The sequence below is a fragment of the Psychroserpens sp. S379A genome, from assembly GCF_049800755.1.
In the GTDB taxonomy this organism is placed as follows: domain Bacteria; phylum Bacteroidota; class Bacteroidia; order Flavobacteriales; family Flavobacteriaceae; genus Psychroserpens.
Map to the genome: position 1 here is coordinate 408,700 of NZ_JBNAFQ010000001.1, position 230,686 is coordinate 639,385.

Genomic DNA, 230,686 nt, shown 5'->3' on the forward strand with positions numbered 1-230,686 from the left:
CAAAAAGCAAATTTTGCCAACGGTTACAGGTATTGCTTTAATTGATACCATTCAAAATGAATTATTAAAATCTGCTGAACTCACTGGACTTTGGGAAAAGCAACTTAAAGACATTGAAAAAGGCGAATATAGCGCAAGTGTATTCATTAAGAATATGAAGCAAATGGTTGACAAATTAGTCTATGAAGTGAGAACCGAAACTTCTCGTGCCAACATTTCACATGCTAAAGTTTTAGAGCAACGCAAAGCTAAATCTAAAGCCGTTAAAAAAGCAGGTATTACATCTGAAGCTTGTCCGAAATGTAAACAAGGAAATCTTCTCAAAGGAAAATCGGCTTATGGTTGCAATCAATTTAAATCGGGTTGTGATTTTGTGTTGCCTTTTAAAGTCTTCGGAAAGAAAATTTCTGAAAAGCAATTCATTCGTTTGTTAAAAAAAGGCTCGACAGTTAATCTCAAAGGCTTTGCTTCAGATAAAGGAATAACTGAAGGTTTGTTGCGATTTGACGATAATTTTAAATTGGTTTTAGAACCCAAAAATCTGGTTAATAAAGCTTCCGAAGCTAAAAACAAGAGCGCAGTTGTATGTCCGAAATGTAATAAAGGAACTATTATTAAAGGAAAAACTGCTTATGGTTGTAGTGACTATAAGTTGGGTTGTGATTTTAAAATGTCTTTTGAGGCTATTCGAGCTAAAGCCAAAGACAAACAACTCACTAAAGATTTGGTGTATTCGATATTAAAAGGCGAAATCTAAATTATGAAGCATCGTCATTTTAAACTCTTTAAACCTTATGGTTATTTGAGTCAGTTTCAAAGCAATGCCAAACATGAGCGCAATAAAAAGTTTCTAGGTGAATTGTATGACTTTCCCGAAGGCACAATGGCAATAGGACGCTTAGATAAAGACTCAGAAGGCTTGCTGTTACTTACTACAGATGGAAAAGTAAGCTATGAAATTACGAGTTCAAAAACCGACAAAGAATACTACGTTCAAGTTGATGGAGAAATAAATGATGCTGCTATTTTAGCATTAGAAAAAGGTGTTGAGATTAGTCATCAAAGTGAAACTTATACCACTAAACCTTGCAAGGTGTTTTTACTAGAAAATGCTCCAGAATTTCCTGAAAGAGCTAAAAAAATTCGTGATGAACGTCATGGTAAAACCTCATGGATTACTATAACTATTAATGAAGGGAAGTTTCGCCAATTACGTAAAATGACAGCAAAAGTCGGCTTTCCAACGTTGCGATTGGTTCGTGTTCGTGTTGGAGCAATTACTTTAGAAGGATTGCAAATGGGAGACGTTCAAGAACTAGATATGATTCCATAAAAAAAGCCAATGATACACATTAGCTTTGGTATACTATATTAAAAATTGATACGAATTAAATTAGTTTCACACGAACCGCATTCATACCACGATTTCCTTTTTCTAATTCAAACTGTACTTTATCGTTTTCTTGAATTTTATCAATTAAACCACTAACATGGCAAAAATATTTTTCTTGATCTTCGGTATCAATGATGAAACCAAAACCCTTTGAACTGTCAAAGAAAGATACTTTTCCTTTACGAATTGGATCAAATTCTTCTTCATCAACATCTTCTTTTTTTGGAATACCAATGACAATATTTTTAGCCTTAACTTTTATTTTTTCTGAAGGATCTGGAGGTGTATCTGTTAAGTTCCCAAACTGATCGACATAAGCAAACGGAATACTTTCGGCTCCACCATTTTCTTGTTTTTCAAGTTTACGCGCTTCCATTTTTTTGCGTTTTTCTTCTCGCTTTTTTAAACGTTTTTTTTCTTTTTCACTTTTGTTAAAGGTCTGTTGCGACTTTGCCATTCTTTGCTGTTTGGTCTATTAATTATATGTTTTGCTGTAAAAAGCAGCATTAATCGTAAATATAACTGTAATTATTGGAAAAAGACAGCTTTATTACGATTAGTTAACCAAAAGTTAAAAACAATTAAATTAATAGTATTACTATTATATTTGCGTGTAAATTATAATAATATGAAATATTTACTTTCAAATTTTAAAATTGACATTAATGATAAAATCTATTTAAAAGATCCTGAGTCTTCAGATCTTGGAAAGAGAATCATTGAGCATAGCATTCTTCTTATTGACGATATTGGCTTTGACAACTTTACGTTTAAAAAATTAGGCGCTCTCATTGGTTCTAATGAAAGCTCTATTTATAGGTATTTTGATAGTAAGCATAAACTTTTACTCTATTTAACCTCTTGGTATTGGGCTTGGTTAGAATATCAATTGGTGTTTTCTACAACTAACATGTCTAATCCTAACGAAAAACTAGAGAAAGCTATAAATATATTGACTAGAATTATTGAGTCTGATTCTACTTTTAAACACATTGATGAAGTAATTTTAAGTCGTGTTGTGATAAACGAGTATTCAAAATCGTATTTAACCAAAGAAGTAGACGCAGAAAACAAAGATGGATATTTCTCAATTTATAAGCGATTGGTTATTCGCTTACACGATATGATAATTGATGTCAATCCTAATTATAAGTTTCCACATAGTTTAGCTAGTACTGTTCTAGAAGGTGCTTTGCATCAACACTTTTTAAAAGATCATTTCAAATCACTTACTGATTGTGATCAAACTGTACAGCCTTCAGAATATTTTAATCATTTAGTTTTTAGCGCTTTAAACTTAAAAAAATGACAAAAAACATACTTACATCTTGGCAACGCTTAATAGGTTTATTAAAATTAGATCGTAAAGACATTAAGCAAGTGTTTTACTACGCCATTTTTGCTGGACTGGTTAACCTATCGCTTCCTTTAGGAATTCAAGCAATTATCAATTTAATTCAAGGCGCACAAATTAGTACTTCGTGGATTGTTCTAGTCATACTTGTTACACTTGGTGTGGCATTTGTTGGACTATTGCAGCTTATGCAAATGCGAATTATTGAGAATGTACAACAGAAAATTTTCACAAGATCATCTTTTGAATTTGCATATCGCTTTCCGAAGATTAAAATGAGTGAATTGCGATATTATTATCCTCCAGAATTAGCCAATCGTTTTTTTGACACCTTGACGGTTCAGAAAGGATTATCTAAAATTCTTGTGGATTTCCCTTCAGCTTTATTACAAATTATTTTTGGATTACTGTTGCTGTCTTTCTATCATCCTTTCTTTATTATTTATGGAATTTTACTCATCTTACTTATTTATGTCGTATTTAAATTTTCGGCACAACGAGGTTTAGACACAAGTCTTGATGAATCTAAACAAAAATATAAAGTAGCACATTGGTTACAGGAAGTGGCACGTTCAATATTAAGTTTTAAACTTTCTGGTAGAACAAGCTTAGCACTTACCAAAAATGACAATTTAGTTTCCGAATATCTTGATGCTAGAGAAAGTCATTTTAAAGTATTAATTCATCAGTTCTTAAAATTGATTGGTTTCAAAATCTTAGTTACTGCTGGATTACTAATTATTGGTGGTTTCTTAGTACTAGAGCAACAGATGAATATTGGACAATTTGTTGCTGCTGAAATCATTATTCTTTTAGTAATTAGTTCTGTAGAAAAACTCATTCTTGGTTTAGAATCTTTTTATGATGTATTAACTTCAATCGAAAAACTAGGACAAGTTGTTGATAAAGCACTTGAATCTCAAGAAGGCGATGCAGTGTGTACTGAAGACAAACCTATTAAAATTGAACTTGATAAAGTAAGTTATATTGTTCCTGAAAAAACCAACCCAATCCTTGAAGACATTTCTTTAATAATAGAACCAAAAGATAGGATTCTTATTTATGGTTCTCATGGATCAGGTAAGTCATCTTTATTAAAACTAATCTCTGGTATAAATACACCAACTAAAGGTGGAGTTTACATTAATGATATTTCACTTAGTGGCATTAAAATTAATGAATATAGAGCACTTGTCGGACAATCACTTCCTGAAGAATCTCCTTTTGAAGGATCAATAAGAGACAACTTAACTTTTGGAGATTTATCTATAACAGATGATGAAATTAATTCGGTTTTGAAAAAAACCATGCTAATAGATTTTGTCAAATCGCAACCAAACGGATTACAAACTATTTTATATCCTGAAGGACAACGCTTATCAACTACAGTATCTAAAAAAATCGTGTTAGCAAGAAGCATTTTAAAGAAACCTAAGTTATTGTTACTCAAAGATCCTTTAGATCAATTTGACAAACATGAAACAAAAAGTATTATGAAGTTCCTTACAGATAAAAGTAATCCTTGGTCTTTAGTTGTAGTTAGCTATAATATGGATTGGAAAACTAACTGTACAAGAATCATTAATTTAGAAAAAGGCAAACTAGTATTAAACAGATAAGTCATGCTTAATATTTCTCATAACAAACTAAACAAAACCGTAGACTTATCATCATTTAAGTCTGCTCAAAAAGTGTTTCATAAAAAGCATTTTAGATATTTTAATCGCTTTCTATTAGTGTTTGCTATTTTAGGAGTTGTAATTATGTTCTTGCCTTGGACACAAAATATTAATAGTCGTGGCAACGTAACAACACTTACTCCAGATCAACGACCACAAACCATTCAGTCTCCTATTCCTGGACGAATTGAAAAATGGTATGTTCGAGAAGGTGATCATGTAAAAAAAGGTGATACCATTTTATTTATTTCAGAAATAAAAAACGAATATTTCGACCCTAACCTTGTCAATAGAACTGGTCAACAAATTAAAGCTAAGGAAGCTTCTGTGACCTCTTATGGCTCTAAAGTAAACTCTTTGAATAATCAAATTAGAGCTTTGCATAATGAACGTAAATTAAAACTCGAACAAGTTCAAAACAAATTGCTTCAAGCGAAACTTAAAGTAAAAAGTGATAGCATAGATTTTGAAGCTTCTAAAATTGATTTACAAATTGCAGAACGACAAATTGGTGCTATTCAAAATTTATATGATGAAGGTTTAAAATCTCTTACTGAATTAGAGGATAAAAAATCAAAGTTTCAAGAAAAGCAAGCAAAGTTAATTTCTCAAGAAAACAAGTATCTAGCTTCAAAAAATGAAGTTATTAATGCTATGGTAGAAATTAATCGTGTGCAAGCAGAATACGTTGATAAAATATCGAAAGCTGAAAGTGATAAATTTACAGCACAATCTAACCAATTTGATGCTGAGGCTCAGGTTACAAAGCTAGAGAGCGATTTCACAAATTATGAAATTCGCAATGACCTTTATTACATTAAAGCACCTCAGGATGGATTCATAAATAAAGCCATTAAAGGAGGAATTGGTGAAACATTCAAAGAAGGAGAACAACTAGTAGGCATAATGCCATCAAATTATGATTTGGCTGTAGAAATGTTTGTAGATCCAATAGATCTACCTTTAATTCATATTGGTGAAAATGTTAGAGTACAATTTGATGGTTGGCCAGCAGTTGTATTTAGTGGTTGGCCTAATGTATCTTATGGTACATATGGAGCAAAAATTGTTGCTATTGAAAACTTTATTAGTCCGAATGGAAAATTTAGAGTGCTTTTAGCTCCAGATGAAAACGATTACAAATGGCCAGAAGCTATCAGAGTTGGTTCGGGAGCTATGACAATTGCTTTATTAGAAGATGTACCTATTTGGTTTGAATTATGGCGAAAGCTTAATGGCTTCCCTCCTAATTATTACCAACCAGAAGGAGACGAAAAGAGTAAATCTAAAGAAAAATAAATCCATCATGATTAGGTATTTTAGTATTACATTCTTATTCATAACTACATTAAGCTTTTCTCAAGAACAAACTCAGGTTCAAGACACACTCATACTTAGCTTTAGTGAGTATTTAGGTTATGTGAAAAAATTTCATCCTATTACCAAACAAGCTGAATTGACTATTCAAATTGGACAAGCTAATTTAATGAAAGCTCGAGGTGGTTTTGATCCAAAGGTTGAAGTAGATCACAATCGAAAGAAATTTAAAAACACAGAGTATTATGATCAACTAAACGCTACATTTAAAATTCCAACTTGGTATGGCATTGAACTCAAAGGAAACTTTGAGCAAAACCAAGGTGATTTTCTAAATCCTGAAGCTTTTGTTCCAGATGATGGATTATACAGTGCAGGAATTTCTGCTTCTTTAGGACAAGGCCTTTTTATTAATAAGCGTATGGCTGATTTAAAAAAAGCTAAGTTTTTTAGAGAACAAACCTTAGCAGATCGTGAGATTTTAATTAACCAGATTTTATACGATGCCTCTTTAGCCTATTTTAATTGGTTGCAAGCCTATACTGAAGTTAAAACTTATACACGTTTTTTGAATAATTCCAGAATTAGAGCCGAAGGTGTTCAACGAAGTTTAGAAGCAGGAGATAAAGCTCAAATTGATGTTACTGAAGCTAATATTACAGTTAAAAATAGAGCCTTAGGATTAGAGCAATCTAAAGTAAAGCTCATGAAAGCTGCTTTAGAGCTATCAACATTTTTATGGTTGAATGACAATATTCCAGTGGAAATTCAAGATAATGTTATTCCAGAATTAGATATAGAAAGCACTGTAGATAAAGTATTAGAAATTTCAGGATTGCCATTAACCGATTTTGTAGTTGAGAATCATCCTAAGCTAAAATCCTTAAATATGAAATATGAAGGATTACAAGTTGATAAACGCTTAAAAGCAAATAAACTATTGCCTATTATAGATTTACAGTATAATTTTTTAACTCAAGATCCAGATATTATCAGATCATTTAATAGCAATACATATAAAGGCGGATTTAATATTGCTTTCCCTTTATTCTTACGAAAAGAACGAGGCGATTTGAAATTAGCAAAGTTTAAGCTTCAAGATTTAAAATTTGATATAGATAATGAACGTATTAATATTCTGAATAAGGTTGTAGCTATTTATAGAGAATTAGAATCTTTTGAAATTCAAAACCAACTTATCGATGAGATAGTTTCAGACTATACAACAATGCTTAAAGCAGAAGAACGTAAATTCAGCTTTGGCGAGAGTTCAATCTTCTTAATCAATTCTCGTGAGAAGAGTCTAATTGATTCTCAATTAAAAGCAATTTCGCTTCAAAACAAATACTTAAAAACTAAAGCAAAGTTATTTAACAGCTTAGCAAGAGATTTAGAAAACCTCTAATTATTAGTTTGCTGTTTTGCGTCCTCTTGCGCTTCTTGCTTAGTTTTAGGAAAGTCGTTGCTTTTAATAACTAATATTTTGGCCTTTACACCTGTAAGTAGATTCCATCGTTTTGAAGACACCAACACTTCATTATCATCATACACTAAAAATTCAGCTGTATTTGGACCAGACTCACCTTGATTTAAAGCAATAAAAACAACTGTATTGATACCTTCTTTTAGTGGAATATTAAACGATTTGTAATTCCCATTTAAAACTAATCTTGGAATTATAATTTCGTCGTTCACCACCACTTGAACCATATCTCCATCTGGATATTCATGGTCACGACATCTAATATTTGCAAATTCTGCATTGACTCTTACATCGCCTAAAAACAAATCAGACATGGTTTTAATTTTTAAACCTTGCTCTTCCAGCTTTGCATTGTAACGCTTTTCGAAAATTTCACCAGGATCTCTCAAGTTATTGTTATCAAACATGGAGAACTCGTTTTTTTGAGGCTTTAATTCTCTTACCTTAACAGGAATACCATTGATATTCTTATCTGTTTTAGTAATCTTACTTTTAGGATTGGGTTGTATTTTAAATTCGGTTGGAATAGAATCTTTTTCCTTGGTTTCTTTTGCAGGAATTTTAATAGATTTTTTTTCGCTGTCTGGAGGATTTGTTTGTCCATAGACAAGAGATGTCACACATAAAAAAACTACGAATACTATATTAAGTTTCATTTACATTAAAAGTTAATACCTATTGAAAAACAAAAACCGTTCCTTATTTCAAAATAACGACTTTCATTATAAAAAATTTCAATATTAACACTTATTTAGGTGTCATTAGAAATATAGTTGCTTCAAACTTTTAAAACTTACCATTAAAACTTAAACGCAGTTTACGTGTATATTCTTCTAACAACCAGTCTTTATAGTTTTTGGTACTATTCATAATACAATAACAATACTGCTTAATACGATAGCATATATCGTCATGTAAGAGTTTGGCAAGTTCACGAGCTTCAAAGACATCTTCGCTATTAGCAATCACTAATTCAGAATGTTGAGCTATTGAGTTTTCAATGGCTTTCATCGATTTTTGTCCTAAGCGCGTTACCTTTTTGTATTCTTCTTTGATATCAAAGGTGTCGTTAGGATTTTTCTTAAAACGCTTTCTAAGTGAATCTGGCATTTCATAAACAAAGTCACGCTCAATATCTTCATCATTTCTAAGGTTTTCAAGATAAAAATCTGGATTCTTAAAAATATGTTGCCAATCTACTGGTTGACTCCAAGGTCCAAAGCGTATCACATTATTTCCTAAATCAATCACTTTAAACGTTTTTTTATCATTATAAATTCGAGAACCTCTACCAATCATTTGAAAATATAGTGTTAAAGATCTTGTAGCTCGATTTAAAATAATTGACTCTACAGAAGGCTCATCAAATCCTGTAGTTAAAATACTTACAGAGGTTAAAATTCCGTCAGGTGTATTTTTAAACCATTTTAAAATGTCTTTTCGTTCTTGTTTAGATGCTGTATTATCTAAATGTCTAATATTATGTCCTGCACGTTTAAAGGTATAATAAACTTCTCTTGAAGTATTAATTCCGTTGTTAAAAATTAAAGTTTTCTTTCCCTTCGATAGCTCTTCGTAAGCAAATAATAACTTGCCTTGCATAGTCGCATTAGAATATAGTGCTTCGGAAGATTTTACAGTATAATCACCATTAATTCCAATTTTAAGACTGTTAAGCGAAACATCATAATTGTATACATCTGCTGATGCTAAGAACCCATTTTTTATTAATGTTGAAATATTATCACCAACAATAAGCTCTTTGTAATTGTCTTTCATCGGAAGCTTTATATTGCTACTCAAAGGTGTTGCTGTAACACCTAAAATGAAACATTTGTCAAAAAACTTGAATAGTTTTCTGAAGGAATTATAATGTGCCTCGTCAATAATAACCAAACCAATATCGTCGAGTTTTAGTTTGTCATCATTTAAACGGTTGTTTAAAGTTTCGACCATGGCCACAAAACATTCGTATTGGTCTTGGTCTGGCAATTCTTTTACCTTACTATTAATGATTTTGTTATTCACACCAAAACCATGTAATACTTTAGAGGTTTGTTTACAAAGCTCAATACGATGCGTTAAAATAACAACTTTCTTTTTATGCTTTTGAATGTAACGTCTAACGATTTCTGAAAATATAACTGTTTTTCCTCCACCAGTAGGAAGCTGATATAATAAGTTATAATTGTCTGGAGCGTTTTCTAACACATCAAAAATGCGATTTAAATCAGCAATTTGGTAGTCATACAGACTTTTTTTGGCAATCTTTTGGTTTTCTATTTCTAAGGTTGAGGACATATAATTAATAGCTTCTGAAAAAAAAATTCTCACAAAATTAAGATTTTATAAGGTTATCAAAGCAAATTGTTAAAAACAAATGAAAAAAATATATGTTACTAGGAATAGAGCCTTATTCTTCGCAATCAAATTTGATTTTAAGATGATGAAGACTAAAGCATTAAATAGTTAAAATTTGTTAAATTACTACTTTGCAATACATAGTACTGTAACATTTTTGAAATGTTGTCGTCTATTATAATGTAAACAGCAATCAAATTAATTAAAAAAATAATCATGAGAACATTAAACAGCAATCAGTTAACAAGTACAAGAACAGAAACAAAAACATTTACTTGGAACCAGAAAAGACGTTATAGGTAATTACTATAACTATTCATCAATCAAAAAAATCAATCTGCCATGAAAGCATTATCAAAAATAATCAACACGTCACATACAGCAAATGACGATTTAAATACTGTAAAGTAAACATATTGAGTTAGTTTTAAATTAATTAAAGGCATTTAAGTTATAATCTTAAATGCCTTTTTTATGAACTGTGGTACTATTATTGTGAGTTTATAACAGATTTTAAAGCTTAAACTCATGAAAAATTCAAGACATTCAATGCCTCAAGTTAATGCTGGATCAATGGCAGATATTGCATTTTTACTTCTAATTTTCTTTTTAGTAACTGCAGTAATACCAAAAGACGATGGCATTAACAGAAAATTACCAGATGCTTGTCCGCCAAATGAAATTTGTGACACCAAAATTAATGAGCGTAATATGTTAGACATTCGTGTTAATTCAAATAATGAGCTTTTTGTAGAACATGAACTTACAACAATTAATGAGCTTAAAACTATAGTTAAAGAATTTATAGATAATAATGGAGATAAGTCTTGTAATTATTGCGATGGTAAACATATTGACTCCTCTTCAGATAATCCGAATGAAGCAGTTATTTCATTACAAAACGATAGAAACACCTCTTATAAGTTTTATATTAAAGTGCAAGATGAACTCACAAAAGCTTATTATGAATTAAGAGCTAATCACGCAAAAAAAATATTCAATAAGGAAGTTCATGAATTGACAAAAAAAGAATTAAATGTCGTACAAAAAGCGTATCCATTTAAACTCTCTGAATCTGAAACAAAATAGTTCTAAAAACTAAATAATAACCTATATATTAAGCTTTTGAATAATGAATCAGTTCAATACAAATATTAATTACCGAAACAACCAGTAAAGCCATTAAAATTGAATTTAAAATTAAGGCTATTATTTTTTGAAGAGTTTTGGGTTCGTGTTTTGTTTTTAAAGCAAAAATGAATCCAACAATTGTCATAAAAAACACTAATAGAATAAGTATTCCGCTTATAATTGAATAAAATGATATTCCAATAATTTCAGAATTCGCTAAAGATTTTAGAATGACAAAAATAGCTATCAAAATCAAGCTGATTATAGCAGAACCAAACGCTTTTTTTGTAAACGTATTATTCATAATTAAACATTTAGTAAGCCAACAATGCTTTTAAAGCCTCTTCAAATCGACCTTTTGCCATGTATTGCTCTTCTAATTGATTAATAAACGGAATTGGTGTTTCCAAACTTGCAACACGCTTAACAGGAGCATCTAAACTTTCAAAACAATGTTCCATTATTAAAGCCGAAATATCACTAGCAATACCACCAAACATAGAGTCTTCTTGCAGAATAATCGTTTTTCCAGTTTTACGAACAGATTTGTAAATGGCCTCTGTATCTAAAGGTTGTAAAGTTCTTAAATCAATAAGATCTGCATTAATATCACTATTATTATCTAAGGTTTCTAAAGCCCAATGCACTCCTGCTCCATAAGTGACAATGGTAACATCATTTCCTTCTTTTAATAAAGAAGCTTTACCAAATGGTAATGTGTAATAATCTGTTGGAACATCTTGACGAATACTTCTATATAACGCCTTATGTTCAAAAAACAATACTGGATTAGGATCATTAATAGCTGTTGCTAATAAACCTTTGGCATCGTATGGAAATGCAGGATAAACAACTTTTAAGCCTGGCGTTTTTGTAAACCAAGCCTCATTAGTTTGCGAGTGAAATGGACCAGCTGCTACTCCACCACCACAAGGCATTCTTAAAACAACATCTGCTTGCTGGTTCCAACGATAATGCGATTTTGCTAAATAATTTACCACAGGATTAAATCCAGATGTTACAAAATCGGCAAATTGCATCTCGACAACTGCTTTCATGCCTGCAATAGACAATCCCATTCCAGCTTCAACAATAGCAGACTCACAAATTGGTGTATTACGAACGCGCTCTTTTCCAAACGCTTTTACAAACCCATCAGTAATTTTAAAAACACCTCCATACTCAGCAATATCTTGTCCCATAATCACCAAATCTTTGTGCTGTTGCATAGACTGTTTTAAACCTAAAGAAATGGCATCAATTAAACGTAATTCTTCAGTTTTCGATTTAGGACTAACTTCTTTGTATTCAAAAGGTTTATATACATCATTTAACTCAGTTGTTACATTTGACTCAATAGGTTTTTCATCAAATGCAATTTGTAAATTTTCATTAATTTCATGAATGATGGCTTCTTTGATTGCAACCTCTTGTTTTTCGGTTAAAATCTTTTCATTTTTTAAATAGGCTTGAAAATTCTCAACAGGATCTTTTTTTGCCCAACTTTGCATAAGTTCTTTTGGGACATACTTTGTACCACTAGCCTCTTCATGCCCACGCATTCTAAATGTTTTGAACTCAACAAGAATTGGTCTCGGACGCTTACGAATACTTTGTGCTAGCTTTTTAATCTTAGTATAAACTTCAACTATATTATTACCATCTACCACAAACGATTCCATACCATAGCCTTTTCCTCGATCTGCAATGTCTTTACATCGATATTGCTCATTAGTTGGTGTTGATAATCCGTAACCATTATTTTCAACGCAAAACAATACAGGTAATTGCCACACAGAAGCTACATTTAAAGCTTCGTGAAAATCACCTTCACTTGTACCTCCTTCACCAGTAAATACTGCAGTAACTTGCTGTTTGTTTTTCAACAAGCTAGCAAGAGCAATACCATCAGCCACACCTAATTGTGGACCAAGATGAGAGATCATTCCTACGATATTGTATTCTTGAGTTCCAAAATGAAACGAACGATCACGACCTTTTGTAAAACCATTAGCTTTGCCTTGCCATTGACTAAACAATCTATGCAAAGGTATTTCTCTAGTTGTAAATATACCTAAATTTCGGTGCATTGGCAACATATATTCTTCTTTGTTAAGTGCCATAGTAACACCAACAGAAATAGCCTCTTGACCAATACCAGAAAACCATTTTGAAATTTTACCTTGACGTAATAGAATAAGCATTTTTTCTTCTATAAGCCTAGGCCTAAGCATATTCTTATATAAATTTAATAATGTCTTATCGTCTAAATTTTTCTTATCAAAGGTTATTGTACTTCTTATTGAAGTTAGCATAGCAATTGTATTATATTTATAAATCAAAAGTAACTAAAAATTGATTGAAAAGACTTTAATCTTTATTTTTTTTAGGGATATAAATGCTATATGAATTTAACGATGTTTTCGTTATTTTTGTAGTATTGCAGTAATAACATAATATTTTAAACAATGGATAGAATACCTAGCGTAAATCTTGAAGATTTTATTTCGGGAGACCCAAATAGAAAGCAAAAATTTATTAACGAAATTGGAAAAGCCTATGAAGACATTGGTTTTGTAGCATTAAAAGGACACTTTTTAGATGATGCTTTAGTAGACAGACTTTATGGAGAAGTTAAAAATTTTTTCAGTTTACCAGTAGAAACCAAGCGTAAATATGAAATTGAAGGTATTGCTGGTCAACGTGGTTATATTTCTTTTGGAAAAGAAAGTGCTAAAGGTAAAAAAGAAGGTGATTTAAAAGAGTTTTGGCATTTTGGTCAATATGTAGACGACGATCCAGAACGCGCTAAAGAATATCCTGAAAATGTTATTGTTGAAGAATTACCAGAATTTAATAAAGTAGGTAAAGAAACTTATGGCATGCTTGAAAAGACCGCTAAGTATGTGCTAAGAGCTTTGGCTTTACATTTAAATTTAGAAGAAACTTATTTTGATAATTATATTCATAATGGAAACTCTATCCTAAGACCGATCCATTATCCTCCAATTACTTCCGAACCAGAAAATGCAGTTCGTGCAGCTGCGCATGGAGATATAAATTTAATTACGCTTTTAATGGGAGCTCAAGGAAGAGGTTTACAAGTACAAAACCATAAAGGCGAATGGATTGATGCTATTGCAGAACCAGATGAATTAATGATTAATGTTGGTGATATGCTCTCAAGACATTCAAATAACAAACTAAAATCTACCATTCATCGTGTTGTAAATCCTCCAAGAGAACTTTGGGGAACTTCAAGATATTCTATTCCATTTTTTATGCATCCAATTAGTGAAATGAAATTAGATGTTTTAGAAAGTTGTATTGATGAAGATAACCCAAAGCAATTTGACGACATTACTGCTGGAGAATTTCTTGATGAACGTTTAATAGAACTTGGACTTAAGAAATAAGGCTCTAGTGTTTAGTATTCAGTTTAACTAAATGTGAAAACTTAATACTAAGTAACTGTGAATACTTAAATTATGGATTTACAAGATCAATTAAAAAATTTGTTTCCGGACCATGTTTCTGAAGAGGTTTCAGAAAAAAAGGACACTTCAAAACAAGGCATTTGGCTTCAAGACAATCCTATTATTTGCAAATACGAAAAACGCAAAGGAAAGCCTATAACTATTCTTGAAGGTTATACAGGAGCTGATAAGGATTTCAAATTACTGGCTAAAGAATTAAAGCAAAAGCTAAGCGTTGGAGGTAGTTTTAAAAATGATAAAATCATTATTCAAGGCGACTACAGAGACAAAATCATGCAAATTTTAAAAGATAAAGGGTTTACAGTTAAACGTGTTGGTGGTTAAGTATGAAAAAAACACTTCATATAACAAATGGCAACTCATTAACAGATGTTCTTGATGAATTAGAAATTAAAGGTGATGTCTTAACGTGGCAAGAAATGCTCTGCGAAGGTCCAACCATATTACAAATCGATTCTGATGAGTTTATTGAAACTAGACAACAATTTTTAAATGAGTTTTACAATATTGAAGTAAACTTAGATGAGCTCAAATCTGAAATCAACAAATTAGACGCTATTGAAAATTATACTGAGATTGTCTTATGGTTTGAATATGATTTGTTCTGTCACATTAACTTGTTAGGAGTTATAAATTTATTACATCAAAAAAGAATCCAACTTCCACTCTATTTAGTGTGTAGTGGACGAATTGAAGGTGAAAAAATGTTAAAAGGTTTGTCTGAACTCACACCACAGCAACTATATAAACATTATGACAATCGCGTAACATTATCTGAAAATGACAAAGATCTTGCCATTACTTTATGGAGTATCTATTGTGGTAAAGATCACAATTTATTTAAACCTTATATCACAAAAAAATCATCATTTAAATATTTAAGCAATTGTTTAAAAGCGCACTTAAAACGTTTTCCAGATTCTAAAAGTGGGTTAAATAGTCTTGAAAAAAACATTTTAGAAATTGTTCGTGATAACGACATAAAATCTAAGCATCACCTCTTAGGTTATATTTTAAATTATCAAGGATTTTATGGTTATGGAGATTTACAATTAGAGCGTATGATTCATAAATTATCATTATTTTTTGATGAAGACAATAAACAGCTAAAGCTTAACAGACAAGGTTATGAAGCGCTAGTAAAAATACATAATGTTGCACAAGAAATTAATAACAATATGTCTTATGGTGGATTGAATCGCTTAGACTTTCAATTCAATCAAGACGAAAATAAACTTATAAAAACACCTATTAATGTCCATTAAAAATTCCGAATTAATCCTAAATCCAGATGGTAGTGTATATCACTTAAATCTAAAACCTGAAAACATTTCTGATACTATCATTTTTGTTGGAGATCAAGATCGTGTTGAAAAAATAACAAAACATTTTGATCGTATAGACTTTTCGACTCAAAAGCGAGAATTTAAAACCCAAACAGGTTATTATAAAGGCAAGCGTATTTCTGTTATTTCAACAGGAATTGGTCCAGATAACATAGATATTGTTCTTAACGAACTAGATGCTTTAGTAAATATCGATTTAAAAACGCGTCAGCCAAAAACAGATTTAACAAGCTTAAATATTGTTAGAATAGGAACATCAGGCTCTCTTCAAAAAGATGTACCTGTAGATTCATTTGTGATTAGCACTCATGGATTGGATATTAATGGTATGTTGCATTTTTATCAAATAGATGACATTTGTAATCCAGAGATTGAAGATGCATTTATAAGCCACACAAATTGGAATGAAAATAAAGCAAGACCAATTGTAATCAATAATAGTCAGTCCTTAGAGAATCATTTTGATAGCGACCAAGTATATAAAGGAATGACAGGAACTGCAGGAGGATTTTATGGACCTCAAGGACGCGTTTTAAGATTACCTCTTCAAGATGCAACACTGAATTCTAAACTTGATAATTTTTTATATAAAGATTTTAGAATCACTAATTTTGAAATGGAAACTTCAGTCATTTATGGTTTATCAAAACTGTTAGGACACGAAGCTTTATCTTTAAGTGCAATAATTGCAAATCGACCTAATGGCAATTTCAGTAAAGACCCAAAGCAAACGGTAGAAAATTTAATACATTACGCTTTAGAACGTATTGTAAACATCTAATTATCTTTTTTGAATACATGAAAAGAATCAATATAGGAGGAGTTCCTGAACATTTTAACTTAGCTTGGTATTTAACGCTTAAAAATGGTGAGTATAAAGACAAAGGTATAAACCTACGTTGGAAAGATTATTTTGGAGGTACTGGAGCTATGAATAAAGGTTTACGTGATGGCGAAATTGATATGGCTGTCATTCTTACTGAAGGTATCGTTAAAGATATCATTGATGGTAATCCAAGTAAAATTGTTCAAACTTTTGTACAGTCTCCTTTAATTTGGGGCATTCATGTAGCACATGATTCAGACTATCAAACCATTAACGATTTAAAACAAACAAAAGCTGCTATTAGTAGATATGGTTCTGGCTCGCATTTAATGGCTTATATAAATGCTGAAAATAATGATTGGAATCTTGAAAACGATCTCAATTTTGAAGTCATTAAAAATTTAGATGGAGCTGTTGAAGGATTAACTAATGGAAATGCAGATTATTTTATGTGGGAAAAGTTTACCACAAAGCCTTTAGTAGATAATGGAACCTTTAGACGAATAGATGATTGTCCAACACCTTGGCCTTGTTTTGTTATTGCTGTTAATACTGAATTTTTAAAAACTAATGAAGACGATGTAAAGACTATTTTGAATATCATTAACAGCACAACGAAAGAGTTTAAATCCATTCCGAGTATTGATGTCACAATCGCTAATAGATACGATCAAAAGTTAAGTGATGTAAAAGAATGGCTATCACTAACCGAATGGTCACAAGAGTTGATAGATGAAGCTACTATTGTGAAAGTTCAAGATAAATTATTAGAATTAGATATTATTTCTAAAACTATAGATTACTCTCAATTAATTCATGATTTTAAATAAGTTCAGGTAGGAATTTTACCAATCTTACTGTTCTATTAATGAGAAATTATTTTAACTAAGATTAAATTGCAACTAAGCTAAAGTCTAATGTTTTTACTCTTAAGTTTCTATTTTTCAAAAATTTAATTACATTTGTTATAACCTGAATGTGCAATTAACTTAACAAAACTCTAACGAATATGATAATGATAATTACTCTAACACTATCTTTCTTAGTTGCATTAAATTTCCTACTACTTATATTCAGTTGCAATAAAACTACTAAAAGCAACCCTATTGAAAAACCTACGATTCTAAAGCCTTCTAAAATATCTAAAACTTCAATTCCTACAAAAAAGATTTCTTCAAGTCCTCAATTAGCACCAACAGGAAGCTAATACACTGTTTTTACAGTTGTCATTTTTACCAGTTTATTGATTTAATGTTTTTTTCTGCTAAATAAGAATTAGTCATACTGAAGTGTTTGTTACCAAACCAATAGCCTCTATTTGCACTTAATGGCGAAGGATGCCCTGAAGTTAACACATGATGTTTTTGCGTGTCAATGAGCTTTAATTTCTGCTTGGCAAATCCACCCCAAAGTAAGAATACAATATTTGATTTTTTATTACTTATCGTTTTGATGACTTCATTTGTAAATCGCTCCCAACCCTTTTTTTGATGACTACCAGCTTGATGTGCTCTAACTGTTAAAGTTGCATTCAGTAATAAAATACCTTGTTTTGCCCAACGCTCTAAATTTCCAGATTCAGGATAAGGAATACCTAAATCTGCTTCAATCTCTTTAAAAATATTAATTAGTGAAGGAGGATGCGATACACCATCATTTACCGAAAACGACAATCCATTTGCTTGATTAATACCATGATATGGATCCTGACCAATAATCACGACTTTCAAATCTTCAAAATGACAATAATTAAAAGCAGAAAATATCTGTTTTCCAGGAGGAAAACATGTTTGTGTTTTATATTCAGACTTAACGAAAGTGACTAAAGATTTAAAGTATGGTGCATTGAATTCGTCAACGAGCACATTTTTCCAGCTTTCGTGTATGTTTACATTCATTTTATCTAAAAAAGATTCTAGTTGTCTAAAATATGAAAAATGTCATAAAATTGTAAAGGCAAATATATTATATTCGTTAACGTAAAATCCACCAATCATGGAAAAAGCCATTATAGAAAGAGTTCAAGGTATTTTAAATACACCTTTACAGGATATTAAAACCATTGACAGTATTACTCATGATGATTTCTTTAAAAACTATTTAAAGAAAAATACTCCTGTAAAGATTACGAAAATGATGGATCATTGGAAAGCTACAGAACTCTGGTCTTTAGATTATTTCGAAAAAATTGGCAAAGACAAAGAAACCTTTATGTATAAAGGCAACATTAGGCAAAATGATACCAATTGGCAATTTGGTGCGTTCCAAGATTATTTAAACGAAATACGAAACACTAAAACCGAAACCTACTTAGGAAACATGCCTATTGCTAAAATGTTCCCAGAACTTTTAGAACATGTTGATTTTTCATTGATTTCAAAAAATACAGTCAGAAACTCAACATCATTATGGATTGGTCCTCCTGGCACATTAACAGGTTGGCATACAGACCGCTTAGCGAACAATATTTTAGCCTTAATTGAAGGTCGAAAACTTGTGTTTTTAGTAAGCCCTAAAGACTCAGAATCTATGTATCCAAGTAAAAAATATGAACCTGGTTCGCGTTTAAGTGATGTTAATATGGAAGATTTTGATGAAACTAAACACACATTGTTTAAAGATGTTAATGTTCAGTACACGATTATTAATCCAGGAGAAATGTTATTTATTCCTCAAACATGGTGGCACTGCGTATATGGTCTTGACATTTCGATAAGCTCAAATAATTTTGCATTTACACCTTTCGATAATTTTAAAATGAAAACTTCTGAACTTATAAAGCGTAAGCTTCATAGTGTTGGTTTATATGGCTCTAAGGATTGTGTTTGTCATTATATTAACGAAGAAGGAAAACGCGTCAAACGTTAGCATACAATTTGGACTTAAAAATCATTTTATTCCTACATCATTAATAAGTAACTTTGCATTTTTATTGCCTTTACTGAAGCATTAATGATAAACATTCACGAGAAAACACTTCAAGATTTAGAGTTTAGCACTGTTTTACAACAAGTGTCAGAATGTTGTATTACTGATTTAGGAAGATTAGAAGCCCTAAAAATCATTCCGTTAACAACAAAGGAAAAGGCTTTGCAATCGTTGCAATTTACCAACGAGTATGTATCATCATTTTATAATGATAACCGAATTCCTAATCATGGTTTTGAACCCATTATTAAAGAGCTACAACTTCTAAAAATCGAAAACTCGTATTTAGAAACTAAGAGTTTTCAGAAGTTAGCGTCGATAACGATTACTATTTCAGACATTCTAAAGTTTTTAAAAACTTTTGAAGAATACTATCCTTCGTTATATCAGTCATCTTCAGTCATAGAAGTTATTAAGCAATTGGCTTCAGAAATCGATAGTATTATAGATCGCTTTGGTGATGTAAAAGACAATGCAACAGATACATTATATCAATTACGACAATCGATTAATGCCATTCGAGGAAAAATAAATCAGAGTTTTACTTCAGCATTAAACACCTATCATAACCTTGACTATTTAGACGACATTAGAGAATCTGTAGTTGAAAACAAACGTGTTCTTGCTGTAAAGGCTATGTATAGACGAAAAGTAAAAGGTAGCATTTTAGGCAGCAGTAAAACAGGAAGTATTGTTTATATCCAACCCGAAACGACTTTTCAATATGCTCGAGAACTCAACAATTTAGAATTTGAAGAGCAAGAAGAAGTCGATAAAATCTTACGTCAGTTAACAGAGTTTGTGCGTCCTTATACTTTGGTTTTAGAATCGTACCAAAGTTTTTTAACCACTTTAGATGTCATTTATGCCAAGGCAAAATATGCACAATCTATTAATGCTGTGCTTCCAGAAATTAATGATGAAAAGCGATACGAAGCTAAAAATGCTTACCATCCACTACTCTATTTGTCAAATAAAAACGAAGGCAAGAAAACATTTCCTCAATCAATAATACTTCATCCCGAAAACAGAATTATAGTTATTTCTGGACCAAATGCTGGAGGAAAAAGTATTACGCTTAAAACAATTGGCTTACTTCAAATCATGCTACAAAGCGGATTGCTAATTCCTGTGCATGAAAAAAGTACTATTTGTTTATTTGACAGAATTATTAGTGATATTGGAGATAATCAATCTATAGAAAATCATTTGAGTACGTATAGTTACAGGTTAAAGCAAATGAATTATTTTCTGAAGAAATGCAATAAGAATACCTTATTTCTTATAGACGAGTTTGGTACTGGAAGTGATCCTGAACTTGGAGGCGCTTTAGCTGAAACGTTTTTGGAAGAATTTTATAATCGTGAAGCCTACGGAATTATTACAACACACTACTCTAACCTGAAAGTTTTGGCTAACGAGTTACCATACATGCAAAATGCCAATATGATGTTTGATGAACGTAGCCTAGAACCTATGTTTAAACTTGTTTTAGGTCAAGCAGGAAGCTCTTTTACTTTTGAAGTCGCTCAAAAAAATGGAATTCCGTATCGTTTAATTAATCGTGCTAAAAAGAAGATTGAACGCGGAAAAGTAAGGTTTGATGCGACTATTGCTAAACTTCAAAAAGAGCGTAGCAAGCTTGAAAAAACCGAACGTTCATTAAAAGAAAACGAAAAGAAAAAACAATCTGAAGCTGATAAACTTGAAGAAGTTAATGCGAAGGTTCAGAAAAAATTAGAAAGCTTTCAGGAATTGTATGATAGCAATCAACGACTCATATATCTCGGACAAAAATTTAATGATATTTCAGAAAAATACTTCGACAACAAGCGTAAGCGTGAACTTATGACCGAATTATTTAAGTTGGTTCAGATAGAAAATTCAAAACGTAAAAAAGTTTCTGCCAAACAAAAGCGTGCCGAAAAAGCTAAAGAGCAACAAGTCAAGCAAGAAGCTGAAAAGAAGGTTGCTGTTATCAGAAAAAAGAAAAAAGCAGCAAAAGCTAAAGCTCCTAAAGTAGAAAAACCTAAACCAATATTAAAAGTTGGTGATCGCGTACGTATGTTTGATGGCAAAGCTATTGGTTCGATAGACACCATTGAGAAAGGAAAAGCCATAGTCAACTACGGCATTTTCACGACTAATGTTAATTTGGATCTATTAGAATTGGTTGAGGCTAAAAAGTAACTATTCACAAAAAAAGACTTGTCTTTTACTTTACATTAAAAGACGATTTAACGCAATTTTTAAACACCTTATAAATCTATCTCGTATTTTTGTATTGTGATAGAAAATCTTCCAAAAGATAAACAGCTTATTTTGTTTGATGGTGTTTGCAATCTTTGCAATTCTTCCGTTTTGTATGTCATTAAACATGATAAAGCAAACCGTTTTATGTTTGCACCTTTACAAAGTGATGCTGGTAAACAAATTATAGACAAGTTCAATATAGATACTTCTAAAACAGATTCTATCTTATTGTATTCTAAAGGCAAAGGTTTATCTGTAAAGTCTAGTGCTGCATTACATATAGCAAAACATTTAGGATTCCCAAGAAATTTATTGGCTGTATTTTTTATTATTCCAACATTTATAAGGAATTGGGTTTATGATTTTGTGGCTAAAAATCGCTACAAATGGTATGGCAAAAAAGAGGCTTGTATGATTCCTACTCCTGAGTTAACCGCTAAGTTTTTAACATAAAAAAGTCCTTTCTTTCAAAAGGACTTTAATAATTAACAACTAATTAAAACTAATTTAACTCTAAAAATTTATCATTAATCATTTGTAGGATTATCTAACATGGTAAAATGATTAATAGCACATTATTTTGATACTGTAAACATACATAAAGCCTTAAAAATCAATCTATTTAATCGGTGTAAAGCAAAAAAAAGTTGTTAAAAAAAATAGAATTGTAAAAAACATCTATGAGTTGCATGCTTTTAAGTCTATACACTTAAAAACAGTTCTCTAGCCAAAGTTATAGGTTTACTCAATCAAAAATAAGCTACACTCATAATTGGTTTTAATCATTTCATTACATAACTAATTTTATAATGAATTTAAAACCTAAATAACATGAAACATGTTTTACTATTACTTTTTCTAACGTCTTCATTTGTATTTGCAAGCAAAACAAACACAACTTCAAAATTAAAAGAGGTTACAGTATTTTTAAATGGTGCTCAAATTACGAGAACTGTATCTGTACAGCTTCAATCGGGTACTACAGAATTAAGTATTGATAAATTATCTCCTAATATTCAAGAAAGCAGTATTCAAGTTTCAGGATTAAAGAACACATCTATTCTATCAATTAATTACGGAATAAACTTTCTGACAAAACAAAAAAACACTGTTGAGATTGAAAAGCTACAACAGAAAATAAAAGCTTTAAATGACAATATTCAATATGAAGAACACTTAATTCAAGGCTATAATGAAGAAATGTACATTATTCAAAGCAACAGAGTTTTAGGAAATGAAAATCAGGTTGTAAACCTTGAAAAATTAAAACAATTTGCAAGCTATTACAGAAATCGAATTACTGAAATTAAGACTAATATTTACGAGTCAAATCAGAAAAAGCTAGAACTAAACAAAGATATTGTCGACATCAATAATCAACTAAAAGAATATAATGTTGATAACAAACTCCAAACTGGAGAAATTAAATTAAAGCTCAATTCAAGTGTAAACACCAATTTAGAATTAACAATCACTTATAATGTCACAAAAGCTGGTTGGTTTCCAATATATGATTTAAAGGCTAATGATGTAAAATCACCATTACAATTGGCTTATAAAGCACATGTGTACCAAAATACAGGTCAAGATTGGAATAATGTAAAACTTAAGCTTTCAACAAGTAATCCTAATACAAATAATATCAAGCCAGAAGTAAATCCGAAATACTTAAACTTTGTCAACTCAAATTATTATGGTAGTAGAGCTATTAAGCGTGAAAACTACAATTACAATCCAACCGTTAGAAAAGTTTCTGGTGTTGTATTATCTTCAGTAGATGGACTTCCGCTTCCTGGTGTTAGTGTGATAGAAAAAGGATTTTCAAACGGAGTACAAACCGATTTTGATGGCAAATATGCAATAGATATAAAACACAGTAACACTCTAGTGTATTCATTTCTAGGCATGATGACTGAAGAATTGCCAATTCATGCTTCGGTTATGAATGTGAGCTTACAAGAAGATACTAATGCATTAGAAGAAGTTGTAGTAATGGCTTATGGAACACAAAAATCTAAATCAAATACATCAGGTTATAATAACAGTGTGCAAAGCATGATTGATGAAGACTTTGATGATCAACCTTATATTGAACCTAAAAATTATACATCTAATGGTGATGTTATAGAAGAAGGCATCGCCAATATTAGTTTTGATATTAGTAAACCATACGATATCTCTTCAAACGAAGATGTCACAGTTATAGAAATAGATAAGTATTCAATACCTGCATCCTACTCCTATTTTGCTGCACCTTTGTTAAATGAAAATGTGTTTCTAACTGCTAAAATTGAAGATTTTGAACAATACAATTTATTACCAGCTGAGACCAATGTGTATTTTGAAGGCAGTTATTCAGGAAAAACATTTATCAATCCACAGGCTTCTACTGAGCATATGACTATTTCATTAGGTGTAGATCCAAATGTAGTTGTTAAGCGAACACAACCTAAAGATTATAAAAAGAACGCGTTTATTGGTAGCAACAAAATTATTGCAAAGCATTACGATATAGAAGTAAAGAATAACAAATCTTCAGCTATAGATTTAGTGTTGTTTGATAGAATTCCGATAAGTCAAAACAAAGCCATAAAAGTAGATGACATTGAAACAGGTACATCAGATTATGATGACAAAAAAGGCATCTTAACATGGAAGATTAATTTACCTAGTAATGATAAAAAAACATATAAGTTTTCATATACATTAAAATACCCTAAGTACAAACAAATAAATCTGTAAGTACTATTTTGAAGCCTTAAAGCAAAACAATCAGCTTGAGCCTAACTTCCGTTAGTTAGGAACGAATCGAGTTCTTATCTTATGCAAGTCTAACATTAGATAAGTTTTAGAACAACTTCTAATAGATCTGTTACGCTTTAAGGCTTTTTTTATATTAAAAATTTGGCAAGTATCTGGTAAGCATGTAAATAGCAAGCAATGCAAAAAAATTGTTGACAGCATGAAATACGATTCCTGTGAGCAATCCATTAGAGCGTTTAACTGCATAGCCTGTAATTAGTCCAAAACTAAAATAGAATAAAAACAGTCCAAGGTTAAAGTGAACAATTCCAAATAACACAGCCTGAATTACATTTGCCCATTTGAATCCTAATTTCTTTTCCGTAGAAGATAAAATAATACCTCTAAAAATAATTTCCTCATAAAAAGGAACCAGTACAGCTACTACAAGTACAGAAATACCAAAACCATATTCATGTAGCATCGCAGTCATTTCAGGTTTCATATTTAAGGATTGAATAAAACCGATTCCATCTTCAATAGGTATAAATGTTTTAAGACATTTTAAAACTATGGCGTTAAATAAAAGAAACATAATACTTAAGACAAAGACTCTTAAATACCTAAGATTGGTATGTAATACAAATTTCATACGTTTCTTATTTAAAAACATAAATATGGCAGAAAACACTAATAAAGAATATACTAAAACTGTATTTGCTGTAAACAATTGTGTTTCCTGAAATTCGTCTTCAATATACGTGTAAGCAATATCAAAAAATGCATTTATATAGTCTTGATAATAGAATATAAATACCATGAGTACCTGACTAGTGAGATAAAGAAAACTTACCAGCCAAAAATGTTTAAGCGACCAATCTACAGGAATTCGTTTATCTGAAGCAATTGGCTTTAGTTTTAAAAACTTATTAGCTGCATAAATGGGAAGAATCCAGACATAAGGAAGAAGAAAAATAACCACAATAAAACCAACTAGTAAAACGATGTGTGAAAGCTCCTTAATTGTCCAAAATTTAAAAGGAGATTTAAAAAAAATCTGAAGACGTTTAATTCCGAAAAAATCATCATAATAGCTCAATTCCTGCATTCTCCTGTATGATGACAATGTGGTCTCACCATCAGAATAGGATATGTCATGATTCAATAATTTTTGAAGCGATGAAGCTTTATTCCAATCATCGATAGTATCATTTATTAAAAACTGTCTAGCTTGATTGTAATCTTGTTTTTCAATGAAAACTTTATACAAACTCTCATTATTACTGAAGGAAGAATCTTTTTCTTTAACACGATCAAACATCTTTATCGCTTCATCTGTTTCACCAAACTCTATAAGCAAATTCCCTTTTTGCTGAAGAATCCACGCATCATTGTCATAGTATAAACCGTCCATAAGAAGTGTCTTAGCTTTTGACTTATTCCCTCTGCGAATATGTGCTTTTGTAAGCAAAACGGATAGATCAAGACTATCACTAAAGCGTTCAGCATCTTCAGCAAATTTAATAGCTCTAAAATCATCTTCTTCTTCATAAAAATGTGCGGCTATTTCATAAAATCTCCCAATTTTCTGATAAGTCCATGTGCTTTTATCTTCATAATAAGCAGATAGTCCTTCCTTAATTAAATTCTCTTGATCTTCATAGTGCGCATTTTCTAGGTTATAGATTATAACATCAGGATGTTTAGGGTAATTTTTATAAAGCTCATTGATACATGCATTCGTTTCTTCATATTTAAGATTATACTCTTCATAAGGATCTACAAATGCATTTCCAATAAATTTACATTTATATACCTGAACAACAACATCTTTTGGATTTGATTTGATATAAGAATTATAAGCCTCTAAAATGTCATTATATCGTAAGTCTTTTGAATTGTTTAAAGTTTCAACAAACAACTTGTAACTATCTATTTCATTTACTTTTATGTTTTGTGATAAACAATTAAGTGTGAATAAAACGAAAAGAAATACAATAACATTATGTTTCATGTGCTACTTCAAACTCTTTAAAATAAAATCTAGATTGGTATTCGAATTATCATTACTTAAATAAGCATCTGTATAGTGCTTAGATGGAATTGCCAATCCTAAATCTTGCAATTTTTTTATAGTCTCTAAATATTCTAAACTCACTTTTCCTGTAAGCAACGGATTTAAATCTCCTCCTTTTTTTGCAAAATTATAAACTTGATTGATACCTCTTAAATACAAATGATCTTTAGTAAAACCTCCTCCTCGATGCACACGCAATGTAATAGCAAAGGCTTTGTCTCTATTGAGTTTATATTGACTGTAAAGCAAATCAAACGTATCAGCAAAACTATAGCCTTTGTTTAAAGTATCTACTGCAATCACACGATACGCCAATTCTTTTAATCGTCGCATCGTTAAACAACCTGACATATATTCGGAATATACAGCCAAACCTTCTTGTGTTTCTACATTGTTTGGCAATCCGTTAGAAAAAACTTTTAAAGGTTGCGATAAACCATTAAAGGTTGTTACCATATGCACACCTATTTCATGATTAGCTAATACTTTTAATTGATTTATACTAAACTTATGATTTTTACGTAAGACTAAAGTTTGAGTATTGTTTAATACCATTGCAGCTGCCGAAATGTTTGTCGATAGCTTAATGTTATAATTAAAATCGTAACGTTTGGAGTAGTTGTTAAAATACTCTACAGCATCATCCACAGAATACATTGGCAAGAGATCTTCATCAAAATCGCTATCATCAAAACGAAGAATAAACTTGGCATTATCGATATCTTTTTCTGTAGGTGTTCCAAAACTTTTTAAGCTGTTAAAATAAAATTTACGTCCTTGATTTATAGTTTGAATACATTCAATTAGACCAGAATATTCGTAAATCACATCTTCATAAAGTTGTCTTATAGATTCATCTTCTATACGTTCTAAACGCTGTGAAAAAAACAAGCGATGCAACTTATAACCATTAAATTTAATTTTAGGATACTTAAAAACAGGTTCATAATTAAATTTAGACGAAAAGAATTGCTTTTTCTCACGTTCTATATTTAACGGATTGATATAATTGAGAACTTCAATTTTTTGAACCAATCTATCAATATTACCATCAATATCAAATAAATCTTGATATTCTGAAGTACTAGGAATTTGAGACATTATATATGATGTTTTTTATAAAAACTGGCAGCATGTTTTGGTATTTGCTCTTTTAGTTGTTTTTCTACTGCCGAAACAACTTCAGGATAAATGATGTAATCATACTCATCACAATACACCTTGGCAATTTCTGTCGCCAAAACTAATGTATTTTTGAAGTTATTTGTGATAAACTTTAAGAAATAACCATTCCCTTGAAAGGTATCATTGATTTTAGATGTTGGTTTAATATCATGTGGTAATTCTATTTTTGATAGATATTGTCGCCATTGTTCTACCATTTCTCCAAAACGCTCATTGTCAATATTAGACGTTCCTAAATTCCAAGTTGGCACTTCCCTATCCCAACGTTTCCAATTGTAACTGTGCATGTCATACACAACACAAACACCAAATTTTTCTTCTAGTTTTGCAATCAGTGCATGAACTACTTTATAAAAATTAACATGCTTATTTAGGCTTTTTTGTTTTTGGTCATGAGGTAAAGGTTGTTTCCATAGTTGTTTTCCCCAAGCAGTTTCAAAAACAGCTTCTTCAGGAGTTCTGTTAAGATCGTACTCAAATCGAGAATCGCAACCAGCAATAACAATAGGGTGCGACGCAATCATGGTTTTGGTTTCAGGATCTTCTTCGTACCAACGTTCATATTCAGTATGCAAACAATTGTCCCAAAGTTCTTTTCTAAACTGATGTCCATCATGAACTGCTCCACAAACGTAATGCACATAATCGTTAATTTTCAACGTCAATGAATAATCTTCAGAAACAGCATGAAAGGTTTCTTCTGCATTAATTTTAGAAATTATCGCTTCAACAGATAATCTTTCCATGGTCTTAACTCAATATCTTTTTCAAACTATTATAAATGGCATGTTCCATTTGATCCATTTTTCCATCAGCAAAAGCCATGAGCTTGATATCTGCAAATAATTCTGCAGGATTTTGACTGTAGGCTACATTAGCATTTACAGCATCTACAATTTTACTAATACTTTGATAGTCATTATCAGCATCAAATTCTTTTTTGATATGTTGGTAAGTTTCAGAATCTACACGAGATAAAATATACTCTTGCTCATCTTGAGTTTCTTTTAAATCTGAATGTGCCACATACAATAAAATGTAAGCCACTAATTCTTGTTTTGTCCAGTTGGTATTCACGATATAGATATTTATGATTATATATGTTTAAGCATCCTGAACCGTTTTGCGCAATCTAGTTCTTCGATCAAAAGCTTGCATTTGGTCAACGACTTTGCTTTCTAAGAAATCAATAACACGTTCTTCTACTTTAGTTTTAGATTTATAAACCTTGTTGATATAAGTAATTCCTCCAGGAGACATGACATTGACTTCAACCAATTTCCCACCAATAACATCAATTCCAACAAAATAGAGTCCGTCTTTAACGAGTTTTGGACCAATTTGTTTGCATAATGCTTTTTCTGCTTTAGTCAAAGAATGCTTTTGAACCGAACCACCTGCAGACACATTAGATCGATGATCGTCAGAACCAGGAACACGTTTCATAGCTCCAACAGGTTCTCCATTGAGTAATAAAATACGAATGTCACCTTGTTCTGCACCTTCTATATAATCTTGAAGAATCACATAATTTGAAGAACCATCACTACTAGTGATATAAAAATCTAGTAAAGAGTTAATGTTACTCATTGCTGATTTTTCTATCAAAATAACACCAGAACCACCAAAACCATTAAGCGGTTTCAGAATCATTTTATCTGCTTTAGAATCTTTTATCTGTTTGATTAAATAATCTTTATTTTTTGATACGTGAGTATTCGGAATGATATTACTATGCGCATCACCAAAAGCAGCAGTATATAATTTGTTGTTAGCTTCACGCATGCCTTGAAGAGAATTGACAATAAACACATCATCTTTTACCGAATCTAAAAAGTTAAGCATAATAGGATCTAAAGGCGGATTTGCTCTAAAGAAAATAGCATCAAAGCCAGCCAAAGGCAGCATTTCTTCTCGTAGTTTTGCTTTATTATAAAAAGACTTTAACGAAGATGGCACTTTTTCCATCCGACTTATAACTGTACAAAATGCATTAGTGACACTATCTCGAATCGTCAAATTTGCTGGAGTACACATCGCAACTCCATGACCACGTTTTGCACATTCTTTAATTAAAGTTAAACTTGTATCATTTTCAGGATCAATGTCTTCCCAAGGATACATTATAAAACAAACGTTCATATCTAATTATTTAGGTTGATTAATCAGTATTAAAAATACTAACTTTTTTGTAATGATTTAAACTTATTTTACTTCATCATAATGATCGTCCCATTCTTTAGGTTGTGGTTTATGCAGTTTTCCTAAAGGTTTAGCAACCATCATAGAAACTGTAGCATCACCTGTAACATTAACTACAGTTCTACACATATCCAAAGGTCTGTCAACCGCAAAAATAAGCGCAATACCAATTGGTAATAATTCTGCTGGAAATCCAATTGTTTCCAATACAATAACTAACATAACGATTCCTGCACTTGGTACAGCTGCACTTCCAATAGATGCCAACACTGAAGTACCAATAATAACTAATTGATTCGTAAAGGTTAAACCTTCAGGCCAAAGCACTTGCATAATAAATACAGCAGCAATCCCTTGATATAAGCTTGTGCCATCCATATTCACTGTAGCACCAACTGGCAGCACAAAACCAGATACTTCTTTATCGACACCAAGATGCTCTTCTACACGTTCCATAGTAACTGGAAGTGTTGCAGCACTTGAACTTGTAGAAAATGCTAATAACTGCGCTGGACTTATTTGCTTTAAAAACCAAAAAGGCGATTTTTTGACATAAACACTAATAAGAATAAGGTAAAATACAATCAACAAAACTAAGCCTCCAAAAACGCAAACTGCATACCATAAAAGCTTAACTAATATTTCAGTATCATCAAAAGAAATAATAACATTAGCCAATAAAGCAAATACTGCATAAGGAGCAAAAAGCATTATTAAATCTACCATTTTCATGACGACTTCATTTAGCGAATCAAAAAACTTCACCAATGGTTCTGCTTTCTTTTCACCAATAAGTAATAAGCAAATACCAACAAACAATGCAAAGAATATCACTTGAAGCATAGAAGCTTCAGTTAAAGATTTAAAAATATTACTTGGAAAAATATCAACTAAGGCTTGCAAAGGACCTGCATCTTGTTGAACACTAGCTTTTTCTAATTTATCAGTTACACCTACATCATTTGCATACTTTATCTTAATTTTTTCAATTGTATTTGCAGGCATACCATTTCCTGGTTTAACTGTATTTACAATACTTAACCCAATAATCACAGCAACCAAAGTTGTTGTCATGTAAATAATTATGGTACGTAAACCCATTGATTTAATCTTAGAAATATCTTTTAAATCAGAAATACCTTTGATTAATGATGCTAATATTAATGGAACAGCTATAAGCTTAAGTAAATTGATAAAAATAGTACCAAAAGGCGAAATCCAATCCGTTACAAATTGTTGTTCATCAATAGAATTCATAATAAATCCGAAGATGACTCCTAGAACCATTCCAATAATAATTTTCCAATGTAATGCTAGTTTTTTCATAAAATAGTATCTCGTTAAGGTAGTAGGATTAATTAATTATTTATACATTTTATTCAGCAAATAAAAATCTGCCAATACCAAAGCAGCCATAGCTTCAACAATTGGAATAGCTCTAGGAACCACACAAGGATCATGACGACCTTTGCCTTGCATTTCTACAATTTCGCCAGAACTATTTAAGGCGTTTTGCTTTTGAATGATTGTCGCAACAGGCTTAAAGGCTACTCTAAAATAAATATCCATTCCATTACTTATTCCGCCTTGAATACCTCCAGAAAGATTCGTTTTTGTTGAACCATCTTCATTATGCAAATCATTGTGTTCACTTCCTTTCATTTTAGCACCACAAAATCCGCTACCATATTCAAAACCTTTAACCGCATTAATCGACAACATCGCTTTACCTAAATCGGCATGAAGCTTATCAAAAACAGGTTCACCTAAGCCTATAGGCACATTTTGAAGCACACAAGTTATAGTTCCACCAATAGTATCACCTTCTTTTTTAATGGTTTTAATTTTTTCAATCATTTGATTTGCAACCGCTTCATCTGGACAACGTACAGCATTTGTTTCAGTTTTAGAAAAATCTAAATCTTGATAAGGCTTTTCTAAAAACAAATCTCCAACCGAAGATGTATAAGCGTTAATTGAAATATGAGACAGCAATTGCTTAGCAATGGCTCCAGCAACAACTCTACAAGCGGTTTCACGAGCAGAACTTCGTCCTCCTCCTCTATAATCTCTAACACCATACTTTTTTTCATAAGTATAATCTGCATGACTTGGACGATATACGTCTTTAATGTGCGAATAGTCTTTAGACTTCTGATTGGTATTTTTAATCACAAACCCAATTGGTGTTCCTGTCGTTTTGCCTTCAAAAATACCTGACAAAAACTCGACAGTATCAGGTTCTTGGCGTTGTGTAACAATAGCCGATTGACCTGGTTTGCGTCTATTCATTTCACTCTGAATTGCATCAAAGTCGAGTACTAAACCAGCTGGACAGCCATCTATAATACCACCAATTGCAACACCATGCGACTCTCCAAATGTTGTAAGTTTAAATATGTTTCCGAAGGTATTTCCTGCCATAGATATAAGATTCATTTATTAAGTGAGTTGTAAAAGTAAAGAAACTAAAACAGATGACCATATCTGTTAAGCTTGAGCTTGTAAAAGTATTTTACTTTAGTTTAACAATTAAATTAACGTTTCATAATAGTGAGTTGACTTTCAGTTAATAAGAAACATTGTTATTTGTAGTGCATTAAAGATTGGTAGCTCTTGAAAACAAAACGAAAAGTAGAAATTACTGTTATTTCTGATGTACATCTTGGCACTTATGGTTGTCATGCAAAACAGCTATTAACCTACCTCAATAGTATTGAGCCGAAAAAGCTTATTCTAAATGGTGACATCATAGATGTTTGGCAATTTAAAAAGCGGTATTTCCCAAAGTCGCATTTAAGGGTTATCAAGAAAATTATGGATATGGCTGCTGAAGGCGTAGAAATTATTTACATTACTGGTAATCACGACGAAATGTTACGCAAATTTAGCGACACAACAATTGGCAACATCTCTATTGTAGACAAACTAGTTTTAGAATTAGATGGAAAAAAAGCGTGGTTTTTTCATGGTGATGTTTTTGATGTATCTATTCAAAATGCGAAATGGCTTGCAAAGCTTGGTGGTTATGGTTATGATATTTTAATCCTGCTTAACCGATTTACCAATTGGTGTTTAGAACGCATGGGAAAAGAGCGTTATTCATTATCTAAAAAAATTAAGAATAGCGTAAAAAGTGCCATAAAATATATTAATGATTTTGAAGAAGTTGCTATAGATTTAGCGATTCAAAACGATTATGATTATGTCATTTGTGGTCATATACATCAACCAAAAATGCTCATAAAAGAGCATAAATACGGAAAAACAACTTATTTAAACTCTGGAGATTGGGTTGAAAATTTTACCGCTTTAGAATATCAATTTAAGCGTTGGAAAATCTACAACTATAACAATGATAAGCTTCGCGCGTTTTATGCAGATAAGGACATAAAAGATATGGAAGTAAAAGATTTAATTGCTGCCATTACCATTGTAGATCATAAAAAATCAAAGTAAAGCCCTTTTTAATATGGTTACTGGATGCAAGGCTTCACGCTTTGTACCATCTTTAATTTGATGCCTGCAACTTGTTCCATTTGCTGAAATTATCACTTCTTCAGAAGCGTTTCTAACTGCAGGAAATAACGTTTGCTCTCCAATTTGCATACTTATGTCATAATGCTCTTTTTCAAAACCAAAACTTCCTGCCATACCACAACATCCACTAGGAATAATGGTTACCTTATAATTTTTTGGAAGGTTGAGAATATCAAAACTCGACGACTGATTTGCTAATGCTTTTTGATGGCAATGTCCATGAAACTTTATGGTTTTATGCTCTAAATTGAATTGTTCTGAAGTAATATTACCTAATTTAATTTCTTGTTGAAGAAATTCTTCAATCAAAAACGTATGTTTTGCAATGTTCTCTGCTGAAGTTTTATCGTCTGCCAACTTTAAATATTCATCCTTAAAAGTTAGAATAGCAGAAGGTTCAATTCCGATTAGAGATGTTTCTTCAGAAATGACTTCTTTAAAAAAATCGATGTTGCTGTTTGCAATAGTTTTGGCTGCATCTAAAAACCCTTTTGAAATTTGAGATCTTCCTGATTGTCTATCACTTACAACACTTACTTTATAGTTAAGATTTACTAGTAAAAAATAAGCATCTCTAGCAATTTCGCTTTCATTAAATCTTAAAAATTCGTCAACAAAAAGCACCACATGTTTTGTTACTGGTTGCTCAACTTTATACAAGCTTACAACTTTATTTTTGGAACTAAAATTGCTTTTTGATATTAAAGGCAAACTCCTATTGTTATGAATTTTTAAAACAGACTTTAACAACGCTGAAGTCACCTGATTTTTTAATACAAAATTTGATATCGCAGGAAATTTTGAAGCAAACGCATTGTAAGCTACTGAATTTACAAAAAAGCGATCTCTAAACGAAGTTCCATTGGTTTTTTGATATTGATACTGAAACTCTGCTTTTAAACTCGCAACATCAACACTACTAGGACACTCGCTTGCACAAGCCTTACAACTCAAACACAAATCAAAAACATCTTTAAGCGCTTTGTGATTAAATTTATTTGGCTTGTTAGATTGTGTTAAAAATTCACGTAGCGCATTTGCTCTAGCTCTTGTAGAATCCTTTTCGTGACGTGTTGCTCTGTAACTTGGACACATTGTTCCTCCAAACTCTGGAAGTTTTCTACAATCTCCAGAACCATTACACTTTTCGGCTTCTCGTAAAATGCCTTGCGAACTTGAAAAATCGAGAAGTGTTTCAATTTCTGGTTCTTCTCTATCAGCTTCATAGCGAAGCGATTGATCCATCGGGAAAGCATCGACAATTTTACCTGGATTAAAAATGTTATGTGGATCAAAAGCAGATTTAATTCGTTTTAAAACAGTGTAATTCTCATTACCAATCATTAACGGAATAAACTCAGCTCTAACAATTCCGTCTCCATGCTCACCACTCATTGAACCGTTATACTTTTTAACCAAATGCGCAACATCTGTTGTGATTTTTCTAAATAAATCTACATCTGCTTTCTTTTTTAAATTAAGTATTGGTCGCAAATGCAATTCTCCAGCTCCAGCATGAGCATAGTACACCGCTTTTTGTTGATGACTTTGCATAAGTGCTGTAAAATCTTCAATATAATCTGACAAGTCAGAAATTGAAACAGCAGTATCTTCAATACAAGCTGCTGTTTTTTTATCACCAATCATATTTCCTAAAAGACCCAATCCAGCTTTTCTTAAATTATTCGCTTTATCAATGTCGTTACCTAACAAAAAAGGATTTGCATAAGCAAGTTTTGAAGCTTCAATGGCATCAAGTAGCTTTTCAGCTTTTTCTTTAACTTCAGAAGTGTTTTCGCCTTTCACTTCTAACATTAAAATTGCTTCAGGATCACCAACAATAAACGACCTGTTTTCTTGCTGAGTTTTATTGTGTTTTGTTAACTCTAAAATGGTTTTATCCATCATTTCACAAGCAAAAAGCTGATGCTTCATCACAGGAACAACAGCCTTCAAACAATCTTGAATTGTTTTAAAATGAGAAGCAATCATGATGCTTTCAGTTGGCGGAAGCTTGTTTAACTTTAATTTTATCTTTGTTGTAAACGCTAATGTGCCTTCGCTCCCTGTTAACAACTTACACATATTGAATTTTTCTGAAGATGAAGAAAACACATCAGTATTTATTAAAGCATCAATAGCATAACCCGTATTTCTTCGATGTATTTCGGGTTTCGGAAAATCGTTTTTTATGCGTTGCTGAGCTTCTTTTGAAATGAGCTCATCAAAAATTTGATTATAAACAGCACCTTCAATCGTGTTTAACTTTCTTTTATTGTGAAATTCTTCAGAAGATAATTCAGAAAAAACAACCTCACTTCCATCGCTTAAAATAGTATGTAATTCAACAACCTTATCACGTGTAACACCATATTGAATAGATGTTGTACCAGAAGAATTATTACCTACCATTCCTCCAATCATACAACGGTTTGAGGTAGAAGTATTTGGACCAAAAAACAATCCGAAAGGCTTCAAATAATGATTTAATTCATCTCTAACAACTCCAGGCTGAACTACAACAGTTTGCTCCTCTTCATTTATATCTAATATTTTTGTAAAATACTTTGAAACATCAACCACAATACCGTCTCCAACACATTGTCCAGCAAGTGAAGTACCAGCAGTTCTAGGAATTAAAGATGTATGATGCTCCTTTGCGAATGTTATAAGTTTCTTAATATCTGAAGTAGATTTTGGGATTGCAACAGCCAGTGGTAAGATTCTATACACTGAAGCATCTGTTGCGTAAAGCGTTCGCATCAATTCATCAAAATACAATTCACCTTTTAATTGAGATGACAGGTTTTGTAATTGAGAATTAGTAATCATAAATGCGTATAAATCTGTTTATAAAACTATAAATAAATTGAATAAAAAATGGTTTTTGGCGTTATTTTTGCGAAAGTAAACGAAATATAATTATCAGACTTTTTTAGTCTGCAGCAATCTTAATTAATTAAAACAATATTTTATGAAAAAATTATTTTTAGTAGCACTTGCATTCTTTGGTGTTGTTACTTTATCTAATGCTCAAGAAATAGCAGATAACGCAATCGGACTTCGATTAGGCGATAGTGATGGTATTGGCCCAGGAATTAACTACCAAAGAGCTTTAGGAGAAAGCAATAGATTAGAAGTAGATCTTGGTTGGAGAGACGGAAGCAAATACAACATCTTTAAATTAGCTGGTTTATACCAATGGGTTTGGAACTTAGATGGCAATTTTAATTGGTATGCTGGAGCTGGAGCAGGAATTGGCTCTGTAAAAATTGACAATGCACCTTCTGGAGTTGATAATAGCGAAACTTTTGCTTTTGCAGCTGGTGACATTGGTATTGAATATAGCTTTGATATTCCGTTACTATTATCATTAGATTTTAGACCAGAAATTGGTTTTGGAAATGATGATTTTGATACAAATGATCTAGATTTTGATATTGCGCTAAGTGTTAGATATCAGTTTTAATTTAAACTTAAAAAAAAGCCACTTTATAAATTATAAAGTGGCTTTTTTTTTATGCGTATCATGCACAATTTACAATTCGTTAAAGATTGTATGCATTAAACGTTTTTTATCGTTTATACTTTCTTCTAACGAGATCATAGTTTCAGTTCTGTATATTCCATCAATATCATCTAACATAAAGATTATATCTTTAGCGTGAGAGGTATCTTTGGCTCTTACTTTACAAAAGATATTAAATTTTCCAGTAGTAATATGAGCTACTGTAACATAAGGTATTTGATTAATGCGCTCTAATACAAATTTAGTTTGTGAGGTATTATTTAAAAACACGCCTACATAAGCTATAAATGAATACCCCAATTTTTTATAATCTAATGTTAAAGATGATCCTTTAATAATTCCACCTTCTTCCATTTTTTTCACTCTTACATGAACTGTTCCTGCAGAAATTTTTAATTTTTTCGAAATATCTGTGAAGGGAATTCTAGTATTATCGATTAACATATCTAAAATTTGATGATCAATATCATCCAACTTGTATTTTGCCATTTTTCAGTTTTTTTTTAAATTTTATACAAAAATAAAGCAAACTAACTGAAGATAATGCATTGAAGAGTTGTTTTATTTCAGTTTCAATGAAAAATTCTCATTATTAATGAATACGAAATCGTTTTCGCTTTCTTCTAACAAAACATTCCCATCACCTGTTAAAACCTCAAAACCTCTAGCATCTATTTCTTTATGGGCAAAACAAGCATTTAAATTAGAAATCTTTTTAATAGTTGGTACAAAATCGATAGAACCATTTTTTAAAACTTCCTTGTAAAGAATGCCAATATCTCGATTTAAAGTGTTTCTAATAATGATATCATAAAACATTTTTTGGTTTTCAGGAATTTTCAGATAATCCTTATAATGTTCACCTGTGATGTGTAGCTGTTTTGCTATATAGTGAATTGCAATAAATAAAGACTGAAATATATACTCACGTGTTATCTCTCTGTCATAATCCTTTTGAAAATGTCCAGCTTCAAACAGAATGGTAGGCGTATCAAGGCTTTGAAATGTATCACCAACACAATTAATATTAAAGGCATCGTCATAAACACCAACTTGATCTGGAATTTGTTGTTGAAGATTTGAATTCATCACAGAAACAATTTCCATTGCTACTTTTCTGGTATCAGTAATTGTGCAATCTGCATCTTGAGCTGGTGCTAAAAACGATACTGTAGCTGGATTATTAGTGTTTCCTGCACTGTAAATTGTACGTTGATCGTGTAGATTAAAACAATAATCTGGCTTAAATTCATTAAAAACTTGTTTTAGCGCTTTACTTTCAGGTTGCGAAAGCTCTTGCGCATCTCTATTTAAATCAATGTTATTTGCATTTAAGCGCGTATAAGCTTTGGCGCCATCTGGATTTAAAATAGGTATGATACACAATGTACAAGCTTCTAAAATGAATTTCGAAACCTGCTCTGAAGCCATTAAAGTATTTAAAAGGTCAAATATTGCTTTGGTTGTTGTGCTTTCGTTTCCATGCATCTGAGACCACATTAAAATTTTTTTTGAACCAGAACCAATTGTAATGCTATAAATGTCTTCTTGATTAACAGATTTTCCAATTGTACTTACATGCGATTTAACACTGTTACTTTTTAAAAGATTTAAAATAGAATCTGTATAAATATAACGTCCAAAAAGCGAGGTTTCTTTATAAGATTTGAATAGCGTTTTAAGTTGTCTTTCTTGCATAAAAAATATCGAAAGTAACAAAGGTAAACAAATGCTTTTTTACAATTGTAAACAAATTCACACACAACATTTAGTTACAAAAATAAACATCAAAACTTCATGAATTAAATTTTAGCCTTAGCTATATTATAAAAACAGGTGAAAAATGATTAATTATATATTAATAATTAAAAATCAGCTATTTAAATACAATTAATTAAAGTTTTTATTTCATATTCAATTAAACTTTAACACTCATTTATTGTTACCTTTTGGAATATGGTTTACATTTGTAACAATTACTCAATACAAAATTTGTTTACAATGATAAACACAGAGGGTTTTACAAAAAGGCTTCAAAAAGTAATCGATTTTTATGGCGAATCCGCCTCTTCATTTGCTGAAAAAATTGGTGTGCAGCGTTCGAGTATTTCACATATACTCTCTGGCAGAAATAAACCAAGTTTAGATTTTGTTCTTAAAGTACTTTCCTCCTTCCCTGAAGTTGAGTTGTATTGGCTTATGAATGGTAAAGGTGTTTTTCCTGCTGAAACAAAAACAGAAAAAAAGGTTTCCAATAATGTTGTTTTAGAAAAACCAATAGATATAAAAACAACAGATTTTCCAAATTCAAATAACAAATCGATTGAGCGTATTGTCATTTTCTATAAGGATGGTAGTTTTCAAAATTTCGAAAACTCATAGTTCTTTTTATACAATTTAGTTTAGAGCATTAATCTATTTACCAATGCACGAATAATTCTCATTACTCAAAGTCATTTCGTAATTTTGTAAAAAATCTATCTAATGAGAATCACACTCCTAGTCGTCTGCTTCCTGCTATTTGTAAGCTGCTACAATGTAGAGCGTAACTGCTCCGATTTTAAAACTGGAACATTTGAATTTACTTACGTCATTGATGGTGTTGAAAAAACTGGAACGTTTGTTCGCACTGAAACTATGAATATTGATTATTATGACAATAAAGTTGATTCGGCTGCTGTGCGATGGATTAATGATTGTGAATTTATACAAAAGAGCATGCATCCTAAATCTATGGCAGAAGAAAAAGCCATTCATTTTAAAATTTTAACAACAACAAAAGACACTTATACATTTGAATATCAATTAGCTGTAAAAGATCAATATAAAAAACCTCGTATTGAAAAAGGAACAGCAAAAAAGATAAACTAAACATGCTTGAATTTTTATTGACAAGTGATGCTATTATGGCATTATTAACTTTAACGTTTCTAGAGATTATTCTAGGCATCGATAATATTGTGTTTATATCTATTGCAGCTAACAAACTACCCGAAAACCAACGCTCAAAAGCCACAAATATTGGTTTGATTTTGGCTATGGTTCAGCGTATTATTCTTTTGTTTTTTGTATCGTTTTTAGTCGGACTCTCAAAACCGTTTTATTCTATTGAGAATTCTTGGCTAGAGCTTCATATTAGTTGGCAAGCATTGATTTTGTTTGCTGGTGGACTCTTTTTAATTTACAAAAGCACTTCTGAAATTAGAGAAAAAGTAACAGATCCTTCACATGATGAAGATGATGTAAAAGGCGCAAAAATAAAATCACTTTCTCAAGCATTAACACAAATACTTATTATAGATTTTATCTTTTCAATTGATTCGATTTTAACTGCAGTTGGCATGACCAACGGATTACATTCTAATCATAACTACACGCTTGTATTAATGATTATTGCTGTGGTTATATCTATTATAATCATGATTGTATTCGCAAATCCGATTCGAAAATTCATCGATAAAAATCCGAGTATACAAATGTTAGGCTTAGCCTTTTTAATCTTAATCGGATTTATGCTCGTTACTGAAGCTGCACATTTATCACATACAGAATTCTTTGGAAACACAGTTGGCGCTATACCTAAAGGCTACCTTTATTTTGCTATTGCATTCTCCTTATTTGTAGAATTCTTAAACTACAAGTCGGCTAACAGGAAGAAAAAAACTAATCCATAACAAACTTAAATCCAGCAGAAATCATATTTGCGCTTAGTGAATTGTCTCTATCGTATTGCGTGTATTTTAAATCAATACTCTTTAAACCAAGTTTCCAAATATGGAATTTCGTAAAGATATCTGTATATGAAACACCTAAGCTAAATTGATTGGCAGAATACTCAGACAAATCATAATCAGAGGTATAAAATTCATCTGTAGACAAATGTTCTTCATAAGCTGCAAAATAATCTGCAGCAGACTGATTATAAAATCGATATGAAGGATAAATGGTAAACTTATCAGATAGCTTGATAGGCACTTCGACACTAGCAGTATGTGAGGTAATTCCCCAATCATCAAAATAATAACGATAGAAAGTTCTTAAAACAAATGTCTCATTAATATAATAATGTAGTCGTCCACCAAGAGCCACTTTAAATCTAGAATCTGGTAATCGTTCAATATCATCAGCTAAATGAAAATCTTCAATAAAAGAATCTGCAACATCATTAAAATACACACGTTGGAATGGCGTAGACAACAATCCGTCTTGCATCACAAAATCTAAAGCCAATGAGCCTTGAAGTTTTTTAGACATGATTTGTGAAAAACCAAAACCTAAGGTGTAAGTGTTTCGTCCTTCGCTATCAAAGGGTTTAAAATCTGGATTGTAATTTGGGTTTCCAGAAACGGTATACTGATCAAACAACGTATTATTCAAACCATCTCCATCAGCAAAAGGCCTCAATTCTGTTGGATACAAAGCATTCCAAGTATCGATAAATACATTACCATTAACACTTAGCTCTGTGTTTTTCTCATTAAATAGTTTAGTATAACTTCCTCCAACACCAATTGAAAAATAATCGTATTCAGAAGACACAGACAATTTAGCAGACCAAATATCATTTCTATCATCGGAACTATGAGAATAAGAAGCTGTTAAATTTACCCAAACATCACCTTGTGAAGCTCCTGTACTAGCATCATAAGGATTTGCCCTTCCACTACCATCAAAAGGTCCAACATTACTAGACGAAGCAGAAGTATAAGCAGAAATTCCTGCATCAATAGTTAAGACTTCATCATCGCTTAAAGGTATTGAGACTACAAAAGCTGCTGTAACATCTGATAATTCTTCAGTGCCAATTCCTCCACTTACAGCTGCATTATCTCCATCTTGAGTATAATAACTCGACAAAAAATCAATCTCTGTGGTTTCTAAAACTCGCTTTTTATAAATGCTTGTAGAGTCTTGTGCCTGAGCATTACTCAAATGCAAAGCAAACAAAACAAATAGTGTTGTTATTATGTGTTTCAAAATAAATAGTAAGTTTATAAATTAATTACAACCGCAACCTCCTCCAGTTTTTCCTCCATTTCCTCCAGAAGCCGCTTCTCTATACGAATGAAAAGTGCTGATATTTCGATCTGATTTTTTATCTGCTAAAAGCATATCTGGATCATTAAGGTTTACTTTTTCGTACTCTTTAACTGCTACACAAGAAGATAGAGTTATAAGAACCAATGCGACTATCGCGATACGTTTTATCATAGTTTATTGATTTTAATATTAGTTGATGTAAAAATGTTCCCATCCTCATCAATGATAATGCATTCTATATTAGGCAATTGATTTATTCTATTTAAACCAACATCTTTTCCCATAACAAAAACTGAAGTAGAAAGCGCATCTGCTAATTCAGCTTTAGGCGCAAATACAGTAACACTAATAATTCCTGAAGATGGATAACCTGTTCTAGGATCTATAATATGTGTATAACGCTTTCCATTGAAGTTGACGTATTTTTCATAATTACCTGATGTCACTACAGCTCCATTAGTTATAGGCAATAAAGCAAATGCCTTATTTTTATTAAGCGGATTTGTAATCGCAACTTTCCAATCGTCTCCATTGATTTGTTTTCCCCAAGTTGTCATATCTCCAGAAGCATTAATAATTCCAGAAACCACACCTTTTTTAATCAGCAACGATTTAGCTTTATCTGCAGCATAACCTTTGCCAATTGCTCCAAAACCAATTTTCATACCTTCTTGTTTTAAGAATATTGTAGAATTTGAAGCATTCAATTCAATATTGTGATAACCAACCTTACCAACAGAAGCAGCAATATCTTTTTCTGAAGGCACTTGCGTCATGCTTCCGTCAAACTTCCAAATACGATCCATAGATGCATACGAAATATCAAATGCACCATCTGTAAGATTTGAAATGGTAATTGAACGCTGAATCAAATCAAATAATTCTTCATCAACTTTAACAGGTTTTATTCCAGCATTTTTATTAACTTCTGAAGTTTGAGAATTTCGATCCCAAGAAGAAATAAGGCTTTCGATTCTAGAAATCTCATGTACTGCCAAGTCAATATAAGAATTAGCTTCACTAGAGTCTTTTGCAACAACAGTAATATCGAAGCGACTTCCCATAAGTTTTAATGTACGCTTATAAGTGCTTTGCGCTTCAACTTGAAGTGTTATACAAATAATAGTTAGATATAAACTGAATGTTTTCAAATACTTATTTTATAAAAGATTCTAATAATTTAATATATGCCGAAGGAGTCGTTTTTTTGTATCCTGTTGAACCTAACATTGTACCTTCAGAATTTAAAACAACGACATATGGAAAATACCCATTTCTATTAAATTTTTCGGCAAGAGCGTTGTTGTGCGCTTGTTGTGTTTCGCTTAAAGCATTCTTTTTACGCTTAGGAAAATCGGCTTTAAGCATCACAAAATGACCTTTGGCATAATTTTGAAATTCTTCAGTTTGCCAAATTTCCTTATCTAACTTAATACAAGGCGCACACCAATCTGAACCTTGAAATGTTAAAACAATGGTTTTATTTTCTTTAGCAGCTATTGACTTTGCCTTTTCAAAGTCTGTAAGCCATTCCTGAGCATTTAATGATGCAACAGTAGTTATTAAAAAATATGCTATAAATAATTTAGTTCTCATAAATGTGTGGTGCGTAAATTTATTATTTAAACGGAAGCTTTTTTTAAATCTTATATTGATATTTATCAATTATAGAACGTTAGCAACCTTAACGATACTATTGTAATCTTCAATAAAGATGCTTCTACGTTTTGTTGTGATTAGATTTTCGTCTTTAAAATCTTTAAGCATACGAACAACAGATTCTTTTGCTGTGCCAACCATACTAGCCAAATCTTCCCTATTAACGATGATTTCTGTTCTATCCTGAGAAGCGGTAGAAAATTTGGTTTCTAAAATAAGTAGATTTAAAGCTGTTCGTTCTCGAACTGTATACTTTGCTAATATTTTAGTAGCATTGATATACACTCTAAACTCATGGCTTAAATTTTTTAAAAGATGCTGTGATAATTGATGCGACTCATTTACAGCCGTAGTAAAATTGGAGATAGGGATAAATTCAATTTCTGAATCCATTATAGCAATTGCAGAGTCAGCATATAGTTCTTGACTCAAAACTGCATGATAGCCTAGAAATTCAGATTCTGCACACATGTAAAAAATGTGTTCATTTCCAAATTTGGTTCCAGTAAATTTCTTAACTTTTCCATTTTTGACACGATATATGCCTCTAGGCCTTTCCCCTTCTTTAAAGATATAATCACCTGCTCTATAGGATTTGGTAGAAATGTTTGATTTTAATATTTCACAAATAGAGTCTGGCAAACCAATAAATAAATCTTGGTTATTAAAACTGTATTCTTTGTTTAATAATTCTTTTACTTTCATTATTAGAAAATTTGTATGTGAATAAAAACTTAAACACAAAGCGATTAAACGATTGTGTTATAGCAACTCAAGGCAAAATCATATTAAATACGACTGCCATTAGAAAAAGAAATTATATGAGCCTTGGAGGCTGAAGAATACTATTATAATACATCGATGAAAACGATTCTTGGTAAAAGAAGATATGAGGTTTAGAATCTAAAAAATCAAGTGTTACAATTTGTGGTTTTTGAGATGTTACTAAAGCTAAAAAAACAATATTATTTATATGCATGTTATGCTGAAAAGGCAATTGTTCATGATCTTTTTTTTCTTCTTGATGTGCTTTATTATGATCTGCTTTCAAGCTTCCATAATGTTTAGATATAAACACAAATAGATTATCACCATATTCTTTATTATGAAACTGAGCGTGCTCAATTAATTCGTCTAATTGAATCAAATCACTCGGCTTTAATCCAACACTTTGAAATATAAATATAAAAGCTAATATGATTGAAGACAATTTCACAATTACAATACTATATTAAAACAAAGAAGCTTGACCAGAATTATCAACATTTGGATTGTCATCAGTTGTAGGTGTTGTGTGTTCTGAATTGTTTTCAGCTTCAGAAGACTCTATAGTTTCATCTACCACTTCGATATCTACAGCATTGACTTCCTCTGGAGCCTCATAAGGCAACGGTTCTAAGAGGTTAACTTGATTGATTTTTTCTTTAGTTAATTGATTTCCGAGAGCCGAAATTCCTTTAACCGCAATAAATTCTTCAAGATTAATTTCATCATTGTCTTTTCGGTCTTTGCCACGCTCTTTCTTAAACTCAATTTCTGCCATTGGTTTCCAATCTGTCGATACAATTTCTAATTGTGAATTTGGATGGTCTGAAATAAAGGACTCCTCTTTGCCTTCATTCTCTATTAAGAATCGCTTGACATAGTACAATTCCTTTTCACCATTATAATAAATTACTGAAATTGGCTTTTTGGGAATCCACTTTTCTAGCACAATCATATCGCTATCAAAATGTGTTGACATTTCTGGTAAAATGGTTTTTGCAATTCCAGATTGCGTAATAATTAGCAATCGATCTTCGCCTCTAAACTCACCAATTAATTCTCCTCTACCATCAACGTTGAGTCGTTGAACTGTGTCATCAAACCAAATTTTTCTAGGTTTAAGTGTCGATACACCTTTTTCTTTAAGCTCAATTTTTTTAACTGAATATTTGGTAACCAAATTTCCTTTTGAAGCTCTACCTTTTATTAATATTTCGGCAAAATCAATATCCCATTTTAGTTTTTTAATGCTTCCTGCTTGACGCAAGTGCACTGTAATAACTTCGGCTTCTCCATTTGGATTTGCAGAGAAATACCAAGTTTTAGAACTTTTATTACCATTAGTTAAATCGTACTCTCTATCACGAGTTACTGAAGTCACAGCAAATCGTTTAATATAAGTTGGTCCTTTGCTTCCGTCGCGATAAATCATATTGTAGATGGTACGTTTATCCTTTTTCTTAAAGACAGCCACATGAATAATCCCTTTACCTATAAAGGTTTTACTATCTACTTTAGTAACCATCATTTTACCTGTATTGGTAAACACAATAACATCATCAATATCACTGCAATCACACACATACTCGTCACGCCTAAGTGATGTACCAATAAAACCTTCCTCACGATTAACGTAGAGTTTTGTATTACGAATAACAACTTTTGTAGCATCTACATCTTCAAAAGTTCTGATTTCAGTTTTGCGTTCGCGACCTTCACCATAATCTTTCTTTAAACGCTCAAAGTATGCAATTGCATAATCAATTAAATTAGCCAAATGATGCTTAACCTCAGCAATTTGATCTTCGAGCGCTTCAATTTTTTGTTGCGCTTTATCGATATCAAATTTTGAAATGCGCTTGATTCGTATTTCGGTTAAACGCACAATATCGTCTTCGGTAACTTTTCGTTTTAAATGCTTTATATGAGGTTTAAGTCCATCGTCTATGGCTTTAATAACGCCTTCCCAAGTTTCTTGATCTTCAATATCTCGATAGATTCTTTTTTCAATAAAAATACGTTCTAAAGAAGCAAAATGCCATTGTTCTTCAAACTCACCAAGTTTAATTTCGAGTTCACTTTTAAGAAGCTGAACTGTGTTATCTGTTGAACGACGTAGCATTTCAGAAACACCAACAAAAAATGGTTTATTATCTTCGATTACACAACCCAAAGGAGAAATTGAAGTTTCACAGTTGGTAAATGCATACAAAGCATCAATCGTTTTATCTGGCGAAATCCCTGAAGGTAGATGCACTAAAATTTCAACATCTGCCGCAGTATTATCTTCAATTTTTTTAATCTTAATTTTTCCTTTGTCGTTTGCCTTCAGAATAGAATCAATTAAAGAAGATGTGTTGGCTCCAAAAGGAATTTCGGTAATAACCAATGTGTTTTTGTCAAGCTGAGAAATTTTTGCTCTAACTCTAACTTTTCCACCACGTAAACCATCATTATAATTTGTAAAGTCTGCAATTCCAGCTGTTGGAAAATCTGGAACTAACTTAAAGCGTTTGCCTTGTAAGTGTTTTACAGACGCATCGATAAGTTCTATAAAATTATGAGGTAAAATTTTGGTAGATAAACCTACTGCAATACCTTCGCCACCTTGAGCCAATAGCAAAGGAAACATGACAGGAAGATTAACAGGTTCTTTTCGTCGACCATCATAACTTGCTTGCCATTCAGTAATTTTTGGATTATAAACCACATCTAAAGCAAACTTTGATAAGCGTGCTTCGATATAACGTGAAGCTGCAGCTCTATCTCCAGTTAGAATATTTCCCCAATTTCCTTGTGTATCTATAAGCAAATCTTTTTGTCCGATTTGCACCATTGCATCAGCAATACTTGCGTCTCCATGAGGATGATATTGCATGGTATGACCAACAATATTTGCTACTTTATTATAGCGACCATCATCGAGGTCTTTCATAGAATGCATGATACGACGCTGTACTGGTTTAAAACCATCTTCAATAGCAGGAACAGCACGCTCTAGAATTACATAAGAAGCGTAATCTAGAAACCAATCTTTATACATACCAGTTACTCTGGTAATTGTTTCGTTGTTCTCGTCTTGCTCGTTTATTAAATCGTTAGTCTCGTCGCTCATTAACTAAAGTGCACTTTTTTTATTGGTTTTTAAAATCTTTCTTAAAGATTGTCTAATGTATCTACGCTTACGTTTTGTAACTAAGGTGATATTAAATACTTCTTTTCTTTTATTACCTCTAGAGTCTTTTATATATATAGAAAGTGTTCTGTAAATGATATAATTTTTAAAGCTGTAAGCTACTAAGCTTTCTTTTTCAAACTCGACAATATGTTGTCTGTAGTTTAAATATTTTGAAAGCAATAACCCTTTACTTGTTAATATTACCTTTTCACCATCACTATCGTATTCAAAATATTTGCAAATAAAATGAACCAGAAAAAACAATCCTGCAAATGCTACTGCAAAGGATATTGAACTTAATGTTGCATTGCCACTAAAAATCCTAAGAGAATCGATAAAAATTGGTAAAACAATAGCTAGAACTAGAAATACAAAATAAATGGAGATAATTATCTTTTTAACATGTTCGTTATTGGTACGCATAAATTTTATGTCTGTCTTAATTATTATTATCGAGAATTAAGGATAGTGGTTTCTTTTTTACTTTTAAATTAATTACAGTATTCTCATCAGTTTTCACTTTCAAAAGTAATGAATCTGAAGTTTTAAAATGCGATGTCTTAGTAATGTAATCACAAAAATCATCAGAAACAATGGCTTTGCCATTTACTTCTAATATTTCGTCACCATAATTAATTTTAGCTTTTAAATCTTTATCCCAAACATAACCGACGACTAATTTATTATCTTTTAGAGTTTGAGTAAATCCAAAATCGCCTTCCAAATCTAAAGATTCTTCATATGAATTAAAATAAAAACGCTTGTTTTTATAATCTAAAGTCATAACACCATGATTAAGCAACTCTGCTCCCATTTTTGAATGATCTCCATTAGATGTATGTGTAATCACATTATTAATTTGAAAACCATTAATAATTAGTTTCGGTAAATGAACTCTAGTATGATTACTAATAGGAACTTCTCCAAATAAACTTAAAGATGATGCTCCATCACTATTACCAATGCTGTTATAAATATGTTTCGTTTTAATTATGTTATAATTATTTTTAGAAATATCATAAAGACTTCCCATTCCTGTATCGATTAAAACCATTTCTCTTACATTTTCCTCTCTTCTAAGGTCAACCCAAATATAAGGACCATATTGGTTGTCTGCGAATTTGATTTTTTGAGAGTTCTCTTTATTTAAACCTAAATATTTTGCCTTATCTGTTAGTTTTATTTTTTGTTGCTTAGTATCAATTTGGATGATAGAATGACGAAGCATATTACTTCCAATAAAGCCATCAATATTAAAACATTTAAAAATTTCGTTACCATTTAAATCAAAAACTAAAGCCGAAAAACCTTGAAACTCGACAGCACCAAGCTTTACCTTTTCTAAGGTTACAAATTCTAATTTTTGAGTTATTGCGTTAGCATCACTCGTTGACAGCGTTCTGTTGTTTTTAGGCTGTATGCTTTCATAGACTTCTTTAGAAATAATATTTGGTGCTCCAGTGTCTAACAAAAAACGATACGTTTTGCCTTTAATTTCGACAGGAATAATGATTTTATTCTTCTCAAATTTAAAACTTAACTCTTCAAAATAATTTTTAGATAAAACTTTTCCGCTCTTAAAATTGATTCTTTGGGCAGAAGATGTAGAAATAAATACACTACTAAATAGAATAAATAATATAAACCGACTACATTTTTTCATCTATTTATTATCTTCAATCAAATCTAATTCTACTTTCAAGTTTTCAATAATAAATTCTTGTCGTGTAGGTGTGTTTTTTCCCATATAAAAAGACAATAACTCTTCAATAGACATGTCTTTGTCAAGCATAACTGGATCTAATCGAATATCTTCTCCTATAAAATGCACAAATTCATCTGGCGAAATTTCACCAAGTCCTTTAAATCGTGTAATTTCTGGTTTAGGCTTTAATTTTTCGATAGCATCACGACGTTCTTCTTCAGAATAACAATAAATCGTTTCCTTTTTATTACGAACTCTAAACAATGGCGTTTGTAAAATATACAAATGCCCTTCTTTAATCACTTCAGGAAAAAACTGCAAAAAGAACGTTATTAATAGCAATCTAATATGCATCCCATCAACATCAGCATCAGTAGCAATTACGATATTGTTATATCTTAAATCTTCTAAGGATTCTTCAATATTTAAAGCCGCTTGAAGAAGATTGAATTCTTCATTTTCGTAAACAATTTTTTTACTTAATCCATAGGAATTTAAAGGCTTTCCTTTTAAGCTGAATACAGCCTGAGTGTTAACATCTCTAGACTTTGTGATGCTTCCAGATGCAGAATCTCCCTCTGTTATAAACAGTGTAGTTTCTAAGTTACGCTCATTTTTAGTGTCGCCAAAATGCACGCGACAATCGCGTAATTTTTTATTGTGAAGATTGGCCTTTTTAGCTCTATCTTTAGCCAGTTTTCTAATTCCTGAAAGCTCTTTACGTTCTCGTTCTGCTTGAAGAATTTTACGTTGAATTTTTTCGGCAGTATCTGGATTTTTATGCAAATAATTATCCAAATAGGTTTTCATAAAATCGTTGATATAGGTTCTTACCGTTGGTAAGTCGCCTCCCATATCTGTAGAGCCTAATTTTGTTTTTGTCTGACTTTCAAAAACAGGCTCCATAACTTTAATAGAAATTGCAGCAGCAACAGATTTTCTAATATCTGAAGCTTCATAGTTCTTTCCGTAAAACTCGCGAAGTGTTTTTACTAAAGCTTCTCGAAAAGCTGCTAAATGCGTACCACCTTGCGTCGTGTTTTGTCCGTTTACAAAGCTGTGATATTCTTCACTGTATTGTGTTTTACTATGTGTTATAGCAACTTCTATATCATCACCTCTTAAGTGAATAATGTCGTATAAACGATCTGTGTCATTAATATTGTCGGAGAGTAAATCTTTAAGTCCGTTTTCACTAAAATACTTTTCACCATTAAAAACAATGGTTAACCCTGGATTAAGATACACATAGTTTTTGAGCATTTTTGATACATACTCATTACGATACTTATAGTTTTTAAAAATAGTATCGTCTGGAATAAAAGAGACTTTAGTTCCTTTTCGTCTAGACGTATCGTCTAAGGTTTCTTGACTAGTAAGTGTGCCTTGTTCAAATTCGGCAGAGGCAGATTTTCCGTCACGAGTAGATTCTACTCTAAAATAATTTGATAGAGCATTTACAGCTTTTGTTCCGACACCATTTAATCCAACAGATTTTTTAAACGCTCTCGAATCATATTTTCCACCTGTATTCATTTTAGACACTACATCTACAACTTTTCCTAAAGGAATACCACGACCATAATCTCTAACAATAACTTTGTTGCCATGAATAGAGATTTCAATGGTCTTACCTGCTCCCATGACATATTCGTCAATTGAGTTGTCTAAAACTTCTTTTAATAAAATATAAATACCATCATCTGGAGACGAGCCATCACCTAATTTACCAATGTACATACCAGGTCGCATTCGAATGTGTTCTTTCCAGTCGAGCGAGCGTATATTATCTTCGGTATAATTGGTTTGTTGAGACATAAATGATGTGAAAAAATTAGATAGAATGCTAATATAATATAACGTTATAAAAAATGAAATAGGGATTACACAAAGTAATTAACAATTATTATTAATTTTATCTTTACATTTATTTATAATCATAAAACAGATGAAACACCTATTACTATTTGTAATTACAATTACATTATACAGCACTGCTAAGGCACAATCTTCTTTTCCTTCTGAGCGCATTTTTGTTATCGCTAGTTTACAAGATAATACATTTCAGCCTTTAGACTATTCGGTTTCTGATTTAGGGATCAAGTCTAAAATTAGTTGGATTCTTAAGTTAAATGCGAAAGATTTTGATTTAATAAATCCTACATTTTTAAATGAACCAGGTAAAGGATGGTATTTGCAATTTGAATTCAATTCATCTTTATATGCTGGAATATACAAAGAAAAGCTTCGGTTAAAAGACGATAAATTAATCATTACTGAATCGCGAAGTGCTCAGATGGCAATAGCTACTAATTGTAACGAAATCGTGTTTTCTGATGATGAAAATCATTGTAAATGTGTCAATAAAAAAGATGTCAATTTAGATTCTATTTTAAAATATCGTTTATTCTCTTCTGTAAATTAATTACATCTTAAAAACAGACCTTACAATGATGAAAAATATAGCATTCAATCACACCTCATATTTTAAAGCATTACTTTGCATTGCATTGTTAACACCATTAAATTTTGCATTTTCTTTTGCTTATATTTTTGCCAATGAAAGTAATGGAGTTGATCTTGTTACACATCCATCAGGATATAATGGTTCAGGAGGAACTCTAACAATTACGGTAGGTATTGATCCTATAAGTCCAAATGCAGCAGATATGGTTATCTCAACGCAAAATGTGATTTCTGTATTTAATAATATGGCTAGTACAACACCTAATATTTCATTCGGTTCTATTCCATCTCAAGTGGATTTCGAATCTGTATTATTACATGAAATGGGACACTCTTTAGGCTTGGCACATTGTAATTTAGCAACAGAATCTGGTTTATCTGGATCGAATCAAGATTATACAAAAACAACTGATGGTGCCAACGATACTTTTGATTTAAATCCTGGTCTCGACGGAGTTATTGGTTCTGCTGATGATGTTAGAGGTGATGACGAAAACCTTAATTATTTTAAAATTTCAGATAACAATCCGTTTACAATAACAAGTACAGTAGACCAAACAACTTACAGTAGAGATCTTCTTGATTTACCTTCAGGAAATTTTTCAGCAAATGGAGAAAGAGATGTTTCCGTTTTACTTGGTTTTAACAGTACTGAAGCCGTAATGCAACAAGGAAGTATTGTTGGAGAAGTACAAAGAACGCTAGCAGCAGATGACGTTGCAGGATTAAAATATGGTGAAGCTGGAGTTGATGAAATTGCAGGAACAATCGATGACTACACACTCGTTCTAAATTATGTTGGACTTACAGATGTTGCTGACATAGTAATTGCATTTGATGATACGCAAACTGGTTTTGCAGTATCGCAAAGTGGAGCAGATTTAATTAATGCAAATCATGCTGCAATTACCTCGAGTAGAATTTATTTTAACACAGGCTATAACTGGTTTTTTAATACTTCTTTAAGTGTAGAAGATATTGCTGTTAATACTTCAAAAGCTACACTTTTTCCTAATCCAACCAACGATTTTGTATCAATTAGCAATTCTAATGCAATTGAGCGCATAGCAATTTACGACATTAACGGTCGACTGATACAAACCAAACAATTGGACTCTAATAATGCTTTAGACAAAATAACGATTGATATTTCAGATTTTGAAAGTGGCATATACCTTTTTGTTATAAAATCTGATAACGGACAACAAATTGAACGTATTATAAAAAACTAGTTCTATCAAACCTCAAAATAAAAAAGCCCTTCATATAGAAGGGCTTTTTATTTAATTAGTTCTTTTAGTTATACATTAAACAAGAAATGCATCACATCTCCATCTTTAACAATGTAATTCTTACCTTCTACTCTCATTTTTCCAGCTTCTTTTACTTTAGCCTCACTTCCGAAGCTAATATAATCGTCGTAAGCAATCACTTCGGCTCTAATAAATCCTTTTTCAAAATCGGTATGAATCACGCCTGCTGCTTGTGGAGCAGTTGCTCCAACAGTAACAGTCCATGCTCTAACTTCTTTTACACCAGCAGTAAAATACGTTTGCTGATTTAATAATTTATAAGCTGATCTAATCAGTTTTGCAGAACCAGGTTCGTCTAATCCAATATCTTGAAGAAAGAGTTGACGTTCTTCGTAATCGTCTAATTCATTAATATCAGCTTCAGTACCAACAGCAAGCACCAAGACTTCAGCATGCTCATCCTTAACAGCTTCTCTAACTTGCTCTACATAAGCGTTTCCAGAAGTAGCACTTCCTTCGTCAACATTACAAACATACATCACAGGCTTGGCAGTTATTAATTGAGCAGGTTTGATAAAATCTTCTAAATCTTCATCACTAAACTCAATGGCTCTAACCGATTTTCCAGCTTCTAAACCTTCTTTTAATTGTAATAAAACCGCTTCCTCTTTTTGAGCGTCTTTATTTCCTGTTTTCGCAGCACGTTTAACTTTGTCTAACTTCTTTTCAACCGTTTCTAAATCTTTAAGCTGCAATTCCATATCAATCGTTTCCTTATCGCGAATTGGATCAATACTTCCATCGACATGCACAATATTATCATTATCAAAACAGCGTAACACATGAAGAATAGCATCTGTTTCTCTAATGTTTCCAAGGAATTGATTTCCTAAACCTTCACCTTTACTCGCTCCTTTTACAAGTCCAGCAATATCAACAATTTCAACTGTTGCAGGAATCACACGCTCAGGATTTACAATAGCTTCTAATTTTTGAAGTCTAGGATCAGGCACATTCACCACACCTATGTTTGGTTCTATTGTACAAAACGGAAAGTTTGCACTTTGCGCTTTTGCATTAGATAAACAATTAAATAAGGTTGATTTTCCAACGTTTGGTAATCCTACAATACCTGCTTTCATAATTTGAGAATTTTCGACTGCAAATATAGGTTTTCCACTCGATATTTTTTAAAAGTCAATCTTAAAAAACATCATATTCAAAATAACAAGAAAAACACCTAAAAAAACCAAACCAACAAGAACAAATAAGAAGCATCCTAAATGCTTCCAAAATCCGTTATAATCTTGCTCTTTTTGTTTCATGACGTTAAAGTAAGCATAATTATTTTAGTGATGTAACAAATTAACAATAGCTTCGTCGTAAATAAAACCATCATCAATGAAAGCATATTTCTTTACATTTTGTTCATTTCTTTCAATATTTTTAATTCAAGCGCAAGAATTTACTGCCACTATTCTTGATTCAAGCAATAATAAACCTATTCCTTTTGTAGCAGTTCAAACAGCCAAATATAAAGGTGTGATTTCTAACGAAGAAGGTGTATTTGTTATAGATTTAGAAGATGTATCTAACAATCAATTAACGATAAGCTGCCTTGGCTACAACTCTCTTACAATTTACATAAACGACATCATATCTAGTAAGAATGTTATACTACTACAACCAGCCATTAACGAGTTAGAAACTGTATATTTAAGTAATTCGAAACCTAATGTTGACTCAATAATTAGTAGAGTTAAGAGAAATCTTAAAGCTAATTACAAAAGTGATTCTTTGAGTTATACGTTTTTTCAAAGATCAACTTCATATTTTGACTTTGATGAATTAGATATTGATGTTAAAAAAGCTTCACACTTTAAAAAGCGACAATTAGCAAAAGCCAATAAGCAACTGTCTGAAATGGCAAATAACATCAAAACCAGTAATGCAGTAGTCTTTCAAGATATCTCAGGACATTTAAATGCTATACGAAAAGATTCAACCAAACTTGAAGTTTTAAAAGCAACTCAAATTATTAATTCAAAAAAAGACTTCTCTTTAGAAAAGATACAAGAACGTGCTTATAATGTGATTTTAAAATATTTAGACACCACCAAAACCTTTAAATTAAAAACAGGATTATTTAAAATTGAAGATTCTCTGTCTTTATCAGATAATGAAGAAAAAGAGCCTAAAAAAGAATTTAACACCATCAACCTCAAATCTTCTGTAACATCTGTTTTAAGTAAGTCACAACTAGGAAAAAGGAGTATGCTTCAAAAAATTCTCAATACTGATAATTATGAGTATTCACTCACCAATGTCATTACAAATGATGATGATATTTTATATTTAATTCATTTTGAACCCAAACGTTCAAAAGCTCACTTTACTGGAAATATTTATGTTTCAGAAGATTCACATGCCATTTTAAAATTAGATTATAAATATGCTAAAGGAAAACGAGGCGAAAAACTTAATCTAAGATTAGTTTTAGGAATTAAATATGTCGAAAATGTAAATCAAGGCACAATAATCTATAAGAAAAGTGAAAACGGTTTCTATGAGCCACGCTACATAAAAAGTGAGTCTGGTGAATATTTTTATTTAAATAGACCTTTAAAATTTATTGAAAATAGCGAAAACAGAAATAAAACTTCATTTAATATCAAGATTGAAGGCAGTACTGTTAACAGAGAAGAATTATTGTTTACTGAAGTAAAACATATTGATTTAGATGTATTTAAAAATCTTCAAGAGCCTAAATCAATTCCTTATGAGCTGTTACGAAAATACGATGCTAACAAATGGACTGGACAAGAAACCATTGCTCCTAGTGTAGAGCTCAAGTCGTTTGAAGCTAATGACTAATTTTTCAAAATAACTAGAAACATTTAGTTTTTAAAATGTTTGATTTGCAATAAAATAAAAAATCCCAAGCTATACACTTGGGATTTTTATATAATATTATCGATTATTGACTTAATCCTCTTCAGGATGCATAAAGCGTTGTTTACCTAAGAGTTCTTCTTCAGTTTCTACATGATCTTCATCAGGTACACAACAATCTACAGGACAAACAGCAGCACACTGAGGTTCTTCATGAAACCCTTTACATTCGGTACATTTATCAGGAACAATATAATAGATTTCATCACTAATAGGTTCTTGAGCAACTTCAGCATCTACAGCATTTCCGTTAGGCAATACTACATTTCCTTCTAAACTGGTTCCATCTTTATAACGCCAATCGTCTGCACCTTCATAAATTGCAGTATTAGGACATTCAGGCTCACAGGCACCACAATTAATACATTCGTCTGTTATTATAATAGCCATAGTAATTTTTCTTTTGGGTTTGCGTAAATTTGCAATTGCAAAAATAAAGCCAAAACATCGTTTAACCAAACTCAAAATGGATTTACAACAAAGAATTAACGCATTTGTAAAATTAGGAGATTTTTTAAGTCAGTTTACAACTATAGATGCTCAAAAAAAAGAGAACATTCCTCTCAATGAACTGTTTTATGATGGCTTTATACATCAAATTAAATTAGCTCACGAACACAACGGTTGGTTTACAAAAGAGAACATTTATTTCGCTTTAAATGGGTGGTCTAACCAATTGATTAAAAGCAACATTACAACTTGGCTATCAAAGTATAAGTTTAATAACGATGAGCCCTTAAAAACAATTGCCATTATCACTGCTGGAAACATTCCGTTAGTAGGATTTCATGATTTCTTAAGTGTTCTTATTTCTGGTCAACGTGTTTTGGTAAAACAATCCTCTAACGACAAACATTTGCTTCCATATTTAGCAAAATATTTAGAATATGTTGAACCTGAGTTTAAAGGCAGAATTCAATTTACTGAAGATAAACTAGAACGTTATGATGCTGTTATTGCTACAGGAAGTGACAATACAGCGCGTTATTTTGAATATTATTTTAAAGATAAACCTTCAATTATAAGGAAAAATAGAAATTCAGTCGCTGTTTTAACTGGCAACGAATCTGAAGAGGAATTAAAAGCCTTGTCTGAAGATATTTTTAGATATTATGGCTTAGGTTGTAGAAATGTATCAAAACTGTTTGTTCCTCACAATTACAATTTTGATAACTTTTTTAAAGCCATGTATGATTGGCATCCTATTATTAATGAAGCAAAATACGCTAATAACTACGATTACAATAAAGCTGTCTATTTAATGAGCGAATTTAACATGCTAGAAAATGGTTTTCTAATGCTAAAAGAAGACAAAAGTTTCTCCTCTCCTATAGCCACTGTGTTTTACGAACAGTACAAATCTTTAGAAGAGTTAAAGGAACTGCTGAAGCAAAATAAAGATCAAATTCAATGTGTAGTTTCTAATAATTTTATCGATGATGAAATAAGATTTGGTCAAACACAAATGCCAAATCTTTGGGATTATGCTGATGGTGTTGATACGATTTCGTTTTCGTTGACAATCTGTTAATAATTAATCTATTTAATACCACTTCTTTTATAAGAATTTGTGACCTTTGTTAGTAGAATAAATTGAATATATTTTCCGTGATTTTCGGAATTAAAAATAAACAAATGAAAAGACATAATTTTAGTGCTGGACCTTGTATTTTACCTGGTGAAGTATTGCAAAAAGCCTCTGAAGCTGTTATAAATTTTGATAATGGTTTATCACTCTTAGAAATATCTCATCGAAGCAAACCTTTTGTTGATGTAATGGAAAAAGCTAGAGCCTTAGCTTTAGAGCTACTTGGTCTTGAAGGTAAAGGTTACAAGGCTTTGTTTTTACAAGGAGGTGCAAGTACTCAGTTTTTAATGGTAGCTCTTAATTTATTAGAAAAAAGAGCAGGTTACTTAAACACAGGAACATGGAGCGACAAAGCCATTAAAGAAGCAAAAATATTTGATGATATTTATGAAGTGGCTTCATCTAAAGATGCAAATTTCAATTATATTCCAAAAGGATACGAAATTCCTACCGAATACGATTATTTTCACTGTACTTCAAATAATACCATTTTTGGAACGCAAATGAAGGCGTTTCCAAACGCTCCTATTCCAATGGTTTGTGATATGAGTAGTGATATTTTTTCGCGTCAGTTAGATTTTTCAAAATTCGATTTAATTTATGCTGGAGCTCAAAAAAATATGGGACCAGCTGGAGCTACTCTCGTGGTTGTTAAAGAAGATATTTTAGGAAAGGTATCTCGTAAAATACCTTCTATGATGGATTATAAAATTCATATTAGCAAAAGCAGCATGTTTAACACACCTCCTGTTTTTGCTGTATATACATCAATGTTAACTTTAGAATGGTTGAAGAATCTAGGAGGCATCTCAGCTATTGAAAAAGAAAATGACAAAAAAGCTCAACTTATATATTCTGAAATTGATCTTAACCCATTATTTAAAGGGTTCTCATCAAAACAAGATCGATCTACAATGAATGCAACATTTACTTTAGCTAATGAAGACCTAAAAGAAACATTTGAAACTATGGTTAAAGAAGCTGGCATAAACGGACTTAATGGTCATAGAAGCGTTGGAGGTTATAGAGCATCTATGTATAATGCACTATCACTTGAAAGTGTTGGTGTACTTGTAGATGTTATGAGTGAATTAGAACGAAAAGCATAGAAAAAAATAAATTTAATTTCAAGTTGAATGATTAATAGTTTACAGAACTTTTAACTTTTAGCTTTTAACTTTTTACTTAAATATGAAAATATTAGCAAATGATGGTGTTTCGCAAAGTGGTATTGAAGCATTAGAAAACGCAGGATTTGAAGTATTAACTACAACAGTTGCTCAAGAGCAATTAGAAAATTACATCAATGAAAACAGCATAGATGTGCTATTGGTAAGAAGCGCAACAAAGGTTAGAAAAAATATTATTGATAACTGTCCTAGCCTTAAAATCATTGGTCGTGGTGGTGTTGGCATGGACAATATTGATGTTGATTACGCACGCAGCAAAGGTTTACATGTTATTAATACACCTGCTGCGTCATCTCATTCGGTAGCCGAATTAGTGTTTGGTCATTTTTATGGTTTAGCGCGTTTTTTACATAATTCAAATCGTGATATGCCACTTGAAGGTGATGCAAATTTTAAAGGATTAAAAAAGGCGTATGCTAAAGGAACTGAATTAAAAGGAAAGACACTTGGTGTTATTGGCTTTGGAAGAATTGGGCAAGCTACAGCTAAGGTAGCTATTGGTGCAGGAATGAATATTGTAGCTTACGACCCATTTATTGAAACCTCAAATTTAGAATTAGAATTCTTTGATGGACAAAAATTAAACTTTAAAATCGATACCATTTCAAAAGAAGATGTTTTAAAACAAGCCGATTTTTTAACACTTCATGTGCCTGCTCAAAAAGATTATATTATTGATGAAAAAGAGTTTAGTCAAATGAAAGATGGTGTCATTATGGCTAATGCTGCACGTGGAGGAGTAATTAATGAAGTAGCTTTAGTAAAAGCGATCGAAAGTGGTAAAGTTGCACGAGCAGCTTTAGATGTTTTTGAAAACGAACCAAAACCTGAAATTCAGTTGTTAATGAATTCTGCATTATCACTAACACCACATACAGGAGCAGCAACCAATGAAGCACAAGATCGAATTGGTACTGAACTGGCTAATCAAATTATTAACATCTTAAAATAAGTCTAAATAATGTGACTTTTCAAATACAAATGAGTCCTAAATATATATTAGGACTTTTTTGTACCTTGAAAGTTCAATTTTTATTAACCTTTACAATATATATTATGTCAGGAATTTTAGACTTATTAAACAGTGACCTAGGAAAAACCATTATTAGTGGTGTTTCAGGCTCAACAGGAACAGATCAAAATAAAACTAGCAGTGTACTTACTATGGCTTTGCCTGTTTTAATGAAAGCTATGGAACGTAACGCTTCTACTCCAGAAGGCGCTCAAGGTTTAATGGGAGCTTTAAGCAGCAAACACGATGGTAGCATTTTAGACAATTTAGGAGGATTATTTGGTGGTGGTGTTGATGACAGTGTAAAAACTGATGGCTCTAAAATTCTTGGACACGTTTTAGGTCAGAGACAAAATGGAGTACAACAAGTTATTGGGCAAAAAGCTGGTATCGATGCTAGTTCAGTTGGTGAAATCTTAAAAGTAGCTGCGCCAATAATAATGGGTGTTTTAGGAAAACAGTCGCGTCAAAATAATGTAAGTGACCCAAACCAACTAACAGGTTTACTTGGAGGCTTATTAGGTGGTAATGAAACTAAAAACGAACAAAGCTTTTTAGAATCTATTTTAGATGCAGATGGTGACGGAAGCGTTATTGATGATGTTGCTGGAATGGTTCTTGGAGGTAACAAAAAACAAAGCGGATTAGGAGGACTTCTTGGAGGTCTTTTTGGAGGCAAAAATTAATTCAACACTACTAATTATTTAAAGCCAGACTACCATCTGGCTTTTTTTATACTTGTATATTAACACTTATTCATTCTGTCTTAAAACAAAAATACGCTAAGAATTTTGTAACTTTAACCTAAAACACGTTATGAAACCTTTTATTAAATTTATTGTCGCTGTAATTTTAGTGACAGGCTGCAACAGCTCGCAAAGCATAGCCGAAGCTAGCAATGAACCAGATGTTCCTGAAGAAGATTTATTTAGGCTTACAAGTGATGAGCTAGAATATGATATCATAATTATTGAACCAGGATTTAACGCTTGGCTAGCATCAATTGCAAGACCTGAAGGCTATTATTCGCAGCCATTTATGGAAGCTAGAAATCGTATTTTTGTCCAAGAATGGAATTCTCGCGTATTACAACCTTTAAGATACGATTCTAACATGTATCAGTTGCAAATTGACTATCTGCCCAATGTTGATTATGGATACGAGGTAAACTATAAATTATATAATTATTTTATCTATTTTCAATTGACATATAATCAAAGATTATCATCTTTTGTTCCTAGAATTTGAGGTATCTTTGCATAGCAAATTAAAGCTATGTTAGAAACATTTAAATCGCGTTGGGAAATTCAAAAAAACTGGCAATTGTTGTTTCCTGTTCTTGGCATTATAGGATTAGGTTATAGTGCTTATAAACTCACACTTATCTTTACAAAGCCGTATTCTATTTTTGTAACAATTATAGTAGCTATACTCCTGTTTTTTGTCTTATTAAAACTAACACTTTTAATTTTCAAAAAATTAGAACACAAGTGGATATTAGATTATAAATGGGAAATGATTCGGGTGTTTATTGTATTTGCAATAACAGGATCATCTTCTATGTATGTTGGACGACCAATAATGAAACTTATAGGAATTACTAAAGAAAACCTAAACCCTTTTATTTATTGGGTTTTATTTATTATTATTGGCCTAATTTTCTATCAAATTCTATTAGTCGCCTTTGGTTGGCTTTTTGGTCAGTTTAAATTTTTCTGGGCGTTTGAAAAGAAAATGCTAAAACGATTTGGTTTAGGTAAGTTGATTAAATAGTGAAAAACTTCAAGCAACATATAATATCTAAAATTACAACAAGCCTTGTTGTAATTTGTTTGGTGGCTCCTATTGGTGTTAAGTTTACTCACCTATTTAGCAATCATGAGCATGAAGTGTGTTTAGGTGAAAATCAATCGCATTTTCATGAAATTGATACGGATTGTGAGTTTTTTAAATTCAAAATTAACCACAATTCGTTTATTACTATAAGTAATTATGACTTAAAACAGGATTTTGAGCCATCAGTACTTGAAATTGAATATTATTCATATCTAAAAAGTCAACAACAAATAACCTCATACTTAAGAGGTCCTCCCTATTTAGTGTAAACATTAAGATTATATCTTTTTACATTAAATAAAATTTCAATGAAATATTATATGATTTGCTTATGCTTCCTATGTATAGGAATAGCAAAAGCTCAAAATTGTTCGTTGACCTTATTAGGAGAAATTAAAGATTTTCATGATAACTCTCCTATTTCAGCAGCAAATATTTACATACAACATCTAGACAAGTATATTGTGTCTGATTTTGATGGAAAGTTTAAAATAGAAAACCTTTGTAAAGGCGATTTAACTTTAACGATTTCTCATGTTGGTTGTGAAACTAAAACAGTAACAATCAATATGCAAAGTGATATCTTTAAGTCTATTACCTTAGAGCATCATTTAGAAGAGCTTAAAGAAGTTGTTGTAGCTACAAATTCTAAAACTGAAAAAACAAGCATACAACAGTCGGTTTCTAAAAAGGTAATTGAAAACTTTTCAGACAAATCATTAGGCGATGCGCTTAACACTATTAGTGGTGTTTCTTCACTAAACACTGGAAATACTATAGTTAAGCCTATGATACATGGTTTACATAGTAGCAGACTTTTAATTATAAACAATAATGTGCGTCAATTTGATCAAGAATGGGGAGAAGAACATGCTCCAAATATTGATATAAATTCTAGTGGACGATTAGAAGTTATTAAAGGCTCGAATACGCTTAGGTATGGTAGTGATGCCATTGGTGGATTAATTTTAATTCGACCAGAGAATTATGCTGTTAAAGACAGTTTGTTTGGTAAAAGCTCTACATCGTTTAATTCAAACGGTTTAGGTGGTAATATTAATTCTGAATTAGTTAAAACCTTTAAGAGTGGATTTTACGCCAAAGCACAAGCTAATTATAAACAATTTGGAGATTTTAAAGCTAGCGCATATCAATTGTCTAATTCTGGTGTTAAGAGCATTAATGCTTCAGTGCGATTTGGTTACAAATCATTTGAAAAAGGTTTTGATGTTTATTATAGTTATGTAAATAATACTATTGGAATTTTAAGAGCCTCTCATGTAGGAAATGTAAATAACTTAGTAAGAGCAATTAATAGCGAAGAACCAGCATATATTGGTGATTTTTCGCATACAATTGACAATCCTAAACAATCTGTATTGCATCATTTAGGTAAAGTTGAAGCTTATAAGCGATTTAAAGGTCTTGGAAAGCTAAGCCTTCAATATGATTTTCAAATTAATAGACGAAAAGAATTTGACAGAAGACGAGAACGTTTTAAAGATACTCCTGCTTCAGATTTTAGATTGTTTACAACTTCATTTCAACCAAATTTAAGAATAGATGCAATTGAAGATTTAATTCTAAATACTGGTTTCCTATTACGCTATCAACAAAATGATGCAGTTTCTGGAACCGGAATTAGTATTCCTTTAATACCAGATTACGATAAATATGAAGTTGGAATTTATGCTACTGGAAGCTATAATCTTAATTTATTCACTGAAATAAGTGCTGGTATCAGATATGATTATGCGCGAATTGAAGCTGAAAAAAAGTACAAAGTATTTGATTGGAATGACAATAACTATGACGAATTATTTCCTGAATTTAGCTCAGGTATTATAGATAATTCTGAAATACTCACATTTCCAAAATTCAATTTTCATAATATATCAGCAAGTTTAGGACTAACTAGACATTTTCAAAATGATTTTGAATTACTAATTAATTATGGACTAGCTTCAAGAATGCCAAATGCTTCAGAGTTGTTTAGTGATGGCTTACATCACAGTGCAGCAAGAATAGAAGTTGGAAAACTCACTTTAAATAAAGAAGTGGCAAATAAGCTAATCATTTCATTAGAGCGACATAATCGAAATTTTGGGTTTTCTATAAGTCCGTATTATAGATATATTAATGATTTTATTCAATTAATTCCATTTGATACTGCATCAACCATACGAGGTGCTTTTGTTGAATGGCAATACAACCAAGTTGATGCCCAAATATTTGGTGTAGACATCGATGTTAATAAAAAACTGGTTAATAACTTAAATTATTTTGGAAGTATAAGTCTTTTACGTGGAGATAACTTAACCGAAGATATTCCACTCATTCATATGCCTTCAACAAATTTCTCAAATAGTATTGTATATACCAATGAGAAACTTAACCAATTGTCTATTGGAATAACACAAAAAACTGTATTACAACAAAAACAATATCCTAATTATAACTTTTTGACGTTTGATCCAATTATACAAGAAGATGTCTATGTAGATATAAGCTCAACACCTCCTACTTACACTCTTTTCAATTTTAATAGCTCTGCTCAATTTAATGCATTTAAAACGGCAACTTTAAAAGTAGAGTTTAACATCGAAAATCTGTTTAACGTATCTTATAGAGATAACCTAAACAGATTGAGATACTTTGCAGATGAAACAGGTAGGAACTTTAATATTAAACTCAAACTCAATTATTAAAAATTTAAACAATGTTAAATTATAAAACAAAAACTATGAAAACTATAAAAACAATCAAATTATTAGCCTTATTATTTATGTCTAGCTTAGCAATAGTAAGTTGCTCTAACGACGATGATGGCGATCATCATGATGACGATCATGACCATGAAAATGAGTTAATCACAACTGTAGTTTATACACTTACTAATACATCAGATAGTTCTGTGGTAACTTTAACGTTTAGAGATTTAGATGGTCCTGGAGGACAAGATCCTGAACCAATAGTTGTATCTGGACCTTTAGCGGCAAATGCAACTTATACAGGTGAATTAAAATTATGGAATGAAACAGAAAGTCCTGCAGAAGATATTAGTGAAGAAATTGCAGAAATGGAAGCTGATGAGCATGAAGTTTTTTATGTAAATACAGCTGGTGTAACTATTGCTAAAACTGATGTAGATGCCAATAACAATCCTTTAGGCTTTGATACAAATGTAACTACTGGAGCTACAGGTTCTGGTTCTTTAACTGTTATTTTAATACACGAACCAACAAAACCAAATGATGGCACTCCAAATGGTGCTGGTGGAAGTACAGATATAGAAGTTTCTTATCCAATAGAAGTTCAATAAAAACACTCCTTTTTGTAATACAGATAAAAATAGACAGGTAGTTTCCTGTCTATTTTTTTATACTCTATTTTACTTCAATGATGTTGTTTTCTGTTTCAGATTTAAACACATAGGTATACAACCACATGAGTGTAAATGTTGGTACAACATCTAAGCCAGGCATTGCCTCTTCTATAAAAGAGATAACAGCAGCAATTTTACCCGTTTTTCCTTTATATAACTTGGTCATTAACCAAGCCGAAGCTGGAGCCCAAACAATATCTCCAAACTCGCCTATTCCTGGTATTAAAAAAGTGACAAAGCCAAGCGCATCAAAAAGAATACTTAATGCTAATTTTTTGTATTTATTCATTAATTAAATTTTAATTAACTGTAAACAAGAAACATACCAAAACATTACCTACGACAAATTTTCACTAATCAGTTTTAAAAACTCAGTTCTGGTTTCCATATTTTTAAAAGCACCTCTAAATCCAGAAGTCGTTGTGGTAGAATTTTGTTTTTGAACACCACGCATCATCATACACATATGAGACGCTTCAATAACAACAGCTACACCTTCTGGTTTTAGTGTATCATTAATACAATCTAAAATTTGTTCAGTTAAGCGTTCTTGTACTTGTAGTCGCCTTGAAAACACATCTACAATTCTTGGAATTTTACTTAATCCAACAATATGACCATTTGGTATATAGGCTATATGTGCTTTTCCAAAAAAGGGCAAAATATGATGTTCGCAAAGCGAATACAATTCGATGTCTTTAACAATTACCATCTCATTATACGATTCTTTAAACATGGCACTTTTCAAGATTTCTGCAGCATCTTGATGATAACCTTGAGTTAAAAATTGCATTGCTTTTGAAGCACGTTCAGGAGTTTTCAACAAACCTTCACGAGAAGCATCTTCACCTAAATCTTTTATGATGTCTTCATAGCGTTGTTTAACATCGTCTGTTACTTTTATATTATATTCTTCAAATTTATGGTAAGGCATGGTCAATATTTTTATTAAATGTAATGAAAAATTGAATATGAAATTTTAAGATTCTCATACCAAAATAGTAACAACAAGATTTTTTTAACGTTTGTTTATGAAAATTCAGTAATGCGCTTAGGTAGATTTGTATTGCTAAGTGTAACAATCTTATTTTCTTAATATCATTACTACATTAACTACTAATCATCAATCAAACCTTAAATGAATTTCTACTTAGTATTCATTATTTTTCTATTGTCATGCTTTTCTGTTTTTTCGCAAGATTCAGATAGTATTTCTGAGGTTTTAGACAAAAAACAATTACAAATTGAACGCACTACTATTGCTCCAAAAATTGATGGAGTATTAAATGATGTTGTTTGGCAAAATGCCGATATAGCTACTAATTTCACTCAATTTAGACCAGATATAGGAGTAACAACAACTAATGACAAAAGGACTATTGTTAGAATGGCTTATGACGATTCTGGTATTTATGTTGCTGCTTACATGTACGATGACCCTAAACTAATTTCAAAACAATTTACTAGTCGAGACAATTTTGGTCAAGCAGATTTTTTCCTAGTTGTGCTAAATCCAAACAATGATGCTCAAAATGACACTGAGTTTTTTGTGTTTGCTTCTGGCACACAAGCCGATGCTATTGCCAATCCGAGTATAGGAGAAGATTTTGGATGGAATGCTGTTTGGGATAGCGCAATTAAAATAAATGACGATGGTTGGGTTGTAGAAATGAAAATCCCATATCGCGCTTTACGATTTTCTCCAGATGTAAAAACTTGGGGATTGCAGTTTCATAGACGATTTCAACGTGAACGTTCTCAATTCACGTGGAACCCTCTAGATCCAACCAAAGGCAATATGGGTTTATATCATGGAGAGTTAAATGGAATTAAAGACATTGAACCTCCTCTAAGATTAAACCTTTACCCTTTTGCCTCAACTGTTTTTGATAATATGGAAAAACCTGATTTTAATCTAGGAATGGATGTAAAATATGGAATTACCGAAAACATGACTTTAGACGCGACTTTGATTCCTGATTTTAGTCAAGCTGGCTTTGATAATTTAAGTTTAAATCTTGGACCTTTTGAACAAACCTTTAATGACCAACGACAGTTTTTTACCGAAGGTGTAGATTTATTCAATAAAGGAAACTTGTTTTTCTCAAGACGTGTAGGAAATGCACCTTCTAGAAGTGTAGATTTAACTGATGATGAAGAATTAATAGATGATCCTGAAGAAGTCAAAGTGCTTAATGCTTTAAAGATTTCTGGACGAACTAAAGGCGGATTAGGTATTGGTTTTTTTAATGCTATTACCGAAAAAACAGATGCTAAAATTCTAAATACCAACACTCGAGAAACTAGATCAGAAACCGTAGAACCGTTTACCAATTATAATATATTAGTCTTAGACCAACAATTTAATGGCAACTCATCTGTAGCTTTAGTAAATACAAATGTGTTAAGAGAAGGACATTTTAGAGATGCAAATGCTACTGCATTGGTAGCTAATATTTTTAACAAGCGTAATACTTATAATATTAAAGCTGAAGCAAAAATGAGTAACAGAAACTTAGACACAGGCATTGAAACTGGTTTAAGTTCTTTCTTTCTCATACGAAAATCACATGGCCAATTAAGATATAGCTTTGATCATAGTTTTGCTAATGAAAATTACGACATCAATGATTTAGGGCTAAATTTTAGAAACAATTTTAACAACATTGGAGTTGATGCTTCCTATCAAATTTTTGAGCCTACCGAAAAATTAAATAATTTCAGTATTAATACTTGGTATAACTATAATCGTCTATATAAACCAAGTACATTTACAGGACAAAATGCTGGTGTTAGTGTTTATGGTAAAACTAAAAAAGAGCTTTGTGATTTTGGTGGAAACATTAATTATGAAATGGGAAAACAATACGATTTTTTTGAACCTCGTGATTTTGAAAATAAGCGCTATTTTATTTATGAAGACCGCATGAATGGAAACGTATGGATTTCTACAAACTATAATAAAACCTTAGCATTAGACACTAATATTGGTGGTGTTTTAATGTTTGAAAAAGGTCGCAACAATTCTCAATTATGGTTTGGGTTTAGCCCTAGAATACAATTTAACGATAAGTTTTTAGTATCATATAATTTTAATTACGAAAAGAGATTTGGAGATAGAGGTTATGCAAATGACTCAAATACGATTGATGATGAAATTATATTTGGCGAGCGCGATCAAAAAATTATAACAAATAGCATATCTGCTGGATATAATTTTAACCCTTTCAATTCATTAAACTTAACATTTAGAAATTATTGGACCACAGTAAAGTATGATGAAAATCCATATTTCTTACAAGACAATGGTCGTTTAACAAAATCAGACAACACCTTTGAGCAACTAGGTTTAGATTCTTCAGATGTAAATTTTTCTACTTGGAATGTAGATTTAAGCTACTCATGGCAGTTTGCTCCTGGAAGCTTCTTAACAGCACTGTACAGAAATCAATTAGTCAATTCTAATGCTTTAGCGAACGAAAATTATTTTGATAGTGTAGAGACTTTACTAGATCAAGATATGCAACATATTCTTTCTATTAGATTACAATATTTTATAGATTATGATGGCATTCGTAATATCTTCAAGAAGAAAAACAACAATTTAGACAAATTAAGTACGTTATCACAAAACTTAAATACAGAGTCTTATTTTCTTTAATTGCAATTATTCATTTTAAAGTAGTATTTTCGAACTACATTTTAGATTAAATGATTACAGCTAAAAACATTCATAAACACTATAGCGACTTACACGTTTTAAAAGGTGTTAACCTTGACATTAAAGAAGGCGAAATTGTTTCTATCGTAGGTGCTTCAGGCGCTGGAAAAACAACACTTTTACAAATTTTAGGAACTCTCGATAAGATTGATTCTAGTTCAGATTGTACTTTAAAAATAAACAATACCAACATTGCTAAACTTAACGATAAAGCTTTAGCAGAATTTAGAAACACTCATATTGGTTTTATTTTTCAGTTTCACCAATTACTACCCGAATTTACTGCCTTAGAAAATGTTTGTATTCCTGCATTTATACAAGGCAAAACCCAAACTGAAGCTGAACAAAAAGCAAAGGAGTTTTTAGATTTTTTAGGACTTAAATCACGTTATCATCATAAACCAAATGAGCTTTCTGGTGGTGAACAACAACGCGTTGCTGTGGCTAGAGCACTTGTTAATAATCCGAAACTAATTTTTGCAGACGAACCTTCTGGTAACTTAGATAGCGAATCTGCTGAAAATCTTCACAAGTTATTTTTTAAACTTCGTGATGAGTTCGGACAAACTTTCGTTATAGTGACTCATAATCAAGAATTAGCAGATATGGCTGACCGAAAACTGACGATGATTGACGGACAAATACAGCTCTAACCTAAGTTATAAACAATCAATTCTTAAAAACTTCATTAAACTTCTGTTTATTGGCTTGTCTTTCGGTTTAAATTTGATTAAACCTTAAACCATCTTAACTATGCTAAAACATATTCTACTATTAGTCGCATGCTTAACAACAGTTGTTTGTGTTTCTCAAAATGATTTTGAAAGTGAGTTTGATTCAATTCAAACGCTAGATGAAGCTAAAATATATGTTCAAAAAAACAAATCATTAAAAGGAAGAGTCATAACTTTTAATAAAGAAAAGCACAATACTAAAATTGCTGGAGAACTTTTTAGACTAGCAAAAGGTTCTAAAAAAGTTTATCGAACTGGAATGGAAAAAACACATTACAAAGTGATTGATAAAAACGAAATTCCGTATCAAAAATTAAGCTATATTTTTTTAGATGGAAAACAGAAATCAATGGAAGAAATAAATGTGCTTCGCCAAAACATTATTGCTAAGTACAAAAGTGGTTTTCGTTTTGAAGATTTAGCCAAGCACTACTCTATGGATGATAATGCGAATCGTGGTGGTGACTTAGGCTGGGTAACCGAAGGTGATTTACATCCAGATTTTGAAGAAAAAGTACTTAACAACTCATATCATGTAAACGATATTTACACAGTAGACATCCCAAACCAGCAATGGTATTACGTGATTTTAAAAACTGAAGACACTAAGTATATTGAAGAAATAAAAGTTTTAAAAGTTACAGAGCCTGTTAAATAATGCAGTTATTTTATAATTCAGAATTATCTCAAGATAAGTCTCAAATTCAGTTTTCAAAAGAAGAAAGCAAACATATTGTTAGAGTTTTAAGAAAATCTGAAGGCGATACACTATACATTACCAACGGAAAAGGTGTTTTGTTTACTTCTGAAATAATTTCAGCAGATCAAAAGCATTGTATTGCTAAAGTTGTTACTTCTGAAATAAAACCAAAACGAAACTACACATTGCATTTAGTTGTTGCTCCAACAAAAATGAATGATCGCTATGAATGGTTTTTAGAAAAAGCTACTGAAATAGGTGTAGATAGCATCACTCCTATTTTTTGTGATAATAGCGAACGTCGTGTTATAAAGGCTGAGCGTTATGAAAAGATCATTTTATCTGCCATGAAGCAATCTTTGAGTTGTTATTTACCAAAATTAAATGATGCTATTAATTATAAAGACTTTATTGCACAAAAGCACCAAGGAACTTTATGCATAGCGCATTGTGAGGATTCAAACAGAACATCTTTAAAGCAAGTAGCAACATCAAATCAAGAGATTACAATTTTAATTGGACCTGAAGGTGATTTTAGCACTAAAGAAATTGAGCTAGCTTTGCAAGCTAATTTCACACCTGTATCTTTAGGAAATACGAGATTAAGAACAGAAACTGCAGCAATTGTCGCTTGTCATTCAGTTGCATTTATAAATGAATCATAAGTTTATATAAACCCATTTAAATTACACAAAACCAATCTTTTAAAAATAAAAAAAATCCGATAAATACTTATCGGATTTTTCATAATATAAATTGAATCGTTTACTCTCCCATTGCAGCAATAACTGCAGCAGATAAACGCTTGTAAGTTCCATTTTGTAAACGCTCTCTAATAGCATCAAAGGCATCTAAAGTTTCATTTACATCTTCTAAGGTATGTGTTGCTGTAGGAATCATTCTTAAAAGAATTAAACCTTTAGGAATAACTGGATATACAACAATAGAACAGAATATTCCGTAATTTTCACGTAAATCACGAACCAAAGCCATCGCTTCAGGAATACTTCCTTTAAGATATACAGGTGTCACACAACTTTGAGTTGTTCCGATGTCAAATCCGCGTTCTTTTAATCCAGATTGTAATGCATTAACAATGGTCCAAAGATTTTCTTTTAACTCAGGCATTGTTTTTAGCATCTGCAAACGCTTACGAGCTCCAACAACAAGTTGCATCTGTAAAGACTTTGCAAACATTTGCGAACGCAAGTTGTATTTTAAATAATCTATTATTTCTTGATCTGCAGCAATAAAAGCTCCAGTACTAGCCATAGACTTAGCAAAAGTTGCAAAATACACATCAATATCATCTTGAACACCTTGTTCCTCACCTGCTCCAGCTCCTGTTTTACCTAAAGTACCAAAACCATGAGCATCATCAACAAATAATCTGAAATTAAATTTCTTTTTAAGCGCAACAATTTCTTTTAAACGACCTTGTTCTCCACGCATTCCAAACACACCTTCAGAGATTACTAAAATTCCTCCTCCAGTTTGTTCCGCCATTTTTGTAGCTCTTTCAAGGTTTTTCTCTAAGCTATCTACATCATTATGTTTGTACGTGAAACGTTTTCCCATGTGCAAACGCACACCATCTATAATACATGCATGCGCATCTACATCATAAACAATGATATCATCTTTAGACACTAAAGCATCAACTGTAGACACCATGCCTTGATACCCAAAATTTAATAAGTAAGCAGCTTCTTTGCTTACAAACTCGGCAAGTTCTTTTTGTAATTGTTCGTGAAGATCTGTATGACCAGACATCATTCGTGCTCCCATTGGATAAGCTGAGCCATATTCTGCAGCAGCTTCCGCATCTACCTTTCTAACCTCAGGATGATTAGCAAGACCAAGATAATCGTTAATACTCCAAGTAATTACGTCTTTACCTTGAAACTTCATTCTATTAGATATTTGACCTTCTAGTTTAGGAAATACAAAGTATCCTTCGGCTTGTGAAGCCCATTTTCCTAAAGGTCCTTTATCTTTATAAATCTTTTCAAATAAATCCTTCATTTAAAGCTATTAATTTAGTCTAATTAGTTGGCGCAAAATTAGTCAATTATATTATGATGGCATAATATTTTAAGGGCAATGTTTACTTAGCTTTTAACACAAAAAAACCTATCACATATAAATGTAATAGGTTTGTATGATAATGTGTCTTGTTTATTTTACATACTGAATACTTTCAGACACAGTAGTTTTACTATCAAAAAAGCCTTGTTCTTCCATCCATGTATCACTATATACTTTACTCATATATCGAGAGCCATGATCTGGAAATACCACTACAACTTTATCTCCTTTTTTAAACTCACCTTCTTCATTTAGTTGTTTTAAAGCTTGCATTGCTGCTCCACTTGTATATCCAACAAATAAGCCTTCAGTTCTAGATATTTCACGAGCTGTATGCGCACTTTCTTCATCTGTAACTTTAACAAACTTATCTATTAAATCGAAATCTGTAGCAGTTGGTATTAAGTTTTTTCCTAAACCTTCTATTCGGTAAGGATAAATTTCTTTATCATCAAACTCACGAGTTTCGTGATACTTTTTTAAAACGGAACCATAAGCATCAACTCCAATAACTTTAACATTTGGATTTTGTTCTTTCAGATATTTAGAAATACCAGAAATTGTTCCTCCTGTTCCACTACAAGCTACCAAGTGTGTGATTTGTCCTTCAGTTTGATTCCAAATTTCTGGACCAGTAGTATGGTAATGTGCATCAATATTTAACTGATTAAAGTACTGATTGATATAAATAGATCCTTTAATTTCGTTGTGCAAACGTTTTGCCACTTGGTAATATGAACGAGGATCATCTGCACTTACATTAGCAGGACACACATATACTTGTGCTCCCATAGATTTTAACATATCAATCTTATCTCCAGAAGATTTTGAACTTACAGCTAAAATGCACTCATAACCTTTAATAATACTTACCATTGCAATACTAAATCCTGTATTACCAGAAGTTGTTTCAATAATCGTATCACCTGGAGTTAAAATACCTTGTCTTTCGGCTTCTTCAATAATGTGAAGTGCAATTCTATCTTTTGAAGAATGACCTGGATTAAACGCTTCAACTTTAGCGAAGAAGTCGCCATCGAAGTCTTTAGCTATCTGATTTAATTTGATAAGTGGTGTTTTACCAATTAACTGCAACACATTATCAAATACTTGTTTGTCTTGTTTCATAAACGCTATTTATCAGCTCCAGATGTTAAATTAACAATGGAACATAAAACCTTGCAAAATTACTATTTTTTTTGAAACTAGCTAGTAATTCCTTCTAAGTCTAACAAAAAGGCGAATTCTTGAGCATCTTCTTTTAAAGCTTCAAATCGTCCAGAAGCTCCACCATGACCAGCTTCCATGTTAGTTAACAAGAATAGTTTGTTAGTATCTTGTTTATAAGTTCTGAGCTTTGCAACCCATTTCGCTGGTTCCCAATATTGCACTTGCGAATCATGTAATCCTGTGGTTACAAGCAAGTTTGGATAACTTTGCTTTGCAATATTATCGTATGGCGAATAACTTTTTATGTAGTTATAGTAGATTTCTTTATTCGGATTTCCCCATTCATCATACTCACCAGTTGTTAACGGAATTGTATCGTCTAACATGGTTGTTACCACGTCTACAAAAGGGACTTGAGCGATTACACCATGATATAATTGAGGTGCTTCATTAATAACAACACCCATTAACAAACCTCCTGCACTTCCTCCCATGGCATATAAATGTTTTTCTGAAGTATATCCATGTGCAATCAAATATTTAGAGCAATCTATAAAATCTGAAAAGGTATTTTTCTTGTTTAGTAATTTTCCGTTTTCATACCATTGTCGTCCTAAATATTCGCCTCCTCTAACATGTGCAATTACGTAAACGAATCCTCTATCTAGCAAACTCAATCTAATAGTTGAAAAATAAGGATCTATGGTAGAACCATAACTTCCGTAGGCATATTGCAATAAAGGCGTATTTTCATCTAACTTGGTATCTTTTCGTCTTACTACAGACATCGGAATTTTTGTACCATCTGTGGCTGTTGCCCAAATACGTTCTGAAGTATAGTTGTTTTTATTAAAATTAGGATCTAAAACTTCCTGTTCTTTCATTACAACTTTAGCCTTAGTTTTCATATTAAAATCGATAACAGAAGCAGGATTTGTTAACGAATTATAGGAATACCTCAACATTTCGGTATCGAAATCTACGTTTGTTCCAACATTAGCTGTATAAGTTTCATCATCAAATGGCAAGTAATAATCTTCGGTCGTATCCCAACGCTTAATTCTTATCTGATTTAAACCATTAGAGCGTTCGCTAATTACAAGATAATCTCTAAAAATATCAATGTCTTCAATAAGAACATCGTCTCTATGTAAAATAACATCTTCCCAGTTTTCAAGCTTGGTAAGTGTTTCATGAGTTTTCATGAGTTTAAAGTTGGTCGCTTCATCTTTATTGGTAACCACGTAAAAATGGTTTTCAAAATGCGAAATACTATATTCTAATCCTCGTATGCGTTTTTGAAAGACTTTAAATTCTTCATCTGGAGTATTGGCATTTAGAATATGATACTCGTTTGTCATTGTACTGTAGCACGCAATAATAAGGTACTTTCTAGATTTTGATTTATAAACAGCAACACCAAAGGTGTCGTCATCTTCAGTAAACACCAATACATCATTAGCTTCAGAATCACCAATTTTATGTTTAAATATCTGATTGGCTCTTAAGGTTAGTTCGTCTTTTTTAGTATAAAAAATGGTACAATTATCATTTGCCCAAGTTGAAGATCCTGTGGTGTTTTCTATAACATCTGAAAACACTTCATTTGTTATTAAACTTTTAATTTGAAGCTTGTATTGACGTCTTCCTGTAGTATCTAATCCAAAAGAAATCATCGTATTATCTGGACTCACACTTAATCCTACCAATTTGAAATAGCCATGACCTTTAGCCATCTCATTACAATCGAAAATTAATTCTTCTTCAGCATCTAAACTTTCTTTCCTTCGAGTATAAATTGGGTAATCTTTACCTTTTTCGTAACGAACAATATACCAATAGCCATTGTATTTATATGGAACAGAGGAATCATCTTCCTTTATTCTAGCTTTCATTTCTTCAAAAAGCTGCGTTTCAAAATCTTTGGTATGCGCTGTTTCTTGCTGATAATACTCATTTTCAGCATTTAAATAATCTAAAACATTTTGATCTTCTCGTTGATTTAACCAGAAATAGTTATCAATTCTAGTATCGTTATGAATTTTTAATTCTTTAGGAATTTTTCTAGCAACAGGAACTTGAATAGTCGTCTTCATTTTTCTTTTTAAAAGTCTGGCAATTTAGTAATTTTGCAACTCATAATTTTAATACTTAACATTATGTTTGGAGATATGATGGGAATGATGGGCAAACTTAAAGAAACCCAGAAAAAAGTTGAAGAAACTAAAGAGCGTTTGCACAGTGTTTTAATTGACGAAAACAGCAACGACAATAAACTTAAAGTTACAATTACAGCCAATAGAACTTTAAAATCTATATCGATTGACGACGAATTGCTTCAAGATAAAGAAATGCTTGAAGATTATTTAATTCTTACACTCAATAAAGCAATTGAACGTGCTACAACAGTTCACGAAACTGAAGTCGCTTCAGTAGCTAAAGCAGGTATGCCAAACATTCCAGGCATGGATATGTTTAAATAGATATTTAGACTAGTAAGATTATTAGATAGTTAGTTAAACTGCTAGAAGTTATTTAATGTTTCTAGCAATTTTTCATGCATAACATTGGTATAATCTAGGTGAGTTACCATTCGTAATTTATTACTTCCCATACTAATAATATGTATGTTTTTTGAAGCCAATTGCGCTACAAATTCATTATCATCTACATGAGATTCTAATTCAAAAATAACGATATTAGTTTCTATGGGTTCAACCTTCTTAATAATAGACATGTCTTGTAAAACAGCTCCAATGTCCTTAGCTTTTTTATGATCTTCTGAAAGTCGCTCTACATGATGATCTAAAGCATACAATCCAGCTGCAGCCAAGTAACCCACTTGACGCATTCCTCCTCCTAAAATTTTACGAATGCGAATCGCGTTTTGCATCAATTCATTATTTCCAATTAAAACAGAGCCAATAGGACACCCCAAACCTTTACTCAAACACACCGAAATTGTATCGAATAAGACTCCATATTGTTCAGCTGTTTCATTTTTAGCCTCTAGAGCATTCCAAAGTCGCGCTCCATCAAGATGATATCCTAAATTATGCGTATCACAAACTGTTCTAATTCGTTTTAGTTCTTCAAAATCCCAACAAGCTCCTCCTCCTTTGTTGGTTGTATTTTCAACTTCAACTAATGAGGTTAACGGACTATGATAAAAATCTGGTGGATTAATAGATGCTTCAACTTCGTTAGCTGTAAACATACCACGATGTCCATCAATTAATTTACAAGAAATACCACTGTTAAACGATGCTCCTCCTCCTTCATAATTAAAAATATGCGCATATTTATCACATATCACTTGCTCTCCAGGATTGGTATGTAACTTTAAAGCCGTTTGATTTGCCATACTTCCAGTAGGGAAAAAAAGTGCTTGATCCATTCCAAACATTTCTGCCAAACGCTTTTCTAAAGCATTAACCGTTGGATCTTCTTTATAGACATCGTCTCCAACCTGAGCAGACAACATCGCATCAAGCATGCCTTTAGTTGGTTTTGTAACTGTATCGCTTCTTAAATCAATAATCATAACTTAGTTTGAATTATAATGACACAAATCACTACCAATTGGTGATCCATCTGGAATTTTAGGAGCAGATGACAATTTAAATTCTTTCGGATTATCATTAAACTGAACAATCATTTGATTGTACTGCATTTTATAAGCATCATTAGTGGTTAACGATTTAATTGTAATGTCTCTTATGGCTTTATTTGCCAATGCTTTCACTTGAAAAAACGACTGGTCATTTGCTGCTAAATTCATCAAATACTTCAATACATTTAAATTAATCATCTGCTGAATTCCGTCTAGATAAGTATCATCATGTGTTTTATTAAAAGCGTTATCAATAAGTGTGTTTAGCATGTCTTCAAGACCTAATTGCTTAGCATCTAAACTCTTCTGCTGAATCATTCTATTAGCGCGTTGTGGATGCAATAACAAACTTAAAGTCATATCACTAGCAGTTACTGCAGCACTCATTGCATCAAATGCTACACCTGTTTTGCTAGAAAACGATTCTCGTCCTCTATTATAAGTATAAGCTCTAGGTGGAAATAGTTTTAATTTATCTTTTGGAATCGCCAAAGTTTCTGCTGAAATGGTTTTCAAAATTGTGGTTAATGCTTCCTTTTGAGTTTTAACATCAACAGGATTTACAATTGTTTGTCCATCACCTTTTATAGCGTAATTATAATCTAATCCACCTATAACTTTCGCAGCAGCTTCAGTTTGATAACGATGGAAAAAATATAATGGCACAAACACATCTTCTAAAACAGAATACGGTTCATTTTGTCTAATATTATCTTCGGAAAAATTTTCAATAGCTTTTTGTCTTACTGCTAAAACATTATTCAATTCTTCTGAAGCAGACTTACCATTATCCCAAAGATGAGCATGTGCATGAGCTCCACCTTTTGCTCTAGCATCAGAATCTGAAATAAATTGATGTCCAGCTAAAGTTGCTGCTTTTAAAATTTTGCTGAGCTCTTCTTTTTCATTTGAATTATTTTCAAATTCAGAATAACTATAAGCAACCGTAACTTTATCCCATTCACCAATACCTACAGCATAAGCATCGCTTAAATCTATTTCGCCATTTGTGAGTTTTACTGTTGGATGCGGATAATCCATAACTGAAGCTCTTCCGTTAGTACTTGCTGCAAAATTATGCGCAAAACCAATGGTATGACCAACTTCATGAGCACTTAATTGTCTGATTCTAGCTAAAGCCATGTCTAACATAGGTTGGTAATTATCGTCACGTTCAGCAAATGGTTTGTTTAATAATGCTTGCGCAATCATAAAATCTTGACGAATTCTTAAACTACCAAGACTTACATGACCTTTTATAATTTCACCAGTTCTAGGGTCAATAACGCTGCCACCATAACTCCAGCCACGAGTAGAACGATGAACCCATTGTATGACATTATATCTACAATCCATTGGATCTACATTTGCTGGCAGCATTTTAACTTTAAAAGCATCTTTAAATCCGATAGCTTCGTAAGCGTCGTTCCACCAACGTGCTCCATCTAATAAAGCCGAACGTACAGGTTCAGGCGTTCCAGGATCTAAATAATAAATGATAGGTTCTTTGGCTTCACTAATTTGAGCGTTTGGATTTTTCTTTTCTAAGCGATGACGAATAATATATCGCTTTTTAATTGGTTCTTGTATTGGTGTTGCGTAATCTAAAAACGACATTGAAATGGCACCACTTCTAACATCAAACTCACGCATTTTATAATTATTATCAGGCAATTCAATAAAGCTATGATGCTGAATAACACTTACCAATGATGCTGTTGGAGATACTGTTCGCAGATGTTTACCAGTAGGTATTCCTTTAAAGGTTAGTAAGGCTTCAAATTCTATATTTTTTGGAAACGCTTTAGTTCGTTCAAGCGATAAAGCACTTTTGCTTTTGTCTAATTGATATGAGCCTTCTTTTTTTCGTTTTAAAGTCGCAGAAACACCATGAGCATCTTCCATTAAAAATGGTGTGATATCAATAATATAGTTTCCATTAGTCTCCTCTTCTATTTTAAATCCATACAAAACCGATTTGGCAAAGGCTTGTTCAATACTTTTCTTTTCTAAGTCATTATCAGTAATCGCTCGATAATTTTGATTGGGTTGAATGAGTAGTAATTTATTTCCAGCCTTTTCAAATTTAACAATGCGTTCTCTTCCTAACTGTCCTCGATCTAATCCAATATCGTTACTCCCAACTCCTGTTGCAATTGAATTGACATATAAAAATTCTTGGTTTAAATCTTTAACTTCTAAATAGATCTTATCTTGGGCTTCTTCATAATAAAAGTCAAAAAACCCTTTATAGGTTTCTAAGTCTTTATTATTTAAAACTTGTGAAAATAACTGAGAAACGAATAGACAAAAAACGATGACGAGTATGCGTGGTTTCATATCAAAAATTTAGCTTATAAAATTACATAAATTAATACTAAAAAAGTAAATTAAATCTTTCGCTACTGAGACTTTCGCTTTACATTTGTTAAAAATTATTTTTATGATTACTTCAGATCAAATTAAAGATCTTAATACACGCCTTGATAAACTAAGGCACTATCTTTGACATTGATGCCAAATTGATAGAAATTTCTAACGAAGAAGAACAAACATTTGATCCAAATTTTTGGAACGACTCCAAACAAGCCGAATTGGTTATGAAATCAATTCGAGAGAAAAAGAGCTGGATTGAAGATTATAATTCTGCCAAAACTTTATTAGAAGATTTAGAGGTTATTTATGAATTTTATAAAGAGGAAGAAGCCACAGCTGAAGATGTTGAAAACAGATTTAACAAAGCCATTGCTGTAGTTGAAAAGTTAGAATTCAAAAATATGCTATCTGATGAAGGAGATAGTTTAAGTGCTGTGCTTCAAATTACGGCTGGAGCTGGTGGAACTGAATCTTGTGATTGGGCAAGTATGTTGATGCGTATGTATTTAATGTATGCCGAAAAAAATGGGTTTAAGATTAAAGAATTGAACTTTCAAGAAGGTGATGTTGCTGGAATAAAAACAGTAACTTTAGAAATTGAAGGCGATTATGCCTTTGGTTGGTTAAAAGGTGAAAATGGTGTGCATCGACTGGTTAGAATTTCTCCTTTTGATAGTAATGCCAAGCGTCATACCAGTTTTGCTTCAGTTTATGTGTATCCTTTAGTTGACGATAGTATTGAAATTGAAATCAATCCTGCAGATATCGAAATTACGACAGCTAGATCAAGTGGAGCTGGTGGACAAAACGTCAATAAAGTAGAAACAAAAGTTCAGCTTACTCATAAACCTTCAGGGATTCAAATTTCATGTTCTGAAACACGTTCGCAGCATGATAATCGTGCTAGAGCAATGCAAATGTTAAAATCACAATTGTATGAAATAGAATTGCAAAAACAAATGGCGCAACGTGATGATATTGAAGCAGGAAAAATGAAGATTGAATGGGGAAGTCAAATTAGAAACTATGTAATGCATCCTTATAAATTAGTAAAAGATGTACGTTCTGGTCATGAAACTGGCAATGTTGATGCTGTAATGGATGGCGATTTAGAACCATTTTTAAAAGCTTATCTGATGATGATGGGACAAAAAGAAGACAATCAAAACGAATTATAAACTATGATTACAATATATCACAATCCGCGTTGTTCAAAGTCCAGACAAGGACTTGAGATTCTTGAAAATTCTGGCAAGGAATTTGAAGTTATTAAATACTTAGACGAACCAATTTCCGAAGAACAATTAAAAAAGCTTATTGGTATGTTAGGTATTCAACCTATTGACTTAGTGCGAAAAAATGAAGCCATTTGGAAATCTGATTTTAAAGGCAAAGAACTTTCAGATAACGAAATTATTTCTGCTATGGTTAAACATCCAAAACTTATAGAACGACCTATTGTTGTTAACAATGGAAACGCTGTAATTGGTAGACCTGCTGAAAACATAAAAGCGTTAATTAAATAATATTAATTCTGATGAAATATTTATTTATAATACTTGGTTTAATTTTAATTAGTCCTAATCTTCAAGCCCAAACTAAAGAGGAAAAAGAAAGAGCGAAACTTGAAGAACAAATAGAAGAAAAGAAAGTAATATATATTACCAATATTATTGATGGTCTTGAAGAGTTAGATGAATTTCAAAAGCACATTCTCAAACAGCAACTCTTTTCGTATTATGATGAGCTTTCAAAAATTTATATGCTTGATGCAAAAACGTTCGAAAAAGAAGCTTTAATTAATCAATTAGACAGCACTCATTTTAAAGACTTTGAAGAGATGCTAGGTCGAGAATTTATAGATAAACTCTTAGATAAAGTTAAAGGCAAAGACAAATCAGATCAGAAGAAAAAGAAAAAGAAGAAGAAAAAAAGGAAAAAAAAGAATAAAAACTAATACATATAATCTCGTTTTATATTCAATCATTCTTTAACAAATGATTAACCCTTCTTAGTATAAGTAATTCTAACTTTGTGCACCTAAATTCTACACATCCTGAATTACTTAAATATGAAATTAAAACTAATAGTACTCCTCTCTTTTATAACGACAATTGGATATGCTCAAAAAGACATAACTGTTACTGGTAAAGTTATTGATGCAGAAGAAAGTTTTCCTTTAGAATATGCTACGATTTCCTTTTTTAACAAGTCTGAAAACAAAGTTACCACTGGAGGAATCACAGATATTAATGGTAAATTTAAAATTGTAGTGCCTTCTGGAACTTATGATGTAAAAATAGAGTACTTGTCCTATACCACAAAAACATATTCGGATACATTACTCGACAAAAATTTAGATTTAGGCACAGTTGGTTTATCTCTAAATTTAGAAGCGCTTGATGCTGTTGAAATTGTAGCAGAACGCACCACAGTAGAAATCAAATTAGATAAAAAAATATACAATGTTGGTAAAGACCTTACCGTTCGTGGTGGTACTGTAAGTGATGTTTTAGATAATGTGCCTTCGGTTGCAGTTGATGTTGAAGGCAATGTATCACTAAGAGGACAAGACAATGTTCGTATTTTAATTAATGGAAAACCTTCAGGTTTAGTAGGTTTAAATTCTACAGATGCACTGCGACAATTGCCAGCTGAATCTATAGAAAAGGTTGAGGTTATCACTTCACCTTCAGCAAGATATGATGCTGAAGGAACTGCAGGTATTTTAAACATCATTTTAAGACGAAGTAAACTACAAGGCTTAAATGGAGCCATCACTACAAATGCTGGTTATAATCCTTCCGCAGGAATTTCAGGAAATATTAATTACAGAACAGGAGATTTAAATATTTTCAATACAACTGGTTATAATTACAGGGAAGTTCCTGGAAATGCATATACAAAAACAACCTATAAATCATCACTAAGTAGCTTAGAAGAAACTCGCGAATTCGATAGAGTTAGAAAAGGTTTTAATACTAATTTTGGAGTTGAATGGTATATAAATGATTCTGCATCTTTAACCACTTCTATTTTTTATAGAGACAATAACAATGAGAGTAATACCACAAACAAGTTAATTCAGTTTGATAGTAATAATAACATTACAAGTGTAGGAACTCGATTTGATCCAGAGATTGAAGACGATAAAACCATACAATATGCTGCAAATTTCACAAAAAACTTTAAAACTAGTGGACATAAGCTCACTTTAGATTTTCAATACGAAGACAGTAATGAAGATGAAAACTCTTTGGTTGCTGTAGATGGTTTAACCAGTGAAAAAGTAGCAACTCTAGAAGACCAAACTAGAATATTATTACAAGGTGATTATGTGTTACCTATTGGAGAAAATGCACAATTTGAATTGGGATATCGCGCTAATTATAATAATCAATCTACAGATTATGAAGTGCAGCTTTTAGATGAAAGCACCAATGAGTTTTTAATAGACATAAACTTATCTAATCTATTAAACTATAAGGAATATGTTAATGCTGTATATACACAATATGGTAGCAAACATGGTAAGTTTTCTTATTTATTAGGTTTGCGTTTAGAAAACACTCAAATTACAATAGATCAACCAACAAGTGGAGATTTTAATAAAAAGAACTATACAGGCTTATTTCCAACAGTAAATTTAAACTATGAGTTGTCTGATAATGAAAGTCTTACTCTAGGTTATAGTAGACGTTTGCGTAGACCTCGTTCTTGGTTTATAAATCCTTTCCCTTCACGCTCTAGTGTTACTAGTATTTTTCAAGGTAATCCAGATCTAGATCCTAGTTATTCTGGTACTTTTGATTTAGGTTATTTAAATCGATTTGGAAAAATAACCCTTAACACGTCTGCCTACTATCAACATGCAACTGATGTATTCAATTTTGTAAGTTTTGATACTGGAGAAACTGTAGAAATAAACGGAGAAACCGTTCCTGTTGTACAACGTACACCAATAAATCTTTCGAGCGAAGATCGATATGGTTTTGAATTTACACTTAGCTACAGACCAAATCGTAAGTTTAACACAAGTGCTAACTTTAATTTCTTTAAATCAAAGTCTGAAGGTGTAGATCCAAATGGTGTAGACTTAGGAAATGAAAATACCAGTTGGTTTGCACGATTAAGTACTAAATATACTTTACCTGCAAATATAGAATGGCAAGTTCGCATGAATTATCGTGGTCCAAGTGAAGATGCTCAAAACAAAAGAGAAGGTATGTTTTCAACAAACATGGCATTTAGCAAAGACTTATTTAAAGAAAAAGCGTCTATTGCTTTTAATATTAGTGACCTATTTAATTCTAGAAAACGAATTATGGACACAAACACAAACACATTTATTAGTACAAATGAATTTCAATGGAGAGAGCGTTCTTTTAACCTATCGTTTACCTATCGTTTTAATCAAAAGAAAAAACGTGAACGATCAGGAAGAGGAAATGGTGACGATTTAGATTTTGAAGGATAGATTTTCTTTGCTTTAAGACACAAAAAAAGGAAACCAATTTGGTTTCCTTTTTTTTATAATTTATAAAACAATTAGCTATTTAAACGCTTTGCTTTCTTTTCTTCTTTAATTTCTTTCATACGCTCTATTAGCGATCCACCAATCCAATAAGGAATTACAAATGTGAGTAAAAAAATCATTAACCAAAATCCTATAGTTAAAATGGTTAAAAATGCTAAAAATCCTAAATATTGGTCAAATTCAAACATGTGGTTATTTTTTGTTAAGGCAAAGATATAATAATCCAATTTGTTTTACAATAGTTTGTTTGGGTTTTATTAACAGGATATTAAAAATCTTACTCTTCAAGACTTTTTAAGAATATTCTTTGTGCTTCTATATCATGTAAATCATGTTTAAGTAATCGTCTTTCTATTTTCTTTTTAGCAAAAAAACTTGACCACTCTACAATAGGAATAAAATCTCTATGACCAACACCATCAACAATAATCATCTGTATCGAGCCATCTTTAAAAACTTTACAACAAATATTTTTTGAACGAATATCATTAGCAATTACTCGATGTTTAATCATTAAACGTTTTAAACGATCAAACGCTTTACGAAGCATATCATCTGTAATCTTTGGATCTGGATTTAAAAGGTAGTATTCCATGGTTTTTGAAATCTCACCTGTAGTTTCATCTGTTATAAAATCATACACATAACCAGTCCCTAGATTGGTTTCTACTTGACCATGGTATTTTGTAAAAAAAGGGTAATCAAATTTCTTCCAGTTCTTTTTACTTATCTTTTTAAAATAATTGATTTCATAAAGCAATCTAGAAGTATTTAACTCTTGCTTACTAATTTTTATACACAAATTTTTATTCTCAGGATGCAAATAACACTTTTGGTATACACCTTCAGCTATAAAATGTTTGTCTTTAATTTCAATCATTTAATTTATAATTAGCAACCTATTGTATTAGGATTTACACATTTAATTTAGCGAAGTTACTTTTTTAAATATAAATGAAAAATTTAAGTGATAAACATTAAACAATTACTATCAAAATCCTAACTTTGTGACACTTTAAAATTACACACAAAATTATGGATTTTAGAATAGAAAAAGACACAATGGGTAATGTAAATGTGCCTGCAGATAAACTTTGGGGAGCACAAACTGAGCGCTCAAGAAATAATTTTAAAATTGGTGCTCCAGCATCTATGCCTTTAGAAATTGTTTATGGCTTTGCATATCTAAAAAAAGCTGCTGCTTATACTAATGCAGAATTAGGTGTTTTAGATGATGAAAAAAGAGATTTAATAGCACAAGTTTGTGATGAAATTTTAGAAGGAAAACACGACGATCAATTCCCTTTAGTTATTTGGCAAACAGGTTCAGGAACACAAAGCAATATGAATGTGAATGAAGTTATCGCTAACAGAGCGCATCAAATTGCAGGTAAAGTTATTGGTGAAGGTGAAAAAACAATTCAACCTAATGATGATGTCAATAAATCGCAATCGTCAAATGATACCTTTCCAACTGGAATGCACATTGCTATTTATAAAAAAGTAGTAGAAACCACTATTTCTGGAGTTATCAAATTAAGAAACACATTGCATAACAAGTCTGTTACCTTTAAAGATGTTGTAAAAATTGGTCGCACACACCTTATGGATGCGACACCTTTAACACTCGGACAAGAATTTTCTGGTTATGTATCTCAATTAGATCATGGTTTAAAAGCTTTAGAAAATACACTTCCTCATTTATCAGAATTAGCACTTGGTGGAACAGCAGTTGGTACTGGACTAAATACTCCTGATGGTTATAGTGAACTCGTTGCAGAATATATTGCTAAGTTTACCGATTTACCATTTGTTTCAGCAGATAATAAGTTTGAAGCATTAGCTGCTCATGATGCACTTGTAGAAACTCATGGTGCTTTAAAACAATTGGCTGTTTCTCTAAATAAGATTGCTAACGATATTCGCATGATGGCTTCTGGTCCAAGAAGTGGTATTGGTGAAATTATAATTCCTGCTAACGAACCTGGAAGTTCTATCATGCCAGGAAAAGTAAATCCTACTCAATGTGAAGCATTAACCATGGTATGTGCTCAGGTTATGGGTAACGATGTAGCGGTTACTGTTGGAGGTACTCAAGGACATTACGAATTAAATGTATTTAAACCAATGATGGCTGCAAATGTGTTAGAATCTGCACAGTTAATTGGTGATGCTTGTATTAGTTTTGAAGCACATTGTGCCTCTGGAATTGAGCCAAATCATGAAGTTATTAAACAACTTTTAAACAATTCTTTAATGCTAGTAACAGCTTTAAATACAAAAATTGGTTACTATAAAGCTGCAGAAATTGCCAATACAGCACACAAAAACGGAACTACTTTACGTGAAGAGGCTATCAATCTTGGTTATGTAACTGCAGAAGATTATGACGCTTGGGTAAAACCTCAAGACATGGTAGGTTCTCTAAAATAAATTCACTATATTATATTGATAATCAACAACCTTCAACTATGAAAACAACTTTACTTAGATTATTTATTTTCATTTTATTTTGTTCAACAGGATTTGCTCAAACTACATTTCTATCACCACAAAATATTGATCCTGATACAGGAGATGAACCACTTGAAATTGAATCTGGTGATTTAGATGGTGATGGTAATATTGACCTTGCAATGGCTACATTTGATGCTGGAGGAAGTCTCGATTATATAAAGTGGTACAAAAATGATGGTTCTGGAAACTTTACAATTCAACCAATCATATCTTCAACTATTACATGGATTGATGGTTTAGAAATTGCTGACATTGACGGACAATTTGGTGAAGATATCATTGTGTCATCACAAAATCAAAATAAAGTTGTTTGTTTTTTAAGCGACGGTTCTGGTGGCTTTGGTGCTGAAACTCCAATTGACAATATGATTTCTGCTCCTGGTGAAGTCAAAGCTGGTGACATAAATTTAGATGGTAATATAGATATCATTGTACCTTCATTTAGTGAATTCAAAACAGTGTGGTATCAAGGTGATGGCTCTGGAGGTTTTGCAACTGAGCAAATTATTCAAATAGATGCAGGAGGTATTGACACTTCATATTATGTTGATGTTGCTGATTACGATGGTGACACAGATTTAGATGTTTTGGTTGGGATTTTTAAGTTTCCTGCACCACAAAAACTTGAAATTTATTATAATCAATATATCGAAAGTGGATCTACTGCTGTAACATGGATTAAAGATACTCAATCAGTTGATGATAGTATGTCGAGAATTAACGACATTTCATTTGCTGATGTGAATAACGACGGACAGTTAGATGTGATTTCTGTAGACTATAACTCTGGTGACGTTATTTGGTATAATAAAATTAAAAATGGTACTTCTACACCAACTGTAATATCTGATGCTTCAATTATTTCAAATCCAGCTGTGGCTAGAGTTGTCGATATCGATGGTGATGCATTAAACGATGTTATTGTTACCGATTTTGGAACAGCTGATGATGCTATTATATGGTTTAAAGGGAATAGTAATGCTAGTCCAGATTCTACTCCTACTACAATTTTTGATAATAGTATTCAAATGGTCGATATAGCAGTTGCCGATTTTGACACTGATGCAGATAACGACATTGCTGTTGTTGGTAATTTTAGCGACACAGTAAACTGGTTTGAGAATGAATTGATAACACTTAGTGTAGAGGATGTATCTTTGGATGGACTAAAAATTTATCCTAATCCAACAGATGATATTCTACATATAAAAACAGAAAGAAGTGATGCTTTAAACCTAACTATCCTAGATGTTGTAGGTAAAGAAATTATACATACATCTATTAAAACAAAAGCTAGTATTGATGTGTCTCAACTTGAAGCAGGAATCTATTTAGTTAAATTTGAAGGTTTTGATACGACTCATAAATTTATCAAGAATTAATATTAGACTTTAGTATTTTTCTGAAAAGTATAGCGTTAGCATTTTGCTAGCGCTTTTTATTTATTAATTTTAAGCTCAACTTATATCTATGTCAATTCTAATCACCAACATAAAAGAACTTGTTCAAGTAAGAGAAACTAATGTCACGATCGTTAAAGGTAGTGATATGAAGCATTTGCCTACACTTAAAAATGCATATTTATATATAGATCATGATACTATTGTCGAGTATGGTAAAATGGAAGACTTATCTGGTATAGAAGCCGATGAAACTATTGATGCAACAGGAAAAACTGTCCTGCCAACTTGGTGTGATTCTCATACTCATATTGTGTATGCTGGAGATAGAACTCAAGAATTTGTAGATAGAATTAACGGACTTTCCTATGAAGACATTGCAAATCGTGGTGGAGGCATTTTGAATTCTGCTGAAAAACTTCAAAACACCTCTGAAGATGCTTTGTATAATCAAGCTGCACATCGTTTAAAAGAAGTCATTAAACTTGGTACTGGAGCTATTGAAATTAAATCTGGCTATGGCTTAACTGTTGAAGCTGAATTAAAAATGCTTCGTGTTATTAAACGTTTAAAGAAGGATTTTCCTATAAAAGTAAAACCTACGCTATTAGCTGCTCATGCACTTCCAAAAGCTTTTAAGAATGATAAATCTGGATTTATCGATTTGGTTGTAAACGAGATGATTCCTGCTGTTGCCAAAGAACAATTAGCCAAATATATAGATGTGTTTTGCGAAAAAGGATATTTTGATTTAGAAGATACACAACGTGTTCTTGAAGCTGGAATACATCACAAAATGACACCAAAAATACACGTCAATCAATTTAATGCCTTTGGTGGTGTTGCATTAGGTGTTGAGCACAATGCTTTGTCTGTAGATCACCTTGAAGAATTAAATCCTGAAGATGTTGACATTCTAAAAGACTCAAATACAATTCCTGTGGCTTTACCTGCTTGTTCGTACTTTTTGAGTATTCCTTATACACCTGCTAGACAATTGATAGATGCTGGATTACCTTTAGCTTTAGCAACCGATTATAATCCTGGTTCTACGCCAAGCGGAAATATGAATTTTGTTGTTTCTGCAGCTTGTATCAAAATGAAAATGACACCTGAAGAAGCCATCAATGCTGCAACAATTAATGGTGCTTATGCTATGGATATCTCAAATATGTACGGAAGCATTTGTCGAGGCAAAAAAGCAAATATCATCATTACCAAAGCCATTCCGAGTTATCATTATTTAGCTTATGCTTTTGGTGATAATCATATTGATACAGTAATCATTAACGGACAAAAATATTAACTGCAATACACTTAAAAAAAACATCCGAAAGCTTAATGCGCTTTCGGATGTTTTTATATGCTTTTATTAAACTTAGATTATTATTTTAAAGTAAACTCAGAAGTAGATACCAATTCATTTTGATTAAAAACGTTTACAACATAACGTCCAGATTCAAATTCATCATTTGGAGCTACAAACTCACAAATATCTAAATTTTTATTTTCGTAATTAAATTTGCTTATTAAACTATAATTTAAAACCGTCTCATCAAATTGAATTTGTTCATTTGCTCCCAAGACATTGTTTTTTGGATCTAAAACCTGAACATATAACTCCTTATCTCCTGCTCCAACTAATGCATTTTTTGCAACAGTGTAACATACTCTAATTTTATCACTTCGTCTTGCTCTTTCAGTTGGAATTAGCTTTCCTGAATTTCTTTCAATCACACCAAACCCTTTTAAACCAACAGTTTGTAATACAGATGCATTTTCAACTACTTCAGATAATTGCGTATTTTGAACCAATAGCGAATCGGTAAAAACTGCTCGTTCTTGTAATTGCATATTGGTACTATCTAAAGATGTGGCTAACAAGGCATTTTCAACTTTTAACTTATCATTTTCAGTAAGTAAAACATCCATTTCCTTTTGTAAAGCCAGATATTTCTTTTTATATCTCCATAAACTATTGACACTGTTTTGAGATATTTTTAATGAATCCATCAAACCTTGAATTCGTTCTCTTGCTTCTACAAGATTTTGATTAGCCGCTTCATTTTCTCCAATAACAACGTCATACTGTTTTGCCATTGAACTTAAATCTGCCATCACCTGCTCTTTCTCTCTAGTGAGTGTTGCTTCATTTTCCTTTTTCTCGTTGTACAACTTAGACGTGTAAAATGCAGTACTTAAAAATAGAGCTAATAATATTCCTAATGCTATTTTTAACCCAATACTCTTACTATTAGAATTTTCCATATTTTACTTTTTATATTATAATTTTAAACGTTAATTCTTTTAATTTTTTTGCAAGGCTGAAAATAAAAAACAGTACTTTTAATACATCAAAATTAATCAATTTTGTTGATGGAACACTTAAAACCTTTTACAAGTTCAGAATTATCTACCATTCTGAAAAAACGTCCCAAAGAAACCAAATTTGGAGAACATGTCACCTTACTTTCAGACTTAGACAATATATACGAGCAGTTGTTAAAATTAGATGTCACATATGTTCTTTTTGGTATTAAAGAAGATATTGGTGTGTTTGCAAATCATGGAAACACAGGAACTTCAAAGGCTTGGGATGCAACCATTAAAGTTTTGTTAAACATTCAAAGTAACTCCTTTACGCATGCCAAAAAAGTGGCTATTTTAGGATGTTTAGATTTTGAAGCCTATCAAAACAAGCTTCAAAAATTAGAGCAAGACAAAAAGAAAGATGTGCAAAAAGCGCGCAAATTAGTCTCAAAAATAGATGAAAGCGTTTCGTTTTTAGTAGCACAAATTGTTCGTGCTGGAAAAATCCCAATTGTAATTGGTGGTGGCCATAACAATGCTTATGGAAATATTAAAGGCACGTCATTAGCATTAAAAAAGTCTATAAATGCCGTTAATTTTGATGCTCATCATGATTTTAGAGCTGAAGAAGGCAGACATAGTGGAAATGGTTTTAGCTACGCGTATGCTGAAGGTTTTCTGAAAAACTATTTCATTTTTGGTTTGCATGAAAATTACATTTCTGAAGCAATTTTAAAAACGATAAACAAGATAAAATCTGTACAGTTCAATACGTATGAAGCTATTGCAATTAGAAAGGAATTAAAGTTTAAATCTGAAATGCAAAAGGCTTTAAATCATGTGTCTACTACTAATTTCGGATTAGAAATTGATTGTGATGCGATATTGAATACGTCTAGTAGCGCAATGTCTCCTAGTGGATTTTCAGTAGAGCGTGCTCGACAATTTGTTCACTACTTTGGCTCACATAATAATGTTAGTTATTTGCATATTTGTGAAGCAGCTCCTACTTCAGAAAATGACACTCAAGTAGGAAAATTGATTTCTTATCTCATTTCTGATTTTATAAAATCGTATGAAAGCATTTGATATCATTCCGTTTAACAACCAATATGCCAAAAACTTCTATGAACTAAATATTGAATGGCTACAGACGTATTTTTATGTAGAACCCTTTGACGAGGAAGTTTTAAGCAAACCACAAACATATATTATTAATAAAGGAGGTCATATCTTTTTTGCAAAACAAGGCGATACTATTTTAGGAACCGTTGCACTTATGCCAACTGACAATCCATTAGTTTTTGAGCTTACTAAAATGGCAGTATTACCAAATTTACGCGGACAAAAAATTGGTCAGAAGTTATTACAGCATTGTATTGATTTTGCTAAAGAAACACAGCTTAAAGCACTTATGCTCTATTCTGCTCGCAAATTAGAAAACGCTATTTATATGTATAGAAAATATGGATTCATTGAATTAGAACTAGAACAAGATAGTCCATATAAGCGTAGCGATATTAAAATGGAATTAAGATTCAACTCGTCTTTTTAATCTAGAATAGATTTAAAAATTACTACTGCTAGAACAACTATAAAAATTATAATTGCAGCAATCATTTGAAATTTATAATACTTCGAAATCGTATCCCAAAACGAATTCTTTTTCATGAAGATTAGTTTTCACCTAAAGCTTTTAACAAATCTATTTTACGTTGAAGAGATTCTATTTCTTTAGTTTTTTCATCTACTTGCGGAATTGCCATAATCGAATCTACAGCTTGCTGAATGATAAGATCTTCATCTGTTAGTTCCTCTTGATAATAATAACCAATACCTTCGCTCGATCTCCACGCTTCTCCCAATTGGTCATACACTTCTTTGTCCCAAGTACTAGGATGCTTAACATCTATCCAAACCACATCACGATACTCACTATCAATTAATGCTAAATCTGGTGTTGCTGAACCATCAAATTGGCCTTCCTTATTTTTTGCTGAAACAGTTCCTAAAAACAATAAACGTTTACGGCCAGCAATATCCTTAATATAAGGTCTAAACTCAACAGGTTTATTGGCATCCCAATCAAATTCTTTTCGCGATTCTATCATCTTTAATGGCATAGCCGAAACACCAGCATAACCTTGTTTTTTTGCAGCATGATCATAATAATATAATTTATCTGTACCATCTGCTGGCACAAAAACACTGTAGGTTAAACTAGTTCGTTCTTCACCTACTGGTTCTAACCCGAACCAATGATATAGACCACTATAAGCATCACTTTCAGAACCTGCAAAATCAAAATCGGTTACAAACGGTTGCTGATTTTGATCTTCTGGCATTTCTGGAATTTTCACAGCTGTGAGCATATTCCAAGGTAATGGATCACTAAATCCACCTAAAAACTTTAAAGATTCTGCTTGTAAGCGAGATACTTTCTCTGCCAAGGTGTTTTGCTTATTGAGATATGGATAATTTTTCATCTCATCTGGAGCAATATAAGTGCCTTTGCCAATAGCAATACGTTCAAGATAATCAGAAAAATCGTGCTCTCCATTGTCAATAACCATCACACCACCAAAACTAGGATATGGAAAAAAGAAGCCTTTCCATTTTATCAAACTTACAACCTGAACCCATTCGTCTTTATCATTTTTCATATAAAATGTATCGCTTGGTTCATAATTAATCAGCATCCACGGATTAAAACGTTGTACCACAGCATTGTAGGTGTTTCGGCTAAATTTTAAAGATTCACCAATTGAAAAGGTTACAGGAATTCTATTTTCAGCAGAAAAACGCGGAAAAGGCGTAGTACTCGACACTGAAAACACCTCTTCTGTATTATCACTTATTTGCTGAAAGGTATAATTTTCAGAAGGCTGAATAGCCATAGTCCATTTATTTTCATCATCAACTCTAACCAAATGCGGAAGCGATACATCTTTAGTCTCGCCTACACTTTCATTTGCCATCGAAAAAATATTTCGAAGTGGTTGGATACGCTCATTTTGTGTTAAAGGCAATTCATTGATTTCTACACGATTCAAATCATTAAACACATTATAGGTTTTCATGTAATCATAGAGTTTTAAATGCCAACCAACAAGATATAATAATCCGAAAAAAGCAATCATAACTGCAAGAATTCCCAAACGTTTTCCTGTGCTGGCAGAACTTCTAAATTTTTTAAGTCCGAAAAGCAATACCACCAAACTCAATATGATAATGAAGATGTATTTTCTAACAAATAACAATGCAGGTTGATAATCATCTCTAAGTACAACTAATGCTATTAATAGCACTAAACCTAAAATGATAGTTATCGTTTTTTGTTTCTTTCCTTTATTCCAGTATGATTTGATCATGCTTCAAATTTTATTGTCAGGTCGAGCGCAGTCGAGACCTTATTTAAAACCTCTCGACTGCGCTCGAGGTGACATTTTGGTAGAACTTGAAAGTTCTGTATAATATTATAAATAAAACATTACATCAATCCTTTATCTTTTAAACGCTCTCTAGCCGATTTTTTGTTAGGATCAACTTCTGGTTGAATGTCTTCTTTTGCATCTTCAATCACTTCATTATCTCTAGTTTTGAAATCTTCAATAAGGTCTTTTCCTTTTTCAACAGCAGAATCCATTATATCTCCAATAGAATCACTTTTTTCTTCAACGACTTTAGTCGTTTTAATTACAAAACTAGCCAAATATGTGCCTATTAAAGTTCCTGTTGCAAATGATGCAAAACCAGATAGCACAAAATAATTAGTAAAGACTTCTATTGGTGTTAAAAACTGAAGAATTAATCCTATAATAAGTACACTAGTCACAATAAAAATGAGTCTAGGAATAAAAGCCTGTTTATAGACAAACCCTTTTGGATTATCTGGACTCATTTGCAACTCTTTACTGTTTACAATTTTATTTAAAAACCGATAAACATTATTACTATTAGATTCTCTCCAATACAGAAAAATTCCAAATAAAATTGACGCAATAAAAACGATAAGATCTATTCCCATAGTTTAAAAGTTTGAAGCACGAAGTTAGAAGCTATAAAGTTCTCTTCATTGCTTTATGTTATTATTTTTTTTCTAAAAGCGATGGTCATATTTATTAAATCGAAACAACTTTTATAATACATAATAAATTCTTCTTCACTAATATAATTTCTTCGCTTTGCTTTATGCAAGCAAGTTACTACTTCAGCAATAGATCTTATTGCATAACCTAGAAACCTTTTGTATTCTGCTCCAGATTGTAATATTGAACCTTCAGAAATATTCAATGCAATAGAATCTGATGCTCTCCTAATTTGAGAAGGTAGATTAAACTGTTCTTTTTTAGGAAACTTATCGGCAACTACATTCATATTTTCACCTAAATCCATTCCTTTCTGCCAAATTAATAAATCTTCAAATTTAAATTTCATTAGCTTCCATTTTTATAAAGATAATAAACTTGATAACTATTTATATCAATATTTACTTCTAGTCTAACTCCAAACTTCCAGCTCCTAGCTATATATTATTACGAATAACCTCAATAACCCAATCCTGTAAAGAGTCTTCCCAAGTATCGTAACGTTTATAAAATTCTTGTTTATCGTACCAATATAAAAACAAGACATCTTTAGGTGCAATATTTACTAATAGCTTCCAAATTAAATCCTGATGCTTAGGATGTAAACTAGAATGTGGTTCGTGCATTGCTTCAAACAAATCCTCATCAACAATATCAGAAATTTTGTATTGATTGCTCGTTTCAAGCTTTTCAAGATAACGTTCTACACTCATTACTTTTTTACGAGCTTCAATATCAATTTTATTCAAATAACTTTTAAACAATAATGAATCGTTTAATATATTTCTAATTGAATGCTGCGGAGTTTTAAGATGTTGAGCAAATTCAAATTTCTTGATACGATCATAACGTTTTGTTGCAACAATGTCTTCTAAATCGTAAGTTATTATAATATGATCGCGAAGCTTTTCCATTAGTTCTGGTTGCGAAATATGAAAAATAATTACCTCATGAAAGGTGTCTTTAATCGCTTCCTTATGCCATTTTTCATCTTCGAAGACTACTATTGGAGAAATAAAATCTCTAAGCACATAGATGCCTCCAAATGATCTAGTATAAAAAGAATCTACCTTAAAATCTATAGCTGGTAATTCTAAATCTCGTTGTCTTAAATCGCCATAAGTTTTAGCAGACTCTAAAAGCTCAGCATGAATATCTTCGTCAATAAAATTATGATCTTGTTTGAATTTTTCAATAAGCGCAAACTGTTCTTGCTGTTGATGATACAAATTATTCATCAAGTGAAAATTGATATGAATTGTATCGTATTTGAGGACATCTAAAGGTTCGTAAAAAGTGTCTATTCGTTGATCAAAATCGATACAAATGGCAGAGTCTCTAGTGATGTCATTGATTTTATTTCCGTAGGCTTTAAAAATATGTTGCATCATTTCCCTATCAAATGTATGATTAGGCAAATACACAGGTTTGTTATTTTGCAAAGGTGAAATGATAATACCATGAGGATTCGATTCACCATTACTGAGATAGTGTTGTTCTCCTTTTTCTTCGGCAATTTCAGGACTCCAACCAATACCATCAATAGAAAATGTTTTGAGTTTAGTTTCTTCAAAACCTAGTTTAACCAAACACTTATTGTAGCGTTCAACTAGCTTTCCTGAAATTGGAATCAATTCACTTCTATATAAATTAGCGTCTTTTAATTTTTGCATTTTCTTAATGAGTTAAAAGTTTGAAAGTCTAAAAGCTCAATGTAATTTTTCAATCCACTAAACTTTTTAGCTTTAATACTTTCTACTTCCCAAATTGTTCTCTAGCTTCTCTATCAATATTTAATTGATTTACTCTTGCATCTACTTTACGTTTAAAATCGGTATCAGCAATTGTTGCCACATTATCTAAATATCGAACCACTTCTTGACGTCTAATCTCTGAAAAATCTAAACCTTTCATATTAGCACGCATTAACTCCTGAAGCATATTAAATTTGGTGTCGTAATCTTTTTTGAAATACAATTCTGGATTCTCAAACCAATCTTTTTCTAAATCGAAATCGGTTAAACGCAACGAAATGGCACTTTGAATATTTCGCACATCACGAGATGAAAAGAATGGAAAAATCTTTTGAATCTCTAAATACAGATTTGCAAAAAACAAATGCTCATTTGTTTTAAAACGTTGCTCGACCTTATCGTACACTTCTAATACACGTTCTTCGGTTGGTTTATCTGAAACTTTAAGAATTTCTCCCATATTTTTAGCTAAACCTTGATTTTGAAGATAATTATAATCATTTGGACCTTGCATATTGACGAAATCTGGCATCGTATCATCAAACTTTCGCCACCATAAATGATCTTGATCTAAGAAATCATGTTCTGTACGTGCTCCATCGATTTTAAAACGACCTTGCACACGAGAAATAACCGCTTTATCTAACATCTCTGGAAGATTTGTAAAAAGTCCGATAGAACTATTTCCATAATTTACAGCATAAGCACCTTCAGTATATCTTAAAAACACACCAATCACTTCTTTTACACCAGCAGAAACACCTTGAGCAGTACGTTCTTGCAGGTTGTTTTCGGCATCATCGATTGGAGCAAAAATCAATTTTGAAGGATCTTGTAAAGGTTTCATCCACTCAACCATTTTTTCGGCAGAACCACCTTGAAAGGTTGAAATTAAAGTATCTGGCATGGGATGAAATAAAAACGGAATTTCTAAATTATCACAATGCTCTTTTAAACGAGTTGCAATAGCAGCAATCAACATACTTTTTCCAGTTCCTGGAATTCCGTAGCCCATAAACACAGGCATAAATCCGCCTAACTCTTGAAACGGATTCTTTTTGGCTTCAAAATCGTAACTCAGCATACGCTCTGTTAATCGACGAGCGAAATGTTTAGCATCTCTATTTCCTACAATTTGTTCAAATTGGATTTTATTAAATTCGACACTTTTGGCTGCGCCTTGAAATACATTATCCCAACCTGAAACCGCAAATTCAGAATTTTCAAGCTTATAGGTTCTATCAGTTATGGTTTCGGTGTATTCTAAACTGCTTTTACGCATTTGAATCTCAGCAATTAAAGCTTCAAAAAAGACTACTGTAAAATCGACTACGTCTTTATCTTTAGTAATCATTTCTGGATGTCCTAAATACTTTTCATAATAAAATAACGCGCAAGAAATTCCTTTTAATGGTGACATTAATGAGACTTCAGGAATGCCAGCAAACTTGTTTTTCATAACACTCAAATCATCTGAAGCCACAGATCGCAAGTCATGTAAAATTTTATATGCCATAGAAAACAACATAAAAGCAGTTGCTGTTTGCATTTTACTTTCATATTCTCGTTTCCCAGAATTGTCTAAAGCCGATTTGTTTTCTGATAAAGTAGATAAGCCAGAAGCATCATAATAGCTGTCTTTTATCCAAATTCCTAAGGTTATACCTTCTTGAACAACATATAACGATTGATTTAAATGCACAGGAATGGCTATCGATTCTGGCAATAAACGCTTTTTAAGCTCTAAAACTGTTTTAGAAACTGAAGTAAGCTCTGTTCCACCATTTCCTTTTGCTCTTGACAAATACAATAATATGGATTCGTCTTTTGCATCTTTATCTTTGTTTTTTGCACGCTGACCTTGTTCCCATTGCACACTTTTTATGTAGGAAGTCGCTTCATCACGAAGCATATCAAGTTCGTTTTGTTTTATAGGAAAGGTTGAGTTGTGTTCCATGTTTGATTATAAGTTTAAAGTCAAAAGTTTAAAGTTGTAAAGTTTTCATCGCACTTATTATTTTGCTACGGAAAAATATTTACTTCAATTTTAATTTAGCCATTTCAATTGGTGGTTTTGCTAATACATTCATAACTTCTGGTGTTTTGTTGTATAACAATTGAATGATACGATGTGGCGCAAATACATATTTTTGATGAATAATATCACTCCATTTTTGTAAGGTTTGCTTACTAAAGTAACCTCCTTCTTTAAATTCACTTCCTGAGAATACTTCATCGACTTTTAATGACAACGCATAAGATTCTAATGGAATAGCTTTACTAGCAATATTTTGAAGCAACATATGTGTAATTTCATTTTCGTCTTTGGCAAATACATTATGTAAAGGTCCTAAATCGATACGTTTAATATGCTTTGGTCTTACATCATTAAGTTTTCTGTCAATACCATAAGCCATCGTATCTAAATCCATTTTTCGATCTGCAGTATTTTTTAAGACTTCATAGATTTCATTTTTATAACCTTCTACATTTCTACCATCGTAATCAAAATACATAAAGCAAATAAATGGCCTGTTTTGAGCAACATCATAAAAACTCCAACTTGTCATGTATTGTGCTGAAGCTGTATCTGGAGCTTCAATAATTTTACCTTGAACAAAGCGATTAAAAATATATTTTTGTTCTACTGAAGTATAATATACTATTGAAGCCGCTTGAAACAACTTATCTCGATTAACGGGTTGTTTTCGTTTTAATAGCTGATTAAGAAAATCGTCTTGTAACTCTGAAACATCTTTTAGTTTTGAGATATAATTATCTCGAAGTGATAAATCGTTAAAGAGGTATCTAAATTCTAGATAATTTGGAAAACCTGAATCTGTGAGATCGACTTTCATATTATCTTCTGCATCGTACATGTACTTGATACGCATGGCTTCGATGGAATACAATAGCAAATCGCAGTATTGTTTAAAGAAAATTAATTCCTTTTCTGTGCATAAGGCTTCTGTTTGCACACTAACAATAAGCTCTTTCAATACAAAATCGACCATTTTGTGGTAGAAGATATACTGATCTTTAGAGTCTAATACTGCGGAATCTAATGGTGTTACAATCATTTATAAGTTATAAGTTGAAAGTAAAAAGTTGTTTGGTTCATAATTTTTAACATTGACCTTTAAACTTCATCTTCTTTATTAAGGGAATAATGATTTGTATTATTATGCTCTTAAATTGAAGAGATTGCGTTAAGGATTGATGCGGCATCCTTTTTTGTGCTGTACTTCGAGAGCCTCAGTTAGCAGAACAAAAAAGATATAGCGGAAAGCCTGGTTCTACGAAGCTTTAGCGAAGTAGAAAACGCCCATTTCTCGATACAATTTCTCATTCCTCGAAATCACTCGAAATGACATATTAACTTAATAAGTCGTCGTTACCTCCTTCTGGTTTTGGAGTTTCATTAGGCTCTCCGTCATCACCTGAAGGTTGATTTGCATCTGCTTTATAGTAATCTTCAAAAATCTCTTTCATATCGATACCATAACGCTCAGCAAAATTCTTTTGAATATCGACATCTTTAGCACGAATTTCCTGTAAAGCCTCTGCGTAACTGCTATACACACCTTGCATCACTTTTTCATGCACAGGAATATTATCCATCATTTCCTGACGTGCTTTTGCACTCGCTGTATGCATAGACGCTAGAGTTTCACCAATATGCTCATCGGTTTTAACACCTAGATGTTCTAAAATAGCAGCAAACTCTTGGTCTGTTCTCGCTTTTAAAGCCACTACATAACCATCGTAATATTTTAAACGTTCTTCGGTATCACTTTTTAATTTAGCACGATGGGTTTGTAAATTACTACGAAGTGAGGTTAATACTTTTATAGTCAAGTTATGCTTATGAACAAAACTATCTTTAGAAGCCGCTAAAGTTGTATACGCATTTTTAAGTCCTTCGAGTTCTTCTACTTCTTGTTCTAGAGCTGTCACATTACCAATAGCTTGTGCATATTCGGCAGATTGCTTGTCGATAATCTCTTCAAGTGCTTGTCTAGCTTGCTTTAAAGCGGCATATTTTTCTTCCAGTTTAGCTTCAACTTCTTTTTTCTTTTCAAGAGCTTTGGTATGATTTTTAGTAGCTTCAACAATGGCAGTTTGTAACTTATCTTCAACCTCTTTAATTTCAACTTCACGATTTTTTAATCGTGTAACTGCAGCTTGCGATTTAAAACTCAACTCGCTTAATAAGGTTTGTATGTCTGCACTTTCAATACGTTCTTGAAACATTGCCTTCGCTTTGTTGTCTGCGGCATCTCTATCTTTTTGCGCTTGATTTAGTTCATCTTGCGCTTTTTTAATCTTGCTTTTTCGTCCCCAAAGATTATTCCACCAAGTGTCTGGTTTGGCTTCGGCATCTTCTAATTCAACTTTAGCACGTTCAAGACGTTTGATAGCATCATCGATGACTTTTTGCTCTTCTGCATTAAGTGAAGAGAATTTTTCGAAAATAATACCAACTTCATCCTGATAATCTGTTAAGTCTTTAATAGCATCTAGAAGTGTACTTCTATCTTGCTCTGCCATATGAACCACATCATCAAGGGTTGCGTTTAAAATCTTCTGACGGCTTTCAGGATCATCTTCTTGCGCTAATTTAGATTTCATAGTGTCAATGGCTTTTCCCCAATTAACATCTACTTTTTCGCTTTTTTCATTTGTATTAGTTTCTAGTAAATCAAAATCATCAGACATGGTTTGTGTAGTGTTTTAAAGTTGAACAAAATTTCGGTTAAGCAATTTCGTTAAAAAATATGATTTTAAAAACTTAAAGTGCTTAAAATATGAGTAGATAATTTGAATTATTTGTTACAACTTTATTTCTACTTAAATGTAAGGATTAATACCACAATGGTATTTATCTATCTCATTTTAGAATTGCTTCATTTTTTTTCAAAAAAAGTTCAGATTCATCAAAACTGAAAGAATTGAGAGCATACAAGAGATACAAGATGAATGGTATTAAAAATACGATGAAGTGTAATCGCAAAAACGTAACTTTTTTATAATTAAATAGTTGGAGTATCGATTAAAATCGTATATTTGATTATCCAAATCTAATTAAACTTAAAAGATATGTTAGCTAACTTCATCAAAACTTATTCCCTCGTTAGTACGACTCAGCTTACTATAGTGCTCATTATAACAGCTATTATTTTTGCATTTTTTATTGGCATTGCTGTATTAAAAATGTATAAACTTAAAGCTGAAAACAAACGGTTGATGGACAAAAAATACAAATCTAAAGTTCAAGAGTATACAGATTTTACCGAAGGACATTTATATGATTAATTTATATTAAAATTATATGGAAGATTCTTCAAAAACAATTTCGATATTAGCTATTGGTTTTATTAGTATTTTGGTGTTATTAGCAATAAATATTTATAAAGTATATCAGCTTAAAAAAGAGAATGAAAAGCTTAAACAAAATATAAAAGAGTAAAAAGCCAGCAAATTGCTGGCTTTTTTCGTTCTTGAAAATAGTGTTCTCTATCTAACTAATTTTTTATACTTAATTCGTTTAGGCATCAAATCTCCTCCTAAACGTTTCTTTTTATTCTCTTCGTAATCAGAAAAACTACCTTCAAAGAAATACACTTGACTATCACCTTCGAAAGCCAAAATATGCGTACATATACGATCTAAAAACCAACGATCGTGACTAATCACAACTGCACAACCTGCGAAATTTTCAAGACCTTCCTCTAAAGCTCTTAATGTATTGACATCAAGGTCATTAGTTGGCTCATCTAAAAGTAAAACATTACCTTCTTCTTTAAGTGTCATTGCTAAATGCAAACGGTTGCGTTCACCTCCAGACAATAGATTAACTTTTTTATTCTGTTCGCTACCAGAAAAATTAAAACGGCTTAAATACGCTCGAGAATTTACCTGCTTTCCTCCCATCATCACCAATTCTTGTTCATCACTAAAATTTTGCCAAATGGTTTTTTCAGGATCTATATTTGAATGTGATTGATCGACATAAGCAATCTTAGCCGTTTCACCAACAACAAACTCGCCTTTATCTGGAGTTTCTTCTCCCATAATCATTCTAAAAATTGTGGTTTTACCAGCTCCATTTGGACCAATAACACCTACAATTCCAGCTTGTGGTAAATTAAAATTTAAATCTTCATATAACAATTTATCATCATAGCCTTTACTTACTCCTTTTGCTTCAATAACATTGGTTCCAAGACGTGGTCCATTAGGAATGTAGATTTCAAGCTTTTCGTCCAATTGTTTTTGATCTTGACTCATTAATTTGTCATAGTTCTTCAAACGTGCTTTTTGTTTGGTTTGTCTGCCTTTTGCACCTTGACGAACCCATTCTAGCTCTCGCTCTAATGTTTTTTGACGCTTGGAAGCCGTTTTACTTTCTTGAGCCATACGTTTAGATTTTTGGTCTAGCCATGATGAGTAGTTGCCTTTCCATGGAATGCCTTCACCTCTATCTAGTTCTAAAATCCATCCAGCCACATTATCTAAAAAGTATCTATCGTGAGTCACTGCAATAACTGTTCCTTTATATTGTGCTAAATGATGTTCTAACCAATGTACAGATTCAGCATCTAAATGGTTGGTTGGCTCATCTAATAGTAAAACATCTGGCTCTTGAAGCAATAAGCGACATAAAGCTACACGACGTCGTTCTCCTCCTGAAAGCACAGCGATTTTTTTATCGCCATCAGGCGTACGAAGTGCATCCATTGCAATTTCCAATTTTGTATCTAATTCCCAAGCATTTGACGCATCAATTTGATCTTGAAGTTCTGCCTGACGATTCATTAGTTTTTCCATTTTATCTGGATTGCTATAGACTTCCTCTAAACCAAACTGATCATTAATACTATTGTATTCGTCCAAAATTGCTACTGTTTCGGCAGCACCTTCACGAACCACTTCCATAACGGTTTTATTGTCATCTAATATTGGTTCTTGTTCTAAATAGCCAACCGAATAATCTTGAGAGAACACCACGTCTCCTTGGTAGTTTTTGTCAACACCTGCAATAATTTTTAACAAGGTAGATTTTCCAGAACCGTTAAGTCCGAGAATTCCAATTTTTGCTCCATAGAAAAAACTTAGGTAAATATTTTTTAAAACTGGTGTATTTGCCGATTGAAATGTCTTGGTCACGCCAGACATTGAGAAAATTACTTTTTTATCGTCACTCATTATACTCTTCCTTTTAATGCGTTAAACACCCAAGCGATACAGAAAAATCCAAAGCCAACAGCTGCAAATCCCCATCCAGCAACATCATCGTATCTAAATGCACCTAGTGCTATTAAACCTAATCCTACTATAATCATAATTGTGGTAGCCCAAGCTAACACTGTATTTTTATTCATTGCCATATTAATTAGTTTAAGGGAAACACAAATATCGTACTTTTTAACTAAAAAAGCATCCAAATATGGATGCCTTTTTTACTAATAACCAATAATACTATTTAGCTCATTGGAACTTCAATAATTATTAATTCTGAATTTTGATTAGCATTTATTTTAATACTTTCTGTTTCATAAACACCTAAAGCATCTCTTCTTGATAAGGTAATATTTTTCACTTCTACTTCGCCTTCAACAACAAAAATATAGAATCCATTTTTGGCAGATTTAACTTTTAAATCTATCGCTTTTTTGGAATCTAAATTAGTTCTGTAAATATATGCTTGCTGACTCATTGGAAGTGCGTTACCTTCCAACTTATTTTTAGGAGCAACAACGGTTTGCAATTGATTCTTTTTTTCTTCATTAGAAAATTGACGTTGCTCATAATTAGGTTCTACATTTAATTCTTCAGGAAGAATCCATAATTGAAGAAAATTAACTTCATCTGTTTTGCTATCGTTAAACTCAGAATGTGTTAAACCAGTTCCTGCGCTCATAACTTGAACTTCTCCTACATTTATAGCGCGTTTATTGCCAATGCTATCCTTATGAGACAATGCTCCTTTTATAGGAATAGAAATGATTTCCATGTTTTGATGTGGATGTGTTCCAAAACCCATTTTAGCCTGAACAACATCATCATTTAAAACACGAAGCATTCCAAAATTCATGCGTTCTGGATTATGATAATTCGCAAAGCTAAAGATGTGGTACGACTTTAACCAACCATGATTAGCAAATCCTCTTGAATCTGATTTGTGAAGAATTGTTTTCATTATTAAAATTTATTTTCTTTCCCTTAAAAATGGAAACCATGTTATATGTAATTGTTTATTATAAGATGTCTCGACTACGCTCGACATGACAAAAAATTAATTTGCTGGAAGAAATCCCATTTTACCCATTTGGTAATCACGCATTGCTTCTAACAATTCTGTTTGTGAGTTCATCACATAAGGTCCATAGGTCGCCACAGCTTCTTTTATAGGCTCTCCAGATAGAAACAATAATTTGCTGTTTGCTTCGGCTTTTATTGAAATCCCTTCACCATCTTGTTGAAACTCCATAAGCTGATTTTTATCTAACTCTAAAGCTTCAACTCCATTTACTATAACCTTACCATTTAACAGGTATAACAAACCTAGATGAGATTTATCATAAGGAATAGATATTTCGCCATCCTTTTTTGCATCAATCATAAAGGCATTCACAGCTGTTTGTGTTTTAATTCTTCCGTATGTATTTTCTAACTCTCCAGCTATAATTCTAATGTTTATTTTCTGATCTTCGGAAGTTATCACATTAAAATCTTCGTACTTTTCGTGTTGATAATTAGGTTGAATCATCTTTTTTTCTGCAGGTAAATTCAGCCATAACTGAATACCTTCAAGCGTACCTTCATTTTTTACAAACTCTTTTGTAGGTCCTTCAGCATGAATGATACCGCGACCAGCAGTTGTCCATTGCACATCTCCAGCTTTTACAACACTTTCATTTCCTAAAGAATCACGATGTAATTGCTCGCCTTGTATCAAGAAAGTTACAGGCTCAAATCCTCTGTGAGGATGAGGACCTAAATCGAACGGATTATTAGTTTCAGAAATTTTATAAGGCCCATAATGATGTAAGAGTACAAATGGATCTATCATCTCAATATGTTGCGTTGGAAACGGTTGTCGTAATCGAATAGGTCCCATATCTACGAAGTGACTTCGTCCTGCTCTTTTTATTGTATTGAATTTCATATTATTTGTCATTAAATAGTTTCCATGGAAACTATTGTGTTAAAAAAATACGCTATCGTATTTTATCGAGCAAATTACTTAATTGCTCTGCTTCATTTTCAGTTAAATTTTCTAATAAATCTTCTTTAAACTCTTTAGATATGTCCTCTAATAAATCAAGTCCTTTTTTAGTAATTTGAATATGTACTACTCTTCGGTCTGTAGGACACGCTAAACGTTCAATGAGTTGTTTATTGCATAATTTATCCATTAAACGCGTTGCATTTGGAGCGCGTTCAAGCATACGTTCTTTTATAGTCTGTACTTTAATTGCTTCACCAGCTCCTCGTAGGATTCGCAAAATATTAAATTGCTGAGGCGAAATTCCGAAGGGCTTGAAAAAAGTATTTTGATGACTATTTATCCAATTTGCTGTATAAATAATATTGAGTAAAGCTTTTACTTTATTATTTTCAAATTTTGAATTGATATCTTTTGCTATATCTCCCAAATTCTAATCGTTAGTATTCTATATAAGTTCAATTTAAAATAACACGTCGTTATATTCACTTTTCTTTTTAAAAACTGTGGCTACAAAAGAACATCGTGGCAAAATCTTAATTTGATTTTCTCTAACAAATTCAATAGCAGCTTCTACAAGTTTATACCCAATGCCTTGACCTTTTAATGATGAATCAACTTCTGTATGATCAATAATAATCTTATTTACTCCTTCATTAGTATAAGTCATATGAGCTAATTCTTCTCCATCAACTTCATAATAAAATCGACCATTAGTTTCTGAATTTATATGCTTTATATTCATTTTATAAACTCTTTTGAAACTTATCAATTTCAATTAACAATTGTGTATTTAGTGACTCATCAACAATTTTTTTATTCTGAAAATTAGTCCCAAATGAAGGTAATGAAAATTCAGAAACAATGTTTCCTCCCATATATGGAAAACGTCCTTTAGCAATTTCTAAAACAGTTGTTCCTCCTCTTCCACCTGGTGATGCTGCCATCAACAACATTGGTTTATCACTCCAAAGTTTTCCATCAATTCTCGACATCCAATCAAAAATATTTTTAAATACTGAAGCATAAGCACCATTATGTTCTGCTAAAGATAAAATAATGCCATCGGAAGATTTAATATATTCTAAAAATTTATGAGCATTATCTGGTATACCATGTTCTATTTCATAATCGATGCCATAAATAGGTAATTCAAAATCGTTTAAGTCTAGCACTTTAATTTCTGCGTCATTAACTAATGAAGATGCATAGACTGCTAATTGCTTATTAATTGAATTCTTACTGTTACTTCCTGCAAAGGTTATTATATGTTTCATAATCTATCTTTTATTAATGCAAATATACAATAAAAAACAATAGTTTCCTAGGAAACTATTTCCATGTAGTTAAATTAACAAAATATTCACTTTTTAATCCGTTAATGGTTTTGTAATTTCGTGACAAATTAACAACACTATGGATATCAACTTCAATAAAAACGAAGATCATAATAAATTACTTCTTTCAGAACTTAAAAAACGTTTAGCTAAAGTAAAACTTGGTGGTGGAGAAAAACGTATAGAAAAGCATCATGCTAAAGGAAAAATGACAGCAAGAGAGCGCATTGATTTTCTCTTAGATAACAAAAAACCATCTATTGAAATTGGTGCTTTTGCTGGAGAAGACATGTATCAAGAACATGGTGGATGTCCATCTGGTGGTGTGGTTGTAAAAATAGGTTACGTTAAAGAAAAACAATGTATTGTTGTCGCAAATGATGCTACTGTAAAAGCTGGAGCATGGTTTCCAATTACTGGTAAAAAGAACTTACGTGCTCAAGAAATTGCTATTGAAAACAGATTACCAATTATTTATTTGGTAGATTCTGCTGGTGTGTATTTGCCAATGCAAGATGAAATTTTTCCAGATAAAGAACATTTCGGACGCATTTTTAGAAATAATGCTGTGATGAGCAGTATGGGAATTACTCAAATTGCTGCTGTTATGGGAAGCTGTGTTGCTGGAGGAGCCTACTTACCTATTATGAGTGACGAAGCTTTAATTGTTGATAAAACTGGAAGTATTTTTCTCGCTGGAAGCTATTTGGTAAAAGCTGCCATTGGAGAAAGTATCGATAATGAAACTTTAGGTGGAGCCACAACACATTGTGAAATTTCTGGAGTGACTGATTATAAAGCTAAAGATGATAAAGATGCTTTGGAAACCATACAACGTTTAATGGATAAAATTGGTGATTATGATAAAACTGGTTTTAATAAAACTACAGCAAAAAAGCCAAAAGAAAATCCAGATGATATCTTCGGAATACTACCTCGATCTCGAGCAGATCAATATGATATGAAAGAAATCATCAAGCGCTTGGTTGATAATAGTGAATTTGATGAATACAAAGAAGGTTACGGACAAACCATTATCACTGCTTATGCAAGAATTGAAGGTTGGGCAGTTGGTATTGTGGCTAATCAACGTAAACTCGTAAAAACCAAAAAAGGAGAAATGCAATTTGGTGGTGTGATTTATAACGATAGTGCAGATAAAGCAACACGATTTATTGCGAATTGCAATCAGAAAAAGATTCCTTTAGTCTTTTTACAGGACGTTACAGGATTTATGGTTGGCAGTAAATCTGAACATGGTGGCATTATTAAAGATGGCGCAAAAATGGTAAATGCTGTTAGTAATTCCGTAGTTCCTAAATTTACCATTGTCATTGGAAATAGTTATGGTGCAGGAAATTATGCCATGTGTGGAAAAGCTTACGATCCTAGATTGATTGCTGCGTGGCCAAGTGCAGAATTGGCTGTAATGAGTGGAAATTCGGCAGCTAAAGTATTGTTACAAATTGAAAAGGCATCTTTAGAAAAACAAGGCGAAAAAATCACAGCTGAAAAGGAAAAAGAGCTTTTTGACAAAATAAAAAACAGATACGATAATCAAGTATCTCCTTATTATGCTGCGGCTCGTATTTGGACAGATGCTGTGATTAATCCGTTAGACACCAGAACGTGGATTAGCATGGGAATTGAAGCTGCTAATCACGCTCCTATTGAAAAGCCATTTAATATGGGCGTTTTGCAAGTGTAAGTCGCTAATCTTTAATTACTGAGATTAATTCTGGTAACAAAGCAATTGCAGTAACAAGAACTGCACTGTTTCTTTTTTTAACAGGTTTAGTATTTTTGTCTGCCAATTGTTCTGTTTGTAAAGCTTTGGAATTTCTAACCATTATAACTGTATTTACAGCATCATCCATAAAATTTTCTGAAGCATAATTGTAAGCAAGTTCTATTCCATCATCATGAAATGTTTTTACACTTGATTTTAAATTATCTATAGTATACATAATGGTTTTTAATTCTTTTGGAGAAGTTTGATGTAACGCAACTCCATTAAAACCAGAATACGTTAGTATTGAAATATAATCCGTTTCAGATAATCGATTAGACACCAACTTAAAAGCTTGACTGAGTAGTACTTTATCTTCTGTAACCAAATCATTAGTTGGTGTTTGCAATAAAAAAACGAAATTATCGCGTTTAAGATTATCACTTTCAGATTTAACTTTAATATGCTCTACTATAAAAGGAATTAAGTTATCTATGGAAATCGATTTAGTTTCGATATTTAAATCTTGACTCAACATCGAGCTGCTGAAAAAGAATACTGCTAAGGTGATTGTGAGATGTTTCATTGGTTTGGTGTTTTTAGTTCAATCTAAAACTACAACCAAACATTAATAACAAAAATCAGTATTTAGCAAAACAAGTGTTTCAATGAGTAAACGTGCTCAAAACACTATCTAATATTTTTTGTCGCTGAATTTTACCTGTTCCTGTTTCAATAAATTCAGGCATATGATATATGTTTTTTGGAACTTCATGCTTTTCTAATTGTGTAAAAACATCTGTATTAAAATTTGTTGAATCACCTTCAATAACTAGAATCACTTTTTCTCCAAAGTCGCTATCTTTTTCCGAAGCAATAAAAAAGCGAGAGGCAATCAAACCTTGAAGTTTCATTTCTATTAATTCAGGATATACCTTTACGCCTCCTGTATTAATCATATTATCGTAACGACCAATAAGTTTAAACTCATTTTCAGAAATCAAGTCAATTACATCTTTCGTTTCAATAGTTTCACTACTTAATTTTGGAGCGTTAATAACTAGACAATCTTTATCATTTTTTGAAATATTGATATTCGGGAGGGTTTCAAAAACAATCGAATTAGTTCTTGTATGATTTAACTTTTTAACTGCAATATGACTAATCGTTTCTGTCATTCCGAAGGTTTCATAAATATTAGTTTTTAAGCCTTGAATGTCTGAAGCTAATGATTGTGAAACTGATGCTCCTCCAACTATAAGCGTTTTAATATGATTTACTTTATGTAATGAATTTTTAAGCTGCAACGGAATCATAGCTGCAAAATCATAACATTTTTTTTCATCATAAGCTGGCTGAAGTGTTGGTGCTATCATATCTAATTCTAATCCGAGAATCATTGCTCTTACTAACATCATTTTACCAGAAATATAACGGCTTGGCAAACAGTGTAATGCTGTATCTCCTGGTTTTAGCTTAAAATAATCGCCTGTCATAATAGCAGAATTTACCATAGATGCTTTTTTGAGCTTTATGGTTTTTGGCAATCCTGTTGTTCCAGATGTGCTAACTAAAACGTAGTCTTTAGCATCTAACCAATCTAAAAGAAAACTTCCTGCAGATTTTTCGTAAGGTTCGCCTTCTTTAACAAGACTATAAGCCACTTCTTTCAACTCTTTACGATTAAAAGAGGTTCCATTTAACTTAAATTTTAAGTGAATTTTATCAAATGTTGGAGTCATTTTGGTATGATATTAGCTATGTGACTATATACTATTTTTAACTCAACTAAGTTAACTATAAATAGTCTATATTTGAACTAAAACCCTAAACAATGCTTAAATATTTTTTCTTTTTCTTTCTTGTACCAGTTTTCTGTTGGTCGCAAGATTTTTCAGATGAAGATTACATTTATCTCAAACGACATGAACATATTAAGATAGACTTAAAAAATGATACATTCGACATTGTTCAAGACATCACAGAACAAGGAAAATTTATCAGTTCTAAAAATTTATATTACGCAAACGAGGCTATTCATTACAGTGGTTTTTCAGAAATTAAAGACATTGAAGCCTATACTTATATTCCTTCAACAGATAAAAAAATTGAGGTTGATTACATCGAAACAAAACAAGAGTTTGACAACATGGTCTTTTATAGTGACGATGCCTATAAAAGCTTTATTTTTCCAGCCGTTGCTAAAGGTGCTGAAACCTATTTAAATTATAAACGAATTATTAAAGAACCTCGTTTTTTAGGTGGTTTTAATTTTGCAATTCATGTACCTACTAAAAGCGCTCAATTATCTGTAGAGTTTCCAAAAAATGTGGAAATTGGTTATGTTGAATTTAATACTGATGCCATCGACTTAAATTTTACAAAAGAAGAAACCAAAACCAGTTACATCTATACTTGGATTGCCAATAACACTGAAGGCTTTGAAGGTGAAGACGATAGCGAAGCTGCTATGTATTACTTACCTCATATATTACTATACATTAAAAATTATGAATCTGATAACAAAACAATTAACGTTTTAAATGATTTATCCGATTTGTATGCTTGGTATGTAAGTTTAGTAGATCAAGTCGATACCAACAAACTAGAGGAAGTCTATAAAATCACTGATGAGATTACTCGTGGATTACCTTCAAAAAAAGAAAAAGCAAGAGCCATTTTTGAATGGGTTCAAAACAATATCAATTACATTGCTTTTGGTGACGGTTATGGTGGGTTTATTCCTGCTGGAGCAGCTTCAACTTGCGAAACACGTTATGGCGACTGTAAAGCCATGTCTAATTTGCTTTATGAAATGCTAAATCATGTCGATATTAAAGCGTATAGAACTTGGATTGGCTCTAGAAATAAGCCTTACTCCTATCACAAGGTTCCAACAACTTCAGTAGACGATCATATGATTACCACTGCCTTAATTGAAAATGATACCATTTTTCTTGATGCAACGGATAGCTATGTGCCTTTTGGAATGCCAAGCGCTTTTATTCAAACCAAAGAAGCACTTATGGGAATTGATAAAGATAACTTTAAAATCATTAAAGTTCCTGCGCAAAACACCAATAAGAACGTAACCAATATAACGTCTAACATACGCTTAGAAAATGGCATTGTTAAGGTTTCTGAAAAGCGATCTTTAAAAGGCTATGATAAAGTAGAGTTTGTATCAGATTATATTTACAAAAAAGATAGCAAAACTGAAGAAGAATACCTAAATACAACACTTGCACTAGGAAACAATAAAACCAACTACAACAACATTACTAAAACTAATTTTGACAATAAGAGTAATCCTCTAATTTTAGAATACGATTTAGATATCGATAGTTATATTAAAACTATTGGTGACAAAATTTATATTAATCTCAATATAGATCGTTCGCTTTCTAAAAGTGATATCGAAATTAAAGGCAGAAAGTACAGTAAGAAAATTGATTATCAGTTTGAAAAACATTTTACGACTAATTTTCAAATTCCAGAAGGCTATACTGCAAGTTATGTTCCTGATGAAATGACTTTTGAAGATTCAAATTACGGTTTTAAAATAAGCTATGAATCAAAAGAAAACATGATAATTCAAACCAAATCTATTTATATCAAAACCTTAAGCGTTAAAAAAGAGGATTTTGAAAACTGGAATAGTTTCATCAAAAAATTAAGAAAAGCCTACAAAAAAAGTATAATATTAGAACACGTATAATGATAAAGAACATTGCATTTATAGCTTTATTGCTAACTACAACAACTGGATTTGCACAGCATTACAAAACCTACGATTGGAAGAAAAAGCCTAAACTTCACAAGATTACTGAAGAAGAAAAAAAGCAAGAATCATCAGTCGCGATTTTAGAAAAAATTATTGTTGAATTTGATGCTGACGAAAGTTCGCAAGAACCAAGACTATACGAAACGAAACATACCATTATTCGTGTAAATGATGACCAAGGTATCGCACAACACAACACCGTTTATATTCCTATGTACGATGTAAAACAGCTCGTAAATGTTAAAGCACGTACCATTAGTTCGTCTGGAAAAGTTGTCTTACTCAATCAAGATAATATTAAAGACATTAGTAATGTTGAAGAATATGGAGATTTTAAAATATTTGCCATTGAAGGTGTCGAAATGAACTCTGAAATTGAAGTGCTTTATACGGTCGAAAAAGCTTACGACATGTATGGTTCAGAAACCATTCAATCTAACTATAAAATTAAAGAAGCACAATTTTTATTTATAACTGGTAAACTAGAATCTAATGTTAAAGCCTATCGAACTGACGAAACTTTTAAAGCAGTTAAAATAGATGACAAAAAAGGTCAATTACTTACCATTAAGGATATTCCTGCAATGGTCGAAGAAGAATATGCTACGCCAAAAGCTAATAATATTTCGGTTGTATACCAATGCTTTCCTATAGGTCAGCATATGACTCAAAATATGTTTTGGACGAATGTTTCTAACAATGTTGGTCGACAATTTTTCCCACAAACTATTGCTAGTCAAGCCAAAGAAGATGTCAATACCATTGTTAAAGGTAAAACCGATTTAACACCATACAAAAAGGCAGCTCTTGTCGATATTTTTATCAAAACGAATTACACCATCGTTAAAAATAACAATCAAGAATTATCAGATTTAAATTACATTCTTACCAATCGTTCAGCTAGTGATTATGGCATTTTAAAAGTATATGCACAATACCTAACTGCATTAGATATTGAATTTGAAATTGTAATTACTGCCAATCGTTTTTTAACCAAATTTGATCCTGAATTCTTTGTTCCTGGAATGCTTAGAGATTTCTTAATTTATATTCCTTCAGAACGAAAATACATTGCTCCAGATCGCTTTGAAGCTAGAATTGGTGAAGCTCCTTTTAATATTTTAGGAAATTACGGACTGTTTATTGCTTCAAATTTTGATCATTATTTTTCAAAAATAATACAAGAAGATCCTGAGTATAGCAGAATTAGACGAGATATGAATATCTCTTTTAAAAATGATTTTGAAAGTGTAACCATTAATCAAGAACAAGAGTATTATGGACATTGGGCCGAAACCAGTAGAGCTGTTGTAAACTTATCAACAGAGCAAGGTTTAATTGACTACAAAGATTATTTAACAGGTTCTGGTATAGAAGATAAAGAGATTTTAAACTATGAAACCTTTAACAACGACATGAATCAACTGGAATATAATATTCCTTTTGAGGTTAAAACAACCATCTCTTCTGAAATGTTATTAGAAGATGCTGGTGACAGTTATATTTTTCAAATCGGACTTGTTATTGGTACGCAAAGTGAATTGTATCAAGAAACCGAACGTATCAATCCTATTGAAATGATTTATCCAAACCGTTACAACTACGAAATTATTGTTAACATTCCTGAAGGTTATACTGTTGAAGGTTTAGAATCCTTAATTATTGACAAACGATACATTGCAAGTAACGGAAAAGAAACCGCTAAGTTTGAATCTAATTATAAATTAGAAGGCAATAAAATTATCATTACCATTGAAGAGTTCTATAAAACGCACGAATTCGATCTTCATAAATATGAAGAATTTAGAAATGTGATTAATGCTGCTTCAGACTTTAACAAAGCTGCAATTTTGTTTAAAGCTGCTGAATAAACATACTTTTGACATCACAACAAAAAAGCGACTTTAATAGTCGCTTTTTTGTTATTCAATAATCTTATAATCTTCTTTTAGCGGTTTATCAACTGGTCCAAAGAGCTTTTCTTTCCAATTCTTCCATTTATACACTTTTGAAAAAATAAAAAGTAGAATTGGAAAAATCACAAACACAGGAATTACGATTTCAAAAATTGAGGATTCGCCAGGATCTGCAACACTTTTTAAAATAGATGGTGTTTGAAACGCTGTCCAATTTGCTGTCACTAACAATGCTGTAAATAAATTATTTGCGGCATGAAAGCCTAAAGCTAACTCTAAACCTTCATCCATTAGTGTAACAATTCCTAAAAAGAATCCTGTACCAATATAATAGACCAAAATAAAGTAGCCAATCTTCTCAACTTCAGGATTTCCAATATGCATCACTCCAAACATAACCGAAGTCACTATTAAAGGCAACCACTTGTTTTTAGCTAAAGCTCCAATACCTTGCATTAAATAACCTCTAAACAAGTATTCTTCAAAACTAGTTTGCATCGGAACCAGTAAAACTGCTATGATTGCTAAATATATAAAAGGTTCAAGCTGAAAATTTATAACATAATGCTCAGGATTCATTGCATAGTCAAGCAACACCATTCCTGAAGAAATAATTCCCCAAAAAAAGAAGGCAAACCAAATTCGTTTCCAATCAATTTTCTTTCTAGAAGTTGTTAATGACGTTATACTTTGCTTATGCACATATTTAACCCAAAACAGTAGTATAATTAAACCAATAGCCAATGGAGCAAGGGTTTCTATTAAAAATCGGTTTTCTCCTTTTTTCTCAATCTCACTTCTTATAATTTCATCTACATTTAAATCTAATAATGTAATCGCTAAATAATTTAATACCATTAAACCTGTAAATAACATTGGTATAATTAAATATTTCCAAAAGCCTAATTCTCCTTTAAATGCCTGTTGTATATACTTCATTTTTAAATATTAAAATTCCAATTTGTATGTTTTTGATAGTGCAATGTACCATTTTCTACTAGCAACGGACTTTCAAAGTTGTTGGTAAATAAACGTCCTGTTCCCAAACCTTGTGGTAACGTACTTTTAAGCGTGTATGTCCATTGCGAAATGGCATTTAAACCTACATTGCTTTCTAAAGCACTAGTAATCCACCAACCAATATTGTTGTGTTCTGCAATATCAATCCATTGCTGACTTCCGCTCCATCCTCCAACCAAACTTGGTTTTAAAATGATGTATTGTGGATTAATCGTTTGTAGTAATTCCTCTCGCTTTGTTACATGATGCACACCAATTAATTCTTCATCTAAAGCAATTGCTAAAGGTGTTTGCTCACAAAGGCTTGCCATAGCGTCAAATTGACCTTGTTTAATAGGTTGTTCTATGGAATGCAAATCGAAATCTGATAAACGTTTTAATTTTTCTAATGCTTCGGAAGGCGAAAATGCACCATTGGCATCTACTCGTAATTCGATATCTTTTGAAGAAAAATCCTTTCGTATAGATTTAAGAAGTGCTAATTCAGTATTGAAGTCGATCGCACCAATTTTCATTTTGATGCAATTGAAGCCAGCTTCAATTTTATCTTTGATTTGAGCTTTCATAAATGCTTCAGTTCCCATCCAAATCAATCCGTTAATTACAATTGAATCATTACCTCGAGTAAATTCCGAAGGAAATAATTCAAAAGCAGAATTACTTTCTAAAGATTTAAACGCTTGTTCTAAACCAAATTGAATGCTAGGAAATTCTGTTAATTCTTCAAGTAAAGTCTCTAATCCTAAATGAATATTGTTGCAAGTCCATTGCAATTTTCCCTCGTAATCAGGTCTGTCGTCACAACTCAATCCACGAAACAAACCACATTCGCCAATACCAAGCTTATCATCTTTCTTTAAAAAAATAAACCAAGTTGCTTTGGTTTTTAAAATGCCACGAGAGGTTCCGCTAGCTTGTTTAAAATTAAGAATGTATTGTTGAAATGTAGCTGTCATAAGCGTTTTGATAAAACTTCTAAATCATTAAAATTTATGATGAAAACTCAACTGCAACTGTGCTTTTCCAATAGCATCGGTTTTTTGATTCATCCAACCCAATTGAAAGCGCATACCAGGTTTTAAAACATAACCAATTCCTAAGTAGGTACGATTTCGGTCAAAAAACTCAACTTCTCTTCCATCACCAATATCTTTTTGACCATTAACAAACAACTCGTTATACAAAGCTGCATATATAGCACCTTTCTCTAATGCAGATTTATTAAAAGGAATATTTAAAAACAAATTATAACGATATCGTGTTCTAAAGTCTTGGTCTTCAACAAAACGTTGCTCATATCTAAAGCGATGCGTTAAATAAAATCTGTTGCCTAATTTTTGAGGAATTAATGCTTCTTGATAAATTCTACTTTCTGTTGAAGTAGCATTTCCATCACCAAACTCTCCAGACGTGATATGTCCATAACCTAAAGTAAATTTCACCTTTGCATTTTTAGGTGAGTAGGTTGCTCCAGCTCTTAACAATAACTGCTCTAAATCGCCACCAAGATTCCAATTACGATATTGAATATCGCCTTGAAAGCCAAACTGACTCTCTTTAAATTGATGATTAAAAAAATACATATACCAAGCACCTGTTTTACCAGATTCGACCTGAGAAAAAGCGTTGGTTAATATAAATAATAAAGCAATAAGTAGTGTTGATTTTAGTTTCATAGTTTGATTAAGAATTTAACTGCAAAAATAAAGATTTTTAGGGATTTTGTACATTAGCAGAAAAGATGTCCTAAATGCAAGATCCAAACTTTCCAAATATCATTTTATACGCTATTCCATTTTTTGTTTTGGCAATGCTTCTAGAGTTATACATAACAATAAGGCAAGGGATTAAGACTTATGAATCTAAAGACGCATTCTCTTCAATTGCCATGGGATTAGGAAATGTATTTCTTGGCTTTTTTAGTAAAGCTTTAGTGTTGTTGGTGTTTTTTTATGTGTATGAGAATTTTAGATTACTAACCATTCCTGTGACTTGGTGGAGTTTTATACTTATTTTCTTTGCTGATGATTTTGCCTATTACTGGTTTCATCGTGTATCACACGAATGTAGGCTGTTTTGGGCATCACACGTTGTGCATCATTCGTCACAACACTACAATTTGAGTACAGCCTTACGTCAAACATGGTCTGGAGGCTTTTATACTTTTATCTTTTGGCTGTGGTTACCCTTATTAGGATTTCATCCAGCTATGATTATGCTTCAGATGTCAATTAGCCTATTGTATCAATTTTGGATACATACTGAAGCCATTGATAGATTACCACGTTGGTTTGAAGCTATTTTCAATACACCTTCACATCATCGTGTGCATCATGGCAGCAATCCTTTATATTTAGATAGAAATCACGCAGGAATACTCATCATTTGGGATAAGCTTTTTGGAACCTTTCAGCCAGAACTAAAAAATGAAAAAGTAGTATATGGCTTAGTAAAGAATATACATACTTATAATCCTATAAAAATTGCATTTACAGAATGGCTGTATATGTTTAAAGATGCATTTACTGGACGAAAATCTTTAAAAAACAGATTCCTATATCTCATAAAACCTCCTGGTTGGAAACATGATGGCACAGGACAAATAAGTGATGATTTGAGAAAACAATGGTTAGACAATCAATAACCTTTTACAACTCAATACTCTCACCTATTTCTAGCAACATTAAATCTTTATCCTTATCGAAGAATTTTCGTTTAGCAGCTTCATGGTCTATTTCAATATAGCCAAAGGTATCAAAGTGATAACCTAAAACTTTATCACATGCTACAAAATCACTAGCAATAAGTGCATCATCAATTCCCATAGTAAAATTATCTCCAATTGGTAAAATGGCTAAATCGAGATTGATATGAAGCGGAATCAACTTCATATCCATAGTTAAAGCAGTATCACCTGCAATGTAAATATTTTTATGCTCGCCTTCTATAACGAAACCTCCTGGTTGGCCTCCATAACTGCCATCAGGAAAAGAAGATGTATGAATAGCATTGACGTATTTAATGGTTCCGAACTCAAATTCCCATTGTCCGCCATGATTCATAGGATGGTTTTCTAATCCTAACTTATCATAATATGTGGCAATTTCAAAATTAGAAACGATAACAGCTCCTGTTCGCTTTGCAATAGCTTCAACATCTAGTATATGATCTTGATGTGCATGTGTTACTAGAATAAAATCTGCTTCAAGTTCATCTATATTAATATGAGAAGCTTTCGGGTTTCCAGAAATAAAAGGGTCGACTAAAATATGTATATCTGCAATTTTAATACCTAAACTAGCGTGTCCATAAAATGTAATTTGCATATGAAGCGTGTTTTTTAATGAATTAAATACCTCTGAAAAATACGAAAAAACTCAGACAGATTAAAGATAATTTGTCTGAGTTTTAAAGCCCCAAATTTTATTGCCAACATAATAGCAAATAATGCCGACCTACAAAATTTCAATACTAAATATAAGGATTAATTATTTGAAAACCAAATATTTATGTTAAAATAATTATGAAAACTTAATGTGTATATGATTATATAATTCTATGACACAGTTGCTTAGCAACACTATTTTAAGCGCTACAAGCTTCACATTGTCCCATCAATAAAATATCTGTAGTATCAATTTTATGATTTTTTATAGGTGGAATATCTATCTCTAATTCTAAGCATTCTACCTTATTACATTTAGTACATTGAAAATGTGGATGCTTATCTGTATGATTATGAGCAGAGCATCCTTCATTGCATTTTGCATACCATTTTAATCCATCTTTTCCATTAAACGAATGAATAATTCCGTCTTCTTCTAACCTGCTTAAAATTCGATAAACAGTAGTTTTATTCATTTCATCTTTGACTAGTTCAATAAGGTTAACAACAGATTTAGCTTTGCCTTTTCCTTCTAAAAGTTGTAGTACTGTATTTACAGCTTTTGTTTTTCTAACAATTCCCATAACCACAAAAATAAAGCAACCAAGTTGCGGTTGCAAATTTTATTTTTAATTTTGCAACATAGTTGCATTAAACATAAAACCAATGATACATCTACAAAGTGTTAGCAAATCATTTAAGAATAAACCTGCTGTTCAAAATCTAAATTTAGAAATCCGTGAAGGTGAAATTTTAGGTTTATTAGGAGCAAATGGAGCTGGTAAATCTACGACTATTAACATGCTGCTTGGTTTTTTAAATCCAGATTCTGGAACTATAGAAATAAACAAAATAGATACTAGCAAAAATTCTCATGAAACTAGAAAACTAATAGGTTATATTCCAGAAAATGTAAATCTGTATCCATATTTGTCAGGTATAGAAAACTTAGATTATTTCTGTAGGTTATCAGGATTAAAATATTCAAAAACGGAACTAAAAGACTACTTAACAACTTGTGGTTTAGAACAAAATGCACATGCTCAAAAAGTAAGTGGTTATTCTAAAGGAATGCGTCAAAAAGTTGGTATTGCTATCGCATATGCAAAAAAAGCTAAAGTGTATTTATTAGACGAACCAGCTAGTGGTTTAGATCCTTTAGCTAGTAATGAACTCTCTAATCTTCTTAAAAAACTAGCTTCAGATGGAGCAACTATACTAATGGCTTCACACGATATTTTTCGAGTAAGAGAAGTATGTAATCGAATTGGTATTTTAAAAAATGGTGTTTTGGTAAAAGAGCTTAACAGTAAAGATGTAAGTGCTCATGAGCTAGAAACATTGTACTTACAATTCATGCAAAACTAACTGAATTATGATACAGCAAATCATTAAAAATGAATGGCGTTTTTTAGTACGAAGTCGCATATTTTTAAGTGTGAGCATTGTGTTTGTTTTAATTCTAGTTATTTCTGTTTTATTAGGACGTTACCAAACTCAAAAGAAAACACTTACGCATAACAATGCTAAAGACCATGTTCGTCAACAATGGGTTCAATTAGATGAAATGAATCCTCACAGTGCAGCGCATTATGGTACTTATGTATTTAAACCTTCAAATTTATTAAGCAGTCTCGATGAAGGTGTAAACAGCGTTACAGGCAATGTACTTCGTGTTGAAGGACATGTACAAAATGAAATTATACATTCTGAAGCGTCTCAGATGCAAGCGGTTTCAAAGTTTGGAAAACTAAAACCGTCGTTAATATTACAATATGTTGTTCCTCTTATACTTATTTTTTTAGCATTTCATTCAATTCATAGTGAAAAACAAAGCGGAAGACTAAAAGTATTGATACTACAAGGTGTTAATCCGATACAACTTATTTTTGCTAAAACCTTTTCAGTATGGCTCTATGGAATTAGTCTGTTAGCTTTTATTCTTTTGTTTTATGGTGTATTAAATTTTCAAAATATAACAACAGACATTCTCGTTAGAACCTTGTTTTTTTTCACATCATATGCTTTGTATTATTTTATTATAAGCGGACTTACAATTTTCTTTTCAACTCGATGGAAAAATACTACGTTAGCTTTAACATCTATGCTAGGTATTTGGATTCTTTGGACAATTTTTATTCCTAATATTATTATGAGTTCTGCCGAAAAATGGCATCCACTTCCTAGTAGAAATGAATTTCAATCTGCAATGAGTGAAGATCGCTCAAAAGGCTTAGATGGACATAATCCTAGAGACAAAAGAGCTGTTGCTTTAAAAGAAAAAGTTTTAAAAGAATATGGCGTAGATAGCTTGTCACAACTGCCAATAAATTTTGATGGCATACGCATGCAAGCTGATGAAGACTATGGCAATAGCGTTTGGGATAAACATTTTGGCAGCAATCGTAATATCTTAAATAAGCAAAAGCATAGTTTTCAGTTAGGTGGCTTTATAAACCCATTTATTTCACTGCAAAATACAAGTATGGGTTTTATGGCTAGTGACAATTTACATCATCAAGAGTTTTTACTGCAAGTAGAAACCTATAGAAGAACTTTTATTAAATTACTTAATGATGAACATGCTTTTGGAGGCTCAAAAACAGGAAATTGGAGCTGGAAAGCAGATAATGCTTTTTTTAAATCGGTTCCAGATTTTAATCATAAACCTACTCAAATTCTATCTGTCATATCAAACTATATATTAGATGTAGTACTGCTTATTTTATGGTCAGTTATTGTCACATCTCTTATCTTTTTTGGAGCAAAAAAAATACAAATCGTATGAGAAACATAAATATATTTTTATACGAATGGAAGCATTTTTCCAGAAACCCATTTAAAATTGTAGCCTTATTATTGTTTATAGTTGCTAGCATTCATGGTTTACACAATGGAGCTGATTTATATGAAAAACAAAACAAGGAAATTGAAAGACTTCACCAAAAAGCTAATACTGATAAAGAAACAATAATCGCATATTTTGAAAATGGTGAAAAAGGGCCAAAAAATAGGCCTTGGGTAGATAACACGACTCCCTTTTGGGCAATTTGGAATACACCAACATATCATTATAAAAAGCCTTCTGCAGCTATAGTTTATAACATTGGGCAAACAGAACACTATGGATTTTATAAGGCAATTAGTACATCTAGCAATCCGTATGATAAGGATATGGCTAAAGAAATTTCAAATCCTGAGCGTATTCAATTTGGCACTTTAGATTTTTCGTTTGTAGTCTTATTTCTGTTGCCTCTTTTACTATTGGTATTACTATACAATATTAAAGGTTCTGAAGCCGAACAAGGCTTTTTACCTCTTATAATTGTGCAAACTGGCTTTAAAAACTGGTGGATTGCCTCTAGAACCGCATTTTATACCATCTTACTTTTCTTAGTATTATTTAGTTTAATGCTTTATGGTGCAATGCTTACTAACGTTTTTAATTCAAATTCAAATTTTTGGATGATTTTTGTATGTGTAACTCTTTACCTGTTATTATGGAGTAGCTTTTACTTTTTAATTATTAGACATGGAAGAAACACCATTTCTAACACCTTACAAATGATAGGTGTTTGGTTACTTTTTGCTTTTATCGTTCCTGCTGTGATACAGCAATGGGTTAGCATTAAAAAGCCAACTAATTTAATGGTAGATATCATTGATGTAAAAAGAGATAAAACTGAAGACATCTATGCGCAATCAAATGAACTAATAGACAAGCAACTTTTTAATTTATATCCAGATTTAAAACAAACTAAAATTGCAAAAGACACCATTAAAATAAAAAGAGCTAGACGAAACTCTATAGAAGCATTAACAAATCTTGCAATGAAAGATGCAGTAGCTACTATTGAAAATGATAATCAAATTAAAAATAACATCATTGCTAAAACGTATTGGTTCAATCCTGTAGCATATTTTCAAAATAAACTAAACCAGTTATCCAATACACATTATAATGACTATAAAACATATAGAAACAACATTCAAACTTTAATTGATAAACGTATTGAAGTAATGGTGTTAGATATATGGAATGATATAGAAGTAGACAAAGCAAAATTTTTAGAATACAATACAATTTTAAAAGTCTTACAAACAAAAAAAGACCAACCTAAGATATAAAAATTAGATACTTCTTAAAACCTAAATTAAATCATTAAGAAATTAAAAAATCGGCATGAAATTCACTCTACAAAAACCTGATACTTTTGGCGCATTAGCTAGTACACTTTGTGTTGTTCATTGCCTTGCCACTCCTCTACTTTTTATTGCTCATAGTTGTTCGGCACATGGTTGTGAGACAACACCTGTTTGGTGGAAAAATTTAGATTTTTTATTCTTAGTTATTTCTTTTTTAGCAATTTATCGTTCTACACAAACCACTTCTAAAAACTTTATGAAATATGCTTTATGGATAAGTTGGGCATTTTTGTTTTTACTAATAATGAATGAAAAAACACATTGGATTTTATTACCAGAACTCCTTACGTATACCATTGCATTTATACTCGCAGGCTTACATTTGTATAACTTAAACTATTGCCAATGTAAGGAGGAAAAATGTTGTTCATAAAATGAGAAAAAACCATCAAAACAGTTTATATTGTTACAAGTGTACGTTCTTTTTTTAACTCAAAAGCGTACAAACAACTTCTAATAAATTAAAAAAAAGCTAACCTAAAGGATTTAGATTAGCTTTTATTTATTGTCATAACTGTTTCTTTTTAGGGACGAAAACGTTTACTTTATGTTTCAGTTATGAGTATACTATCAATCATTTCAAATTTAATGCCATTTTAACTTTAAATAACTGATTTATAGATTAAATCATAAAATATTCGACAACTGTTTTAAGACAATACGTCATTTTTACGAGTATTCTGGTTTTTTTCCAATAACACCTTTATAAAAGGCCTTCATAAATTTTAAATCGGCTTCAAAATCATCGGTTGGATAAAACGGCTCAGAAATATGATTCTGTTTATTTGCAAAATCGAGTGTAAACATAATAATTGGTACTTGAGCTTCTTTCGCAATATAATAGAATCCTGTTTTCCATTTTTCGACTTTTTTTCTGGTGCCTTCTGGAGCTAGAGTCAATCTAAATTCGTCTTTGTTTTCAAATAATTTAGCAATAGCTTGAACTTTATTTTGACCAGAAGTACGATCTAAAGCAGCTCCTCCTACTGCTCTAAAGTAATAACCAAATGGCCATTTGAATAACTCTTTTTTACCAACAAAGTTTGTTTTAACATTTACAACCTTTCGAAGTAAAATACCTATATAAAAGTCATGCCAACTTGTATGAGGAAGCGCAATAATAACAGCTTTTTTAATGGTATCTTTTGAGAATGTAGTATTCCCTGTGACTTTCCATCCTAGAAGTTTAAAATAGATAAATTTTGCTAACCATCGCATATTACATCTTTTGATATAATCCTTTCAGCTTTTCTCTAGTAATTAATTGTTTCCAATTTTTACCAACAGCATTGATCCACAGTGGCTCTAAGCTCAAAGCAACATTAATCATGATATCAAACTCCTCATCACTCAAATTAGCACACAATCCTTGTGGTAACTTAATGTTATGCTTTTGCTTCATTTGTTTGAATAATTTTACACCTTCGGGATAAAATTCTTCTAAATGATCAAATACAATACAGTTTCCAACACCATGTTTTGTTCCTAATAAATAAGACAGTCCATAACTCATAGCATGCGCTACACCAACTTGCGAATAAGCAATACTCATTCCGCCATGCCAAGATGCCATCATGAGTTTATCTTGAGATTCATTTTCAGTCAATTCGCCATTCATAAAAATATCAAGACATAACTGGTATGCTTTTTCACCATAACTTTGGCTAAATGCATTTAAATAAGTCCCATTTAAAGATTCTATACAATGAATGTAACAATCCATTCCTGTATAAAACCATTGATCTTTTGGTACATCTTTGGTTAATTCTGGATCTAAAATCACTTGATCAAAAGGTGTATAATCTGAATTGATACCAAGTTTTTTTTGAGGACCAGTTAATACTGTTGTTCTTGAAACTTCAGCTCCTGTTCCTGAAATTGTTGGTACTCCAACATGATAAATTGCTGGTGTTTTAACCAAATCCCAACCTTGATAATTTTTTGCCTCTCCTTCATTGGTTAACAAAATAGAAACAGCTTTGGCAAGGTCTAAAATTGTACCTCCTCCAATTCCTATAATACCAGATGGTCGGTCTTTATGTGTTAATATAATTTGTTCTACTAACTCATCAACTTGAGAGGTTTTAGGTTCTTCATCTGCTGAAATATATAGTAATTGATCATTGTATGCTAAAGGAATTCTAGAGGTCAACCATGAATTTCCTTTAAACACATCATCAACCAAAAAAATAAATGGTGCTTTTATGTTTAAACGTTTAGGCGCAATGATATCGCCTAACTGGTTAAAACTGCCTCGTCCAAACACAACTCTGGACACCATTGGATAATTTTTATAGCTCATTCGGTTATTATCTTAAATAAAGCTTTGCTTTTGTATTAGTTTAATACCTGAATTACATCAAGCAAACTATGTACTGTTTTATATGTTTTATTATTTTTTTCATCGTCACTTACCTCTTCATGTAACCATGTGGTATGAAACGGAATATGTATGGCTTTAGCTTTTATATTTACTAAAGGCAAAATATCAGATTTTAGAGAATTACCAATCATTAAAAATTCTGAAGGTAAAATATCTAAATGGTTTAACAATTTAGAATAGTTAGCTTCTTGCTTGTCACTAAGCACTTCTATATGGTGAAAATAATCTGTTAATCCAGACTTTTCTAATTTTCGTTCTTGATCAAGTAAATCGCCTTTAGTCACTAATATTAATCTGTAATTTTTAGACAAGGTTTTAAGTGTGGTTTCAACGCCATCAAGCAATTCAACAGGTTTATTTAACATGTCTTTTCCTATGTTCAAAATAGCATTGATTGTTGAATTTGAAACATCATAATTAGACAATTCTAAAGCCATTTCTACCATTGATAACACAAAACCTTTAACACCATAACCATACAACGGAAGGTTTTTCATTTCCATTTTAAATAGCTCTTGGTCAATTTTATTAGCCGTTTCATATTTAGCTAGCAGTTTTGCGAATTCTAATTCTGCATCTCTAAAATACGTTTCGTTTACCCAAAGCGTATCATCTGCATCAAACCCAATTACTTTTATATTTTTATATTCGCTATTCAATCTTTCCAAAGTTGTTTTGCGCGTTCTAAATCTTCTGGTGTGTCAATCTCAACACCTTGAACAGATGTTTCGACCATTTTAATTCGCTTACCATATTCTAAATATCGAATACATTCAATCTTTTCTGTTGCTTCAATAAACTGCATTGGCAATTTGTAAAAATCAAGTAAAGCTTGTTTTCTAAATGCATAAATTCCTTTGTGCTTAAAATAACGCGCTCCTGCTTCCTTATCTCTTGGATACGGAATTGGGTTTCTTGAAAAATACAATGCAAAATTATTTTGATCTACAATAACCTTAACTGTATTGGGATTTCGAATCTCATCCCAATCATGAATTTCAACCATTAAAGATGCTAAATCTATTTCTTTATTATGATCGTCTTTAAAAGCCGACAATACTTTTTTTAAGCTTTCCTTTTCGGTAAAAGGCTCATCACCTTGTACATTTACCACGATATCAACATCAAGATCTGCAACAGCTTCTGCAATTCTATCACTTCCAGATTGATGTTCTTTTTTGCTCATAATGGCTTTTCCTCCATGAGAAACTATTTCATTAAAAATGATATCACTATCTGTTACCACATATACTTCATCAAATAACTGTGTAGCAACTGTAGCCTCATAGGTTCTTAATATCACAGATTTTCCAGCCAAATTCTGCATGAGTTTGCCAGGAAATCTAGACGCACTATAACGTGCAGGTATCATTGAAATTATTTTCATAGAGGGTTGAAAGAATTCATTCAAAAATAAAACTTTTTAAAGGAATTTAAGGCTGACTTGTCTTAATCTTTTTATAAAGTTTAAAAACGAAATATAAAATAATAATTACAACAACAAAAGCTATAATAGGAACAAAAATAGACAATATAGAAATCACAACTGAAGTTCCTGTTTCTATAGTTGATACTACTGGATTAGCAATTCCTCCTGTAGTTGCAGTTGAAGCCAATCTTGTTGCTCCAGAACTTCCTGCTACAGCAGCTGCAGTTCCTCCTCCTGCAATAATGGCTAAAGCCCAAGTTATCGCTGGACTTAAATCTGCCACAGTAGAGACCATAACTGCTGTTCCAGCTACGGCTGCTAATGGAATAGCTATAGAATCTAGAGCATTATCAATATATGGAATATAATAAGCAAAAATTTCTACTAAAGTAGCTACACCAAGTGTGATTACTGCTGTTAAACTCCCAACCCATTCCCAAGATTCATTTAGTTCCCAAACATTAAAATAGGCAGCCAAGCTTAGTACAAATAAAGGTACAAATACTCGAAATCCAACAGACGCTGAAAGTCCGATACCTAAAAAAATACTTATTAATGTTTCAATTGTCATCATTATAAATCTTCAAAAAAGTCATCTTTAAAGCCTATAAGATACAATTTTTCTTTAGCTCGAGTTAAGGCTGTATACAACCATCTTAAATAGTCTTTATCGATACCATTTGGCAAATATGGTTGTTCTACAAAAATGGTGTTCCATTGTCCTCCTTGTGATTTGTGACAGGTTATGGCATACGAAAATTTAACTTGTAATGCGTTAAAATGTTTATTCCCTTTTATTTTTAGGAATTTTCTATACTTAGAAGTTTCGTCTTCGTAATCTTTTTGTACTTCTTGATACAATCTGTTGCTTTCTTCATAAGGTAATGAAGGTGTTTCAGCTTCAATCGTATCTAGTAATAAAACCGTTTCAAAAGGTTTCATTCTAGGATAATCTACCATTTTTACTTTGACTTCCGCGAAGCGAAAACCATATAATTCAGTTATCGAAAAAATTTCTAAAACCTGAATAATATCTCCATTGGCAATAAATCCTGCTTCGGTTGTTGGCTTTATCCAAAAGTAATTGTTCTTAACAACCATTAAAAAATCGCCTACAGTCAATTCATTTTCATTAAACAGAATTCGGTTTCTAATTTGTTGATTGTAAAGATTTGCTCGTTTATTACTCCTAACAATTATAGCGGTTTCTTCGTGACCATTTTGACTATAAGATTCATTGATTGCATCCATAATCTCATGTCCATCAATCAAACGAACAATATCTTTAAATCCGTTAACATTAAACTTAAACGATTCATAAAACTCATTATCAAGGACTTCTCTAAGTCGCGTAGCATTGTCTAAAATACCAGAATTTTGTTCTTGTCGTACAACTTCATCTAATTCAACACTTGTTACATTTTTATTATAATTCATCGTAAGCACTTGCGAATTTAATGCTGGACTAAGTTCTGATTTTACAGGAGGCAATTGCGCTTTATCTCCAATTAATAAGAGCTTACATTTATGACCAGAATATACATATTGCATTAAATCATCAAGTAACGAACCATTTTCAAAAAGTTTAGAATCTGCTGGAATATCAGGAATCATTGAGGCTTCATCTACAATAAAAATGGTATTTCGATGCTTATTGGGTTGCAGTACAAATTTTACACCTCCTCCTTTGTCTTTTTTAGGGAAGTATATTTTTTTATGAATTGTGAAAGCTTCCTTTTTAGAATAATTTGAAATTACTTTTGCCGCTCGACCTGTTGGAGCCATGAGTACAGCACTTCGTTTTGTTTCCCAAAGATTGGATACTAAAGTTCCAATAATACTAGTCTTTCCAGTTCCTGCAAACCCTTTAAGAAGATATAAACTATTTGAACTGTCATCATATACAAACTGAGATAATTGTTCTAAAACGATTAGTTGTTTTGTTGTAGGCTGAAATGGAAATTTTTGTTTAAGATGTTTGTAGAAATCTGATGCTGTCATACAAAATGTTATAAATGCTTTTTTATGCAAGATAAACTAAATATGAGCTGTCTTGAAATGGTTTATAAATTTAATTTATTATGAAACAATTTTTATATCTTAGGCTTTTAATTCTTTTTTGTTTCTAAGTTTTTTTGTGAACAAAAAAAAATTGTAGATTTGCGTAGTACCTTTACTAAAAATAACTAATAAAATAAATTAACTATGTTAACAGCAGTTCTTACAGTTGTAGGCTTAATCATTCTTACGATAGTTATCGTTTGGATAATCGATAGGTTTGTGCCAAAAAAAGCAAAACCAGTATTAAATATTTTGCTTTGGATACTTATTATCTTTTTAGGCTACTTAACTTTTGATTCTGTTTATGGTGAAATTAAGTTTAACCAACTCAAGAAAAAACGTTATGTTACAGTTATTGAAAGCTTAAAGGATATTAGAGATGCTCAATTAGCACATAGAACTGTTACTGGTGAATTTTCTGATGATTTTGATGCCTTAATTAAATTTATAGATACTGCAAGTTTCACTATCACTCAACGTAAAGACTCTACAATTCTTGATAAAGAAATGACAAAGCGTTTTGGAGGTGTAGAAACCTTTAAAGACATTGTTATTATTGACACACTTGGCTTTGTTCCTGTTAAAGATTCTTTATTTGGAGCAGATACTAGATATAAGACCATGATGAATGTTCCTATTGGTAAGTCTGGTGCTAAGTTTAAACTTGAAGCTGGTAAACTTCCAGAAGACAATATTCCTGTATTTGAAGCATCTGTAGATAAAGACATTATTCTTCATGACCAAGACAAACATTTAGTTAATAAAGAAAAGCAAGTTGTAGCTGTAGATGGTGTTAATGGACCTACACTAAAGGTTGGTTCAATGACAGAGGTTTACACCAAAGGTAATTGGCCAAAAAGTTACAATTCAAAAAAAGAAGACTAGGTTTTGAAACCCAATATAATTAGAGACTTGTCCATTCAAATTAGTTTGAGTGGACTTTCTTTTTGTATTCTAAATCGATCAACCAATACTGTTGAGCGCTTACAACATGTACATCATGAGAAAAAAGCAACTCCTTTTGAGTTACTTAACCAATTAAAGACGATTATAGAATCTAATGCAGATTTTAATCAAACATTTGATTCTGTATTATGCATTTATCAAAATGAACTTTCTACATTGGTTCCACAACCTTTATTTGATGAAAATCATTTAGCAGATTATTTAAAATTTAATGCAAAAATCTTGAAAAGTGATTTTATAAATTATGATACAATAACTACTAATAATAGTGTTAACGTATATGTACCTTTGGTTAATGTTAACAATTACCTATTTGATACTTTTGGTAGTTTTGTTTATAAACACGCTTCAACGATATTGATTGAAACTATTTTACAAAAGTCTTCAAAACATAAGGATGTTGAATTGTATATAAATGTTGGTCAGCTTCATTTTGAAATGATCGCTGCAAAAGAAAAAGAACTCATATACTACAACACATTTAATTATAATACTAAAGAAGATTTTATTTACTACATATTATTCGCAATTGAGCAACTAAAACTCAATCCTGAGATTGTAAAAATTCATCTTTCTGGAAATATTAGCAAAGATGACAATTTATTCAAAATAGTTTATAAATATGTTCGTTTTGTCGATTTTATAGAGACAACTTGTAACTATACTTTTAATACAACGAAGCAACCAGAGGTCAAACACAATAATTTTATTCTCTTAAATAGTTTTAACTAATGCGAATTATATCAGGACAATTTAAAGGCCGACGAATTACAGCTCCAAAAAAGTTACCTGTACGTCCAACGACAGATATGGCAAAGGAATCGCTATTTAATATTTTAAACAACCATTATTATTTTGATGAAGTTTCTGTATTAGATTTGTTTGCTGGCACAGGAAATATAAGTTATGAATTTGCTTCTCGTGGTACTGAACATATCACTGCAGTTGATGACCATTATGGTTGTATTAACTTTATAAACGAAACGTCTGAAAGTTTTAATATGTCTATCGCTACAATTAAAAGTGATGTTTTTAAATATCTTGAAAAAACGCAACAGAAGTTTACAGTTATTTTTGCAGATCCTCCTTATAATTTTCCTGTTGAAGAATTTTCAAAAATTCCTGAATTAGTGTTTGAAAACAATCTTTTAGCAGAAAATGGTTTGCTCATTGTAGAACATTCGAAACATACAGATTTATCACATTTAACAAATTATTCGTATTCTAAGAGTTATGGTGGTAATTGTTTTAGTTTTTTTGAATTAAATTCTGAAACTTAAAAAACAAAAACCCTTTTCATACGAAAAGGGTTTTCTTATAACAAAGCAAATCTATAAGCCGAATTCTGTACATATTCTTTTAGAAAAAAATTCTCAAAAGAAAACGTCCTTATCATTTATCTACATTTACTGTTACCAGCAAACTTTAGCTGTCTACCCTCTAACATCGTGCGTGCACACTCAAACGCTAGTTTACATGACATTGCACCTCATAGAGTTTACCTGATTTCACTACAGCTTAACCTGTACATTCTTTCTGTTGCACTTTTCCTCATCTCTCGATGGATGGCTGTTAACCACTATGATTACACTATGGTGTTCGGACTTTCCTCTATTCGTCAATACGAATAGCGATAAGGTGATTTACTTCCTGCAAAAGTACAATTAATTGTTAATAACTCTTACTAAAATAAGAACTCATAATTCCTGTTTTTATACTGATTTTTTAACTTTGTAGTCTAAGTTTTTGTAATGGAACACTTCATCGTATCAGCTCGAAAATACAGACCACAAACCTTCAAGGATGTTGTTGGTCAGCAAGCAATTACAAATACCTTATTAAATGCCATTGAAAACAATCATTTAGCTCAAGCCTTACTATTTACTGGTCCGAGAGGTGTTGGTAAAACTACATGCGCTCGTATTTTGGCAAAAATGATAAACAGCGATGGTACCGAAACTGAAGATGAAGATTTTGCCTTTAATATTTTTGAATTAGATGCTGCTTCAAACAACTCTGTTGATGATATTAGAAGTTTAACAGATCAAGTTAGAATTCCACCACAAGTTGGAAAATACAAAGTCTACATCATTGATGAGGTGCACATGTTATCTCAAGCAGCTTTTAATGCTTTTTTAAAAACTTTAGAAGAACCTCCAAAGCATTGTATTTTTATTCTCGCAACGACTGAAAAACATAAAATCATACCTACAATTTTATCACGTTGTCAAATTTTTGATTTTAAGCGTATAACAGTTTCAGATGCTAAGGAGTATTTAAAATATATTGCTCAAGAGCAAGGAATTACAGCAGATGATGATGCGCTTCATATTATTGCGCAAAAAGCAGATGGAGCCATGCGTGATGCTTTATCTATATTTGATCGTGTGGTTAGTTTTTCAGGAAAAAACTTAACACGACAAGCTGTTACTGAAAATTTAAATGTTCTCGATTATGAAACGTATTTTAAAAGTACAGACCTTATCCTCGAGAATAAAATTCCTGAATTACTTATTCAGTTTAATGAAACACTCGCTAAAGGCTTTGATGGTCATCATTATATTGCTGGACTGGCCTCACACTTTAGAGATTTATTAGTGTGCCAAAATGAACGAACACTCGAATTACTTGAAGTTGGTCAAGAAACCAAGCTTAAGTACCAAGAACAATCTCTAAAAGCTAGTCATAGTTTTCTAGTTAAAGGCATTGAACTCGCCAACGAATGCGACCTCAAATATAAAAGCAGTAGAAATCAACGTTTACTCGTTGAACTTTGCCTCATGCAATTAGCCTCTATCACTTTTGATGGAGAAAAAAAAAATAGCAAATATTACATAATTCCTGCTTCCTATTTCAAGTCTAAAGGAATTACACCTATTCCAGTTTCAATTCCTCAAAAGAATAAAACTTCAGAGCAACACGATTCTGATAATAGTGAACCCATTCAAGAACAAAGTAATAAGCCACTTCAAAAAGTTGCTTCAGCTTTTACTCATACACCTACGCCTAAAATTGATTTAAAAAAAGACCACAGAACTTCAGGTTTATCGTTAAAAAGCATCAAAGCCAAAAAGGAACATCTCATCAAACAGATGGAAGTTGTTATAGATGCTGAAGATTTGCCTACAGAAGACGTTTTAGAAGACGATTTCTTAAAAGCATGGAATTCATACATTGAATTACTTCATAAAAAAGGTGAAAAAATAATGGCTTCCATTCTTGAAATGGACGTACCAAAACTTGTTGAAACAGATATTCAAATCACGTTTCCTAATAGCACTTTAAAAGTGGAATTAGAGCGTGCTCAATATCCATTAATGGAGTATTTACGTAAAACTTTAAGAAATTATGATTTAAAGTTAGACATTAGTGTTAACGAAGAAGTCGCTAAAAAATATGCCTTCACGACCTTTGAGAAGTATGAAAAACTCAAAGAAAAAAATCCGAATATAGAATTACTTCGAAAAACCTTTGGTTTAGACATCAACTAATTTTGATTAATTTTATATTATGAAAAAATCAATTCTATTAATCATACTTATCGCTATTGCGTTTTATAGTTGCGACAGACGAGGCAGTCATCGCGAACATTTGCAAAAGTCAATTTCAGAATTTAACAACAAACAAACTAACATTGATATTGTTACTTACTATCCTGAACGTTATACTGAAGTAAAAACCGATTCAATAATTTCGAACACATTTAAGGTTAGCATAAAAAACTATTCAAAAATGGACTCACAAATTTTAGTAAGTTCTCAAGCGAATAAAAAAAAGACAACATTGAATTATCATCGCGTTTTTGAATCTGAAATACAAATCACTACCAATTCAAAAACTATTTTAAATACTACAATTAGTGCTCAAGATTTTAGAGATTATTCACAATCTGAGTTTTGGAATCATGCAACCTTAGAGCATGTTTGGGTAAATCAAGATGCATCTAATCGTAACGAGCTTAATTTAGGCGTGTCAATTATAAATCCGAAAAACAAAGCCTATAAACTATACGAACTTGTAGTAAATACTGAAGGCAAACAACAATTATATTTAATAGAAGAACACAGTTAAGATGTTAGGTTTAAAATTACCAACAGATCCTCGTTGGGTAAACATAGTCGAAAAAAATATTGAAGAGATTTTAACAGATCATGCTTATTGTGAGCAAAAAGCAACAAGCACAGCAATTTCTTTAATTGTTAGTTTTCCTGAATACACCGAATTAGTTCAAGAAATGATTGCACTTGTTAAAGAAGAGATTAGTCATTTTAAAATGGTACATGATAAGATTCTTGAAAGAGGATGGACTTTAGGAAGAGACCGAAAAGATGATTATGTGATTCAGTTATTAAAATTCTTCCCTAAAGGCGGAAGCAGAACGACACAATTAGTACATCGTTTACTGTATGCAGCTTTAATTGAAGCTAGAAGTTGTGAACGTTTTAGATTATTATCTGAAGAACTTGAAGATAAAGAACTCGCAGAGTTTTACAGAAAATTAATGGTAAGTGAAGCCAATCATTACACCATGTTTTTAGGATTTGCTAGACAATATGGCAATCGTAAAGAAGTAGATAAAAAATGGCAAGAACTTCTTGATTATGAAGCAGATATTATGAAGAACTTAGGTACTAAAGAAACGATTCATGGATAATTTACTATATTAGCATATAGTAAATTATCTACTTGACATGAAACAAATCTGCACCTCTACGCTTATAATTATATTTTCATTAAATATTTTATTTTCCCAAAACACACCTATACAACAATGGTATTTACAATATATTATAAAAGATGGTGTCACACACCCAAATTATTATAATGAAGATCAAATTATGGACATTGTTTTTATTGAAACAAATCAAAGTCCAAGTAGTTACGCATACACAGCAGTATCTAGTTGCAATTATGTATTAGGAACATTTATTGCAGAAATAGATTTTCCATTTCCAGAAAACACATTAACTTTTACAGAAACTAACATTACGCTTATCGATTGTGATCCTTCTACGCCTAAGTCTATCTATGAAAGTTTATTTATTGAAGTATTTACAAATAATTATTCTGAAACACCTCTTCCTTTTGATTATGAAATAACTACTGTTGAAGATGATGATACAGGTCGTAATAATATAAATTCTTCACCTCCTCCTCCTCCTCCAAAGCTTACACTTACAAATAGTTTTGGGGATAAGCTAGTCTACTATTTAACACCTCCATATGGTATTCTAGTAGATACTTGGTATTTATCCAGAATAGAAATTCCTGGGAATCCTACTATAGAAATACCCGAAACACATAGTCCATCATTATCACTTACAAACAATATAGATCCATTTACATTTAAAACAATGGCTTCTGGAAATGGAGAATGCAATGCTTTTGAAGCCAATTATGGAATAAACTTAACTAATGGCAACTATATACAATTAGACAATTTTTATGCTACGCTAGCCGATTGTGGTTCTAATTATGAAGGCATATATTTTAATACATTAAGCAATTTAGCTACTAATACTTCGGAATATGAAATTAGATCTCTAGGTCATATGCTAATACTTGAAGACTTACTTGGTGTTAAATTAATATTTGGAGACGGGCTACTTTCAGTTTCTGAAAATGATTTAAACACTTTGAATATCTCACTTGTATCTAACCCAGTTTCTGATATAATGTACTTAAATTATGATTTTGATATTGAAGACCATCTAAGCTATGAGATTTATACATTAACAGGCAAGCTTGTAAAAAAAGCTAGACTTCAACAAAAATCTATAGTGGTTAAAGAGTTAAGCTCAGGATTATATTTTGTTCGTTTTTCAAATAATGACAATCAATCACAAGTAGTTAAGTTTATAAAGCAATAAAAAAAAGCTTCAGTGTTTACTCTGAAGCTTTTCAATATAAATAAATTCTATTTTTTTAGATTTTTATACCAAATCCAAACTGAAACGTTGTGTTTTGAGCTTCAGCATCAGTTAAATCTTCATCAAGAATATTTGTTAATCCGTAGTGTACACGAGCATCAATAAATAGCTCGTCTGTAATCATATACTCAACACCTCCAACACCAGAAAAGGTAAATGTTGCAAAACCATCTTGGTTTTTCCACGTTTTTAAACTTACCATAGGTCCAGCTCCAATAGTAAATTTATTTCCTATAGCAAAGCGAGCCATAATTGGTAATTGAATATAATCAGCTCTTAAATCTTCGTCTTTACCACCTTCAGCAGAATACTGCAATTCGGTTAATAATGAAAAATTATCACTAATTCCAAAATCAACAAAACCACCAAAAGCAAAACCATTTCGGTGTTTGTTTTCAAAATCGGCATCTGGATCAAAATCTAAATTTGAAATATTTAAAGCTCCTCTAACACCATAACTAGTGCCTTGAGCAAATGATAGTGTGGTAATACTAACAAATAGTAATGTAAGGATAAGTGTTCTCATTGTTATAATATTTAATTTCAAATCATCTCAATCACTATAATTGAGCATCTTCAAAATGATGTTATATAATATAAAACAGCATAGATTTGAGATTGCTAATATATAAGTAAAATTGAAATTAAGAAATAAATAATAGACATCACGTAAAAAAAGAGGTTAAACCGTCTTGCTTTTAGAGGTCTACACTAGAGACTGTTTCGTAGTAAATACTTTTAATAATACCATCTGAGAGCCCTATTTTTGGGACATAAATATCTTTTGCTCCACTCCATTTCATCGCAGAAAGATAAATTCTCGTTGCAGGAATAATCACATCTGCTCGATCTTGATTTAGGTCTAATTCGGTAATACGCTCTTCGTATGAATAAGTTTGTAATTTATTATAATAGGACGTTAAATAAAAATAGGTCAAGGGTTTGCCCATAGACTTACCTGAAATTTTGAATATTTTATTGATGTTTCCGCCAGAACCAATCAAATCAATAGTATCGTAACGTTTTGTGTTTGTTTTAATCCATTCTTCAAGCTCAAGCCATGTTCCTTTTTTTACTATATCGTTTAAAAGTCTAACTGTACCAATTTTAAACGATTTTGACGCTACTGTTTTTCCGAGATGAAAAATAGAAAACTCAGTACTTCCTCCACCAACATCAACATATAAGTAAGTTTTATCTTCTTTGATATAAGAATGTAAATCTGTGGCAGCTATAATTGCAGCTTCTTCTTCTCCTTCAATAATATCAATATCTATGTTTGCTTTTTTTGAAATAAGTTTAGCCATTTCTTTGCCATTATCGGCTTCACGCATTGCTGATGTAGCACAGGCTTTATATTTAACTATTTTGTGTGATTTCATTAATAGTTTGAATGCAGTCATCGTATCGAGCATTCTCACTTTATTTTCTTCAGATATTACTCCATTTAAGAACACATCAGCACCAAGACGAATAGGAACACGCACCAATGATGTTTTTTTGAACTTTACAGGTTGGTCTTTTTGTTCAACAATACTAGAAATTAAAAGTCTTACAGCATTTGAACCAATATCAATCGCTGCATATTTTTTTATGTTTAACATGGTTAGGAATTCAGTTTTTCTTTAAAGTAATCGTAAAGTGCAAATTGCGATCTCACTTTAGGATTATCATTTCGTCGGTATTGATTACTTTGTGTTTCATCAATTACTCTAGCTTTGACATTATCTTTCCAACAAATATCGAAAATATTTAACAACTCTTCTTTGATATCGTCTTGATAAATTGGACAGCTCACTTCTACTCTATTTTCAATATTTCTCGTCATCCAATCTGCTGAAGAAATAAAGACTTTATTGTCGTTATCGTTACAAAACACATACAACCTTGTATGTTCTAAAAATTTATCAACAATACTAATCACTTCAATATTTTCGCTCATCCCTTTAACGCCAGGGATTAGACAACAAATACCTCTTACAATCATTTGAATTTTCACACCTGCTCGACTCGCTTCGTAAAGTTTATCGATCATATTATAGCTAGAAATACTATTGAGTTTAAGTTTTATAAAAGCTGGTTTTCCTTGTTTTACGTTTTCAATCTCATTATCGATTAAAGCAAATAGTTTTGGTTTGGTATAATGAGGAGACGTTATAATGTGTTTATACCTGTAAACTAAATAATTGGTTTGAAGAAAGTTAAATACTTTATTAGCATCTTTTAATAGTTTAGAGTTTGAAGTAAATAAGGTGAAATCGGTATATACTTTTGCAGTAGCTTCGTTAAAATTACCAGTACTAATAAATCCGTAACGCTTTAATTTATTATGCTCTTCACGTTCAATAACACACATTTTACTGTGTACTTTTAAGCCATCTATGCCAAAAAGAAGATTAACCCCTTCAGCTTGCATTTGCTCAGCATAATCGATATTAGCTTGTTCATCAAACCTTGCACGCAGTTCAATTACAACAGTAACTCTTTTTCCGTTTTTGGCAGCATTTATTAATGAGCTTGCCACATGTGAAATTTGAGCTAGTCTATATATCGTAATTTTAATTGCCTTTACTTTTGGATCTAAAGCTGCTTCTCGTAAAAATTTTACAACATAAGAAAAGGTTTGATAAGGCGTATGAAGTAAATAATCTTTTTGTGATATTGTTGAAAAGATACTGCTTTGAAGGCTCAACCCTTTAATTTTTAAAGGCCGAATTTTATCATACATAAGATCTGTTCTTCCTAAACTAGGAAAATCCATATAATCTCTTCTGTTGTGATATCGACCACCTGGAATAACACTATCTTTAGAGTCGATACCCATTTTTGACATTAAATACTCTAAAGTTTCTTCGTCTATTGTTTTATCGTACACAAACCTTACTGGATCTCCAATTTGCCTATGCTTAACGCTTTCAGATATTTTTTCAATAAAACTCTTACTTAAATCACTATCAAAATCCAATTCACCATCTCTGGTTATTTTAATCATATTTGCCGAAATGGATTTATAATTGAAGATGTTAAAAATATCATCCATACAATATCTTAACAAATCATCTAATATAATGATGTAATTATCATCTCCTTTTTTTGGCAAAACCACAAAACGATCTATGGTCTTTGGAATCTCAATTAAAGCATACTGCTTATCATTATTATCTAAAACCATCTTAACAGCTAAATATGCTGCACTGTCTTTTAATAAAGGAAGCTCTACTAAATCATTTAATATAATGGTTACTAGCGCTGGACTAACATTTTGAATAAAATACTCTTTAATAAAGGCATGTTGAGAATCATCGATTTGAGTTTCATTAATAATATGAATATTATTGTCTTCAAGTTTATTTTGAATCTTACTCAAAATTTCCAAACTATAACTTTGTTGCTTAATTACGATATCTGTAATAATTTCTAGAAGCTCACCTGCTTTTACACCTCCAAGTTGGCTCTTACCTCCTTTTCCAGCTTCATCAATACGCTTAACAGTAGCATATCGCACTTTAAAAAACTCATCGAGATTGTTAGAAAATATACCTAAAAACCGAAGTCTTTCGATAAGAGGAACACTTTCGTCTTCGGCTTCTTGCAATACTCTTTCATTAAACTTAAGCCAGCTTAGCTCTCTATTAATGTAGCTGTTTTTTTCTTTTACCATTATTTTAAATCTCTTGGAAAAATTGTAAGTTTTGTAATTCCTTTTTCAATATTTTGCCATGAATTGACATCAAAATTTATAAGAACCAAACCACATGTTGGAAGGTTATCAATAAATTGGTCACCAAATATATTACAAATAGATGTGAAGGCATGATTATGACCAAAAATCATAACCTTTTCATAACGATTATCTAATTGCTTTAAAAACCGAATGACATTCTGACCTCCAAAATCATATAATTGATCTTCAATTTGAAGCAAATCGTGTTCATATTGAAGATTAGTAATAAAAATCTTACAAGTTGACAGTGCTCTTTTAGCTGGACTAGAAAAAATTTTATCAGGTAAAAAAGTTGATTTTTTTAAGGCTTCAGAAACTAATTCGGCATCTTTTAAACCTCTCTGTTTTAGTGGTCTATCTGCATCACTAACATCATATTTCCATGATGACTTAGCATGTCTAATAAGTAGTATTTCTTTCATAGTTGTTCGATAAAGTGCAACATTTTATCGATAAAATGTTGCATAATTCCGTTTTAACGATTATTTTCGTCCCTTTAACATTTAAATTTGTTAACCTGTTTGGTTATCATTTGTTTTGTTTAATTAATATAAAGTATAAATGACCCCAAATCAAAAATACATTAATAAATCCATTTTCGTGGTATTTCGTACCATCGTCCTTCCCTCAAAATATACTAGACGTTTAATTAAGTATTTTGTACTTAAGTGAAGTCTTGATATATCATTAAGTTTATTTAACATCGCTAAGCGAACACATAAAATTTGAATTAAATTTTAAACTATGAAATTAATAGTAACTTTCATTACAGCATGTCTTGCTGCTGTAACATTATCAAAATCAAATGAAGAACTAACAACTTCTAATGATTGTAGTGCACAACTAATTGTTGAAAAAGATAGAAGTTTCAAAACTGCAGATGAAGAAGGAGCTCAGTTCGTATTAGTGCTAACAAATACATCTAAAGACGTTAAAGCTTTTACTTTGTCTTCAAAAAAATCATCTAAGCCTTGTCGTAATAATGCACAATATAATAGAGGCAATAGCTCTAAAAATATTGAATTAGATGTTTCCTTTCAAAATAATAACTTAAATAGAAATAACACTAAAAAAACATCAAACAATGATGTTTTATTAAAAAGTGGTGAATCATACAAATTCATAGTTAATGTAAAAGTTCCTAAAGGAACTCAATTTAACGTATGGAGTTGTATAGACGTTGAAGTTAAATCTAAAGACTGCGAATCTACATTAGACACTAAAACCTTAAGTGTGTTTGTTGCAGATCCTTCTGAAGGATAATATTTGATTAATAAGTAAAAGAACAGGTTTTAAAGAAAAAATCGATGAGAAATAAATTACAATTTCAAAAAAGAAATGCTTTAAATATAACTAAGTTTATATTTGCTTTGCCGTTTCTGTTTTCAATTAATGTTCTATCAGGACAACAAGTTATCATTGATAAGGATATAAAAGAAAACGCAGCTGTTTGCAATCAATTTGATGTAACTCTAGAAATCATAGGTAAACCACCTAAAAGTCCTCAAGAGGTCGTTTTAATTATTGATAGATCAGGAAGTATGGATGATGGTCCAGTTCCTGAACCAATAGATTATGCTCAAGATGCTGCTATCGATTTCGTTAATAACTTTTTCTTACCAGCAAATAATCCTACAAATCTAAACAAAATTGCTATTGTTAGTTTTAGTAGTTCAGCTTCATTAGATATAGGACTTACTGATAGTAGTGGACAAACTGCTATTATCAATACCATTAATGGTATTACCACTGGAGGATGGACCAACACTCAAGCTGGTATTATTGCTGCAGATAACGAATTAACCAATAATGGTACATTTGATTGTGCTACACAACGTAGTATTATACTTCTTTCTGATGGTGTTGCAACGTATAGAAATGGAAGTTATTCTTCTTGTAGTTCTACGACATCTGGAACAGCTTGTCAAACTGCTGCTATTAATGCTGGTATTAATGCTCAAACAACTGTTGTAGCTGGAGAAACTTATAATCAAAGTATTTTTACAATTGGTTTAGTTGGAGCTATTAGCGGAACGGAACAAAACATTGCTTTAAGCACACTTGATGATATCCAAAATTCTGGTGCGTTTTCAACTGAAAATAATGCTGATTTATCTAATATATATGATACAATTTTAGGTCAATTGGTTCCAGCAGCAACACAGTTGCCTGGTCAAGCTCTTGTAGACGACACCATTGCTAATGGTTTTTCTATTGTACCTGGAAGTATTACGACAAGTAAAGGAACTACCACATATAATGATCCTTTGCTATCATGGTTTGTAGATGATTTATTTGAAGAAACTATAACCTTAACGTATACCATTGAACCCGATAATTCATCAGTATGCGGATCACAAACCTCAGGTAATACAGTTATCAATTATGAAGATGCCATGTGTCAAAACATATCTAGAGTATTTGATAATCCAGAATTTTGTGTGCCATGTCCAGAAATAACACCAAGTATTTCTAGAATTGGATGTACAGATTCAATTAGTTATTCTGCTACTTTAGATCAAAATGGCTGTACTTCTTCAGGAGATACTTTCTTTTGGTCATTTTATTTAAATGGTTATATAATTGGGACTTCAAACTCTATAAACGGAACATTTAATTATACAGGTAGCGACCCTTTTCAAGGTAACCTTACTGCCAATATAACATATACTGGAACATTTGGTGCAACATGTACTTTACCTAATATTACTAATGAAGTAGAAATTGTTATTCCTAACGTTCTTGAAGCTTCTTCATCTATTACAGATGTTCTTTGCTATGATGGTGCTTCTGGTGCAATTGATGTAACTGTTACTGGTGGAACTCCTCCTTACACCTATTTATGGAATAATGGTGAAACTACCCAAGATTTATCAGATATTGAAGCTGGTAACTACTCCGTTACAATTAGTGATGCATCTGGATGTAACATTATTGTTAGTGATAATGAAGTTACTCAACCAACTCAATTAACAGTAGGTGTAACATCTACAACTAATGCAGATTGTGCTGGAAACACTACTGGTGAATTAACAGTTGAAGCTTCAGAAGGTACTCCTCCATACACATACTCTATTGATGGTGGAAATACTTATCAATCTTCTGGTACATTTTCAGATCTATCTCAAGGCACTTATATTATTAGTGTTTTAGATGATAATGGATGTTCTGTTACAACTGGTAATATCATTATTGAAAATGATGACACTGAAAATCCCGAAATTACTGCTCCAGATGATTATACAATTGAAGGATGTAGTGTTTCAGATATTACAGGTCTAACTTATAACGAAACAACTACAACAATAACTTTAGCTCAACTGGAAAATGCATTAGATGGCAATGGAACAGCTTCAGATGTTGATGGTACTATTGCTTCTATTACCTATGCTGATATTAGCTCTGGAACTTGTACCATTACAGTAACTAGAACATTTACTGTTACTGATGATTGTGGAAATTCTGCATCAGACACACAAATTATTACAATTGAAGACACTACTGCTCCAATATTAACGCTTCCTGCAAATATTACAGTTGAGTGTACTGAAAATACTAGTCCATCTACTACCAGAAATGCAACTGCAACTGATAACTGTAGTAATGTAACCGTTACATTCACTGATAGCGCTGTTGCTGGTTGTGGTAACACAGAAACGATTACGAGAACATGGACTGCTACTGATGAGTGTGGAAACTCTATTTCTGAAGATCAAATTATTACAGTAGTTGATACAAATGCTCCTATTTTAACAATTCCTGCTAATGAAACTGTAGAATGTACCGAAAGTACAAACCCTTCAGAAACAGGAACTGCAACTGCTACAGATACTTGTGGTAATGTGACTGTAACCTTTGCTGATACTTCTGTTGCTGGTTGTGGTAACACAGAAACTATTACAAGAACATGGACTGCTACTGATGAGTGTGGTAACACTACTTCTGAAGATCAAATCATTACGGTTGAAGATAATACTCCACCTACATTAACATTGCCTTCAAATGCTACTGTTGAATGTACGCAAAGTACTGATCCATCTGTTACTGGAAGTGCGACAGCTTCTGATTCTTGTGGAACTGCTACAGTAACGTTTACTGATACTTCTGTTGCTGGATGTGGTAATACTGAAACAATTACTAGAACATGGACTGCTACTGATGCTTGTGGAAATTCAATCTCTGATACGCAAACCATTACTGTGGAAGATAATATTGCACCAAATTTATCAGCTTGTACAATTGAAAACACAGTTTTAGAATGTACAGATACTAATAATGAATCCCTTGCTGATGCTTGGAATGCCACCAATATTGCTGCGCTTGAAGCTTGTGCTACTGATACTTGTGACACCGATTTTACTGGTCAAGTGACTTCTGACTATGACTTTAATAATTTAAACATTACCTGTGGTCCTTGTGGTACATTAAATGTAACCTATACCATTACTGACGATTGTGGAAATACGTCTTCGCTTACTGCAACATTAACGTTTGATGATGGAACTATTCCAGATTTATCTAACTGTTCAGTGACTGATGGAACGATTGAATGTTCGGGTACTGATAATCAGACTTTAGCTAACGATTGGAATGCAGCGAACATTACTGCTCTTGAAAATTGTGCTGATGATCTTGGTGTGACTGTAACTTCTGATTATAGTTATAATAATCTAAGCTCTACTTGTGGGCAAGGTGGTACTATTGCTGTGGTTTATACCATTACTGATGATTGTGGGAACGCAACTACACTTAATGCGACTCTTACGCTTGAAGATACATCAGCTCCTGATCTGTCTAACTGTTCTGTAACCGATGGAACCATTGAATGTTCGGGTACTGATAATGAGTCTCTAGCTAACGATTGGAATGCAGCTAATATTGCTGCACTTGAATCTTGTGTAGCTGATACTTGTGATACAGATTTTACTGGTCAAATCACTTCTGACTATGACTTTAACAATTTAAGCTCTACTTGTGGGCAAGGTGGTACTATTGCTGTGGTTTATACCATTACTGATGATTGTGGGAATGCAACTACGCTTAATGCTACATTGACACTTGAAGATACGTCTGCACCTGATTTAACGAACTGTTCGGTAACCGATGGAACCATTGAATGTTCGGGTACTGATAATGAGTCTCTAGCTAACGATTGGAATGCGGCTAACATTGCTGCGCTTGAATCTTGTGTGGCTGATACTTGTGATACTGATTTTACGGGTCAGATTACTTCTGACTATAACTTTAATAACTTAAGTTCTACTTGTGGTCAAGGTGGTACGATTGCTGTAGTTTATACCATTACTGATGATTGTGGGAATGCGACGACACTTAATGCTACTTTAACGCTTGAAGATACATCAGCTCCTGATCTGTCTAATTGTTCTGTAACCGATGGAACCATTGAATGTTCGGGTACTGATAATCAGACTTTAGCTAACGATTGGAATGCGGCTAATATTGCTGCACTTGAAAATTGTGTGGCTGATACTTGTGATACGGACTTTACGGGTCAAATCACTTCTGATTATGATTTTAATAACCTAAGCTCTACGTGTGGTCAAGGTGGTACAATTGCTGTGGTCTATACCATTACTGATGATTGTGGAAATGCAACAACACTTAATGCTACTTTAACGCTTGAAGATACTTCGGCTCCTGATCTATCAAACTGTTCTGTGACTGATGGAACCATTGAATGTTCGGGTACTGATAATGAGTCTCTAGCTAACGATTGGAATGCGGCTAACATTGCTGCTCTTGAATCTTGTGTGGCTGATACTTGTGATACGGACTTTACTGGTCAAATCACTTCTGACTATGACTTTAACAATTTAAGCTCTACTTGTGGTCAAGGTGGTACGATTGCTGTAGTTTATACCATTACTGATGATTGTGGAAACACAACTACACTTAATGCGACTTTAACGCTTGAAGATACTTCGGCTCCTGATCTGTCTAATTGTACTGTTGAAAATACAGTTTTAGAATGTTCTGATACAGAAAATGAAGCTTTAGCTGATGCTTGGAATACTGCTAATATTGCTGCACTTGAATCTTGTGTGGCTGATACTTGTGACACCGATTTTACTGGTCAAGTGACTTCAGATTATGACTTTAATAATCTAAATACAACTTGTGGTCCTTGTGGTACATTAAATGTAACTTATACCATTACTGATGATTGTGGAAACTCTACAACGCTTACAGCTACATTAACGTTTGATGATGGAACTATTCCAGATTTATCAAACTGTTCAGTAACTGATGAATCTATTGAATGTTCTGGTGCTGATAATGAGTCTCTAGCTAATGATTGGAATGCTGCTAACATTACTGCGCTTGAAAATTGCGCTGATGATCTTGGTGTGACTGTAACTTCTGATTACAACTTTAATAACCTAAGTTCTACTTGTGGACAAGGTGGTACAATTCCTGTAGTTTACACCATTACTGATGATTGTGGAAACGCAACTACACTTAATGCTACTCTTACGCTTGAAGATACTTCGGCTCCTGATCTGTCTAATTGTTCGGTAACCGATGGAACGATTGAATGTTCAGGTACTGATAATCAGACTTTAGCTAACGATTGGAATGCGGCTAACATTGCTGTTCTTGAATCTTGTGTGGCTGATACTTGTGATACGGACTTTACGGGTCAAATCACTTCTGACTATAACTTTAACAATTTAAGCTCTTCTTGTGGGCAAGGTGGTACGATTGCTGTAGTTTACACCATTACTGATGATTGTGGAAACACAACTACACTTAATGCAACTCTTACGCTTGAAGATACGTCTGCGCCTGATTTATCTAACTGTTCTGTGACTGATGGAACCATTGAATGTTCGGGTACTGATAACCAGACTTTAGCTAACGATTGGAATGCGGCTAATATTGTTGCTCTTGAATCTTGTGTAGCTGATACTTGTGATACGGACTTTACTGGTCAGATCACTTCAGACTATAACTTTAATAACTTAAGCTCTACTTGTGGTCAAGGTGGTACAATTGCTGTAGTTTACACCATCACTGATGATTGTGGGAATGCGACAACGCTTAATGCTACTCTTACGCTTGAAGATACGTCTGCGCCTGATTTATCTAACTGTTCTGTGACTGATGGAACCATTGAATGTTCGGGTACTGATAACCAGACTTTAGCTAACGATTGGAATGCGGCTAATATTGTTGCTCTTGAATCTTGTGTAGCTGATACTTGTGATACGGACTTTACTGGTCAGATCACTTCAGACTATAACTTTAATAACTTAAGCTCTACTTGTGGTCAAGGTGGTACAATTGCTGTAGTTTACACCATCACTGATGATTGTGGGAATGCGACAACGCTTAATGCTACTCTTACGCTTGAAGATACGTCTGCTCCTGATCTGTCTAACTGTTCGGTAACAGATGGAACAATTGAATGTTCGGGTACTGATAATGAGTCTCTAGCTAACGATTGGAATGCGGCGAACATTGCTGCACTTGAAAATTGTGTGGCTGATACTTGTGATACGGACTTTACTGGTCAAATCACTTCTGATTACAACTTTAATAACCTAAGCTCTACGTGTGGTCAAGGTGGTACAATTGCTATCATTTATACCATTACTGATGATTGTGGGAACGCATCTACACTTAATGCGACTCTTACGCTTGAAGATACGTCTGCTCCTGATCTATCAAACTGTTTGGTAACAGATGGAACGATTGAATGTTCGGGTACTGATAATGAGTCTCTAGCTAACGATTGGAATGCTGCCAACATAACAGCTCTTGAAAATTGTGTGGCTGATACTTGTGATACGGATTTTACTGGTCAAATCACTTCTGACTATAACTTTAATAACTTAAGCTCTACTTGTGGTCAAGGTGGTACAATTGCTGTAGTTTATACCATTACTGATGATTGTGGAAACGCAACTACACTTAATGCAACTCTTACGCTTGAAGATACGTCTGCGCCTAATCTGTCTAACTGTTCTGTGGAAAACACTGTACTAGAGTGTTCTGATACTGAAAACGAATCGCTTGCTGATGCTTGGAATGCAGCTAACATTGCTGCGCTTGAAGCTTGTGCTGCAGATACTTGTGACACCGATTTTACTGGTCAAGTGACTTCTGACTATGACTTTAACAATTTAAATACAACTTGTGGTCCTTGTGGTACATTAAATGTAACTTATACCATTACTGATGATTGTGGAAATACAACTTCATTCACAACGACATTAACATTTGATGATGGAACAATTCCAGATTTATCTAACTGTTCAGTAACTGATGAATCTATTGAATGTTCTGGTGCTGATAATGAGTCTCTAGCTAACGATTGGAATGCTGCCAACATAACAGCTCTTGAAAATTGTGCTGATGATCTTGGTGTGACTGTAACTTCTGATTATAGTTATAATAATCTAAGCTCTACATGTGGACAAGGTGGTACAATTGCTGTCGTCTATACCATCACTGATGATTGTGGAAATGCGACAACGCTTAATGCGACTCTTACGCTTGAAGATACCTCTGCTCCAGATCTGTCTAATTGTTCGGTAACCGATGGAACCATTGAATGTTCGGGTACTGATAATCAGACTTTAGCTAACGATTGGAATGCGGCTAATATTGTTACGCTTGAATCTTGTGTGGCTGATACTTGTGATACGGACTTTACGGGTCAGATTACTTCAGATTACAACTTTAATAACTTAAGCTCTACTTGTGGTCAAGGTGGTACAATTGCTGTAGTTTATACCATTACTGATGATTGTGGAAATGCGACAACGCTTAATGCTACTCTTACGCTTGAAGATACCTCTGCTCCTGATCTGTCAAATTGTTCTGTAACGGATGGAACGATTGAATGTTCGGGTACTGATAATGAGTCTCTAGCTAACGATTGGAATGCGGCTAACATTGCTGCGCTTGAAAATTGTGTGGCTGATACTTGTGATACAGATTTTACTGGTCAAATCACTTCTGATTATGATTTTAATAACCTAAGCTCTACGTGTGGTCAAGGTGGTACAATTGCTGTAGTTTACACCATTACTGATGATTGTGGAAATGCAACAACACTTAATGCTACTTTAACGCTTGAAGACACCTCTGCGCCTGATCTGTCTAACTGTTCTGTAACGGATAGTACGATTGAATGTTCTGGTACTGATAATGAGTCTTTAGCTAACGATTGGAATGCGGCTAATATTGCTACTCTTGAAAATTGTGTGGCTGATACTTGTGATACGGATTTTACTGGTCAAATCACTTCTGACTATAACTTTAATAACTTAAGCTCTACTTGTGGTCAAGGTGGTACTATTGCTGTGGTTTATACCATTACTGATGATTGTGGGAATGCGACAACGCTTAATGCTACTTTAACGCTTGAAGATACTTTGGCTCCTGATCTGTCTAATTGTACTGTTGAAAATACAGTTTTAGAATGTTCTGATACAGAAAATGAAGCTTTAGCTGATGCTTGGAATGCGGCTAACATTGCTGCACTTGAAGCTTGTGCTGCTGATACTTGTGACACCGATTTTACTGGTCAAGTGACTTCAGATTATGACTTTAATAACCTAAATACAACTTGTGGCCCTTGTGGAACACTAAATGTAACTTATACTATTACTGATGATTGTGGGAATGCTACAACACTTAATGCAACATTGACATTTGATGATGGAACTATTCCAGATTTATCTAACTGTTCTGTAACCGATGAATCTATCGAATGTGATGGTGATAATAATGAAACACTTGCTAACGATTGGAATGCCGCTAATATTACTGCGCTTGAAAATTGTGCTGATGATCTTGGTATTACAGTAACATCTGATTATTCTTTTGCAAATCTTGTTTCTACTTGTGGTCTTGCAGGAACAATCGCAGTTGAATACACTATCACTGATGATTGTGGGAATGCTACAACTCTGAATGCAACATTGACTATTGAAGATACTTCTGCACCAATCTTTACTGCTCCTGATAACATTACTATTGAATGTGATCAAGATGCAACGGACTTAACGTTAACTGGTGATGTCACTGATGAAAATGATGCTTGCTCTGAAACTCTTGAAGCAACCTACACAGATAGTGTAACTCAAGGTGACTGTGCTAACGAATCTATCATTACAAGAACTTGGACTTTAGTTGATGAGTGTGGAAATGAAACTTCTTTAAATCAAACTATTACTGTTGAAGATACTACTGCGCCAACATTTACTGCTCCTGATAACATTACTATTGAATGCGATCAAGATGCAACCGACTTAACGTTAACTGGTGATGTCACTGATGAAGCTGATAACTGCTCTTCGAATCTAGAGGCTACTTATACAGATAGTGTTGCTGATGGCAATTGTGCGAATGAATCTATCATTACAAGAACTTGGACTTTAGTTGATGAGTGTGGCAATGAAACTTCTTTAAATCAAACTATTACTGTTGAAGATACGTCTGCGCCAACATTTACTGCTCCTGATAACATTACTATTGAATGCGATCAAGATGCAACCGACTTAACGTTAACTGGTGATGTCACTGATGAAGCTGATAACTGCTCTTCAAATCTAGAGGCTACTTATACAGATAGTGTTGCTCAAGGCGATTGTGCGAATGAGTCAATTATTACAAGAACTTGGACTCTTGTTGATGAGTGTGGCAATGAAACCTCTTTAAATCAAACTATTACTGTTGAAGACACTACTGCACCAACATTTACTGCTCCTGATAACATCACTATTGAATGTGATCAAGATCCAACTGACTTAGCGTTAACTGGAGATGTGACTGACGAAACTGATAACTGTTCCACAGGTCTTGAAGCTACTTTTACTGACAATAGTGAAGGAAGTGATTGTGCAAATGAATCAATTATTACTAGAACTTGGACTCTTGTTGATGAGTGTGGTAATGAAACTTCTTTAAATCAAATTATTACTGTTGAAGATACTACTGCACCAACGTTTACTGTACCAGATAATATTACTATTGATTGTAATCAAGATTCAAATGACTTTACAATTACTGGAGATGTGACTGACGAAGCCGATAATTGCTCTACTGGATTGGATGCAACATTCACTGATTTTATCGCTCAAGGTGATTGCCCTAATGAATTAGTAATTACAAGGGTATGGAGACTAGAAGATGATTGTCTTAATGCTACAACATTAGATCAAATAATTACTATTACTGATAATATTGCGCCAACATTTACTGCGCCTGAAAACATTACTATTGAATGTGATCAAGATGCAACCGACTTAATGTTAACTGGTGATGTCATTGATGAAGCTGATAACTGCTCTTCGAATCTAGAGGCTACTTATACCGATAGTGTTGCTCAAGGTGATTGTGCGAATGAGTCAATTATTACTAGAACATGGACTTTAGTTGATGAATGTGGAAATGAAACTTCTTTAAATCAAACCATTTCTATTGAAGATAATGCTGCGCCAACGTTTACAGTACCTGAAGATATTACCATTGAATGTCATCAAGATTATACAGATTTATCTATAACTGGAGATGTTACAGATGAAAATGACAACTGTAATACGAATTTAGAAGCAACTTATTCTGATAATATAAGTAATGGTATTTGTGCTAATGCTTCAGTAATAATTAGAACTTGGACATTGATTGATGATTGTGGAAATACAACAACAAACACACAAGTTATTAATGTAACTGACACAATAGGTCCTTCATTCACAGCTCCTGTAGATCTTACAGTACAATGTGATCAGGATGTCAATGACTTAACAATCACTGGAGATGTTACTGATGAAACTGACAACTGTGATACGAATTTAGAGGCTACTTATACAGATAGTATCGTAAATGGTTCTTGTACTAATGAATATGAAATAATTAGAATATGGGAAGTAACAGATTCATGTAATAATTCATATAATGCTACACAAATCATTAATGTTGTAGATACGACAAACCCAACATTCACTGTTCCTGATAACATTACTATTGAATGTGATCAAGATCCTAATGACTTAACTTTAACTGGTGACGTCACTGATGAAGCGGATAACTGTTCTACTGGATTAGAGGCAACCTATACTGATATAATAGAACCTGGTATTTGTGCAAACGATTCAATTATTAGAAGAACATGGAGGTTAGTTGACGAATGTGGAAATACAACAGATATAGAACAAGTAATATCTGTAGAAGACACTACAGCTCCCGTAATGACCTCAGATTTTGAAGAAATCATTAATGTAGTTTGTAATGACATCCCAGACATTCCAAGTCCTGAATTTCAAGATGCTTGTTCTAGCAATATGTCTGTCATAGCTCCAGATCCAAGTAACGAAGTTATCATTGATATCGATGCTGATAACTATCAAATTATTAGAACTTGGACTGTTACTGATGAGTGTATGAACTCTAATGATTATGTGCAAACCATTAACGTAACTGTACAAAGCCAAGTTGATGCTGTAGACACTGAATTATGTATCATTGAAGACTTTAACTTTGATTTATTTGATTTACTATCGGGTAATTTTGATACTGATGGAGTATGGACTGTTACTCAAGGCGATGCTATTTTAGATGGCAGCTTATTCAATCCTTCATCATTATTAGATGCTAATGATGATTATACAGATTTTGACTTAGGTGATTATGTATTTACATATTCAGTTGGTGGCATTTGTCCAAGTCAAACTGATGTTACTATAACAATTAATGATGATTGTGTTGTTTTACCATGTGGAGAAGACGATGTTATTGTTTCTAAAGCTGTAACACCTTCAGTCTTAGATGGTGTAAATGATGTATTTGCTGTAACAGGAATTGAAGACTGTGGTTTTGTTATAGACCTACAAATCTTTAATCGTTGGGGAGCAAAAATATATGATAACTCAAACTATCAAAACGATTGGAATGGTCAAGCTTCAGGAGCTTCTGTAGGAAATTCTGGATTTGTCCCAACTGGAACATATTATTATATTATAAAATTAAAAGGTAGCACCGGTGATTTAGAATTAAAACCAATCACTGGACCAATCTACGTATCAACAAACTAAATCTTAACCGAAAATGAAATTAGTAAAGTTTAACATTATAGCATTTATACTATTCAGTAGCTGGATGGGAGTTGCACAGCAATTGCCACAGTTTACTCAGTATATGTACAATACAATCTCAATTAATCCTGCCTATGCAGGAAGTAGAGAAACATTAAGTGTGGTTGGTTTACATAGAAGTCAATGGGTTGGTCTTGAAGGAGGTCCAACGACTCAAACGCTTTCTGTTCATACACCTTTGAGAAATGACAAAGTTGGATTGGGTCTCTCGTTTATAAACGATGAATTAGGCTATCAAAACTTTTCATACTTATATGGTGATTTCTCATATACCATTCGAGTAAGTGAAAACAGTGAATTAGCGTTTGGTGTAAAAGCTGGATTTACAAGCTATAGTCTTGATGCTGATTTTAGACAATCAGAAATAAATGACCAAGCAATTTTCGGTTATGAAGATCGCTGGAAACCAAACATTGGTGCTGGTGCTTACTGGCATAGTAACAGATGGTATTTAGGATTGTCGGCTCCAAGAATCTTAAATACTGATTATACAGGTGATGAAGAGTATGAATCTCTAGAGAGAATTAGTTACTACTTTACTGGTGGATATGTATTTGATTTAAGTGAAAATACTAAGCTTAAACCAGCTATGTTACTTAAAGCTACTAATGGAGCTCCTTTATCATTTGATATCACAGCAAACTTTTTATTCTATGAAAAGTTTTGGGCTGGTGCATCATATAGAATTAATGAATTAGCTCAAGCTATTGGTGGTATTGCAGATTTTCAAGTGTCTAAGCAATTGAGAATTGGTTATGCATACGAATATCCTTTATCAGACTTAAGTGCTTATACAAGTGGAACTCATGAAGTTCTTCTGATGTTCGAAATATTTAAAAGCAAACGTATTAAATCGCCTAGATACTTCTAAAAATTTAATCATGATGAAAACAAAAACTTTAATATTCCTTTTTGTGCTAAGTAGCACATTCATGATCGCTCAAGAAAAGCTAGCCGATAAGTTTTTTGGCAATTTTAGCTATATAAAAGCAACTGAATTATATAAAGAAGTGCTAAAAAAAGGCGACACTAGTGTACATGTATTGACTAGATTAGGTGATTGTTATTATAACAATTCTAAATCTGAAGATGCTGCTCTATGGTACGGAAAAGCATTACAAAAATATGACAAAGATGTAAGTCCAGAATACATCTATAAATACATTCAGTCTTTAAGAAGTTTAGGAAACTATACTGAAGCTGACGTTTGGATGAAGAAATTTACTGAAATTCAAAATAACGATACTAGAGTTAAAGACTATAATCCTGAAGACATTAGTAAATACAACGAATTAGCTAAAACTGAAAAGGATCGCGTTGTCAAACTAGTTAACATGCCTTTCAATTCTAAATATTCAGATTTTGGATCATTCATACAAAATGGACAATTGTATTTTGCATCATCAAGAAATACTGATGAAAAGAAATTATACAGTTGGAATCAAGAACCGTTTTTAGACATCTATAGTGTTTCAGTAGACAAAGAAGGAGACTCCATTTCTTATGGAAGTGCAGATTTTATAAACGCTGAAAAAATAAATACAGATTACCACGAAGCTTCAATCGCTATTACAAATGATGGTAAAACCATGTATTTTACTCGTGACAATGTTAGTAAAAAGAATAAGGTAAAATATGACAAAAAGGGAACAACGCATTTAAAGCTTTACAAAGCTAAACTGGTTGGTGAAACTTGGACAGATATTGAAGAACTTCCGTTTAATGACGATGTATTCTCAACTGGTCATCCAACATTAAGTCCAGATAACAACACCTTATATTTTGTGTCAGATCGTGAAGGTGGTTTGGGTCAAACCGATATTTATAAAGTAGAAATAACTGGTGATTCATATTCTGATCCTGTTAATTTAGGAGAAAAAATTAATACTGAAGGCCGCGAAATGTTTCCATTTGTAAGTCAGGATAGTACATTTTATTTTTCTTCAGATGGACACCTAAACTTAGGGTTTTTAGACATTTTTAAATCTGATATTATAAAAAATGAAGACGCTCAACCCGAAAACTTAGGAGCTCCTTATAATAGTGGCTATGACGATTTTGCATTTTTCATGAACCCTTCTGAAGACGAAAATGACAAAACAGGATATTTCTCTTCTAATAGACCAGATGGTCAAGGTAGTGACGATATTTATAGTTTTGATGCAAGTATTTGCCTTCAAACTATAAAAGGAATAACAAGAGATGCCAATACAAATGAGATACTTCCTGGCGCAACTGTTAAACTTATTAACGAAGTAGGAAAAGTACTTGAAGAAATTGAAACTAAGGAAGATGGTGCATATGAATTTACAGTTGATTGTAATAAAAAATACACTGTTATTGGTAGCAAAGAAGATTTTAAAGATGACTTAAAAGAAGTTACTACAGATAATAAGCATGAAAAAGAAACTGAAGCTGATCTGTATTTAGAACCGCTTATCAATGACAACCAAATTGTGATTAATCCTATTTTCTTTGATTTTGACAAATCGAATATTAGAACAGATGCACAATACGAATTAGAAAACATTGTAGATGTAATGCGTGCACATCCTAATATGGTGATAAAAATTGAATCGCATACAGATAGTCGTGGACGTGACAAATACAATGAAAAGCTATCAGACCGAAGAGCAAAATCTACTCGAGATTACATTATTTCAAGAGGAATAGCTCCAGAACGTATTGAAAGTGCCATTGGTTATGGAGAAACTCAGCTACTTAACAAATGTTCTAATGGTGTGAAATGTACTGAAGAAGAGCATCAGTTAAACAGACGTTCATACTTCTATATTTTAAAAGAATAAAAGTTTACCCTCTATCTTGAACTTAGAAAAAGCAGACTCATTTACGAGCTGCTTTTTCGCATTTATAAGCATTTTTATTCGCATTAAAAGCGCTTTATTAGTTTTCCTTTTGAACAATCATTAACATAAGTGATTAGTTATTCTCAAAATAACCTTTAACATATAATGCTTCAGTATCTACATTCAAGTATTGCCCAACATGTCGTTGTATTTTAGATAAGCTAACACCTTTTGTCTGAAGCAATCTAAATCAATTCAAGTATAGCATCATATTTCGAATTCAATGTCATGGCTTTATTAATTAATGTATTTTTAAAATCTGTATCGATTCGATAAAGAGATAAAAGCTTTAAAGTCCTTCTCTATCTCTTCCAAACATATTTTCTTCTTGCAATTTGCTGCTCTTAAAATGTATAATATAAATTCAATCTTCAACTTGTTATACTTTCCATCCTTATAAATCAACGTACTCAACCAAACAATAATTAGTTAAGCTACATTCAAGGTTTAAATGTGTTTCAAACGACTTTAATATTTAATGGATTTACTAATGAAATATAAATTGAAGAAAACAAAAAAAAGCCACAGGAATACTGTGGCTCTAAAAACTATTATTTGCTATTAATCAAATTTTTGAATTATGTTACCTTTTTATAAATATGTTTGTGAAATACCATTTTCCTTGAGAATTTTGTTCGGCAGAAACATCAAAATCTGTAAAATCGCCTTCAATATTTGCTCTATGACCTTCACTATTTAACCATGCATTAACAACAGATTGAGCAGAACTAAATGCATAAGCTACATTTTCTGATACTCTAGTTGCTGAAGCATTTTGTTCCAAACTATTCTTACGTTGAAAAAAGTTATCATGAGATACATTATCTACTTCAACCATATAATCTGTATGTGTGTATGCTACAGCTTTAATTGTGTTGTGATTATTTAAAGCATTTAAGCCTAAATTAATTCTATGAGCATTGATTAGCTCTAAAATTTCAATTTCTATAAGTTTAGCTTCTGGAGCTTCAACTAATTCAATATTTTCAATTGTTTCATCTGGAAGTTCTTCAGTAGAACATGAAAACGACAACATAGCGATTAATACCAATAAAGGCAAGAATTTTGTAGGTTTCATAACGTAGGTTAAATTTTGGTAATTTAGATTTGGGGTCTAAATTGTTTGGTTAATTAATTATTGACTAAAAACGGGACAAAGAATTCAGCCAACTGTCAATTTCATCGACAATATACACAAACACGCAAACAAAACCCGCTAACAAACGTTATTTTTCGATAAAATGTATTTAAAATGTAAGAAATATCTTAAAAACTATGTAGTTCATCGATTTATGGAGCTAATCGATTCATATTCCAATTGTAATTTTTGTCTAATTGATAGCGTATTCTATCATGCAAACGATTAGGTCGTCCTTGCCAAAATTCAATCTCAATAGGTTTAACAATAAAACCTCCCCAAAACTTAGGTCTTGGTATTGGTTTGCCTTCAAAGCGATCTTCTAAAGACTTCAAACGTTGCTCTAAGGCATCTCTATCTTTAATAATTTCACTTTGATTAGATACTAAAGCACCAAGCTGACTTCCTCTAGGTCGTGATTCAAAATAACCATCGCTTAAATTTTCGGCTATTTTTTCCGCTTTTCCTTTAATAATGACTTGACGCTCTGCTTCTGGCCAAAAAAAGGATAAGCATACATTTGGATTATTAGTTATAGCTTTACCTTTTTCACTTTCGTAATTGGTATAAAAAATAAATCCTTCGTAGGTAAACTTTTTAAGCAGCACTACTCTACTTTTAGGAAAACCATCTAATCCAATTGTAGATAAAGTCATGGCATTGGTTTCGCCAATATTAAAATAAGTATCTACTTCATGAAACCATTTTTGAAAAACTTCTAAAGGATTATCACTCAAATGCTCTTCAAGCAATTCTTGTTTTTCATAAGATTTTCTGTAATCACCTAAGTCTGTATTCATTAGATATAAGGTTAAATAATTTTATTATGTTTTTGTTTAAAACTTGACAAATTTCTTATAAATTTAAGCAATAATCCCTAGAAATGACATTTGAAAATAGCAAATATTCTAACCTTTTAGAGTATAAAAAAGTAGAACTTCCATACGGAACGTTCTACATTACAAAGCAATTTGTAATATCAGAATTAAACGAAGGCATACATGTTAATTTTGAAATGGTTAGCAAATTAATTGCTCATTTCTCTGAAGAAATTAGTAATGACATTAGAATAGGTTACATTGCAAATCGTATAAATGCCTACTCGTTTGAACCTCAATTATGGCTAGATTTTAATAATGACTATGATTTTGTAGTTGCTAGTGCTGTGGTTTCTTATAGTGACTTTGGTTATTTAAATTCTAGTTTAGAAAAGCACTTTTTTAAGAAAAGTCTAAAACGCTGTAAAAGTTTAGATGAAGCTATTGAATGGATGATGGAGTTAGATGAATTTAAAGAAGAAGTCAATTCGTAAACATAATTCGTTTTAAAATTCGAATGATTTTCCATCTTTAGCTAGTTCTACATTTTCAAAAATTTCTGAAGCTTCTTCTTTAAACAAGTTTAAGTCATTATATCTTGTTGAATAATGACCAAGAATTAGAGTGTTAGCATTGGCTTGTTTAGCAATACTTGCTGCTTGCTTTGCTGTACTGTGTTTTGTTGGAGCGGCAAGTTTTTCGTTTTTATCTAAAAATGTAGATTCATGGTATAAAACATCTACATCCTTAATGATTGGTAACATGGCTTCATTATATGCTGTATCACTACAAAATGCATAACTTTTAGGCGGATTAGCTGATTTTGTAAGTATTTCGTTTTTTACAAGATTACCATGTTTATCTTCAACATCAAAGCCTTGTTTAAGTTTCCTATAATACGCAACATCGATATCTGCATTTAAAACTGCATTCATATCTAACTTGCGTTCGCCTTCTTTTTCTTTAAACAAAAATCCGTTGGTATATATACGATGATCTAAGGGAATGGTATAGACTTCTACTTTTTCATCTTCAAAAATTAATTCTGAAGTGGTTGAAGCTAATTCATGGAAAATCAGTTTATAATTGGTCCAAGATTCTGCCAGTTTCATTTGAAGCGTAATCACTTCCTTTAAACCTTTTGGTGCATAAATATGTAAATCTGCTTCACGAGTTAGCAATCGAAATGTAGAAATTAAACCAACCAAACCAAAACAATGATCACCATGTAAATGCGAAATAAAAATATGTTTAATTCTGTTAAACTTAATTTTATGCCTACGCAATTCAACTTGAGTTCCTTCTCCACAATCTATTAAAAATATGTGGTTATTAATCTCTAAAACTTGAGAGGTTGGATTGGTATTGGTTCGTGGAGTAGCACTATGACAGCCAAGAATTGTTAGTTTCATTAATTTTAAAATCCTAAATCGCGTTCCATTTCTTCCATTTCAATAATATCATGAGCTTCTTGAAGCGTTGGAACTACAATTATTTCATCTGGAGTTTCATCAAGATTTGCTTTATCTGTTACTATAACGAATGATTGTTTTGCTTTTCGATGTGTGTTAGATAATTGCAAAAACTCAACAATATCCTGCAATGTAACCTTGTTTAAAGTAGTGAGGTTTACAATAATATTATCATTTTTAAAGCGCTCGTAAAGCACTTCAATCTTTTTTACCAACTCAACAACTGAAGCTTTTTCTTGTGTAATTATAGATGTGTTTCCGTGTTTATCAAAAATCATAACTCTAATGTTTTATTTTGGAAGCCAATAAGTAAATCACTGCCATTCTAATTGCCACACCATTTTCAACCTGATTCAAAATAATGGCTTGGTCTGAATCTGCTACATCGCTTGTGATTTCTACACCACGATTTATTGGACCAGGATGCATGATGGTAATCTCTTTATCTAATGAATCTAATAAAGATTTAGTAACTCCATATTGTTGCGTATATTCTCTTGTTGAAGGGAAATAACTAATATCCATACGTTCGTTTTGAACACGCAACATATTAGCAACATCACACCAATTAAGTGCTTTTTGCAAATTGGTTTCAACCTTAACTTCCAAATCTTTAATATATTTTGGCAATAATGTTTTAGGACCACAAACCATCACATTGGCACCTAATAATTGTAATGCATAAATATTAGACAACGCTACTCTACTGTGCAAAATATCTCCAACAATAACCACATTCTTCCCTTTAACTTCTCCAAATTGCTCTCTAATAGAATAGGTATCTAAAAGCGCTTGAGTTGGATGCTCATGAGCTCCATCTCCAGCATTGATAATACTCGCATCAATATGTTGTGATAAAAACACACCAGCTCCAGGATTTGGATGACGCATTACGACCATATCAACCTTCATCGACAAAATATTATTTACTGTATCAATTAAGGTTTCTCCTTTTTTTACTGAAGATTGAGAGGCTGAAAAATTAATCACATCTGCAGATAATCGTTTTTCAGCGAGTTCAAAAGACAGTTTTGTTCGTGTAGAATTTTCAAAAAATAAATTGGCAATAGTAATGTCTCTAAGCGAAGGCACTTTTTTTATCGGACGATTAATCACTTCTTTAAAATGATCTGCCGTTTCAAAAATCAGTTGAATATCTTTTTTGTTAAGATATTTAATTCCTAATAAGTGATTGACACTTAATTCGCTCATTGTACTAACTATTTATCAAATATACTGCGTCTTCACCTTCGTTTTCAACCCAGTTAACTTTCACTTTTTCTTCGTTTATAGCATCTACTTGTCGACCTCTATAATTTGGTTGAATTGGTAAATGCCTACTAAATCGTCTGTCTATTAATGTCAATAATTCTATTTCATTTGGTCGTCCAAACGATTGAATTGCTGTCAATGCTGCTCTAATGCTTCGTCCTGTATACAGAACATCATCAATAAAAACTATATTTTTATTTTCCACTAAAAAATTAATTTCGGTAGTATTTGCTTCTAATATTTTTTCTCCTCTTCTAAAATCATCTCTAAAAAATGTAATATCTAAATGACCCAATTGTACATTTTTAATCTTGTAATTGGTTTTAAGCATTTCTGCCAAACGATTTGCAAGGTATTTGCCTCTTGGCTGTAGTCCTATAAGAACAGTATTAGAAAAATCGTTATGATTTTCAATGAGTTGGCAAGCCAATCGATGAAGAATGATGTTTACCTCTTTAGCATTAAGTAACACTTTTTGACTCATATAGTTTCCAAACGTATTTGGTATGCAAAGTTAATGTAAAATTTTAGAAGTAGAAACATATCCTTAAGAAACAAAAAAGCCTTTCATTTTTGAAAGGCTTTTTAATAGGATCTAATGGATTCCGTATCAAGTACGGAATGACAGAAAAATTATTTCTTTCCGTCCATTTTATCTTTAAGAGCTTGTAAAGCATCATTAGCATCACCTAAAGTTGGTTTAGCTTCTGCAGCTTGTGCTTCTGCTTTTTTAGCAGCAGCTTTTACATTAGCAATTTCTTCTTCTTTAAAGATTGCAGTATGAGAAGCTACTACTCTTTTGAATTCTTTATTGAACTCAATGATTTTAAACTCAGCAGTTTCTCCTTTTTTCAATTTACCACCATCTTCTTTTTCTAAGTGACGAGAAGGAATAAATGCAACGATATCTTCGTTAAATTCTATTGTTGCGCCTTTATCTACGATTTCAGTAATTGCAGCAGTATGCGAAGTACCTAAAGCAAATTCAGTTTCGTATTTATCCCAAGGGTTATCTGTAGTTTGTTTGTGACCTAAAGATAATTTACGTCCTTCAACATCTAATTCTAATACAACGACTTCTAAGTTATCACCTACGTTACAGAACTCAGATGGATGCTTGATTTTCTTAGTCCAAGATAAGTCAGAAATATAAATTAATCCGTCAATACCTTCTTCTAATTCAACAAATACACCAAAGTTAGTAAAGTTACGTACAACTCCTGTGTGCTTAGAACCTACTGGGTATTTAGATGTGATATCTGTCCATGGATCTGGTGTTAATTGCTTAATACCAAGAGACATTTTACGATCTTCTCTATCTAAAGTTAAGATTTGAGCTTCGATTTCATCACCAACAGATACGAAATCTTGAGCAGAACGTAAATGTGTAGACCAAGACATTTCACTTACGTGAACTAATCCTTCAACACCTTCTTCTACTTCAACAAATGCACCATAATCGGCAATAACAACGACTTTACCTTTAACTTTATCACCTACTTTTACAGTTTCGCCTAAAGCTTCCCAAGGGTGTTTGCTTAATTGCTTAAGACCTAATTGGATTCTAGATTTGTCTTCATCGAAGTCTAAAATTACAACATTAAGTTTTTGGTCTAGTTCTACAATTTCATTTGGATGATTAATTCTTGACCAAGATAAATCAGTAATATGAACTAATCCGTCAACACCACCAAGGTCAATAAATACACCATACGATGTAATATTCTTAACAGTACCTTCTAATACTTGACCTTTTTCTAATTGACCAATAATTTCTTTCTTTTGCTCTTCAATATCAGCTTCAATAAGAGCTTTATGAGAGACTACTATGTTTTTGAATTCGTGGTTGATTTTCACAACTTTAAATTCCATAGTTTTATTTACGTATTGATCGTAATCTCTAATTGGTTTTACATCAATTTGAGAACCTGGTAAGAACGCTTCAATACCAAATACGTCTACGATCATACCACCTTTAGTTCTGCATTTTACAAAACCATTTACGATTTCACCAGTTTCGTGTGCATTGTTAACACGATCCCAAGCTTTGATTACTCTAGCTTTTCTATGAGATAATACTAATTGTCCTGTTGCATCTTCACGAACATCAATTAATACTTCTACTTTATCACCAACTTTTAAATCTGGATTGTAACGGAACTCATTAAGAGAAATTACACCTTCAGATTTTGCATTGATATCAATAATAGCATCTCTATCAGTAATGTGAATTACTACACCTTCTACAACTTCATCATCTAAAGTATCAACGAAGTTTTCAGATACTAATTTTTCAAATTCTTCTAATTGTTTATCATCAACTGGATCAATTCCTTCTTCGTAGTTGTGCCAATTGAATTCTTTTAAGAATTTTTCAGGATTTGCTTGTGACTCAGATACTTTTACTTTAGGAGTCTCAACTGTTTGTGTTTCTGTAGTTTCAACAGTTGCCGCTTCAGTAGTTTCTACCTCAGCTTTTGGAGTTTCTTTTTCAGACATGTGCTGAATAAAATTTGTATTCTGTATGCTTTGAAAGATAACGCGATAAACACACAGAAGTGTTATTGTTTTGATTTTAGTTTCCTTTCATCTTTCAAGATTCGCTAAAAGGAGTGCAAAAATACATATATTTTATCAATAAAACAAGTAAAATTAATACGATACAATTAAAACCAATCTCAGAAAATAGAACTATAGAAAAAGCTATCTAACACATTGATTTTTTGGTATATAAATTGATATCTTTATCATGCATTAATTATTAAATTTAAAACAACTATTATGATAAAAGCTAAATACCAAAACGTACTAGATTTAGGTGAACAATTAAACATTAAAGATGGAAATGTTGTTGAAGAAAATGGCATTTTAAAAGTTTGGGGAACTGCAAAAACTCAATATGAAAAAAACTTGCTTTGGGATGCTATTAAAGCCATTGGTGGAGAAAATCCAGCAGATATTATGGCAGATATAAAGGTTGCTGATGAATCTGTTTACCACAGACATACGGTTAAAAGTGGTGAGACTTTAGGTAAAATTGCTAAGCATTATTATGGTGACGCAATGAAATATCAAAACATTTTTGCTGCAAATTCTGATATTTTAAAAAATCCAGATTTAATTTATCCTGATCAGGAATTGATTATTCCTAACTTATAGGAACGATTCAACAGAAACAAAAAAAGCGACCAATGGTCGCTTTTTTTGTTTTAATAAGAATACTCATCTTGTTTAATTACATTCTGAAATTTTATCTTTCGCTAGTTTATACACCAATTCAAATTGCTCTTCTAAATTTAAATTTGAGTTGTCAATTTTAATGGCATCATCTGCCATTGTTAGTGGTGAATCTTCTCGAGTTGAATCGATATGATCTCTGCTTTGAACATTTTTGAGGACATCTTCATAATCGACCTCATCTCCTCTTTCAACCAACTCATCGTAACGACGTTGCGCTCGCTGTTCTGCTGTGGCTGTCATAAATAATTTCAATTCAGCATCAGGAAACACTACTGTTCCAATATCGCGACCATCCATCACAACACCTTTATCTTTTCCAAAGTTTTGTTGTTGCAATACAAGCTGTTCACGAATTTCTGAAACTGTGGCTATCTGACTTACAAATTGTGAAACTTCTAAGGTTCTAATTTGTTTCTCGACATTATCTCCATTAAGATACACTTCAGCAAAACCAAGTGCCTCATTAAACACAAAACCGATTTGAATACAATCTAATTGAGCAATCAATCTGTCTTTGTTAAAGTAATCGGTTTCAATAAATCCATTTTGCATCGCATACAAAGTTACAGCACGATACATGGCTCCTGAATCGACATAAATATAACCCAGCGTTTTAGCCAAACGCTTAGCGACTGTACTTTTTCCAGTCGATGAAAATCCGTCTATGGCTATGGTTATTTTGTTCATTATCTTAAATCAATTTGCAATCCGAAGAAACTTGTATTAGATGCGCTTGTATATCTTGCATGCGTATAACTAAATCGCATTTTGTTTAGTTTAATTCCTACACCAAAAGATAGTCCAGAGAAATTTCGTTGCTCTTCAATACGAAGTTCTTCTGCTCTTCTAAAATTGTATCCCAATCGAATACTAAATCCACGCTCAGGAAATAATTCGGCTCCTAGTACAGTATGTCTCATTAGTTCTCCCAAAAAGCTTGTTTCTTCTTGAGTTTGATTGCCTTCTAAATCTGTAGAAGCTCTCGCTGGATTTGAAAATGCTAATGGCCATTTTTGTAAATTCTCGAAAGTCAAATGCCAACGCAAAGGTACATTTTCTAAATTTTGAGATAATCCCAAGGAAATATCTAAAGGTAATTTTTCATTTAAACCAGCATAAGTTACAATTTGAGTTCCTAGATTTCTAATACTTAAGGCAGCATGAAAATCTAGTTTCTCATTGATATACATAGCACCTAAATCTGCAGCAATACCAATAGAATTATATTGTTCTAACTTAGATGTAATCACTTTTAAATTGGCTCCTAAATAAAAATCTGTATACGGAATTTGATACGCATATCCTGCTGACAATGCTGCTTCATTACCTGTAAACGTTCCTGTAGAAACTCCATTTTGGTCATAACCATCAAACTCACCATAATTAATATAAGTCATACCAATATGCAAGGTTTGCACATGCCTATCCCAAGTATAGGCATAAGCTGCTGTTCCATAACTAATTCCGCCTAAATAACTTGAATAATTAATCGCCAATTGATTGTCCATTTCTTCATTTATACTAGCAGGATTGAATAAACCACTAGTAACATCGTAATCGTAGTTTGTAATGACTTTTCCACCAAGAGCAGCTTGACGTGGTGACGATACTAAATTTAAAAACTGAAACGTAGCTTCACCACCTACTTGCGCATAAAATGCAGAAGTCGTTAAAAGACAAATAATAGTGGTAATTTTCTTTAGCATATAAGTTTGCAAAGTAAATAAATCTATCTTAAAACGAGTATATGTCTATTTTATTTTTTTGTAAGTGTTGAATTCTGATTGACTTGAAGTTTTTGCCCAACCTTAATCAGATTACCTGAGAGTTGATTTAGAGTCTTTAATTCATCAACTGTAGTATTATTTTTCTTAGCTATACTATATAAAGTATCGCCTCTCGATACAATCCAAGTAATTTCGGCTTCTGAAAAATCGAAATTTCTAACTCTTAAATTCTGACCTGGCTTAATGAGTGTTGTTTCTAATTTATTAGCAATAATAAGTTCGTTCAAGGTTGTATTGTAACGCTTAGAAATGGCATATAAATTTTCACCTTCTTTCACAAGATGAAAATTAGAAGTAGTAGCTTCAATGACTTCCTCTTTTTTGCTAGTTGATTTTACTAAAGAAGGTGTTTCCTCTAAAACATCATCATCTGTAAGGTGTTTTGAGTTATTATTTTCAGAAACACTTTCAATTGTATTAAGAGGTTCTACTTCTTCAACTACTGTTTGATTAGCATTGGAAACTACTTCAGTTTCTGAAATAGTTTCCATATCTTTTATTAAATTGGTTTTAATCTCGGTTCTTGAATCTAATAGTGAATCTTTAATTTTTTTTGCTGCTCTGGATTTCGCAATCTCACCATTAGCATAAGTAACTTCTCCAGTTATTAAATTAAGTTTAGCTGGCTTTCCATTAAGAAGCACATCTTTGTAATTGTCGGTTTCATTTGTTTGTGCAAAAGCTCCAAAACTAGAAGCTGTAAAAACTAAAACCGTAGCTATTAATCTAAAGTTTTTTAGCATTCTTTACTTTTTGATTGGTTAATGCCAGTTTTAAGACATCACTCATATCTTTGACATAATGAAATCTTAAACCCCTCAAATATAAGGGTTTTATTTCTTCTATGTCTCTTTTATTATCCTCACAAAGTAAAATTTCTTTAATTTTTGCACGTTTTGCAGCTAAAATTTTCTCTTTTATTCCTCCTACAGGTAATACTTTTCCTCTAAGTGTAATTTCACCAGTCATCGCTAAGCTACTTTCTACTTTTCGTTGTGTAAATAGAGATACCAAAGAGGTTAGCATTGTTACACCAGCACTAGGACCATCTTTTGGAGTTGCTCCTTCAGGAACGTGAATATGCACATTATATTTTTCAAAAACATCAGGATTTATTCCAAATTCATCAGCATTTGCTTTAATGTATTCCATAGCAATGGTAGCAGATTCTTTCATGACTTTACCTAAGTTTCCAGTAATTGTTAAATTACCTTTTCCTTTAGACAAAATAGATTCTATAAATAAGATATCACCACCAACACGTGTCCAGGCTAAACCAGTTACTACACCAGCTACATTATTGTTTTCGTATTTATCACGTTCTAACTTAGGAGCTCCTAAAACTTCAATAATATCGTCATTAGTGGCTTTAAGATTATAATCCTCTTCCATTGCTATATTTTTGGCTGCATGACGCACCATTTTCGCAATTTGTTTTTCTAAACCACGAACACCAGATTCTCTAGTATAACCTTCAACAATTTTTTCAAGTTGAGGCTTAGCAACTTTTAAGTGCTTATCTGTTAAGCCATGCTCTTTTAACTGTTTAGGTAATAGATGGCGTTTTCCTATTTCTACTTTTTCTTCAATGGTGTAACCAGTAACATTAATAATTTCCATACGATCTCTTAATGCTGGCTGAATAGTATTTAAACTATTAGAAGTAGCAATAAACATCACTTTAGACAAATCGAATCCCATTTCAAGGAAATTATCATAAAATTCACTGTTTTGCTCAGGATCTAACACTTCTAACAAGGCTGAAGACGGATCGCCTTGGTGCGAATTAGACAATTTATCAATTTCGTCGAGAACAAATACTGGATTAGACGTTCCTGCTTTTTTTAAGCTCTGAATAATTCGTCCAGGCATTGCTCCTATATACGTTTTTCTATGACCACGAATTTCGGCTTCATCACGTAAACCACCTAAAGACATACGCACATATTCTCTTCCTAATGCTTCAGCAATAGACTTTCCTAATGATGTTTTACCAACACCAGGAGGTCCATACAAACACAAAATTGGCGACTTCATATCGTTACGCAGTTTTAAAACGGCTAAATATTCAATAATTCGCTTTTTTACATCATCTAAACCATAGTGATCACGATCTAAAATTTTCATAGCACGTTTTAAATCGAATTTATCAGTACTAAATTCATTCCATGGCAGCTCCAAAAACAAATCCAAATAGTTTCTTTGAATCGAATACTCAGCAACTTGCGGATTCATGCGTTGCATTTTTGCCAACTCTTTATCAAAATGTTCTGCAACTTTCTCATCCCATTTTTTTTGTTTAGCACGTTGACGCATCTCTTCAATTTCTTCGCCTGAAGACACACCTCCTCCAAGTTCTTCTTGAATAGTCTTCATTTGTTGGTGTAAGAAATACTCACGCTGTTGTTGGTTCATATCACTTTGCACCTTAGATTGAATATCGTTTTTAAGTTCCAGTTTTTGAAACTCGATATTCATAAATTTTAAGGTTGCAAGCGCACGTTCTTTTAAATCGTTAATTTCTAAAAGTTCTTGTTTTTCCTTTACAGAAAGATTCATATTAGAAGACACGAAATTGACTAAAAACGAATTGCTTTCAATATTTTTAATCGCGAAAGAAGCTTCAGTAGGGATGTTAGGACTGTCTTTTATAATTTGAAGCGATAAATCCTTAATTGATTCAATAATGGCTGAAAATTCTTCATTATCTAAGGTAGGTTTAGCTTCAGGAACATCTTTAACTTTAGCTGTTAAATAAGGCTCTTCTGAAACAATCTCTTGTATTTCAAAACGTTTCTTTCCTTGTATGATAATAGTGGTATTACCATCTGGCATTTTAAGAACTTTCAAAATACGAGCAACAGTTCCTTTTTTGAAAACATCTTTTCCGCTAGGATCTTCTATGGTTTCATCTTTTTGAGAAACTACACCAATAACTTTACTGCCTTTATTAGCATCGTTAATAAGTTTTATTGATTTATCTCTTCCAGCTGTTATAGGAATTACAACTCCTGGAAACAAAACGGTATTACGCAACGGTAATATTGGTAATGAATCTGGAAGGGTTTCGTTATTGATTTCTGCTTCATCTTCAGGAGTCATTAAAGGAATTAATTCTGAATTTTCATCAAAATCTTGGAATGACAAACTGTCAAGCTTTAAAAAATTAGACTTAGCCATATTATTTTTTTAGTCATTCTGTCATTAAAACAACAGAAGTTATCGATTTATATTTATTTAAAAAATCGCATTAACCCTTGTTAATTAAAGATTTACAAAGTTAATGGATTTATATACCTTTATATAATTTCAATAGTTATGCCATTACGCTTTATTAAACTAAAAACTTTTTTTATTAAAAGTGTAACAATCTGCTTAGCCTTTCATCTCTATAATAAAGCAATTGTTTTTTGACACTAACCAATCAAAATATAGAGCAGTTATTACAGCTTTGTAAATCTGGCGACCAATATGCGCAAATGGAAGTCTACAACAGATACTACAAAGCTATGTATAACACAGCATTTAGAATTGTAAAAGACAATTTTGAGGCTGAAGACATTATGCAAGATTCATTTTTAACCGCATTTACAAAGTTAGACAGTCTTAAGGATATTAAAACCTTTGGTTCTTGGTTAAAACGAATTGTGATTAACAACAGTATTTATCATTATAAAAAAAATAATAAATACAATGATGTTCCTCTAGATGATGTGCTTTATAAAGTTGAAGAAGATTCTGGAATTATTGAAAGTGATGTACTGTCTAGTTTAAAAGCAACTCAAATTTTAGACACCATGAAATTGCTTAAAGAGAATTACAGAATGGGATTAACATTACATTTAATTGAAGGTTACGATTATGAAGAAATATGTGACATTATGAACATTTCTAATGCCAATTGTAGAACATTAATATCACGAGCTAAAGAAAGCTTGCGAAAAAAATTAGCGCCTTTAGCTTCTTAATATTTTTATTATGAAAAAAGATACTATAGATACATTGTTTGAGCGACTTGAAAATGAGTTTGATATTGATATGCCTAATTCTGGTCATCAAAATCGATTTTTAGACAAGTTAAAACAACAAAACACCATTGCTAATAAAACTAATGAGAAATCGAATTTTTGGAAACCATTTTTAGCAGTAGCTGCTTCAATAGTACTTTGTTTGAGCTTAGTTGCCATTATACAGCAACAAGAACCTGAAATTAAAGATTTAGCAAGTGTATCTCCAGAGTTATCAAAAACTCAAGACTTTTTTACGCTAGCAATAGAAAATGAATTGACTTTACTAGAAAATGAACGCTCTCCTGAAACCGAAGAGTTAATCGACGATGCTTTAAAACAGCTTAACGTTTTAGAACTTAACTATGAAAAACTTAAAGTTGATCTTACTGAATCTGGAAATGATAAACGTGTGATACATGCTATGATTTCAAATTTTCAGAATAGAATACATGTTCTTAATCATGTTTTAGAAAACATCGAAGACATCAAAACATTTAAAAATAACAAATCAAATCATAACACCTTATAAAATTAAAAATCATCAAAAAACGTTCCTAAGCAGTTATAAATCTTTATTAGGACATTAACAACAATCACTATGAAAACACAATTACTATACAACTTTTTATTTGCTTTTGTGCTTATTCCTTCGTTAACATTAGCAGGTAACTCAACAAATTGGTCAGGAAAGCACACCAAAGAAAAAACCATAAAAAAAGAATTTTCGGTAACTAGCAATGCTACTCTAAAAATTGACAATAGCTATGGAAACATTGACATTGTCACCTACGAAGGCTCTACTATAAATATAGAAGTACTTATAAAAACAAATGGCAATGATATTGATAAGGTTGTAGACAAACTAAATAATATCGATGTGGAATTTAGTGCCTCATCTTCATCTGTAATGGCTAAAACAATTTTTAATAAAGAGAAGTCTAAATCTTGGTGGAATTGGGGAAAAAACAATAACATAAACATGTCTATTAATTACATCATTAAATTACCAATTACCAATAACGTAGATTTGAGTAATGACTACGGAAGTATTACACTTGACAAACTTGAAGGTCGTGCCGAAATTAGCTGCGATTATGGCAAAATAACGACTAAAGAATTAATGGCAGATCACAACGATATTAAATTTGATTATACCAGCAATTCATATTTTGAATACATAAAAAGCGGAAGCATTAACGCAGATTATAGTGGATTTACTGTTGGAATGGCTAAATCTCTAAACATTAATGCAGATTATACCTCTTCTGAAGTTGAAGTAGCCGAAAACATCTCTTACAATTGTGACTATGGATCATTAAAAATTAATAATATTAATAATGTTGAAGGCAATGGCGATTATCTTACGCTAAGATTAGGAACTGTTCATAAAAATGTAAGTCTTAAAGCAGATTATGGTTCGATAAAAATTGCAAAAATGACTGAAAATGCTGGTAATATTGACATAGAATCTGATTATTGCGGAATCACTATTGGTTACGATACTGCTTATGCATTCAATTTTGATATCGATTTAGAATATGCTTCATTACGCAATTCTGAAGGGTTTGAATTTACAAAAAAACGTATCGAATCTTCAGACAAATATTACCAAGGCTATTATAAATCCTCAAATAGCGGAAATATGATAAACATAAAAACAGAATACGGAAGCGTCACCTTTAAAAAACAATAACAATCAATAAAAAAACGAACACAATGAAAAATTCAATCTTACTTATCGCACTTATTTTTAGCGTTACATTTAGCTATGCTGATAAAAAAATTAAAGGTAATGGAAACATGACCAAAACAACAAGAACAACATCAGACTATGATGGTATAAAATGTGCTGGCTCATTTGACTATGTTTTGGTTTCTGGTACTGAAGGAAACATAACACTTGAAGGAGAATCAAACTTACTAGAGTATATCGTCACTGAAGTAAAAGACAATCAACTCATAATAAAAACTAAAAAGAACATCTCTCTCAAACCAAGTAATAATAAAACCATTAAGGTTACAATTCCATTTAAAGATATTAGCAGTGTTGCTCTTGCTGGTTCTGGTGACTTATGGACTGAAGATGTTATTAACTCCACAAATTTTGAGGTAGCTTTGGCAGGTTCTGGCGACATTGTTTTAGATCTTAATGCTTCAAATACTGAAGGTAAAGTAGCAGGCTCGGGAGATTTAACACTAAAAGGAAATACTAATAAGCTTGAGGCTAAAGTTGCTGGCTCAGGAGATTTTCACGGATTTAATTTGCAATCTAATCATACTGAAGTTTCTGTTGCTGGTTCTGGAGATGCTGAAGTTGTAAGTAACGAAAGCTTAAAAGCTAGAGTTGCTGGTTCTGGAGATATTGAATACAGAGGAAACCCAAAAACTGAAGACACAAAGGTTTCTGGCTCTGGAAGCATTAGCAACTAAGTTGAAACACATTCAATAAAAAAAGCCTAATCGTAAAATGATTAGGCTTTTTTTAGTCTAGGCTATTACTTATTGTTTTGTATACACAAAAGTTAAATCTTGTATTGTAGTTACTGTAAAATCTGAACTAAAAGCTACAAAGCCTTCAGGAATAAACAAAGACAATTGATTTCCATTTAATGTACCTTCTGTAACTGTAGTTCCGTCATCAATAGTAATCGTATTCCCAGTTTGAGACCATGATATATTTGTATTTTCATTTTCTAATTCGCACTCTATTGTATAATTATATTCATTGGTTGTACCTACCAGGATATCAAACATAAAAGTAGCAAACGATGTACTCATCATAACTCCAGTATTATCTGCATTAAACACAATTGTTTCATTGTTATAACAATCCATCTCATCTAAAAAATTAATGCTTTCAGTACCATCATTATTTAAATCTATAGCTTCTTCTCCAATCCAAGCTGTCATCAACCAAGTACCAGGAATTTCAACATCTTGTTGTGTGCCATTATCACAATTACCTAAGCTATCTAATTGTGTTTGCAAACTACCATCTGGATCTCCACAAAACTCCATTTCGGCAACCAACGCATTTACGTAAGTAGTACATAGTTGAGTGTAATTGTCATCATTAACATCTAAAAATGCAATAGCAGCATTTTGCGTATTCTGAGCTGCAATTTCACAAGACAGGTTTGTTTCTTCAAAAAACTCTCCTTCAAGAGGTTCATCTTCACAAGTAAAGGCCGTTAACAATACAAATAAAGACAGTAGATAAGTTATTTTTTTCATAGCAATTAAATTAAGTGTTTACAAACATACTAATTTCTAATAAATTGTAATGCTTCAAATAAGAACGTAAAAAAAGACCAAAATTATCTTTTGGTCTTAAAAAATTAAATATCGTAGTTTATTATTAATCCATTTTTTGCCACACTGAGGTCGAAATCGTATGAATCGTTACTACAACACCTGGTTGGTTTTCTTCCTGAACTTGATCTTGAGCAAATGTAAGAGTTTGCCCATCGTCACTTAAACTAAACTCAGTAGTTTGCTCTCCTGAAGCTACATCTTGAGGCAAGCCATCAAAATCAAACTCTATAAATGAACCATCAAATGTCATCGTATTTCCATTAGTCGAATATGCTCCAGAACCACTAACATTTGTATATGAATCTGTCGTCGTTGTCGTTTCTCCGTCAAAGGTTGTTGATGTTGCTAAATCATAGCTACCAGAAACTGAATAATCTGATTCTTCAAATGTTAAAACATAATTAGAGTCTGTAGCTTCAGTAACAAAATCATACCCAATCATTATACCTTGAATATTTGATTCAGTAGAAATTTCTGCACTAAATTCTATCATTTCCCAATCACCAAGAAGAGACGGATTCACTTCATTATTGTCATCCTGATATTCTTGATTTAATAAATCTTCGTCAATTGATTCATTTTCGCAAGTAAAAGCAGTTAACAGCACAAAAAGACAGAATAGAAAGCTTAGTTTTTTCATAATATAATTGATTTTGATTTTAACAAACATACTAATTTTAATTTGGATTAATATTTTCTTTCGGAACTCTAAATAGTAAAACTATTCCTACCAAAAAGAAGATAAATAAAAACAGAATTGCATTTCGCATACTTCCTGTGATTTGATCTATAGTTGCAAAAATGACCATGCCAATTACAATTCCAATTTTTTCAGCAACATCAAAAAAGCTAAAATATGAAGTCGTATCTTCAGTATCTGGTAAAAACTTTGAATAGGTTGATCTTGCTAACGATTGAATGCCTCCCATTACCAAGCCAACCAATGATGCTGCAATATAAAACTGCATTGGTGTTTCCATAAAATAAGCATATACACATAAAGACATCCAAATAACATTAATAACGATAAGTGTTGTAATATTACCAAATTTTGAAGAAGCTCTAGATGTTAAAAAAGCTCCAAGTATTGCCACTAATTGTATCACTAAAATACTTACAATCAATCCTTGCGTTTTAGCATCAGAATTTCCCCAAGCAATTTCTTCTTCTCCAAAATAAACAGCTACAAGCATAATGGTTTGAACTGCCATACTGAACACAAAAAAAGCAATGAGATAACGTTTTAATCTTAGATTTCCTTGAAGCTGAATCCAAACCAACTTCAATTCTTTTAAACCATCAAAGACAACAGCTTTAGTCACTTTGTGTCCGCTAGAGGTTCCTTTTGGCAACCAGTAAAAAGTGTATTGACTAAACAATATCCACCATAAACCCACTGTAATAAACGAATAACGCATCATTAGCATTTTCGCTTCTCCAGTGTCTTGACTCATTACCATTACTAGGTTTAATATTAAAAGTAAAACACTTCCAATATAACCCATACTAAATCCTTTAGCACTTACACTATCTTGTTGTTCTGGAAATGCTATATCTGGCAAGTACGAATTATAAAACACTAAACTTCCCCAATACCCTATCAATCCCATAAAATAGAACAATAAACTCAAATGTATATGCTCAATACTAAACCAGTATAAACCTATACAACCTACTCCTCCAACATAGCAAAAGAATTTCATGAAGTTTTTCTTGTTACCAACATAATCTGCAATACCAGAAAGTATAGGAGATGTAATTGAAACCACCAAAAATGTAAACGCTGTAACATAAGTGATAAGTGCAGTACTTTTAAACTCCATACCAAAAGCAGATACAATCTTTTCTGTTTCAGATATAAACAAGGCGGAATAAAAAATTGGAAATATTGAAGATGCAATTGTAAGGGTATAAACCGAATTTGCCCAATCGTAAAAAGCCCAAGCATTAAGCAGTTTTTTACTGCCTTTTTGTAATTGTTCCATAAAAAAAGCTGCTTTTAAGTAAGCAGCTTCTAAAGTAATATTTTTTTATGAACTTATTATTAAAATTCTCCTAATGGTCTAAAAGAAGATACTCCAAACTTTTTGGCTTCTGCTTTAGCTACAGGTGACCATTTCTGTAAATTAGAAATACGTGTATCGTTTGAAGGATGAGTACTTAAAAACTGTGGTGGTCCTTGTCCTCCACTATTCGCTTTCATACGTTTCCATAATTCTGCGGCTTCATCAGGATTATATCCAGCAATTGCCATTAATCGCAACCCGAATTCATCAGACTGGGTTTCATGACTTCTGCTAAAAGGTAACATTCCTAAAACATTTGATCCTACACCATAGGATTGATTAAAAATATCTCTAGTTTGCTCATCCTTAATAGCAATATTCCCAACTACACCAAGTCCTTGCTGAATGTAAGCAGCACTCATACGTTGCTGACCATGATTTGCCAAAGCATGAGCAACCTCATGTCCCATAATAGCAGCTATAGCTGTTTCATTTTGAGCTATCGGAAGGATTCCTGTGTAAAAAACAATCTTTCCTCCAGGCATACACCAAGCATTCACAGTTTTATCATTAACTAAATTATATTCCCATTGGTAGTCTTTTAAATAACCTTCATGTCCATTTGCATTTAGCCAACGTTCAGCAGCAACAGCAATTCTTTGACCTACACGTTTTATCATTTCTGCGTCAGAATTTCCATGAACAACCTCATGCTCTGATAAAAATTGATCGTACTGAGCAAACGCTGAAGGAAAAATTTGACTGTTAGAAACAAACGCTAATGTTTTATTTCCTGTGAGTGGATTAGTAGCACATGATAAGAATAAGGCTAAGGTAAAAAGTGCCACTATGGTGTTTTTATGTTTCATGGTTAATGTATTTAATATGTAATAGCTAATTTACAAAATTCGTTCTGCAATTTTAGACACAATATCTTTTAAAATGTCACATTTTAAATATTAAAAACTAATACTCAAAAATAACAAACATAAAACAGATTAAATTCATATTTTTTTTTATCTAACGTAAGTTCAGTCATTCTAAATCGACTTAAAAAACATTAAATGCATTTACATGAAAAAAATCATCACATTATTAGTTCTTACTTTACTTTATAATTGTAATACTTCGGCTCAAAAAAAGGAAACATCAGAAAAAGACGTTTTTAAGGTCAATAAAACCGAAGCAGAATGGAAACAAGAACTTACTCCAGAACAGTTTTATGTACTAAGGCAATCTGGTACTGAGCGTCCGTTTTCTAGCGACTTAAATAAAGAATATAATGAAGGTGTTTTTCATTGTGCTGCCTGTAACACACCTTTGTTTAAAAGTGAGCATAAATTTGATTCTGGAACTGGCTGGCCAAGTTTTGACCGTGAAATTAAAGGCAATGTTGCCTTCTCAACTGATAATAATTTAGGATATTTAAGAGTTGAAGAGCATTGTGCTACTTGTGGTGGTCATTTAGGTCATGTATTTAATGATGGTCCAAAAAACACCACTGGAAAACGTCATTGTATTAATGGTGTTGCTTTAACATTTGTTCCTAAAATTAACTAGTTTAGTTTCAAATATTAGAATAGTGCTATAAATTCTATCTATAAATTTTCATAGCGTTTTAGAATTTGCATCACTATTTTTATGATGATAAACAATATAAATTTATGTCAGTATCATATTTAAATAGCGTAACTAAACAATTTGAGTATTATAAAAGCCTAGGAGACAAAACCATTAGTCAGCTAGAACTTCATGAGATTCAAAAAGAATTTTCAAAAGACTCAAACTCAATAGCAATCATTGTAAAACATATTGTAGGAAACATGTTAAGTCGATGGACAAACTTTTTAACTGAAGATGGTGAAAAAAAATGGAGACATCGTGATAGTGAGTTTGTAGATACTTTTAAAAGCAAAGAAGAATTGCTAACGTATTGGAACAAAGGATGGAATTGTTTATTTGATGCTATTACACCTTTAAAAACCGAACAACTAGAAAATATCATCTATATACGAAATCAAGGTCATTCTATCACTGAAGCCATCAACAGACAATTAGCACATTACTCCTATCATATTGGTCAACTTGTCTTTTTAGGAAAACTAATCAAAGGAAATAATTGGGTTTCGCTATCAATTCCAAAAGGAAAATCTAGCTCTTACAATCAAGAAAAATTCAGTAAAGAAAAAGGTAGAAGACATTTTACTGATGACCTTTAATATTACAATTTGGTTTTGTAACTTCGTATCCTCAAAATTTTAGACAAAAATATACTCATGAGTAAATATGATATTATAGTACTTGGTAGTGGTCCTGGAGGCTACGTAACAGCAATTAGAGCTTCTCAACTAGGCTTTAAAACTGCAATTGTAGAAAAAGAAAGCTTAGGTGGTGTTTGCCTAAATTGGGGCTGTATTCCAACTAAAGCCTTATTAAAATCTGCTCAGGTTTTTGAATACCTAAAACATGCAGAAGATTATGGATTAACCGTTAAAGACGCAGCTCATGATTTTGACGCTGTGGTAAAACGTAGTCGTGGTGTTGCTGAAGGCATGAGTAAAGGCGTTCAATTTTTAATGAAGAAAAATAAAATTGATGTTATTGAAGGCTTCGGAACACTAAAAACTGGCAAAAAAGTTGAAGTTGACGGAAAAGATTACAGTGCAGATCATATCATTATTGCAACTGGAGCACGTTCTCGTGAATTACCAAGTTTACCACAAGATGGGAAAAAAGTAATTGGTTATAGAGAAGCCATGACACTTCCAAAACAACCAAAGAAAATGATTGTCGTTGGTTCTGGAGCTATTGGTGTTGAATTTGCTTACTTCTATAACTCTATGGGAACTGAAGTCACTATTGTTGAATACTTACCAAATATTGTTCCTGTTGAAGATGAGGATGTTTCAAAACAATTAGAGCGTTCTTTCAAGAAAAGTGGCATCAAAATTATGACGTCTTCTGAAGTCACTAATGTAGACACTTCTGGAAAAGGTGTTAAAGCAACTGTAAAAACTAAAAAAGGCGAAGAAACTCTTGAAGCCGATTTAGTACTATCTGCTGTTGGAATTAAATCTAACATCGAAAATATTGGTTTAGAAGATGTAGGTATTGCTGTTGATAGAGATAAAATCTTGGTTAATGATTATTACCAAACAAATATTCCAGGTTATTATGCTATTGGAGATGTCACTCCAGGTCAAGCTTTAGCACATGTTGCTTCTGCTGAAGGCATTTTATGTGTCGAAAAAATTGCTGGACAACATGTTGAAGCTTTAGACTATGGAAACATACCTGGTTGTACCTATTGTTCTCCTGAAATTGCTAGTGTTGGTTTAACTGAAAAACAAGCTAAAGAACAAGGTATCGATATTAAAGTTGGTAAATTTCCATTTTCGGCATCAGGTAAAGCAAGTGCTGGTGGAAACAAGGATGGTTTTGTAAAAGTGATTTTTGATGCTAAATATGGTGAATGGTTAGGTTGCCATATGATTGGTGCTGGAGTGACTGATATGATTGCTGAAGCTGTTTTAGGACGTAAACTAGAAACTACAGGTCATGAAGTATTAAAAGCTGTACATCCTCACCCAACAATGAGTGAAGCTGTTATGGAAGCAGTAGCAGATGCTTATGATGAAGTGATACATCTTTAAGCTAGAAGCTAGAAGTAAAATAAAAAATGCGATTCATTTCTGAATCGCATTTTTTATTTTTTATCATTCTAATTCTTAGCTCATTTTAGAAGCTTTTTTTACTAAATAAAACTCTGAATAGCCAACTCATAACTCTGTAAACCAAAACCGACAATAACACCTTTAGCATTAGGAGCAATATAAGATTGGTGTCTAAATTCTTCTCTAGAAAAGGTATTCGAGATATGTACTTCAATAACTGGAGTCTCAATAGCTTTTACAGTATCACCTATACCAATTGAAGTATGTGTATATGCTGCTGCATTTAATATAATACCATCATAAGCATAACCAACTTCCTGAAGCTTGTCTATTAACTCTCCTTCAATATTAGATTGATAATGCTCTAATTCAATATTAGGATATTTATTAGTTATGGACTCAAAAAACTCAGTAAACGACAAATCGCCATAAATATTAGTTTCACGCTTACCTAACAAATTAATATTTGGACCATTAATTATGATTAACTTCTTCATAAAGTAAAGATATTAAAATTTGGGTATAAAAAAACCGAAGCAAATGCTTCGGTTTTAATTTATATAATTGGTTTTACCAAAAATTAGAATCTGTAAGTTAAACCAAATGTAGCTGTATCAAAAAAGTTATTGAAGATGTTTAAGTTACCATTAAAGCTAGTACTATCAGACTCAGCATCACCAAACTCAGTTGTATTACTTGAGAAAGATAATAAATCAGCTAAACCAAAGTTAATAGCAAAACACTCAGTGATAAAGTAGTTGATACCTAAATCGATTCCAACACCAAATCCTGTTGTTTTTAATTCATCATCTACACCTTCTTGCTCTAATTTAGAACTTCCGAAACCTACACCAGCTTCAGCATAAGTTTTAAAACGCTTTCCTAAATCTAAAAAGTAGTAACGAGCAAAAACACCTCCAGAAAAAGAGCTAGTCTTGTCTTCAGAAGTAGTTCCTCCTACTGTAGTTTCTTCTTTTCCAGATCCAATTCCTAACTCAATACCTACAGCAAACTTATCGTTGATAAAGTAACCAGCTTTTGGCATAAAGTTAAATCTACTTGACTTGTCTTCAACAGTACCATCATCATCAGTAGAGCTATTAAAGTTAATTCCACCTTCAACAATGATGTTTCCTTGTTCAAAACCAAATGTTTTTTCACCTTCTTCTTGAGCATTTACGCTTAATCCGAATACTGCAAATGCAGATAATAGTAATAATTTTTTCATAATATTATAAGTTTTTTAATTTGATAGGTACAAACTAAATACTTTTTTTTCAAATAATGAACAATATTTTTGTACTTATTAACAATTTTATAAACATTTTTTGCTAAATGATTAATAATCAATTGTTTAAAAATAAGCTTTATTAACATAATTTAATAAAAAAATCTATATATGTAGTTCAAACCTTACTTAAAGGTGCAAATTTATTCTTTTTAAACAACCGTACAAATTTTTGTAGATATAAAATATAGTCCATTAGGTTTCTCGTTCAATAAAAAAGCCAAAACTTAATCGTTTTGGCTTTTTATATCGTCTATTTTTAAGTTAAAACATAAATCCAACGGATAATTGAATCACTCGATTTTTTCTTGAAAAAGAAAAAACACCAAAATCAACATCATCATAAATATCATCGTAAATATCTTCCTCATCTACTTTAGTAATTCCTATATTATAACGAGCTGCAAAGAAAAGCCCACTTTCTAATTCGTAGCTTGCTCCTATATTAAAACCAAAATCAATGGTTTTGTATAAATCTTTTGTGTCGACTTCATCTTCTCCAAGTTCTGAGTTTAAATCGTTTTGAGCATCATTGAATTCATTCTTAGCAGAAATTAAAACTCCAATTTGTGGTCCAGCTTCAACGGCTAAATTTTCGATAGGAAAGAATTTAGCCATAATAGGAACATTGATATAATATAAATCTACTTTATAATCTACCGAACGACCATCATCAAAATCTTCATAAGACGATTTAAAACCTTGATTTGAGAATTGTACTTCGGGTTGCAAAGCAAATTTTTCAGAAAGCTTAACTTCAGCTAAACCTCCAATGTGAAATCCTACTTTCATTTTTGCATCTCGTACATCATCATCATATCCAGATGCACCAAAATCTCCAGCTAAGTTGGCAAAGTTAACACCTCCCTTAACACCAAACCTAATATCTTGGGCTACAAGAGAACTAAAACTAAATACTGCAATAGCAGCTAACAACATAATTTTTTTCATAATTTTATACGTTTTTAATTGGTTAGGTACAATCTAACTATTTTTTTTCGTTTAACGAACAATTTTACCTGCAAATTAATCATTTTAAACACTGACAATAAATCATTTAACTCAATAAAACATATTATAGAGAAATCAAATTATGACTTGGCAAAATGCTATTAATGATTATAAACACTACCTAAAGATAGAACGCGGCTTGTCTAACAATTCAATAGAAAGTTATGAGCGTGATGTTCAAAAACTTATATTTTATCTTGAAAGACATCATGATTTAATTTCTCCAATTGCCATAGATAAAAACACGATTCAATCATTTGTTTACGATGCTTCAAAGCAAATTAATGCTAGATCACAATCTAGATTGATTTCTGGATTACGAAGTTTCTTTACGTATTTAGTGTTTGAAGATTACAGAACAACTAATCCGTTAGATCATATTGAATCTCCAAAAACTGGAAGAAAGCTGCCAGACACACTAAGCATTAAAGAAATTGACTCGCTTATTGAAGCTATAGATCTGTCTAAAAGTTATAACAATATATATATAGGAGAACGCAACAGAGCTATTTTAGAAACTTTATATAGTTGCGGACTTCGAGTTAGCGAACTTATTAATTTAAAAATATCTGATTTATTCTTTGAGGAAGGTTTTATTAAAGTTACTGGAAAAGGCAATAAACAACGCTTTGTTCCGATTGGTAATACCACGCAAAAGTATATTCATATTTGGAAACAAGAACGCAATAAAATTGATGTACCAACCGAATTTAAAGATACTTTGTTTTTAAACCATAGAGGACATCAATTAACCAGAGCCATGATTTTTACAATTATTAAAAATTTAGCTAAAGCTATTAATCTTAACAAAGTGATTTCTCCTCATACCTTTAGACACTCGTTTGCCACTCATTTATTAGAAAATGGAGCCGATTTAAGAGCTATTCAACTTATGCTAGGACATGAAAGTATCACAACCACAGAAATTTATATGCATATAGATCGTTCTCACCTTAAAGATGTACTATTAAAACATCATCCTCGTAACTAATTTTTTGTAAGAATAGTGTGACAATCACCATTTTTTAGTGTCTTAAAAAAAAAGAAAAAACTATGAAGCAGTTAGTGAACAAGTTAACTTCATTAAAATCAAAAAACACCAACATAGCTACTCTCGATACCAATAAAAATTTAGACGAGTTAAAATGGCAATTTGCTTTAGAAAATTCTAATGTTGGACTTTGGGATTGGAATGCTAAAACTAATGACGTTTTTTATTCTGAAAAAACAAAAGAACTCATTGGCTATAAAGATTCAGAAATAAAAAATTCTAAAGTAGAATGGGACAAACGTGTTCATCCAGAAGATAGAAAAGCTTATTTTAAAGACTACAATGCACATTTAAATGGTGAGTTGGATCATTATTATAACGAACATCGTGTTCTTTGCAAGAATGGCAGCTATAAATGGATTCTTGATCGTGGTAAAGTCGTCACCAGAGATAAAAACAATAAACCGCTTCGAATAATAGGAACTGTTGTTGATATTTCAAGTCGAAAAAAAAATGAAGAGTTACTCAAAACTAATTTAGAACTCATCACTAATCAAAATAAGCGACTTCATAATTTTACGCATATAGTTTCGCATAATCTTAAAACTCATATCGGCAATTTTAAAAACATCTTAGAGTTTTATGATGAAGCTTCTACTGAACAAGAAAAAGAAGAACTCATCATTCATCTAAAAACTATTTCTGGAGCTCTAACAAATACAATAGTAGATTTAAATGATATTATTAGTATAAAGTCTAAATCTAATATTGAACAAATCAATGAAAACATACATATTCATTCATGTGCCGAAAAGATTATAAAGAGTTTAGAACTTGAAAGTTTGCAAAAAGATGTTAGCATTCATAATGCAATTAGAGAAACCGATTGTATTAAAACAAATGCTTCTTATTTTGAGAGCATTCTTCATAATCTAATTTCAAACGGAATTAAATACAGTCATCCCGAACGCAAATCAAAGATTATATTGCAAACCATTCATACCAATTCAGAAATTAAATTACTTATCTCTGATAATGGTATTGGGATTGATATGGAAAAGCATAAAAATCAATTATTCGAAATGTACCAAACCTTTCATGGAACCAATCGAGAAGATTCAAGAGGAATTGGACTATACATCACCAAAACTCAAGTGGAAGCCTTAGATGGCACAATTGAATTAGACAGTAAACCAAATGAAGGATCGACGTTTACCATAACCTTAAAAAAACAAAAAGCATCCTAAAATTAGGATGCTTTTAATCTATTATTTAAATATTTCTATTTCGCAATATTAACAGCTCTAGTCTCTCTAATTACTGTCACTTTAACTTGTCCAGGATACGTCATATCGGTTTGAATTTTTTGAGAGATTTCAAACGATAAATTTGCTGCTTGGTCATCAGAAACTTTTTCACTTTCTACCATCACACGTAATTCTCTACCTGCTTGAATAGCGTATGCTTTGTTAACTCCTGTAAATCCGAAAGCAACATCTTCTAAATCTTTTAAACGTTGAATGTACGAATCTAGAACTTGGCGTCGTGCTCCTGGTCGTGCACCAGAAATTGCATCACAAACCTGAACAATTGGCGACAATAACGTTGTCATTTCAATTTCGTCGTGGTGTGCTCCAATGGCATTACAAACTTCTGCTTTCTCTCCATGTTTTTCTGCCCATTGCATTCCTAAAATAGCATGAGGTGTTTCCATATCTGCTTCAGATGAAGGCACTTTTCCTATATCGTGAAGTAAACCTGCTCGTTTAGCCAATTTCGGATTTAATCCTAATTCGGCAGCCATAACTCCACAAAGTTTTGCCACTTCACGAGAGTGTTGCAATAGGTTTTGACCATAAGACGAACGATACTTCATTCTACCAACAAGTTTTATCAACTCTGGATGTAAGCCATGAATACCTAAATCGATAACAGTACGCTTACCTACTTCAATAATTTCCTGTTCGATTTGTTTTTCGGTTTTCTTTACAACTTCTTCTATTCGTGCTGGATGAATTCTTCCGTCAGTCACTAATTTGTGTAACGACAATCGAGCAATCTCTCGTCGCACAGAATCAAAACACGATAAAATAATAGCTTCAGGAGTATCGTCAACAATAATCTCTACACCTGTCGCTGCTTCAATAGCTCTAATGTTTCGACCTTCACGACCAATAATTCTACCTTTTACATCGTCAGATTCAATATTAAACACAGATACACAGTTATCAATTGCTTCTTCAGTTCCTATACGTTGAATTGAATTGATAATGATTTTTTTAGCTTCTTGTTGAGCCGTTAATTTTGCTTCTTCAAGCGTGTCTTGAAGGTAACTCATCGCATCAGTTTTTGCTTCGCTTTTTAGCGACTCTATTAACTGTGACTTAGCTTCTTCAGCCGACAAACCAGAAATCACTTCTAGCTGCTTAATTTGGCTTTTGTGTGCTTTTTCTACTTCGTCTTTCTTTTTTTCAAGAAACTCTAATCTAAAATCATAGTCCTTAATTTTACTTTCAAGACTTTGATTAGATTTTTTTGCTTTAGATAATTCGTTTGAAACTTGAGACTCTTTATCTCTTGTTCGCTTTTCAGCTTCAGCCATTTTTTTATCTCTAGATAAAATCACTTTTTCGTGCTCAGCTTTTAGCTCAATAAATTTTTCTTTTGCCTGAAGCATTTTGTCCTTTTTAATAGACTCACCTTCACTTTTGGCTTCTTTTAAAATTGAATTTGCTTCATTTTTAGCATCTTTAATAAGTTTTGATGCATTATTTTTTTCTAGAGACTTTGCAATAATATATCCTAGTATTATTCCTAATACTACACCTCCAACAATCATTAAAATTGTGTTCGCTTCCATGTTTAGTTAGTTTTAAAATGTTTTTTTGATGTTATCAAAATTTCTCAATTTACTTGAGTGTAAAAAAAAAGCCTACATCAGCTTCAGATTTTGTATAAACTCCTTAAAAACAAGTTTAGGGCTAACAAGCTGATCAAAAATCTGCCTAAGATACTTTAGATCCTGAAATAAATTCAGCATAAAGCACTAGCAGCTCGATTTTACAACTTAAACTCACCCTTTTTAAAGAATTAACGTTGAGTTTATCAAAAATAAAATAACTAATGTAGGCAGTAACCTAATATTGTATTTAAAAGAACGTTAAGCACTTAAATGCTCATGTAAAAGTTGATTTAAAGCTTTTAACTTTGTTTCCACTTCCTCACTTACTTCGGCTTTATCTATTGTTTTCTGTTCAACTTGAGATGCAAACTGCAAAGCACACATCGCTAATACATCTTGCTTATCTCGAACAGAGTAATTTTGTTCAAACTGGCTTATCATGGCTTCAATTTTTTTAGCTGCTTTTCGCAATCCTTCTTCTTGACTAGGCGCAATTGTTAAAGGATATACTCTATTTGCTATAGATAGCTTTATTTTAAGCTGTTCTGCCATTACATATTATTTACATTATTCAGATAATTGCGCAATACAATGGTCAATATCTCTTATTAATGTATTTATTTTAAGCTTAGTTTCTCTATTATTCTCGTCACTGCCCAGTAACGAATTTGCCATTTTGAGTGCTTCGTATTTATCAGCCCAAGAACTTATTTCTTCCTGTTGACTTATATTTTTCTGCTGTTGAATTGCTAATTCTTCTGAAATTTTAGCGTTGGTTTGTTTCAAAACTTCAAGTTTATGTAAAACCTTACTAATTTTATTCTCTAACGAATCGACAATATCTTCAATCTTACTCATTTACAAATTTCAATACTGATGAAACAAAGTTAACATACCAAATGAAAAATAGCAATTGTTTTAGTATAAATTTTGATTTTATATTGAAACACCACTAATACAGTAGGATAGTTCTTCATTAAATTTTAAAATTACATCGTCATTTGAAACATAACTTTAGTATTTTTGAAATCAAATTCAACAAAATTAACTCGTAGATTATTTTCTATAATCAAAATATTTCAGTAGATTTACGTTATAAAACCTTAGTATATTACTCAGTACGCATGAAGTATCTATATCTCATTCTTTTTATTTGTCAGTTTGGTTTTTCACAATCTCCTTATCCGCAAGATTATTTTAGAAATCCGCTTGATGTAACATTAGTGTTATCTGGAACATTTGCTGAGCTTCGTTCTAATCATTTTCACTCAGGTTTAGACTTAAAAACGCAACAGCGAACTGGTTTAGACATTTTTGCTGCTGCTGAAGGCTACGTGAGTCGAATTAAAATTTCTCATTTTGGCTACGGAAAAGCACTTTACATCACACATCCTAATGGCTATGTAACGGTTTATGCACATTTAAAACAATTTGCTCCTGCTATTGAAAAATACATTAAAGCAAAACAATATGAACAAGAATCGTATGAAATTGAAGTCTTCCCTACTCCTGAAGAATTACCAATAACCAAAGATCAAATTGTAGCTTTATCAGGAAACTCTGGAAGTTCTGGTGGACCTCATTTGCACTTCGAAATTAGAGACAATGAAGAACGACCAATCAATCCTATGCTATTTGGTATTGACATAAAAGACACCAAACAACCTGTGGTTAAGGCAATCTATGCCTATCCAAAAAACAGAACATCTCATGTTAATGATGTTAAAACTAGAAAAGAACTTCGTCTTATTCCAAACAAAAATGGCGATTATAGTGTTGAACCTATTGAAGCTTTTGGTGATATTGGTTTTGGAGTTGTAAGCTACGACCAGCAAGATTTAGCTCACAACAAAAATGGTGTAAGTAATATTCAGACCTTTTTTAATGGAAATAAGAATTTTGAAATGGATTTTAAACGTTTCAGTTTTGACGAGACCAAACATCTTAACCGTTATATAGACTTTGAAATTTATAAAACTGAAAAATCACGCGTTCAAAAACTCTTTGTTCAATCGGGAAACACATTAAGCATGCTTAACGATGTGACTAATAATGGTTATATACGAGTGGAAGATAGCACAGCTTCAGTATATAAAATTCGTATTAGAGATTTTAAAGGCAATGAAACTTGGGTAAACATTCCAATTCAAGGCAAAAAAGCGAAAGAGCGATTAGAACACTACGAGCTTCAACCTAATTATTATGTTCAAGCAGACGAACCTTTTAGACTTGAAGACAAATCTGTTTCAGTTTATTTTCCTAAAAACACCTTTTATGACAATTTTTATATCGATTTTGCCGTTAGTAGTGATACTTTAACATTGCACAAAGATGTGATTCCGCTTATGAAAAATTGCACTATTAGTTATAATATTGAAAACTATTCTGAAGAGGATAAAAGCAAGCTTTTTATTGCAAAACTTTACGGTTATTACAAAAAACCATATTACGTTAATACGACTAGACAAGGCAACTTTCTTACAGCTAGAACCAAATCTTTAGGCACTTTTACTTTAGCTTCAGACACCATAAGTCCAACAATCAAACCTTTAAATTTTCAAGATGGGAAATGGTTAAGCAAATCAAAATACTTAAAACTAAAAATTGATGATGATCTTTCTGGTATTAGTAATTACAGAGCAACCATTAACGGAAAATGGATTTTAATGGAATATGATTACAAAAAAGATACACTCACATACAGTTTTGAAGACGATGTAATTTCTGCCACAGAAAATAATTTGAAAGTAATTGTTATAGATAATATTGGAAATAGTTCTACATTTGAAGCAACGTTTTTTAGAAAATAAAAAAGAAGTCTTTTGAAAATACATAGTCTATTTCTACTACTCTTATTAAGTTTACCATTGTTAGGTGTTTCACAAAATGCTACAATAAAAGGAGTTATACTTAACGATCAACAGCAACCTATTTACAATGTAAATATTAAAGCTGGTAACGACGGAACCACTTCAAATGAAAACGGTTTTTACGAACTTAAAATTCCTGCAAATACAGATGTAATTGTCGTTTTTACCCATTTGTCTCATAAAAAAGTTGAAGCAACCTTTAACTTAAAAAATGGAGAAGAACTTGAGTTCAATCCTGTAATGAACATTGAAGTTGAACAAATCACAACAGTCGTTATCAATAGCAACACCAAGCAATCTGTTGAAGGGATTGTTTCTGTTCCTCCTGCTGTATTACGAACCATTAAAGGTGCGCAACCAGGAGTAGAAAACATTTTAAAAACTTTACCTGGAGTAAATATTTCTAACGAATTAAGTACACAATATTCAGTTCGTGGTGGCAACTTTGATGAAAACTTAGTGTATGTCAATGAAATTGAAGTCTATCGACCGTTTTTAATTCGTTCTGGTCAACAAGAAGGTTTAAGCTTTGTAAACACCGATTTGGTTCAAAATGTCGATTTTTCGGCTGGTGGATTTCAAGCCAAATATGGAGATAAATTATCATCAGTTTTAGACATCACATATAGAACACCTTTAAAATTTGGAGTTCGTGCCGAAGCTAGCCTTTTAGGCGGAAGTTTAGCTGCAGAAACTGTGAGTAAAGACTCCAAGTTTTCTGGTATTATGGGATTGCGTTATAGAGATAATAGTTTATTTATAAATTCTCTCGAAACGGAAACTAATGTTGTTCCTGTATTTGCTGATGCTCAGACTTATTTAACCTATAAGTTTTCAGATAAGTTTCATTTAAATTTTCTTGGAAACATCTCGCTTAACAAATACGATTTTCAACCTCAAAACAGACAAACCAATTTTGGAACCATTGACGAACCAGTTGCATTGTTAGTGTTTTATGAAGGTCAAGAAAAAGATCAATACTTCACGACTTTTGGAGCGTTTAAAGCCAATTATTTTGCGTCTGAAGACCTCACACTTAAATTAATTGCTTCTGCATATCATACCACAGAAGAAGAATATTTCGACATTTTAGCACAATATCGATTAGGTGAAGTGAATAGTAATATTGGAGATGAAGATTTAGGAGAGGTTGAATTTAGCGAAGGTATTGGTTCCCAATTAACACATGCAAGAAACGACTTAGACGCCTTAATTTTTAATGTAGAGCACAAAGGAGATTACAAATTAGATGACGAGAGTACACTTGAATGGTCTGTTAAATACACACATGAAGATATTAGAGATCGTTTGGTAGAATGGGAAGTTATTGATAGCGCAGGCTTTTCGGTACGTCCTCCAATTTTTGATGTGCCAAACGAACAACCTTACGAGCCTTTCGAAGGTCCTTTAGTAGCATTTCAAAATGTACGTGCTACTAACGAAGTTCAAATTGATCGATTACAAGCTTATGCGCAATGGAGCAAACGTTCAATGCTAGGCAATCACGAAGTATTTTATAATGCAGGTGTAAGAGTTCATAATTGGACCGTAAATAGTGACGTTCCAAATCAAGATAATGTTTCAAGTTCGACACAAACCGTTTTTAGTCCGAGAGCTCAATTTGCCATCAAACCAGACTGGGAAAAAGATATGTTGTTTAGAATTGCTGGTGGATTATATTATCAACCACCTTTTTATAGAGAGCTTAGAGATTCTTCAGGTATTGTACAACCTGATGTTAAAGCTCAAAAATCGGTTCATCTTGTTTTAGGAAATGAATATAGCTTTGAACTCTGGAAACGACCTTTTAAGTTAGTTACAGAAGCTTATTATAAAAACTTAACAGATGTTAATCCGTATACATTAGAAAACGTGAGAATACGTTACAGAGCTAAAAACAATGCTACTGCTTATGCTTATGGACTAGATATGCGTTTAAATGGCGAATTTATTCCTGGCACAGAAAGTTGGTTTAGCTTTGGGTATTTAAAAACTGAAGAAAATATTGACGATCAAGGAAACATTGCTAGACCAACAGACCAACGTTTAAAATTTGGAGCCTTATTTCAAGATTATATGAAAGCACTTCCAGATTTAAAAATGTATTTAAATTTAGTATATAATACTGGAGTTCCTGGAGGTTCTCCAAGCTATGCCAACCCTTATCAATTTCAAAATCGTTTACCAGATTATAAGCGTGCTGATGTAGGAATTTCTTATGTTTTAGTTGATCCAAATAAAACCTACACAAAAAAATGGAAACAAAAGTTCAAAGAACTTTCTATTGGATTTGAAATTTTTAATGTTTTTAACGCACAAAATTCAATTACTAACACTTGGGTACGTGATGTATATAGCAAACGTCAATTTGCCATTCCAAACTATTTAACGCCTCGTGTCTTTAATGTAAGATTAAGTACTAGCTTTTAAGCAAATTCCTTTAGCACTTTAATTACATAATCGACGTCTTCTTTAGTATTATATTTACTGAAAGAAAAACGTACAGAAGGTTTTTTCAAATCGTCTTCGTTTAAAATTTCGGTAAGGACATGAGAATTTTGAGAACTTCCACTCTGGCAAGCGCTTCCTTTTGAGCAAGCAATACCTTTTAAATCTAATTGAAACTGAAGCATCGCTGCTTTTTCTTCAGCAAAAGGCAAACAAACGTTAATGAGTGTATAGGTGCTTTTTTCGAGATTAGAACAGCTTCCATTAAACCTAACTTCTGGCAAAATACTTTTTAAGCTTTTTATAAAGTAATCTTTAATACCTAAAACATACTCACGCTCAGTTTTAAGATTTTCGTAAGATAGTTGCAAAGCTTTATCTAAGCCAACAATATTATGTACAGATTCAGTACCTGCTCGATAACCTCGCTCTTGCTCTCCACCAAAAATAGAACCTTTAATGCCTGAGTTTTTTCTTATAAATGCAAATCCTACGCCTTTTGGTCCATGAAATTTATGAGCACTCGCAGCAATAAAATTGATAGGTATTGCATCTAAATCTAATTGGTAATGACCAACAGACTGCACTGTATCACTATGAAACAAAGCATCGTAATGTTTACATAAGTTTGCAATTTTAGAAATATCTAACTTGTTTCCTATTTCATTATTGATGTGCATCAAGCTTACCAACTGCTTTTTATCAGAATTTAATAGCTGTTCTAAATGCTCGTGATCAATATGACCATCAGATTCTAAGTTAACATACTGTACACTAATGCCATATTCTTGCTCTAAAGCTTCAACTGTATGAAGTATGGCATGATGCTCTATTTTAGACGTAATAATCTCTTTAACACCAAGATCTCTAACTGTACTTCTTAAAATCAAATTATCAGCTTCTGTACCTCCAGAAGTGAATACAATTTCAGAAGCAGACACCTTAAAATGTGAAGCAATTGATTTTCTACAAGATTCAATTATAGCCTTAGATTGTCTTCCGTAACTATGCGTTGAGGAAGGGTTTCCAAAGTTATTTTTCATAACTTCAGCCATACAATCAATCACTGCGTCTCGCATTTGAGTTGTTGCAGCATTATCAAAATAAACAGTCGCCATAAACAGTAAATTATAAGTGCAAAGATGCAATAATCTAGCGGTAAATAAAACTAGAATACACCAGCAAAATTATTTGCAAATCTTATCGTTATAAATTTACAAATCTCTATTTTTGTTTCTTAATGACTTATAGCATGCGAAAATTTCTTTATTTACTTTGTTTCGGACTTTTAACAACCTGTGATGATGGTGATGTGTTTGAAGTAACCTTAGATTTTGGCGATGAATTCAAACAGTGTGGCGAATTGGTATTTTATAAGATTAATGAGAGTACCTCTGAAACATTATCAATTCAATTTGAAGACCTAACTATAGAAGACATTTTAGAAGTAAATGATGAGTTTTTATATGAAAACACTTTGCCTTTAGGATCTGGAAATGTGTTTAGATACAGATCTTATGGAACAACTCCTAATAATAGTTTTTTCTGTAACGATGTACCTATAAATCTCCAAATTGAAAAAGATGAAGCTAGTCTAGGAGGCGAAGTTTTTATTCAAACTGTTTTAGTTGAAGATGATAATGATGGTATACCAACTGAAATTGAAGATGAAAACTTAGATGGTGATAATGATCCAGATACAAATCCTACAGATACAGATGGAGACTCAATACCAGACTATCTAGATGCTGATGATGATGGTGATAATGTATTAACTATTAATGAAGGTCATAATTACACAGAAGAAGACGGTTTTAGTAACGCTCAAGACTCAGATGACGATGGCACTTATGATTATTTAGATGATGATGATGACAATGATGGTGTAGACACTCGTGATGAAGACAGTGATCAAGATTTAAACCCAGCCAATGATAGAACCATTGACACAATCCTTAATCCTAATTCAATACCAGATTACCTAAACGATCAAATAGCTAATCCAACAATAGCAACAGCATTTAGACAACATATTATAAGACTAACTTATACAATATCTGTAACTGTTTCAAACATTACTTTGCCATCTATCACACGGCAAACACTTGATTTTGGAACTTTAAATGATAGCTCAAATCCTGATGGAAATATTACTATTGATTCCAGAGAAGCTAGTCCTAATTTTAATTAGGTTTTATATTCTGAAAAATATAAACTTCGGTTGCTCCATTGCCATACTTTTGTAAATCGGCATCATAAAATTTGATGTTATCGTAGCGTCTAAATAAAGTTTCTAGTTCCATTTTAAGCACACCTTCGCCTACGCCATGAATAAATACCAGTTTTTGAATACGTTTCTTCATTGCAAATTCTAACTGCCGTTTTGCAGTATCTAATTGAAGTGTAAGCATCTCATAATTGGTCATGTACTTTTCTGAATTGGTAAGTTTATGAATATGCAAATCGACTTCCATTGTTGCTTGATTACGCTCTTTAGGTCGCCTTTTCACAGGCTGTTTTTTCATAGGAAGCTCTTTTTGTTTGATCACATCCTTTAAGCCTGTATTAGAAAAAATAGCATTTGAAAAAGATTTATTTTCAATAAGTTCTTTTGAATTGAATTCTAAAACAAAACCATCTGCCGTTTCAACACTAGCAATATCATGTGTAATAGCAACAATAACACCAGAAATATCATCATCTAAAACTGAAACCTTATCTCCAATTTGAAATTTCATGAACTTATTTCATCTTGATTATTATTATCCTGATTTCTTTTGCTAGGAATGTTTCTAGAAATTCTATAAACACCTAACATTAAAGCCACAATTCCTCCAATAAGAAGAAACTGACTTTGATTTTCGCCTGCTTGAGCGTAAATCGCAACACAAGCTCCAATAAAGAGCAAACTATAATCAACTAGTCGTGATAATTTCATGATATATAAATAAAAATGTTCATCTAAATTACATTAATATCATAAAGAATCAAGGTGTTTAGCCTATTTTTTGTTGATGCTCTTGAGTAAAAAAAGTCCTAAACTCTACAATACATCGTTCTTTTTTTATTTTTGTGTTTTAAAATAGAACTTATGGAATTTCCTGAAGAGTACATGCTTCCTTGTTTAAACAAAAAACTATTCGGTCTAGAATGTATGGGTTGTGGTATTCAACGTTCTATTTCGTTAATTTTTCAAGGAGAACTAGTTGCGGCTTTTCATATGTATCCAGCAATATTCACATTAATCTTATTAGTAATTGTATTAATTTTGAATTCCTTTAAAAATTTCAAATATGCTAACAAAATAATTATAACTTTGGTAATTGTTAATCTTACAATTATTGTAGGAAATTTTATTATAAAACTTTCTAATCAAACTTAAAACTTATGGAACAACAAAAACTCAATCCTGCTATTGTTTATGTACTAGCTATTTTAGGTCTTTTATGCTGCTGTTTTGGTGGTCTAGGATTTATATTAGCAGGTATAGCATTTTTTATAGCTCAAAGTAAATTAAAACAAGCTCAAGCAAACCCTGAAAACTATGAAGTTGGAAGTGTTAAAGCTATGAATACTGCTAAAATTGTAGCGTTAATAATATTAGTTATTAATCTTGTATATCTAATTATGACAATATACAGAATTTACACTGTTGGCTGGGATGAATTGATGGAGCAATCAAGACAAATGATGGAGCAAATGCAACAAGGTCAATAATTTACCTTATAAAAAAGGCGACCATTTAGTCGCCTTTTTTTTATTACTTTTGAATAATTATCTAACCAACAAATATTATGGAAAACAAACCACAAAGACCTAACAGTTATCTAGCTTTAGCTATCATTAGTACAATTTTATGTTGCTTACCTACAGGAATCGTAAGTATTATTTATGCTACAAAAGTAAACAGCTTATATGAAGATGGAAACTATAATGAAGCTACTAAAGCATCAAAAAATGCAAAAACTTGGGGTTTAGTATCAATAGGTATTGCTGTTTTAGGGTGGATTTTATACATCTTAATTTTTGGAGTAGCAATGTTTGGAGCCCTAGCTAGTGGCAATGCTTACTAAAACAAAAACTTTAATTATATTAGGTATAGTGATAATGCTCTTAGGCGTATTATCACTATATTTTTTTTGGAATCCTTCAGAACACAATATTTTTCCAAAATGTCCTTTCTACTCATATACAGGAATTTACTGCGCAGGATGTGGCAGTCAGAGAGCCATTCATCAAATAATGAATGGTCATATCATTACAGGAATACGACATAACTACTTACTAATAATAGTGTTTATTGTATTAAGCTACAAAGCCACACTATTTATTTTGAATAAGGTTTACAACAAATCTTATTTTGATATCTTTCATAAACCCATTGCTACCAAAATTATTTTAGTAATTGTATTATTATTTTGGATACTCAGGAATATTAGATTTTTCCCTTTTACTGAATTAGCTCCATAAAAAAAAGCGATCTTAAAGACCGCTTTTTAAACAAAAATATAGTTATCTAATCTTCAAATTCTTGGAGTGTTTTAGTAATAATAGACACACAGTCTAACAATTGCTCTTTAGTCATCACTAAAGGTGGAGCAAAACGAATAATATTACCATGAGTAGGTTTTGCAAGCAAACCATTGTCACGAAGTGCTAAGCAAATATTCCACGCAGTATCACTATCTTCATCATCGTTAATGACTATTGCATTAAGCAAGCCTTTACCTCTTACTAAATTTACAATAGAACTGTTTTCAATATATTTATTCATTTCACTTCGGAAGAGTTCTCCTAATTGAAACGCATTTTCAGCTAAATCTTCATCTCTTACAACTTCTAGAGCTGCAATAGCCACAGCAGCTGCAATTGGATTTCCACCAAAGGTGCTTCCATGATTTCCTGGTTTAATTACATTCATAACAGAATCATTAGCCAATACAGCACTTACAGGATATGCACCTCCAGACAAGGCTTTACCAAGAATTAGGACATCTGGTTTCATATTTTCATAATCAACAGCCAATAATTTACCTGTTCTAGCAATACCAGTTTGAACTTCATCTGCAATAAACAACACATTATGCTTTTCACATAACGCTTTTGCTTTTGCTAAATACCCTTCACTTGGTACATAAACTCCAGCTTCTCCTTGAATAGGTTCTACTAAAAATCCTGCAACATTTTTGTTGTTTTCTAAAGCTTGTTCTAATGCTTTAAGATTATCATATTCAATTTTTATAAACCCATCAGTGTATGGTCCAAAGTTTTTTCTAGCTATTGGGTCATTACTAAACGAAATAATGGTTGTCGTTCTTCCGTGAAAATTATTTTCGCAAACAATAATTTCAGCTTCATTTTCGCTAATTCCTTTGACTTCATAAGCCCATTTACGACAAAGTTTTAAAGCTGTTTCTACAGCTTCAGCTCCTGTATTCATTGGTAATAATTTATCGAAGCCAAAATATTCTGAAGCAAATTTTTCATAGGTTCCAAGCATATCATTATAAAATGCTCTAGAAGTTAAGCTCAACGTTTGCGCTTGTTTTGTCATAGCATTGACAATCTTAGGATGACAATGTCCTTGGTTAACTGCAGAATATGCAGAAAGGAAATCATAATATTGTTTTCCTTCAACATCCCAAACATACACACCTTCTCCTCTACTCAGTACTACTGGTAACGGATGGTAATTGTGTGCACCATACTTGTTTTCTAAATCGATCGCTTGTTGCGACGTTAATTGGTCTAAAACAGCCATTTTAATAAAGTTTTAAAAGTTTATGAGGCAAGCAGAAATATGTTGTTCTGAATGTTGATGAAGAATCTCAATAAAAAAGAACATTATTCAATATAAAATGAGATTTTTCGACTTTGCTCAAAATGACAACATCACTTTCAAGATTACCTCGTCTAAAATAACCATTCCTGTTCTACCTTTATCCTTTCGAAGAGTCCGAAAATTCAGCGTGGGAAAGAAATCATCCCTAGAGGTCTGCAAATTAATAATTAAAACTCTTATTCCGAAATTTTTCCTGATAATGATGACACTTGTAATTCTAATCGCTTCATCTCTCTAAGAATGGCATTTTTATCCATTTGCATCCAAGCAAACACCTTTAACATGCTTACACCTATCAAAAACACAAGACCTCCTATTCCCCATTTTATGAGTTCTTTGACATCTGAAGTGTTAAAAAATTTGATAGTACAATACACAAAGAGTCCAAAAAAGATTAAGGTCATAATATTCATTACAATGATGATCCATTTATTTTTTCCTGAAAATAAACCCATTAACATTCCTAAAACATTTTGTTCTTCTAACGAGTCGTAGAACTTTGTTTCTTCTTCAGTTAAGGTCTCTTTAATGAGTTGGTCAATGTCTTCCATATTAGTTTTCATAATTCTTGTCTTTTAAAATTAATTTTAGCTTTTCTCTAGCATGAAACAATCTTGATTTGGTTGTTCCTACAGATATATTTAATAGTTTACTTATCTCATTTAACGAATAACCTTCAGTATAAAAAAGTCTTAAAACCATTTGTTGATGTTCTGGTAAACTTTTGATACTTTTTAAAAGATGACTTTTTAATTCTGTATGGTCATCATCGTCATCAACCACACGCGTAACTTCTTTTTGATATTCATCTTCTTTTATGCGATTTATTTGTTGTTGTCTAAAAGCATCTACAGATTTGGTATATACAATTCGTAAAGCCCAAGACTTAAAACTTGAAGGTTCATGCAAAGTATAAAGTTTATCTATTATCGTTTGCCAACTATCTTGAGCAATATCCTTTGACAAACTTGCATCCTTTACAATCCAGTAGGCTTTTTGACAAAATATCAAATGCCAACGTTTAACCAATTCAGCCATCGCTTTTTTATTTCCAGATTGAAAATCTAAAACAAGTTCAGTATCAGTACGATCGTTTATTTTCAATGCGTTAAAATTGGGTTTATCCTTTTTTGTTTGTAATACATTCTTAAAAGTTTTACCCAAAGATTGTATTTTGGTTCATTAGTTTCTGTTGAAAAATAATGCTCCACATTATCAAATGCTTCTTCAATTAAGGCATCATGCAGCCAACGAATCACAAATACCCAAAGTAAACTAGCTTTAAAGTCTGTGTTCATTTTTATGACATGTTGAACTTCAGAAACATGTTCTGAAATAGGCTTAAGTATTAGTTCGTGTGTGCCTCTAAATCCACTAGGCTTAGTGAATTTGAATCTTACATGGCTTCCAACTTTTAATGCCACAACTGTATATCTAATGCGTCCATGACCTCCTCTACTTCCTATCTTTAAACCCTCTTTAAATCGCATTGCTGGCCAATTACTTGATGGCCAAATTTTATCTTCTGATGTTGCTAAAGTTTTAAATAAATCTGACACCTTTTCAAGTGGCTGATTAATAATTCGCGTATGTATGTTAGTTACTTTCATACTCTAAAGACGAAGAAAATCGATAAAGGTTCATTTAATTTTGAAGTTTTTTAAAGATAATCCTATTTACTTACATTTATATTTATCGCTATTACTATTTTTGCTGAACCAAAATTTTATTCCCTGTATGCCACGAAGAGAACGCAATAAATTTGTAAAAAGAGGTCAAATTATTGAACTCTTAATTGAAGATTATGCCTTTGGTGGCAAAGGCATTGGTAGAATTAGAAATGAACATGGCGAATTTGTCATTTTTGTTCCCAACACCTTACCTGGTCAGTTAGTAAAAGCACAAGTAAAAAAATCGAGTAAAAAATATGCTGAGTGTAAACTCTTTGAAGTGTTAAAACCTTCAGAAGATGAGACTGAAGTACCATATCAAGATATTCCTGGAGCACCTTATATACAACTACCAATAGAACAGCAACACCAATATAAAAAACAAAGCACCATAGAATTGTTTAAACGTATTGGAAAAGTAACAGATATTGAAACTAAGTTTGACGAATTTGTAAGTTCTCCAAATACTTTTCACTATCGAAATAAAATGGAATATGGCTTTTCTGCTATTGGGTACGACAGACAACAAAAAACTGATGTTGATGAGTTTACTTTAGGGTTTAAAAAACGTGGCACTTGGTGGTGTGGCGATAACCTTAATTGTGATTCTGGTTTATTTGATGCTCCATTAGAAAATCATTTAAAGGATATTAGAACCTATTGCGAAAAAACTGGGTTACCACCTTGGCATGCTCCAAAAAAGGAAGGTTTTTTTAGATACTTAGTTGTAAGAAAATCATATAAAACCAACCAACTTTTATTTAATTTAGTCACCACATCTTACGATTTACCAAAATTCGATTTAGATAAATTTGCGAACTACTTGGTTGAACTTTTTGGTAATAGAGTTGCAGGATTACTTCATACCACAAACGATGAAATTGGAGACCGAACTATTGCTACAACAGGTAGTATTAATTTAGTGTATGGAGAAGATAAAATTGTAGAAGAATTACTAGGATTAAATTTTGAAATTAGTATGAAAAGTTTTTTTCAAACCAATCCTAAATGTGCCGAAAAACTCTACTCTAAAGTTATAGATTACGCCTTAGAAAACAAAGAAGCTATAGATAATTCTGTAGTTTTAGATTTGTTCTGTGGTACAGGAACCATCGGACAAATTCTTGCTAGCAAAGCTACTAATACTAAAATTATTGGTGTAGATATAGTCGCTTCAGCCATAGAAGATGCAAAAGAAAATGCCAAACGCAATAATATTGAAGGCTTAAAGTTTTATGCTGCAGATGTAGGTAAATTTCTAAACGAGCATCCACAATATCAAAATAACATTAAAACCATTATTTTAGATCCTGCTCGTGCAGGTATTGCTCCAAAAACCCTTAAAAAAATAATAAACCTTAATGCAGACCGTTTGGTTTATGTATCTTGCAATCCAGCAACTCAAGCTAGAGATACGGAACAATTAGTGCAAGCTGGATATCAACTAAAAAAGATAAGTCTGGTCGATCAATTTCCGCATACAGCACATATTGAAACTGTAGTATTGTTTGAAAGATAATTCATGAGAAAGTTAAAATTACTAAGCCTTTGTGTTCTATTCGCTTTTTTAAATTGCGAACGTGACGATATTTGTCCTGAGGATGTTTCAACAACACCTCGACTTATATTAGAATTTTATGATATCTCTAATCAAGAAAATATAAAAAACGTATCTAATTTATATGTGCAAGGCGTAGGTAACGATACACCTCTTTCAAGTTTTACAGGAAACGCTGCTATAAGTTTGGTAGAATTACCTTTAAAAACTGACGACAACTCAACACAATTTCGGTTTATTAAAGATTATACTGTTGATGATAATGGAACACCAAATGATGATAGTGATGACATTTATTCTGGAAATGAAGACCTCATCACCATAAATTATGTTACTGAAAATGTATATGTATCTCGCGCTTGTGGATATAAAACGACTTATAAAGCTGTTGATATTGAATTTGATGCAACAGATATGGATCGATGGATTTTACTCGCTCAACCCATAAATGACAATCAATTAATTGAAGATGAAACAACAACACATTTTAAATTTTATCATTAGTAGTTGCTTTTTTCTCTTCTGTTGGGTTTCTAATGCTCAAGATTCTATTGAAGGAGAAACAAAAACCGATACGCTAATCTACAAACAAAAGTATGGCTTGCGACTTGGAGCAGATTTAGGAAAGCTTGTTAGAACAGCTATAGATGATGATTATACTGGATTTGAAATTAATGGTGATTACAGATTAACTAAACGCTTGTATCTTGCTGGTGAACTTGGCACTGAAGAACGCTCCATTTCAACCGACTTTTTAAGTACTACTACAACAGGAAGCTATTTTAAAGCAGGTATTGATTATAATTCGTACCAAAACTGGCTAGACATGCAAAACATGATTTACTTTGGTCTTCGTGTTGGTGCCAGTACGTTTAAACAAAATCTTGATAGTTACACAGTTTATAATACCAACCAATATTGGCCAACCAATTTTTCTTCAAACGAAGCAAGAGAAATTGATGGTTTAGCAGCTATTTGGGCAGAAATCATTATTGGTATTAAGGCCGAACTATTTAGTAATTTATTTCTCGGTCTTAACGTGCAAATTAAAAGTTTAATTAGCGAAGACGAACCTGATAATTTTGAAAACTTATACATTCCAGGATTTAATCGTACTTACGATAGTGGTCGCTTTGGTCTTGGTTTCGGTTATAGCTTGTCTTACCTCATTCCAATACTCAAAAAGGATAAAAAAGTGGTGGTCGATAAAATTGATGAGTAGTTAATTTTTCCACAAAAAACTCACAAATATTTTATATCTTTTCCATGTGTAAAATCTAATACTACATGAACAAAGATGCAATTGCAGAACTTATAGAGGAGAAAAACAATGCCTTAATTAATTGGATTGCTGATCAAGAGGATGACAAGTGGATTGAAGGTCCTAATGGAAAATGGACTACTGGTCAACATGCTTTACATTTGCTTCAAAGCATTAAACCACTCAATAATGCTTTGAGCATGCCTAAATTTGTGTTGCGCTATAAATTCGGAAAGGCAAATAGAGACGTTAGAGATTATCAAACAGTTGTAAATCGTTACCAAGAACGTTTAAAAGATGCTCAAGGGAAAACCTATGGTCCTTCAAAAAACATGAAGGTTCCTTTAATATCTGAAAAACAATATTTATTAAACCGTCTACAAGTTGAAGGAAAAAAATTACAGTATAAAACCAGAAAAATTTCAGATAAAAATTTAGATACTGTCATACTTCCTCATCCACTTATGGGAAAAATGCCTGTGAGGGAAATTATTATGTGGACTGCCTATCATATTGAGCATCACACCAACACATTAAAAGAACAGTATTAATTATTTTGATACTTTGCCTTTTTACTACCTTCATACATTACATACTTCACAAATCGCGATTCGAGTTTGGCATTAAACAACTGAATTTTACGCGATGGTCGCAATCCAACATATTTCAGTGCATCTAAATTTGAGGTAATAAACCAAGCATCTGTTCCTGGATAGCCTTGTTTTAATGTGTCGCCAATCATTTTATAAAAGTTCTCCATATTGATATCTAATCGCTCACCATAAGGAGGATTAAACACCATATGCAATTTGTTTTCACCCGATTTTTGAGTCTTAAAAAAATCTTCATGCTGTATATGAATAAACTCTTCTAAGTGTGCATTCTTAATATTTGCCTTTGCTTTGGCTACTGCACTAGGAGACTTATCATAACCAATAATTTTATGATGAAAATCTCTAGTTTTATTGAGTAAAGATTCTTCAATCTTTTCAAATAAATCGACATCCCAATCTTGCCAACGCTCAAAAGCAAATTCTTTTCGCATTAAATTTGGAGGAATATTACAAGCAATCATTGCGGCTTCGGCCAAAACTGTACCACTACCACACATAGGATCCATAAAATCTGATTGTCCATCCCAACCTGAAAGCATTACCAAACCAGCAGCTAACACTTCATTAATTGGTGCGATATTAGTTGCCGTTTTATAACCTCGTTTATGTAATGAATCTCCTGAAGCATCTAATGAAATATTGCAAATATTTCTATCAATATGCACATTGATTTTAACATCAGGAAACTTTAAATCTACATTTGGTCGCTGTCCATCAGTAGCTCTAAATTTATCAACAATAGCATCCTTAGTTTTTTGAGCAACATAGAGCGAATGCGTAAAAACACGTGAGTTTACAGTAGCATCAACAGCCAAGCTACCTGTTGGTTTTAGATAATCTTCCCAAGACATTTTATAAATGTGGTCATAAAGGTCTTGCTCATTACGCACTTTAAAATTATGGATAGGCTTTAAAATCTTTATAGCTGTTCGTAAAGCAAGATTGGCTTTATACATAAACCCTTTATCTCCTGTAAAACTCACATGTCTAACACCTTTTTTTACATGCATAGCGCCTAACTGAATAAGCTCTCGCTCTAGTAACTCTTCAAAGCCAAATAAGGTTTTGGCCACCATTTTAAAATTATGATCCATATATCAAGTTTAACACTTGTTTTGTTTGTACTTCTGTACAAAATTAAGAATGTTTTCTGTAGATGACGAAATTAATACATAAAACCAACCACTCAATTTAAACTAAGCGCTAATTAATTGAATATTTTGTTCTGAAATCAGCATTGCAAATTATTAATGCAACTTAGTTGCATTTGATTTGTTAATCTTTATATTTGTAGTTGTATTGCAATAAGCAAATGAAAAAAGGAAATCTATACATAACATCCAAAATACCGTTAAAGAATCTTATAGTTTTGGTCTTTTTATTCTGTCTTTTTTCATCGTTTTGGCATCCCATTAAACTTACATCATCAATGGTGAGTTATAATGATAAGGTGTCTAAACTCAGTCTAGAATGTCGAGTATTTATTGATGACTTTAAAGATAGCGTAAACAAAAAACTAACAACAAACATTAATGTGTCAAAGCTTGATGCTAATGATAAATTAGCTCTTGAAGTCTATTTTAATTCGCATTACATCATTACCCTCAATGGTAAACAATTGCGTTTAAAGTTTGAAGCTGAAGAGGTCATGGCATCTCAAAACATGCTCAAATTAAAATTCTTCATTAGTGATTTCTTTATTAATGAAGGAGATGATATCGTTATAGAAAACAAGCTTTTTTTAGATGAGTTTGGAGCACTTCAAGAAAACATTATTTCAATGGTTTTTCCTCCATATTTTGCAGAACTAAATTACAAGACTAATATTAATAACTATACATTCTCTTATTCTTTTTAAAACAATATGCATGGATAATTTAAACTCTTTTTTTGTAAGCGGATGGGATCATATCGTAGATTTAAAAGCTTACGATCACCTTCTATTTGTAATCACATTGTGTGCTGCTTTCAAACTTTCTCAATGGAAACAAATTCTAATTATAGTTACAGCATTTACCATTGGTCACAGTATAACACTTATACTTTGTGCGTTAGACTTAGTTCCTGCAAACTCTCGAATGGTTGAAACTTTAATACCTTTTACAATTATGATTACTGCAATTTCTAATGTATTAGATTTTAAAAAGAAAACTAGGTTTTCTGACACAAAAATAAAATATGCTATAGCTTTGGTTTTCGGGTTAATTCATGGTTTAGCCTTTGCTAGTGGCTTTAAGTTTATGCTATTTTCTGAAAGTATAATTATGCCTTTATTTTTATTTAATGTTGGTATTGAAGTTGGACAACTATTTATTGTTCTACTCTTTATGATAGCGCTTTGGTTTTACTCTAATATCATTAATGGTTCTCATAACAAATGGAACTTATTTGTTTCTGGAGCTGGATTTGGAATCGCTGTGACGCTATGTATTAACGGACTCTTAAATGGGTAACTAGTAATCAAAGTCTTTTCTCTTTTACAGTTTATTACTGTTTTGTTTTAGCAAATAAAAAAAGGAGGAACTACAATAGAACCTAGTGTTGCTTTTCCTAAAAAGGATATAAATTTCCTACGGTTATAACTCATAATTAATTTAATGCATGCCTTTCTAAACAAATTAAATCAGAATAGATATTTCTAAACATATTTTCCCGCTTTTTAAAAATCTTACCACTTATTGTAACGTCTATATTTAGAACATCTTGAAACGCTTTTACTTTCTTATTTAAAAAATAAGAAAGTACTACAAATTGATGGTTTTCTTTTCGCCATAATTCGTCTGTATACTGTTTTTGTATTACGAGTTGTTTGTAAGTGTCATTCAAACCTCTAGTATCTAAAAAAAGCTGCCTTCCTAATGCATCCAAAATTATTTGGTTATGATCAGAAAGGACAAAATATAAATTATCAATATTGTACTTTATAATTAGCTTTTTTATATGCTCTACTGTTTTTATATCCGAAGTAACAGAGTTTCCTAGAGAAGTATAAAAATAATTCTCATTTTTGAATGCATTGTTAATTACAGATTCTAAACAATCTGTTGGACATAAAAAAAATAGATTTTTTGACATTAGACTAAATCGTCTTCAGGCTTAGGAAAAGGAAAAGATGAATGATGCAAATCTATTTTTAAATTATCATCTACCAATTTATACCCAAATGTATATTCAACTTTTGCTTCATTTCCTTCTAAATCAGTAAAAAAGTAATTCCCCATTGCTATTGCTCTATTTTGTTCTAAAATAAAGCCTGTATTTTCAAATCTTACCTTAGTCCAAGGCTGTATTGCAAAGCCTTTATCTTCAGAGCATGCTCTATCGTCTCCTGCAATAAAATAAGATAACGCTTTTAACTTAGTTGCTCTAAATTGTTCTATTGCGCATTTTGTTGGCTTAAACAACACATTACCATCTTGAAAAGCATATAGATTGTCAAGAAATTCATTGGCAATTTTTTCACATTCAGACCTATTATCTTTAAGCGATCCTATTTTTACGACACCATTTCCCCAGGTGTTTTGTGCTTCTATTACTTGATTTTGAGTTATCATATTTATTTGTTTAAATGTTTAATTTATATTAAAATACATACGCTTGCTCAATGGAACAGAGCGTATTAAATGTTTTGATAGTTGTTGTTAACTACTTACGTTTTATAAGTAAATCACAGCTAACAAATTAGATTTGTATTAAGACTAGCTATTATTGTTTTTTACTAATGTAAGCTCATCTACAATACGCTTTGCATTTGCAAATTTATCAATCAACCAAACCACATATCGTATGTCTACATTAATGGTACGTTGCAAGTTGCTATCAAAAATGACATCTCCTGCCATAGCTTCTATATTACCATCAAAAGCCAAACCAATCAACTCACCTTTTCCGTTTATTACAGGAGAGCCAGAATTTCCTCCAGTAATATCATTATCGGTTAAGAAATTAATTGGCAACTCTCCATACTCATTAGCATAAATACCAAAGTCTTTTGCTTCATATAATTCTAACATACGTTTTGGAAGATCAAATTCATCATCATTAGGTTTGTACTTTTTAACCATCCCTTTAAACGTAGTGTAATTGTTTGTACGAGCATCATTTCTTGAGTCCTTAGGTAAGGCTCTAACTTTTCCGTAAGACAAACGAAGTGTAGAATTTGCATCTGGATATTTTACTTTACTCAATTCTGAAACGCGAAGTCCTTCTACCAGCAGTCTAAATGATTTTGAAAAATCATTTTCAATTTGCACCAAATGTTCAGGTTGCTCTCTATATTTTTCTATTAACGCTGAAGACAATTTAAAAAGCGGATCACTTTCTAACAATTGCATATCTGGAAACTTCAAAAAGGCTTCGACACTTTTCTTTGAAGAAAACATACTTAAATCGAAAATAGATTCGGTGTAAGAGTTAATATCATTTTGAATCGAAGCATTTGTTAGCAACTCTGGAAGCGGATAACTTGTTTTTGAAGTATAGACTTTAAGTTGCTCAGAAAGCATTTCTTTCTCTAGAGGTAAATGATAATCTTTATATAAACTTTCAATCATATAGGTTAAACGAGGCAACAATTCCTCACGTTTAGCTTCATTAGACTCTGCGTAGGTTTTTAGACCTCTTCCTATTTGATAAGGAAGCACAGAAAACTTACTTGATCTTAGCATGATTCGTAAATAATTATCATGACGTGACTTCTCGTTGGTTAATGCGTAGTATTTATTAATGGTAGAAACTACATTTTGATAAGTAGCTTTATTTTTAGACTTATTAGCCCATTTGTCGAACTTAGATTCTACTTTTCGCTTGGTTTTAGCTGTTTGATGTTGGGTAAGAGCATCAATCATACCTTGACGATTTTTCCAATAATTGGCGATTTGCGCATATTTAGAAGCATACATTAGGTTAACAGAAGCGTCTTCGTTCATATATTTCTTCATTACATCCATACTCAATTTTGATCCTTCAACCCAAGCAGGATACGCAAATTTTACATTTTGCTCTATACCTTCGGCTGGCATCCAACGATTAGTTCTACCTGGATAACCTAAAATCATTGCAAAATCATCTTCATTAACACCAGTAATATTTACAGGTAAATGATAGTCGGTTTTTAACGGAACATTGTCTGTAGAATATTCAGCAGCATTACCATTAGCATCTGAGTACACTCTAAAAAGAGAAAAATCTCCTGTATGTCTTGGCCATTCCCAGTTATCAGTATCACCACCATATTTCCCTATACTTTTAGGAGGTGTACCAACCAATCTAACATCGGTAAAATCTTCATAAACAAAATAGTAATATTCATTACCTTGAAAGAATGATTTCACTGAAACAGTATATTTTCCGCCTTCACTATGCTCTTGTTGGATCTTAGCAATTTCTTGATTAATTGCTGCTTCACGATCTTTTTCTGTCATATTAGGATTTACCTTTGACAAAATACGTTTAGAAACATCATCCATTCTCACAAAAAACCGAACATAAAGGTCTTTTGGTTTTAACTCTTTACTAAAAGCATCTGCCCAATAACCATCCATTAAATGGTTTTGATCTGCTGTAGACAACTCAGCAATTGCTCCATAGCCACAGTGATGATTTGTAAGTAATAAACCATTGTTAGAAATCACACTTGCAGTACAGCCACCATCAAATTGTACTATGGCATCTTTTAGACTGTTTTGGTTAATACTATAGATTTCCTCTGGTGTTAATTGCAATCCCATTTTTTGCATGTCGCGATGATTGAGACGCTCTATATGCATTAAAAACCACATGCCTTCATTGGCAAATATGGCGATTGGAAAAGTTAAAAATAAGGTTAAAAGTGTTAATTTAAGTTGTTTCATTTTGCTATTTATCAAGGGTTAAGTATTTAAAAATTAAAGCGCATAAGCGCGTTCAACAGGCCATGTATCTGAATATCCTGCTAGCCATTCGTTTGTTGCCAATTCTTCATCTGTAGAAAGACAGCGATCTAAAATTGATCTTATCTCAGATTCGTTCAAATTTTGACCAATGAATACAATTTCATTTTTGCGGTCACCAAAGGTGACATCCCAATCAGATTCTATCGTTTCTTTGTTTTCGACAAACGCCATTTGTTGTATCCGATTTTCAAAAGGCATACTGCTCCACCAAACTCCTGCATTATCAGCTCGTAACGAACCTCCTGCTTGTCCCCAAACTAGAGCTTGATCAGGTCGCGAAGCGATCCAGAATAAGCCTTTGCTTCTAATAACATTCATTGGAAATTCGTTTTGTGCAAAATCTCTAAAACGTACTGGATCAAATGGTTTTTTTGAACGATATACAAAGGAAGAAATACCATATTCTTCAGTTTCTGGTGTATGTTCGTCTTTTTTAAGCTCTTCTATCCAACCAGCACTTTGTTCTGCTTCTTCAAAATCAAATAAACCTGTATTAAGTATCGCTTTTGGATCTATGTTTCCGAAAGTTGATTCTAAAATTCGAGCTGAAGGATTTAATTTCTGAATCGCAGCTTTCATTAAGCCTAAATGATCTTCAGAAACTAAATCTGTTTTGTTAAGCACAATTACATTTGCAAATTCAATTTGGTCTGTTAATAAATTAACAATGGTTCGAAAATCATTTTCAATATCTGTAAGATCACGATCCATCAAGGTTTCAGGACTTCCAAAATCTTTAAAAAAGTTAAAGGCATCTACCACAGTAACCATCGTATCAACATAACTAAAACGGGAAAGATCGATTCCGTTTTCTTCATCAACAAACGAAAACGTTTGTGCTACAGGAACAGGTTCACTAATACCTGTACTTTCGATTAATAAATAATCAAATCGGTTTTCTTTAGCCAATCTTTCAACTTCAATCATTAAGTCTTCACGCAAAGTGCAACAAATACAACCATTACTCATCTCTACCAATTTTTCTTCTGTACGAGACAAAGTATTTTCACTTTTCACTAATGCTGCATCAACATTTACTTCACTCATATCGTTGACTATAACAGCGACTTTCAAACCTGCTTTGTTGTGTAGAATATGATTTAAAAGTGTCGTCTTACCAGAACCTAGAAACCCACTTAATACGGTTACTGGAAGTTTTTTTAGAGTATTCATTCTAAATAAATAATGTTAGGCTGTAAAGCTAATAATAAAATCTTAAATGCAACGGAGTTGCGTTAAAATTTATGATTATTTTTGCATATACAAGAACATCATAAAAATGAAGTACTTTTGCACTTTAAGAGTTCATCTAATTGAGTTCTAAAAATTATGAAAACGATTATGGCAAAAAAAACAACACAATGGTATGCTTCTTGGTTTGACACACCATTTTATCATATTTTATACAAGGACAGAGATTATACTGAAGCCCAGTTATTTATGGATAACCTTACTGCATATTTAAACATTCCTGAGCATGGAAAAATTCTAGATCTCGCCTGTGGAAAGGGTCGCCATTCTATGTATCTAAATTCTTTAGGATACAATGTTTCTGGTGTTGACTTATCTGAAAATAGTATTGCTCATGCTAAACAGTTTGAGAACGAATCACTTCATTTTAAGGTTCATGATATGAGTCAACCTTTAGGTGAAACTTTTGATGCTGTTTTTAACTTATTTACTAGTTTTGGTTACTTTGACAATGATGAAACTAACCTTCAAACGATAAAAGCTATAAAAGCCAATTTAAACGACTATGGCTTTGGAGTTATTGATTTTATGAATAGTGAGTATGTTATTGATAACTTAGTGGCTTCTGATATTAAAACTGTTGAAGGTATTGATTTTAAACAAAAGCGACACATTGAAAATGGTTACATTATTAAAACTATCGATTTTACAGCAGATAATAAAAATTATAGTTTTCAAGAACGTGTAAAAGCGTTTACCTTAAACGATTTTGAAATGCTATTTCAAAAAGCAGGTGTGCATTTACTTGATGTTTTTGGAGATTATAAGCTCAATAAGTTTCATAAAAATACTTCTGAGCGATTGATTATGGTTTTTAAATAATCAGAATACACTAAATTGCACTCGCTAAGAATATTCTCAATACATGAATACGTACTTATTTCCTATATATGCTATTTTAATAGGTGTTGCTATTGCTGCCATTTTTAAGCAGCAACGAAATTTACATATAAAACTCTTACTCTCTTTTAGTGGAGCTTTTTTATTAGCACTAACTCTATTTGACCTACTGCCAGAAGTTTATGAGCACTTAGATGAAAAACAAACGGGTTTGTTTATCATGTCTGGTATCTTGCTGCAAATTATTTTAGAATTTTTTTCAAAAGGTGCCGAACATGGTCATGTTCACATTCATAAAAATGATACTTCATTTCCATGGTTGCTGTTTATTAGTTTATGCATTCATAGCTTTTTAGAGGGATTTCCTATTCATCAACATAATGATATGGTATATGGTGTTTTAATTCATAAAATTCCAATTGCTACACTTATTACTGGTTTTTTATTTCAATCTGAATACAGTAAAATTCAAGTTTTCTTTTTTTTATTAATTTTTGCAACTATGACACCTTTAGGTACTTTAGTTTCTAATGCTTCGGAAATTGCAGCAGATTATATTCATGTTATCAATGCTATTGTTATAGGTATCTTTTTTCATATCTCTACAACCATATTATTTGAAACTGGAGAAGGTCATAAATTTAACCTTTCTAAACTCATGGCCATTATCTTAGGTGTTGGCATTGCCTATAGTATTTAAATATGTTTTCTAAAGAAGAATCTAGACAACTACGACAATTATTTTGGACGAGCTTCGGAAAGTCGTTTCCAAGAAAATGGATATTGTACGATACAAAAATTAAAGGCTTCTCTTTTAAATTTCATTTTGACACTAAATCTGCTCTCGTTGCTTTAGATCTTGAAGACGATTTAGAACAACGCATCAAATCATGGGAAAAACTGCTTTCATTAAAATCTATATTACTAGAAAACTACTTACCTGAAGCTATTTTTGAAGAAGAATACTACCTTGAAAACGGAAAAGAAATTTCAAGAATTTATATACCTCTTGAACAAAAAGTATCTATTCACAATAAAAATAGTTGGCAAGATGTCATGCTGTTCTTCAATACAACCATGACCAAATTTGAAGCGTTTTATACAGATTTTGAAGACATTCTAAAAGATTAATTTTCTAAGTTAATTCTCTTTTGATTTTTTATAAAATCTAAACTCTTAGTCTTCTCCTAAAAGAGATATTTTCGATACATTTGTGCTGAAAATAAATTCCTTTGTAATGAAAAATACAGCGTTAACTGAAACACATGAAGCACTAGGAGCAAAAATGGTTCCTTTTGCTGGTTATAACATGCCAGTACAATACGATGGCGTTAATATTGAACATGAAGCCGTAAGAACTGGTGTTGGTGTTTTTGATGTGTCACACATGGGCGAATTTTTAATCGAAGGTCCAAACGCCTTAGATCTCATTCAAAAAACATGTAGTAACGATGCTTCAAAATTAACCGTTGGTAAAGCGCAATATAGCTGTATGCCTAATGATACAGGTGGAATTGTAGACGATTTAATCATTTATAGAGTTAAAGAAGACACTTATTTACTCGTTGTTAATGCCAGCAATATTGAAAAAGATTGGAACTGGATTGCTTCAAAAAATGATGTTGGAGCAGACATGCGAGATTTAAGTGAAGAATATTCGCTTTTAGCCATTCAAGGTCCAAAAGCTGTAGAAGCCATGCAAGCCTTATCTAGTCATGATCTTTCTGAAATCAAATTTTACAACTTTGTTGTTGGTGATTTTGCAGGTATTGAGCATGTGATAATTTCGGCTACTGGTTATACAGGAAGTGGTGGATTTGAAATCTACTGTAAAAATTCTGAAGTCAAACAAATTTGGGACAAAGTGGTTGAAGCTGGAGCAAAACCAATTGGTTTAGCTGCTCGTGATACCTTACGTTTAGAAATGGGTTATTGCCTTTACGGAAATGATATAGACGATACGACTTCTCCTATTGAAGCTGGTTTAGGATGGATTACAAAATTCTCTAAAACCTTTACAAACTCTGAAGCACTTGAAGATGAAAAACGTCGTGGACCAGAGCGTAAATTAGTAGCTTTTGAACTTGACGATAGAGGTATTCCTCGTCAAGGTTATGATATTGTTGATTCTAGCGGAAAGAAAATTGGTAATGTCACTTCAGGAACCATGTCTCCTAGTTTAAATAAAGGCATTGGTTTAGGATATGTACCAACCGTTTTTGCAGATGTTAATAGTAAAATAAATATTCAAATTCGTAAAAAAACAATTCCTGCAACTGTTGTAAAGCTACCTTTCTATAAAGGTTAATGTTGCCTACGGGTTTGATGGTGATTTATGAAGGAGAGCCTCAGTAAACATCGTATTTTAATTTTAGGAGCTAGTGGTTTTATTGGCAATGCCATTTATAAAGAGCTTTGCTCCTATTTTAAAACCTTTGGCACTTATCGTGTTCCGCATAAAGAATTTAAAAACAATCATCATTTTTTACAATACAATGTAGAAGAAGATGATGTCTATGAGGTTTTAGAAGTGACCAAGCCTACCATTATTATTTCAGCCTTACGAGGTGATTTTCATGCACAAACCATAGCACATCAACACATTTCAGAATATGTATTAGAACATGATTGCAAAATCATCTTCTTATCGTCTGCTAATGTATTTGATGCTTATAGCAAATACCCAAGTTATGAGTTAGACAAAACCTTCAGCGGAAGTGTGTATGGTCATTTTAAGATTAAAATAGAAAATATGCTGTTACGTCTTCCAAAGCAAAAAATAGCTATAGTAAGATTGCCTATGGTATTGGGAAGTCAGTCGCCAAGAATTAAAGAACTCAAGCAACATCTACAAGACAAAACAGCTATTGAAATTTTTCCGAATATCATCATGAATGTGACAACAGATTCAAAAATCACGCAACAAATTCATTATATCATTAACAGAAATAAAACTGGTGTATTTCATTTAGGAAGTACAGATTTGGTACATCACGACGAGTATATTAAGGACATTGTAAAGCAAATAACTTCTAAAAATGGTGTTCACTTTAAGCATGTATATACCACTAACGAAGACCGTTACTTGGCAGTGCTTCCAAAATTTAACAAACTCCCAAAGCATCTTCAAATTACAAGTCAGGAAGTCTTACTAGAACTGAATAAATAAATTTTCTTATTTTTATAATAGACCTAAATTTAACTTTATGAGTTTATTATCTGATGATATCATTGAAAAAAAACTACTGCGTTTTCCAGATTGGGACTACCACAACAATGCCATTCATGCCGAATTTGAATTTGATAATTTTAAGGACTGCTTTAGTGCCATGAGCAGAATAGCTTTTGAATGTGAAGCACAAAATCATCATCCAAATTGGACAAACATTTATAACGTCTTAAAAATTTCGTTATCAACGCATTCTGCAAATGGTGTAACCGATAAAGATTTTAAGTTGGCTGAAGCTATTGAGGCCATTGTTGAAGTTCAAGAATAAGAACCAATAGGTTCTCGATACGATTTTTCGTCCCTCAAAATCACTCGAACTGACGCTTCAAGAATTATAGATATAATATTAAAATTCTTTGAGTCTAATTTAGGCATACAGACTTTTTAACAAATCACATTTCTAGCAGTTCCTGTATTTGGAATTCAATTAAATTTCGATACTTTTGAGTACAACAAAAAACTATAAAAAATAACGATAATGGGAAGAGCTTTTGAATTTCGTAAAGCAAGAAAAATGAAACGTTGGTCAGCTATGAGCAAGGCCTTTACTCGTATAGGTAAAGATATTGTAATGGCTGTAAAAGAAGGAGGTCCAGATCCAGATTCTAATTCTAGGTTGCGAGCAGTGATACAAAATGCGAAAGCTGTTAATATGCCTAAAGATAATATAGAACGTGCTATAAAACGTGCTTCAGATAAAAATCAAGGCGATTATAAAGAAGTGCTTTTTGAAGGTTATGCGCAACATGGTATTGCTGTACTTATCGAAACTGCTACAGATAATAATACACGTACTGTTGCTAATGTGCGTTCTTATTTTAATAAATGTGATGGCAGCTTAGGAACTTCAGGTTCTGTAATATTTATGTTTGACCATACCTGTAATTTTAAAATTAAAGGCGAAGACTTAGATTTAGAAGAATTAGAATTGGAGCTTATCGATTTTGGTGTTGAAGAAATTTTTGAAGATACAGACGAAGATGAAGATGGAAACGAGCAAACAAGTGTGATGATTTATGCACCTTTTGAAAGCTTCGGAAATATACAATCGTATTTAGAAACCAACAACATCGAAATTGTATCGTCTGGTTTTGAACGTATTCCGCAAGTCACTAAAAAACTCACTCCAGAACAGGTTGAAGATGTCGAAAAGCTAATTGAAAAACTTGAAGAAGATGATGACGTGCAAAACGTGTATCACACTATGGAAGAAACTACTGAATAGTAAATAATGTAATATCCCGTTGTGCATTTTGAGCTCAATTTAACATCAAACGTCAGTTCGAGTGATTTTGAGTGGTTGCTGAGCGTAGTCGAAGTAGGACGAAAAATTGTATCGAGAACTATTTTTTAAGATGAAATTCTTTTTCTCGATACAAATTTTACTGATTTCAATCGTAAAATTCACTCGACACGAGACGAAGTCGAACTGAGCGAAGCTAAATGACGAATTTTATCAAAATGCATAATGGGTTTAAATAATAAAATCCTGTCTGATAAACACACAGACAGGATTTCACCCCTAACTAAACTAAATTTTAAATCTTAATCAATCCGCTTAACTATCTATTAAGATTTCCTACTTTATGATAATGAAACTTTATTTTAAGTTTCTATCTAGAATATATACGCATGATTTTTCATTTTGGATGTCGAGAATAAAAAAAGAAAAAGATTCCTCGTATAAACTCTCAATGACAAGATCTTAAGAAAATGTCATTCAGAATGAAGTAAAACGAATGAGATTCATCGATAAACTCGGAATGACAAACGAATTATGATTGTCTTGTTGAGTGAAGTGAATCAAATGAAAAATCTATTATATAAAATGAGACTTGTCAATTAAATCGCAATATCAAAATCTTAAGAAAATGTCATTCAGAATGAAGCGAAACGAATGAGATTCCTCGATAAACTCGGAATGACAAACGAATTATGATTGTCTTGTTGAGTGAAACCGAAACATCTTTTACATGCTTTTCGCTTCTTCCCAATACACATCCATTTCGGCTAAAGTCATTTCAGATAAAGGTTTATCTAAATCTTTAGATTTTTGCTCTAAATACTGAAACCGTTTAATGAATTTTTTATTCGTTCGTTCTAAAGCACTTTCAGGATCAACTTTAAGAAAACGCGCATAATTAATCATAGAGAATAACACATCACCAAATTCACTTTCAATGGTATCGTGATTTCCGTTAGTAACTTCGATTTGTAGTTCGCCTAACTCCTCTTCTACTTTTTCAAACACTTGATTAGGTTCTTCCCAATCAAAACCAACACCAGCAACTTTATCCTGAATTCTATTTGCTTTTACCATAGCTGGTAAACTTTTAGGAACACCTTCAAGAACACTTTTCTTACCTTCTTTTAATTTAAGTTGTTCCCAATTTTTCTTTACATCATCTTCGTTTTCAACCTTTACATCGCTATAAATATGAGGATGACGCTCAATAAGTTTATCACAAATGCTATTGCAAACATCTGCAATATCAAAATGATTCGTTTCGCTCCCTATTTTAGAATAGAATACAATATGAAGCAACACATCGCCTAACTCCTTTTTTACTTCATCTAAATCATTATCTAAAATAGCATCACCTAATTCGTAAACTTCTTCTATTGTTAAATGACGAAGCGATTGCATGGTTTGCTTTTTATCCCAAGGACATTGCTCACGCAATTCATCCATAATGATGAGTAAACGTTCAAAAGCTTTTAATTGTGAGGCTTTATCAGACATGCTTTGGTTTTATTCTTCTTCGTCTGAAGTCACTGTTTCCACTTCTTCTAAAGCATCTAACATATCGTGCTTTTGAAGTAGGTTATACCACTGAATGATTTTTTTAATGTCACTAGCATATACACGATCTTCATCGTAATCAGGCAACACTTCAAAGAAATATTCTTCTAAAGTATCTTTAGAATCTTTGTGACTAATAGAAGTTGGCTGACTGTTTTCTTTTTCCATTACTTTTCTCAACACCTCTCGTAATGGCAATTCTTCAGTTAAAGTATATACAGCTATTTCGCTAAGCACACTAACATTGCTATGAATGTTTACATTAACCTTTTTCTTATCAATTAAAGATTCTGCAATAAAGCCTGTACGTGTTTGAGTTACCACTTTATATAAACCTGGTTTTCCTGAGATGGAAAGTATTTTATCTAAACTCATAATTATATGATGTGTTTTTATATGTTATCGTTTCTTTTTTAAAGCAGGAAAACGCATTCTGTAATCCACTTTAATTTTTCCTTTAGAAATGTTTGATAGTTTCCCTTTAATCAAACGTTTTTTTAATGAAGATAATTTATCGGTAAATAAGATGCCTTCAATATGATCGTATTCATGTTGAATCACTCGAGCAATTAAACCGTCAAATTCTTCAGTATGTGTCTCAAAATTTTCATCCTGATACTGAATTTTAATTTTTGGTTGTCTAAAGACATCTTCACGCACATCTGGAATGCTTAAACAACCTTCATTAAAAGCCCATTCGTCACCTTCTTCTTCTAAAATTTCAGCATTTATAAACGTACGTTTGAAATTTTTCAATGCCTCTTGCTCTTCTTCTGTAAAGGCCTCATCTTCGGCAAATGGAGATGTATCAACCAAAAATAATCGAATTGGTAATCCTATTTGTGGAGCAGCTAAACCAACACCATAAGCACCATACATGGTTTCATGCATGTTTTCTAGAAGCGATTCTAGCTTCGGATAATCTTTTGTGATTGGTGTTGCTTTTTTTCGTAAAACGGGATCTCCATAAGCAACTATTGGTAATATCATGTCTTTAAATTTTTCGATTGCAAAAATACAATACTTATTCTGATTTTATAATTTTTCACAAGTATTTAAGATTGACTATAGAGGTAACTTTGCAGAATAATTGTTGCGCTAATTTCATCAATCAAAGCTTTATTTTGACGCTGTTTTTTACTCAATCCGCTATCAATCATCGTTTGAAAAGCCATTTTAGACGTAAAACGCTCATCAATTCGTTTTATAGGAATATTTGGAAATACTGTTTCTAAGGTTTTTAAAAACTTTAAAATAGATACTTCACTTTCTGAAGCATTATAATTCATCTGTTTGGGTTCGCCTATAATGAATAATTCAACCGATTCTTTAGAGGTATAGGTCTTTAAAAAATCAATTAACTCTTTAGTATTAACTGTTGTTAAACCAGAAGCGATAATTTGTAATTCATCAGTAACAGCGATTCCTGTTCGCTTTGTGCCATAATCTATTGCTAGTATTCTTGCCATGCAACAAAGGTAGTTCTTCTTAAAGAAAAAAACGCTTCTTTGTAGGTCAAAGAAGCGTCATAAAATAATCAATCATTAATAAAATCACACAAACTGGTTACCCTCTACCTTAAACAGCTCATGCTATACTAATAAGACACAGACATTTTTAAATAGTCACATATTTTTTTTAGAAAAGATTTAAAAAAAACACCTTACTTAGGGTTAAGTAAGGTGTCTAAAATTAGCTATTAATTATTAAAGATCTCTAGTGTTTAAATTAGGGATAACACTAGAATTATAATAATCACGATATTAAGACACCAACTTTTAAATTAGGTCACATATTTTTTTATTTTTTTCTGAATGATAATTTATGAGACCAATTTTATAGACTTATCTTTGTGGAAATTTACATTATCTAAAATGAAACAACTGCAACAACACATTGAGAATGCATGGAATGATCGCTCTCTTCTTAAAGATAAAATTACCATTGAAAGTATAAAACGTGTTATCGACTTATTAGATGAAGGTACTCTTCGAGTTGCCGAACCTACAACTAATGGATGGCAAGTTAATGAATGGGTCAAAAAAGCTGTGGTTTTATATTTTCCAATTCAAAAAATGGAAACACTTGAAGCTGGTATTTTTGAATATCATGATAAAATTCCTTTAAAACGTGACTACGAAAAAAAAGGCATTCGTGTGGTACCAAATGCAGTTGCTCGTCATGGAGCTTATATTTCTTCAGGAACCATTTTAATGCCTAGCTATGTTAATATTGGTGCTTATGTAGATGAAGGTACAATGGTAGATACTTGGGCAACTGTTGGAAGCTGTGCACAAATTGGAAAAAACGTACACTTATCTGGTGGTGTTGGTATTGGAGGTGTTTTAGAACCACTTCAAGCAGCTCCTGTTATTATAGAAGATGGTGCTTTTATTGGTTCACGTTGTATTGTGGTTGAAGGTGTTCGCGTTGAAAAAGAAGCTGTTTTAGGTGCCAATGTTGTACTGACGATGAGTACAAAAATTATTGATGTCACTGGAGACGAACCTGTTGAAATGAAAGGTGTTGTACCTGAACGTTCTGTGGTTATTCCTGGTAGTTATACCAAAACATTTGCTGCTGGAAATTACAACGTACCTTGTGCGTTAATCATTGGAAAACGTAAAGAAAGTACCAATAAAAAAACCTCTCTTAATGATGCGTTAAGAGACTATGATGTTGCAGTTTAATTAAATAACTCTACGCGTTTGAAGGTTTTAATCATACAACAAAAAATGATTGGTGATGTACTCACTACAAGCATCTTATTTGAAGCTTTAAAAGCAGAACATCCTGATGCAGAGCTTCATTATGTGATAAATTCGCATACCTATGCTGTTGTTGAACACAATCCTCACATCGATAAATTTTTATTTGTTACTCCTGCAATTGAAGACAGTCGGTCTAAATTTTTAAGTTTTCTAAAAGATATCAAAAAAGAAAAGTATGATGCCGTTATTGATGTGTATTCAAAATTTTCGAGTAACCTCATTACAAAATTCTCTAGTGCTGCGATAAAGATTTCAAAATATAAGTGGTACACCAAATATTATTATACGCATACTTTTAAAGAAGCTACAAAAGCTAAAACTAATGCTGGATTAGCCATAGAGAATAGACTTCAACTTTTAGAACCCTTAGTAAAACAAGTTCCAAGTCCTATTAGACCAAAAATTTATTTAACTTCTGAAGAAATTTTGGCATCTAAACAAATACTTATTAACTCAAATATAGATGTGTCTAAACCTTTATATATGATAAGTGTTTTGGGCAGTGGTGACAATAAAACCTATCCTTTAGCTCATATGGCAAAAGTTATAGATTTTATTGTTTCTGAAACTAATGGTCAGATTCTATTTAATTATATTCCAAAACAGTTAGATGAAGCAAAAACCGTTTATAATTTTTGCACTCCTAAAACTCGTGAGCATATCTTTTTTGATGTCTTTGGAAAAAGTTTACGAGAGTTTTTAGCCATTACGCATCATTGTACTTCTATGATTGGTAACGAAGGAGGTGCCATCAACATGGCAAAAGCTTTAAACATTCCGACATTTACTATTTTTTCGCCTTGGATTATTAAAGAAGCTTGGAATATGTTTGAAGATGGTAAACAAAATATTTCTGTGCATTTAAAAGATTATAATCCTGATATTGTTAATAATTCTTCTTCTAAAGAATTAAAAGATAATTATAAGTCGCTTTATGAAATGATAAAGCCTAAATTGTTCTTGAATGAACTTAAAATGTTTTTACAAGTCGGTTAGACGTCTTCATTATATTTTTGACGTAGCATTTGTCGATGATCTAAAACACTACTTAGAGCAATTTTTTGAAATCGTCGTTCAACTTTTTGTTTTGCAAAACAGTGAAACCAATCTCCTAAAGGCAAAAAATCTCTATGACCAATTCCGTCTACAATGATCATTTCAACAGAACCGTCTTTTAGTATTTTGCAACATAAATTACGAGGTCTTAAATCACTTGCAAACACTTTATATTTAATCATTTGATCCTGCAATTTTTTAAGTGATGTATCAAAAACAGAATCATCTATTGGAGAATCTTTCATTCTGATATAATCAATTAAAGTTTTTGAAACCTCTTGAGAAGTTTCATCTCTTACTAAATCATAGACAAAGCCTTCTCCAAGATTAGTTTCAATGGTACCATGATACATTGCATAAAACGGATAATCAAATTTTGAAGCATCCTTCTTATTTATTTTTTTATAATAATTGATCTCTTTATAAAGATGTGATACTTCTACATCTGGCTTACCAATTTTAATGCATAAATTTTCATTTTCAGGATGAAAATAACAAGTTCTGGCCAAACCTTCTGCTAGATAGTCTGATTCTGAAAGCTGTATCATTTTGAATCTTCTTTAACAATTCCAAAAGGTGTTCTTTTTGATTTGCTCGATTTGGTTTGAGCTCTAATAGCTTTGTTTTTTTCAATCATTTCTGGTTTTACATAACCTCTTTCATGATCAAGGTGCAAACAAATTGCGCTATAACGTATTTGCTTCGCTTTTAGTCCAGCATTAAACAAACGTTCTCCAAGCTCTCTATCTTCGCCTCCATATTGCATTCGTTCATCAAAACCATTAGCAGCTATAATATCGCTTTTAAAACCTGACGCATTATGACCATTCCAAGTTGCTGTAGTAGGTGTTAATGCATTTAGCAAACGTTCTTTAGTTCCTTTAGCTGTAATTTTATTATTCTTAAACGACGATTTCAATCCGAGTTGCTTTAACCAATTAATATCAAAACAACGTTGTTCTTTTATATCTATTTCTGTTATCGATTCACTAATATCCATGGGCAATTTAAAATAGCCTCCAGATAAAAAACAACCAGCTTCTCTCCTATTGGCATGCACTTGTAAAAAATCGGCTCTTGCCAAGCAATCTCCATCTGTATATACCAAATAATCACCTTTACTAGCAACTGTCGCTTTATTTAGAATTATTGTTTTTTGAAATCCATTGTCTTCATGCCAAATATGCTGAATGGGATAACTCACTTTTGAAGCCATTGCATCGATTAGTTGCTTCGTCTCATTTGTTGAGCCATCATCAGCTATGACAACTTCAAAGTTTTTAAACGTTTGCACATCAAAACTCCATAATACTTTTTGCAACCACTTTGGGTTGTTATAGGTGCTTATAATGACAGAAATATCAATAGGTTTCATTGCATCAAAAATAGTTATTTTTACGAACTCTTAGGAATGAATTATTTATTTTGAAAAAAATGTCTTCTATCTCAGCTTTAATGATTACCTACAATGAAATTAACAACATTGATGCTGTTATTAGTGAGCTTGATTTTGCCGATGAAATCATTGTTGTTGATTCATTCAGCACAGATGGAACCTATGAAAAATTATCTGAATTATCTCAAGTTAAAGTGATTCAAAATAAATTTGAAGATTTTGCAAGTCAAAGAAACTTTGCTATTCATCTAGCAAATTGTGAATGGATTTTTTTTATTGATGCAGACGAACGACTTACTAAAGAGCTAAAACTTGAAATTTTAGAAAAAACCAAAGAAAAAAACACCATTAATGCCTATAAAATAAAGCGTCATTTTATGTTTAATAACAAACGAATGCGTTTTAGTGGCTTACAAACCGATTGTATTTTTCGGTTATTTAAAACAGGTACTGCATCATACAAATCTGATAGATTAGTTCATGAAGTTCTAGATGTTCAAGGTAAGCATGCTGTTTTGAAATACCCTATGCTGCATTATACCTTTAGTGATTATAACAGTTATAAAACCAAAGCTGAGCACTATGGATTATTGAAAGCTAAAGAGCTTTTAAAAAAAGGGAAACGTCCAAACTGGTATCATTTTGTGATTAAACCAGCTTATAAATTTCTAACTAACTATATCTTTAGACTTGGTTTTTTAGATGGTAAAGAAGGTTATACTATTTGTGCTCTAAATGCCTATGGTGTGTTTTTTAGATACAAAGCACTTAAGCATTTACTTGCGACGTCTCCAAAATAAAATTTTATTCTTTAAACGTCTTTTTCTATGGTATTTGTTCTGAAAAGCTTCGGTTGAAGACCACATTAAATTAAATACTTGATTAAAATCTTCACCTGAGCATTTAGCATATTCATCGCTCATAATTTCAACCATAAATTTATGAGTAGTTAATTTAGCAAAGTTTTTAATTCGGGTTTCAAAATCTAAGGCTTTAAACTCCATTCGGTTTAAATCTACTAGATAAAACTCATAGCTATTTCCTACTTTTTTTATCAATGTATTTCCAGGAGAATGGTCTAAGAAATAGACTTTCTTTTGATGTAGTTTGTAGGTAAATCGTGTAAAAGCTCTTAAGATGTTTTCGTGATCTGGATATTCAAAATCTGTAGTTAACTCACGATAAGTTAAATCGCAATCTAGCTGTTCACTTATATAATAACTTTTCTTGAACAGTAATGTGGTTTTATATTCGTAATAAGCCAAAGGCTGTGGTGTTCCAATCTCAAGGCTTTGTAACCAATTAGCATATTCAAACGAACGTTGCGCTTTACTTTTTCTAAAAAAACGATACGCAATTTGATTAACGACATTAGGAATACGAAACGATTTGACATTGATTGATTTTCCGTTTAAATCAAAAAGTTTTAATGAATTTCGATCTTGGTTACCAAAAGGTTCACCTTCAGAATCAAAATTTGATATAATACCATCAAAAAAAGTTTCGTGAGTTTTAAAATCTTTATGTATGCTCTTAGTTATTTTCACTCAAATATTTATCTATACCATTTGTACACCAAACGGTTTTATTTGTAATGGTTTGCAATTCAATATCATTGTTTAATTCTAATCTACTTTTTGATTTTTCACTATGATAAATATGAAAAACGATTCCTCTATATCTGATACGCCTACCTTGCAATCCAAAATTATGGAATCTTAAAGCCAATTCAGAATCTTCTCTTCCCCAACCTTTAAAATCTTCATTATAGCCATTAACAGCTATAAAATCTGATTTAAAATACGATGTATTACAACCTCTATACTTTTTTGAAAATGAATTACTGACATTATAAAACTGACTCAAAAAAGGAATATGCAATGCTCGTGTACGCTTCTTTATTCCTTTTGAAAATACATGAAACCGAATCTGTTTATTTTTAAATAAGGTGTCTAAATAATCTTTTTGAATATTAACGCGACTTCCGAACAAATACGTGTTTTGTTGAGCAAAATGCAAATGATCTTCAATAAAATTAGTGTGCAAAATACAGTCGCCATCTGCTTGAATAATATAATCGCCTTTTGCTTGTGCAATGGCTTTATTTAAAATTACAGATTTTCTAAATCCATCATCTTCATGCCAAACATGATGCAACGGAATTTTAAATTTTGATTTAAAACTTTCAATCAATGAGGCTGTATCTTCTGAAGAACCATCATCTGCTACAATAATTTCATCAGGCAATTGTGTTTGTTGAAGCGCACTTAATAATACTAACTCAAGAGCTTCTAACCAATTATATGTAGAAATGATTAATGTTGATTTCATTAGTTTTGTAAATTATCTACTACTTGAATAAAAATTTAAACCATTGACCAAAATTCTTTTTTAATAAAAACCATTGGCTTAGCGATAAATCGTCTTGTGCCTTTACCAAATTTTTCATGTCGTCTAAATTTCTACTTGGCAAGTATCCCAAACCTTTCCAAATTTTAGGATCCATATAAAACAAATCTTTCAACTCTTTATAATTGGTTTCGTTTGCTTTTTTCCATTTCGGAAAAAATTCATCATTTAATTGATGACTATGTCCCCAATTTTTGAGCTTAAACTTAAGCTCTTCTTCGGTTCGAGACAAACATTCATGTAGAAGCACATTGTCTGTATAAATGATACGTTCTTTAGAATTTCTAGCACGTTTGTAATTTGGATAATTTGTTGCCAACATCACCTTTGTTGGTTCGTTAACATAGAGAATACCATTATCTAGGTACTTATAGATATTAATTAAAAATCCAGCTATTTGAATAGGTTTCTTTTCTGGCGCATCTAAAAAGTGATCATATTTCCTTAAGGTATTCACAAAATTCTTAAAATCTAAAAAGATTTCATCTGCATCTACTTGAACCAACCAATTACCAACACCCATTTTTTCAGAAAGCATTATTCGCTCTCTAGTATCATTTTGTATAGCGTCTAATTCAGGTATAAAGAAATCGTCTTTATAGATGGTGATTTTATTATCAACATCGAAGTCTTTTAACCAAGTAAAAAAATGATTATCAACATCAAATGCATTTCCTTTCCAAGTGCGTTGCTCCTTATCTAGTGCAATAAAAATTGCATCAGCTTCTCTATATACTGGAGGAATAGAATATTTTAGTTTTTCGTAGTCATAAGACATTAAAAAACCAACATGAATTTTTTTCATGAATACTGATGGTTATAAGCTAAAGTTCTGATTTTTTATACAATGTCATTAATAAATATCAAAAGTAATAAACTAGTCTCTAAGTTTTTGGATAATATAGTATTTTTGTCATGAATTTAAATAACTGTAAGTTGTCTAAAAAGATTTGTGTTATTAGTTTTGATCATTGGAATTACGATTATCATATCGTAGACACATTATCTACATTAGGTCATGAAAGTCACCATATTAAAATTGGTGATTACGATCATAAGAATCTTAAAGATAAAATTACTAATAGCTTAAGCAAAGTCTTTACTGGTAAAAACTTAAAAAAGATAAGACGTCAAGACTATATTTTAGAGCAGCTTGAAAAATTTGGTAAACAGGATAAAATTTTAGTGATTAATCCTGAAGTCATAGATTTAAAGTATCATCAACAAATTAAAACCTATTGTGACGAATATATCGCTTATTTGTATGATAGTGTTGATAGAAATCCTGTACAGCATCTATTAGATGGAGTTTTTGATACGATTTTCTCTTTTGATAAAGCCGATGTAAAAACCTATAATTTTAAAGACACAAGTAACTACAACTATTTAGAAAAAGAGCCTATTGTTAATGAAACAACATTTGATGCGGTTTATGTTGGTTCATTTGATTCGAGAGTTCCTACTCTACTTTCATTAATAGAGAAACTAAAGTCTTTACAGGTTCGAATTAACTGTAAAGTCATAGGAAAAAACAGCCAATTAGATCATTTGAAATCTGAGCATAATGATGTGATTGATTTTTCAAGAAATCGACTTTCTCAAGCTGAATTATTAGACATTTACAGAGATTCTAAAATTATTATTGATTTAATACGACCTGAGCAAACTGGCTTAAGTTTTAGATATTTTGAAGCACTTGCTCTTCAGAAAAAAATGATAACAAATAACTCTAATGTCAAAAACTATGCGTTTTATAATCCGAAAAACATTTATGTTTTAAATGAGGATAATTTTATAGGTCGTGACTTTTTTGAAACACCTTATGAACAATTAAATGATGATGTTTACAACCAATACACCTTAAATACTTGGGTTAAAAATGTGTTTAATTTATAGCATCTAAGATTGTCTTTTCAATACTTTTCAAAGAAAAAGGTTCTAGAATTTCTTTTGAATAATCACTTGCAGAATTCCATAAGTTTTCATCCATATACATTGTGATAACTTTTTCTGCTAATGTTTCTGCAGTATTAGCAATCATAGCTTCAGAATATTTTCCGAAGTTAAACCCTTCTGCACCAACATCTGTAGTAACTAACGGAAGGTTATACTCTAAGCTTTGACCTATTTTACCTTTAATTCCTGCACCATAACGAAGTGGTGCAAAAAACACTTTTGAAGAATTAAAATAGTTTGATACATCATCTACAAAACCAAGTATTTTAAAATTATCTGAATGCAATGCTTTCACTTCTTCTGTAGGATAACTACCAACTACATCTACAATAATTTCAGGATGCGATTTCCAGATAATTGGCATAATTTCTTCTCGTAAATAGAGAACTGCATCAATATTAGGTTTGTGTCTAAAATTACCTATAAATAATATGTTTGAACGCTTATCAAACTCTTTAAAGTCAGACGTTTTTTCATTAGGTTGATGTACGTTGCTTATGACTTTTATTTTGTTTTGATCGTCATAATGCTCTAAAACTTTTTGTTTGTCTTCTTCTGATATTGCAAAAATTATATCTGCTATTTTACAGCTTTCAATTTCAGATATTAAATTTCGTTCAGCTTCTTTTTTGGTATGCTCATTTTTGTTTTGTTCATACTCACGAAGCAACCTAACATAATGAAAATCACACATGTCATAAATGATTTTAGTCTCACTATTTGAAAACCTAATAAAGTTACTAAACCTCTTAAACACTTTAGGTCTATGAAGCCAAGCATAATCTAAGTTTGGTGAAATTAGTTTAATAAAACCTTCCTTAGTTAAAAGCTTCCCATTATGAATTTGAGGCTCATAAACAGTAACACCTAAATTTTTATAAAAATTAATGTATTCACTATTATACCTGTACAGTTTTTTATCTGCCAATAAAAAAACACCTATATCATTTTCAAGCAATAATTTTATAATTTCTGAAAGGCGTCTTGAACCAGAATCTTTATTAAACTCTGGTATAATTTCGTCAATCAACAAAACATTTACAGATTTAAAAACTAGATTATTCTCAGAAAACTGCACATTCTGCTTGAATAATTTTTTTTTAAGCTTCCAATTTCTATACCTTAACTTTAGTGCTTTGTACATTTTCTGTAATGAATTAATAATAGCAAAGATATACATATGAATAAAAACAGATAAAAAGCATATTGAATTAATTAAAATTTTAATTTTGAAAGCATAATCTGATAAAACTAAAACATGTCAACCCAAAGTTTAATATCTGTAATTGTTCCTTGTTACAACGTAGAGGAGTATTTAAACAAAGCTATAGAAAGCATTGTAGCTCAGACTTATACAAATTGGGAATGCATTTTAATAAATGATGGCAGTACAGACAGTACACAAAGTATTGCTGAAAAATGGGTTGCTAAAGACCAACGTATCAAATTAATTAATCAAAAAAACCAAGGCTTATCTGGAGCAAGAAACACAGGTTTAAAGAATGTCTCTGGTGAGTATATTTATTTCTTTGATTCTGATGATTTAATTGCTCCTGAAACATTAAGCAATCTTTATAGTTTAGTTGATGATGACATTGATATTGTTTTTGGCAAATGTGTCATAACTAATGGTCAAAATGATAATATTACTGGGTATTTAGATCATGACTTACCTCAACTAAAGAAACATTATAATGAGGATAATTTATTATTGGTAAAAGCTATTGAAGAACCATTAATATGTGTTGCCTGGAATAGATTATACAAAGCTGAATTTTTAGTTAAAAATGAGCTAATTTTTATGCAGGACCTTCTACATGAAGATGAATTATGGTTTTTTGAAACCTTATTTTATGCCAACGCCATTATTTTAAATGATACACCAACGTATTACTACAATGTTGCCAATGTGAATTCAATCAGTAGTAATTTCGGAAAGCGAAATTTAGAATCTTATTTAAACATTCTAAATCACATTAATTCAAATTACTACGAAAACAATAAGCTTAAAGGAAATAAAGAAGCTATTTCAATTTATTTGACACATTTAAAAATTAAAACACTAATCCATTGTTTTTACAAAACGCCTTCAGATATTCAGAAATCTATGAAAGCTTCAGTTAAAAACACATTTCAAAATATAAATCCGAAACGAATAAGTAAAGTTTTAAATACAGATTTAGAATGGAGACATTATTATTTTAAAGTGGTTAAATCTTTAGATATTGTGGATATTCTAAGCTTTTTGAGATACTATAAATCCAAAAGTATTGTTAGATCTTTCAAAAAGCAGAAAATACTACTTAAAGCGAAACTTAAAAACAAAAAACAAGATAGAGTTATTAATAAATCTTATATAAAATAATACCTTTGTATGAAGCTACTATAACTTTTTTTAATGAATATAAAGCCAGAGATATCTGTTGTAATTCCTGTTTACAAAGCGGAATCTATCTTACATGAACTCATAAAACAACTTAACGCAGCTTTAAGCTCTCTTAAAGTTAGTTATGAGATTGTTCTTGTTGATGATAGAAGTCCTGATGATTCATGGGCAAAGATGAAAGAGCTTTCAAGCAAACATGATGCTGTAAAAAGTTACAGATTAAGTAGAAATTTTGGTCAGCATCCAGCAATTATGGCTGGTTTAAATCAATCTAAAGGTAATTGGATAGTTGTAATGGATTGTGATTTACAGGACCAACCTCATGAAATTTTAAAATTATATAATAAAGCTCAAGAAGGATTTGAAGTTGTTCTTGCAAAGCGAACCGCAAGAAAAGACGTTTTTTTTAAGAGAATGTCTTCAAAACTATTTTATAAAGTCTTTAACTTTTTTGCTGGAGTAGACATCAATAATGAAATTGGAAATTTTGGAATTTACCAAAGAAAGGTCATTGATAGCTTGTTCAATCTTGGAGATGCCTTAGTCTTTTTTCCTTTATTTATCCAATGGGTTGGTTTCAAAAAAACAGAAATTAATGTTGATCATGCGTCTAGGCACGATGGCAAATCAAGTTATAATTTTATCACATTATTTAAACTAGCATTTAATACAATTATATCGTTTTCAGATAAACCATTACGACTGTTTTTAAATCTTGGCATTGTCATTTCTTTTGGTTCTTTTATAGGTGCTATTTACATTCTTTATAAAGCCTTAAATAATGAAATTGAGGTCATGGGATACAGTTCTATCTTTATAAGTATTTGCTTCTTCTCTGGTTTAATTATTAGTTTTTTAGGAATCATTGGTATATATTTAGGTAAGACTTTTAACCAGACTAAACACAGACCAATTTATATTATTGATGATAGCTACCATAAATAAATTAAATTGGGATAGTGACTTTTTCAAAATCAATGTTGGAGAACTAATAGTTGATGACTCTCACTCTATAGATGATTCGTGTTTACAAAATTTTGATCTTATCGTTGTTAAACAAAAAACAGATAATCAAATTCACTTAAAAAACTTCAACACACCTTTTGAAGAAACTAAATTTGTATTCACAAAGAAATTCACTTCAGATTTTATATTGCATAATTCAACTCTTGAAATTTTAAATACTGATGAATACCCAATAGATGCTCATCTTTTATTTGATTTGGCTTTTGAAAGCGGAAAGTATAGTCGATTTAAATTAGACAATCACTTTCCTGATAGCAGTTTTAAAGCTTTATATCAATTATGGGTTTTAAATAGTATCAATAAACAATTTGCAGATAAAGTATATTATATAAAACATACTGATAATTCTATTATTGGTTTTGTAACTTTAAGAGTACATAAAAATCATGCTTCTATTGGATTAATAGCTATTTCGGATAGGTTTCAAGGACAAGGAATTGGTAAACAATTACTTCAAAAAGTAGAAACCTATTGTTATTCAAATCAAATTAATGAGTTACAAATTCCTACGCAGAAAAAAAATACAATAGCTTGCTGTTTTTACAAAAAAAACGGATATTCAATACTTGAAGAGACAATTATAAAACATTACTGGAAAAACAACTAATGATACCATTTAACAAACCGTTTTTAACAGGAAAAGAAACCCAATATATTGAAGAAGCTGTTGCAAGTGGCAAGATTTCTGGTAATGGAATGTTTACCAAACGTTGCCAAACTTTTTTTGAAGACTCCTATGGTTTTAAAAAATGTTTACTAACAACTTCGTGTACTGATGCACTTGAAATGTGTGCCATTTTGTCTGACATAAGACCAGGTGATGAAGTTATCATTCCGAGTTACACCTTTGTATCTACTGCTCTAGCATTTGTTAGACAAGGCGCAAAAATTGTATTTGCAGATTCATATAATGACAACCCAAATATTGATCACCATACAGTTGAAGCACTAATTACCAAGCAAACCAAAGCCATAGTAGTTGTACATTATGCTGGCATTGCTTGTGAAATGGATTCAATTATGACTCTTGCAGAAAAATATAATCTTTTAGTAATTGAAGATGCAGCTCAAGCTATAGATTCTTATTACAAAGGGAAACCGTTAGGAACCATCGGACATATGTCTACTTTTTCATTTCATGAAACCAAAAACATCATTGCAGGCGAAGGTGGTATGTTGGGTATTAATGATGATAAATATGTTGAAAGAGCTGAAATTATCTGGGAAAAAGGAACCAATCGTTCTCAGTTTTTTAGAGGAGAAATTAATAAATATGGTTGGATAGATACTGGCTCTTCTTTTCTTCCTTCTGAAGTTATTGCTGCCTTTTTATGGGCTCAATTAGAGAATCTACAAAACATTCAAACCAAACGAAAATTAATTTGGAATAGGTATTACAATGAATTCAAAACTGCCAATTTAAAACATTTTAACTTACCAATAGTGCCTAAATATGGTTCACAAAATGGACATTTATTCTATTTAGTGTCAACCAAACCAGAATATAGAGATGGTTTTATTAAACATCTAAAAACGGAAGACATTCACGCTGTATTTCATTATTTATCTCTACACGCAAGTGATTATTATTATGAAAAACACGATCATAGAGTTTTACCAAACTCTGATAATTTTACAGATTGCTTGATAAGGCTTCCGCTGTTTTTTGAATTATCAGACAACAATCTTAAACACATTATAAAAACGATTATCGCTTATGATAAAAATATGGCCTAATATAAAACTCTACTCAGGAGTACTTCTTGTTTTTATTGGTTTAATGATTTATAGGATATTTAAATACACCTTTGCATCATACGATTGTGGTTATTATTTAAGTGTTGCAAGAGACATGTATAATGGCAATACTTTTTTTACTGACATTGCTGTATCTTATAATCCATTAGGTATTTTAATATTAGGATTTCCATATTTTTTTACAGATAGTACGACCTACTCAATGCATGTTTTTGTGAATTTGTTATTTATAACACTTGGAGGTTTTATGTTGTTTCTTATTTTAAGACGTTTAAAAACAGCTGTCCAAACGGCTTTGTTTTTTAGTCTTTTATACATTGCCATAACAATTAATTATGATGGAAATGTCATCATGTTAGAGCCTTATTCTGTGTTGTTTCAATTAATTGCTTTGTTTTTCTTTTTAAATGTTTTAGACGAAAAGAAAGTATTTAGTTCCTTATTCTTTTCTGGTATTTATATTAGTCTTGCTTTTCTTAGCAAACAATTTGGGTTGTTTTTATTGCTTCCAACTGGCATGTATTTATTGTTAAAACAAACAGCTCTAATAAAAAGAATATCCATATATGCTTTGGGTGTTATCACTCCATTACTTCTATTATTCCTATTCTATATGTCAAAAGGAGTAGATATAATACAATACATTAGTTTTATATTAGGAAAAGGTGTATCACTTGATTATGGAAATGGTACAGGCTTAGTAGACACTGTAAATACTACAGGTATCGTTAATTTTATTATTGCTACTTTTTTTTTAATTCTTATTCCTTTTTATTTAAAAAAATCTGAACTAAAAAAAAGTGAAATATTCTTCTTTATTTTATTACCAATTTCATCATTAAGTGTTTTAATTTTCGCAAACTATAATCACTATTTTCAGTATGTAACTCCATATATCATTATTCTTTTTATAGTTGCTTTAAATACCTCTCAACAAAAATTGAAACCAATCATTAATCAATTAGTGTTTATTGTATCTGTTGGAATGGTTGTGTTTTTAAGTTTAAAAACACTCAAATTACAAAAGCGTAACTCTAAATATTTAATGAAAGGATTGGCAATCGTAGAACAAGAAATTCCTAAAGAATCTAATGTGTTTTTGAGTCGAATATCGCCTGCATTTTATTACTTACTTGACTTCAATTCTATTAATCTCAATCAAATTGGCTACACATTTCCAGAGTATTTTAAACCTGAAACTATTTTAAATAGTTTATCAACTGGAGACTACCTCGTATTGACTCAAAGTTACTATGAAAAATACAAACAATTTAGTAATCAGTTTAGTCAGAAAAAAGTTGAATTTACAGATGAAGATATTTATATTTTCATTAAAAAATAATAAGCTTTACAACTATTTTACAGATTTGCTTTAACAATTTTAATGATTCTACTCACATCTTCTTTGGCTAAATCATAATAAAGCGGTAAACATAAAATACGCTTAGCTATAGACTCTGAAACAGGCATTGGTTCTCCTTTAAGATATTCAATCGTATTTAACGACGGATAAAAATAACGTCTAGGGAAAATTTGTTGACTATTTAAAGCAGTTTTTACCTTTTCTAATTGCGATTCAGATTCAAAAACTAGAGGAAAATACGCATAGTTATATTCTGAATTCTCTAATATCTTCTGAAATTGTAACTTCCCATTATCTAGTGCATTAAAATACATTTTATAGAGTGATTCTCTTTGCTCCTTAATTT

The 230,686-nt window shown here is 31.9% G+C and carries 222 protein-coding genes and 2 other RNA genes (2 of these 224 running past the window's edge); 108 read left to right on the forward strand and 116 right to left on the reverse strand.

What is annotated here, in order from left to right; all coding sequences use genetic code 11:
• Positions 1 to 757, forward strand: the 3' end of a protein-coding gene (locus ACP15M_RS01745; RefSeq protein WP_425075446.1) for a DNA topoisomerase 3. 1,559 nt of this gene lie to the left of the window's left edge; the window shows 757 of its 2,316 coding nt (coding positions 1,560-2,316); its start codon lies off the left edge, out of view; its stop codon occupies positions 755 to 757.
• A gap of 3 nt (positions 758 to 760) precedes the next feature.
• The gene (locus tag ACP15M_RS01750) at positions 761 to 1,333 is read left to right on the forward strand and encodes a pseudouridine synthase (protein WP_425075447.1); all 573 of its coding nucleotides are present in this window, start codon (positions 761 to 763) and stop codon (positions 1,331 to 1,333) included.
• 55 nt (positions 1,334 to 1,388) lie between these two features.
• Here ACP15M_RS01750 and ACP15M_RS01755 read toward each other — a convergent pair whose 3' ends face one another.
• On the reverse strand, positions 1,389 to 1,850 hold the full coding sequence (locus tag ACP15M_RS01755; RefSeq protein WP_425075448.1) for a cold-shock protein: 462 nt from the start codon (positions 1,848 to 1,850) through the stop codon (positions 1,389 to 1,391).
• 171 nt (positions 1,851 to 2,021) lie between these two features.
• Between ACP15M_RS01755 and ACP15M_RS01760 the strand changes: the two genes are divergently transcribed.
• Genes ACP15M_RS01760 through ACP15M_RS01775 form a run of 4 tightly spaced genes read left to right on the forward strand, consistent with a single transcriptional unit; the run spans position 2,022 to position 7,148 of the window.
• A complete protein-coding gene (locus ACP15M_RS01760; protein ID WP_425075449.1) occupies positions 2,022 to 2,702 on the forward strand; it encodes a TetR/AcrR family transcriptional regulator in 681 nt (226 codons plus the stop codon).
• Complete coding sequence (locus ACP15M_RS01765) at positions 2,699 to 4,366, forward strand: peptidase domain-containing ABC transporter (protein WP_425075450.1); 1,668 nt, start codon at positions 2,699 to 2,701, stop codon at positions 4,364 to 4,366. The genes ACP15M_RS01760 and ACP15M_RS01765 overlap by 4 nt, the downstream gene beginning before the upstream one ends.
• Before the next feature lie 3 nt (positions 4,367 to 4,369).
• On the forward strand, positions 4,370 to 5,725 hold the full coding sequence (locus ACP15M_RS01770) for an HlyD family secretion protein (protein WP_425075451.1): 1,356 nt from the start codon (positions 4,370 to 4,372) through the stop codon (positions 5,723 to 5,725).
• Positions 5,726 to 5,732: 7 nt separating this feature from the next.
• On the forward strand, positions 5,733 to 7,148 hold the full coding sequence (locus ACP15M_RS01775; protein ID WP_425075452.1) for a TolC family protein: 1,416 nt from the start codon (positions 5,733 to 5,735) through the stop codon (positions 7,146 to 7,148).
• On the opposite strand, the gene ACP15M_RS01780 is transcribed toward ACP15M_RS01775, so the two are convergent.
• Entirely contained in the window at positions 7,145 to 7,882 is a 738-nt protein-coding gene (locus ACP15M_RS01780; protein ID WP_425075453.1) for a hypothetical protein, read from the reverse strand. The two genes, ACP15M_RS01775 and ACP15M_RS01780, sit on opposite strands and share 4 nt — an antisense overlap.
• Positions 7,883 to 8,012: 130 nt before the next feature.
• Entirely contained in the window at positions 8,013 to 9,527 is a 1,515-nt protein-coding gene (locus ACP15M_RS01785; protein ID WP_425076056.1) for a DEAD/DEAH box helicase, read from the reverse strand.
• Positions 9,528 to 10,115: 588 nt separating this feature from the next.
• On the opposite strand from ACP15M_RS01785, the gene ACP15M_RS01790 reads away from it, so the two are divergent.
• Positions 10,116 to 10,676: an ExbD/TolR family protein gene (locus tag ACP15M_RS01790; RefSeq protein ID WP_425075454.1), complete on the forward strand. Its 561-nt coding sequence runs from the start codon at positions 10,116 to 10,118 to the stop codon at positions 10,674 to 10,676.
• A gap of 28 nt (positions 10,677 to 10,704) precedes the next feature.
• Here ACP15M_RS01790 and ACP15M_RS01795 read toward each other — a convergent pair whose 3' ends face one another.
• Complete coding sequence (locus tag ACP15M_RS01795) at positions 10,705 to 11,022, reverse strand: hypothetical protein (RefSeq protein ID WP_425075455.1); 318 nt, start codon at positions 11,020 to 11,022, stop codon at positions 10,705 to 10,707.
• A gap of 10 nt (positions 11,023 to 11,032) precedes the next feature.
• Complete coding sequence (locus tag ACP15M_RS01800) at positions 11,033 to 13,033, reverse strand: alpha-ketoacid dehydrogenase subunit alpha/beta (protein WP_425075456.1); 2,001 nt, start codon at positions 13,031 to 13,033, stop codon at positions 11,033 to 11,035.
• A gap of 153 nt (positions 13,034 to 13,186) precedes the next feature.
• Between ACP15M_RS01800 and ACP15M_RS01805 the strand changes: the two genes are divergently transcribed.
• The 5 genes from ACP15M_RS01805 to ACP15M_RS01825 all read left to right on the forward strand — a co-directional run bounded on the left by ACP15M_RS01805 (position 13,187) and on the right by ACP15M_RS01825 (position 17,217).
• Positions 13,187 to 14,134 (forward strand): isopenicillin N synthase family dioxygenase, encoded by a 948-nt coding sequence (locus ACP15M_RS01805; RefSeq protein ID WP_425075457.1) that lies wholly within the window; start codon positions 13,187 to 13,189, stop codon positions 14,132 to 14,134.
• A gap of 72 nt (positions 14,135 to 14,206) precedes the next feature.
• On the forward strand, positions 14,207 to 14,539 hold the full coding sequence (locus ACP15M_RS01810) for a translation initiation factor (protein WP_425075458.1): 333 nt from the start codon (positions 14,207 to 14,209) through the stop codon (positions 14,537 to 14,539).
• Between the two features lie 2 nt (positions 14,540 to 14,541).
• The gene (locus ACP15M_RS01815) at positions 14,542 to 15,480 is read left to right on the forward strand and encodes a DUF1835 domain-containing protein (protein WP_425075459.1); all 939 of its coding nucleotides are present in this window, start codon (positions 14,542 to 14,544) and stop codon (positions 15,478 to 15,480) included.
• Positions 15,470 to 16,342 carry a nucleoside phosphorylase gene (locus tag ACP15M_RS01820; RefSeq protein WP_425075460.1) on the forward strand — a complete coding sequence of 291 codons (873 nt, stop codon included), beginning with the start codon at positions 15,470 to 15,472 and terminating at the stop codon, positions 16,340 to 16,342. Before ACP15M_RS01815 ends, ACP15M_RS01820 begins: the two co-directional genes overlap by 11 nt.
• A gap of 17 nt (positions 16,343 to 16,359) precedes the next feature.
• Positions 16,360 to 17,217 carry a substrate-binding domain-containing protein gene (locus tag ACP15M_RS01825; RefSeq protein ID WP_425075461.1) on the forward strand — a complete coding sequence of 286 codons (858 nt, stop codon included), beginning with the start codon at positions 16,360 to 16,362 and terminating at the stop codon, positions 17,215 to 17,217.
• 402 nt (positions 17,218 to 17,619) lie between these two features.
• On the opposite strand, the gene ACP15M_RS01830 is transcribed toward ACP15M_RS01825, so the two are convergent.
• Positions 17,620 to 18,285, reverse strand: a complete 666-nt coding sequence (locus tag ACP15M_RS01830) for a uracil-DNA glycosylase (protein ID WP_425075462.1) — start codon at positions 18,283 to 18,285, stop codon at positions 17,620 to 17,622.
• 97 nt (positions 18,286 to 18,382) lie between these two features.
• Here ACP15M_RS01830 and ACP15M_RS01835 point away from each other — a divergent pair, with 97 nt between their 5' ends.
• From ACP15M_RS01835 to ACP15M_RS01850, 4 genes are all read left to right on the forward strand, one after another.
• Positions 18,383 to 19,255: a cupin-like domain-containing protein gene (locus ACP15M_RS01835; protein WP_425075463.1), complete on the forward strand. Its 873-nt coding sequence runs from the start codon at positions 18,383 to 18,385 to the stop codon at positions 19,253 to 19,255.
• Positions 19,256 to 19,339: 84 nt separating this feature from the next.
• The gene (locus tag ACP15M_RS01840) at positions 19,340 to 21,505 is read left to right on the forward strand and encodes an endonuclease MutS2 (RefSeq protein WP_425075464.1); all 2,166 of its coding nucleotides are present in this window, start codon (positions 19,340 to 19,342) and stop codon (positions 21,503 to 21,505) included.
• A 96-nt stretch (positions 21,506 to 21,601) separates the two neighbouring features.
• Positions 21,602 to 22,021 carry a thiol-disulfide oxidoreductase DCC family protein gene (locus tag ACP15M_RS01845; protein WP_425075465.1) on the forward strand — a complete coding sequence of 140 codons (420 nt, stop codon included), beginning with the start codon at positions 21,602 to 21,604 and terminating at the stop codon, positions 22,019 to 22,021.
• A gap of 378 nt (positions 22,022 to 22,399) precedes the next feature.
• A complete protein-coding gene (locus tag ACP15M_RS01850) occupies positions 22,400 to 24,310 on the forward strand; it encodes a DUF4139 domain-containing protein (RefSeq protein ID WP_425075466.1) in 1,911 nt (636 codons plus the stop codon).
• Positions 24,311 to 24,464: 154 nt separating this feature from the next.
• On the opposite strand, the gene ACP15M_RS01855 is transcribed toward ACP15M_RS01850, so the two are convergent.
• The 7 genes from ACP15M_RS01855 to aroC form a co-directional block, all read right to left on the reverse strand.
• Positions 24,465 to 26,324, reverse strand: a complete 1,860-nt coding sequence (locus ACP15M_RS01855; protein ID WP_425075467.1) for a type II CAAX prenyl endopeptidase Rce1 family protein — start codon at positions 26,322 to 26,324, stop codon at positions 24,465 to 24,467.
• A gap of 3 nt (positions 26,325 to 26,327) precedes the next feature.
• Positions 26,328 to 27,488 carry a flavohemoglobin expression-modulating QEGLA motif protein gene (locus tag ACP15M_RS01860; RefSeq protein ID WP_425075468.1) on the reverse strand — a complete coding sequence of 387 codons (1,161 nt, stop codon included), beginning with the start codon at positions 27,486 to 27,488 and terminating at the stop codon, positions 26,328 to 26,330.
• On the reverse strand, positions 27,488 to 28,318 hold the full coding sequence (locus tag ACP15M_RS01865) for an N-formylglutamate amidohydrolase (RefSeq protein WP_425075469.1): 831 nt from the start codon (positions 28,316 to 28,318) through the stop codon (positions 27,488 to 27,490). Before ACP15M_RS01865 ends, ACP15M_RS01860 begins: the two co-directional genes overlap by 1 nt.
• Positions 28,319 to 28,322: 4 nt before the next feature.
• On the reverse strand, positions 28,323 to 28,649 hold the full coding sequence (locus ACP15M_RS01870; RefSeq protein WP_425075470.1) for a hypothetical protein: 327 nt from the start codon (positions 28,647 to 28,649) through the stop codon (positions 28,323 to 28,325).
• 27 nt (positions 28,650 to 28,676) lie between these two features.
• A complete protein-coding gene (gene gshB / locus ACP15M_RS01875) occupies positions 28,677 to 29,714 on the reverse strand; it encodes a glutathione synthase (RefSeq protein WP_425075471.1) in 1,038 nt (345 codons plus the stop codon).
• A 63-nt stretch (positions 29,715 to 29,777) separates the two neighbouring features.
• Complete coding sequence (locus tag ACP15M_RS01880) at positions 29,778 to 31,100, reverse strand: dicarboxylate/amino acid:cation symporter (protein ID WP_425075472.1); 1,323 nt, start codon at positions 31,098 to 31,100, stop codon at positions 29,778 to 29,780.
• A gap of 36 nt (positions 31,101 to 31,136) precedes the next feature.
• The gene (aroC, locus tag ACP15M_RS01885) at positions 31,137 to 32,198 is read right to left on the reverse strand and encodes a chorismate synthase (RefSeq protein ID WP_425076057.1); all 1,062 of its coding nucleotides are present in this window, start codon (positions 32,196 to 32,198) and stop codon (positions 31,137 to 31,139) included.
• A 192-nt stretch (positions 32,199 to 32,390) separates the two neighbouring features.
• On the opposite strand from aroC, the gene ACP15M_RS01890 reads away from it, so the two are divergent.
• Positions 32,391 to 33,233 (forward strand): UDP-2,3-diacylglucosamine diphosphatase, encoded by an 843-nt coding sequence (locus ACP15M_RS01890; RefSeq protein ID WP_425075473.1) that lies wholly within the window; start codon positions 32,391 to 32,393, stop codon positions 33,231 to 33,233.
• Here the strand turns inward: ACP15M_RS01890 and ACP15M_RS01895 are convergent.
• Complete coding sequence (locus ACP15M_RS01895; RefSeq protein ID WP_425075474.1) at positions 33,225 to 36,146, reverse strand: FAD-binding and (Fe-S)-binding domain-containing protein; 2,922 nt, start codon at positions 36,144 to 36,146, stop codon at positions 33,225 to 33,227. The two genes, ACP15M_RS01890 and ACP15M_RS01895, sit on opposite strands and share 9 nt — an antisense overlap.
• Before the next feature lie 142 nt (positions 36,147 to 36,288).
• Between ACP15M_RS01895 and ACP15M_RS01900 the strand changes: the two genes are divergently transcribed.
• Entirely contained in the window at positions 36,289 to 36,783 is a 495-nt protein-coding gene (locus tag ACP15M_RS01900; RefSeq protein ID WP_425075475.1) for a hypothetical protein, read from the forward strand.
• Between the two features lie 69 nt (positions 36,784 to 36,852).
• Here the strand turns inward: ACP15M_RS01900 and ACP15M_RS01905 are convergent, their stop codons facing one another.
• A complete protein-coding gene (locus ACP15M_RS01905; protein WP_425075476.1) occupies positions 36,853 to 37,332 on the reverse strand; it encodes an Lrp/AsnC family transcriptional regulator in 480 nt (159 codons plus the stop codon).
• 72 nt (positions 37,333 to 37,404) lie between these two features.
• On the reverse strand, positions 37,405 to 38,541 hold the full coding sequence (locus ACP15M_RS01910) for a M14 family zinc carboxypeptidase (RefSeq protein ID WP_425075477.1): 1,137 nt from the start codon (positions 38,539 to 38,541) through the stop codon (positions 37,405 to 37,407).
• A gap of 303 nt (positions 38,542 to 38,844) precedes the next feature.
• On the opposite strand from ACP15M_RS01910, the gene ACP15M_RS01915 reads away from it, so the two are divergent.
• The 3 genes from ACP15M_RS01915 (at position 38,845) to ACP15M_RS01925 (ending at position 40,517) form a co-directional block, all read left to right on the forward strand.
• A complete protein-coding gene (locus tag ACP15M_RS01915) occupies positions 38,845 to 39,225 on the forward strand; it encodes a helix-turn-helix domain-containing protein (protein ID WP_425075478.1) in 381 nt (126 codons plus the stop codon).
• Positions 39,226 to 39,327: 102 nt separating this feature from the next.
• The gene (locus tag ACP15M_RS01920) at positions 39,328 to 39,714 is read left to right on the forward strand and encodes a hypothetical protein (protein ID WP_425075479.1); all 387 of its coding nucleotides are present in this window, start codon (positions 39,328 to 39,330) and stop codon (positions 39,712 to 39,714) included.
• Between the two features lie 2 nt (positions 39,715 to 39,716).
• Positions 39,717 to 40,517 carry a TerC family protein gene (locus tag ACP15M_RS01925; RefSeq protein WP_425075480.1) on the forward strand — a complete coding sequence of 267 codons (801 nt, stop codon included), beginning with the start codon at positions 39,717 to 39,719 and terminating at the stop codon, positions 40,515 to 40,517.
• Here the strand turns inward: ACP15M_RS01925 and ACP15M_RS01930 are convergent.
• The 10 genes from ACP15M_RS01930 to ACP15M_RS01975 all read right to left on the reverse strand — a co-directional run bounded on the left by ACP15M_RS01930 (position 40,507) and on the right by ACP15M_RS01975 (position 51,008).
• Positions 40,507 to 41,820, reverse strand: a complete 1,314-nt coding sequence (locus ACP15M_RS01930; RefSeq protein WP_425075481.1) for a DUF3570 domain-containing protein — start codon at positions 41,818 to 41,820, stop codon at positions 40,507 to 40,509. The two genes, ACP15M_RS01925 and ACP15M_RS01930, sit on opposite strands and share 11 nt — an antisense overlap.
• A 21-nt stretch (positions 41,821 to 41,841) precedes the next feature.
• A complete protein-coding gene (locus ACP15M_RS01935; protein ID WP_425075482.1) occupies positions 41,842 to 42,054 on the reverse strand; it encodes a DUF4266 domain-containing protein in 213 nt (70 codons plus the stop codon).
• Positions 42,051 to 43,034 (reverse strand): FAD:protein FMN transferase, encoded by a 984-nt coding sequence (locus ACP15M_RS01940; RefSeq protein WP_425075483.1) that lies wholly within the window; start codon positions 43,032 to 43,034, stop codon positions 42,051 to 42,053. The genes ACP15M_RS01935 and ACP15M_RS01940 overlap by 4 nt, the downstream gene beginning before the upstream one ends.
• Positions 43,035 to 43,038: 4 nt before the next feature.
• Entirely contained in the window at positions 43,039 to 43,479 is a 441-nt protein-coding gene (locus tag ACP15M_RS01945) for a thioredoxin family protein (RefSeq protein WP_425075484.1), read from the reverse strand.
• 69 nt (positions 43,480 to 43,548) lie between these two features.
• On the reverse strand, positions 43,549 to 44,247 hold the full coding sequence (locus ACP15M_RS01950; protein WP_425075485.1) for a Crp/Fnr family transcriptional regulator: 699 nt from the start codon (positions 44,245 to 44,247) through the stop codon (positions 43,549 to 43,551).
• 112 nt (positions 44,248 to 44,359) lie between these two features.
• Entirely contained in the window at positions 44,360 to 44,758 is a 399-nt protein-coding gene (locus ACP15M_RS01955; protein ID WP_425075486.1) for a hypothetical protein, read from the reverse strand.
• 15 nt (positions 44,759 to 44,773) lie between these two features.
• Positions 44,774 to 47,422, reverse strand: a complete 2,649-nt coding sequence (locus ACP15M_RS01960) for a DNA gyrase/topoisomerase IV subunit A (protein ID WP_425075487.1) — start codon at positions 47,420 to 47,422, stop codon at positions 44,774 to 44,776.
• 3 nt (positions 47,423 to 47,425) lie between these two features.
• Positions 47,426 to 47,908, reverse strand: a complete 483-nt coding sequence (locus ACP15M_RS01965) for a hypothetical protein (protein ID WP_425075488.1) — start codon at positions 47,906 to 47,908, stop codon at positions 47,426 to 47,428.
• A gap of 16 nt (positions 47,909 to 47,924) precedes the next feature.
• Positions 47,925 to 49,148: an aspartyl protease family protein gene (locus tag ACP15M_RS01970; RefSeq protein ID WP_425075489.1), complete on the reverse strand. Its 1,224-nt coding sequence runs from the start codon at positions 49,146 to 49,148 to the stop codon at positions 47,925 to 47,927.
• Positions 49,149 to 51,008, reverse strand: coding sequence for a DNA topoisomerase IV subunit B (locus ACP15M_RS01975; protein ID WP_425075490.1), 1,860 nt, complete (start codon positions 51,006 to 51,008; stop codon positions 49,149 to 49,151).
• A 130-nt stretch (positions 51,009 to 51,138) separates the two neighbouring features.
• On the opposite strand from ACP15M_RS01975, the gene ACP15M_RS01980 reads away from it, so the two are divergent.
• Positions 51,139 to 51,615 carry a hypothetical protein gene (locus ACP15M_RS01980; RefSeq protein ID WP_425075491.1) on the forward strand — a complete coding sequence of 159 codons (477 nt, stop codon included), beginning with the start codon at positions 51,139 to 51,141 and terminating at the stop codon, positions 51,613 to 51,615.
• 25 nt (positions 51,616 to 51,640) lie between these two features.
• The gene (locus ACP15M_RS01985; RefSeq protein ID WP_425075492.1) at positions 51,641 to 52,888 is read left to right on the forward strand and encodes a zinc-dependent metalloprotease; all 1,248 of its coding nucleotides are present in this window, start codon (positions 51,641 to 51,643) and stop codon (positions 52,886 to 52,888) included.
• A 68-nt stretch (positions 52,889 to 52,956) separates the two neighbouring features.
• Here the strand turns inward: ACP15M_RS01985 and ychF are convergent, their stop codons facing one another.
• Positions 52,957 to 54,051 carry a redox-regulated ATPase YchF gene (gene ychF / locus ACP15M_RS01990; RefSeq protein WP_425075493.1) on the reverse strand — a complete coding sequence of 365 codons (1,095 nt, stop codon included), beginning with the start codon at positions 54,049 to 54,051 and terminating at the stop codon, positions 52,957 to 52,959.
• Positions 54,052 to 54,099: 48 nt separating this feature from the next.
• Positions 54,100 to 54,234, reverse strand: a complete 135-nt coding sequence (locus ACP15M_RS01995) for a hypothetical protein (RefSeq protein WP_425075494.1) — start codon at positions 54,232 to 54,234, stop codon at positions 54,100 to 54,102.
• Between the two features lie 76 nt (positions 54,235 to 54,310).
• Here ACP15M_RS01995 and ACP15M_RS02000 point away from each other — a divergent pair, with 76 nt between their 5' ends.
• Positions 54,311 to 55,783, forward strand: coding sequence for a carboxypeptidase-like regulatory domain-containing protein (locus tag ACP15M_RS02000; protein WP_425075495.1), 1,473 nt, complete (start codon positions 54,311 to 54,313; stop codon positions 55,781 to 55,783).
• A 111-nt stretch (positions 55,784 to 55,894) separates the two neighbouring features.
• On the opposite strand, the gene ACP15M_RS02005 is transcribed toward ACP15M_RS02000, so the two are convergent.
• A complete protein-coding gene (locus ACP15M_RS02005; RefSeq protein ID WP_425075496.1) occupies positions 55,895 to 56,251 on the reverse strand; it encodes a 4Fe-4S dicluster domain-containing protein in 357 nt (118 codons plus the stop codon).
• Between the two features lie 76 nt (positions 56,252 to 56,327).
• On the opposite strand from ACP15M_RS02005, the gene ACP15M_RS02010 reads away from it, so the two are divergent.
• The 9 genes from ACP15M_RS02010 (at position 56,328) to ACP15M_RS02050 (ending at position 64,809) form a co-directional block, all read left to right on the forward strand.
• Complete coding sequence (locus tag ACP15M_RS02010) at positions 56,328 to 57,392, forward strand: acyl-CoA reductase (protein WP_425075497.1); 1,065 nt, start codon at positions 56,328 to 56,330, stop codon at positions 57,390 to 57,392.
• 104 nt (positions 57,393 to 57,496) lie between these two features.
• Positions 57,497 to 58,558 carry a 3-phosphoserine/phosphohydroxythreonine transaminase gene (gene serC / locus ACP15M_RS02015; protein WP_425075498.1) on the forward strand — a complete coding sequence of 354 codons (1,062 nt, stop codon included), beginning with the start codon at positions 57,497 to 57,499 and terminating at the stop codon, positions 58,556 to 58,558.
• An 82-nt stretch (positions 58,559 to 58,640) separates the two neighbouring features.
• Positions 58,641 to 59,591 (forward strand): D-2-hydroxyacid dehydrogenase, encoded by a 951-nt coding sequence (locus ACP15M_RS02020; RefSeq protein ID WP_425075499.1) that lies wholly within the window; start codon positions 58,641 to 58,643, stop codon positions 59,589 to 59,591.
• A 104-nt stretch (positions 59,592 to 59,695) separates the two neighbouring features.
• A complete protein-coding gene (locus ACP15M_RS02025) occupies positions 59,696 to 60,337 on the forward strand; it encodes a DUF937 domain-containing protein (RefSeq protein WP_425075500.1) in 642 nt (213 codons plus the stop codon).
• Positions 60,338 to 60,467: 130 nt separating this feature from the next.
• A complete protein-coding gene (locus ACP15M_RS02030) occupies positions 60,468 to 60,899 on the forward strand; it encodes a DUF6146 family protein (protein ID WP_425075501.1) in 432 nt (143 codons plus the stop codon).
• Between the two features lie 27 nt (positions 60,900 to 60,926).
• Positions 60,927 to 61,424, forward strand: a complete 498-nt coding sequence (locus ACP15M_RS02035) for a DUF6787 family protein (RefSeq protein ID WP_425075502.1) — start codon at positions 60,927 to 60,929, stop codon at positions 61,422 to 61,424.
• Positions 61,424 to 61,756, forward strand: coding sequence for a hypothetical protein (locus ACP15M_RS02040; protein WP_425075503.1), 333 nt, complete (start codon positions 61,424 to 61,426; stop codon positions 61,754 to 61,756). The genes ACP15M_RS02035 and ACP15M_RS02040 overlap by 1 nt, the downstream gene beginning before the upstream one ends.
• Before the next feature lie 39 nt (positions 61,757 to 61,795).
• Positions 61,796 to 64,195: a TonB-dependent receptor gene (locus ACP15M_RS02045; protein ID WP_425075504.1), complete on the forward strand. Its 2,400-nt coding sequence runs from the start codon at positions 61,796 to 61,798 to the stop codon at positions 64,193 to 64,195.
• Positions 64,196 to 64,230: 35 nt separating this feature from the next.
• Positions 64,231 to 64,809 carry a type 1 periplasmic binding fold superfamily protein gene (locus ACP15M_RS02050; protein WP_425075505.1) on the forward strand — a complete coding sequence of 193 codons (579 nt, stop codon included), beginning with the start codon at positions 64,231 to 64,233 and terminating at the stop codon, positions 64,807 to 64,809.
• Positions 64,810 to 64,873: 64 nt separating this feature from the next.
• Here ACP15M_RS02050 and ACP15M_RS02055 read toward each other — a convergent pair whose 3' ends face one another.
• The gene (locus ACP15M_RS02055; protein ID WP_425075506.1) at positions 64,874 to 65,161 is read right to left on the reverse strand and encodes a hypothetical protein; all 288 of its coding nucleotides are present in this window, start codon (positions 65,159 to 65,161) and stop codon (positions 64,874 to 64,876) included.
• A 48-nt stretch (positions 65,162 to 65,209) separates the two neighbouring features.
• Entirely contained in the window at positions 65,210 to 65,806 is a 597-nt protein-coding gene (gene folE / locus ACP15M_RS02060) for a GTP cyclohydrolase I FolE (protein ID WP_425075507.1), read from the reverse strand.
• 204 nt (positions 65,807 to 66,010) lie between these two features.
• On the opposite strand from folE, the gene ACP15M_RS02065 reads away from it, so the two are divergent.
• The 4 genes from ACP15M_RS02065 to ACP15M_RS02080 all read left to right on the forward strand — a co-directional run bounded on the left by ACP15M_RS02065 (position 66,011) and on the right by ACP15M_RS02080 (position 70,692).
• On the forward strand, positions 66,011 to 68,533 hold the full coding sequence (locus ACP15M_RS02065; protein ID WP_425075508.1) for a DUF5916 domain-containing protein: 2,523 nt from the start codon (positions 66,011 to 66,013) through the stop codon (positions 68,531 to 68,533).
• A 50-nt stretch (positions 68,534 to 68,583) separates the two neighbouring features.
• The gene (locus ACP15M_RS02070; RefSeq protein WP_425075509.1) at positions 68,584 to 69,246 is read left to right on the forward strand and encodes an ABC transporter ATP-binding protein; all 663 of its coding nucleotides are present in this window, start codon (positions 68,584 to 68,586) and stop codon (positions 69,244 to 69,246) included.
• 100 nt (positions 69,247 to 69,346) lie between these two features.
• Positions 69,347 to 69,985: a peptidylprolyl isomerase gene (locus ACP15M_RS02075; RefSeq protein ID WP_425075510.1), complete on the forward strand. Its 639-nt coding sequence runs from the start codon at positions 69,347 to 69,349 to the stop codon at positions 69,983 to 69,985.
• Positions 69,985 to 70,692 (forward strand): 16S rRNA (uracil(1498)-N(3))-methyltransferase, encoded by a 708-nt coding sequence (locus tag ACP15M_RS02080; protein ID WP_425075511.1) that lies wholly within the window; start codon positions 69,985 to 69,987, stop codon positions 70,690 to 70,692. The genes ACP15M_RS02075 and ACP15M_RS02080 overlap by 1 nt, the downstream gene beginning before the upstream one ends.
• A 100-nt stretch (positions 70,693 to 70,792) precedes the next feature.
• On the opposite strand, the gene ACP15M_RS02085 is transcribed toward ACP15M_RS02080, so the two are convergent.
• The 3 genes from ACP15M_RS02085 to ACP15M_RS02095 form a co-directional block, all read right to left on the reverse strand.
• The gene (locus tag ACP15M_RS02085; protein ID WP_425075512.1) at positions 70,793 to 72,052 is read right to left on the reverse strand and encodes an aminotransferase class I/II-fold pyridoxal phosphate-dependent enzyme; all 1,260 of its coding nucleotides are present in this window, start codon (positions 72,050 to 72,052) and stop codon (positions 70,793 to 70,795) included.
• A gap of 153 nt (positions 72,053 to 72,205) precedes the next feature.
• On the reverse strand, positions 72,206 to 73,243 hold the full coding sequence (locus ACP15M_RS02090) for a PLP-dependent cysteine synthase family protein (RefSeq protein WP_425075513.1): 1,038 nt from the start codon (positions 73,241 to 73,243) through the stop codon (positions 72,206 to 72,208).
• A gap of 77 nt (positions 73,244 to 73,320) precedes the next feature.
• A complete protein-coding gene (locus ACP15M_RS02095) occupies positions 73,321 to 75,381 on the reverse strand; it encodes a S9 family peptidase (RefSeq protein WP_425075514.1) in 2,061 nt (686 codons plus the stop codon).
• Positions 75,382 to 75,444: 63 nt separating this feature from the next.
• Here ACP15M_RS02095 and ACP15M_RS02100 point away from each other — a divergent pair, with 63 nt between their 5' ends.
• On the forward strand, positions 75,445 to 75,768 hold the full coding sequence (locus ACP15M_RS02100) for a YbaB/EbfC family nucleoid-associated protein (protein WP_425075515.1): 324 nt from the start codon (positions 75,445 to 75,447) through the stop codon (positions 75,766 to 75,768).
• A gap of 41 nt (positions 75,769 to 75,809) precedes the next feature.
• Here ACP15M_RS02100 and ACP15M_RS02105 read toward each other — a convergent pair whose 3' ends face one another.
• Both ACP15M_RS02105 and ACP15M_RS02110 read right to left on the reverse strand, forming a co-directional pair.
• Positions 75,810 to 76,829 carry a threonine aldolase family protein gene (locus ACP15M_RS02105; protein WP_425075516.1) on the reverse strand — a complete coding sequence of 340 codons (1,020 nt, stop codon included), beginning with the start codon at positions 76,827 to 76,829 and terminating at the stop codon, positions 75,810 to 75,812.
• 3 nt (positions 76,830 to 76,832) lie between these two features.
• Positions 76,833 to 79,238, reverse strand: a complete 2,406-nt coding sequence (locus ACP15M_RS02110) for a zinc-dependent metalloprotease (protein ID WP_425075517.1) — start codon at positions 79,236 to 79,238, stop codon at positions 76,833 to 76,835.
• Between the two features lie 103 nt (positions 79,239 to 79,341).
• On the opposite strand from ACP15M_RS02110, the gene prfB reads away from it, so the two are divergent.
• The 4 genes from prfB (at position 79,342) to ACP15M_RS02130 (ending at position 83,751) form a co-directional block, all read left to right on the forward strand.
• Positions 79,342 to 80,452 (forward strand): peptide chain release factor 2 gene (gene prfB / locus ACP15M_RS02115; RefSeq protein ID WP_425075518.1). Its coding sequence is split into 2 segments (ribosomal slippage): positions 79,342 to 79,404 and positions 79,406 to 80,452, totalling 1,110 coding nucleotides; the frame shifts between segments, so codons are not numbered across the junction.
• 3 nt (positions 80,453 to 80,455) lie between these two features.
• On the forward strand, positions 80,456 to 80,800 hold the full coding sequence (arsC, locus tag ACP15M_RS02120) for an arsenate reductase (glutaredoxin) (protein WP_425075519.1): 345 nt from the start codon (positions 80,456 to 80,458) through the stop codon (positions 80,798 to 80,800).
• A gap of 11 nt (positions 80,801 to 80,811) precedes the next feature.
• Complete coding sequence (locus tag ACP15M_RS02125; RefSeq protein ID WP_425075520.1) at positions 80,812 to 81,231, forward strand: hypothetical protein; 420 nt, start codon at positions 80,812 to 80,814, stop codon at positions 81,229 to 81,231.
• A 114-nt stretch (positions 81,232 to 81,345) separates the two neighbouring features.
• Positions 81,346 to 83,751: a TonB-dependent receptor domain-containing protein gene (locus ACP15M_RS02130; RefSeq protein ID WP_425075521.1), complete on the forward strand. Its 2,406-nt coding sequence runs from the start codon at positions 81,346 to 81,348 to the stop codon at positions 83,749 to 83,751.
• A 71-nt stretch (positions 83,752 to 83,822) separates the two neighbouring features.
• On the opposite strand, the gene ACP15M_RS02135 is transcribed toward ACP15M_RS02130, so the two are convergent.
• Both ACP15M_RS02135 and ACP15M_RS02140 read right to left on the reverse strand, forming a co-directional pair.
• Positions 83,823 to 83,999 (reverse strand): hypothetical protein, encoded by a 177-nt coding sequence (locus ACP15M_RS02135; protein ID WP_425075522.1) that lies wholly within the window; start codon positions 83,997 to 83,999, stop codon positions 83,823 to 83,825.
• A gap of 89 nt (positions 84,000 to 84,088) precedes the next feature.
• The gene (locus tag ACP15M_RS02140) at positions 84,089 to 84,691 is read right to left on the reverse strand and encodes a YrbL family protein (protein ID WP_425075523.1); all 603 of its coding nucleotides are present in this window, start codon (positions 84,689 to 84,691) and stop codon (positions 84,089 to 84,091) included.
• Positions 84,692 to 84,846: 155 nt separating this feature from the next.
• Here ACP15M_RS02140 and fumC point away from each other — a divergent pair, with 155 nt between their 5' ends.
• The 3 genes from fumC (at position 84,847) to hutI (ending at position 89,034) form a co-directional block, all read left to right on the forward strand.
• Positions 84,847 to 86,244 carry a class II fumarate hydratase gene (gene fumC, locus ACP15M_RS02145; protein WP_425075524.1) on the forward strand — a complete coding sequence of 466 codons (1,398 nt, stop codon included), beginning with the start codon at positions 84,847 to 84,849 and terminating at the stop codon, positions 86,242 to 86,244.
• A 38-nt stretch (positions 86,245 to 86,282) separates the two neighbouring features.
• Positions 86,283 to 87,710 carry a T9SS type A sorting domain-containing protein gene (locus tag ACP15M_RS02150; protein ID WP_425075525.1) on the forward strand — a complete coding sequence of 476 codons (1,428 nt, stop codon included), beginning with the start codon at positions 86,283 to 86,285 and terminating at the stop codon, positions 87,708 to 87,710.
• 88 nt (positions 87,711 to 87,798) lie between these two features.
• A complete protein-coding gene (hutI, locus tag ACP15M_RS02155; protein ID WP_425075526.1) occupies positions 87,799 to 89,034 on the forward strand; it encodes an imidazolonepropionase in 1,236 nt (411 codons plus the stop codon).
• 80 nt (positions 89,035 to 89,114) lie between these two features.
• Here the strand turns inward: hutI and ACP15M_RS02160 are convergent, their stop codons facing one another.
• Entirely contained in the window at positions 89,115 to 89,996 is an 882-nt protein-coding gene (locus tag ACP15M_RS02160; RefSeq protein WP_425075527.1) for a chromosome partitioning protein ParA, read from the reverse strand.
• Positions 89,997 to 90,104: 108 nt separating this feature from the next.
• On the opposite strand from ACP15M_RS02160, the gene ACP15M_RS02165 reads away from it, so the two are divergent.
• Both ACP15M_RS02165 and ACP15M_RS02170 read left to right on the forward strand, forming a co-directional pair.
• A complete protein-coding gene (locus ACP15M_RS02165; RefSeq protein ID WP_425075528.1) occupies positions 90,105 to 91,127 on the forward strand; it encodes a formimidoylglutamase in 1,023 nt (340 codons plus the stop codon).
• The gene (locus tag ACP15M_RS02170; RefSeq protein WP_425075529.1) at positions 91,114 to 91,593 is read left to right on the forward strand and encodes a GNAT family N-acetyltransferase; all 480 of its coding nucleotides are present in this window, start codon (positions 91,114 to 91,116) and stop codon (positions 91,591 to 91,593) included. Before ACP15M_RS02165 ends, ACP15M_RS02170 begins: the two co-directional genes overlap by 14 nt.
• A gap of 121 nt (positions 91,594 to 91,714) precedes the next feature.
• Here the strand turns inward: ACP15M_RS02170 and ACP15M_RS02175 are convergent, their stop codons facing one another.
• The 7 genes from ACP15M_RS02175 to ACP15M_RS02205 form a co-directional block, all read right to left on the reverse strand.
• The gene (locus ACP15M_RS02175) at positions 91,715 to 93,409 is read right to left on the reverse strand and encodes a hypothetical protein (protein ID WP_425075530.1); all 1,695 of its coding nucleotides are present in this window, start codon (positions 93,407 to 93,409) and stop codon (positions 91,715 to 91,717) included.
• 119 nt (positions 93,410 to 93,528) lie between these two features.
• On the reverse strand, positions 93,529 to 94,065 hold the full coding sequence (locus tag ACP15M_RS02180; RefSeq protein ID WP_425075531.1) for a hypothetical protein: 537 nt from the start codon (positions 94,063 to 94,065) through the stop codon (positions 93,529 to 93,531).
• Positions 94,066 to 94,118: 53 nt separating this feature from the next.
• The gene (locus tag ACP15M_RS02185) at positions 94,119 to 94,475 is read right to left on the reverse strand and encodes a four helix bundle protein (RefSeq protein WP_425075532.1); all 357 of its coding nucleotides are present in this window, start codon (positions 94,473 to 94,475) and stop codon (positions 94,119 to 94,121) included.
• Positions 94,476 to 94,563: 88 nt separating this feature from the next.
• Complete coding sequence (locus ACP15M_RS02190) at positions 94,564 to 95,799, reverse strand: DUF6638 family protein (RefSeq protein ID WP_425075533.1); 1,236 nt, start codon at positions 95,797 to 95,799, stop codon at positions 94,564 to 94,566.
• 82 nt (positions 95,800 to 95,881) lie between these two features.
• A complete protein-coding gene (locus tag ACP15M_RS02195; protein ID WP_425075534.1) occupies positions 95,882 to 97,837 on the reverse strand; it encodes an AAA family ATPase in 1,956 nt (651 codons plus the stop codon).
• Positions 97,838 to 97,916: 79 nt separating this feature from the next.
• Positions 97,917 to 98,960 (reverse strand): hypothetical protein, encoded by a 1,044-nt coding sequence (locus ACP15M_RS02200; RefSeq protein ID WP_425075535.1) that lies wholly within the window; start codon positions 98,958 to 98,960, stop codon positions 97,917 to 97,919.
• A 295-nt stretch (positions 98,961 to 99,255) separates the two neighbouring features.
• Entirely contained in the window at positions 99,256 to 100,599 is a 1,344-nt protein-coding gene (locus tag ACP15M_RS02205) for a microtubule-binding protein (protein WP_425075536.1), read from the reverse strand.
• Positions 100,600 to 100,980: 381 nt separating this feature from the next.
• On the opposite strand from ACP15M_RS02205, the gene ACP15M_RS02210 reads away from it, so the two are divergent.
• Together ACP15M_RS02210 and ACP15M_RS02215 are read left to right on the forward strand one after the other, a co-directional pair.
• Entirely contained in the window at positions 100,981 to 101,196 is a 216-nt protein-coding gene (locus tag ACP15M_RS02210) for a hypothetical protein (RefSeq protein ID WP_425075537.1), read from the forward strand.
• A 16-nt stretch (positions 101,197 to 101,212) separates the two neighbouring features.
• On the forward strand, positions 101,213 to 101,350 hold the full coding sequence (locus ACP15M_RS02215) for a hypothetical protein (RefSeq protein ID WP_425075538.1): 138 nt from the start codon (positions 101,213 to 101,215) through the stop codon (positions 101,348 to 101,350).
• 47 nt (positions 101,351 to 101,397) lie between these two features.
• On the opposite strand, the gene ettA is transcribed toward ACP15M_RS02215, so the two are convergent.
• The 7 genes from ettA to ACP15M_RS02250 form a co-directional block, all read right to left on the reverse strand.
• Positions 101,398 to 103,089, reverse strand: a complete 1,692-nt coding sequence (gene ettA, locus ACP15M_RS02220; protein WP_425075539.1) for an energy-dependent translational throttle protein EttA — start codon at positions 103,087 to 103,089, stop codon at positions 101,398 to 101,400.
• Positions 103,089 to 103,271, reverse strand: a complete 183-nt coding sequence (locus ACP15M_RS02225; RefSeq protein WP_411127056.1) for a CAL67264 family membrane protein — start codon at positions 103,269 to 103,271, stop codon at positions 103,089 to 103,091. Before ACP15M_RS02225 ends, ettA begins: the two co-directional genes overlap by 1 nt.
• Before the next feature lie 95 nt (positions 103,272 to 103,366).
• Positions 103,367 to 104,083 carry a pirin family protein gene (locus ACP15M_RS02230; protein ID WP_425075540.1) on the reverse strand — a complete coding sequence of 239 codons (717 nt, stop codon included), beginning with the start codon at positions 104,081 to 104,083 and terminating at the stop codon, positions 103,367 to 103,369.
• Between the two features lie 96 nt (positions 104,084 to 104,179).
• Positions 104,180 to 105,052, reverse strand: coding sequence for a pirin family protein (locus tag ACP15M_RS02235; RefSeq protein WP_425075541.1), 873 nt, complete (start codon positions 105,050 to 105,052; stop codon positions 104,180 to 104,182).
• 52 nt (positions 105,053 to 105,104) lie between these two features.
• Complete coding sequence (locus tag ACP15M_RS02240; protein ID WP_425075542.1) at positions 105,105 to 105,542, reverse strand: MarR family winged helix-turn-helix transcriptional regulator; 438 nt, start codon at positions 105,540 to 105,542, stop codon at positions 105,105 to 105,107.
• Positions 105,543 to 105,575: 33 nt separating this feature from the next.
• Complete coding sequence (locus ACP15M_RS02245; protein ID WP_425075543.1) at positions 105,576 to 105,857, reverse strand: GNAT family N-acetyltransferase; 282 nt, start codon at positions 105,855 to 105,857, stop codon at positions 105,576 to 105,578.
• A 1-nt stretch (position 105,858) separates the two neighbouring features.
• Complete coding sequence (locus ACP15M_RS02250; RefSeq protein ID WP_425075544.1) at positions 105,859 to 106,389, reverse strand: NADPH-dependent FMN reductase; 531 nt, start codon at positions 106,387 to 106,389, stop codon at positions 105,859 to 105,861.
• A gap of 139 nt (positions 106,390 to 106,528) precedes the next feature.
• Here ACP15M_RS02250 and ACP15M_RS02255 point away from each other — a divergent pair, with 139 nt between their 5' ends.
• A complete protein-coding gene (locus tag ACP15M_RS02255; RefSeq protein WP_425075545.1) occupies positions 106,529 to 108,157 on the forward strand; it encodes an acyl-CoA carboxylase subunit beta in 1,629 nt (542 codons plus the stop codon).
• A gap of 4 nt (positions 108,158 to 108,161) precedes the next feature.
• Here the strand turns inward: ACP15M_RS02255 and ACP15M_RS02260 are convergent, their stop codons facing one another.
• Positions 108,162 to 108,764, reverse strand: coding sequence for a hypothetical protein (locus ACP15M_RS02260; protein WP_425075546.1), 603 nt, complete (start codon positions 108,762 to 108,764; stop codon positions 108,162 to 108,164).
• A gap of 79 nt (positions 108,765 to 108,843) precedes the next feature.
• Positions 108,844 to 109,920, reverse strand: coding sequence for an AMP-binding protein (locus ACP15M_RS02265; RefSeq protein WP_425075547.1), 1,077 nt, complete (start codon positions 109,918 to 109,920; stop codon positions 108,844 to 108,846).
• A 92-nt stretch (positions 109,921 to 110,012) separates the two neighbouring features.
• Between ACP15M_RS02265 and ACP15M_RS02270 the strand changes: the two genes are divergently transcribed.
• Both ACP15M_RS02270 and ACP15M_RS02275 read left to right on the forward strand, forming a co-directional pair.
• Positions 110,013 to 111,896: a DUF3857 domain-containing protein gene (locus ACP15M_RS02270; RefSeq protein WP_425075548.1), complete on the forward strand. Its 1,884-nt coding sequence runs from the start codon at positions 110,013 to 110,015 to the stop codon at positions 111,894 to 111,896.
• Positions 111,896 to 113,833 (forward strand): DUF3857 domain-containing protein, encoded by a 1,938-nt coding sequence (locus ACP15M_RS02275; protein WP_425075549.1) that lies wholly within the window; start codon positions 111,896 to 111,898, stop codon positions 113,831 to 113,833. Before ACP15M_RS02270 ends, ACP15M_RS02275 begins: the two co-directional genes overlap by 1 nt.
• Positions 113,834 to 113,884: 51 nt before the next feature.
• Here the strand turns inward: ACP15M_RS02275 and ACP15M_RS02280 are convergent, their stop codons facing one another.
• Genes ACP15M_RS02280 through ACP15M_RS02290 form a run of 3 tightly spaced genes read right to left on the reverse strand, consistent with a single transcriptional unit; the run spans position 113,885 to position 116,574 of the window.
• Positions 113,885 to 114,817 carry a lysostaphin resistance A-like protein gene (locus ACP15M_RS02280; protein WP_425075550.1) on the reverse strand — a complete coding sequence of 311 codons (933 nt, stop codon included), beginning with the start codon at positions 114,815 to 114,817 and terminating at the stop codon, positions 113,885 to 113,887.
• Between the two features lie 2 nt (positions 114,818 to 114,819).
• On the reverse strand, positions 114,820 to 115,854 hold the full coding sequence (locus ACP15M_RS02285) for an o-succinylbenzoate synthase (protein ID WP_425075551.1): 1,035 nt from the start codon (positions 115,852 to 115,854) through the stop codon (positions 114,820 to 114,822).
• 27 nt (positions 115,855 to 115,881) lie between these two features.
• Complete coding sequence (locus tag ACP15M_RS02290) at positions 115,882 to 116,574, reverse strand: DUF2490 domain-containing protein (RefSeq protein ID WP_425075552.1); 693 nt, start codon at positions 116,572 to 116,574, stop codon at positions 115,882 to 115,884.
• A 74-nt stretch (positions 116,575 to 116,648) separates the two neighbouring features.
• Here ACP15M_RS02290 and ACP15M_RS02295 point away from each other — a divergent pair, with 74 nt between their 5' ends.
• Complete coding sequence (locus ACP15M_RS02295) at positions 116,649 to 117,542, forward strand: sterol desaturase family protein (RefSeq protein ID WP_425075553.1); 894 nt, start codon at positions 116,649 to 116,651, stop codon at positions 117,540 to 117,542.
• Positions 117,543 to 117,546: 4 nt separating this feature from the next.
• Here ACP15M_RS02295 and ACP15M_RS02300 read toward each other — a convergent pair whose 3' ends face one another.
• Together ACP15M_RS02300 and ACP15M_RS02305 are read right to left on the reverse strand one after the other, a co-directional pair.
• Positions 117,547 to 118,224, reverse strand: a complete 678-nt coding sequence (locus ACP15M_RS02300) for a metal-dependent hydrolase (RefSeq protein WP_425075554.1) — start codon at positions 118,222 to 118,224, stop codon at positions 117,547 to 117,549.
• Positions 118,225 to 118,483: 259 nt separating this feature from the next.
• Complete coding sequence (locus tag ACP15M_RS02305) at positions 118,484 to 118,903, reverse strand: Fur family transcriptional regulator (protein ID WP_425075555.1); 420 nt, start codon at positions 118,901 to 118,903, stop codon at positions 118,484 to 118,486.
• Between the two features lie 46 nt (positions 118,904 to 118,949).
• Between ACP15M_RS02305 and ACP15M_RS02310 the strand changes: the two genes are divergently transcribed.
• The 4 genes from ACP15M_RS02310 to ACP15M_RS02325 are packed head-to-tail and all read left to right on the forward strand — an operon-like array spanning position 118,950 to position 122,862.
• A complete protein-coding gene (locus tag ACP15M_RS02310) occupies positions 118,950 to 119,651 on the forward strand; it encodes an ABC transporter ATP-binding protein (RefSeq protein WP_425075556.1) in 702 nt (233 codons plus the stop codon).
• A 7-nt stretch (positions 119,652 to 119,658) separates the two neighbouring features.
• The gene (locus ACP15M_RS02315; protein WP_425075557.1) at positions 119,659 to 121,071 is read left to right on the forward strand and encodes a DUF3526 domain-containing protein; all 1,413 of its coding nucleotides are present in this window, start codon (positions 119,659 to 119,661) and stop codon (positions 121,069 to 121,071) included.
• Positions 121,068 to 122,411 carry a hypothetical protein gene (locus ACP15M_RS02320; protein ID WP_425075558.1) on the forward strand — a complete coding sequence of 448 codons (1,344 nt, stop codon included), beginning with the start codon at positions 121,068 to 121,070 and terminating at the stop codon, positions 122,409 to 122,411. The genes ACP15M_RS02315 and ACP15M_RS02320 overlap by 4 nt, the downstream gene beginning before the upstream one ends.
• A gap of 55 nt (positions 122,412 to 122,466) precedes the next feature.
• Positions 122,467 to 122,862 (forward strand): MerC domain-containing protein, encoded by a 396-nt coding sequence (locus tag ACP15M_RS02325; RefSeq protein ID WP_425075559.1) that lies wholly within the window; start codon positions 122,467 to 122,469, stop codon positions 122,860 to 122,862.
• A gap of 296 nt (positions 122,863 to 123,158) precedes the next feature.
• Here ACP15M_RS02325 and ACP15M_RS02330 read toward each other — a convergent pair whose 3' ends face one another.
• Genes ACP15M_RS02330 through ACP15M_RS02355 form a run of 6 tightly spaced genes read right to left on the reverse strand, consistent with a single transcriptional unit; the run spans position 123,159 to position 128,302 of the window.
• The gene (locus ACP15M_RS02330; protein ID WP_425075560.1) at positions 123,159 to 123,707 is read right to left on the reverse strand and encodes a 1-acyl-sn-glycerol-3-phosphate acyltransferase; all 549 of its coding nucleotides are present in this window, start codon (positions 123,705 to 123,707) and stop codon (positions 123,159 to 123,161) included.
• A 1-nt stretch (position 123,708) separates the two neighbouring features.
• On the reverse strand, positions 123,709 to 124,791 hold the full coding sequence (locus ACP15M_RS02335) for an iron-containing alcohol dehydrogenase family protein (RefSeq protein WP_425075561.1): 1,083 nt from the start codon (positions 124,789 to 124,791) through the stop codon (positions 123,709 to 123,711).
• Positions 124,792 to 124,826: 35 nt separating this feature from the next.
• Entirely contained in the window at positions 124,827 to 125,531 is a 705-nt protein-coding gene (locus ACP15M_RS02340) for an HAD family hydrolase (protein WP_425075562.1), read from the reverse strand.
• Positions 125,528 to 126,259 carry a 3-deoxy-manno-octulosonate cytidylyltransferase gene (kdsB, locus tag ACP15M_RS02345; RefSeq protein ID WP_425075563.1) on the reverse strand — a complete coding sequence of 244 codons (732 nt, stop codon included), beginning with the start codon at positions 126,257 to 126,259 and terminating at the stop codon, positions 125,528 to 125,530. Before kdsB ends, ACP15M_RS02340 begins: the two co-directional genes overlap by 4 nt.
• Positions 126,260 to 126,305: 46 nt before the next feature.
• On the reverse strand, positions 126,306 to 126,872 hold the full coding sequence (locus ACP15M_RS02350) for a DUF4126 domain-containing protein (RefSeq protein ID WP_425076058.1): 567 nt from the start codon (positions 126,870 to 126,872) through the stop codon (positions 126,306 to 126,308).
• Between the two features lie 2 nt (positions 126,873 to 126,874).
• Complete coding sequence (locus ACP15M_RS02355) at positions 126,875 to 128,302, reverse strand: ATP-dependent DNA helicase (protein WP_425075564.1); 1,428 nt, start codon at positions 128,300 to 128,302, stop codon at positions 126,875 to 126,877.
• Positions 128,303 to 128,506: 204 nt separating this feature from the next.
• Here ACP15M_RS02355 and ACP15M_RS02360 point away from each other — a divergent pair, with 204 nt between their 5' ends.
• Genes ACP15M_RS02360 through ACP15M_RS02370 form a run of 3 tightly spaced genes read left to right on the forward strand, consistent with a single transcriptional unit; the run spans position 128,507 to position 130,608 of the window.
• Complete coding sequence (locus ACP15M_RS02360) at positions 128,507 to 129,247, forward strand: hypothetical protein (protein WP_425075565.1); 741 nt, start codon at positions 128,507 to 128,509, stop codon at positions 129,245 to 129,247.
• Between the two features lie 3 nt (positions 129,248 to 129,250).
• Positions 129,251 to 130,060: a DUF3822 family protein gene (locus tag ACP15M_RS02365; RefSeq protein WP_425075566.1), complete on the forward strand. Its 810-nt coding sequence runs from the start codon at positions 129,251 to 129,253 to the stop codon at positions 130,058 to 130,060.
• Positions 130,060 to 130,608 (forward strand): RsmD family RNA methyltransferase, encoded by a 549-nt coding sequence (locus ACP15M_RS02370; RefSeq protein ID WP_425075567.1) that lies wholly within the window; start codon positions 130,060 to 130,062, stop codon positions 130,606 to 130,608. Before ACP15M_RS02365 ends, ACP15M_RS02370 begins: the two co-directional genes overlap by 1 nt.
• A gap of 38 nt (positions 130,609 to 130,646) precedes the next feature.
• On the opposite strand, the gene rnpB is transcribed toward ACP15M_RS02370, so the two are convergent.
• Positions 130,647 to 130,978, reverse strand: an RNA gene (rnpB, locus tag ACP15M_RS02375) — RNase P RNA component class A.
• Between the two features lie 101 nt (positions 130,979 to 131,079).
• On the opposite strand from rnpB, the gene dnaX reads away from it, so the two are divergent.
• From dnaX to ACP15M_RS02395, 4 genes are read left to right on the forward strand one after another with little or no spacing between them, the layout of a single operon-like run.
• Positions 131,080 to 132,819 (forward strand): DNA polymerase III subunit gamma/tau, encoded by a 1,740-nt coding sequence (gene dnaX / locus ACP15M_RS02380; RefSeq protein ID WP_425075568.1) that lies wholly within the window; start codon positions 131,080 to 131,082, stop codon positions 132,817 to 132,819.
• Positions 132,820 to 132,838: 19 nt separating this feature from the next.
• A complete protein-coding gene (locus ACP15M_RS02385; protein WP_425075569.1) occupies positions 132,839 to 133,399 on the forward strand; it encodes a hypothetical protein in 561 nt (186 codons plus the stop codon).
• A gap of 1 nt (position 133,400) precedes the next feature.
• Complete coding sequence (locus ACP15M_RS02390) at positions 133,401 to 133,982, forward strand: tRNA-(ms[2]io[6]A)-hydroxylase (RefSeq protein WP_425075570.1); 582 nt, start codon at positions 133,401 to 133,403, stop codon at positions 133,980 to 133,982.
• A gap of 37 nt (positions 133,983 to 134,019) precedes the next feature.
• Positions 134,020 to 135,198, forward strand: coding sequence for a T9SS type A sorting domain-containing protein (locus tag ACP15M_RS02395; protein ID WP_425075571.1), 1,179 nt, complete (start codon positions 134,020 to 134,022; stop codon positions 135,196 to 135,198).
• A gap of 55 nt (positions 135,199 to 135,253) precedes the next feature.
• Here ACP15M_RS02395 and ACP15M_RS02400 read toward each other — a convergent pair whose 3' ends face one another.
• The 4 genes from ACP15M_RS02400 to ACP15M_RS02415 all read right to left on the reverse strand — a co-directional run bounded on the left by ACP15M_RS02400 (position 135,254) and on the right by ACP15M_RS02415 (position 139,404).
• The gene (locus tag ACP15M_RS02400; protein WP_425075572.1) at positions 135,254 to 135,784 is read right to left on the reverse strand and encodes a porin family protein; all 531 of its coding nucleotides are present in this window, start codon (positions 135,782 to 135,784) and stop codon (positions 135,254 to 135,256) included.
• Positions 135,785 to 135,956: 172 nt separating this feature from the next.
• Positions 135,957 to 136,862, reverse strand: a complete 906-nt coding sequence (locus ACP15M_RS02405) for a Ppx/GppA phosphatase family protein (RefSeq protein ID WP_425075573.1) — start codon at positions 136,860 to 136,862, stop codon at positions 135,957 to 135,959.
• Between the two features lie 2 nt (positions 136,863 to 136,864).
• Positions 136,865 to 138,919 carry a polyphosphate kinase 1 gene (gene ppk1 / locus ACP15M_RS02410; RefSeq protein WP_425075574.1) on the reverse strand — a complete coding sequence of 685 codons (2,055 nt, stop codon included), beginning with the start codon at positions 138,917 to 138,919 and terminating at the stop codon, positions 136,865 to 136,867.
• Entirely contained in the window at positions 138,919 to 139,404 is a 486-nt protein-coding gene (locus ACP15M_RS02415; protein ID WP_425075575.1) for a SixA phosphatase family protein, read from the reverse strand. The genes ppk1 and ACP15M_RS02415 overlap by 1 nt, the downstream gene beginning before the upstream one ends.
• A 322-nt stretch (positions 139,405 to 139,726) precedes the next feature.
• On the opposite strand from ACP15M_RS02415, the gene ACP15M_RS02420 reads away from it, so the two are divergent.
• From ACP15M_RS02420 to ACP15M_RS02435, 4 genes are read left to right on the forward strand one after another with little or no spacing between them, the layout of a single operon-like run.
• Positions 139,727 to 140,245: a hypothetical protein gene (locus ACP15M_RS02420; protein ID WP_425075576.1), complete on the forward strand. Its 519-nt coding sequence runs from the start codon at positions 139,727 to 139,729 to the stop codon at positions 140,243 to 140,245.
• A 44-nt stretch (positions 140,246 to 140,289) separates the two neighbouring features.
• Entirely contained in the window at positions 140,290 to 152,049 is an 11,760-nt protein-coding gene (locus ACP15M_RS02425) for a gliding motility-associated C-terminal domain-containing protein (protein ID WP_425075577.1), read from the forward strand.
• 13 nt (positions 152,050 to 152,062) lie between these two features.
• Positions 152,063 to 152,980: a PorP/SprF family type IX secretion system membrane protein gene (locus ACP15M_RS02430; protein ID WP_425075578.1), complete on the forward strand. Its 918-nt coding sequence runs from the start codon at positions 152,063 to 152,065 to the stop codon at positions 152,978 to 152,980.
• Between the two features lie 10 nt (positions 152,981 to 152,990).
• Positions 152,991 to 154,916 carry an OmpA family protein gene (locus tag ACP15M_RS02435; RefSeq protein WP_425075579.1) on the forward strand — a complete coding sequence of 642 codons (1,926 nt, stop codon included), beginning with the start codon at positions 152,991 to 152,993 and terminating at the stop codon, positions 154,914 to 154,916.
• Positions 154,917 to 155,559: 643 nt separating this feature from the next.
• Here ACP15M_RS02435 and ACP15M_RS02440 read toward each other — a convergent pair.
• Positions 155,560 to 156,054, reverse strand: a complete 495-nt coding sequence (locus ACP15M_RS02440; protein ID WP_425075580.1) for a CAP domain-containing protein — start codon at positions 156,052 to 156,054, stop codon at positions 155,560 to 155,562.
• A gap of 212 nt (positions 156,055 to 156,266) precedes the next feature.
• The gene (gene pdxH, locus ACP15M_RS02445) at positions 156,267 to 156,914 is read right to left on the reverse strand and encodes a pyridoxamine 5'-phosphate oxidase (protein ID WP_425075581.1); all 648 of its coding nucleotides are present in this window, start codon (positions 156,912 to 156,914) and stop codon (positions 156,267 to 156,269) included.
• An 83-nt stretch (positions 156,915 to 156,997) separates the two neighbouring features.
• Here pdxH and ACP15M_RS02450 point away from each other — a divergent pair, with 83 nt between their 5' ends.
• Entirely contained in the window at positions 156,998 to 157,426 is a 429-nt protein-coding gene (locus ACP15M_RS02450) for a hypothetical protein (protein WP_425075582.1), read from the forward strand.
• 12 nt (positions 157,427 to 157,438) lie between these two features.
• On the opposite strand, the gene ACP15M_RS02455 is transcribed toward ACP15M_RS02450, so the two are convergent.
• From ACP15M_RS02455 to rpsA, 5 genes are all read right to left on the reverse strand, one after another.
• Entirely contained in the window at positions 157,439 to 158,344 is a 906-nt protein-coding gene (locus tag ACP15M_RS02455; protein WP_425075583.1) for a ribonuclease Z, read from the reverse strand.
• Positions 158,345 to 158,349: 5 nt separating this feature from the next.
• Positions 158,350 to 158,682: a ribonuclease Z gene (locus ACP15M_RS02460; RefSeq protein WP_425075584.1), complete on the reverse strand. Its 333-nt coding sequence runs from the start codon at positions 158,680 to 158,682 to the stop codon at positions 158,350 to 158,352.
• A 4-nt stretch (positions 158,683 to 158,686) separates the two neighbouring features.
• A complete protein-coding gene (locus ACP15M_RS02465; RefSeq protein WP_425075585.1) occupies positions 158,687 to 159,616 on the reverse strand; it encodes an aspartate carbamoyltransferase catalytic subunit in 930 nt (309 codons plus the stop codon).
• Positions 159,617 to 159,620: 4 nt separating this feature from the next.
• Positions 159,621 to 160,160 carry a bifunctional pyr operon transcriptional regulator/uracil phosphoribosyltransferase PyrR gene (pyrR, locus tag ACP15M_RS02470; RefSeq protein ID WP_425075586.1) on the reverse strand — a complete coding sequence of 180 codons (540 nt, stop codon included), beginning with the start codon at positions 160,158 to 160,160 and terminating at the stop codon, positions 159,621 to 159,623.
• 149 nt (positions 160,161 to 160,309) lie between these two features.
• Positions 160,310 to 162,175, reverse strand: a complete 1,866-nt coding sequence (gene rpsA / locus ACP15M_RS02475; protein WP_425075587.1) for a 30S ribosomal protein S1 — start codon at positions 162,173 to 162,175, stop codon at positions 160,310 to 160,312.
• A 282-nt stretch (positions 162,176 to 162,457) separates the two neighbouring features.
• On the opposite strand from rpsA, the gene ACP15M_RS02480 reads away from it, so the two are divergent.
• Complete coding sequence (locus tag ACP15M_RS02480; RefSeq protein ID WP_425075588.1) at positions 162,458 to 162,835, forward strand: LysM peptidoglycan-binding domain-containing protein; 378 nt, start codon at positions 162,458 to 162,460, stop codon at positions 162,833 to 162,835.
• Positions 162,836 to 162,907: 72 nt separating this feature from the next.
• Here ACP15M_RS02480 and cmk read toward each other — a convergent pair whose 3' ends face one another.
• The 4 genes from cmk to lon are packed head-to-tail and all read right to left on the reverse strand — an operon-like array spanning position 162,908 to position 167,883.
• On the reverse strand, positions 162,908 to 163,603 hold the full coding sequence (gene cmk / locus ACP15M_RS02485; RefSeq protein WP_425075589.1) for a (d)CMP kinase: 696 nt from the start codon (positions 163,601 to 163,603) through the stop codon (positions 162,908 to 162,910).
• Complete coding sequence (gene porQ / locus ACP15M_RS02490) at positions 163,603 to 164,622, reverse strand: type IX secretion system protein PorQ (RefSeq protein WP_425075590.1); 1,020 nt, start codon at positions 164,620 to 164,622, stop codon at positions 163,603 to 163,605. Before porQ ends, cmk begins: the two co-directional genes overlap by 1 nt.
• A 50-nt stretch (positions 164,623 to 164,672) precedes the next feature.
• The gene (locus ACP15M_RS02495) at positions 164,673 to 165,446 is read right to left on the reverse strand and encodes a LysM peptidoglycan-binding domain-containing protein (RefSeq protein WP_425075591.1); all 774 of its coding nucleotides are present in this window, start codon (positions 165,444 to 165,446) and stop codon (positions 164,673 to 164,675) included.
• Positions 165,430 to 167,883, reverse strand: coding sequence for an endopeptidase La (lon, locus tag ACP15M_RS02500; RefSeq protein ID WP_425075592.1), 2,454 nt, complete (start codon positions 167,881 to 167,883; stop codon positions 165,430 to 165,432). The genes ACP15M_RS02495 and lon overlap by 17 nt, the downstream gene beginning before the upstream one ends.
• A 230-nt stretch (positions 167,884 to 168,113) precedes the next feature.
• Between lon and ACP15M_RS02505 the strand changes: the two genes are divergently transcribed.
• The 4 genes from ACP15M_RS02505 to ACP15M_RS02520 all read left to right on the forward strand — a co-directional run bounded on the left by ACP15M_RS02505 (position 168,114) and on the right by ACP15M_RS02520 (position 171,143).
• Positions 168,114 to 168,671 (forward strand): RNA polymerase sigma factor, encoded by a 558-nt coding sequence (locus ACP15M_RS02505; RefSeq protein ID WP_425075593.1) that lies wholly within the window; start codon positions 168,114 to 168,116, stop codon positions 168,669 to 168,671.
• Between the two features lie 10 nt (positions 168,672 to 168,681).
• On the forward strand, positions 168,682 to 169,242 hold the full coding sequence (locus ACP15M_RS02510) for a hypothetical protein (protein WP_425075594.1): 561 nt from the start codon (positions 168,682 to 168,684) through the stop codon (positions 169,240 to 169,242).
• A gap of 69 nt (positions 169,243 to 169,311) precedes the next feature.
• Complete coding sequence (locus ACP15M_RS02515) at positions 169,312 to 170,406, forward strand: hypothetical protein (RefSeq protein ID WP_425075595.1); 1,095 nt, start codon at positions 169,312 to 169,314, stop codon at positions 170,404 to 170,406.
• 23 nt (positions 170,407 to 170,429) lie between these two features.
• Positions 170,430 to 171,143, forward strand: coding sequence for a head GIN domain-containing protein (locus ACP15M_RS02520; protein ID WP_425075596.1), 714 nt, complete (start codon positions 170,430 to 170,432; stop codon positions 171,141 to 171,143).
• A 69-nt stretch (positions 171,144 to 171,212) separates the two neighbouring features.
• Here ACP15M_RS02520 and ACP15M_RS02525 read toward each other — a convergent pair whose 3' ends face one another.
• From ACP15M_RS02525 to ACP15M_RS02540, 4 genes are all read right to left on the reverse strand, one after another.
• The gene (locus tag ACP15M_RS02525; RefSeq protein WP_425075597.1) at positions 171,213 to 171,947 is read right to left on the reverse strand and encodes a hypothetical protein; all 735 of its coding nucleotides are present in this window, start codon (positions 171,945 to 171,947) and stop codon (positions 171,213 to 171,215) included.
• Between the two features lie 124 nt (positions 171,948 to 172,071).
• Positions 172,072 to 172,668: a hypothetical protein gene (locus ACP15M_RS02530; protein WP_425075598.1), complete on the reverse strand. Its 597-nt coding sequence runs from the start codon at positions 172,666 to 172,668 to the stop codon at positions 172,072 to 172,074.
• 37 nt (positions 172,669 to 172,705) lie between these two features.
• Positions 172,706 to 174,013, reverse strand: coding sequence for an MFS transporter (locus ACP15M_RS02535; protein ID WP_425075599.1), 1,308 nt, complete (start codon positions 174,011 to 174,013; stop codon positions 172,706 to 172,708).
• A 59-nt stretch (positions 174,014 to 174,072) separates the two neighbouring features.
• Complete coding sequence (locus tag ACP15M_RS02540) at positions 174,073 to 174,903, reverse strand: M48 family metallopeptidase (protein WP_425075600.1); 831 nt, start codon at positions 174,901 to 174,903, stop codon at positions 174,073 to 174,075.
• A 205-nt stretch (positions 174,904 to 175,108) separates the two neighbouring features.
• Between ACP15M_RS02540 and msrB the strand changes: the two genes are divergently transcribed.
• From msrB to lpdA, 3 genes are all read left to right on the forward strand, one after another.
• Positions 175,109 to 175,594 carry a peptide-methionine (R)-S-oxide reductase MsrB gene (msrB, locus tag ACP15M_RS02545; RefSeq protein ID WP_425075601.1) on the forward strand — a complete coding sequence of 162 codons (486 nt, stop codon included), beginning with the start codon at positions 175,109 to 175,111 and terminating at the stop codon, positions 175,592 to 175,594.
• 104 nt (positions 175,595 to 175,698) lie between these two features.
• Complete coding sequence (locus tag ACP15M_RS02550) at positions 175,699 to 176,253, forward strand: DUF1572 family protein (protein WP_425075602.1); 555 nt, start codon at positions 175,699 to 175,701, stop codon at positions 176,251 to 176,253.
• A gap of 57 nt (positions 176,254 to 176,310) precedes the next feature.
• Entirely contained in the window at positions 176,311 to 177,687 is a 1,377-nt protein-coding gene (gene lpdA, locus ACP15M_RS02555) for a dihydrolipoyl dehydrogenase (protein ID WP_425075603.1), read from the forward strand.
• Between the two features lie 101 nt (positions 177,688 to 177,788).
• Here lpdA and aroQ read toward each other — a convergent pair whose 3' ends face one another.
• The 3 genes from aroQ to ACP15M_RS02570 all read right to left on the reverse strand — a co-directional run bounded on the left by aroQ (position 177,789) and on the right by ACP15M_RS02570 (position 179,947).
• A complete protein-coding gene (gene aroQ, locus ACP15M_RS02560; protein WP_425075604.1) occupies positions 177,789 to 178,205 on the reverse strand; it encodes a type II 3-dehydroquinate dehydratase in 417 nt (138 codons plus the stop codon).
• 83 nt (positions 178,206 to 178,288) lie between these two features.
• Positions 178,289 to 178,936 carry an outer membrane beta-barrel protein gene (locus ACP15M_RS02565; RefSeq protein ID WP_425075605.1) on the reverse strand — a complete coding sequence of 216 codons (648 nt, stop codon included), beginning with the start codon at positions 178,934 to 178,936 and terminating at the stop codon, positions 178,289 to 178,291.
• Between the two features lie 324 nt (positions 178,937 to 179,260).
• Positions 179,261 to 179,947 carry a porin family protein gene (locus ACP15M_RS02570; RefSeq protein WP_425075606.1) on the reverse strand — a complete coding sequence of 229 codons (687 nt, stop codon included), beginning with the start codon at positions 179,945 to 179,947 and terminating at the stop codon, positions 179,261 to 179,263.
• A gap of 142 nt (positions 179,948 to 180,089) precedes the next feature.
• Between ACP15M_RS02570 and xerD the strand changes: the two genes are divergently transcribed.
• Together xerD and ACP15M_RS02580 are read left to right on the forward strand one after the other, a co-directional pair.
• On the forward strand, positions 180,090 to 180,998 hold the full coding sequence (gene xerD / locus ACP15M_RS02575) for a site-specific tyrosine recombinase XerD (protein ID WP_425075607.1): 909 nt from the start codon (positions 180,090 to 180,092) through the stop codon (positions 180,996 to 180,998).
• A 62-nt stretch (positions 180,999 to 181,060) separates the two neighbouring features.
• A complete protein-coding gene (locus ACP15M_RS02580; protein WP_425075608.1) occupies positions 181,061 to 182,245 on the forward strand; it encodes a PAS domain-containing sensor histidine kinase in 1,185 nt (394 codons plus the stop codon).
• A gap of 35 nt (positions 182,246 to 182,280) precedes the next feature.
• Here the strand turns inward: ACP15M_RS02580 and rny are convergent, their stop codons facing one another.
• From rny to ACP15M_RS02600, 4 genes are all read right to left on the reverse strand, one after another.
• Entirely contained in the window at positions 182,281 to 183,858 is a 1,578-nt protein-coding gene (gene rny, locus ACP15M_RS02585; RefSeq protein WP_425075609.1) for a ribonuclease Y, read from the reverse strand.
• A 96-nt stretch (positions 183,859 to 183,954) separates the two neighbouring features.
• Positions 183,955 to 184,100: non-coding RNA, 6S RNA (gene ssrS / locus ACP15M_RS02590), on the reverse strand.
• A 58-nt stretch (positions 184,101 to 184,158) separates the two neighbouring features.
• The gene (locus ACP15M_RS02595; protein WP_425075610.1) at positions 184,159 to 184,452 is read right to left on the reverse strand and encodes a cell division protein ZapA; all 294 of its coding nucleotides are present in this window, start codon (positions 184,450 to 184,452) and stop codon (positions 184,159 to 184,161) included.
• A gap of 15 nt (positions 184,453 to 184,467) precedes the next feature.
• A complete protein-coding gene (locus ACP15M_RS02600) occupies positions 184,468 to 184,758 on the reverse strand; it encodes a hypothetical protein (RefSeq protein ID WP_405333105.1) in 291 nt (96 codons plus the stop codon).
• Between the two features lie 266 nt (positions 184,759 to 185,024).
• On the opposite strand from ACP15M_RS02600, the gene ACP15M_RS02605 reads away from it, so the two are divergent.
• Both ACP15M_RS02605 and ACP15M_RS02610 read left to right on the forward strand, forming a co-directional pair.
• Positions 185,025 to 186,710, forward strand: a complete 1,686-nt coding sequence (locus tag ACP15M_RS02605; RefSeq protein ID WP_425075611.1) for a M23 family metallopeptidase — start codon at positions 185,025 to 185,027, stop codon at positions 186,708 to 186,710.
• A gap of 12 nt (positions 186,711 to 186,722) precedes the next feature.
• Positions 186,723 to 189,200, forward strand: coding sequence for a TonB-dependent receptor (locus tag ACP15M_RS02610; RefSeq protein ID WP_425075612.1), 2,478 nt, complete (start codon positions 186,723 to 186,725; stop codon positions 189,198 to 189,200).
• Here the strand turns inward: ACP15M_RS02610 and ACP15M_RS02615 are convergent.
• A complete protein-coding gene (locus tag ACP15M_RS02615; protein WP_425075613.1) occupies positions 189,197 to 190,336 on the reverse strand; it encodes a cysteine desulfurase family protein in 1,140 nt (379 codons plus the stop codon). The genes ACP15M_RS02610 and ACP15M_RS02615 overlap by 4 nt on opposite strands.
• Positions 190,337 to 190,470: 134 nt before the next feature.
• Here ACP15M_RS02615 and ACP15M_RS02620 point away from each other — a divergent pair, with 134 nt between their 5' ends.
• The gene (locus tag ACP15M_RS02620; protein WP_425075614.1) at positions 190,471 to 191,409 is read left to right on the forward strand and encodes a hypothetical protein; all 939 of its coding nucleotides are present in this window, start codon (positions 190,471 to 190,473) and stop codon (positions 191,407 to 191,409) included.
• Here ACP15M_RS02620 and ACP15M_RS02625 read toward each other — a convergent pair.
• Together ACP15M_RS02625 and ACP15M_RS02630 are read right to left on the reverse strand one after the other, a co-directional pair.
• Complete coding sequence (locus ACP15M_RS02625) at positions 191,402 to 191,956, reverse strand: Smr/MutS family protein (RefSeq protein WP_425075615.1); 555 nt, start codon at positions 191,954 to 191,956, stop codon at positions 191,402 to 191,404. The two genes, ACP15M_RS02620 and ACP15M_RS02625, sit on opposite strands and share 8 nt — an antisense overlap.
• Positions 191,953 to 192,156, reverse strand: coding sequence for a hypothetical protein (locus ACP15M_RS02630; protein WP_425075616.1), 204 nt, complete (start codon positions 192,154 to 192,156; stop codon positions 191,953 to 191,955). Before ACP15M_RS02630 ends, ACP15M_RS02625 begins: the two co-directional genes overlap by 4 nt.
• A 153-nt stretch (positions 192,157 to 192,309) precedes the next feature.
• On the opposite strand from ACP15M_RS02630, the gene ACP15M_RS02635 reads away from it, so the two are divergent.
• The 4 genes from ACP15M_RS02635 (at position 192,310) to ACP15M_RS02650 (ending at position 193,688) form a co-directional block, all read left to right on the forward strand.
• A complete protein-coding gene (locus ACP15M_RS02635) occupies positions 192,310 to 192,600 on the forward strand; it encodes a DUF2752 domain-containing protein (RefSeq protein ID WP_425075617.1) in 291 nt (96 codons plus the stop codon).
• Between the two features lie 5 nt (positions 192,601 to 192,605).
• Positions 192,606 to 192,935 carry a CCC motif membrane protein gene (locus tag ACP15M_RS02640; RefSeq protein ID WP_425075618.1) on the forward strand — a complete coding sequence of 110 codons (330 nt, stop codon included), beginning with the start codon at positions 192,606 to 192,608 and terminating at the stop codon, positions 192,933 to 192,935.
• Positions 192,936 to 193,012: 77 nt separating this feature from the next.
• Positions 193,013 to 193,291 (forward strand): CD225/dispanin family protein, encoded by a 279-nt coding sequence (locus ACP15M_RS02645; RefSeq protein WP_425075619.1) that lies wholly within the window; start codon positions 193,013 to 193,015, stop codon positions 193,289 to 193,291.
• On the forward strand, positions 193,281 to 193,688 hold the full coding sequence (locus ACP15M_RS02650) for a DUF2752 domain-containing protein (RefSeq protein WP_425075620.1): 408 nt from the start codon (positions 193,281 to 193,283) through the stop codon (positions 193,686 to 193,688). The genes ACP15M_RS02645 and ACP15M_RS02650 overlap by 11 nt, the downstream gene beginning before the upstream one ends.
• Positions 193,689 to 193,734: 46 nt before the next feature.
• On the opposite strand, the gene rocD is transcribed toward ACP15M_RS02650, so the two are convergent.
• The 4 genes from rocD to ACP15M_RS02670 all read right to left on the reverse strand — a co-directional run bounded on the left by rocD (position 193,735) and on the right by ACP15M_RS02670 (position 196,670).
• Positions 193,735 to 194,979 (reverse strand): ornithine--oxo-acid transaminase, encoded by a 1,245-nt coding sequence (gene rocD / locus ACP15M_RS02655; RefSeq protein ID WP_425075621.1) that lies wholly within the window; start codon positions 194,977 to 194,979, stop codon positions 193,735 to 193,737.
• Between the two features lie 257 nt (positions 194,980 to 195,236).
• Positions 195,237 to 195,623, reverse strand: coding sequence for a DUF6768 family protein (locus tag ACP15M_RS02660; protein WP_425075622.1), 387 nt, complete (start codon positions 195,621 to 195,623; stop codon positions 195,237 to 195,239).
• Positions 195,613 to 196,164, reverse strand: coding sequence for an RNA polymerase sigma factor (locus ACP15M_RS02665; RefSeq protein ID WP_425075623.1), 552 nt, complete (start codon positions 196,162 to 196,164; stop codon positions 195,613 to 195,615). The genes ACP15M_RS02660 and ACP15M_RS02665 overlap by 11 nt, the downstream gene beginning before the upstream one ends.
• Complete coding sequence (locus tag ACP15M_RS02670; RefSeq protein WP_425075624.1) at positions 196,161 to 196,670, reverse strand: hypothetical protein; 510 nt, start codon at positions 196,668 to 196,670, stop codon at positions 196,161 to 196,163. The genes ACP15M_RS02665 and ACP15M_RS02670 overlap by 4 nt, the downstream gene beginning before the upstream one ends.
• Positions 196,671 to 196,797: 127 nt before the next feature.
• Between ACP15M_RS02670 and rlmD the strand changes: the two genes are divergently transcribed.
• From rlmD to ACP15M_RS02690, 4 genes are all read left to right on the forward strand, one after another.
• Positions 196,798 to 198,249, forward strand: coding sequence for a 23S rRNA (uracil(1939)-C(5))-methyltransferase RlmD (rlmD, locus tag ACP15M_RS02675; protein WP_425075625.1), 1,452 nt, complete (start codon positions 196,798 to 196,800; stop codon positions 198,247 to 198,249).
• A 3-nt stretch (positions 198,250 to 198,252) separates the two neighbouring features.
• On the forward strand, positions 198,253 to 198,792 hold the full coding sequence (locus ACP15M_RS02680; protein WP_425075626.1) for a DUF6452 family protein: 540 nt from the start codon (positions 198,253 to 198,255) through the stop codon (positions 198,790 to 198,792).
• Complete coding sequence (locus ACP15M_RS02685; RefSeq protein WP_425075627.1) at positions 198,758 to 199,510, forward strand: DUF6048 family protein; 753 nt, start codon at positions 198,758 to 198,760, stop codon at positions 199,508 to 199,510. The genes ACP15M_RS02680 and ACP15M_RS02685 overlap by 35 nt, the downstream gene beginning before the upstream one ends.
• Before the next feature lie 65 nt (positions 199,511 to 199,575).
• Entirely contained in the window at positions 199,576 to 200,100 is a 525-nt protein-coding gene (locus ACP15M_RS02690) for a DinB family protein (protein WP_425075628.1), read from the forward strand.
• On the opposite strand, the gene ACP15M_RS02695 is transcribed toward ACP15M_RS02690, so the two are convergent.
• The gene (locus tag ACP15M_RS02695; RefSeq protein ID WP_425075629.1) at positions 200,097 to 201,257 is read right to left on the reverse strand and encodes a THUMP domain-containing class I SAM-dependent RNA methyltransferase; all 1,161 of its coding nucleotides are present in this window, start codon (positions 201,255 to 201,257) and stop codon (positions 200,097 to 200,099) included. The genes ACP15M_RS02690 and ACP15M_RS02695 overlap by 4 nt on opposite strands.
• A 218-nt stretch (positions 201,258 to 201,475) precedes the next feature.
• Here ACP15M_RS02695 and ACP15M_RS02700 point away from each other — a divergent pair, with 218 nt between their 5' ends.
• Positions 201,476 to 202,021 carry a DUF6702 family protein gene (locus tag ACP15M_RS02700; RefSeq protein WP_425075630.1) on the forward strand — a complete coding sequence of 182 codons (546 nt, stop codon included), beginning with the start codon at positions 201,476 to 201,478 and terminating at the stop codon, positions 202,019 to 202,021.
• 10 nt (positions 202,022 to 202,031) lie between these two features.
• Positions 202,032 to 202,616, forward strand: a complete 585-nt coding sequence (locus ACP15M_RS02705; protein WP_425075631.1) for a HupE/UreJ family protein — start codon at positions 202,032 to 202,034, stop codon at positions 202,614 to 202,616.
• A 136-nt stretch (positions 202,617 to 202,752) separates the two neighbouring features.
• On the opposite strand, the gene ACP15M_RS02710 is transcribed toward ACP15M_RS02705, so the two are convergent.
• The 4 genes from ACP15M_RS02710 to ACP15M_RS02725 all read right to left on the reverse strand — a co-directional run bounded on the left by ACP15M_RS02710 (position 202,753) and on the right by ACP15M_RS02725 (position 207,269).
• Positions 202,753 to 203,238 carry a hypothetical protein gene (locus ACP15M_RS02710; protein ID WP_425075632.1) on the reverse strand — a complete coding sequence of 162 codons (486 nt, stop codon included), beginning with the start codon at positions 203,236 to 203,238 and terminating at the stop codon, positions 202,753 to 202,755.
• The gene (locus tag ACP15M_RS02715) at positions 203,238 to 203,717 is read right to left on the reverse strand and encodes a hypothetical protein (protein ID WP_425075633.1); all 480 of its coding nucleotides are present in this window, start codon (positions 203,715 to 203,717) and stop codon (positions 203,238 to 203,240) included. The genes ACP15M_RS02710 and ACP15M_RS02715 overlap by 1 nt, the downstream gene beginning before the upstream one ends.
• 144 nt (positions 203,718 to 203,861) lie before the next feature.
• Complete coding sequence (locus ACP15M_RS02720; RefSeq protein ID WP_425075634.1) at positions 203,862 to 206,015, reverse strand: S46 family peptidase; 2,154 nt, start codon at positions 206,013 to 206,015, stop codon at positions 203,862 to 203,864.
• Positions 206,016 to 206,048: 33 nt separating this feature from the next.
• On the reverse strand, positions 206,049 to 207,269 hold the full coding sequence (locus tag ACP15M_RS02725; RefSeq protein WP_425075635.1) for a GTP-binding protein: 1,221 nt from the start codon (positions 207,267 to 207,269) through the stop codon (positions 206,049 to 206,051).
• 168 nt (positions 207,270 to 207,437) lie between these two features.
• Here ACP15M_RS02725 and ACP15M_RS02730 point away from each other — a divergent pair, with 168 nt between their 5' ends.
• The 7 genes from ACP15M_RS02730 (at position 207,438) to ACP15M_RS02760 (ending at position 212,641) form a co-directional block, all read left to right on the forward strand.
• Positions 207,438 to 208,169 carry a class I SAM-dependent methyltransferase gene (locus tag ACP15M_RS02730; RefSeq protein ID WP_425075636.1) on the forward strand — a complete coding sequence of 244 codons (732 nt, stop codon included), beginning with the start codon at positions 207,438 to 207,440 and terminating at the stop codon, positions 208,167 to 208,169.
• Between the two features lie 43 nt (positions 208,170 to 208,212).
• Positions 208,213 to 208,887 carry a ZIP family metal transporter gene (locus ACP15M_RS02735; RefSeq protein ID WP_425075637.1) on the forward strand — a complete coding sequence of 225 codons (675 nt, stop codon included), beginning with the start codon at positions 208,213 to 208,215 and terminating at the stop codon, positions 208,885 to 208,887.
• Positions 208,888 to 208,889: 2 nt separating this feature from the next.
• Positions 208,890 to 209,318 carry a DUF4268 domain-containing protein gene (locus ACP15M_RS02740; RefSeq protein WP_425075638.1) on the forward strand — a complete coding sequence of 143 codons (429 nt, stop codon included), beginning with the start codon at positions 208,890 to 208,892 and terminating at the stop codon, positions 209,316 to 209,318.
• Positions 209,319 to 209,424: 106 nt separating this feature from the next.
• Entirely contained in the window at positions 209,425 to 210,495 is a 1,071-nt protein-coding gene (gene gcvT, locus ACP15M_RS02745; protein ID WP_425075639.1) for a glycine cleavage system aminomethyltransferase GcvT, read from the forward strand.
• Positions 210,496 to 210,522: 27 nt separating this feature from the next.
• Positions 210,523 to 211,356, forward strand: a complete 834-nt coding sequence (locus ACP15M_RS02750; protein WP_425075640.1) for a sugar nucleotide-binding protein — start codon at positions 210,523 to 210,525, stop codon at positions 211,354 to 211,356.
• A gap of 37 nt (positions 211,357 to 211,393) precedes the next feature.
• Positions 211,394 to 211,684 (forward strand): 4a-hydroxytetrahydrobiopterin dehydratase, encoded by a 291-nt coding sequence (locus ACP15M_RS02755; protein WP_425075641.1) that lies wholly within the window; start codon positions 211,394 to 211,396, stop codon positions 211,682 to 211,684.
• Positions 211,685 to 211,894: 210 nt separating this feature from the next.
• Positions 211,895 to 212,641, forward strand: a complete 747-nt coding sequence (locus ACP15M_RS02760; RefSeq protein WP_425075642.1) for a YebC/PmpR family DNA-binding transcriptional regulator — start codon at positions 211,895 to 211,897, stop codon at positions 212,639 to 212,641.
• Between the two features lie 744 nt (positions 212,642 to 213,385).
• Here ACP15M_RS02760 and mazG read toward each other — a convergent pair.
• The 4 genes from mazG to ruvX all read right to left on the reverse strand — a co-directional run bounded on the left by mazG (position 213,386) and on the right by ruvX (position 215,688).
• On the reverse strand, positions 213,386 to 214,159 hold the full coding sequence (mazG, locus tag ACP15M_RS02765) for a nucleoside triphosphate pyrophosphohydrolase (protein ID WP_425075643.1): 774 nt from the start codon (positions 214,157 to 214,159) through the stop codon (positions 213,386 to 213,388).
• Between the two features lie 9 nt (positions 214,160 to 214,168).
• Positions 214,169 to 214,594 carry a DUF5606 domain-containing protein gene (locus ACP15M_RS02770; protein ID WP_425075644.1) on the reverse strand — a complete coding sequence of 142 codons (426 nt, stop codon included), beginning with the start codon at positions 214,592 to 214,594 and terminating at the stop codon, positions 214,169 to 214,171.
• A 24-nt stretch (positions 214,595 to 214,618) separates the two neighbouring features.
• Entirely contained in the window at positions 214,619 to 215,209 is a 591-nt protein-coding gene (def, locus tag ACP15M_RS02775; protein ID WP_425075645.1) for a peptide deformylase, read from the reverse strand.
• A gap of 65 nt (positions 215,210 to 215,274) precedes the next feature.
• Positions 215,275 to 215,688: a Holliday junction resolvase RuvX gene (gene ruvX, locus ACP15M_RS02780; RefSeq protein WP_425075646.1), complete on the reverse strand. Its 414-nt coding sequence runs from the start codon at positions 215,686 to 215,688 to the stop codon at positions 215,275 to 215,277.
• 405 nt (positions 215,689 to 216,093) lie between these two features.
• On the opposite strand from ruvX, the gene ACP15M_RS02785 reads away from it, so the two are divergent.
• Both ACP15M_RS02785 and ACP15M_RS02790 read left to right on the forward strand, forming a co-directional pair.
• Positions 216,094 to 216,909: a 2,3,4,5-tetrahydropyridine-2,6-dicarboxylate N-succinyltransferase gene (locus ACP15M_RS02785; RefSeq protein WP_425075647.1), complete on the forward strand. Its 816-nt coding sequence runs from the start codon at positions 216,094 to 216,096 to the stop codon at positions 216,907 to 216,909.
• An 18-nt stretch (positions 216,910 to 216,927) separates the two neighbouring features.
• Positions 216,928 to 217,986: a glycosyltransferase family 9 protein gene (locus ACP15M_RS02790; protein WP_425075648.1), complete on the forward strand. Its 1,059-nt coding sequence runs from the start codon at positions 216,928 to 216,930 to the stop codon at positions 217,984 to 217,986.
• Here ACP15M_RS02790 and ACP15M_RS02795 read toward each other — a convergent pair.
• Positions 217,983 to 218,594 carry a YrbL family protein gene (locus ACP15M_RS02795; RefSeq protein WP_425075649.1) on the reverse strand — a complete coding sequence of 204 codons (612 nt, stop codon included), beginning with the start codon at positions 218,592 to 218,594 and terminating at the stop codon, positions 217,983 to 217,985. The two genes, ACP15M_RS02790 and ACP15M_RS02795, sit on opposite strands and share 4 nt — an antisense overlap.
• The gene (locus ACP15M_RS02800; RefSeq protein ID WP_425075650.1) at positions 218,591 to 219,421 is read right to left on the reverse strand and encodes a glycosyltransferase family 2 protein; all 831 of its coding nucleotides are present in this window, start codon (positions 219,419 to 219,421) and stop codon (positions 218,591 to 218,593) included. Before ACP15M_RS02800 ends, ACP15M_RS02795 begins: the two co-directional genes overlap by 4 nt.
• 59 nt (positions 219,422 to 219,480) lie before the next feature.
• Here ACP15M_RS02800 and ACP15M_RS02805 point away from each other — a divergent pair, with 59 nt between their 5' ends.
• Complete coding sequence (locus tag ACP15M_RS02805; protein WP_425075651.1) at positions 219,481 to 220,242, forward strand: glycosyltransferase family 2 protein; 762 nt, start codon at positions 219,481 to 219,483, stop codon at positions 220,240 to 220,242.
• Here the strand turns inward: ACP15M_RS02805 and ACP15M_RS02810 are convergent.
• From ACP15M_RS02810 to ACP15M_RS02820, 3 genes are read right to left on the reverse strand one after another with little or no spacing between them, the layout of a single operon-like run.
• The gene (locus ACP15M_RS02810) at positions 220,219 to 220,983 is read right to left on the reverse strand and encodes a lipopolysaccharide kinase InaA family protein (RefSeq protein WP_425076059.1); all 765 of its coding nucleotides are present in this window, start codon (positions 220,981 to 220,983) and stop codon (positions 220,219 to 220,221) included. The two genes, ACP15M_RS02805 and ACP15M_RS02810, sit on opposite strands and share 24 nt — an antisense overlap.
• Positions 220,976 to 221,773: a glycosyltransferase family 2 protein gene (locus tag ACP15M_RS02815; RefSeq protein ID WP_425075652.1), complete on the reverse strand. Its 798-nt coding sequence runs from the start codon at positions 221,771 to 221,773 to the stop codon at positions 220,976 to 220,978. The genes ACP15M_RS02810 and ACP15M_RS02815 overlap by 8 nt, the downstream gene beginning before the upstream one ends.
• Positions 221,774 to 221,792: 19 nt before the next feature.
• Entirely contained in the window at positions 221,793 to 222,656 is an 864-nt protein-coding gene (locus ACP15M_RS02820; protein WP_425075653.1) for a hypothetical protein, read from the reverse strand.
• 110 nt (positions 222,657 to 222,766) lie between these two features.
• Between ACP15M_RS02820 and ACP15M_RS02825 the strand changes: the two genes are divergently transcribed.
• The gene (locus tag ACP15M_RS02825) at positions 222,767 to 223,747 is read left to right on the forward strand and encodes a hypothetical protein (RefSeq protein WP_425075654.1); all 981 of its coding nucleotides are present in this window, start codon (positions 222,767 to 222,769) and stop codon (positions 223,745 to 223,747) included.
• On the opposite strand, the gene ACP15M_RS02830 is transcribed toward ACP15M_RS02825, so the two are convergent.
• Positions 223,737 to 224,951 (reverse strand): glycosyltransferase, encoded by a 1,215-nt coding sequence (locus ACP15M_RS02830; protein ID WP_425075655.1) that lies wholly within the window; start codon positions 224,949 to 224,951, stop codon positions 223,737 to 223,739. The two genes, ACP15M_RS02825 and ACP15M_RS02830, sit on opposite strands and share 11 nt — an antisense overlap.
• Positions 224,952 to 225,065: 114 nt before the next feature.
• On the opposite strand from ACP15M_RS02830, the gene ACP15M_RS02835 reads away from it, so the two are divergent.
• Genes ACP15M_RS02835 through ACP15M_RS02855 form a run of 5 tightly spaced genes read left to right on the forward strand, consistent with a single transcriptional unit; the run spans position 225,066 to position 230,319 of the window.
• Positions 225,066 to 226,172 (forward strand): glycosyltransferase family 2 protein, encoded by a 1,107-nt coding sequence (locus ACP15M_RS02835; protein ID WP_425075656.1) that lies wholly within the window; start codon positions 225,066 to 225,068, stop codon positions 226,170 to 226,172.
• Positions 226,173 to 226,205: 33 nt separating this feature from the next.
• Positions 226,206 to 227,138, forward strand: coding sequence for a glycosyltransferase family 2 protein (locus ACP15M_RS02840; RefSeq protein ID WP_425075657.1), 933 nt, complete (start codon positions 226,206 to 226,208; stop codon positions 227,136 to 227,138).
• Positions 227,119 to 227,826: a GNAT family N-acetyltransferase gene (locus ACP15M_RS02845; protein WP_425075658.1), complete on the forward strand. Its 708-nt coding sequence runs from the start codon at positions 227,119 to 227,121 to the stop codon at positions 227,824 to 227,826. The genes ACP15M_RS02840 and ACP15M_RS02845 overlap by 20 nt, the downstream gene beginning before the upstream one ends.
• On the forward strand, positions 227,826 to 228,956 hold the full coding sequence (gene rffA, locus ACP15M_RS02850) for a dTDP-4-amino-4,6-dideoxygalactose transaminase (protein ID WP_425075659.1): 1,131 nt from the start codon (positions 227,826 to 227,828) through the stop codon (positions 228,954 to 228,956). The genes ACP15M_RS02845 and rffA overlap by 1 nt, the downstream gene beginning before the upstream one ends.
• Positions 228,937 to 230,319, forward strand: coding sequence for an ArnT family glycosyltransferase (locus ACP15M_RS02855; RefSeq protein WP_425075660.1), 1,383 nt, complete (start codon positions 228,937 to 228,939; stop codon positions 230,317 to 230,319). Before rffA ends, ACP15M_RS02855 begins: the two co-directional genes overlap by 20 nt.
• A gap of 17 nt (positions 230,320 to 230,336) precedes the next feature.
• Here ACP15M_RS02855 and ACP15M_RS02860 read toward each other — a convergent pair whose 3' ends face one another.
• Positions 230,337 to 230,686: the final stretch of a DegT/DnrJ/EryC1/StrS family aminotransferase gene (locus tag ACP15M_RS02860; protein WP_425075661.1), read on the reverse strand. It continues 724 nt past the right edge of the window; the window shows 350 of its 1,074 coding nt (coding positions 725-1,074); its start codon lies beyond the right edge, outside the window; the stop codon is at positions 230,337 to 230,339.

Bases quoted from the DNA above. Each gene is read 5' to 3' on its own strand.
- ACP15M_RS01750 (WP_425075447.1), top strand. From the start codon at position 761: ATGAAGCATCGTCATTTTAAACTCTTTAAACCTTATGGTTATTTGAGT.
- ACP15M_RS01755 (WP_425075448.1), bottom strand. From the start codon at position 1,850: ATGGCAAAGTCGCAACAGACCTTTAACAAAAGTGAAAAAGAAAAAAAA.
- ACP15M_RS01760 (WP_425075449.1), top strand. From the start codon at position 2,022: ATGAAATATTTACTTTCAAATTTTAAAATTGACATTAATGATAAAATC.
- ACP15M_RS01765 (WP_425075450.1), top strand. From the start codon at position 2,699: ATGACAAAAAACATACTTACATCTTGGCAACGCTTAATAGGTTTATTA.
- ACP15M_RS01770 (WP_425075451.1), top strand. From the start codon at position 4,370: ATGCTTAATATTTCTCATAACAAACTAAACAAAACCGTAGACTTATCA.
- ACP15M_RS01775 (WP_425075452.1), top strand. From the start codon at position 5,733: ATGATTAGGTATTTTAGTATTACATTCTTATTCATAACTACATTAAGC.
- ACP15M_RS01780 (WP_425075453.1), bottom strand. From the start codon at position 7,882: ATGAAACTTAATATAGTATTCGTAGTTTTTTTATGTGTGACATCTCTT.
- ACP15M_RS01785 (WP_425076056.1), bottom strand. From the start codon at position 9,527: ATGTCCTCAACCTTAGAAATAGAAAACCAAAAGATTGCCAAAAAAAGT.
- ACP15M_RS01790 (WP_425075454.1), top strand. From the start codon at position 10,116: ATGAAAAATTCAAGACATTCAATGCCTCAAGTTAATGCTGGATCAATG.
- ACP15M_RS01795 (WP_425075455.1), bottom strand. From the start codon at position 11,022: ATGAATAATACGTTTACAAAAAAAGCGTTTGGTTCTGCTATAATCAGC.
- ACP15M_RS01800 (WP_425075456.1), bottom strand. From the start codon at position 13,033: ATGCTAACTTCAATAAGAAGTACAATAACCTTTGATAAGAAAAATTTA.
- ACP15M_RS01805 (WP_425075457.1), top strand. From the start codon at position 13,187: ATGGATAGAATACCTAGCGTAAATCTTGAAGATTTTATTTCGGGAGAC.
- ACP15M_RS01810 (WP_425075458.1), top strand. From the start codon at position 14,207: ATGGATTTACAAGATCAATTAAAAAATTTGTTTCCGGACCATGTTTCT.
- ACP15M_RS01815 (WP_425075459.1), top strand. From the start codon at position 14,542: ATGAAAAAAACACTTCATATAACAAATGGCAACTCATTAACAGATGTT.
- ACP15M_RS01820 (WP_425075460.1), top strand. From the start codon at position 15,470: ATGTCCATTAAAAATTCCGAATTAATCCTAAATCCAGATGGTAGTGTA.
- ACP15M_RS01825 (WP_425075461.1), top strand. From the start codon at position 16,360: ATGAAAAGAATCAATATAGGAGGAGTTCCTGAACATTTTAACTTAGCT.
- ACP15M_RS01830 (WP_425075462.1), bottom strand. From the start codon at position 18,285: ATGAATGTAAACATACACGAAAGCTGGAAAAATGTGCTCGTTGACGAA.
- ACP15M_RS01835 (WP_425075463.1), top strand. From the start codon at position 18,383: ATGGAAAAAGCCATTATAGAAAGAGTTCAAGGTATTTTAAATACACCT.
- ACP15M_RS01840 (WP_425075464.1), top strand. From the start codon at position 19,340: ATGATAAACATTCACGAGAAAACACTTCAAGATTTAGAGTTTAGCACT.
- ACP15M_RS01850 (WP_425075466.1), top strand. From the start codon at position 22,400: ATGAAACATGTTTTACTATTACTTTTTCTAACGTCTTCATTTGTATTT.
- ACP15M_RS01855 (WP_425075467.1), bottom strand. From the start codon at position 26,324: ATGAAACATAATGTTATTGTATTTCTTTTCGTTTTATTCACACTTAAT.
- ACP15M_RS01860 (WP_425075468.1), bottom strand. From the start codon at position 27,488: ATGTCTCAAATTCCTAGTACTTCAGAATATCAAGATTTATTTGATATT.
- ACP15M_RS01865 (WP_425075469.1), bottom strand. From the start codon at position 28,318: ATGGAAAGATTATCTGTTGAAGCGATAATTTCTAAAATTAATGCAGAA.
- gshB (WP_425075471.1), bottom strand. From the start codon at position 29,714: ATGAACGTTTGTTTTATAATGTATCCTTGGGAAGACATTGATCCTGAA.
- ACP15M_RS01880 (WP_425075472.1), bottom strand. From the start codon at position 31,100: ATGAAAAAACTAGCATTACATTGGAAAATTATTATTGGAATGGTTCTA.
- aroC (WP_425076057.1), bottom strand. From the start codon at position 32,198: ATGGCAGGAAATACCTTCGGAAACATATTTAAACTTACAACATTTGGA.
- ACP15M_RS01895 (WP_425075474.1), bottom strand. From the start codon at position 36,146: ATGATTACTAATTCTCAATTACAAAACCTGTCATCTCAATTAAAAGGT.
- ACP15M_RS01900 (WP_425075475.1), top strand. From the start codon at position 36,289: ATGAAAAAATTATTTTTAGTAGCACTTGCATTCTTTGGTGTTGTTACT.
- ACP15M_RS01905 (WP_425075476.1), bottom strand. From the start codon at position 37,332: ATGGCAAAATACAAGTTGGATGATATTGATCATCAAATTTTAGATATG.
- ACP15M_RS01910 (WP_425075477.1), bottom strand. From the start codon at position 38,541: ATGCAAGAAAGACAACTTAAAACGCTATTCAAATCTTATAAAGAAACC.
- ACP15M_RS01915 (WP_425075478.1), top strand. From the start codon at position 38,845: ATGATAAACACAGAGGGTTTTACAAAAAGGCTTCAAAAAGTAATCGAT.
- ACP15M_RS01920 (WP_425075479.1), top strand. From the start codon at position 39,328: ATGAGAATCACACTCCTAGTCGTCTGCTTCCTGCTATTTGTAAGCTGC.
- ACP15M_RS01925 (WP_425075480.1), top strand. From the start codon at position 39,717: ATGCTTGAATTTTTATTGACAAGTGATGCTATTATGGCATTATTAACT.
- ACP15M_RS01935 (WP_425075482.1), bottom strand. From the start codon at position 42,054: ATGATAAAACGTATCGCGATAGTCGCATTGGTTCTTATAACTCTATCT.
- ACP15M_RS01945 (WP_425075484.1), bottom strand. From the start codon at position 43,479: ATGAGAACTAAATTATTTATAGCATATTTTTTAATAACTACTGTTGCA.
- ACP15M_RS01950 (WP_425075485.1), bottom strand. From the start codon at position 44,247: ATGAAAGTAAAAGAATTATTAAACAAAGAATACAGTTTTAATAACCAA.
- ACP15M_RS01960 (WP_425075487.1), bottom strand. From the start codon at position 47,422: ATGAGCGACGAGACTAACGATTTAATAAACGAGCAAGACGAGAACAAC.
- ACP15M_RS01965 (WP_425075488.1), bottom strand. From the start codon at position 47,908: ATGCGTACCAATAACGAACATGTTAAAAAGATAATTATCTCCATTTAT.
- ACP15M_RS01970 (WP_425075489.1), bottom strand. From the start codon at position 49,148: ATGAAAAAATGTAGTCGGTTTATATTATTTATTCTATTTAGTAGTGTA.
- ACP15M_RS01975 (WP_425075490.1), bottom strand. From the start codon at position 51,008: ATGTCTCAACAAACCAATTATACCGAAGATAATATACGCTCGCTCGAC.
- ACP15M_RS01980 (WP_425075491.1), top strand. From the start codon at position 51,139: ATGAAACACCTATTACTATTTGTAATTACAATTACATTATACAGCACT.
- ACP15M_RS01985 (WP_425075492.1), top strand. From the start codon at position 51,641: ATGATGAAAAATATAGCATTCAATCACACCTCATATTTTAAAGCATTA.
- ychF (WP_425075493.1), bottom strand. From the start codon at position 54,051: ATGAAAGCAGGTATTGTAGGATTACCAAACGTTGGAAAATCAACCTTA.
- ACP15M_RS01995 (WP_425075494.1), bottom strand. From the start codon at position 54,234: ATGAAACAAAAAGAGCAAGATTATAACGGATTTTGGAAGCATTTAGGA.
- ACP15M_RS02000 (WP_425075495.1), top strand. From the start codon at position 54,311: ATGAAAGCATATTTCTTTACATTTTGTTCATTTCTTTCAATATTTTTA.
- ACP15M_RS02005 (WP_425075496.1), bottom strand. From the start codon at position 56,251: ATGGCTATTATAATAACAGACGAATGTATTAATTGTGGTGCCTGTGAG.
- ACP15M_RS02010 (WP_425075497.1), top strand. From the start codon at position 56,328: ATGGATTTACAACAAAGAATTAACGCATTTGTAAAATTAGGAGATTTT.
- serC (WP_425075498.1), top strand. From the start codon at position 57,497: ATGAAAAGACATAATTTTAGTGCTGGACCTTGTATTTTACCTGGTGAA.
- ACP15M_RS02020 (WP_425075499.1), top strand. From the start codon at position 58,641: ATGAAAATATTAGCAAATGATGGTGTTTCGCAAAGTGGTATTGAAGCA.
- ACP15M_RS02025 (WP_425075500.1), top strand. From the start codon at position 59,696: ATGTCAGGAATTTTAGACTTATTAAACAGTGACCTAGGAAAAACCATT.
- ACP15M_RS02030 (WP_425075501.1), top strand. From the start codon at position 60,468: ATGAAACCTTTTATTAAATTTATTGTCGCTGTAATTTTAGTGACAGGC.
- ACP15M_RS02035 (WP_425075502.1), top strand. From the start codon at position 60,927: ATGTTAGAAACATTTAAATCGCGTTGGGAAATTCAAAAAAACTGGCAA.
- ACP15M_RS02045 (WP_425075504.1), top strand. From the start codon at position 61,796: ATGAAATATTATATGATTTGCTTATGCTTCCTATGTATAGGAATAGCA.
- ACP15M_RS02050 (WP_425075505.1), top strand. From the start codon at position 64,231: ATGAAAACTATAAAAACAATCAAATTATTAGCCTTATTATTTATGTCT.
- ACP15M_RS02055 (WP_425075506.1), bottom strand. From the start codon at position 65,161: ATGAATAAATACAAAAAATTAGCATTAAGTATTCTTTTTGATGCGCTT.
- folE (WP_425075507.1), bottom strand. From the start codon at position 65,806: ATGCCTTACCATAAATTTGAAGAATATAATATAAAAGTAACAGACGAT.
- ACP15M_RS02065 (WP_425075508.1), top strand. From the start codon at position 66,011: ATGAATTTCTACTTAGTATTCATTATTTTTCTATTGTCATGCTTTTCT.
- ACP15M_RS02070 (WP_425075509.1), top strand. From the start codon at position 68,584: ATGATTACAGCTAAAAACATTCATAAACACTATAGCGACTTACACGTT.
- ACP15M_RS02075 (WP_425075510.1), top strand. From the start codon at position 69,347: ATGCTAAAACATATTCTACTATTAGTCGCATGCTTAACAACAGTTGTT.
- ACP15M_RS02080 (WP_425075511.1), top strand. From the start codon at position 69,985: ATGCAGTTATTTTATAATTCAGAATTATCTCAAGATAAGTCTCAAATT.
- ACP15M_RS02085 (WP_425075512.1), bottom strand. From the start codon at position 72,052: ATGAAGGATTTATTTGAAAAGATTTATAAAGATAAAGGACCTTTAGGA.
- ACP15M_RS02090 (WP_425075513.1), bottom strand. From the start codon at position 73,243: ATGAAACAAGACAAACAAGTATTTGATAATGTGTTGCAGTTAATTGGT.
- ACP15M_RS02095 (WP_425075514.1), bottom strand. From the start codon at position 75,381: ATGAAGACGACTATTCAAGTTCCTGTTGCTAGAAAAATTCCTAAAGAA.
- ACP15M_RS02100 (WP_425075515.1), top strand. From the start codon at position 75,445: ATGTTTGGAGATATGATGGGAATGATGGGCAAACTTAAAGAAACCCAG.
- ACP15M_RS02105 (WP_425075516.1), bottom strand. From the start codon at position 76,829: ATGATTATTGATTTAAGAAGCGATACAGTTACAAAACCAACTAAAGGC.
- ACP15M_RS02110 (WP_425075517.1), bottom strand. From the start codon at position 79,238: ATGAAACCACGCATACTCGTCATCGTTTTTTGTCTATTCGTTTCTCAG.
- arsC (WP_425075519.1), top strand. From the start codon at position 80,456: ATGATTACAATATATCACAATCCGCGTTGTTCAAAGTCCAGACAAGGA.
- ACP15M_RS02125 (WP_425075520.1), top strand. From the start codon at position 80,812: ATGAAATATTTATTTATAATACTTGGTTTAATTTTAATTAGTCCTAAT.
- ACP15M_RS02130 (WP_425075521.1), top strand. From the start codon at position 81,346: ATGAAATTAAAACTAATAGTACTCCTCTCTTTTATAACGACAATTGGA.
- ACP15M_RS02135 (WP_425075522.1), bottom strand. From the start codon at position 83,999: ATGTTTGAATTTGACCAATATTTAGGATTTTTAGCATTTTTAACCATT.
- ACP15M_RS02140 (WP_425075523.1), bottom strand. From the start codon at position 84,691: ATGATTGAAATTAAAGACAAACATTTTATAGCTGAAGGTGTATACCAA.
- fumC (WP_425075524.1), top strand. From the start codon at position 84,847: ATGGATTTTAGAATAGAAAAAGACACAATGGGTAATGTAAATGTGCCT.
- ACP15M_RS02150 (WP_425075525.1), top strand. From the start codon at position 86,283: ATGAAAACAACTTTACTTAGATTATTTATTTTCATTTTATTTTGTTCA.
- hutI (WP_425075526.1), top strand. From the start codon at position 87,799: ATGTCAATTCTAATCACCAACATAAAAGAACTTGTTCAAGTAAGAGAA.
- ACP15M_RS02160 (WP_425075527.1), bottom strand. From the start codon at position 89,996: ATGGAAAATTCTAATAGTAAGAGTATTGGGTTAAAAATAGCATTAGGA.
- ACP15M_RS02165 (WP_425075528.1), top strand. From the start codon at position 90,105: ATGGAACACTTAAAACCTTTTACAAGTTCAGAATTATCTACCATTCTG.
- ACP15M_RS02170 (WP_425075529.1), top strand. From the start codon at position 91,114: ATGAAAGCATTTGATATCATTCCGTTTAACAACCAATATGCCAAAAAC.
- ACP15M_RS02175 (WP_425075530.1), bottom strand. From the start codon at position 93,409: ATGATCAAATCATACTGGAATAAAGGAAAGAAACAAAAAACGATAACT.
- ACP15M_RS02180 (WP_425075531.1), bottom strand. From the start codon at position 94,065: ATGGGAATAGATCTTATCGTTTTTATTGCGTCAATTTTATTTGGAATT.
- ACP15M_RS02185 (WP_425075532.1), bottom strand. From the start codon at position 94,475: ATGAAATTTAAATTTGAAGATTTATTAATTTGGCAGAAAGGAATGGAT.
- ACP15M_RS02190 (WP_425075533.1), bottom strand. From the start codon at position 95,799: ATGCAAAAATTAAAAGACGCTAATTTATATAGAAGTGAATTGATTCCA.
- ACP15M_RS02195 (WP_425075534.1), bottom strand. From the start codon at position 97,837: ATGGAACACAACTCAACCTTTCCTATAAAACAAAACGAACTTGATATG.
- ACP15M_RS02200 (WP_425075535.1), bottom strand. From the start codon at position 98,960: ATGATTGTAACACCATTAGATTCCGCAGTATTAGACTCTAAAGATCAG.
- ACP15M_RS02205 (WP_425075536.1), bottom strand. From the start codon at position 100,599: ATGTCTGATGATTTTGATTTACTAGAAACTAATACAAATGAAAAAAGC.
- ACP15M_RS02210 (WP_425075537.1), top strand. From the start codon at position 100,981: ATGTTAGCTAACTTCATCAAAACTTATTCCCTCGTTAGTACGACTCAG.
- ACP15M_RS02215 (WP_425075538.1), top strand. From the start codon at position 101,213: ATGGAAGATTCTTCAAAAACAATTTCGATATTAGCTATTGGTTTTATT.
- ettA (WP_425075539.1), bottom strand. From the start codon at position 103,089: ATGAGTGACGATAAAAAAGTAATTTTCTCAATGTCTGGCGTGACCAAG.
- ACP15M_RS02225 (WP_411127056.1), bottom strand. From the start codon at position 103,271: ATGGCAATGAATAAAAATACAGTGTTAGCTTGGGCTACCACAATTATG.
- ACP15M_RS02230 (WP_425075540.1), bottom strand. From the start codon at position 104,083: ATGAAAACAATTCTTCACAAATCAGATTCAAGAGGATTTGCTAATCAT.
- ACP15M_RS02235 (WP_425075541.1), bottom strand. From the start codon at position 105,052: ATGAAATTCAATACAATAAAAAGAGCAGGACGAAGTCACTTCGTAGAT.
- ACP15M_RS02245 (WP_425075543.1), bottom strand. From the start codon at position 105,857: ATGAATATAAAGCATATAAATTCAGAAACTAATGGTCGATTTTATTAT.
- ACP15M_RS02250 (WP_425075544.1), bottom strand. From the start codon at position 106,389: ATGAAACATATAATAACCTTTGCAGGAAGTAACAGTAAGAATTCAATT.
- ACP15M_RS02255 (WP_425075545.1), top strand. From the start codon at position 106,529: ATGGATATCAACTTCAATAAAAACGAAGATCATAATAAATTACTTCTT.
- ACP15M_RS02260 (WP_425075546.1), bottom strand. From the start codon at position 108,764: ATGAAACATCTCACAATCACCTTAGCAGTATTCTTTTTCAGCAGCTCG.
- ACP15M_RS02265 (WP_425075547.1), bottom strand. From the start codon at position 109,920: ATGACTCCAACATTTGATAAAATTCACTTAAAATTTAAGTTAAATGGA.
- ACP15M_RS02270 (WP_425075548.1), top strand. From the start codon at position 110,013: ATGCTTAAATATTTTTTCTTTTTCTTTCTTGTACCAGTTTTCTGTTGG.
- ACP15M_RS02275 (WP_425075549.1), top strand. From the start codon at position 111,896: ATGATAAAGAACATTGCATTTATAGCTTTATTGCTAACTACAACAACT.
- ACP15M_RS02280 (WP_425075550.1), bottom strand. From the start codon at position 114,817: ATGAAGTATATACAACAGGCATTTAAAGGAGAATTAGGCTTTTGGAAA.
- ACP15M_RS02285 (WP_425075551.1), bottom strand. From the start codon at position 115,854: ATGACAGCTACATTTCAACAATACATTCTTAATTTTAAACAAGCTAGC.
- ACP15M_RS02290 (WP_425075552.1), bottom strand. From the start codon at position 116,574: ATGAAACTAAAATCAACACTACTTATTGCTTTATTATTTATATTAACC.
- ACP15M_RS02295 (WP_425075553.1), top strand. From the start codon at position 116,649: ATGCAAGATCCAAACTTTCCAAATATCATTTTATACGCTATTCCATTT.
- ACP15M_RS02300 (WP_425075554.1), bottom strand. From the start codon at position 118,224: ATGCAAATTACATTTTATGGACACGCTAGTTTAGGTATTAAAATTGCA.
- ACP15M_RS02310 (WP_425075556.1), top strand. From the start codon at position 118,950: ATGATACATCTACAAAGTGTTAGCAAATCATTTAAGAATAAACCTGCT.
- ACP15M_RS02315 (WP_425075557.1), top strand. From the start codon at position 119,659: ATGATACAGCAAATCATTAAAAATGAATGGCGTTTTTTAGTACGAAGT.
- ACP15M_RS02320 (WP_425075558.1), top strand. From the start codon at position 121,068: ATGAGAAACATAAATATATTTTTATACGAATGGAAGCATTTTTCCAGA.
- ACP15M_RS02325 (WP_425075559.1), top strand. From the start codon at position 122,467: ATGAAATTCACTCTACAAAAACCTGATACTTTTGGCGCATTAGCTAGT.
- ACP15M_RS02330 (WP_425075560.1), bottom strand. From the start codon at position 123,707: ATGCGATGGTTAGCAAAATTTATCTATTTTAAACTTCTAGGATGGAAA.
- ACP15M_RS02335 (WP_425075561.1), bottom strand. From the start codon at position 124,791: ATGAGCTATAAAAATTATCCAATGGTGTCCAGAGTTGTGTTTGGACGA.
- kdsB (WP_425075563.1), bottom strand. From the start codon at position 126,259: ATGAAAATAATTTCAATGATACCTGCACGTTATAGTGCGTCTAGATTT.
- ACP15M_RS02350 (WP_425076058.1), bottom strand. From the start codon at position 126,872: ATGACAATTGAAACATTAATAAGTATTTTTTTAGGTATCGGACTTTCA.
- ACP15M_RS02355 (WP_425075564.1), bottom strand. From the start codon at position 128,302: ATGACAGCATCAGATTTCTACAAACATCTTAAACAAAAATTTCCATTT.
- ACP15M_RS02360 (WP_425075565.1), top strand. From the start codon at position 128,507: ATGTTAACAGCAGTTCTTACAGTTGTAGGCTTAATCATTCTTACGATA.
- ACP15M_RS02370 (WP_425075567.1), top strand. From the start codon at position 130,060: ATGCGAATTATATCAGGACAATTTAAAGGCCGACGAATTACAGCTCCA.
- dnaX (WP_425075568.1), top strand. From the start codon at position 131,080: ATGGAACACTTCATCGTATCAGCTCGAAAATACAGACCACAAACCTTC.
- ACP15M_RS02385 (WP_425075569.1), top strand. From the start codon at position 132,839: ATGAAAAAATCAATTCTATTAATCATACTTATCGCTATTGCGTTTTAT.
- ACP15M_RS02390 (WP_425075570.1), top strand. From the start codon at position 133,401: ATGTTAGGTTTAAAATTACCAACAGATCCTCGTTGGGTAAACATAGTC.
- ACP15M_RS02395 (WP_425075571.1), top strand. From the start codon at position 134,020: ATGAAACAAATCTGCACCTCTACGCTTATAATTATATTTTCATTAAAT.
- ACP15M_RS02400 (WP_425075572.1), bottom strand. From the start codon at position 135,784: ATGAGAACACTTATCCTTACATTACTATTTGTTAGTATTACCACACTA.
- ACP15M_RS02405 (WP_425075573.1), bottom strand. From the start codon at position 136,862: ATGTTAAACATAAAAAAATATGCAGCGATTGATATTGGTTCAAATGCT.
- ppk1 (WP_425075574.1), bottom strand. From the start codon at position 138,919: ATGGTAAAAGAAAAAAACAGCTACATTAATAGAGAGCTAAGCTGGCTT.
- ACP15M_RS02415 (WP_425075575.1), bottom strand. From the start codon at position 139,404: ATGAAAGAAATACTACTTATTAGACATGCTAAGTCATCATGGAAATAT.
- ACP15M_RS02420 (WP_425075576.1), top strand. From the start codon at position 139,727: ATGAAATTAATAGTAACTTTCATTACAGCATGTCTTGCTGCTGTAACA.
- ACP15M_RS02425 (WP_425075577.1), top strand. From the start codon at position 140,290: ATGAGAAATAAATTACAATTTCAAAAAAGAAATGCTTTAAATATAACT.
- ACP15M_RS02430 (WP_425075578.1), top strand. From the start codon at position 152,063: ATGAAATTAGTAAAGTTTAACATTATAGCATTTATACTATTCAGTAGC.
- ACP15M_RS02435 (WP_425075579.1), top strand. From the start codon at position 152,991: ATGATGAAAACAAAAACTTTAATATTCCTTTTTGTGCTAAGTAGCACA.
- ACP15M_RS02440 (WP_425075580.1), bottom strand. From the start codon at position 156,054: ATGAAACCTACAAAATTCTTGCCTTTATTGGTATTAATCGCTATGTTG.
- pdxH (WP_425075581.1), bottom strand. From the start codon at position 156,914: ATGAATACAGACTTAGGTGATTACAGAAAATCTTATGAAAAACAAGAA.
- ACP15M_RS02450 (WP_425075582.1), top strand. From the start codon at position 156,998: ATGACATTTGAAAATAGCAAATATTCTAACCTTTTAGAGTATAAAAAA.
- ACP15M_RS02455 (WP_425075583.1), bottom strand. From the start codon at position 158,344: ATGAAACTAACAATTCTTGGCTGTCATAGTGCTACTCCACGAACCAAT.
- ACP15M_RS02460 (WP_425075584.1), bottom strand. From the start codon at position 158,682: ATGATTTTTGATAAACACGGAAACACATCTATAATTACACAAGAAAAA.
- ACP15M_RS02465 (WP_425075585.1), bottom strand. From the start codon at position 159,616: ATGAGCGAATTAAGTGTCAATCACTTATTAGGAATTAAATATCTTAAC.
- pyrR (WP_425075586.1), bottom strand. From the start codon at position 160,160: ATGAGTCAAAAAGTGTTACTTAATGCTAAAGAGGTAAACATCATTCTT.
- rpsA (WP_425075587.1), bottom strand. From the start codon at position 162,175: ATGTCTGAAAAAGAAACTCCAAAAGCTGAGGTAGAAACTACTGAAGCG.
- ACP15M_RS02480 (WP_425075588.1), top strand. From the start codon at position 162,458: ATGATAAAAGCTAAATACCAAAACGTACTAGATTTAGGTGAACAATTA.
- cmk (WP_425075589.1), bottom strand. From the start codon at position 163,603: ATGAACAAAATAACCATAGCCATAGACGGATTTTCATCGACTGGAAAA.
- porQ (WP_425075590.1), bottom strand. From the start codon at position 164,622: ATGCTAAAGAAAATTACCACTATTATTTGTCTTTTAACGACTTCTGCA.
- ACP15M_RS02495 (WP_425075591.1), bottom strand. From the start codon at position 165,446: ATGCTAAAAAACTTTAGATTAATAGCTACGGTTTTAGTTTTTACAGCT.
- lon (WP_425075592.1), bottom strand. From the start codon at position 167,883: ATGGCTAAGTCTAATTTTTTAAAGCTTGACAGTTTGTCATTCCAAGAT.
- ACP15M_RS02510 (WP_425075594.1), top strand. From the start codon at position 168,682: ATGAAAAAAGATACTATAGATACATTGTTTGAGCGACTTGAAAATGAG.
- ACP15M_RS02515 (WP_425075595.1), top strand. From the start codon at position 169,312: ATGAAAACACAATTACTATACAACTTTTTATTTGCTTTTGTGCTTATT.
- ACP15M_RS02520 (WP_425075596.1), top strand. From the start codon at position 170,430: ATGAAAAATTCAATCTTACTTATCGCACTTATTTTTAGCGTTACATTT.
- ACP15M_RS02525 (WP_425075597.1), bottom strand. From the start codon at position 171,947: ATGAAAAAAATAACTTATCTACTGTCTTTATTTGTATTGTTAACGGCC.
- ACP15M_RS02530 (WP_425075598.1), bottom strand. From the start codon at position 172,668: ATGAAAAAACTAAGCTTTCTATTCTGTCTTTTTGTGCTGTTAACTGCT.
- ACP15M_RS02535 (WP_425075599.1), bottom strand. From the start codon at position 174,013: ATGGAACAATTACAAAAAGGCAGTAAAAAACTGCTTAATGCTTGGGCT.
- ACP15M_RS02540 (WP_425075600.1), bottom strand. From the start codon at position 174,903: ATGAAACATAAAAACACCATAGTGGCACTTTTTACCTTAGCCTTATTC.
- msrB (WP_425075601.1), top strand. From the start codon at position 175,109: ATGAAAAAAATCATCACATTATTAGTTCTTACTTTACTTTATAATTGT.
- ACP15M_RS02550 (WP_425075602.1), top strand. From the start codon at position 175,699: ATGTCAGTATCATATTTAAATAGCGTAACTAAACAATTTGAGTATTAT.
- lpdA (WP_425075603.1), top strand. From the start codon at position 176,311: ATGAGTAAATATGATATTATAGTACTTGGTAGTGGTCCTGGAGGCTAC.
- aroQ (WP_425075604.1), bottom strand. From the start codon at position 178,205: ATGAAGAAGTTAATCATAATTAATGGTCCAAATATTAATTTGTTAGGT.
- ACP15M_RS02565 (WP_425075605.1), bottom strand. From the start codon at position 178,936: ATGAAAAAATTATTACTATTATCTGCATTTGCAGTATTCGGATTAAGC.
- ACP15M_RS02570 (WP_425075606.1), bottom strand. From the start codon at position 179,947: ATGAAAAAAATTATGTTGTTAGCTGCTATTGCAGTATTTAGTTTTAGT.
- xerD (WP_425075607.1), top strand. From the start codon at position 180,090: ATGACTTGGCAAAATGCTATTAATGATTATAAACACTACCTAAAGATA.
- ACP15M_RS02580 (WP_425075608.1), top strand. From the start codon at position 181,061: ATGAAGCAGTTAGTGAACAAGTTAACTTCATTAAAATCAAAAAACACC.
- rny (WP_425075609.1), bottom strand. From the start codon at position 183,858: ATGGAAGCGAACACAATTTTAATGATTGTTGGAGGTGTAGTATTAGGA.
- ACP15M_RS02595 (WP_425075610.1), bottom strand. From the start codon at position 184,452: ATGGCAGAACAGCTTAAAATAAAGCTATCTATAGCAAATAGAGTATAT.
- ACP15M_RS02600 (WP_405333105.1), bottom strand. From the start codon at position 184,758: ATGAGTAAGATTGAAGATATTGTCGATTCGTTAGAGAATAAAATTAGT.
- ACP15M_RS02605 (WP_425075611.1), top strand. From the start codon at position 185,025: ATGAAGTATCTATATCTCATTCTTTTTATTTGTCAGTTTGGTTTTTCA.
- ACP15M_RS02615 (WP_425075613.1), bottom strand. From the start codon at position 190,336: ATGGCGACTGTTTATTTTGATAATGCTGCAACAACTCAAATGCGAGAC.
- ACP15M_RS02620 (WP_425075614.1), top strand. From the start codon at position 190,471: ATGCGAAAATTTCTTTATTTACTTTGTTTCGGACTTTTAACAACCTGT.
- ACP15M_RS02625 (WP_425075615.1), bottom strand. From the start codon at position 191,956: ATGAAATTTCAAATTGGAGATAAGGTTTCAGTTTTAGATGATGATATT.
- ACP15M_RS02630 (WP_425075616.1), bottom strand. From the start codon at position 192,156: ATGAAATTATCACGACTAGTTGATTATAGTTTGCTCTTTATTGGAGCT.
- ACP15M_RS02635 (WP_425075617.1), top strand. From the start codon at position 192,310: ATGGAATTTCCTGAAGAGTACATGCTTCCTTGTTTAAACAAAAAACTA.
- ACP15M_RS02640 (WP_425075618.1), top strand. From the start codon at position 192,606: ATGGAACAACAAAAACTCAATCCTGCTATTGTTTATGTACTAGCTATT.
- ACP15M_RS02645 (WP_425075619.1), top strand. From the start codon at position 193,013: ATGGAAAACAAACCACAAAGACCTAACAGTTATCTAGCTTTAGCTATC.
- ACP15M_RS02650 (WP_425075620.1), top strand. From the start codon at position 193,281: ATGCTTACTAAAACAAAAACTTTAATTATATTAGGTATAGTGATAATG.
- rocD (WP_425075621.1), bottom strand. From the start codon at position 194,979: ATGGCTGTTTTAGACCAATTAACGTCGCAACAAGCGATCGATTTAGAA.
- ACP15M_RS02660 (WP_425075622.1), bottom strand. From the start codon at position 195,623: ATGAAAACTAATATGGAAGACATTGACCAACTCATTAAAGAGACCTTA.
- ACP15M_RS02670 (WP_425075624.1), bottom strand. From the start codon at position 196,670: ATGAAAGTAACTAACATACATACGCGAATTATTAATCAGCCACTTGAA.
- rlmD (WP_425075625.1), top strand. From the start codon at position 196,798: ATGCCACGAAGAGAACGCAATAAATTTGTAAAAAGAGGTCAAATTATT.
- ACP15M_RS02680 (WP_425075626.1), top strand. From the start codon at position 198,253: ATGAGAAAGTTAAAATTACTAAGCCTTTGTGTTCTATTCGCTTTTTTA.
- ACP15M_RS02685 (WP_425075627.1), top strand. From the start codon at position 198,758: ATGAAACAACAACACATTTTAAATTTTATCATTAGTAGTTGCTTTTTT.
- ACP15M_RS02690 (WP_425075628.1), top strand. From the start codon at position 199,576: ATGAACAAAGATGCAATTGCAGAACTTATAGAGGAGAAAAACAATGCC.
- ACP15M_RS02695 (WP_425075629.1), bottom strand. From the start codon at position 201,257: ATGGATCATAATTTTAAAATGGTGGCCAAAACCTTATTTGGCTTTGAA.
- ACP15M_RS02700 (WP_425075630.1), top strand. From the start codon at position 201,476: ATGAAAAAAGGAAATCTATACATAACATCCAAAATACCGTTAAAGAAT.
- ACP15M_RS02705 (WP_425075631.1), top strand. From the start codon at position 202,032: ATGGATAATTTAAACTCTTTTTTTGTAAGCGGATGGGATCATATCGTA.
- ACP15M_RS02710 (WP_425075632.1), bottom strand. From the start codon at position 203,238: ATGTCAAAAAATCTATTTTTTTTATGTCCAACAGATTGTTTAGAATCT.
- ACP15M_RS02715 (WP_425075633.1), bottom strand. From the start codon at position 203,717: ATGATAACTCAAAATCAAGTAATAGAAGCACAAAACACCTGGGGAAAT.
- ACP15M_RS02720 (WP_425075634.1), bottom strand. From the start codon at position 206,015: ATGAAACAACTTAAATTAACACTTTTAACCTTATTTTTAACTTTTCCA.
- ACP15M_RS02725 (WP_425075635.1), bottom strand. From the start codon at position 207,269: ATGAATACTCTAAAAAAACTTCCAGTAACCGTATTAAGTGGGTTTCTA.
- ACP15M_RS02730 (WP_425075636.1), top strand. From the start codon at position 207,438: ATGGCAAAAAAAACAACACAATGGTATGCTTCTTGGTTTGACACACCA.
- ACP15M_RS02735 (WP_425075637.1), top strand. From the start codon at position 208,213: ATGAATACGTACTTATTTCCTATATATGCTATTTTAATAGGTGTTGCT.
- ACP15M_RS02740 (WP_425075638.1), top strand. From the start codon at position 208,890: ATGTTTTCTAAAGAAGAATCTAGACAACTACGACAATTATTTTGGACG.
- gcvT (WP_425075639.1), top strand. From the start codon at position 209,425: ATGAAAAATACAGCGTTAACTGAAACACATGAAGCACTAGGAGCAAAA.
- ACP15M_RS02750 (WP_425075640.1), top strand. From the start codon at position 210,523: ATGAAGGAGAGCCTCAGTAAACATCGTATTTTAATTTTAGGAGCTAGT.
- ACP15M_RS02755 (WP_425075641.1), top strand. From the start codon at position 211,394: ATGAGTTTATTATCTGATGATATCATTGAAAAAAAACTACTGCGTTTT.
- ACP15M_RS02760 (WP_425075642.1), top strand. From the start codon at position 211,895: ATGGGAAGAGCTTTTGAATTTCGTAAAGCAAGAAAAATGAAACGTTGG.
- mazG (WP_425075643.1), bottom strand. From the start codon at position 214,159: ATGTCTGATAAAGCCTCACAATTAAAAGCTTTTGAACGTTTACTCATC.
- ACP15M_RS02770 (WP_425075644.1), bottom strand. From the start codon at position 214,594: ATGAGTTTAGATAAAATACTTTCCATCTCAGGAAAACCAGGTTTATAT.
- def (WP_425075645.1), bottom strand. From the start codon at position 215,209: ATGATATTACCAATAGTTGCTTATGGAGATCCCGTTTTACGAAAAAAA.
- ruvX (WP_425075646.1), bottom strand. From the start codon at position 215,688: ATGGCAAGAATACTAGCAATAGATTATGGCACAAAGCGAACAGGAATC.
- ACP15M_RS02785 (WP_425075647.1), top strand. From the start codon at position 216,094: ATGAAACAACTGCAACAACACATTGAGAATGCATGGAATGATCGCTCT.
- ACP15M_RS02795 (WP_425075649.1), bottom strand. From the start codon at position 218,594: ATGATACAGCTTTCAGAATCAGACTATCTAGCAGAAGGTTTGGCCAGA.
- ACP15M_RS02800 (WP_425075650.1), bottom strand. From the start codon at position 219,421: ATGAAACCTATTGATATTTCTGTCATTATAAGCACCTATAACAACCCA.
- ACP15M_RS02805 (WP_425075651.1), top strand. From the start codon at position 219,481: ATGTCTTCTATCTCAGCTTTAATGATTACCTACAATGAAATTAACAAC.
- ACP15M_RS02815 (WP_425075652.1), bottom strand. From the start codon at position 221,773: ATGAAATCAACATTAATCATTTCTACATATAATTGGTTAGAAGCTCTT.
- ACP15M_RS02820 (WP_425075653.1), bottom strand. From the start codon at position 222,656: ATGAAAAAAATTCATGTTGGTTTTTTAATGTCTTATGACTACGAAAAA.
- ACP15M_RS02825 (WP_425075654.1), top strand. From the start codon at position 222,767: ATGAATTTAAATAACTGTAAGTTGTCTAAAAAGATTTGTGTTATTAGT.
- ACP15M_RS02830 (WP_425075655.1), bottom strand. From the start codon at position 224,951: ATGTACAAAGCACTAAAGTTAAGGTATAGAAATTGGAAGCTTAAAAAA.
- ACP15M_RS02835 (WP_425075656.1), top strand. From the start codon at position 225,066: ATGTCAACCCAAAGTTTAATATCTGTAATTGTTCCTTGTTACAACGTA.
- ACP15M_RS02840 (WP_425075657.1), top strand. From the start codon at position 226,206: ATGAATATAAAGCCAGAGATATCTGTTGTAATTCCTGTTTACAAAGCG.
- ACP15M_RS02845 (WP_425075658.1), top strand. From the start codon at position 227,119: ATGATAGCTACCATAAATAAATTAAATTGGGATAGTGACTTTTTCAAA.
- rffA (WP_425075659.1), top strand. From the start codon at position 227,826: ATGATACCATTTAACAAACCGTTTTTAACAGGAAAAGAAACCCAATAT.
- ACP15M_RS02855 (WP_425075660.1), top strand. From the start codon at position 228,937: ATGATAAAAATATGGCCTAATATAAAACTCTACTCAGGAGTACTTCTT.